General features: G+C 52.7%; 209 protein-coding genes, 4 tRNA genes, 3 rRNA genes and 9 pseudogenes (2 of these 225 only partly in view). 125 read left to right on the plus strand and 100 right to left on the minus strand.

The window, feature by feature from the left end; translation table 11 throughout:
* On the plus strand, positions 1-133 hold the 3' end of the coding sequence (gene cpdB, locus HV237_RS21315; RefSeq protein ID WP_135107966.1) for a 2',3'-cyclic-nucleotide 2'-phosphodiesterase. It extends 1,811 nt beyond the left edge of the window; only the last 133 of its 1,944 coding nucleotides appear in the window; its start codon lies off the left edge, out of view; it ends in the stop codon at positions 131-133.
* Between the two features lie 48 nt (positions 134-181).
* On the opposite strand, the gene HV237_RS21320 is transcribed toward cpdB, so the two are convergent.
* Entirely contained in the window at positions 182-586 is a 405-nt protein-coding gene (locus HV237_RS21320; RefSeq protein ID WP_047358571.1) for a helix-turn-helix domain-containing protein, read from the minus strand.
* Between the two features lie 85 nt (positions 587-671).
* Here HV237_RS21320 and HV237_RS21325 point away from each other — a divergent pair, with 85 nt between their 5' ends.
* From HV237_RS21325 to HV237_RS21335, 3 genes are all read left to right on the plus strand, one after another.
* A complete protein-coding gene (locus HV237_RS21325; RefSeq protein WP_046275833.1) occupies positions 672-1,520 on the plus strand; it encodes an SDR family oxidoreductase in 849 nt (282 codons plus the stop codon).
* An 81-nt stretch (positions 1,521-1,601) separates the two neighbouring features.
* Positions 1,602-2,426 (plus strand): AraC family transcriptional regulator, encoded by an 825-nt coding sequence (locus HV237_RS21330; RefSeq protein ID WP_016155523.1) that lies wholly within the window; start codon positions 1,602-1,604, stop codon positions 2,424-2,426.
* 76 nt (positions 2,427-2,502) lie between these two features.
* Positions 2,503-3,468, plus strand: a complete 966-nt coding sequence (locus HV237_RS21335; protein WP_047358572.1) for a DMT family transporter — start codon at positions 2,503-2,505, stop codon at positions 3,466-3,468.
* Between the two features lie 63 nt (positions 3,469-3,531).
* On the opposite strand, the gene HV237_RS21340 is transcribed toward HV237_RS21335, so the two are convergent.
* Positions 3,532-5,085 carry a methyl-accepting chemotaxis protein gene (locus HV237_RS21340; RefSeq protein ID WP_046275835.1) on the minus strand — a complete coding sequence of 518 codons (1,554 nt, stop codon included), beginning with the start codon at positions 5,083-5,085 and terminating at the stop codon, positions 3,532-3,534.
* A gap of 973 nt (positions 5,086-6,058) precedes the next feature.
* On the opposite strand from HV237_RS21340, the gene ytfE reads away from it, so the two are divergent.
* On the plus strand, positions 6,059-6,721 hold the full coding sequence (gene ytfE, locus HV237_RS21345; protein WP_047358889.1) for an iron-sulfur cluster repair protein YtfE: 663 nt from the start codon (positions 6,059-6,061) through the stop codon (positions 6,719-6,721).
* Positions 6,722-6,801: 80 nt separating this feature from the next.
* On the opposite strand, the gene cycA is transcribed toward ytfE, so the two are convergent.
* Complete coding sequence (cycA, locus tag HV237_RS21350; RefSeq protein ID WP_016151437.1) at positions 6,802-8,211, minus strand: D-serine/D-alanine/glycine transporter; 1,410 nt, start codon at positions 8,209-8,211, stop codon at positions 6,802-6,804.
* A gap of 309 nt (positions 8,212-8,520) precedes the next feature.
* On the minus strand, positions 8,521-9,141 hold the full coding sequence (fklB, locus tag HV237_RS21355) for an FKBP-type peptidyl-prolyl cis-trans isomerase (protein WP_003025685.1): 621 nt from the start codon (positions 9,139-9,141) through the stop codon (positions 8,521-8,523).
* Positions 9,142-9,360: 219 nt separating this feature from the next.
* Between fklB and HV237_RS21360 the strand changes: the two genes are divergently transcribed.
* Complete coding sequence (locus HV237_RS21360) at positions 9,361-10,011, plus strand: OapA family protein (RefSeq protein WP_016151435.1); 651 nt, start codon at positions 9,361-9,363, stop codon at positions 10,009-10,011.
* 54 nt (positions 10,012-10,065) lie between these two features.
* On the opposite strand, the gene HV237_RS21365 is transcribed toward HV237_RS21360, so the two are convergent.
* The 6 genes from HV237_RS21365 to HV237_RS21390 all read right to left on the minus strand — a co-directional run bounded on the left by HV237_RS21365 (position 10,066) and on the right by HV237_RS21390 (position 13,496).
* Positions 10,066-10,989, minus strand: a complete 924-nt coding sequence (locus tag HV237_RS21365) for a DMT family transporter (RefSeq protein ID WP_181541629.1) — start codon at positions 10,987-10,989, stop codon at positions 10,066-10,068.
* 143 nt (positions 10,990-11,132) lie between these two features.
* Positions 11,133-11,582 carry a 50S ribosomal protein L9 gene (gene rplI / locus HV237_RS21370; RefSeq protein ID WP_003025676.1) on the minus strand — a complete coding sequence of 150 codons (450 nt, stop codon included), beginning with the start codon at positions 11,580-11,582 and terminating at the stop codon, positions 11,133-11,135.
* 41 nt (positions 11,583-11,623) lie between these two features.
* The gene (gene rpsR, locus HV237_RS21375) at positions 11,624-11,851 is read right to left on the minus strand and encodes a 30S ribosomal protein S18 (RefSeq protein ID WP_000135199.1); all 228 of its coding nucleotides are present in this window, start codon (positions 11,849-11,851) and stop codon (positions 11,624-11,626) included.
* Positions 11,852-11,855: 4 nt separating this feature from the next.
* A complete protein-coding gene (priB, locus tag HV237_RS21380; RefSeq protein ID WP_003025674.1) occupies positions 11,856-12,170 on the minus strand; it encodes a primosomal replication protein N in 315 nt (104 codons plus the stop codon).
* A gap of 6 nt (positions 12,171-12,176) precedes the next feature.
* Positions 12,177-12,572: a 30S ribosomal protein S6 gene (gene rpsF, locus HV237_RS21385; RefSeq protein ID WP_016151433.1), complete on the minus strand. Its 396-nt coding sequence runs from the start codon at positions 12,570-12,572 to the stop codon at positions 12,177-12,179.
* Positions 12,573-12,731: 159 nt separating this feature from the next.
* On the minus strand, positions 12,732-13,496 hold the full coding sequence (locus tag HV237_RS21390; protein ID WP_047358890.1) for a TSUP family transporter: 765 nt from the start codon (positions 13,494-13,496) through the stop codon (positions 12,732-12,734).
* Positions 13,497-13,793: 297 nt separating this feature from the next.
* On the opposite strand from HV237_RS21390, the gene yjfY reads away from it, so the two are divergent.
* A complete protein-coding gene (gene yjfY / locus HV237_RS21395; RefSeq protein WP_047358891.1) occupies positions 13,794-14,069 on the plus strand; it encodes a DUF1471 family protein YjfY in 276 nt (91 codons plus the stop codon).
* A 130-nt stretch (positions 14,070-14,199) separates the two neighbouring features.
* Here yjfY and HV237_RS21400 read toward each other — a convergent pair whose 3' ends face one another.
* From HV237_RS21400 to ulaA, 6 genes are read right to left on the minus strand one after another with little or no spacing between them, the layout of a single operon-like run.
* The gene (locus HV237_RS21400; RefSeq protein ID WP_047358892.1) at positions 14,200-14,886 is read right to left on the minus strand and encodes an L-ribulose-5-phosphate 4-epimerase; all 687 of its coding nucleotides are present in this window, start codon (positions 14,884-14,886) and stop codon (positions 14,200-14,202) included.
* Entirely contained in the window at positions 14,886-15,740 is an 855-nt protein-coding gene (locus HV237_RS21405; RefSeq protein ID WP_016151429.1) for an L-ribulose-5-phosphate 3-epimerase, read from the minus strand. Before HV237_RS21405 ends, HV237_RS21400 begins: the two co-directional genes overlap by 1 nt.
* Positions 15,741-15,749: 9 nt before the next feature.
* On the minus strand, positions 15,750-16,400 hold the full coding sequence (gene ulaD, locus HV237_RS21410) for a 3-keto-L-gulonate-6-phosphate decarboxylase UlaD (protein ID WP_047358893.1): 651 nt from the start codon (positions 16,398-16,400) through the stop codon (positions 15,750-15,752).
* Positions 16,401-16,412: 12 nt separating this feature from the next.
* A complete protein-coding gene (ulaC, locus tag HV237_RS21415) occupies positions 16,413-16,880 on the minus strand; it encodes a PTS ascorbate transporter subunit IIA (RefSeq protein ID WP_016151427.1) in 468 nt (155 codons plus the stop codon).
* Between the two features lie 11 nt (positions 16,881-16,891).
* Positions 16,892-17,197: a PTS ascorbate transporter subunit IIB gene (ulaB, locus tag HV237_RS21420; protein WP_047358894.1), complete on the minus strand. Its 306-nt coding sequence runs from the start codon at positions 17,195-17,197 to the stop codon at positions 16,892-16,894.
* 15 nt (positions 17,198-17,212) lie between these two features.
* The gene (gene ulaA / locus HV237_RS21425) at positions 17,213-18,610 is read right to left on the minus strand and encodes a PTS ascorbate transporter subunit IIC (RefSeq protein WP_047358895.1); all 1,398 of its coding nucleotides are present in this window, start codon (positions 18,608-18,610) and stop codon (positions 17,213-17,215) included.
* 367 nt (positions 18,611-18,977) lie between these two features.
* Here ulaA and ulaG point away from each other — a divergent pair, with 367 nt between their 5' ends.
* Together ulaG and ulaR are read left to right on the plus strand one after the other, a co-directional pair.
* Entirely contained in the window at positions 18,978-20,042 is a 1,065-nt protein-coding gene (gene ulaG, locus HV237_RS21430; RefSeq protein WP_016151424.1) for an L-ascorbate 6-phosphate lactonase, read from the plus strand.
* Positions 20,043-20,148: 106 nt separating this feature from the next.
* Positions 20,149-20,904 (plus strand): HTH-type transcriptional regulator UlaR, encoded by a 756-nt coding sequence (gene ulaR / locus HV237_RS21435; protein ID WP_016151423.1) that lies wholly within the window; start codon positions 20,149-20,151, stop codon positions 20,902-20,904.
* Here the strand turns inward: ulaR and yjfP are convergent.
* Positions 20,901-21,650 (minus strand): esterase, encoded by a 750-nt coding sequence (gene yjfP / locus HV237_RS21440; protein WP_016151422.1) that lies wholly within the window; start codon positions 21,648-21,650, stop codon positions 20,901-20,903. The two genes, ulaR and yjfP, sit on opposite strands and share 4 nt — an antisense overlap.
* A gap of 181 nt (positions 21,651-21,831) precedes the next feature.
* Here yjfP and bsmA point away from each other — a divergent pair, with 181 nt between their 5' ends.
* Positions 21,832-22,161, plus strand: a complete 330-nt coding sequence (gene bsmA, locus HV237_RS21445) for a biofilm peroxide resistance protein BsmA (protein ID WP_029139740.1) — start codon at positions 21,832-21,834, stop codon at positions 22,159-22,161.
* Positions 22,162-22,308: 147 nt separating this feature from the next.
* A complete protein-coding gene (gene yjfN / locus HV237_RS21450) occupies positions 22,309-22,584 on the plus strand; it encodes a DUF1471 family protease activator YjfN (protein ID WP_016155512.1) in 276 nt (91 codons plus the stop codon).
* 85 nt (positions 22,585-22,669) lie between these two features.
* Here the strand turns inward: yjfN and HV237_RS21455 are convergent, their stop codons facing one another.
* The 15 genes from HV237_RS21455 to nnr form a co-directional block, all read right to left on the minus strand.
* Positions 22,670-24,292, minus strand: coding sequence for an isovaleryl-CoA dehydrogenase (locus tag HV237_RS21455; protein ID WP_047358896.1), 1,623 nt, complete (start codon positions 24,290-24,292; stop codon positions 22,670-22,672).
* A 129-nt stretch (positions 24,293-24,421) separates the two neighbouring features.
* The gene (rlmB, locus tag HV237_RS21460; protein ID WP_003830482.1) at positions 24,422-25,153 is read right to left on the minus strand and encodes a 23S rRNA (guanosine(2251)-2'-O)-methyltransferase RlmB; all 732 of its coding nucleotides are present in this window, start codon (positions 25,151-25,153) and stop codon (positions 24,422-24,424) included.
* A 70-nt stretch (positions 25,154-25,223) separates the two neighbouring features.
* Positions 25,224-27,686 (minus strand): ribonuclease R, encoded by a 2,463-nt coding sequence (rnr, locus tag HV237_RS21465; RefSeq protein ID WP_016151418.1) that lies wholly within the window; start codon positions 27,684-27,686, stop codon positions 25,224-25,226.
* A gap of 38 nt (positions 27,687-27,724) precedes the next feature.
* On the minus strand, positions 27,725-28,150 hold the full coding sequence (gene nsrR / locus HV237_RS21470) for a nitric oxide-sensing transcriptional repressor NsrR (RefSeq protein ID WP_003025609.1): 426 nt from the start codon (positions 28,148-28,150) through the stop codon (positions 27,725-27,727).
* 216 nt (positions 28,151-28,366) lie between these two features.
* Complete coding sequence (gene purA, locus HV237_RS21475) at positions 28,367-29,665, minus strand: adenylosuccinate synthase (RefSeq protein WP_003025606.1); 1,299 nt, start codon at positions 29,663-29,665, stop codon at positions 28,367-28,369.
* A gap of 102 nt (positions 29,666-29,767) precedes the next feature.
* Positions 29,768-29,965, minus strand: a complete 198-nt coding sequence (locus tag HV237_RS21480; RefSeq protein WP_047358897.1) for a DUF2065 family protein — start codon at positions 29,963-29,965, stop codon at positions 29,768-29,770.
* Positions 29,966-30,047: 82 nt separating this feature from the next.
* Positions 30,048-31,052 carry a protease modulator HflC gene (hflC, locus tag HV237_RS21485; RefSeq protein ID WP_016155510.1) on the minus strand — a complete coding sequence of 335 codons (1,005 nt, stop codon included), beginning with the start codon at positions 31,050-31,052 and terminating at the stop codon, positions 30,048-30,050.
* A gap of 2 nt (positions 31,053-31,054) precedes the next feature.
* A complete protein-coding gene (gene hflK, locus HV237_RS21490; protein ID WP_016151416.1) occupies positions 31,055-32,308 on the minus strand; it encodes an FtsH protease activity modulator HflK in 1,254 nt (417 codons plus the stop codon).
* 189 nt (positions 32,309-32,497) lie between these two features.
* The gene (hflX, locus tag HV237_RS21495; RefSeq protein WP_016151415.1) at positions 32,498-33,778 is read right to left on the minus strand and encodes a ribosome rescue GTPase HflX; all 1,281 of its coding nucleotides are present in this window, start codon (positions 33,776-33,778) and stop codon (positions 32,498-32,500) included.
* 74 nt (positions 33,779-33,852) lie between these two features.
* Positions 33,853-34,161: an RNA chaperone Hfq gene (gene hfq, locus HV237_RS21500; protein WP_003025584.1), complete on the minus strand. Its 309-nt coding sequence runs from the start codon at positions 34,159-34,161 to the stop codon at positions 33,853-33,855.
* 84 nt (positions 34,162-34,245) lie between these two features.
* Positions 34,246-35,196, minus strand: a complete 951-nt coding sequence (gene miaA / locus HV237_RS21505; RefSeq protein ID WP_047358898.1) for a tRNA (adenosine(37)-N6)-dimethylallyltransferase MiaA — start codon at positions 35,194-35,196, stop codon at positions 34,246-34,248.
* Entirely contained in the window at positions 35,189-37,051 is a 1,863-nt protein-coding gene (mutL, locus tag HV237_RS21510) for a DNA mismatch repair endonuclease MutL (RefSeq protein ID WP_181541630.1), read from the minus strand. The genes miaA and mutL overlap by 8 nt, the downstream gene beginning before the upstream one ends.
* A 9-nt stretch (positions 37,052-37,060) precedes the next feature.
* Entirely contained in the window at positions 37,061-38,392 is a 1,332-nt protein-coding gene (gene amiB, locus HV237_RS21515) for an N-acetylmuramoyl-L-alanine amidase AmiB (RefSeq protein ID WP_047358900.1), read from the minus strand.
* A 16-nt stretch (positions 38,393-38,408) separates the two neighbouring features.
* On the minus strand, positions 38,409-38,870 hold the full coding sequence (gene tsaE, locus HV237_RS21520; RefSeq protein WP_016151410.1) for a tRNA (adenosine(37)-N6)-threonylcarbamoyltransferase complex ATPase subunit type 1 TsaE: 462 nt from the start codon (positions 38,868-38,870) through the stop codon (positions 38,409-38,411).
* Entirely contained in the window at positions 38,842-40,389 is a 1,548-nt protein-coding gene (gene nnr, locus HV237_RS21525; protein ID WP_072058792.1) for a bifunctional ADP-dependent NAD(P)H-hydrate dehydratase/NAD(P)H-hydrate epimerase, read from the minus strand. The genes tsaE and nnr overlap by 29 nt, the downstream gene beginning before the upstream one ends.
* On the opposite strand from nnr, the gene queG reads away from it, so the two are divergent.
* Positions 40,388-41,527, plus strand: a complete 1,140-nt coding sequence (gene queG, locus HV237_RS21530; RefSeq protein ID WP_046275841.1) for a tRNA epoxyqueuosine(34) reductase QueG — start codon at positions 40,388-40,390, stop codon at positions 41,525-41,527. The genes nnr and queG overlap by 2 nt on opposite strands.
* 269 nt (positions 41,528-41,796) lie before the next feature.
* Here queG and HV237_RS21535 read toward each other — a convergent pair.
* From HV237_RS21535 to orn, 4 genes are all read right to left on the minus strand, one after another.
* Positions 41,797-41,872 (minus strand) — tRNA-Gly (locus tag HV237_RS21535).
* Positions 41,873-41,915: 43 nt separating this feature from the next.
* Positions 41,916-41,991, minus strand: a tRNA-Gly gene (locus HV237_RS21540).
* Between the two features lie 156 nt (positions 41,992-42,147).
* Positions 42,148-42,223, minus strand: a tRNA-Gly gene (locus HV237_RS21545).
* A 240-nt stretch (positions 42,224-42,463) separates the two neighbouring features.
* Entirely contained in the window at positions 42,464-43,009 is a 546-nt protein-coding gene (gene orn, locus HV237_RS21550) for an oligoribonuclease (protein ID WP_016151407.1), read from the minus strand.
* A 105-nt stretch (positions 43,010-43,114) separates the two neighbouring features.
* Between orn and rsgA the strand changes: the two genes are divergently transcribed.
* The 3 genes from rsgA (at position 43,115) to mscM (ending at position 48,560) form a co-directional block, all read left to right on the plus strand.
* The gene (rsgA, locus tag HV237_RS21555; RefSeq protein WP_019078196.1) at positions 43,115-44,167 is read left to right on the plus strand and encodes a small ribosomal subunit biogenesis GTPase RsgA; all 1,053 of its coding nucleotides are present in this window, start codon (positions 43,115-43,117) and stop codon (positions 44,165-44,167) included.
* A gap of 92 nt (positions 44,168-44,259) precedes the next feature.
* On the plus strand, positions 44,260-45,228 hold the full coding sequence (gene asd, locus HV237_RS21560; RefSeq protein ID WP_047358902.1) for an archaetidylserine decarboxylase: 969 nt from the start codon (positions 44,260-44,262) through the stop codon (positions 45,226-45,228).
* A 17-nt stretch (positions 45,229-45,245) separates the two neighbouring features.
* Positions 45,246-48,560 carry a miniconductance mechanosensitive channel MscM gene (gene mscM, locus HV237_RS21565; RefSeq protein WP_181541632.1) on the plus strand — a complete coding sequence of 1,105 codons (3,315 nt, stop codon included), beginning with the start codon at positions 45,246-45,248 and terminating at the stop codon, positions 48,558-48,560.
* Between the two features lie 80 nt (positions 48,561-48,640).
* On the opposite strand, the gene yjeM is transcribed toward mscM, so the two are convergent.
* Both yjeM and epmA read right to left on the minus strand, forming a co-directional pair.
* Positions 48,641-50,143: a glutamate/gamma-aminobutyrate family transporter YjeM gene (gene yjeM / locus HV237_RS21570; protein WP_047358904.1), complete on the minus strand. Its 1,503-nt coding sequence runs from the start codon at positions 50,141-50,143 to the stop codon at positions 48,641-48,643.
* A gap of 214 nt (positions 50,144-50,357) precedes the next feature.
* A complete protein-coding gene (gene epmA, locus HV237_RS21575; protein ID WP_003830517.1) occupies positions 50,358-51,335 on the minus strand; it encodes an elongation factor P--(R)-beta-lysine ligase in 978 nt (325 codons plus the stop codon).
* A 324-nt stretch (positions 51,336-51,659) separates the two neighbouring features.
* On the opposite strand from epmA, the gene frdA reads away from it, so the two are divergent.
* From frdA to frdD, 4 genes are read left to right on the plus strand one after another with little or no spacing between them, the layout of a single operon-like run.
* Positions 51,660-53,450, plus strand: a complete 1,791-nt coding sequence (frdA, locus tag HV237_RS21580) for a fumarate reductase (quinol) flavoprotein subunit (protein WP_016151402.1) — start codon at positions 51,660-51,662, stop codon at positions 53,448-53,450.
* Positions 53,443-54,177 carry a fumarate reductase iron-sulfur protein gene (gene frdB / locus HV237_RS21585; protein ID WP_006686291.1) on the plus strand — a complete coding sequence of 245 codons (735 nt, stop codon included), beginning with the start codon at positions 53,443-53,445 and terminating at the stop codon, positions 54,175-54,177. The genes frdA and frdB overlap by 8 nt, the downstream gene beginning before the upstream one ends.
* Before the next feature lie 10 nt (positions 54,178-54,187).
* The gene (frdC, locus tag HV237_RS21590; protein WP_016151401.1) at positions 54,188-54,583 is read left to right on the plus strand and encodes a fumarate reductase subunit FrdC; all 396 of its coding nucleotides are present in this window, start codon (positions 54,188-54,190) and stop codon (positions 54,581-54,583) included.
* Between the two features lie 10 nt (positions 54,584-54,593).
* Positions 54,594-54,950 (plus strand): fumarate reductase subunit FrdD, encoded by a 357-nt coding sequence (gene frdD / locus HV237_RS21595; RefSeq protein WP_003025535.1) that lies wholly within the window; start codon positions 54,594-54,596, stop codon positions 54,948-54,950.
* A 44-nt stretch (positions 54,951-54,994) separates the two neighbouring features.
* Here frdD and ampR read toward each other — a convergent pair whose 3' ends face one another.
* Positions 54,995-55,867 (minus strand): LysR family transcriptional regulator AmpR, encoded by an 873-nt coding sequence (ampR, locus tag HV237_RS21600; RefSeq protein ID WP_016151400.1) that lies wholly within the window; start codon positions 55,865-55,867, stop codon positions 54,995-54,997.
* Positions 55,868-55,998: 131 nt separating this feature from the next.
* On the opposite strand from ampR, the gene HV237_RS21605 reads away from it, so the two are divergent.
* Positions 55,999-57,144, plus strand: a complete 1,146-nt coding sequence (locus tag HV237_RS21605; RefSeq protein ID WP_046275846.1) for a class C beta-lactamase CMY-70 — start codon at positions 55,999-56,001, stop codon at positions 57,142-57,144.
* Between the two features lie 93 nt (positions 57,145-57,237).
* The gene (locus tag HV237_RS21610; RefSeq protein WP_047358983.1) at positions 57,238-57,771 is read left to right on the plus strand and encodes a lipocalin family protein; all 534 of its coding nucleotides are present in this window, start codon (positions 57,238-57,240) and stop codon (positions 57,769-57,771) included.
* Here HV237_RS21610 and sugE read toward each other — a convergent pair.
* Positions 57,768-58,085: a quaternary ammonium compound efflux SMR transporter SugE gene (gene sugE, locus HV237_RS21615; RefSeq protein ID WP_016151397.1), complete on the minus strand. Its 318-nt coding sequence runs from the start codon at positions 58,083-58,085 to the stop codon at positions 57,768-57,770. The genes HV237_RS21610 and sugE overlap by 4 nt on opposite strands.
* A gap of 256 nt (positions 58,086-58,341) precedes the next feature.
* Between sugE and HV237_RS21620 the strand changes: the two genes are divergently transcribed.
* Positions 58,342-58,941 carry a LuxR C-terminal-related transcriptional regulator gene (locus tag HV237_RS21620; protein ID WP_046275848.1) on the plus strand — a complete coding sequence of 200 codons (600 nt, stop codon included), beginning with the start codon at positions 58,342-58,344 and terminating at the stop codon, positions 58,939-58,941.
* A gap of 30 nt (positions 58,942-58,971) precedes the next feature.
* Here the strand turns inward: HV237_RS21620 and ecnB are convergent, their stop codons facing one another.
* The 3 genes from ecnB to efp all read right to left on the minus strand — a co-directional run bounded on the left by ecnB (position 58,972) and on the right by efp (position 59,984).
* The gene (gene ecnB, locus HV237_RS21625) at positions 58,972-59,118 is read right to left on the minus strand and encodes a lipoprotein toxin entericidin B (protein ID WP_016151395.1); all 147 of its coding nucleotides are present in this window, start codon (positions 59,116-59,118) and stop codon (positions 58,972-58,974) included.
* A 107-nt stretch (positions 59,119-59,225) separates the two neighbouring features.
* Positions 59,226-59,360, minus strand: coding sequence for a lipoprotein antitoxin entericidin A (ecnA, locus tag HV237_RS21630; RefSeq protein WP_016151394.1), 135 nt, complete (start codon positions 59,358-59,360; stop codon positions 59,226-59,228).
* Between the two features lie 57 nt (positions 59,361-59,417).
* On the minus strand, positions 59,418-59,984 hold the full coding sequence (gene efp / locus HV237_RS21635; RefSeq protein ID WP_003025478.1) for an elongation factor P: 567 nt from the start codon (positions 59,982-59,984) through the stop codon (positions 59,418-59,420).
* 41 nt (positions 59,985-60,025) lie between these two features.
* Here efp and epmB point away from each other — a divergent pair, with 41 nt between their 5' ends.
* Both epmB and yjeJ read left to right on the plus strand, forming a co-directional pair.
* A complete protein-coding gene (epmB, locus tag HV237_RS21640) occupies positions 60,026-61,054 on the plus strand; it encodes an EF-P beta-lysylation protein EpmB (protein ID WP_047358982.1) in 1,029 nt (342 codons plus the stop codon).
* 183 nt (positions 61,055-61,237) lie between these two features.
* On the plus strand, positions 61,238-62,101 hold the full coding sequence (yjeJ, locus tag HV237_RS21645) for a YjeJ family protein (RefSeq protein WP_047358981.1): 864 nt from the start codon (positions 61,238-61,240) through the stop codon (positions 62,099-62,101).
* A gap of 85 nt (positions 62,102-62,186) precedes the next feature.
* Here the strand turns inward: yjeJ and HV237_RS21650 are convergent, their stop codons facing one another.
* From HV237_RS21650 to HV237_RS21660, 3 genes are all read right to left on the minus strand, one after another.
* On the minus strand, positions 62,187-62,540 hold the full coding sequence (locus HV237_RS21650) for a DUF4156 domain-containing protein (protein ID WP_016151391.1): 354 nt from the start codon (positions 62,538-62,540) through the stop codon (positions 62,187-62,189).
* A 253-nt stretch (positions 62,541-62,793) separates the two neighbouring features.
* Positions 62,794-64,440, minus strand: a complete 1,647-nt coding sequence (gene groL, locus HV237_RS21655; protein WP_003025464.1) for a chaperonin GroEL — start codon at positions 64,438-64,440, stop codon at positions 62,794-62,796.
* A 43-nt stretch (positions 64,441-64,483) separates the two neighbouring features.
* Complete coding sequence (locus HV237_RS21660; protein WP_000027827.1) at positions 64,484-64,777, minus strand: co-chaperone GroES; 294 nt, start codon at positions 64,775-64,777, stop codon at positions 64,484-64,486.
* 275 nt (positions 64,778-65,052) lie between these two features.
* Between HV237_RS21660 and yjeH the strand changes: the two genes are divergently transcribed.
* A complete protein-coding gene (gene yjeH, locus HV237_RS21665; RefSeq protein WP_047358980.1) occupies positions 65,053-66,318 on the plus strand; it encodes an L-methionine/branched-chain amino acid transporter in 1,266 nt (421 codons plus the stop codon).
* 48 nt (positions 66,319-66,366) lie between these two features.
* Here the strand turns inward: yjeH and HV237_RS21670 are convergent, their stop codons facing one another.
* Entirely contained in the window at positions 66,367-66,843 is a 477-nt protein-coding gene (locus tag HV237_RS21670; protein ID WP_016151389.1) for an FxsA family protein, read from the minus strand.
* A gap of 338 nt (positions 66,844-67,181) precedes the next feature.
* Here HV237_RS21670 and aspA point away from each other — a divergent pair, with 338 nt between their 5' ends.
* The 22 genes from aspA (at position 67,182) to HV237_RS21780 (ending at position 97,402) form a co-directional block, all read left to right on the plus strand.
* Positions 67,182-68,618: an aspartate ammonia-lyase gene (aspA, locus tag HV237_RS21675; protein WP_016151388.1), complete on the plus strand. Its 1,437-nt coding sequence runs from the start codon at positions 67,182-67,184 to the stop codon at positions 68,616-68,618.
* A gap of 115 nt (positions 68,619-68,733) precedes the next feature.
* On the plus strand, positions 68,734-70,035 hold the full coding sequence (gene dcuA / locus HV237_RS21680) for an anaerobic C4-dicarboxylate transporter DcuA (RefSeq protein ID WP_016151387.1): 1,302 nt from the start codon (positions 68,734-68,736) through the stop codon (positions 70,033-70,035).
* A gap of 131 nt (positions 70,036-70,166) precedes the next feature.
* A complete protein-coding gene (gene cutA / locus HV237_RS21685) occupies positions 70,167-70,514 on the plus strand; it encodes a divalent cation tolerance protein CutA (RefSeq protein ID WP_003025447.1) in 348 nt (115 codons plus the stop codon).
* The gene (locus HV237_RS21690) at positions 70,490-72,199 is read left to right on the plus strand and encodes a protein-disulfide reductase DsbD (RefSeq protein ID WP_047358979.1); all 1,710 of its coding nucleotides are present in this window, start codon (positions 70,490-70,492) and stop codon (positions 72,197-72,199) included. Before cutA ends, HV237_RS21690 begins: the two co-directional genes overlap by 25 nt.
* 36 nt (positions 72,200-72,235) lie before the next feature.
* Positions 72,236-72,811: a transcriptional regulator gene (locus tag HV237_RS21695; RefSeq protein ID WP_008785982.1), complete on the plus strand. Its 576-nt coding sequence runs from the start codon at positions 72,236-72,238 to the stop codon at positions 72,809-72,811.
* A gap of 67 nt (positions 72,812-72,878) precedes the next feature.
* Positions 72,879-74,891 (plus strand): DUF1176 domain-containing protein, encoded by a 2,013-nt coding sequence (locus HV237_RS21700; RefSeq protein WP_047358978.1) that lies wholly within the window; start codon positions 72,879-72,881, stop codon positions 74,889-74,891.
* A 115-nt stretch (positions 74,892-75,006) separates the two neighbouring features.
* Positions 75,007-75,082: transfer RNA gene (locus HV237_RS21705), tRNA-Phe, on the plus strand.
* 195 nt (positions 75,083-75,277) lie between these two features.
* Positions 75,278-76,531 (plus strand): integrase arm-type DNA-binding domain-containing protein, encoded by a 1,254-nt coding sequence (locus HV237_RS21710; protein ID WP_040232077.1) that lies wholly within the window; start codon positions 75,278-75,280, stop codon positions 76,529-76,531.
* Positions 76,532-76,737: 206 nt separating this feature from the next.
* Complete coding sequence (locus HV237_RS21715) at positions 76,738-77,799, plus strand: nucleoid-associated protein (protein WP_040232076.1); 1,062 nt, start codon at positions 76,738-76,740, stop codon at positions 77,797-77,799.
* Complete coding sequence (locus HV237_RS21720; RefSeq protein WP_040232075.1) at positions 77,771-79,255, plus strand: hypothetical protein; 1,485 nt, start codon at positions 77,771-77,773, stop codon at positions 79,253-79,255. Before HV237_RS21715 ends, HV237_RS21720 begins: the two co-directional genes overlap by 29 nt.
* A 1,294-nt stretch (positions 79,256-80,549) precedes the next feature.
* Entirely contained in the window at positions 80,550-81,287 is a 738-nt protein-coding gene (locus HV237_RS21725) for a glycine zipper domain-containing protein (protein WP_040232073.1), read from the plus strand.
* Positions 81,288-81,366: 79 nt separating this feature from the next.
* Positions 81,367-81,849 carry a hypothetical protein gene (locus HV237_RS21730; RefSeq protein WP_023288353.1) on the plus strand — a complete coding sequence of 161 codons (483 nt, stop codon included), beginning with the start codon at positions 81,367-81,369 and terminating at the stop codon, positions 81,847-81,849.
* An 81-nt stretch (positions 81,850-81,930) separates the two neighbouring features.
* Complete coding sequence (locus tag HV237_RS21735) at positions 81,931-83,043, plus strand: tellurite resistance domain protein (protein ID WP_073970863.1); 1,113 nt, start codon at positions 81,931-81,933, stop codon at positions 83,041-83,043.
* 49 nt (positions 83,044-83,092) lie between these two features.
* A complete protein-coding gene (locus HV237_RS21740) occupies positions 83,093-84,538 on the plus strand; it encodes an SrfA family protein (RefSeq protein WP_047358976.1) in 1,446 nt (481 codons plus the stop codon).
* A gap of 17 nt (positions 84,539-84,555) precedes the next feature.
* Entirely contained in the window at positions 84,556-87,624 is a 3,069-nt protein-coding gene (locus HV237_RS21745) for a virulence factor SrfB (RefSeq protein WP_040232067.1), read from the plus strand.
* Entirely contained in the window at positions 87,624-90,338 is a 2,715-nt protein-coding gene (locus HV237_RS21750; protein WP_047358975.1) for a virulence factor SrfC family protein, read from the plus strand. Before HV237_RS21745 ends, HV237_RS21750 begins: the two co-directional genes overlap by 1 nt.
* Positions 90,332-91,351 (plus strand): hypothetical protein, encoded by a 1,020-nt coding sequence (locus tag HV237_RS21755; RefSeq protein WP_040232063.1) that lies wholly within the window; start codon positions 90,332-90,334, stop codon positions 91,349-91,351. The genes HV237_RS21750 and HV237_RS21755 overlap by 7 nt, the downstream gene beginning before the upstream one ends.
* The gene (locus HV237_RS21760) at positions 91,348-93,315 is read left to right on the plus strand and encodes a vWA domain-containing protein (protein WP_040232062.1); all 1,968 of its coding nucleotides are present in this window, start codon (positions 91,348-91,350) and stop codon (positions 93,313-93,315) included. The genes HV237_RS21755 and HV237_RS21760 overlap by 4 nt, the downstream gene beginning before the upstream one ends.
* Entirely contained in the window at positions 93,315-94,040 is a 726-nt protein-coding gene (locus tag HV237_RS21765; protein WP_047358974.1) for an ABC transporter ATP-binding protein, read from the plus strand. Before HV237_RS21760 ends, HV237_RS21765 begins: the two co-directional genes overlap by 1 nt.
* Complete coding sequence (locus HV237_RS21770; protein ID WP_082137240.1) at positions 94,030-95,244, plus strand: ABC transporter permease; 1,215 nt, start codon at positions 94,030-94,032, stop codon at positions 95,242-95,244. The genes HV237_RS21765 and HV237_RS21770 overlap by 11 nt, the downstream gene beginning before the upstream one ends.
* A 50-nt stretch (positions 95,245-95,294) precedes the next feature.
* Positions 95,295-96,863, plus strand: coding sequence for an SUMF1/EgtB/PvdO family nonheme iron enzyme (locus tag HV237_RS21775; protein WP_047358973.1), 1,569 nt, complete (start codon positions 95,295-95,297; stop codon positions 96,861-96,863).
* 35 nt (positions 96,864-96,898) lie between these two features.
* Positions 96,899-97,402 carry a hypothetical protein gene (locus HV237_RS21780; RefSeq protein ID WP_040232055.1) on the plus strand — a complete coding sequence of 168 codons (504 nt, stop codon included), beginning with the start codon at positions 96,899-96,901 and terminating at the stop codon, positions 97,400-97,402.
* 59 nt (positions 97,403-97,461) lie between these two features.
* Here HV237_RS21780 and HV237_RS21785 read toward each other — a convergent pair whose 3' ends face one another.
* Complete coding sequence (locus HV237_RS21785; protein ID WP_047363966.1) at positions 97,462-97,917, minus strand: IrmA family protein; 456 nt, start codon at positions 97,915-97,917, stop codon at positions 97,462-97,464.
* Between the two features lie 533 nt (positions 97,918-98,450).
* On the opposite strand from HV237_RS21785, the pseudogene HV237_RS21790 reads away from it, so the two are divergent.
* Positions 98,451-98,699 (plus strand): annotated as a pseudogene (locus HV237_RS21790) (transposase); the annotation flags it as partial.
* Between the two features lie 9 nt (positions 98,700-98,708).
* On the opposite strand, the gene HV237_RS21795 reads toward HV237_RS21790, so the two are convergent.
* Positions 98,709-99,860 (minus strand): IS30 family transposase, encoded by a 1,152-nt coding sequence (locus tag HV237_RS21795; RefSeq protein WP_040063370.1) that lies wholly within the window; start codon positions 99,858-99,860, stop codon positions 98,709-98,711.
* A gap of 64 nt (positions 99,861-99,924) precedes the next feature.
* Here HV237_RS21795 and HV237_RS21800 point away from each other — a divergent pair.
* The 3 genes and pseudogenes from HV237_RS21800 to HV237_RS26245 all read left to right on the plus strand — a co-directional run.
* Positions 99,925-100,350: pseudogene (locus tag HV237_RS21800) on the plus strand (IS3 family transposase); the annotation flags it as partial.
* Positions 100,351-101,022: 672 nt separating this feature from the next.
* Positions 101,023-102,531 carry a group II intron reverse transcriptase/maturase gene (gene ltrA, locus HV237_RS21805; protein ID WP_047358972.1) on the plus strand — a complete coding sequence of 503 codons (1,509 nt, stop codon included), beginning with the start codon at positions 101,023-101,025 and terminating at the stop codon, positions 102,529-102,531.
* An 80-nt stretch (positions 102,532-102,611) separates the two neighbouring features.
* A pseudogene (locus tag HV237_RS26245) lies at positions 102,612-102,790 on the plus strand (DDE-type integrase/transposase/recombinase); the annotation flags it as partial.
* Between the two features lie 174 nt (positions 102,791-102,964).
* Here HV237_RS26245 and HV237_RS21815 read toward each other — a convergent pair.
* From HV237_RS21815 to HV237_RS21840, 6 genes and pseudogenes are all read right to left on the minus strand, one after another.
* Positions 102,965-103,969 carry a LacI family DNA-binding transcriptional regulator gene (locus HV237_RS21815; protein ID WP_003029591.1) on the minus strand — a complete coding sequence of 335 codons (1,005 nt, stop codon included), beginning with the start codon at positions 103,967-103,969 and terminating at the stop codon, positions 102,965-102,967.
* Between the two features lie 29 nt (positions 103,970-103,998).
* On the minus strand, positions 103,999-105,399 hold the full coding sequence (locus HV237_RS21820; RefSeq protein WP_040232051.1) for a sucrose-6-phosphate hydrolase: 1,401 nt from the start codon (positions 105,397-105,399) through the stop codon (positions 103,999-104,001).
* Complete coding sequence (locus HV237_RS21825; protein ID WP_000345204.1) at positions 105,399-106,769, minus strand: sucrose-specific PTS transporter subunit IIBC; 1,371 nt, start codon at positions 106,767-106,769, stop codon at positions 105,399-105,401. Before HV237_RS21825 ends, HV237_RS21820 begins: the two co-directional genes overlap by 1 nt.
* Positions 106,770-106,906: 137 nt before the next feature.
* A complete protein-coding gene (locus HV237_RS21830; RefSeq protein ID WP_047359078.1) occupies positions 106,907-108,424 on the minus strand; it encodes a carbohydrate porin in 1,518 nt (505 codons plus the stop codon).
* A 165-nt stretch (positions 108,425-108,589) separates the two neighbouring features.
* On the minus strand, positions 108,590-109,513 hold the full coding sequence (locus HV237_RS21835; RefSeq protein WP_047359077.1) for an aminoimidazole riboside kinase: 924 nt from the start codon (positions 109,511-109,513) through the stop codon (positions 108,590-108,592).
* A 249-nt stretch (positions 109,514-109,762) separates the two neighbouring features.
* A pseudogene (locus HV237_RS21840) lies at positions 109,763-110,209 on the minus strand (IS3 family transposase); the annotation flags it as partial.
* Between the two features lie 80 nt (positions 110,210-110,289).
* On the opposite strand from HV237_RS21840, the gene HV237_RS21845 reads away from it, so the two are divergent.
* The 5 genes and pseudogenes from HV237_RS21845 to arsC all read left to right on the plus strand — a co-directional run bounded on the left by HV237_RS21845 (position 110,290) and on the right by arsC (position 114,083).
* Positions 110,290-111,401, plus strand: a protein-coding gene (locus HV237_RS21845; RefSeq protein ID WP_088569337.1) for an IS3 family transposase whose coding sequence is annotated in 2 segments (ribosomal slippage) — positions 110,290-110,551 and positions 110,551-111,401 — 1,113 coding nt in all. Because the reading frame shifts where the segments join, the coding sequence is not laid out codon by codon here.
* A gap of 210 nt (positions 111,402-111,611) precedes the next feature.
* Positions 111,612-111,962, plus strand: coding sequence for an As(III)-sensing metalloregulatory transcriptional repressor ArsR (gene arsR, locus HV237_RS21850; RefSeq protein ID WP_000060257.1), 351 nt, complete (start codon positions 111,612-111,614; stop codon positions 111,960-111,962).
* A gap of 47 nt (positions 111,963-112,009) precedes the next feature.
* Positions 112,010-112,234 (plus strand): annotated as a pseudogene (locus tag HV237_RS21855) (arsenic metallochaperone ArsD family protein); the annotation flags it as partial.
* Between the two features lie 121 nt (positions 112,235-112,355).
* On the plus strand, positions 112,356-113,645 hold the full coding sequence (arsB, locus tag HV237_RS21860) for an arsenite efflux transporter membrane subunit ArsB (RefSeq protein WP_040232041.1): 1,290 nt from the start codon (positions 112,356-112,358) through the stop codon (positions 113,643-113,645).
* A 12-nt stretch (positions 113,646-113,657) separates the two neighbouring features.
* Positions 113,658-114,083: a glutaredoxin-dependent arsenate reductase gene (gene arsC, locus HV237_RS21865; protein ID WP_040232040.1), complete on the plus strand. Its 426-nt coding sequence runs from the start codon at positions 113,658-113,660 to the stop codon at positions 114,081-114,083.
* A 151-nt stretch (positions 114,084-114,234) separates the two neighbouring features.
* Here the strand turns inward: arsC and HV237_RS21870 are convergent, their stop codons facing one another.
* Positions 114,235-115,134: a LysR family transcriptional regulator gene (locus tag HV237_RS21870; RefSeq protein ID WP_035897671.1), complete on the minus strand. Its 900-nt coding sequence runs from the start codon at positions 115,132-115,134 to the stop codon at positions 114,235-114,237.
* Between the two features lie 227 nt (positions 115,135-115,361).
* On the opposite strand from HV237_RS21870, the gene HV237_RS21875 reads away from it, so the two are divergent.
* The 5 genes from HV237_RS21875 to HV237_RS21895 all read left to right on the plus strand — a co-directional run bounded on the left by HV237_RS21875 (position 115,362) and on the right by HV237_RS21895 (position 120,177).
* The gene (locus tag HV237_RS21875; RefSeq protein ID WP_080172362.1) at positions 115,362-115,712 is read left to right on the plus strand and encodes a cyclophilin-like fold protein; all 351 of its coding nucleotides are present in this window, start codon (positions 115,362-115,364) and stop codon (positions 115,710-115,712) included.
* A 127-nt stretch (positions 115,713-115,839) separates the two neighbouring features.
* Entirely contained in the window at positions 115,840-117,057 is a 1,218-nt protein-coding gene (locus HV237_RS21880) for an MFS transporter (RefSeq protein WP_073970858.1), read from the plus strand.
* A 16-nt stretch (positions 117,058-117,073) separates the two neighbouring features.
* Entirely contained in the window at positions 117,074-118,120 is a 1,047-nt protein-coding gene (locus HV237_RS21885; protein ID WP_045325187.1) for an NAD(P)-dependent alcohol dehydrogenase, read from the plus strand.
* A 16-nt stretch (positions 118,121-118,136) separates the two neighbouring features.
* On the plus strand, positions 118,137-119,165 hold the full coding sequence (locus tag HV237_RS21890; RefSeq protein WP_047359075.1) for an alpha/beta hydrolase: 1,029 nt from the start codon (positions 118,137-118,139) through the stop codon (positions 119,163-119,165).
* 25 nt (positions 119,166-119,190) lie between these two features.
* A complete protein-coding gene (locus tag HV237_RS21895; protein ID WP_047359074.1) occupies positions 119,191-120,177 on the plus strand; it encodes an aldo/keto reductase in 987 nt (328 codons plus the stop codon).
* A gap of 207 nt (positions 120,178-120,384) precedes the next feature.
* On the opposite strand, the pseudogene HV237_RS21900 reads toward HV237_RS21895, so the two are convergent.
* From HV237_RS21900 to HV237_RS21915, 4 genes and pseudogenes are all read right to left on the minus strand, one after another.
* Positions 120,385-120,504 (minus strand): annotated as a pseudogene (locus HV237_RS21900) (alpha/beta hydrolase); the annotation flags it as partial.
* Positions 120,504-121,342: pseudogene (locus HV237_RS21905) on the minus strand (multidrug effflux MFS transporter); the annotation flags it as partial. The pseudogenes HV237_RS21900 and HV237_RS21905, both read right to left, overlap by 1 nt.
* A 231-nt stretch (positions 121,343-121,573) precedes the next feature.
* A complete protein-coding gene (locus HV237_RS21910; RefSeq protein WP_047359073.1) occupies positions 121,574-121,780 on the minus strand; it encodes an AlpA family transcriptional regulator in 207 nt (68 codons plus the stop codon).
* Between the two features lie 102 nt (positions 121,781-121,882).
* Positions 121,883-122,470, minus strand: coding sequence for an inovirus-type Gp2 protein (locus tag HV237_RS21915; protein ID WP_047359072.1), 588 nt, complete (start codon positions 122,468-122,470; stop codon positions 121,883-121,885).
* Positions 122,471-123,066: 596 nt separating this feature from the next.
* Between HV237_RS21915 and HV237_RS21920 the strand changes: the two genes are divergently transcribed.
* From HV237_RS21920 to HV237_RS26250, 16 genes and pseudogenes are all read left to right on the plus strand, one after another.
* Positions 123,067-124,254, plus strand: a complete 1,188-nt coding sequence (locus HV237_RS21920) for a hypothetical protein (protein WP_047359071.1) — start codon at positions 123,067-123,069, stop codon at positions 124,252-124,254.
* A 104-nt stretch (positions 124,255-124,358) separates the two neighbouring features.
* Entirely contained in the window at positions 124,359-125,222 is an 864-nt protein-coding gene (locus tag HV237_RS21925) for a GTPase family protein (RefSeq protein ID WP_047359070.1), read from the plus strand.
* Positions 125,223-125,313: 91 nt separating this feature from the next.
* Positions 125,314-126,135 carry a DUF932 domain-containing protein gene (locus HV237_RS21930; RefSeq protein WP_032751326.1) on the plus strand — a complete coding sequence of 274 codons (822 nt, stop codon included), beginning with the start codon at positions 125,314-125,316 and terminating at the stop codon, positions 126,133-126,135.
* A 215-nt stretch (positions 126,136-126,350) separates the two neighbouring features.
* Positions 126,351-127,052 carry a WYL domain-containing protein gene (locus HV237_RS21935; RefSeq protein WP_047359069.1) on the plus strand — a complete coding sequence of 234 codons (702 nt, stop codon included), beginning with the start codon at positions 126,351-126,353 and terminating at the stop codon, positions 127,050-127,052.
* A 182-nt stretch (positions 127,053-127,234) separates the two neighbouring features.
* Positions 127,235-127,930, plus strand: coding sequence for a hypothetical protein (locus tag HV237_RS21940; protein WP_047359068.1), 696 nt, complete (start codon positions 127,235-127,237; stop codon positions 127,928-127,930).
* A gap of 21 nt (positions 127,931-127,951) precedes the next feature.
* Positions 127,952-128,425: a hypothetical protein gene (locus tag HV237_RS21945; protein ID WP_052951289.1), complete on the plus strand. Its 474-nt coding sequence runs from the start codon at positions 127,952-127,954 to the stop codon at positions 128,423-128,425.
* Between the two features lie 77 nt (positions 128,426-128,502).
* Positions 128,503-128,742 (plus strand): DUF905 domain-containing protein, encoded by a 240-nt coding sequence (locus HV237_RS21950; protein ID WP_047359067.1) that lies wholly within the window; start codon positions 128,503-128,505, stop codon positions 128,740-128,742.
* A 96-nt stretch (positions 128,743-128,838) separates the two neighbouring features.
* Complete coding sequence (locus HV237_RS21955; protein WP_047359066.1) at positions 128,839-129,300, plus strand: antirestriction protein; 462 nt, start codon at positions 128,839-128,841, stop codon at positions 129,298-129,300.
* Between the two features lie 11 nt (positions 129,301-129,311).
* Positions 129,312-129,791 carry a DNA repair protein RadC gene (radC, locus tag HV237_RS21960; protein ID WP_047359065.1) on the plus strand — a complete coding sequence of 160 codons (480 nt, stop codon included), beginning with the start codon at positions 129,312-129,314 and terminating at the stop codon, positions 129,789-129,791.
* 20 nt (positions 129,792-129,811) lie between these two features.
* Entirely contained in the window at positions 129,812-130,033 is a 222-nt protein-coding gene (locus HV237_RS21965; protein WP_000691982.1) for a DUF987 domain-containing protein, read from the plus strand.
* Positions 130,034-130,056: 23 nt separating this feature from the next.
* Positions 130,057-130,416 (plus strand): type IV toxin-antitoxin system YeeU family antitoxin, encoded by a 360-nt coding sequence (locus tag HV237_RS21970; protein WP_047359064.1) that lies wholly within the window; start codon positions 130,057-130,059, stop codon positions 130,414-130,416.
* A 51-nt stretch (positions 130,417-130,467) separates the two neighbouring features.
* Complete coding sequence (locus tag HV237_RS21975; RefSeq protein ID WP_047359063.1) at positions 130,468-130,845, plus strand: TA system toxin CbtA family protein; 378 nt, start codon at positions 130,468-130,470, stop codon at positions 130,843-130,845.
* Entirely contained in the window at positions 130,842-131,333 is a 492-nt protein-coding gene (locus HV237_RS21980; RefSeq protein ID WP_047359062.1) for a DUF5983 family protein, read from the plus strand. Before HV237_RS21975 ends, HV237_RS21980 begins: the two co-directional genes overlap by 4 nt.
* 28 nt (positions 131,334-131,361) lie before the next feature.
* Complete coding sequence (locus tag HV237_RS21985; RefSeq protein WP_047359061.1) at positions 131,362-131,565, plus strand: DUF957 domain-containing protein; 204 nt, start codon at positions 131,362-131,364, stop codon at positions 131,563-131,565.
* A 78-nt stretch (positions 131,566-131,643) separates the two neighbouring features.
* Entirely contained in the window at positions 131,644-132,492 is an 849-nt protein-coding gene (locus HV237_RS21990) for a DUF4942 domain-containing protein (protein ID WP_047359060.1), read from the plus strand.
* 510 nt (positions 132,493-133,002) lie between these two features.
* Positions 133,003-133,098: pseudogene (locus tag HV237_RS26250) on the plus strand (GNAT family N-acetyltransferase); the annotation flags it as partial.
* A 165-nt stretch (positions 133,099-133,263) separates the two neighbouring features.
* On the opposite strand, the gene rrf reads toward HV237_RS26250, so the two are convergent.
* The 3 genes from rrf to HV237_RS22005 all read right to left on the minus strand — a co-directional run bounded on the left by rrf (position 133,264) and on the right by HV237_RS22005 (position 138,158).
* Positions 133,264-133,379: ribosomal RNA gene (gene rrf, locus HV237_RS21995) — 5S ribosomal RNA — on the minus strand.
* Positions 133,380-133,475: 96 nt separating this feature from the next.
* Positions 133,476-136,382: ribosomal RNA gene (locus HV237_RS22000) — 23S ribosomal RNA — on the minus strand.
* 234 nt (positions 136,383-136,616) lie between these two features.
* A 16S ribosomal RNA gene (locus HV237_RS22005) occupies positions 136,617-138,158 on the minus strand.
* Together the 16S, 23S and 5S rRNA genes form the textbook arrangement of a ribosomal RNA operon.
* Before the next feature lie 597 nt (positions 138,159-138,755).
* Between HV237_RS22005 and HV237_RS22010 the strand changes: the two genes are divergently transcribed.
* From HV237_RS22010 to HV237_RS22035, 6 genes are all read left to right on the plus strand, one after another.
* Positions 138,756-140,387, plus strand: coding sequence for a sensor histidine kinase (locus HV237_RS22010; RefSeq protein WP_047357709.1), 1,632 nt, complete (start codon positions 138,756-138,758; stop codon positions 140,385-140,387).
* Positions 140,384-141,103 (plus strand): two-component system response regulator DcuR, encoded by a 720-nt coding sequence (dcuR, locus tag HV237_RS22015; protein ID WP_016155419.1) that lies wholly within the window; start codon positions 140,384-140,386, stop codon positions 141,101-141,103. Before HV237_RS22010 ends, dcuR begins: the two co-directional genes overlap by 4 nt.
* Before the next feature lie 297 nt (positions 141,104-141,400).
* On the plus strand, positions 141,401-141,703 hold the full coding sequence (locus HV237_RS22020; protein ID WP_135107946.1) for a hypothetical protein: 303 nt from the start codon (positions 141,401-141,403) through the stop codon (positions 141,701-141,703).
* A 118-nt stretch (positions 141,704-141,821) separates the two neighbouring features.
* Positions 141,822-143,162, plus strand: a complete 1,341-nt coding sequence (gene dcuB / locus HV237_RS22025) for an anaerobic C4-dicarboxylate transporter DcuB (RefSeq protein ID WP_003031873.1) — start codon at positions 141,822-141,824, stop codon at positions 143,160-143,162.
* Positions 143,163-143,258: 96 nt separating this feature from the next.
* Positions 143,259-144,905: a class I fumarate hydratase FumA gene (gene fumA, locus HV237_RS22030; RefSeq protein WP_016155418.1), complete on the plus strand. Its 1,647-nt coding sequence runs from the start codon at positions 143,259-143,261 to the stop codon at positions 144,903-144,905.
* A 147-nt stretch (positions 144,906-145,052) separates the two neighbouring features.
* On the plus strand, positions 145,053-145,670 hold the full coding sequence (locus tag HV237_RS22035) for a DUF2238 domain-containing protein (RefSeq protein WP_047357710.1): 618 nt from the start codon (positions 145,053-145,055) through the stop codon (positions 145,668-145,670).
* 25 nt (positions 145,671-145,695) lie between these two features.
* On the opposite strand, the gene HV237_RS22040 is transcribed toward HV237_RS22035, so the two are convergent.
* From HV237_RS22040 to HV237_RS22050, 3 genes are all read right to left on the minus strand, one after another.
* Positions 145,696-145,950 carry a SemiSWEET transporter gene (locus HV237_RS22040; protein ID WP_016155416.1) on the minus strand — a complete coding sequence of 85 codons (255 nt, stop codon included), beginning with the start codon at positions 145,948-145,950 and terminating at the stop codon, positions 145,696-145,698.
* A 2-nt stretch (positions 145,951-145,952) separates the two neighbouring features.
* On the minus strand, positions 145,953-147,383 hold the full coding sequence (melB, locus tag HV237_RS22045) for a melibiose:sodium transporter MelB (protein ID WP_047357711.1): 1,431 nt from the start codon (positions 147,381-147,383) through the stop codon (positions 145,953-145,955).
* A 92-nt stretch (positions 147,384-147,475) separates the two neighbouring features.
* Positions 147,476-148,831, minus strand: a complete 1,356-nt coding sequence (locus HV237_RS22050; RefSeq protein ID WP_094169363.1) for an alpha-glucosidase/alpha-galactosidase — start codon at positions 148,829-148,831, stop codon at positions 147,476-147,478.
* A 269-nt stretch (positions 148,832-149,100) separates the two neighbouring features.
* Between HV237_RS22050 and melR the strand changes: the two genes are divergently transcribed.
* From melR to pmrB, 7 genes are all read left to right on the plus strand, one after another.
* On the plus strand, positions 149,101-150,033 hold the full coding sequence (gene melR, locus HV237_RS22055) for a transcriptional regulator MelR (protein WP_047357713.1): 933 nt from the start codon (positions 149,101-149,103) through the stop codon (positions 150,031-150,033).
* Between the two features lie 277 nt (positions 150,034-150,310).
* The gene (gene adiA / locus HV237_RS22060) at positions 150,311-152,578 is read left to right on the plus strand and encodes an arginine decarboxylase (protein ID WP_016155412.1); all 2,268 of its coding nucleotides are present in this window, start codon (positions 150,311-150,313) and stop codon (positions 152,576-152,578) included.
* 315 nt (positions 152,579-152,893) lie between these two features.
* On the plus strand, positions 152,894-153,655 hold the full coding sequence (locus HV237_RS22065; RefSeq protein WP_016155411.1) for an AraC family transcriptional regulator: 762 nt from the start codon (positions 152,894-152,896) through the stop codon (positions 153,653-153,655).
* 127 nt (positions 153,656-153,782) lie between these two features.
* A complete protein-coding gene (adiC, locus tag HV237_RS22070) occupies positions 153,783-155,120 on the plus strand; it encodes an arginine/agmatine antiporter (RefSeq protein ID WP_016155410.1) in 1,338 nt (445 codons plus the stop codon).
* A 144-nt stretch (positions 155,121-155,264) separates the two neighbouring features.
* Positions 155,265-156,902, plus strand: a complete 1,638-nt coding sequence (eptA, locus tag HV237_RS22075) for a phosphoethanolamine transferase EptA (protein WP_047357714.1) — start codon at positions 155,265-155,267, stop codon at positions 156,900-156,902.
* 4 nt (positions 156,903-156,906) lie between these two features.
* Positions 156,907-157,575: a two-component system response regulator PmrA gene (pmrA, locus tag HV237_RS22080; RefSeq protein WP_016155408.1), complete on the plus strand. Its 669-nt coding sequence runs from the start codon at positions 156,907-156,909 to the stop codon at positions 157,573-157,575.
* The gene (gene pmrB / locus HV237_RS22085; RefSeq protein ID WP_016155407.1) at positions 157,576-158,658 is read left to right on the plus strand and encodes a two-component system sensor histidine kinase PmrB; all 1,083 of its coding nucleotides are present in this window, start codon (positions 157,576-157,578) and stop codon (positions 158,656-158,658) included.
* On the opposite strand, the gene pmrR is transcribed toward pmrB, so the two are convergent.
* Both pmrR and proP read right to left on the minus strand, forming a co-directional pair.
* The gene (gene pmrR / locus HV237_RS22090; RefSeq protein WP_016155406.1) at positions 158,652-158,741 is read right to left on the minus strand and encodes an LpxT activity modulator PmrR; all 90 of its coding nucleotides are present in this window, start codon (positions 158,739-158,741) and stop codon (positions 158,652-158,654) included. The genes pmrB and pmrR overlap by 7 nt on opposite strands.
* An 82-nt stretch (positions 158,742-158,823) precedes the next feature.
* Positions 158,824-160,326, minus strand: a complete 1,503-nt coding sequence (proP, locus tag HV237_RS22095; protein WP_016155405.1) for a glycine betaine/L-proline transporter ProP — start codon at positions 160,324-160,326, stop codon at positions 158,824-158,826.
* A 699-nt stretch (positions 160,327-161,025) separates the two neighbouring features.
* Here proP and kdgT point away from each other — a divergent pair.
* The gene (gene kdgT / locus HV237_RS22100; RefSeq protein WP_047357715.1) at positions 161,026-162,024 is read left to right on the plus strand and encodes a 2-keto-3-deoxygluconate transporter; all 999 of its coding nucleotides are present in this window, start codon (positions 161,026-161,028) and stop codon (positions 162,022-162,024) included.
* Positions 162,025-162,054: 30 nt separating this feature from the next.
* Here the strand turns inward: kdgT and HV237_RS22105 are convergent, their stop codons facing one another.
* Together HV237_RS22105 and crfC are read right to left on the minus strand one after the other, a co-directional pair.
* Positions 162,055-162,948, minus strand: a complete 894-nt coding sequence (locus HV237_RS22105; RefSeq protein WP_016155403.1) for a diguanylate cyclase regulator RdcB family protein — start codon at positions 162,946-162,948, stop codon at positions 162,055-162,057.
* Positions 162,945-165,302: a clamp-binding protein CrfC gene (gene crfC / locus HV237_RS22110; RefSeq protein ID WP_046274563.1), complete on the minus strand. Its 2,358-nt coding sequence runs from the start codon at positions 165,300-165,302 to the stop codon at positions 162,945-162,947. The genes HV237_RS22105 and crfC overlap by 4 nt, the downstream gene beginning before the upstream one ends.
* 539 nt (positions 165,303-165,841) lie before the next feature.
* On the opposite strand from crfC, the gene HV237_RS22115 reads away from it, so the two are divergent.
* From HV237_RS22115 to phnP, 16 genes are all read left to right on the plus strand, one after another.
* The gene (locus tag HV237_RS22115) at positions 165,842-166,177 is read left to right on the plus strand and encodes a zinc ribbon domain-containing protein YjdM (RefSeq protein ID WP_003031835.1); all 336 of its coding nucleotides are present in this window, start codon (positions 165,842-165,844) and stop codon (positions 166,175-166,177) included.
* Positions 166,178-166,318: 141 nt separating this feature from the next.
* On the plus strand, positions 166,319-166,765 hold the full coding sequence (gene yjdN, locus HV237_RS22120; protein WP_047357716.1) for a VOC family metalloprotein YjdN: 447 nt from the start codon (positions 166,319-166,321) through the stop codon (positions 166,763-166,765).
* Positions 166,766-166,897: 132 nt separating this feature from the next.
* Positions 166,898-167,686: a phosphonate ABC transporter ATP-binding protein gene (gene phnC, locus HV237_RS22125; protein WP_181541634.1), complete on the plus strand. Its 789-nt coding sequence runs from the start codon at positions 166,898-166,900 to the stop codon at positions 167,684-167,686.
* An 80-nt stretch (positions 167,687-167,766) separates the two neighbouring features.
* Entirely contained in the window at positions 167,767-168,783 is a 1,017-nt protein-coding gene (gene phnD, locus HV237_RS22130) for a phosphonate ABC transporter substrate-binding protein (protein WP_016155399.1), read from the plus strand.
* A 105-nt stretch (positions 168,784-168,888) separates the two neighbouring features.
* Entirely contained in the window at positions 168,889-169,668 is a 780-nt protein-coding gene (gene phnE / locus HV237_RS22135; protein ID WP_016155398.1) for a phosphonate ABC transporter, permease protein PhnE, read from the plus strand.
* Between the two features lie 20 nt (positions 169,669-169,688).
* Positions 169,689-170,414: a phosphonate metabolism transcriptional regulator PhnF gene (gene phnF / locus HV237_RS22140; RefSeq protein WP_016155477.1), complete on the plus strand. Its 726-nt coding sequence runs from the start codon at positions 169,689-169,691 to the stop codon at positions 170,412-170,414.
* Positions 170,415-170,867, plus strand: coding sequence for a phosphonate C-P lyase system protein PhnG (gene phnG, locus HV237_RS22145; protein WP_019077841.1), 453 nt, complete (start codon positions 170,415-170,417; stop codon positions 170,865-170,867).
* The gene (phnH, locus tag HV237_RS22150; RefSeq protein WP_003031824.1) at positions 170,864-171,448 is read left to right on the plus strand and encodes a phosphonate C-P lyase system protein PhnH; all 585 of its coding nucleotides are present in this window, start codon (positions 170,864-170,866) and stop codon (positions 171,446-171,448) included. Before phnG ends, phnH begins: the two co-directional genes overlap by 4 nt.
* Positions 171,448-172,515: a carbon-phosphorus lyase complex subunit PhnI gene (locus HV237_RS22155; RefSeq protein WP_047357717.1), complete on the plus strand. Its 1,068-nt coding sequence runs from the start codon at positions 171,448-171,450 to the stop codon at positions 172,513-172,515. Before phnH ends, HV237_RS22155 begins: the two co-directional genes overlap by 1 nt.
* Before the next feature lie 46 nt (positions 172,516-172,561).
* Positions 172,562-173,353 carry an alpha-D-ribose 1-methylphosphonate 5-phosphate C-P-lyase PhnJ gene (gene phnJ / locus HV237_RS22160; RefSeq protein WP_049259807.1) on the plus strand — a complete coding sequence of 264 codons (792 nt, stop codon included), beginning with the start codon at positions 172,562-172,564 and terminating at the stop codon, positions 173,351-173,353.
* A complete protein-coding gene (phnK, locus tag HV237_RS22165) occupies positions 173,350-174,108 on the plus strand; it encodes a phosphonate C-P lyase system protein PhnK (protein ID WP_003844769.1) in 759 nt (252 codons plus the stop codon). The genes phnJ and phnK overlap by 4 nt, the downstream gene beginning before the upstream one ends.
* Positions 174,109-174,224: 116 nt before the next feature.
* A complete protein-coding gene (gene phnL, locus HV237_RS22170; protein WP_016155474.1) occupies positions 174,225-174,911 on the plus strand; it encodes a phosphonate C-P lyase system protein PhnL in 687 nt (228 codons plus the stop codon).
* A complete protein-coding gene (phnM, locus tag HV237_RS22175; RefSeq protein WP_016155393.1) occupies positions 174,908-176,044 on the plus strand; it encodes an alpha-D-ribose 1-methylphosphonate 5-triphosphate diphosphatase in 1,137 nt (378 codons plus the stop codon). Before phnL ends, phnM begins: the two co-directional genes overlap by 4 nt.
* 2 nt (positions 176,045-176,046) lie before the next feature.
* Complete coding sequence (gene phnN, locus HV237_RS22180; RefSeq protein WP_016155392.1) at positions 176,047-176,601, plus strand: ribose 1,5-bisphosphokinase; 555 nt, start codon at positions 176,047-176,049, stop codon at positions 176,599-176,601.
* Positions 176,588-177,022, plus strand: coding sequence for an aminoalkylphosphonate N-acetyltransferase (gene phnO / locus HV237_RS22185; protein ID WP_046274567.1), 435 nt, complete (start codon positions 176,588-176,590; stop codon positions 177,020-177,022). Before phnN ends, phnO begins: the two co-directional genes overlap by 14 nt.
* 8 nt (positions 177,023-177,030) lie before the next feature.
* Complete coding sequence (gene phnP / locus HV237_RS22190; RefSeq protein ID WP_047357718.1) at positions 177,031-177,789, plus strand: phosphonate metabolism protein PhnP; 759 nt, start codon at positions 177,031-177,033, stop codon at positions 177,787-177,789.
* Between the two features lie 69 nt (positions 177,790-177,858).
* Here the strand turns inward: phnP and yjdP are convergent, their stop codons facing one another.
* A complete protein-coding gene (gene yjdP / locus HV237_RS22195) occupies positions 177,859-178,188 on the minus strand; it encodes a DDRRRQL repeat protein YjdP (protein ID WP_016155470.1) in 330 nt (109 codons plus the stop codon).
* 69 nt (positions 178,189-178,257) lie between these two features.
* On the minus strand, positions 178,258-180,522 hold the full coding sequence (locus tag HV237_RS22200; protein WP_047357719.1) for a hybrid sensor histidine kinase/response regulator: 2,265 nt from the start codon (positions 180,520-180,522) through the stop codon (positions 178,258-178,260).
* 114 nt (positions 180,523-180,636) lie between these two features.
* Here HV237_RS22200 and HV237_RS22205 point away from each other — a divergent pair, with 114 nt between their 5' ends.
* The 6 genes from HV237_RS22205 (at position 180,637) to HV237_RS22230 (ending at position 186,799) form a co-directional block, all read left to right on the plus strand.
* The gene (locus HV237_RS22205; protein WP_016155468.1) at positions 180,637-182,160 is read left to right on the plus strand and encodes a sugar ABC transporter ATP-binding protein; all 1,524 of its coding nucleotides are present in this window, start codon (positions 180,637-180,639) and stop codon (positions 182,158-182,160) included.
* Positions 182,153-183,148, plus strand: coding sequence for a hypothetical protein (locus HV237_RS22210; RefSeq protein WP_016155386.1), 996 nt, complete (start codon positions 182,153-182,155; stop codon positions 183,146-183,148). Before HV237_RS22205 ends, HV237_RS22210 begins: the two co-directional genes overlap by 8 nt.
* 29 nt (positions 183,149-183,177) lie before the next feature.
* Complete coding sequence (locus HV237_RS22215) at positions 183,178-184,119, plus strand: ABC transporter substrate-binding protein (protein WP_019077849.1); 942 nt, start codon at positions 183,178-183,180, stop codon at positions 184,117-184,119.
* Between the two features lie 120 nt (positions 184,120-184,239).
* The gene (locus HV237_RS22220; protein WP_047357720.1) at positions 184,240-184,923 is read left to right on the plus strand and encodes a D-lyxose/D-mannose family sugar isomerase; all 684 of its coding nucleotides are present in this window, start codon (positions 184,240-184,242) and stop codon (positions 184,921-184,923) included.
* A gap of 14 nt (positions 184,924-184,937) precedes the next feature.
* Complete coding sequence (locus HV237_RS22225; RefSeq protein ID WP_016155383.1) at positions 184,938-185,798, plus strand: ketose 1,6-bisphosphate aldolase; 861 nt, start codon at positions 184,938-184,940, stop codon at positions 185,796-185,798.
* On the plus strand, positions 185,795-186,799 hold the full coding sequence (locus tag HV237_RS22230; protein WP_094169356.1) for a carbohydrate kinase family protein: 1,005 nt from the start codon (positions 185,795-185,797) through the stop codon (positions 186,797-186,799). The genes HV237_RS22225 and HV237_RS22230 overlap by 4 nt, the downstream gene beginning before the upstream one ends.
* Positions 186,800-186,813: 14 nt before the next feature.
* Here HV237_RS22230 and HV237_RS22235 read toward each other — a convergent pair whose 3' ends face one another.
* Positions 186,814-187,545, minus strand: coding sequence for a response regulator transcription factor (locus HV237_RS22235; RefSeq protein WP_019077857.1), 732 nt, complete (start codon positions 187,543-187,545; stop codon positions 186,814-186,816).
* 288 nt (positions 187,546-187,833) lie between these two features.
* Here HV237_RS22235 and fdhF point away from each other — a divergent pair, with 288 nt between their 5' ends.
* Positions 187,834-189,981, plus strand: a complete 2,148-nt coding sequence (gene fdhF / locus HV237_RS22240) for a formate dehydrogenase subunit alpha (protein ID WP_082137223.1) — start codon at positions 187,834-187,836, stop codon at positions 189,979-189,981.
* Positions 189,982-190,084: 103 nt separating this feature from the next.
* Positions 190,085-190,774 (plus strand): Sel1 family TPR-like repeat protein YjcO, encoded by a 690-nt coding sequence (yjcO, locus tag HV237_RS22245; protein ID WP_016155379.1) that lies wholly within the window; start codon positions 190,085-190,087, stop codon positions 190,772-190,774.
* A gap of 50 nt (positions 190,775-190,824) precedes the next feature.
* Here the strand turns inward: yjcO and gltP are convergent, their stop codons facing one another.
* The 7 genes and pseudogenes from gltP to nrfA all read right to left on the minus strand — a co-directional run bounded on the left by gltP (position 190,825) and on the right by nrfA (position 198,988).
* Positions 190,825-192,138, minus strand: a complete 1,314-nt coding sequence (gltP, locus tag HV237_RS22250; protein ID WP_016155378.1) for a glutamate/aspartate:proton symporter GltP — start codon at positions 192,136-192,138, stop codon at positions 190,825-190,827.
* A gap of 344 nt (positions 192,139-192,482) precedes the next feature.
* Positions 192,483-193,103, minus strand: coding sequence for a heme lyase NrfEFG subunit NrfG (nrfG, locus tag HV237_RS22255; RefSeq protein ID WP_047357723.1), 621 nt, complete (start codon positions 193,101-193,103; stop codon positions 192,483-192,485).
* A pseudogene (nrfF, locus tag HV237_RS22265) lies at positions 193,100-195,311 on the minus strand (heme lyase NrfEFG subunit NrfF). The gene nrfG and the pseudogene nrfF overlap by 4 nt, the downstream one beginning before the upstream one ends.
* 8 nt (positions 195,312-195,319) lie before the next feature.
* The gene (gene nrfD, locus HV237_RS22270; protein ID WP_047357726.1) at positions 195,320-196,276 is read right to left on the minus strand and encodes a cytochrome c nitrite reductase subunit NrfD; all 957 of its coding nucleotides are present in this window, start codon (positions 196,274-196,276) and stop codon (positions 195,320-195,322) included.
* Entirely contained in the window at positions 196,273-196,944 is a 672-nt protein-coding gene (nrfC, locus tag HV237_RS22275) for a cytochrome c nitrite reductase Fe-S protein (protein WP_016155373.1), read from the minus strand. Before nrfC ends, nrfD begins: the two co-directional genes overlap by 4 nt.
* Positions 196,941-197,507, minus strand: a complete 567-nt coding sequence (gene nrfB / locus HV237_RS22280; protein WP_005132587.1) for a cytochrome c nitrite reductase pentaheme subunit — start codon at positions 197,505-197,507, stop codon at positions 196,941-196,943. Before nrfB ends, nrfC begins: the two co-directional genes overlap by 4 nt.
* A gap of 44 nt (positions 197,508-197,551) precedes the next feature.
* Complete coding sequence (gene nrfA / locus HV237_RS22285) at positions 197,552-198,988, minus strand: ammonia-forming nitrite reductase cytochrome c552 subunit (RefSeq protein ID WP_016155372.1); 1,437 nt, start codon at positions 198,986-198,988, stop codon at positions 197,552-197,554.
* 180 nt (positions 198,989-199,168) lie between these two features.
* On the opposite strand from nrfA, the gene HV237_RS22290 reads away from it, so the two are divergent.
* Positions 199,169-200,572, plus strand: a complete 1,404-nt coding sequence (locus tag HV237_RS22290; protein WP_001567368.1) for an ISNCY-like element ISKpn21 family transposase — start codon at positions 199,169-199,171, stop codon at positions 200,570-200,572.
* Positions 200,573-200,600: 28 nt separating this feature from the next.
* Here HV237_RS22290 and HV237_RS22295 read toward each other — a convergent pair whose 3' ends face one another.
* The gene (locus tag HV237_RS22295; protein ID WP_001567369.1) at positions 200,601-201,233 is read right to left on the minus strand and encodes a hypothetical protein; all 633 of its coding nucleotides are present in this window, start codon (positions 201,231-201,233) and stop codon (positions 200,601-200,603) included.
* A gap of 472 nt (positions 201,234-201,705) precedes the next feature.
* Between HV237_RS22295 and acs the strand changes: the two genes are divergently transcribed.
* The 3 genes from acs (at position 201,706) to actP (ending at position 205,861) form a co-directional block, all read left to right on the plus strand.
* Positions 201,706-203,664 (plus strand): acetate--CoA ligase, encoded by a 1,959-nt coding sequence (acs, locus tag HV237_RS22300; protein WP_016155371.1) that lies wholly within the window; start codon positions 201,706-201,708, stop codon positions 203,662-203,664.
* 236 nt (positions 203,665-203,900) lie between these two features.
* Positions 203,901-204,215, plus strand: coding sequence for a DUF485 domain-containing protein (locus HV237_RS22305; protein ID WP_016155370.1), 315 nt, complete (start codon positions 203,901-203,903; stop codon positions 204,213-204,215).
* The gene (gene actP, locus HV237_RS22310) at positions 204,212-205,861 is read left to right on the plus strand and encodes a cation/acetate symporter ActP (RefSeq protein WP_016155369.1); all 1,650 of its coding nucleotides are present in this window, start codon (positions 204,212-204,214) and stop codon (positions 205,859-205,861) included. The genes HV237_RS22305 and actP overlap by 4 nt, the downstream gene beginning before the upstream one ends.
* A gap of 42 nt (positions 205,862-205,903) precedes the next feature.
* Here actP and HV237_RS22315 read toward each other — a convergent pair whose 3' ends face one another.
* Together HV237_RS22315 and HV237_RS22320 are read right to left on the minus strand one after the other, a co-directional pair.
* Positions 205,904-206,593 carry an LrgB family protein gene (locus HV237_RS22315; protein WP_016155368.1) on the minus strand — a complete coding sequence of 230 codons (690 nt, stop codon included), beginning with the start codon at positions 206,591-206,593 and terminating at the stop codon, positions 205,904-205,906.
* On the minus strand, positions 206,586-206,996 hold the full coding sequence (locus HV237_RS22320) for a CidA/LrgA family protein (RefSeq protein WP_016155367.1): 411 nt from the start codon (positions 206,994-206,996) through the stop codon (positions 206,586-206,588). Before HV237_RS22320 ends, HV237_RS22315 begins: the two co-directional genes overlap by 8 nt.
* Before the next feature lie 101 nt (positions 206,997-207,097).
* Here HV237_RS22320 and HV237_RS22325 point away from each other — a divergent pair, with 101 nt between their 5' ends.
* Complete coding sequence (locus tag HV237_RS22325; RefSeq protein ID WP_047357727.1) at positions 207,098-207,988, plus strand: LysR family transcriptional regulator; 891 nt, start codon at positions 207,098-207,100, stop codon at positions 207,986-207,988.
* 84 nt (positions 207,989-208,072) lie between these two features.
* Here HV237_RS22325 and HV237_RS22330 read toward each other — a convergent pair whose 3' ends face one another.
* From HV237_RS22330 to soxR, 3 genes are all read right to left on the minus strand, one after another.
* Positions 208,073-209,719 (minus strand): Na+/H+ antiporter, encoded by a 1,647-nt coding sequence (locus HV237_RS22330; RefSeq protein ID WP_016155450.1) that lies wholly within the window; start codon positions 209,717-209,719, stop codon positions 208,073-208,075.
* A gap of 157 nt (positions 209,720-209,876) precedes the next feature.
* Positions 209,877-211,226, minus strand: a complete 1,350-nt coding sequence (ghxP, locus tag HV237_RS22335) for a guanine/hypoxanthine transporter GhxP (protein ID WP_016155449.1) — start codon at positions 211,224-211,226, stop codon at positions 209,877-209,879.
* Between the two features lie 604 nt (positions 211,227-211,830).
* Positions 211,831-212,289 carry a redox-sensitive transcriptional activator SoxR gene (gene soxR / locus HV237_RS22340; RefSeq protein ID WP_016155363.1) on the minus strand — a complete coding sequence of 153 codons (459 nt, stop codon included), beginning with the start codon at positions 212,287-212,289 and terminating at the stop codon, positions 211,831-211,833.
* A gap of 86 nt (positions 212,290-212,375) precedes the next feature.
* On the opposite strand from soxR, the gene soxS reads away from it, so the two are divergent.
* Positions 212,376-212,699 (plus strand): superoxide response transcriptional regulator SoxS, encoded by a 324-nt coding sequence (gene soxS, locus HV237_RS22345; protein WP_016155362.1) that lies wholly within the window; start codon positions 212,376-212,378, stop codon positions 212,697-212,699.
* Positions 212,700-212,701: 2 nt separating this feature from the next.
* Here soxS and HV237_RS22350 read toward each other — a convergent pair whose 3' ends face one another.
* Positions 212,702-214,288, minus strand: a complete 1,587-nt coding sequence (locus tag HV237_RS22350) for an EAL domain-containing protein (RefSeq protein WP_047357728.1) — start codon at positions 214,286-214,288, stop codon at positions 212,702-212,704.
* Positions 214,289-214,839: 551 nt separating this feature from the next.
* On the opposite strand from HV237_RS22350, the gene HV237_RS22355 reads away from it, so the two are divergent.
* Entirely contained in the window at positions 214,840-215,121 is a 282-nt protein-coding gene (locus tag HV237_RS22355; RefSeq protein WP_016155360.1) for a YjcB family protein, read from the plus strand.
* Between the two features lie 66 nt (positions 215,122-215,187).
* Here HV237_RS22355 and ssb1 read toward each other — a convergent pair whose 3' ends face one another.
* Entirely contained in the window at positions 215,188-215,715 is a 528-nt protein-coding gene (gene ssb1, locus HV237_RS22360; protein WP_016155359.1) for a single-stranded DNA-binding protein SSB1, read from the minus strand.
* Positions 215,716-215,966: 251 nt separating this feature from the next.
* Between ssb1 and uvrA the strand changes: the two genes are divergently transcribed.
* Entirely contained in the window at positions 215,967-218,789 is a 2,823-nt protein-coding gene (gene uvrA / locus HV237_RS22365) for an excinuclease ABC subunit UvrA (protein ID WP_047357729.1), read from the plus strand.
* Between the two features lie 86 nt (positions 218,790-218,875).
* On the opposite strand, the gene HV237_RS22370 is transcribed toward uvrA, so the two are convergent.
* The 5 genes from HV237_RS22370 to dnaB all read right to left on the minus strand — a co-directional run bounded on the left by HV237_RS22370 (position 218,876) and on the right by dnaB (position 224,186).
* Complete coding sequence (locus HV237_RS22370) at positions 218,876-219,232, minus strand: MmcQ/YjbR family DNA-binding protein (protein WP_016155357.1); 357 nt, start codon at positions 219,230-219,232, stop codon at positions 218,876-218,878.
* A gap of 126 nt (positions 219,233-219,358) precedes the next feature.
* The gene (aphA, locus tag HV237_RS22375) at positions 219,359-220,072 is read right to left on the minus strand and encodes an acid phosphatase AphA (protein WP_003826615.1); all 714 of its coding nucleotides are present in this window, start codon (positions 220,070-220,072) and stop codon (positions 219,359-219,361) included.
* A 248-nt stretch (positions 220,073-220,320) separates the two neighbouring features.
* Positions 220,321-221,514 carry an aromatic amino acid transaminase gene (tyrB, locus tag HV237_RS22380; RefSeq protein ID WP_047357730.1) on the minus strand — a complete coding sequence of 398 codons (1,194 nt, stop codon included), beginning with the start codon at positions 221,512-221,514 and terminating at the stop codon, positions 220,321-220,323.
* 129 nt (positions 221,515-221,643) lie between these two features.
* Positions 221,644-222,723, minus strand: a complete 1,080-nt coding sequence (gene alr / locus HV237_RS22385; RefSeq protein WP_047357731.1) for an alanine racemase — start codon at positions 222,721-222,723, stop codon at positions 221,644-221,646.
* A 47-nt stretch (positions 222,724-222,770) separates the two neighbouring features.
* Positions 222,771-224,186, minus strand: a complete 1,416-nt coding sequence (dnaB, locus tag HV237_RS22390) for a replicative DNA helicase (RefSeq protein ID WP_003826610.1) — start codon at positions 224,184-224,186, stop codon at positions 222,771-222,773.
* A 64-nt stretch (positions 224,187-224,250) separates the two neighbouring features.
* Between dnaB and HV237_RS22395 the strand changes: the two genes are divergently transcribed.
* On the plus strand, positions 224,251-225,234 hold the full coding sequence (locus HV237_RS22395; protein ID WP_016155445.1) for a quinone oxidoreductase: 984 nt from the start codon (positions 224,251-224,253) through the stop codon (positions 225,232-225,234).
* A 232-nt stretch (positions 225,235-225,466) separates the two neighbouring features.
* Here HV237_RS22395 and pspG read toward each other — a convergent pair whose 3' ends face one another.
* The 3 genes from pspG to HV237_RS22410 form a co-directional block, all read right to left on the minus strand.
* Positions 225,467-225,709 (minus strand): envelope stress response protein PspG, encoded by a 243-nt coding sequence (gene pspG, locus HV237_RS22400; protein WP_016155352.1) that lies wholly within the window; start codon positions 225,707-225,709, stop codon positions 225,467-225,469.
* Between the two features lie 133 nt (positions 225,710-225,842).
* Positions 225,843-226,841: a tRNA dihydrouridine(20/20a) synthase DusA gene (gene dusA / locus HV237_RS22405; protein ID WP_016155444.1), complete on the minus strand. Its 999-nt coding sequence runs from the start codon at positions 226,839-226,841 to the stop codon at positions 225,843-225,845.
* A gap of 107 nt (positions 226,842-226,948) precedes the next feature.
* On the minus strand, positions 226,949-227,437 hold the full coding sequence (locus HV237_RS22410; protein WP_016155350.1) for a cupin domain-containing protein: 489 nt from the start codon (positions 227,435-227,437) through the stop codon (positions 226,949-226,951).
* A 115-nt stretch (positions 227,438-227,552) separates the two neighbouring features.
* On the opposite strand from HV237_RS22410, the gene zur reads away from it, so the two are divergent.
* Entirely contained in the window at positions 227,553-228,071 is a 519-nt protein-coding gene (zur, locus tag HV237_RS22415) for a zinc uptake transcriptional repressor Zur (protein ID WP_003031709.1), read from the plus strand.
* A 48-nt stretch (positions 228,072-228,119) separates the two neighbouring features.
* On the opposite strand, the gene HV237_RS22420 is transcribed toward zur, so the two are convergent.
* The 4 genes from HV237_RS22420 to HV237_RS22435 all read right to left on the minus strand — a co-directional run.
* On the minus strand, positions 228,120-228,329 hold the full coding sequence (locus HV237_RS22420) for a CsbD family protein (RefSeq protein WP_019077869.1): 210 nt from the start codon (positions 228,327-228,329) through the stop codon (positions 228,120-228,122).
* 135 nt (positions 228,330-228,464) lie between these two features.
* Positions 228,465-229,784, minus strand: a complete 1,320-nt coding sequence (gene dinF, locus HV237_RS22425) for an MATE family efflux transporter DinF (RefSeq protein WP_047357732.1) — start codon at positions 229,782-229,784, stop codon at positions 228,465-228,467.
* Between the two features lie 134 nt (positions 229,785-229,918).
* Positions 229,919-230,527 carry a transcriptional repressor LexA gene (lexA, locus tag HV237_RS22430; protein WP_003826596.1) on the minus strand — a complete coding sequence of 203 codons (609 nt, stop codon included), beginning with the start codon at positions 230,525-230,527 and terminating at the stop codon, positions 229,919-229,921.
* Positions 230,528-230,636: 109 nt separating this feature from the next.
* Positions 230,637-230,686, minus strand: the 3' portion of a protein-coding gene (locus HV237_RS22435) for a diacylglycerol kinase (protein WP_003826594.1). It continues 319 nt past the right edge of the window; the window shows 50 of its 369 coding nt (coding positions 320-369); the start codon falls outside the window, past its right edge; its stop codon occupies positions 230,637-230,639.

Here is a 230,686-nt window from a genome sequence, read left to right on the forward strand (position 1 = left end):
GGATATTCGCTTTGAAACATCACCGTCTGATAAAGCCGCTGCGTTTATCAAAGAGAAAGGCCAGTATCCACTGAAGAAAGTCGCTACCGATGACATCGGCTTCGCCATTTATCAGTTGGATTTGAGTAAGTAAGACCACGCCGGGTGGCGCTGCGCCATCCGGCAAGCCCGACCAGGTCGTTTACGTCGATGCCGGGACGTCTTCGTTCTTAACGGTATGATTTGCCAAAACCTGCGGCAAATTCACCTCTATCCAGTCCGCCAGCGCTGCGACTTTTTCGCTCACCTGCTCACCCAACGGTGTCAGGCTATACTCCACATGCGGCGGTACCACCGGATATGACACCCGATTGATAAACCCGTCCTGTTCTAACGCCTGCAGGGATTGCGCCAGCATTTTTTCACTGACGCCGCCCATCTTACGGCGCAAATCGCTGAAACGGTGCGTACCGTCGCGCAGCGCCACCAGAATCAATACACCCCAGCGGCTGGTGACGTGTTTTAACACCTCGCGGGAGGGACACTGCTCGGCAAACAAGTTGCCATCACGTAATTGCTGGGAGAGAGTCAAAGCTGTCATTTTCATACTAACCTTTTTGTACGTACTTACTAAAAGTAAGTTTAGGTGTTAATGTGATTAAACACAAGACCAATACCAAAGGAGTTATCCTATGATCGCGATTACTGGTGCCACTGGCCAACTGGGCCAACACGTTATTGAAACGCTACTGAAAACCGTTCCTGCCAGCCAGATTGTGGCTATTGTGCGTAATCCTGCTAAAGCGACGGCGCTTAGCCAGCAGGGCATTACCGTTCGTCAGGCGGATTACAGCGATGAAGCTGCCTTTACCACAGCCTTACAGGGGATAGACAAGTTACTGCTAATCTCCTCCAGCGAAGTGGGACAACGTGCCCCGCAGCATCGCAACGTGATTAACGCGGCGAAAGCGGCCCACGTGAAATTTATCGCCTACACCAGCCTGCTGCACGCCGATCGCTCCCCGCTGGGGCTGGCTGATGAGCATGTCGCAACCGAGAAGATGCTGGCTGAATCCGGTATCGCGTACGCGCTGCTGCGTAACGGTTGGTACACCGAAAACTATCTCGCCAGCGCACCAGCCGCGCTGGAACACGGCGTGTTTATTGGGGCGGCGGGAGAAGGCAAAATTGCCTCGGCGACCCGTGCCGACTATGCCGCTGCCGCCGCGCGCGTCATCAGTGAAGACGGTCATGCCGGTAAAATCTATGAACTGGCGGGCGACGCAGGCTGGACCCTGAGCCAGCTGGCGGCCGAACTGGCAAAACAGAGCGGTAAAAAAGTGGTGTATCAAAACCTGAGCGAAGCTGATTTTGCGGCCGCGCTGAAAGGTGTAGGTCTACCTGCCGGACTGGCGGACATGCTGGCTGACTCAGACGTTGGTGCCTCTAAAGGTGGCCTCTTCGACGACAGCCATACGCTGAGCAAACTGATTGGTCGCCCAACCACGTCGCTGGCAGACAGCGTCAAAGGCATCGTGTAAGTGTTAAAAATTAGTTAATTGTGGTGGCATCCCCGCGCATCCTCTCTGATAATGACATGATGATGCGTGGGGAGAGAAGACGTGCAAGGTGTACCTGAGCAGTTTATTGATGAGAAAGACAGCGCCCGCTTTCGCCATCTGGCACAGGTGCCGGGCGTTGAGCTGTATCATGCGCATATCTCGCGTTACGCCTTTGAACCCCACACCCATGAAGCGTTTGGTATTGGCGCGATAGAAGCCGGAGCCGAGCGTTTTCGCTATCGCGGCACGCAGTACGTGGCCCCCGCCCATTCTGTCGTCACCATGAATCCCGATGAGCTACATACCGGCGAAGCGGAAACCGCCGACGGCTGGCGCTATCGGATGATCTATCTTGAGCCCGATCTTCTGGAAGAAGTCACCGGGATCCGCCACTGGTGGTTTCATGACGTAACGCGTCACGATCCGCTACGCTCGCGCCAGATCTGCTCGCTGATCCATGGCCTGTGGAACACTGAGGATCCGCTGGCGCAAAAAGGGCTATTACTCGATCTGATCGACACGTTCCAGCCGCTGGCCCGCCATGCGCCGGTATTACCGGAGGGAGCGCATCGCTTTGAGCGGGTACGCGAGTATTTGCACGATAATTATATGCACCCGGTCACGCTCGACGAACTGGCGCGGGTTGCAGCGCTGAGTCCCTGGCATTTTCAGCGCCAGTTTAAATCTCATTTCCACGTCACGCCGCACCAGATGCTGATGGCGATTCGCCTGTGGCGAGCCAAAGGTTTTCTCACTCACGGAATGCCCGCCGCGGAGGTCGCTGCCGCAACCGGCCTCACCGACCAGTCGCATCTCACCCGCGCGTTTACCCATCGCTACGGTATTACACCGGTACGTTATCAGAAACAAGTCGTCCGGCGTTGAACAGCAATCTCATACAATACGGCTGCATTTTTCCTGCCTACACTCGACTTATTGTTAAGCGATGTGGATGTCAAAAATGATTAGCGGCGTGTTGTATGCCCTGCTGGCTGGGCTAATGTGGGGATTAATTTTTGTTGGGCCGCTGATCGTACCGGAATATCCGGCGGTATTGCAGTCGATGGGGCGCTATCTGGCGCTGGGGCTAATAGCGTTGCCGATTGCCTGGCTGGGGCGTGTGCGCTTGCGTCAGTTGACGCGTAAAGACTGGGTCACTGCGCTGGCGCTAACGATGATGGGTAATCTGATTTATTACGTTTGCCTGGCAAGCGCCATCCAGCGCACTGGCGCGCCGGTTTCAACGATGATTATTGGTACATTGCCGGTTGTGATCCCGGTCTTCGCTAACCTGCTCTACAGCCAGCGCGACGGCAAATTATCATGGTGGCGTCTGTCGCCTGCGCTGGTGCTGATTGGTATCGGTCTGCTGTGCGTGAATATCTCGGAGCTGAATCAAGGCTTACCCGACTTTAGCGGCTGGCGTTATGGTTCTGGAATCGCGCTGGCGCTGATCTCGGTAGTGTGTTGGGCGTGGTATGCGCTGCGTAATGCCCGCTGGCTGCGCGAGAATCCAGATAAGCACCCGATGATGTGGGCGACGGCCCAGGCACTGGTAACGTTGCCTGTTTCTCTGCTCGGTTATATTGCAGCCTGCCTGTGGCTGAACGGGCAAACGCCGGACTTTGCCCTGCCCTTCGGCCCGCGTCCGGGCGTGTTTATCGGCCTGATGATAGCGATTGCGGTATTGTGTTCGTGGGTTGGCGCACTGTGCTGGAACGTCGCCAGCCAAAAATTGCCGACGGTGATCCTCGGCCCGCTGATTGTCTTCGAAACGCTGGCTGGCCTGGTGTACACCTTTATCCTGCGCAAGGAATTTCCACCGCTGCTGACGGTAAGCGGCATTGCGCTGCTGATTGTTGGGGTGGTGATAGCCGTCAGAGCCAAACCACAGAAACCAAGCGTCGTCGTGGTTCCACAATCATAATGGCCCAGACGGCGCTGCGCTAATCCGACCTACAAGATATTATTTTGTAGGCCGGAGTAGACGTTAAACTTTAAACACCGCTACGGTCTGATTCAGTCGTGCTGCCTGCTCTTCGAGCGCGGCGGCGGCGGAAGCTGACTCCTCCACCAGCGAGGCGTTTTGCTGCGTCACGCGATCCATCTCGGCAACCGCCTGACCTACCTGATCGATACCCCGGCTCTGTTCATCAGAAGCCGAGGCTATCTCGCCCATGATGTCGGTCACACGGGTCACGGCGCTCACAATTTCCGCCATCGTTTCACCCGCTTCATGCACCAGCGCCGTACCGGCATTTACCCGATTCCCCGAGTCATCAATCAGCGCCTTAATCTCTTTCGCCGCCTGAGCGCTACGCTGTGCCAGTGTACGGACCTCGCCAGCGACCACGGCAAACCCACGCCCCTGCTCGCCCGCACGTGCCGCTTCTACTGCCGCGTTCAGCGCCAGAATATTAGTCTGGAAGGCAATGCCGTCGATAACATTGGTAATTTGCGCGATTTTGCTGGAACTGGTGGCAATTTCATCCATCGTACGCACTACGCCATCAACCACGGTTCCGCCTTTCTGCGCCGTCTGTGAGGCATTTTTTGCCAGACTGGTCGCCTGACGCGCGTTATCCGCGTTCTGCTTCACGGTAGCGGTGAGTTGTTCCATGCTGGCAGCAGTCTCTTCCAGAGAGGCGGCCTGCTGCTCGGTACGTGAAGAGAGATCGTTACTGCCGGCGGCAATTTCACCTGCGCCGGTATAGATGGTGTCAGCCCCGTCACGCACCACGCTGACTGTGTTCGCCAGCGCCTGCTGCATGTCGCGAACGTTGACTGCCAGCAGCGCCATCTCATTGCTGCCATCGGCGTTGATGCTGTGCGTCAAATCACCCGCAGCAATGTGGCGAATATGCCCCATCACTTCGTGGAGAGGCTTGAGCAGCACTCGCTGCATCGCCAGCCAGCTGGCGATAATCACGGTGACGACAATCAGCATCACGGCGGACAGCAGCCAGATTATCTTCTGGTAATCACTCTCATTGTCCTGCACCCCGGCAGTGGCCAGCGCCGTTTGCGCGCTACGCCATTCCCGATAAACTTCCTGCATGGCCGTTTGCTTTTGCTCGGCATTCTGCTTGAACATCTCTTCCAGCTTACCTTCAGCCAACAGCGCGTTCATTTTAGCCAGCGTCGCAGAATAGATGCCGTACTGCTCTTCCAGTCGATCGGCCAGATGTTCATCAAGCCCCGGCGTTTCCGGCAGGGCGTAGTATTTATCGTAATGCTCTTTCGATTCGGCCAACAGGCGATTTGCCGTGTTCACCAGTTCCTTCAACTGACCGCCGTTAATCTCGCTAGCCATCGTTCCCTGTAAACGCAACATGCCCCGGTTGAGCGTGACGCGAGCCTGGTTCAGGCTAATCCACGCATCGGTAAACTCGGCCACGTTCTGGCTGGAAAGCTGAGAGACGTTAAAGTTTTGCTTATCGTTATTGAGCGCGCCAATAAAGACGCCCGCGGAGATGAGCTGCATCGCGCCCAGGGCGAGTAACACGGTGATAAGTAAGGTTATCACTTTGATTCGTTTAAACATCTGTAGCCTTTTATTATGCAGGTATTGTCTGAGGTCTAACTATCGGCAGCGGCGTGCGCTTATTTAATCCTGTCGCGCGGCTTTTTTCGCCGCCCCTCTCCTTTCTAATAAGATTCAGCACCTTAACGAAACAAGAAATTTTCGTGACATTCCTCACAAAAAACCCCACCACGAAAGCAATACCGTTCAGTTAACTCCTCTGTATCAGAAATCATCAGCCTGTATTGGCGGAGGTGATGAACATGCTATCTCAGAGAAAGGGTTCCGTTCACCTCATGTTCATCGTTTCTCTGAAACACCAATTCCTGTGAACGTGTTAAGGGTACTATCGCCGTACCCTTAACAATCCCGGCTCCCGGCGGGAAAATTGCCGCTCCGCGGTCCCCTCCGTTTATTCCTCCAGGCTACCGGGCCGGGCGCGAGGCAGCGTCCCTGCAAAACGCGCCCTGAACCCGCATCCCTGCGGGTTCTCCCGGCCTTACGGAAACACGTCGGCAATTTTCAGCCGGACCAGCCCACACCTGACCACCTGCGTTTTTTATCTGAATAGCAAAACAGAGTTAACTGGAAGTCAGTGCGTTGCAGCGATGACCCCGTCCGGCTGAAAATCGATGAGGCGTTGACGGCTGACCGGGTCTGCCCGCAGGGATGCGGGCTGAGGGGACGGCCTGCAGGGACGCAGGCCCGGCCCCGACCCGACAGGCAGACGGCATAAGACGAATGAATCGCGCAGCGACGATTTTCCCGCCGGGAGCCTGGGTTGCAAGGGAGGCGGCGGTGAGCCTCCTTTGCACGTTCACGGGTATCTGAGCTTCAGAAAAGTGATACCACTGAGGTGAACGGAACTCTGAGCCAAAATCACATGTTCTCCATAATGCTTAACTGAACGGCATTGCACCCCGAAAGGGTTATATCCTTCGCTATAAGTTGCATTTAATATACATCTTATATTATTGAGAATGAGGTAACGGCAATGTCTTATCGCGATCAACCTTTAGGTGAACTGGCGCTCTCTATTCCTCGCGCTTCGGCCCTGTTTCGTAAATACGATATGGATTACTGCTGCGGCGGTAAGCAAACGCTGGCACGCGCTGCTGCGCGTAAAGAGCTGGATTTAGACGTTATTGAGGCACAGCTCGCGCAGTTGGCTGAACAGCCGCTGGAGAAAGACTGGCGTACCGTGGCACTGGCTGAAATCATCGATCATATCATCGTGCGTTATCACAACAGACACCGCGAACAGCTGCCGGAACTGATTCTGCAGGCCACGAAAGTTGAACGCGTTCACGCCGATAAACCGAACGTACCACGCGGTCTGGCGAAAAACCTGACCATGCTGCATGAAGAGCTGTCCAGCCATATGATGAAAGAAGAGCAGATCCTGTTCCCGATGATCAAACAGGGCATGGGTAGCCAGGCGATGGGACCAATCAGCGTGATGGAAAGCGAACATGACGATGCCGGTGAACTGGTCGAAGTGATCAAACACATCACCCATAACGTGACGCCGCCGCCAGAAGCCTGCACCACCTGGAAAGCCATGTATAACGGCATTAACGAGATGATCGACGACTTGATGGAACACATCAGTCTGGAAAATAATGTATTGTTCCCGCGAGCTCTCGCCGGGGAGTAAAGATATCGCCGGATAGCGCTAACGCGTATCCGGCCTACGGAATTCAGGCCCGGTAAGCATCGCGCTACCGGGCACTAAAATTAACGCATACCTGCCATACGTTTCTTACCGATAAACAACCAACCCAGACCCAGCGCGATGAACCACAGCGGCGTCACGATCAGCGCCTGGCGGGTATCATCTTCCAGCGTCAGCAGTACCAGTACGAAGACAAAGAACGCCATGCATACCCAGCACATCAGCTTGCCTAGCGGCATCTTGTAGATTGATTTTTCATGCAGGTGCGGACGCTGCTTGCGGTACACCAGGTACGAGCAAAGAATGATGGTCCAGACGAACATGAACAAAATCGCCGACACGGTGGTGATCATGGTGAACGCGCCAATCACGCTCGGGTTCACGTAAAGCATCACCACGCCGCCCAGCAGACAGATACAGGAGAAGGTTAAACCTTTCGCCGGAACTGCGCGTTTAGACAGTTTGGCAAACGCTTTAGGCGCTACGCCTTCCTGTGCCAGGCCGAACAGCATACGGCTGGTAGAGAACACGCCACTGTTTGCGGAAGAGGCAGCTGAAGTCAGCACCACAAAGTTGATCAGGCTCGCCGCGGCAGGCAGACCGACCAGCACAAACAGTTCAACGAATGGGCTCTTGGTTGGCACTACCGAGCTCCACGGTGTTACGGACATAATCACGATCAGCGCAAAAACGTAGAACATGATGATACGGATCGGAATCGAGTTAATGGCGCGCGGCAGAGATTTCTCCGGGTCCTTGGTTTCTGCAGCGGTCGTTCCCACCAGCTCAATACCCACAAACGCGAACACGGCTATCTGGAAGCCAGCAAAGAAGCCGCTCAGACCTTTCGGGAACCAGCCACCGTCATTCCACAGATGCGTGAACGATGCCTGAACGCCGGTTGGCGACTGGAAGTGCGTCAACACCATCACCAGACCAACGACAATCAGGCCGATGATGGCGACGATTTTGATCATCGCAAACCAGAACTCCATCTCACCGAACATTTTTACAGTGGCAAGGTTGAGGCTCAGCAGCAGCACGATTACCGCCAGCGAGGCGACCCAGTCTGAAAGTTCGGGGAACCAGAATTGCGCATACGCCGTAATGGCGACAACGTCTGCCATCCCGGTAACAACCCAGCAGAACCAGTAAGTCCAGCCGGTAAAATACCCGGCCCATGGCCCGAGCAGATCAGAGGCGAAATCACTAAAAGATTTGTACTCCAGATTCGAGAGCAGCAATTCACCCATTGCACGCATCACGAAAAACAGCATAAAACCGATAATCATATACACAAAGATGATCGACGGTCCGGCGAGGCTGATGGTTTTACCAGAGCCCATAAACAGGCCGGTACCAATAGCACCACCAATAGCAATAAGTTGAATATGACGGTTTGTGAGATTGCGCCGTAGCGACTGTTCAGACGAAGCCTCTTCAGCGGCGTCGACTTTTACCTGATCTACCATGTTTTTTCTTCCTGTACCTGTCTGTGTTGTTCAGGCTCTACGGCCTTTAGTGTGTCTATGATACGACGTTCCTGATTATCAGGACTCATCGATATTAGGTAAGAATTGGCGGGATGAATACTAAGATTTAGATATAATGTTAATTTAATGTTTAAAGTGAGTGTCATATCACTCTGATAGCGCGAATCAGCTCACAAAAATACACGCTAACGAGGCATTTGCAAAATAAAATATCGACAACCACGTAACTATAGCTTTTCACGCTATTTTTTTGTTCCCCCCGGCCTCGGAGGGAACAGAAGTCACTGCTTACAGGATCTCAAGCAGCTCAACGTCGAACACCAGCGTGCTGAACGGAGGAATGGACGCGCCAGCGCCACGCTCGCCGTAAGCCAGTTCCTGAGGAATAGTCAGTTCCCATTTGGAACCTACCGGCATCAGGGTCAGCGCTTCAATCCAGCCAGGGATCACGCCGTTAACCGGGAATTCAGCCGGTTCGCCGCGTGCGACAGAGCTGTCAAACACGGTACCGTCGATCAGTTTACCGGTGTAGTGCACGCGAACGCGGTCAGTACGCGCTGGAATAGCACCTTCGCCCTGAGTCAGAACACGGAACTGCAAACCGGATTCAGTGCTGTTCACACCCTCTTTCTCACGGTTTTCTTCCAGATATTTGACGCCATCAGCCGCCATAGCCTGGAAACGCTCGCGACGAACTGCATCAGCGCGTTCGTGGATTTCACGCAGTGCGCGATGCACAACATCAACCGGCACTGCCGGGTGCTTACCTTCCAGCGCGTCAGCGATACCCGCTACCAGCGCTTCAGGCAACAGTCCTTCCAGTCCGGATTCACTCAGCTGTTGTCCTACCTGCAAACCAATGCCGTAGCTTGCTTGCGCTTCGATAGTGTCAAAAGTCGGGTTAGCCATCATATTTCCTTTCATCGGATGTAAAGTAGCGGGCAGCATATCAGCCATGCCGCATCCGGTAAAACTTTGTCTCGGGAACAGATGACAAATCGCGAGGAAACATAAACAATAGGAATACCCCGCGTTGACGTCACGAAAGCGGGTAATATGACGAACATCATAGCATTAGCCATCTATACTCTATGATCGAGGAACGAGACGCGGAGCAGGAGGAAAGCCATGCCCGGGCGCTTTGAATTAAAACCAACCCTGGCGAAAATCTGGCATGCACCGGACAATTTTCGCATTATGGATCCGCTACCGCCTATGCACCGACGCGGCATTATAATTGCTGCTATCGTGCTGGTGATAGGCTTCCTGCTGCCCTCCAGTGACACCAGCGATGCCCCTGTGGTTACGCGTACTGCCCAGCTGGATTTACAGTCACAGTCGCAGCCACCGACCGAAGCTCAACTGCAGGCACAGTTGGTCGCCCCGCAAAACGATCCGGGCCAGGTCGCTCCGCTTGCCCCAGAGCCAATCCAGGAAGGAGAACCAGACGCGCAGCCGCAGGCTCAGCAATCTCAGCCGCAGACGCAACCTTTCCAACAGGATAGTGGAATTGAGCAGCAGTGGCGCTCCTATCGCGTAGACTCGGGCAAAACGCTGGCGCAGGTATTCCGTGACCATAACCTCCCGCCAACCGATGTATACGCAATGGCGCAGGTTGAAGGTGCCGGAAAACCTCTGAGCAACCTGAAAGACGGCCAGATGGTACAAATCAGGCAGAATGCCAACGGCGTGGTAACGGGATTAACCATTGATACCGGTAATGGTCAGCAGGTACTGTTTACTCGACAACCTAACGGCAGTTTTATTCGCGCCCGTTAACCGGCACACCTGTAGGCCTGATAAACACAGCGCATCAGACATCAAGGTGAAGCGTCAGCGCTTCACCTTGTTCACCCACCAGATCCCGGAACAGACCAGCACCAGCGCCAGCGCATATTTCCATTCGAGAATGTTTTCGCCGAGGAATATCGCCGACAGTACCGCCCCCGAAACCGGGATCAGGAAGTTAAACGGCGCAATCATCCCCACGCGGTTATGCTTGAGCAGAATACTCCACAACGCAAAAGCGACCGAAGAGAGTAACGTCAGGTAGCCCAGAATCGCCACTGAAGACGCGCCGTGTACGGTCAGCGTGCCACCAAAAGCGTAGCCGCCGATAACCAGCGCCAGACCGCCGACACCCAACTGATATCCTGTCATTACCGTCGGGTCTACCGTCTGAGAAATGCGTTTACCGTATAACGTGGCGGCAGAAAGAATAAAGGCCGCCATCACCACTGAACCGTCCCCTAACAGGCTGAAGTTAAAATCCAGTCCGCTGCTAAAGTTCACCACCATTACGCCGGTAAAACCCAGGATACAGCCCAGCACTTTGTTGTAGCTCAGCTTGTCGTTCTGATAGATAAAATGGGCCAGAAGCACGCTGAAGAAGGTGCCGGTCGCGTTCATGATCGACCCTTTGACCCTCGTCGTGAACGCCAGGCCAATATAGAAGAAGATGTATTGCAGCGAGGTTTGCGTCAGTCCCAATAGCGTGAGCTGACCGTACTGACGCGGGCTTAACCGGCCAATCGGTTTACGCTGCGCCACCGCCAGCAATAGCAGCAATAATCCAGCAAACAGGAAGCGATAGCCGGCAAAGACAATTTTTGAAGGAATGTCATCCGTGGCAATCTGGAAGATCTCATATCCGCTTTTGATCGCCGGATAGGCGCTCCCCCACAGCAGACAGCAGAACGCTGCGCTCAGGTAGACAACATTTTTACGCGCAAACAGAGGTTGGTGCGTTGGTTCCATTCCATCACCACTTTGAAATAATGTTTTATTTTTATGATTATCCCGAAAAGGATAAAGAATAGCCAGAGCGAAAAGCGGAGGGAACAGAAAAGCAAAACGCCGACACGAGGCCGGCGCTTTTACGCGGTAATCAGAATAAAAACTTATTCTGCAACTACGTTTACAGTCAGCTTAGCAAACACTTCGCTGTGAACCTGGAAGCTCACTTCGTGCTCACCAGTGGTACGCAGAACGCCGTTCGGCAGACGAACTTCGCTCTTAGCTACTTCAACGCCAGCTGCAGTTACAGCGTCAGCGATGTCGCGAGTACCGATGGAACCGAACAGTTTACCTTCGTCGCCAGCTTTAGACGCGATGGTTACGGTTTCCAGTGCGTTGATTTTCTCAGCACGAGCTTCAGCAGCAGACAGAACGTCAGCCAGTTTAGCTTCCAGCTCAGCGCGACGCGCTTCGAAAAATTCAACGTTTTTCTTGGTAGCAGGAACAGCTTTACCCTGTGGTACCAGGAAGTTACGAGCATAGCCCGCTTTAACGTTAACCTGATCACCCAGGCTACCCAGGTTTGCTACTTTATCAAGCAGAATAACTTGCATTACCTTATCCTCTCAAAGTCGTATTAATGGACCGTGACCGATTACTGATGACGATCAGTGTACGGCAGCAGGGACAGGTAGCGAGCGCGTTTGATAGCGCGAGCCAGCTGACGCTGGTATTTTGCACGGGTACCGGTGATACGGCTTGGGACAATCTTACCGCTTTCGGTGATGTAGTTTTTCAGCGTAGCGATATCTTTATAGTCGATCTCTTGAACGCCTTCCGCGGTGAAACGGCAGAACTTGCGACGACGGAAATAACGTGCCATATGGCTAGTCTCCAGAATCTATCAATTCAATCTGCTCGGCATGCAGAACCATTTTGCTCAGGCCGTTCTTTGCCTTGTGGCAAGAGATGAACCCCTGAACGGTCACTGCGCTACCGACCGTTATACTGTGAGTAATGGCCTGGTTTTCGTGTCCGCTAATAATAACGGGCATTTGGCACCACGCCTGCCGGTGAAACCCGGCTTCCTCCTGCACAGAACGATGCTCAAGCACGAACTGGCAATGAGGAATTCCTGATGGACTGACCTTTCGAAGGGGAGCCCTGCACACGGTGCCGGACAACGCCAGACGGTTGGTCATCAGAAATTACTCTTCAGAATCCCCAGCTTCAGCATCATCTGCGGTTTCGTTAGCGAAATCATCGCGACGTTCACGACGCTCGTCTTTCGCTTTAACCATCGGAGATGCTTCGGTAACAGCGTGTTTAGTACGCATAACCATGCTGCGGATAACGGCATCGTTGAAGCGGAAGGTAGTTTCCAGCTCATCGATCACTTCCTGCGGCGCTTCAACGTTCAGCAGAACGTAGTGAGCTTTGTGCAGTTTGTTGATCGGGTAAGCCAGCTGACGGCGGCCCCAGTCTTCCAGACGGTGGATCGTGCCTTCTGCACCAGTGATGGCAGCAGTGTAGCGTTCGATCATACCCGGAACCTGTTCGCTCTGGTCAGGATGGACCATAAAAACGATTTCGTAATGACGCATCGAATTGCTCCTTACGGATTATTCAGCCTCCTGTCTGGGTCAGCCGAGGCCCGGGGAGGCAAGGAACGTGTTAAAGGTCGGCTGAAAAATTGACGCGTCATAATACTGGCGCCTGCCACTAAACTCAAGGTAATTGTACGATTATTTATCATGTCGCCATTAATACATATCCAGCAGCATTTTGACGCTGATGCAAATGGAGACAATGACAATCATGGGTCGGATAACTTTCTTGCCGCGCGTTAGTACGACCGTCGCGCCAAGACGTGCGCCGAGGGACTGTCCGGCAAACATCACCAGCCCCAGCGACCAGATCATTTTACCGCCAAAAATGAAGAACAATATCGAGGCGATGTTGGACGCCAGGTTAATAAAATTCGAGTGAATTTGCGCCTTATCGATGCTGTATCCCCGCAGCAGGATATAGCTGAGGGTATAAAAGGAGCCAGCCCCGGCACCGAGAAAGCCGTCATAAAAGCCAATGCATCCCCCGCCGATCAACGAGAAGAGAAACAGGGATACCTGCTGCTTTCTTTTCGGTTCGCTGAGATTTGGCGCAAAAATAAAGTAGATAGCGACCGCGATAATCAGGATCGGGAGCAGTTTCTTCAGCAGTTCCGGTTCAATGAACTGGATAAGCGTCGTTCCCATCGCAGAACCGATAAAGGCAGATAAAAACACATACTTGTGCTCCTGCACGTTGATATGCCCCCGGCGTAAAAAATAAATCCCGGAGGTCAGCGAGCTGCCCAGCGCCTGAATTTTATTGGTTGCCAGCGCATTCGCCGGGGGTAAACCAGAAATTAACAGTGCGCCAATCGAGAGAAAACCACCGCCGCCCGACACCACGTTAATAAAGCCTGCCACCAGCGCGACCATAAACATAATCACAAAGTAGCTGAAATCCATGAATGAAGTATCCATAAGTTTTTGCCTTATTATCATAAAGTTATATTAATTATCCGGCTCACTATAAACGGCGTACTCACCCGATTAAATTGACTATTTGGTAAGTGCTTATGCGCGAAAGACAGGTATTTTTCACCGCGCGGTACACACCAGCGGCCTGTTAATAAAAGAAAAGATGGCTATGCGGTAATTTTTTGAACAACTGCATCAGAAATGGTCGCTATCGACTGCGCCGGTAACGGTTAAAATTACATCAGAAGCTAATCACTCACAGGAGAGAGGCAACCAGAGACCGCAGTCGAGGAGGTACATATGCGAGCCCGTGTTTTGACCCTTCTGGCTATGCTTTTGCTTAGTGCAAATGCAACGGCAGCCATCAAAATTGACAATCATCAGGCCAGGAATATGGACGATGTGCAGAGCTTAGGCGTCATTTACATAAATCATAACTTCGCCACTGAAAGTGAAGCCACTCAGGCCCTGAATGAAGAGACCGATGCGCAAGGCGCAACCTACTACCACGTGATCCTCGCCAGGGAACCCGGTAGTAACGGAAATATGCACGCCAGTGCAGATATTTACCGCTAGCACCAGAAATAACCAACGAGAACATTGCTGCAGTTTAATTTGCCCCCTTCACAGGGGGCTTTTTTTGCAAAAAAGTCCCGAAGCCAGATCGATAACATCACCTGAATGATTGGGCTCCAGGACTTAGTCGTTACTTCTGTCCGTAATAGGCGTTTGGACCGTGCTTACGCATGAAATGCTTATTCATCAGATAACTGTCGATGGGGCTAAGCGCCGGATTAATGCCACGCGCAATCCATGCCATTTTTGCCACTTCCTCCATCACCACGGCGTTATGTACCGCATCGTGAGCATCCTTGCCCCAGGCAAACGGGCCATGCTGGTACACCACTACGCCAGGCGTATGCAAAGGTTCCACCTCCCCCAGCGTTTCGACAATCACCTTACCGGTATTTAGCTCATACTCGCCCTGAACTTCAGCTTCAGTTAACGCCCTGGTGCAGGGAATATCGCCAAAGAAGTAATCCGCATGCGTCGTGCCGAACGAGGGAATTGCCAGACCCGCCTGCGCCCATGCCGTCGCGTGGGTTGAGTGGGTGTGCACCACGCCGCCGAGAGAAGAATAGCGGCGATACAGCACCAGATGGGTGGCGGTATCAGAAGAAGGACGATAGCGCCCTTCCACTACGTTGCCGGCCAGATCCACAACCACCATGTCATCTACCTGCATCGTTTGGTAGTCGACGCCGCTAGGCTTAATCACCACCAGACCGCGCTCGCGGTCAATGGCGCTGACGTTCCCCCAGGTGAACGTCACCAGCCCGTAGCGCGGCAAATCCATATTGGCCTCAAAAACCTGCTGTTTAAGTTTTTGCATTACACCGCCTCCACCAGACCTGCGCTGGCCATTCGCGCCTTCACCCAGTCGCGCGCCTTCGCGACTTCACGTGCCGGGTCGTCCGACGTTTCACTCCACATCTCAATCAGGTATGGTCCGCAGTACCCACTCTGTTTGAGCGTCGCAAAACAACGTTCGAACTCAACAACCCCTTCACCAAACGGCACATTTTTGAATACACCGGGTTTGGTATCCTTCACGTGTACGGCAACAATATGACCCATCCCAGCCTGCAGCTCCATCTGCACGTCGTTATCCCACGCCGACAAATTGCCAATATCGGGATACAGCTGGAACCACGGATTGTTGAGATAGTGGGCATAACCCAGTGCCTTGCTGATCGAATTCATCAGCGGATAATCCATGATTTCCATCGCCAGCGTCACCTGCGCGCGGCTCGCCATCTCCACGCTCTCTTTCAGCCCATCGCGAAACCGACGACGCGTTTCGTTATTGGCCTGCTGGTAATAGACGTCGTAACCCGCCAGTTGAATAACGCGAATACCGATATCCTGCGCAAACTGAATGGCTTTACGCATGATCTCCAGCCCCTGTTCGCGCACCGCATCATCTTCACTGCCAAGCGGGAAACGACGATGAGCGCTCAGGCACATGGACGGTACGCGTATCCCTGTCTCGGCGATAGCGGCCACCAGCGCCAGTCGCTGCTCGCGGCGCCAGTCAAGACGCGCCAGGCGATCGTCGGTCTCATCAACCGATATTTCGACAAAATCAAAGCCCAGTTCCTTCGCCAGCTGCAAGCGTTCCAGCCAGCACTCCCCGCCGGGGAGCGCTTTTTCATAGATACCGAGCGGGACCTGTTTCGACAACATAGTCGCTCCTTATCCCCACAGTTGGGCGATGGAACGTTTGAACTGACGCGCAGCGTCTACCGGAGAGGCAGCATCGCGAATGCTGCGTCCGGCAATAAAGACGTGGATAGGGATCCCCTGGAACAGCGGCAGATCCTCCAGCGCCAGGCCGCCGGTGACGGTGACCTTAAAGCCCATATCAGAAAGGCGTTTGATGGCGCTAATATCTGCCTCTCCCCATGCCACACCCGCCGCCTGCGCGTCACGGCTGCGGTGATATACCACTTGCCCAATGCCCGCGTCACGCCACTCCTGCGCCTGCTCCCAGGTCCAGTAACCAGTCAGTTCAATCTGCACGTCGCCATTAAATTCTTTCGCCACCTCCAGCGCCCCCTTGGTGGTGTTGATATCCGCGCAGCAGATGACGGTAACCCAGTCAGCGTTGGCTTCGAAACACATGCGCGAGAGGATTTTACCCGCGTCGGCGATTTTGGCATCCGCCAGCACAATTTTATGCGGATAAAGCGCCTTCAGATCGCGTACGGCGCGCACCCCCTCAGCCACGCAAAGAATCGTGCCCACCTCAATGATATCGACCTCTTCGGCAATCAGACGCGTCGTTTCATAGGCGGAAGACATTGATTGGTTATCCAGCGCAACCTGCAACATAGGTAATGACATTTTGGTATCCTTTTAAACAGCCGCCGCAGTGGCGTTATCAATTAAATCCAGCACTTCCTGCGCGGTACGGCAGGCACGTAAACGGTCGAAATTGGCTTCGTCGTCAAAGAGATTCACGATCTGCATGATGCCGACTTCCTGATGTGTGTTGGCGTCTACTGCCGCCATGGTGATCAGGATGTCGACCGGGTCGTTATCTTCGTGGTTAAACACCAGCGGTGTTTTCAGCGTCACCAGCGCAAAACCGGTTTTCTTAACCCCTTCCTCCGGACGGCCGTGCGGCATCGCCAGGCCGGGCGCAATCACGAAATACGGGCCGAATTGTTCGACTCCGTCGAGGATGGCCTGGTAGTAGCGTGGTTCAACCACATCAGCCTTAACCAGCAGATCCACGCTCAGCTTTACCGCTTCCTGCCAGGAGCTGGCCTCGGCCTGTAAAAGGATGGCGTTATTGTCTGCCAGCGAATCACGTAATTTCATAGGCCGCCTCCTTACTTCACGTCCTGTGGGAAATGCGCGTTGATCACTTCCAGCAGTTTTGGTCCAAAATCGGCGGGAGACAGCATGTTGCGTACGCCAACAACATATTTATTGCCCGATACGGTAATCTCACCGGCGATATGGGTAGAAGCGAGGATGATATCCGCGCCGCTCAGTTCACTTTTGTATTCACCTACTGCGCAACTGTTTACCGTATGGTCAATATTTGACTGGGTTAAAAACTGATCCACCTTCATCTTCATGATCATGGAACTCCCCTGCCCATTGCCACATACAGCCAAAATACGTACGGTCATAATCGGAACTCCTTATTAAGCAGAGTGTTCTGCCAGTTGTTTTTCTGCGTCTTCCTCAGCGCGCAAGGTGCGTCCTGCGAAAAACATATAAGCCAGTGCAATCAGAATAATGACGGCCATAAACACGATGCCGATGGAGGCAAAGCCCTGCATCATCGGCGGCGCCAGAATTGACCAGTCCGCCATGCCCATCCAGGCGCTCATCCCGGTGAGCTTCACCGCCCAGACGCAGCCGAAGATTTCGATCATCCCCATCACCAGGCAAATCTTGAGCGCCGCGCGCCAGCCGCCAAAGTGGTTAGCAAACACGCCGATAGTCGCGTTCGAGAAGAACATCGGAATAAAGCCAGGGATAATCAGAATAGAAGAGCCGCAACCCACCAGGATGCCCACCGCAATCAGTTGGCCGATGGTGCCCCACATAAAGCCCCAGACCACCGCGTTGGGCGCAAAGCTATAAATCGCCGCGCAGTCGATAGCCAGCACTGCACCCGGGATCAGACGTTGAGAGATACCGTTGAACGCTTCTGAAAGCTCAGCAACGAACATACGTACGCCCTGAGTGATGATGAAAATAGCGACGGCAAACGAAAAACCGGTCTGCAGGATATAGACCGTCCAGTGGGTTTTACCCGCCATCGCCTGAACCACATCAATACCGAAAGAGAGCAGGATCGCGCCGAAGAAGAGGGTCATAACAATCGCGGTAGAAACGATGTTGTCATGGAAGATATTCAGCCAGCCCGGCAGCTTCAGATCTTCAACACTCTCCTCTTTCTTACCCAGATAAGGCGCGACTTTGTAGGCAATCCATGAAGCGAACTGCTGCTGGTGACCGATGGAAAAACCGCAGCCGTCGGTCACTTCCTGCGTCGGCTTGTACATCATATTGGAAGTAATGCCCCAGTAGAGGGACACCAGCACAGCGGTGCAGATGATGGTGGTCCACATCGGGTAACCGAAGATGAAGAGAGAGACGGCAATCAAGCCCGCCTGCTGGAACATAATGTGGCCGGTCAGCATGATGGTGCGAATGCCGGTAATACGCCGTAGCAGTACGTAACAAATATTCAGCGCCAGCGCCAACAGCACAGCATAACCCACCCAACTATAGGCATCGCCCATACGTTCGATGGTTGCCATCATGGAGGCATAGGTATCGGAAATCGCACCATTGATACCGTAAACTTCGGACATCTTCGCCACCACCGGTTTAAACGTGCTGGTCAGAATGCCCGATCCCGCTTGCAGCAACATAAAACCGATAATCGTTTTGATCGTGCCTTTGATAATAACGCTGACGCTTTTACGCAGCAGGATGTAACCAAGACAGGTCACAATACCCAACAGCAAGGGCGCGTTGGTCATAACCTGATTAAAAAAGACGGTAAAGATGTTGTAGAGGATCTCCATAACGATCTCCAGTAGACGAAGTTGCTGAACATTCATTACAGATGCCCAGGATGTTGTGCCCTCACTCTAATTTTCAAAAGTAATCACAACAAGATTGAATTTGATTAAATGTGATGCAGTACGCAAATAATTCACACACTTGTGGAGTGGCTTTACTTCTAATTCATCATTTCCAAAATAAACTCTATTAAAACAATAAAATACAAAACAAACACTCAAGTAAACCATCCTGTCACGCTGTGATTTGCTCACATTTCCCCGCTGAACACCAAAAATCAACGCATTGCCTTCTTGAAAAAATGATGTCAATATCAATCAAAACAAATCACAAATTGACTTAATCTGAATAAATATGAAGGTAAATGCGATGAGTAAAGTAAAAAGCATCACGCGTGAATCATGGATCCTGAGCACATTCCCGGAGTGGGGAAGTTGGCTGAATGAAGAGATCGAACAGGAGCAGGTCGCCCCGGGCACATTCGCTATGTGGTGGCTTGGCTGTACCGGCATCTGGCTGAAGTCGGAAGGCGGGACGAACATCTGCGTCGATTTCTGGTGCGGGACGGGTAAACAGAGTCACGGTAACCCGCTAATGAAAACCGGCCACCAGATGCAACGCATGGCTGGGGTGAAGAAACTGCAGCCAAACCTGCGCACCACGCCGTTTGTTCTTGATCCGTTTGCAATTCGACAGATCGATGCGGTGCTGGCGACACACGATCATAACGATCACATCGACGTGAATGTCGCGGCCGCCGTCATGCAAAACTGCGCCGATGACGTACCATTTATCGGGCCGCAAACCTGTGTGGATCTGTGGATCGGTTGGGGTGTGCCAAAAGAGCGCTGCATCGTGGTAAAACCAGGCGATGTGGTGAAAGTGAAAGATATTGAAATTCATGCGCTTGACGCGTTTGATCGTACGGCATTAATCACGCTACCTGCCGATCAAAAAGCGGCAGGTGTGCTGCCGGATGGTATGGATGCACGTGCGGTAAACTACCTGTTCAAAACACCGGGCGGAACGCTGTACCACAGCGGAGACTCGCACTACTCTAACTACTACGCAAAGCATGGCAACGAGCACCAGATCGATGTTGCGCTCGGCTCCTATGGTGAGAATCCGCGCGGGATTACGGACAAAATGACCAGCTCCGACATGCTGCGCATGGCGGAAGCGTTGAATACGAAAGTGGTGATCCCTTTCCATCATGACATCTGGTCAAACTTCCAGGCCGACCCTCAGGAGATCCGCGTACTGTGGGAGATGAAAAAAGATCGACTGAAGTATGGCTTTAAGCCGTTTATCTGGCAGGTGGGCGGTAAGTTCACCTGGCCGTTGGACAAAGATAACTTTGAATATCATTATCCGCGCGGCTTTGATGACTGCTTCACGATTGAACCGGATCTGCCGTTTAAATCCTTCTTGTGACCCCTACAAAATGCCGGGCTATTCCGGCATTTTTTCCCATTTACTTTAGTATTTCCAGGCTATTTCAAATATCATCTTTTCAAATCAATTTGTATCGGAATAGCTCATGACTGAAGCACAAAGACATCAAATATTGCTGGATATGCTGGCGCAGTTGGGCTTTGTTACCGTTGAGAACGTGATTGAGCGTCTGGGGATTTCACCAGCCACAGCACGCCGGGACATCAATAAACTCGACGAAAGCGGCAAACTCAAGAAAGTCCGCAATGGCGCAGAAGCCATTACCCAGCAACGTCCGCGCTGGACACCTATGAATCTGCATCAGGCGCAGAACCACGATGAAAAAGTTCGCATTGCCAAGGCCGCATCCCAACTTGTAAATGCGGGTGAAAGCGTGGTGATCAACTGCGGATCAACCGCCTTCCTGCTTGGTCGTGAAATGTGCGGCAAGCCGGTGCAGATCATCACCAATTATCTGCCGCTGGCGAACTATCTGATCGACCAGGAGCATGACAGCGTGATCATCATGGGAGGGCAATACAACAAAAGCCAGTCCATCACGCTTAGTCCGCAAGGCAGCGAAAATAGCCTGTATGCCGGACACTGGATGTTTACCAGCGGTAAAGGGTTGACCGCGGACGGATTGTATAAAACCGATATGCTAACCGCGATGGCTGAGCAGAAGATGCTTAACGTAGTGGGTAAACTGGTGGTGCTGGTCGATAGCAGTAAGGTCGGTGAACGCGCGGGGATGCTGTTCAGTCGCGCCGATCAAATCGATATGCTGATTACCGGCAAAAACGCTAACCCTGAGATTCTGCAACAACTTGAAGCTCAGGGCGTAAGCATCGTGCGCGTTTAAAGGTGCTGGCGAAAAAACGTTACTGTCGCTGCCAGCGCCTCTGGCGTGATGCGGTGGCGTACGCCCGCTTCCCACAGGCAGGTTAAATTGTTATCCAGCCCTGCCTGAATCAGCGCCTGCTGTAAGCGGAAGGTTTCAACCGCGGGCACCACATCGTCCTCCTGTCCATGCCACAACAGCAACGGTCGGTCGGCCAGCCGTTGTAGTTGATGCGTAACATCCCATTCGGCGAGCGGTGCGATAATGGCATCGAACTCTGCCTGCTGCTCTGGCGTCTGGACCCGTAAAGGGGGAAAAAGCGTCTGTGCAAGACGGGTAAAATAGCCCGAACCCATCAGGCTGGCTACACATTTAACCTCGGGATGGCGGGCCATAATGCCCAACGCCGTCATGCCTCCCATCGACGCCCCCGCAACAGCAAGTCTTTCATCTGATAGCCAATTTTCCGCCACCAGCGCCGCACGTAACGTCGTAAACTCCTGCATGTTTTGCTGCAATATATGCCAGAAGCGAAACATTCGCTCCTGAGCATCACCGTTGAAGCGGGCACCATGGTCGGGCGCATCGGGCATGACAACCCGGAATCCGGCCTGAGCCAGAGCAACGGCAAAATAGCTATAGACCAGACTTGAAGATGTAAACCCGTGATAGAAAATAATGCAAGGGAGTGAACACTCGCGTTTGCCAGCCGGAACGGCGTGCAGGACAGGGATACCAGCCAACTGTCGTGTTTCAATTTCGATCATTTTTCGCCTCTTTTTTTCTGGTATGCCATGCAGCAATACTTAACGCAAGCGAATGTGTTCGGCAATGATTCATAATGTTGAGAACTGGGTTACGCTTTCGCAACATTTTCATTCGAAAATCGCGTGAGAGATAACACTTCGGGAACATTCCCCTAAAGGGAAATTGATAAGGCACTACACTATGGCTATCAGGAAACGAGATAGAGTTATGCGTCGGTTTGCCTCTTTATTGCTGGTGATGCTTTTAAGCGCCTGTAGCGTGCTACAGGGAACGCCCCAACCCGCACCGCCCGTTGCCGACCACCCGCAGGAGATCCGCCGTGACCAGAGTAATGGGTTACAGCGAATAGGAACGGTCAGCGCGCTGGTAAGAGGCTCTCCGGATGATGCGCTGGCAGAGATCCGTGACAAAGCCGTCGCGGCAAAAGCTGATTACTACGTGGTTTTATTAGTGGATGAAACCATCGTGACAGGCCAATGGTATTCACAGGCTATTTTGTATCGTAAATAACATTGGGTTGGAATTTAGTCAGCTTTACATTGCTTTGCGCCGCTATGCGTTTACCTGTGCACAATAAACCAACAGCAGGAAGCTTGAGGTTTATTATCGCGATGGAATGCCCTGCCGTGTGTAGGGGTACGAATAATGGAGCTGACGATGAAACAATCACTTGCCTTATCCTCACTGCTGCTTTCTGCCGGACTGGTAGGTACTACGGCGCAGTCTGCCGAGTTCGCCAGTGCTGACTGCGTTACAGGCCTGAACGAAATTGGCCTGATATCTGTCAGTAACATTGCAGGGAATCCGCAGGATGTAGAACGAGTAATCGCGTTAAAAGCGGATGAACAGGGTGCCTCATGGTATCGGATCATTCAGATGTACGAAGACCAGCAGCCCGACAACTGGCGCGTACAGGCCATACTCTATGCTTAACAGATTGCCGGATGGCGTAAACTTATCCGGCCTACATTGAATGTAGGCATGATAAGGCGCGCCAGCGTCGCCATCAGGCATATTATTACCGTAATCCCCCCGTTGCCCGCAGGAGCAAGTCGTTCAGCACCTGCTCGGACAATCGTAGTCCACCACGCGTATCGAGCATCATTTGACACCAGGCCTGCGCCACTGGCGGAGAGGCATAGCGCAACATCTGCGCCCCGCAACCGAGCAGGAAAAGCTGCTGTGTAATCTCCCGTCCCAACTCCTCACTGGGTTTACGTAAACGCTGCTGTAGTTGACGTACCCTTCGATCGTAATGTCGGTCTTGCCCTTTTACCTCAGCAAAGGCTTCGCTGAGCATATCGTATATGCCGGGTTGTTTTGTCAGCACCCGCAATACATCGAGGCACATAATGTTGCCAGAGCCCTCCCAGATACTGTTTACCGGCATCTCACGATACAGGCGCGGCAATTCACTCTCCTCGCAGTAGCCAATCCCGCCGAGCACTTCCATCGCCTCTGCAACAAACGGCATACCGGCCTTGCAAACAGAGAATTTCGCTGCTGGCGTGAACAACCTGGCCCACAGAGATTCTTGGGCATCAGCGCGACGGTCCCAGGCCCGCGCCAGTCGGAACAGTAACGCCGTCTGACCTTCCAGTTGGAGCGCCATCCGACCTAATACCTGGCGCATCATCGGTTGTTCGATCAATGGTTTGCCAAAAACCTGTCGCTGGTGCGCATGGTAAATCGCGACAGAAAAAGCACGTCGCATCATGCCATGACTGCCGAGCGCACAGTCAAAACGCGTCATCCCACCCATTTTCAGGATATGACGTATACCTTCCCCTTCTTCACCCAATAGCCAGCCAATCGCATCGTGGAATTCAACCTCGCAGCTGGCGTTGGAGCGATTGCCTAACTTATCTTTCAGCCGCTCCAGACGGATAGCATTACGCTGCCCGTCGGGTAAAAATCGCGGTACAAAAAAGCAGGATAAGCCTCCCTTTGCCTGGGCCAGTACCAAATGGGCATCGCTTTGCGGCACGGAGAAAAACCACTTATGTCCCACCAGCCGATACGAGCCGTCTGTAAGACGTTCTGCCTGAGTGGTATTGCTCAGCACATCTGACCCCCCCTGCTTCTCGGTCATTCCCATGCCGATCAATAACCCACGCTTTTGCCCTCCGGGCAGTAAATGCGAGTCATAACGGTCGCTTAGCAGCGGTGTAAACCAGTCGTGAAAGGGGGCAGGTAACATCTGAAGTAACAACGGCGTGGCGGCAAAAGTCATGGTAACCGGACACAACGTGCCCGCTTCCACCTGCGCATGCAGCATGAAACGGGCCGCCCGGGCAACAAATGTTCCCTGCCTCGCGTCTTCTTCCCAGGCCAGATTATGTACGCGATTGGCGCACAATCCCTGCATCAGTAAATGCCAGGCAGGATGAAAACGCACATCATCCAGCCGCTGACCCTGCGAGTCGTAGCGCAACAACTCGGGTGGAAAAGCATTGGCCAGACGGCCAAGCTCGAGCGACTCGGCAGTCCCTAGCTGCTGACCAATACTGGCGAGAAGATCGCTATCCCAGCCAGCGCCTTCACGGATAACCGCTTCACACAGCGCGCCATCGGACAGATATAAGTTGCTGTTATTGAGCGGTACAGGTTGGTTAAAAACGGTATGCGTTTGCCAGTGCATTGTGTCTCCCTCCGTCAATTGCCGTCACCTTAAGTATGGTCAGGCAGAAGGCAGGACGCATGGGACAACGGTCACAAAAAAGCCATCCCGAAGGATGGCTTGAGAGAAGAGAGAAATGAGGGAGATAGTTTAGCCGCGCTGGCGTACAGCCTCAAACAGGCAGATGCCCGTCGCAACTGAAACGTTCAGCGACGAAACGCTCCCAGCCATCGGGATGCTGATCAGTTCGTCACAGTGTTCGCGGGTCAAACGACGCATACCTTCACCCTCTGCGCCCATCACCAGCGCCAGACGTCCGGTCATTTTGCTCTGGTAGAGAGTATGGTCAGCTTCACCTGCGGTTCCGACGATCCAGATATTCTCTTCCTGCAGCATACGCATAGTGCGCGCCAGATTGGTCACACGGATCAGCGGTACGCTTTCTGCCGCGCCGCAGGCCACTTTTTTCGCCGTTGCATTCAACTGCGCAGAACGATCCTTCGGTACGATAACAGCATGGACGCCAGCAGCATCGGCGCTACGCAGGCATGCCCCCAGGTTATGCGGATCGGTAACACCATCGAGGATCAAAAAGAACGGCTGATCGAGCGTAGCAATCAGATCCGGCAGATCGTTTTCCTGATACTGACGACCCGGCTTTACGCGAGCAATAATTCCCTGATGTACCGCACCCTCGCTTTTCTCATCCAGGAACTGGCGGTTAGCCAACTGAATGACAACACCCTGTGCTTCCAGTGCGTGGATCAGCGGCAGCAGGCGTTTATCTTCACGACCTTTGAGAATAAAGACGTCCTGGAAGCGCTCAGGCGCACGTTCCAGCAGAGCCTGCACCGCATGGATGCCGTAAATCATTTCACTCATGAATGTACTCGTTAATAGTTTATGCGTAACGCGGGCAACGCGAGGTTGCCCGACTTACTGTTTATGGCTGTTATTGCGCGACTTTCTTTTTCGTCGCGCGTTTAGCTTTAGTGGCGGCAGCGATTTTAAGCGTTTTTGCCGATGGCTTTTTCGCTTTTTTATCGCCTTTCTTCTCAGCCGTTTTTTTATCCGCCTGAGGTTTGGCTCTGCCTTTCTTCTCGCCGCGGAAAGCGCTATCCGGCTCGAAATTTACTTTTTTGCCCATCTGACGACGCTTACCGGTATTTTTACCCGCATCGCCTTTTTTCGCTTTTTCACGCGCGGTTTTACCTTCATTGCGCGGTGCACGTTCGCTGGAGATCAAACTGAAGTCGATTTTACGCTCGTCCATGTTGACCGCTTCCACGCGAACTTCCACGCGATCGCCCAGGCGATACATTTGACCGCTGGATTCTCCCGTCAGACGCTGCCCAACCTGGTCAAAACGATAGTAGTCGTTATCCAGGGAGGAGACATGCACCAGACCGTCGATAAACAGCTCATCAAGACGGACGAAGAAACCAAACCCGGTCACGCTGGCGATCACGCCTTTGAAGACATTACCTACCTGATCCAGCATGAAGTCGCACTTCAGCCAGTCAGAGACGTCGCGTGTGGCTTCGTCAGCACGGCGCTCGGCCATCGAACAGTGTTGACCCAGCTGCAGCATCTCTTCCATCGAATAATGGTAGCCACCCGTTTCCGTGGTGTTGCCTTTATGGCCCTGCTCCTGCGCCAGCAGATACTTAATCGCCCGGTGCAAGGAGAGATCCGGGTAACGACGGATCGGCGAGGTGAAGTGTGCATAAGATTGCAACGCAAGGCCAAAGTGACCGCGGTTTTCCGGATCGTAAATCGCCTGCTTCATTGAACGCAGCAGCATAGTTTGCAGCATTTCTGCGTCAGGACGGTCAGCAATCGACTCCAGCAGTTCAGCGTAATCACGCGGCTCGGGTTTATTACCGCCGGGCAGCTCCAGCCCCAGCTCCGCCAACACCGAACGGAACGAATTAATCGCTTCGGTCGTCGGCTTATCGTGAATACGGAACAGTGCCGGCTCTTTGGCTTTCTCAACGAATCGCGCCGCTGAGATGTTCGCCATGATCATGCACTCTTCAATCAGTTTGTGCGCGTCATTACGCTGCGTCTGCTCAATACGCTCAATACGGCGTTCAGCATTGAAGATAAACTTCGCTTCTTCACTTTCAAACGAGATACCGCCACGCTCTTCACGCGCTTTATCCAGCACTTTGTAGAGGTTATGCAGCTCTTCAATGTGTTTAACCAACGGCGCGTACTGCTCACGCAGTTCCTGATCGCCCTGCAGCATGTGCCAGACCTTGGTGTAGGTCAGACGCGCATGGGAGCTCATAACCGCTTCGTAGAATTTAAAGCCTGTTAAGCGGCCTTTCGACGAAATGGTCATTTCACAGACCATACACAGCCTGTCCACCTGCGGGTTGAGCGAACACAATCCGTTAGACAGCACTTCCGGTAGCATCGGAACAACCTGCGATGGGAAGTAGACGGATGTGCCACGGCTGCGCGCTTCCTGGTCCAGCGGAGTCGGCGGGCGAACGTAATAGCTTACGTCAGCAATCGCCACCCATAAACGCCAGCCGCCGCCGCGTTTCTTCTCGCAGTAAACCGCATCGTCGAAGTCACGCGCATCTTCGCCATCGATAGTGACCAGCGGCAGGGAGCGCAGATCGACACGTCCGGCTTTCGCTTCTTCCGGCACTTCTTCTTTCAGTCCGGCGACCTGTTTTTCGACCGCCTGAGGCCAGATATACGGGATTTCATGAGTACGCAGCGCCATATCAACGGCCATGCTGGTTCCCATGTTGTCGCCCAGGACTTCAACAATTTTACCCACCGCTTTAGTGCGACGCGTCGGACGCTGGGTCAGCTCAACCACGACCACGAAACCCATACGAGCACCCATCACCTCTTCCGGCGGGATCAGGATATCAAAGCTCAGGCGGCTGTCGTCAGGGACGACAAACCCAACGCCAGCGTCGGTGAAGTAGCGACCGACAATCTGGCTGGTTTTCGGTACCAGTACGCGCACAATACGCGCTTCGCGACGACCTTTACGGTCCGCTCCCAGCGGCTGTGCCAACACCTGATCGCCATGAATACAGGTTTTCATCTGCTCGCTGGACAGGTACAGGTCATCTTTGCGGCCTTCAACGCGCAGAAAGCCGTAGCCATCACGGTGGCCAATAACGGTACCTTTCAGCAGGTCAAGACGCTCCGGCAGCGCATAGCACTGACGACGAGTGAAGACCAGTTGCCCGTCACGCTCCATGGCGCGCAGGCGGCGACGCAGCGCTTCTTGCTGCTCTTCACCTTCAATGTTGAGTTCAGCGGCCAGCTCATCGCGGTTGGCCGGTTTTTCACGTTTAGTTAAATGTTCGAGGATAAATTCCCGGCTCGGGATAGGATTCGCGTATTTTTCTGCTTCGCGTTCCTGGAAAGGATCTTGTGACATCGAGGTTCCTCCATTGTCAGCTCTGATGAAGATTTTCGTCACTCCACCAGCAATAATTTATAAAGCGGTTGATTCTCTTCAACCAAATCAGCAAGTGTGTAGTTGTCCAGTTCCGTGAGAAAACTTTGCACTGCCTTAGAAAGCGCCTGTTTAAGTCGACAGGCTGGGGTAATGTGGCAAAACTCGCTGCTACAATTGACCAACGATAGTGGTTCCAGCTCGCGAACCACATCACCAATACCAATATCCTTAGCTGGTTTACCCAGGCGGATACCGCCATTTTTTCCTCGAATAGCAGTAACGAAGCCCGCACGGCTAAGTTGATTGATTATTTTGACCATATGATTACGGGACACGCCGTAGACTTCTGTCACCTCAGAAATACTGGTCATACGTCCTTCGGGAAGTGACGCCATATAGATTAGCGCACGTAATCCGTAATCGGTGAAACTTGTTAACTGCACATCAACCTCAGGAAAAGGGATAAAACGGATAAACCTGGTGGTATTAATTACATTGATGATAAACCAGCCACCAGCCAGGTCGCTAATTTATTTCAGTTCAGGAAGGAAAAAAGCGAGGAACTTACGTGATTTTAAGCCGGATTATGATGCAAAGCGCCTCATCCGGCCAAAGATAGTGCAAGCGCAGCGCCATTCGACGCCACGCTATAACCAGAATTATGCGTCGAACGGGTCGCGCAGGATCATGGTTTCAGTACGGTCTGGGCCAGTTGAGATAATATCAATCGGCACACCGGTCAGTTCTTCAATACGCTTGATGTAGTTCAGTGCTGCCTGCGGCAGACCGCTACGTTCCTTCACACCGAAGGTGGATTCAGACCAGCCCGGCATGGTTTCGTAGATCGGCTCGATACCTTTCCAGTCGTCTGCAGCCAGCGGGGTAGTCGTTACTTCACGGCCATCCGGCATACGGTAAGCGACACAGATTTTCACCTCTTTCAAACCGTCCAGTACGTCCAGTTTGGTCAGGCAGAAGCCAGACAGGGAGTTAATCTGTACTGCACGGCGTACAGCAACGGAGTCCAGCCAACCGGTGCGACGACGACGACCGGTGGTCGCGCCATACTCGTTACCTTGTTTGCACAGGAACTCGCCAACGTCATCAAACAGCTCAGTCGGGAACGGACCCGCGCCTACACGTGTAGAGTAAGCTTTGATGATACCCAGAACGTAATCCACATAACGTGGACCCAGGCCGGAGCCGGTCGCCACGCCACCTGCGGTGGTGTTGGAAGACGTTACGTACGGATAGGTACCGTGGTCGATATCCAGCAGGGTACCCTGTGCGCCTTCGAACATGACGAAATCGCCACGCTTACGCGCCTGGTCCAGCAGATCGGAAACATCAACAACCATAGAGGTCAGGATGTCGGCAATCGCCATCACATCATCCAGCACTTTCTGGTAGTCAACTGCTTCAACTTTATAGAAATTCACCAGCTGGAAGTTGTGATATTCCATCACTTCTTTCAGTTTTTCAGCGAAGGTTGCTTTATCAAACAGATCGCCAACGCGCAGACCGCGACGAGCTACTTTGTCTTCATAAGCCGGACCGATGCCACGACCGGTAGTACCGATCGCTTTCTCGCCACGCGCTTTCTCACGAGCATTATCCAACGCAACGTGATAATCAAGGATCAGCGGACAAGCTTCAGACAACAGCAGGCGCTCGCGAACCGGGATGCCACGATCTTCCAGTCCTTTCATTTCTTTCATCAGCGCGGACGGAGACAGTACAACACCGTTACCGATGATGCTGATGACATTCTCGCGAAGAATACCTGATGGAATAAGATGGAGGACGGTTTTTTCACCGTTGATTACGAGAGTATGGCCTGCGTTGTGACCACCCTGGTAGCGCACAACATATTTAGCCCGTTCAGTCAGAAGATCGACGATCTTCCCTTTACCTTCGTCACCCCATTGGGTGCCCAGTACGACGACGTTGTTACCCATTTTTCAAAATCACCGTTTGCTTAAAAATGGATTCTACCACCGCTTTTTCAGATATACAGCACTTTTTGCATGCGAAAATCCGCAAAATAGGCTACTTATTGATCAGCCAATCGTTTTCCTCAACATGTAGTAGACCACAACGCCCGCAACCACAAGACCTCCACCAAAACGACGCAAAGTATTTTCGGGAAGTTGCACCATTGCGGAAATCATTTTCTTCCACGCGCGGGGATAAAGCATAGGGCCCAGGCCTTCCAGCACCAAAACCAGCGCGAGCGCCAGCAAAATTGTTGAATTCATCCATCGTCCTTTTATAAAAAGAAAACCACCGCATCCCTGGGGATGCCGGTGGTTTTGCTGGTTTAAAACCGCTGGAACTTTATTAGCGTGTCGTAGTGCTCGGTGTCTTCATGTAGCGGAAGAAATCGCTGTCCGGGCTCATGACCATCACGTCCTGGTTGCCTTCGAAGCTCTTCTCGTAAGCACGCAGGCTACGGATGAAGGCGTAGAAGTCAGGATCCTGGCTGAACGCATCGGCAAACAGTTTAGCGGCTTCTGCATCGCCTTCACCGCGCATGATGCGGCCTTGACGCTCAGATTCTGCCAGCGTTTTAGTCACTTCATAATCCGCCGTGGCACGCAGTTTTTCCGCTTCTTCCTGACCTTGTGAACGATGGCGACGCGCTACCGCTTCACGCTCAGCGCGCATACGGTTGTAGATAGCCTCAGACACTTCAGCAGGCAGGTTGATTTGCTTGATACGCACGTCAACCACTTCGATGCCCAATGCCGCCATACTGTTCGGGTTGATGACCGGTACTTTACCGTTTGTTTCAGCCTGAACACGCTCAGCAGCTTCGGCAATCGCGCTATCTGCCGCCGGAGTCGCGACTTCATCTTCCGTGCCAGCAGAACCGGAGTTCAGCGCATCACGAACTTCCAGCGTCAGACGACCGCGGGAATCGGTAACGATGTCTTTCACGTCCAGACGACCAATTTCAGAACGCAGACGGTCAGAGAACTTACGTTTCAGCAGGACTTCTGCCTGAGAAACATCGCCACCGCCCGTTGCCAGGTAGTAACGGCTAAAGTCACTGATGCGCCACTTAATGTAGGAGTCAACGATCAGGTCTTTCTTCTCTTTGGTAACAAAGCGATCGGCCTGGTTGTCCATGGTCTGAATACGCGCATCCAGCATCTTCACAGATTCAATAAACGGAATCTTGAAGTGCAGGCCTGGTGCAACAACCAGCGGCTTGTTTTCATCGTCACGCAGAACTTTACCAAAGCGCAGAGTAATCCCGCGCTCGCCTTCTTTGACCACAAAGACAGACATGAACAGAACTACCAGAACGATGATGATAATCGCAATAACTGACTTACGCATCGTTATTCCCCCTGACGCTGGTAGTCGTTACGCTGCGCGTTCGCGCGGCGTTGGTCCATAATATCGCCCTGACTGGTGGACGAGGTATTGCTTGCTCCAGTGCCGGACGTCGTTGCTGGCGGCAGACGCAGCAGGTTTGAACTGCTGTCACTCTTTGCTGCTGGCGCACTACCGCCTTTCAGCATTTGATCCAGCGGCAGAACCATCAGATTGCTGCCCTTATCGTTAACCAGGACTTTGCGGGTATTGCTCAGCACTTTTTCCATGGTTTCGATATACAGACGCTCGCGAGTAATTTGCGGTGCGGCTTTATATTCCGGCAGAATTTTTGCGAAACGAGCCACTTCACCCTGTGCTTCCAGGATGGTTCGCGTTTTGTAAGCACGCGCTTCTTCCAGAATACGCTGCGCCTGACCGTTAGCACGTGGCTGAACTTCGTTGGTGTACGCTTCTGCTTCACGGATGTACTGCTGCTCGTTTTCACGTGCTGCAATGGCATCGTCAAACGCGGCTTTTACTTCTTCCGGCGGACGTGCTGCCTGGAAGTTGACGTCCAGCAGGGTGATACCCATGTTGTACGGACGGATCGTTTCTTCCAGTTCACGCTGGGTATCGCTACGAATAACGGTACGCCCTTCGGTCAGGATACGGTCCATGGTGTATTTACCGATAACCCCACGCAGGGCGCTGTCGGTTGCCTGACGCAGACTGTCATCCGCGCTGGTTACGCTAAACAGGTAACGCTGCGGATCGGTCACGCGGTACTGCACGTTCATTTCAACGCGTACGACGTTTTCGTCAGAGGTCAGCATCACGCCGGATGCGGCAAGTTCACGCACGGCTTCCACGTTGACCGGGGTCACTTCGTCGACAAAGGTCGGTTTCCAGTTCAGACCCGGTTCAACCAAATGGCTGAATTTACCGAAGCGTGTCACCACGCCGCGTTCCGCTTCTTTAATGGTGTAGAAACCGCTGGCCGCCCAGATAATGACGATAGCTGCCGCTGCGATAGTAAAGACTCGACCACCCAATTGCGGACGCGGGCCTTGCGATGAGCTACCGCCGCCAGAACCAGCACCTTTACCGCCACCCAGACCACCGAGCTTTTTACTCAGTTTGCGGAAGATATCATCCAGATCGGGAGGTCCCTGATCGCGACCACCTTTGTTTCCATTTCCCTCAGGGTTGCCGCCAGGTTTGCTGCTTCCCCACGGGTCGCGGTCTTGTCCGTTATTACCGGGCTGATTCCACGCCATTTTTGTGCTCCATATTTGTTATGCGATGCTATACCTGCGTATTTTACGCTGCCGATGCGTTGGCTACGCCCCTTAATCTCAGTCACATAGTTGACTATGCTCCTGAAGATTTCAGGACTTGCCACCTTCATGCTGCACAAAACCCACAAGGTATAGAGGCGAAAAAATCTTCAGGCCATATCCGTCAGGTCAGACAATATAGTCTTCCAGTGCCGGTTCTTGTTTACAGAGGCGACGCCAGTCTACGATCGGCATACGAACCTGCAGACCCACGCTGCCGTCCTCCTCCATCCACTCTCTTTCTATTGCCTGAAGTTGGTAAAACCGGCTTCTCAGACGCCCTTCCTGCGGCGGCAAACGCAACGTATGCTGCGCCACCTCACCGGAAAGTCGCTCAGTCAAAGCCTGAAAAAGCTGTGGTATACCTATTCCCGTTTGCGCTGAAACCCAAACGCGAATGGGTTTATTCTCTTCATCTCTGTCGATACGTGGTTCAAAATCATCCAGCATATCGATTTTATTCATCACCAGCAGAGTCGGGATCTCATGCGCATCGATCTCTTCGAGCACCGTGTCGACGGCCTCGATGTTTTCCTGCACACGAAAATCTGCAGCATCAATAACATGCAGCAGCAATGTCGCCTGACGCGTTTCCTGCAGGGTGGCTTTAAACGCCGCCACCAGGTCGTGCGGCAAATGACGGATAAACCCTACGGTATCCGCCAGCACGGTTTCACCGACGTCCGCTACGTCTATACGGCGCAGCGTTGGGTCCAGGGTCGCAAACAGCTGATCCGCTGCGTAAACCCGGGCTTCGGTGATCTGGTTGAACAGGGTGGATTTTCCGGCGTTGGTATATCCCACCAGTGATACGGTTGGGACATCCGCTTTCTTGCGCGACTGTCGCCCCTGCTCACGTTGCTTTTCAACTTTTTCCAGGCGCGACTGTATTTGCAAAATGCGATTACGCAGCAAACGACGGTCGGTTTCGAGCTGGGTTTCACCCGGACCGCGCAAACCAATCCCGCCCTTTTGCCTTTCAAGGTGGGTCCAGCCACGGACCAGACGAGTAGCCATATGGCGCAACTGCGCCAGCTCAACCTGCAACTTACCCTCATGGGTGCGCGCACGCTGGGCAAAAATATCTAAAATAAGACCTGTCCTGTCGATAACAAGACACTGGCACAACTGTTCCAGGTTACGTTCCTGGGCGGGGCTTAGAGCATGATCAAAAATCACCACCGCAGCGCCAGTCGCTTTTACGGCTTCCGCAATTTCGATTGCCTTACCTTCACCAACAAAATACTTCGGGTGCGGTGCTTTACGGCTCCCGGTAATCACCTGCATTGCTTCGACACCGGCGGAAGAAACCAGAGATTCAAACTCCTGGAGGTCTTCCATATCTTTGTCTTGCGAAAAATAGATGTGTACCAGTACCGCCTGCTCACCGGCATCATAACGGTCAAACAAGCGTCAACCCCTTAATATATATCAACGGGGAACGCAGGATCGCTGGCTCCCCGTGTGTAAAACAGCTAACAACCTTATTCGGTTTCTTCGCTGTCCTGTTGCGCAGATGAACCTTGCGCGTTGCTACCGTGATGGTAGTTGCTGCCAGTGCCGCCGGTGGCATTATTGCTGTGATGAGAAACCGGGCGAGACGGGACAACAGTAGAAATCGCGTGCTTATAAACCATCTGGCTGACCGTGTTTTTCAACAGGATCACGAACTGATCAAAAGACTCGATTTGACCTTGCAGCTTAATACCATTCACCAAATAAATAGAAACTGGAACACGTTCCCGACGCAGTGCGTTCAGGAACGGATCTTGTAAAGATTGCCCCTTAGCCATTCTCTCTTTTCCTTATATGCTTATTTGTACTTTGAACCTTTCGATTCTGAAAAATTGCGCACGATACGTTTCAATTGTACACATTCAGTTCGCGATAGCACCAACAACCTGTAATACTTCGTTTCGCGCCTGGTCAGGCTTTTCACTGTCAAGCCAGTGCACCCCTTCCCAACCACGCAACCAGGTTACCTGTCGCTTCGCCAACTGCCTCGTGGCGCAAACACCTCTATAAACCATTTCATCGTATGAAATTTCGCCTTCAATGTATGACCACATCTGGCGATACCCTACACAACGAATGGAAGGCAAATCCGTATGCAAATCTCCACGGGCAAATAGCGCCCGGACTTCTGCTTCAAAACCTGAAGCCAACATCTGATGAAAACGCTGCTCAATTCGCTGATGGAGCAGTTCACGGCTCGCCGGGGCGATAGCAAACTGATGCACCTGATACGGCAAAGCATCTCCTGACGTTTGCGTCAGCTCCGTTAAAGTTTTACCCGAAATGAAAAAAACTTCCAGTGCCCGGGAAAGTCTTTGCGGATCATTTGGATGAATACGCGCCGCAGCCACCGGATCTATTTCCTGAAGCTGTCGGTGTAACACGTCCCACCCATGCTCTGCCGCCTGCTGCTCAATTCTGGCCCTGACTTCCGGATCTGCCGACGGTAACGGCGACAGCCCTTCAAGCAAGGCTTTGAAATATAACATTGTGCCGCCCACCAGCAGCGGAATACGCCCCGCGGCGGTGATATCGGCCATCTCGGCTAACGCATCGCGGCGAAAATCCGCAGCAGAGTACGCCTGGGACGGATCGCGGATATCCAGCAACCGGTGCGGCGCGGCCTGTAATTCATCTGCATCAGGCTTGGCTGTACCGATATCCATCCCCTTGTAAATAAGGGCGGAATCAACGCTTATCAACTCTACAGGCAAAACTTTACGCAATTCAATTGCCAGTGCCGTTTTACCGGAGGCCGTCGGCCCCATCAAAAAAATCGCCTTTGGCAGGCTCGCCTTACGGGTATCACTCATGTTTCAGGGCATTCATTACCGAATGTAAATCAACAGGTTGTAACAAACCACCCGGCGGCGCCTTCACGAGTTGTGGACAAAGCCGCTCAACATCCGCTAACAGCGTAATCGCCTGAGCCATGCTCCTCTGCGGATGCTCGCTAATCAGATTACGTGCAATCCACTGTGCAATATTGCCCGGTTCGAATTCGGACTGCTGCGCCAGGTAGCCTATCAGTTCAGGAATCAAGATTTGTAAATTTTGTTGGCGTAAGGGTAAAGGCACCGCCCGGATGGTCACATGCTGTGCATCCAGTTGAAATTCAATACCCAACTCAGCCAGTTGGCTCTGCCCTTTTTGCAGCGCCGCTTTTTCATCAGCGTTTACTTTTAGACGTAAAGGGATCAGTAACGGCTGAGCGCAAACGACGCCCTGGTCCGGCGTTAACTGCGCCTGACGTAGCCAACGTTCCGCCACCGGCAATGCCAGCAACCGAATATGACCATCGCATTCGAGTAATGCGCAGTCCGTACCGACAATGGTTAGCACCCGCCCAAAGCCCTGACTGCTGCCGGTCAGAGGTGCTGATGGCGTTTCAGAAACCGGCGTTTTACGCGGCGGAACCGGCGTCTGTAGCAGTTGCTGATAAATCTCACCCTGCTGCTTTTGATATCCAGGTTGGGCATGAGGCCAGCTGGCCCCCGTCTGACGGCCACCACTACTGCCAGCGCCAGCAGATGCTGAGTAACGCGGCGTCGCAGGTTCACGCGCCGGGGCCGGTTCGGCAAAATGGTTACGCCCGGCCGCGACGCGGTTTTCCGGGATGTGCCTTGGGGCGGGCTCGTCGTCATCAGCCAACGGCAGCGGCGTTTCAAGCTGCTGTTGCAGGACGCTCAACACGCCCTGGTAAATAAAATCATGCACCAGGCGGGACTGATGAAAACGGACCTCATGTTTGGCGGGATGTACGTTAACATCCACCTGATGCGGGTCGATTTCCAGATACAACACAAAAGCGGGCTGCTGATCGGCTCCCAGCTTATCTTCACAGGCCTGACGAATAGCATGGTTGATCAACCGGTCGCGCATCATCCGGCCATTCACATAGCAGTACTGGATTTCCGCCAGCGCCGCCGTTGTGTGGTTAGGATCGGCCACCCAACCGCGCAGCGTTAAATCGCCATGCTGCCATTCAATCGCCAGCGCATGTTCCAGAAACGGCGTGCCGCAAATCGCGCCCAGTCGGCGCTCCTGCTGCCCATCCGCAGCCACTGCCCGGTACTGGCGCACCACTTTGCCGTTGTGCGACAAATTAATCGTCACATCAAAACGTGCCAGCGCAATACGGCGGATTATTTCGTCGATATGATTAAATTCCGTTTTCTCGGTGCGCATAAACTTGCGCCGCGCCGGGGTGTTGTAGAACAGATCTAACACCTCCAGCGTGGTTCCCACCGGATGCGCAGCGGGTTTAACCGTCACATCCATGTCGCGCCCTTCGGCATAGGCTTGCCAGGCTTCAGGTTGTTCTTGCGTACGCGACGTCAGGGTTAAACGAGAAACGGAGCTGATACTGGCCAGCGCTTCGCCGCGAAACCCGAGGCTCACGATGGCTTCGAGATCGTCAAGCGAGGAAATTTTACTGGTGGCATGACGCGCCAGCGCCAGCGCCAGCTCGTCTTTTTTAATCCCGCAGCCGTTGTCACGAATACGGATAAGCTTCGCGCCGCCGCGCTCAATATCAATATCAATGCGTGTCGCACCGGCATCGATACTGTTTTCCACCAGCTCCTTCACCACTGACGCAGGCCGTTCTACCACCTCGCCTGCGGCAATCTGGTTCGCCAGCTGTGGCGGTAGAACCTGAATCGGCATGGCTAATCCTTAATTTGTTAACGTGTTACCAGGCGATACCGCACTGGCGGTTTGCGCCGGTGTGCCCTGAGGCCCGGTTTGCATCGGGTGCGCCTGGAAATAGTTACGCAATCCTTTGTAAATTGCCTCGGCCAGCTGCTGCTGGTAGTCATCACTCGCCAACAGACGCTCTTCGCTGTTGTTACTGATAAAGCCGGTTTCAACCAGCACTGACGGGATATCAGGCGAACGTAATACCCCAAGGCTGGCGTGTTCCGGACGACGCTTATGCATCGAGCCAATACGTTCTAACTGGCCGATCATGCTGGTCGCTACATCATACCCAACGCGTTGCGAATGACCGAACTGCAGATCCAACACGGCCTGGCTGAGATAAGGATCGGACTGGCTGTTTGCCAGAACATCGCCCGCCCCACCCAACAGTTCCGATTGCTTTTCGTGCTGTTCCAGCCAGCCGGCCATCTCACTGTTTGCCCGACGGTTTGACAGTACCCAGACGGAAGCACCAGTGGCATCCCGGTTTGGCGCAGCATCCGCATGAATAGAGACCAGGAAGTTGGCGTTTTGTTTACGCGCAACGTCTGAACGCCCCATCACCGAAATAAAGTAATCGCCATCACGGGTGAGTACGCCTTTAAACATCGGGTCATCATTGAGCAAACTGCGCAGTTTGCGCGCCACGGCAATCGTGACGTTTTTCTCACGTGTGCCACCGGGACCAATAGCGCCAGGATCCTGCCCGCCGTGTCCGGCATCAATGGCGATAACTACTTTTTCGCCGTTACTGGTACTGGCGCGCACCGCAGGTCGTGTGGAGGTATTACTGTTGGTTACCATCGTGGTGCGATCGTTTTCCGCTTTAAACGGATTACGCGCAGGCTCGGCAGGGCGCGGGGCGATAACCGGCGCTTCAACACGCTTCGCAACCACTGGAGGTGGTGGAGGTGGCGGTGGCGCATCAGCTTTGATGGTAAACACGACGGTATAATTGCCGCCGTTCTGGCGTTTTACGGCTTCGGCTTTGCCGTTCTCGGTTAAATCCACCACCAGGCGCAGAGACTGCGCATCTTTTGGCGTGCCGGAACGGATAGATTTCACCAGATTATTGCCGCTAAACAGCAGCGGTAACCCCTGAATCACACCGGTTTGTTTAATATCCAACGCGACGGTTCGTTTCCCGTCCTGCGAAACTGCGTATTCAGGATCGCCAATAAAGCTCAGCGTAATCCGCGCTTGCTGATCGCCATTGGACACCTGAAGATCGGAGAGGCTGGCGGCCCCTGCCTGCGCGCACAGCAGGACCAGTGTTGCCATCAGCCAGTTTCTGATGCGATAAATCATCCCGCCACCCTTAAGGTTAATCGGCTAAACGCGCCAGCAATAAATCACCCGATGAGGAGACTGCGCTTATGCGCGCCTCTCGACCTTGCGCCTGATATTCAATGTGTATTTCGACGTCCGGGTCTGGCAGTACACCTTTACCTTGTTGCGGCCATTCCACCAGGCAGATGGCGTCATTGGCAAAATAATCGCGGATCCCCATAAATTCCAGCTCCTCTGGGTCCGCAAGTCGGTACAGATCGAAGTGATATACCATCAAATTATCGAGCGAATAGGGTTCAACCAGCGTATAGGTGGGGCTTTTTACATTTCCTTTGTGACCTAACGCCTGCAGGAATCCCCGGCTGAAAGTGGTTTTACCCGCCCCCAGGTCGCCGTACAAATAAATTACCGTCGCGCCATCACAGGCTTTGGCTACCCGCAGTCCCAGGTCTAAAGTCGCCTGCTCATCAGGTAGTGGAATTACTCGATTCATCATGATAAACGTCAATCACATCAGGGTTAACAATACGCTGTAGCGTGGTAAAGAGATCTGTCGCCAGCATGCCGCGCGTACCAAAACGCGCCGCCAGCACATCCGCCGCCGCACCGTGTGCGACACATCCCGCACATGCCGCATCATACGGGGTAAGCTTCTGTCCGAGCAATGCGCCAATAATACCGGAAAGCACATCACCCATTCCGCCGCTGGCCATTCCAGCATTGCCGGTATCAATAATACCCAATTCGGCCTGTTCGGCAGCAACAACCGTACCCGCGCCTTTCAGCACGACGACGCCTCCGTACCGTTTTACCAGACGTTGTGCGCAAAGTAATCGATCGTCTTCAATTTCTGCAATGGAACAGCCCAGAAGTCGCGCGGCTTCACCAGGATGCGGCGTGATCACGCGATTGTGACGTTTATCAGGGTTGATTGCCAGCAGGTTCAGCGCATCCGCATCCCAGAGCATCGGTTTGCGAAAATTCTCTACCTTTTGCAGCGCTTTTTTACCCCACTCCTGCTGACCAAGCCCTGGTCCTATCACCACAACATCCGCCCACGCCAGGCTCTCTTCCAGAGTCTGCGGCGTCAGCGCATCGACCATCAGTTCCGGTCTGGCAGTCAGAATAGGCGCAATATTTTCACTTCGGGTCAGCACTTTGACCAGCCCGGCTCCTGCACGCAGCGCCGCTTCACCGGCCATGCGTATTGCGCCGGCCGTGCCGTGGTCACCACCGATGATCACCAGCCGACCGTGGGAGCCTTTGTGCGAGGTGGGTCGACGCGGCGTTAACCAGTGTACAAGCTGTTGAGCATCAAACCGTTGCAGCGGCGCGTTCTGCCCCGCCAGCCAGTCGTCCAGTCCGAGTGCGTTAACATGCAGGCGTCCGGTGACATCGCGCGCTTTACCGGTTAGCAGACCAGGCTTTAACGCAATAAAGGTCACGGTGTGCGCAGCATTGATAACCGCACCCGGCGCCGCGCCCGTCTGCGCCAGCAGGCCGGATGGAATGTCTATCGCCACGACAGGGGCAGGATGGTGATTGGCACGTTCGATCAATGCCGAGAGAGGCTCACGCGGCGCGTGTTTTAAGCCCGTGCCTGACAGCGCATCAATAATGATGTCCACGCGATCTGGCCAATTGATATCCGCAGCATGAATGACGCCACCGGCGTTAAGCCAGGCGTCGCGCGCCTGCTGTGCTTCCTCAGGGAGCGCTTTATCACTCTCCTGTGCCAGCAACGTAATATCAAGCCCCTGAGCTTTGGCAAGCCTTGCCACCACGTAACCATCACCACCGTTGTTGCCATGACCACATAGCACCAGCCAGTGCTGAGCGTTTGGATATGTCTTGCGGGTGACCTGAAACGCCGCCTCTCCCGCCCGTTGCATCAGCTCGTACAACGTCAGTCCTAAACTGTCTGCCGCCTCTCGCTCCATCCGCCTGATGTCATCGGCGTGCCAAATGGAGTGTGGTATACTTGCGGGGTTTTTCTTCATTGTATGGTCCGTCATGTCAGAGCCCCTCGATCTCAATCAGTTAGCGCAAAATATTAAGCAGTGGGGGCTGGAGCTTGGCTTTCAGCAGGTCGGTATTGCCGATACCGACCTCAGCGAAGCGGAGCCCAAACTGCAGGCCTGGCTGGATAAACACTATCACGGCGAGATGGACTGGATGGCCCGTCACGGCATGATGCGCGCCCGACCTCACGAATTATTACCCGGTACGTTACGTGTCATCAGCGTACGTATGAACTATCTTCCTGCCAATGCGGCCTTTGCCAGTACGTTGAAAAACCCCACTCTGGGTTACGTCAGCCGTTACGCGCTTGGGCGCGACTACCATAAACTGCTGCGTAACCGCTTAAAAAAGCTGGGAGAGAGGATTCAACAGCACTGCGTTTCGCTGAATTTTAGACCTTTTGTCGATTCTGCGCCCATTCTTGAGCGTCCATTAGCGGAAAAAGCCGGGCTTGGCTGGACAGGTAAGCACTCACTTATCCTCAATCGCGCAGCCGGTTCATTTTTCTTTCTCGGGGAATTACTGATCGATTTGCCCCTGCCGGTCGACAACCCAGTAGAAGAAGGATGCGGGAAATGCGTCGCCTGTATGACCATCTGTCCCACCGGAGCCATCGTTGAACCCTACACGGTAGATGCGCGCCGCTGTATCTCTTATCTCACTATCGAACTGGAAGGTGCGATCCCGGAAGAGTTTCGTCCCCTGTTGGGGAATCGAATTTACGGCTGCGATGATTGCCAACTCATTTGCCCGTGGAACCGTTACTCTCAGTTGACGACAGAGGATGACTTCAACCCACGCAAACAACTTCATGCTCCAGAGTTAATAGAGCTGTTTAGCTGGAGCGAAGCGTGGTTTTTAAAAGTCACGGAGGGGTCTGCTATTCGTCGTATTGGTCACCTGCGCTGGCTGCGAAATATCGCTGTTGCGCTGGGTAATGCCCCATGGGATGAAGCCGTTATTCACGCGCTGGAAAGTCGCAGAGGTGAGCACCCACTTCTCGACGAACACATAGAGTGGGCGGTTGCTCAGCAAATCGAGAAGCGAAATGCCTGCGTAGTTGAAGTGCAGTTACCGAAGAAACAACGTTTGGTCAGGGTCATTGAAAAGGGTCTGCCGCGTGACGCTTAAGTCATCCACAGCTTGTGTATAAAAATAAAAACACATTGATATTCAAGAGGGAAAAAATCGTCAAGTGATCGCATTAACAATTTGAAATGATAATTAATTCAATATTTTCAAAGAGTTAAAATGATACTATTCACCCGACTAAGTTTTTTGCATTCCAGGAATAATACCCGAACCTGTGGATAAGTCTGTTTACAAGAGTATGTCAATGACGAAACAAAACGTCCCCAACGTATTTATTCGCTGTGGATATTTTTATTGGGGTAAGAATTTGGAGCGGGAAACGAGACTCGAACTCGCGACCCCGACCTTGGCAAGGTCGTGCTCTACCAACTGAGCTATTCCCGCTTGGGTGTGTCTGTGCTTTGTAGACATAAGCACTTTCAAATTTTGGAGCGGGAAACGAGACTCGAACTCGCGACCCCGACCTTGGCAAGGTCGTGCTCTACCAACTGAGCTATTCCCGCTTAATCTTCGTCTTTCGAACCACTACTGCGTTGGCTGCCTTCATTCGCCTAAGTTACTTACTTTAGTAAGCTCCTAAGGACTCATTCAGTTGCCGCCTTGTCGCAATTCGAAATTCTGCGATTGGTGGTCTGTGCTTTACAAGCACTTTCAAATTTTGGAGCGGGAAACGAGACTCGAACTCGCGACCCCGACCTTGGCAAGGTCGTGCTCTACCAACTGAGCTATTCCCGCAAATTTGTACTGCTTTTGCTGCTGCCGTAACGTGTAATTCTCTGTCGTTACGGGAGGCGCATTATACGAGAAATCCGTTTAGCTGCAACCCCCCTAAAAGCGATTTTTTCGTTTTTCTGTTTAAATGCTGAATTTATCGGCAAGTCGTCTAATTTAGCGACAATCCTACCTCAGTGCAAGCGCGCAGGAACGATATTCGTAGGCCGGGTAAGCCGCAGCGCCGTCCGGCCATCCACAAAATCAAAGCTTAATAAAATGTTCGCGATAGTAAGCAAGCTCAGCAACAGATTCACGAATATCGTCCATCGCCTGATGCGTTCCCTGCTTGGTGAAGCCAGCAAGAATTTCCGGCTTCCAACGACGCGCCAGCTCTTTCAACGTACTGACGTCAAGATAGCGATAATGGAAATATGCCTCAAGCTCCGGCATGTATTTAAACAGGAAACGACGATCCTGACCGATGCTGTTGCCGCAGATAGGTGATTTCCCTTCTGGAACCCACTCTTTCAAAAAAGCCAGCGTAGCCAGTTCAGCTTCACGATCCCCCATGGTGCTCGCCTTCACGCGATCCACTAGCCCACTACCGGTATGCGTACGTACGTTCCAGTCATCCATTAATGCCAGCTGTTCGTCGGACTGGTGCACCGCAATTGTCGGTCCTTCAGCCAGAATATTCAGGTTGGCATCCGTCACCAGCGTGGCTATCTCAATTATGCGATCGCGCTCGGGATCCAGACCTGTCATCTCCAGATCGATCCAAATCAGGTTGTTTTCATTGGCACTCATGCTATTTTCCACCCTTCAGCGTCACATTCAGTGTGACTATATTCATCTAAAATTGCGTGTATCATAAATGTTTTGCCCATTATGGGCGACCAGGAGTCAGTCCGATTGAGTAAGAATAAACTCTCCAAAGGCCAACAGCGCCGTGTGAACGCCAATCACCAGCGTCGTCTGAAAACGTCCACGGAGAAGCCAGACTACGACGACAACCTGTTTGGCGAAACCGCTGAAGGCATCGTTATCAGCCGTTTTGGTATGCATGCCGACGTGGAATCTGCTGACGGTGAGATTCACCGCTGCAACATCCGCCGTACAATTCGCTCGTTGGTTACCGGCGATCGCGTTGTCTGGCGCCCGGGAAAAGCAGCAGCAGAAGGCGTGAATGTCAAAGGCATCGTTGAAGCGGTACACGAGCGTACCTCGGTACTGACACGTCCCGACTTTTACGACGGGGTAAAACCCATTGCCGCCAACATCAACCAGATCGTTATTGTCTCAGCCATCTTACCCGAGCTGTCACTCAATATTATCGACCGGTATCTGGTAGCCTGTGAAACGCTACACGTTGAACCAATTATCGTCTTGAATAAGATCGATCTGCTGGATGACGAAGGCATGGCCTTTGTTAACGAACAGATGGATATTTATCGCCACATTGGCTATCGCGTGTTGATGGTATCAAGCCGCACGAAAGACGGCCTGAAACCGCTTGAAGAAGCATTAACCGATCGCATCAGCATTTTTGCCGGTCAGTCGGGCGTTGGTAAATCTAGCCTGCTCAATAATCTTCTCGGCCTGCAGGAAGAGATTCTGACCAACGATGTCTCCGACAACTCTGGCCTTGGACAGCACACCACCACTGCCTCTCGCCTGTATCATTTCCCGCACGGTGGCGACGTTATCGACTCCCCTGGCGTACGTGAGTTCGGGTTGTGGCATCTGGAGCCGGAACAAATCACACATGGTTTTGTCGAATTCCATGACTACCTGGGCCACTGCAAATACCGCGACTGCAAGCATGATACCGATCCAGGCTGCGCTATCCGTGAGGCCGTAGAAAAAGGGGCAATAGCCGAAACTCGGTTTGAAAATTATCACCGCATCTTGGAAAGCATGGCGCAGGTAAAAACACGTAAAAACTTTTCTGATACAGACAACTGACAACTAAGCTAAGCATCGCTAGAATCGTCCCCCTTTTTTCAGGATCCGGCCCGTATGCCGGATCGGGAACAAATTATGGCCTGGAGGCTACCTTGTTAAACTCATTTAAGCTTTCGCTACAATACATTCTGCCGAAACTATGGCTCACTCGCCTGGCGGGTTGGGGTGCGAGCAAACGAGCAGGATGGCTGACTAAACTGGTTATCGATCTGTTCGTGAAATATTACAAGGTCGATATGAAAGAGGCGCAAAAGCCGGATACCGCCAGCTATCGCACCTTTAACGACTTCTTTGTTCGCCCACTGCGCGACGACGTTCGCCCGATTAACACCGATCCAAACGTACTGGTCATGCCTGCTGACGGCGTGATTAACCAGTTAGGAAGCATCGAAGAAGACAAACTGCTGCAGGCCAAAGGGCACAGCTATACCCTTGAAGCACTGCTGGCCGGCAACTACCAGATGGCGGACAAATTCCGCAACGGTACGTTTGTGACCACTTACTTATCTCCACGCGATTACCACCGTGTACATATGCCGTGTAACGGTATCCTGCGTGAAATGATGTACGTGCCAGGCGATCTCTTCTCTGTAAATATCCTGACTGCGCAAAACGTTCCAAACCTGTTTGCACGCAACGAACGCGTAATCTGTCTGTTTGATACCGAATTTGGCCCGATGGTGCAGATTCTGGTCGGCGCGACCATCGTTGGCAGTATTGAAACCGCATGGGCTGGCACCATTACCCCACCGCGTGAAGGCGTCATCAAACGCTGGACCTGGCCGGAAGGCGAAAGCGAAGGGTCGGTGGCGCTGTTGAAAGGTCAGGAAATGGGCCGCTTTAAGCTCGGTTCCACCGTTATCAACCTGTTCGCGCCTGGCAAAGTTAACCTGGTTGAGCAGTTGCAGGACCTTTCAGTGACCAAAATCGGCCAGCCAATGGCCATCTCGACCGAGACATTCGTGACGCCAGAGGCAGAACCTGCCCCGCTTGCGAAAGAAGAGATCGAAGCAGAACACGACGCCAGCCCGCTGGTTGACGACAAAAAAGACGAAAGTTAAACATAGGAATCGCTGCTGTGCGCCTGATTATCACTTTTCTGATGGCCTGGTGCCTCAGCCTGGGGGCGTACGCTGCGACGGCCCCCGATGCCAAACAACTCACCCAGGAACTGGAGCAGGCAAAAGCGGCGAAACCTGCTCAGCCAGAAACCGTCGAGGCTCTCCAGTCCGCGCTGAATGCCCTCGAGGAGCGTAAAGGTTCTCTCGAGCGTGCCCAGCAATATCAGCAGGTTATTGATAACTTCCCCAAGCTGTCCGCAACATTACGCGCGCAGCTTAGCAACCTGCGCGACGAACCGCGCAATGTGCCAACCGGACTCACCACCGATGCGTTAAACCAGGAGATCCTCCAAGTCAGCAGCCAACTGTTGGAAAAGAGTCGTCAGGCCCAGCAGGAGCAGGATCGCGCCCGGGAAATCGCCGACTCGTTAAGCCAGCTTCCTCAACAGCAAACCGATGCCCGCCGCCAGCTAAATGAGCTTGAGCGACGTATTGGTACCGCCAACTCTAATCCCGCGCAGAATCAGGCGATGCAGGCTGAATCCGCCAAACTCAAAGCCCTGGTCGATGAACTGGAGCTGGCGCAGCTTTCCGCTAATAACCGCCAGGAGCTGGCGCGTATGCGCTCAGAGCTGGCGGAAAAACAGAGCCAGCAGCTCGATACTTACCTGCAGGCTTTGCGCAACCAGCTCAACAGTCAACGTCAGCGTGAGGCAGAGCGAGCGCTGGAAAGCACCGAACTGTTGGCGGAAAACAGCGCGGGACTGCCGGAAGGTATTGTCGACCAGTTCAAGGTTAACCGCGAACTGTCTCAGGCATTAAACCAGCAGGCGCAACGTATGGACCTGGTAGCCTCGCAACAGCGTCAAGCCGCCAGCCAAACGCTGCAGGTGCGCCAGGCATTGAATACGCTGCGAGAGCAGTCTCAGTGGCTTGGGGTCTCAAATATGCTGGGAGAAGCGCTGCGCGCGCAGGTATCCCGTTTACCGGAAATGCCCAAGCCTCAGCAGTTGGATACCGAAATGGCGCAGCTTCGCGTGCACCGTATGCGCTATGAGGATCTCCTCAACAAACAGCCGCAGTTGCGTCAGATTCATCAGGCCGATGGACAACCGCTGACCGCTGAACAGAGCAGCATTCTCAACGCCCAGTTACGCACCCAACGTGAGCTGCTGAACTCTTTGTTACAGGGTGGCGATACGCTGATCCTTGAGCTGACCAAGCTCAAAGTCTCTAATAGCCAACTGGAAGATGCGCTAAAAGAGGTCAACGAAGCAACGCACCGTTATCTGTTCTGGACGTCGGACGTTAGCCCCATCTCCCTCTCCTGGCCTGTCGACATCGTCCAGGATCTGCGGCGTCTGATCTCATTAGATACGTTTAATCAGTTGGGCAAAGCCAGCATCATGATGCTGACCAGCAAAGAAACGCTGCTCCCGCTTTTCGCGGCATTGGTGCTGGTTGGCTTTAGCCTCTCTTCGCGCAAACACTTCACCCGTTTTCTGGAGCGTTCATCTGCGCGGGTCGGGAAAGTCACCCAGGACCACTTCTGGCTGACGATACGCACGGTGTTCTGGTCGATACTCGTCGCTTCTCCGTTGCCGGTGCTGTGGGCAACGCTCGGTTACGGATTGCAGGAAGCCTGGCCTTATCCATTAGCTGTCGCTATCGGGGATGGCGTTACCGCCACGGTGCCCATGCTGTGGGCAGTAATGATTTGCGCCACCTTTGCGCGCCCCAACGGTCTGTTCATTGCCCACTTTGGCTGGCCGCGTAACCGCGTCGCGAAAGCCATGCACTATTACCTGATGAGTATCGGGCTGATTGTGCCGCTGATCATGGCGGTGATTATGTTTGATAATCTCAATGACCGGGAATTCTCCGCCTCACTGGGGCGTCTGTGCTTTATTCTGATTTGCGGTGCGCTGGCGGTCGTGACCCTGAGCCTGAAACGCGCCGGAATACCGCTGTACCTCGATAAAGAAGGCAACAGCGATAACATGGTCAACAGCATGCTGTGGAATATGCTGATGGGCGCACCGCTGATTGCCATTCTCGCTGCGGCAGTGGGCTATCTCGCCACGTCGCAAGCTTTACTGGCGCGTCTGGAAACGTCCGTAGCTATCTGGTTCTTGTTACTGGTGGTGTATCACGTTATCCGCCGCTGGATGCTGATCCAGCGCCGCCGGCTGGCGTTTGACCGCGCCAAGCATCGACGTGCCGAAATGCTGGCGCAGCGCGCACGGGGTGAAGAAGAACCAGCGCATTCCACCAGCCTTGAAGGCACGATTGATGTTGATGAAAGCGAAGTGGATCTGGATGCTATCAGCGCGCAATCACTGCGCCTGGTGCGCTCTATCCTGATGCTTATCGCCCTGCTCTCGGTCATTGTGCTGTGGTCAGAAATTGATTCCGCTTTCGGCTTCCTGGAAAATATCTCGTTATGGGATGTCACCTCCACGGTGCAGGGTGTGGAAAGTTTAGAGCCGATAACGCTGGGTGCAGTGCTTATCGCAATCCTGGTGTTTATCATCACTACCCAGTTAGTGCGCAACCTGCCCGCGCTGCTGGAGCTGGCGCTGCTGCAACATCTCGATTTAACCCCCGGCACCGGTTACGCTATCACCACCATCACCAAGTACCTGCTGATGCTGATTGGCGGTCTGGTTGGCTTCTCAATGATCGGTATTGAGTGGTCCAAACTGCAATGGCTGGTAGCTGCTCTCGGTGTCGGTCTGGGCTTTGGTTTGCAGGAGATCTTCGCCAACTTTATTTCCGGCCTGATTATCCTGTTTGAAAAACCAATCCGCATTGGCGACACGGTGACGATTCGCGATCTTACCGGTAGCGTGACGAAAATTAATACCCGCGCCACGACCATCAGCGACTGGGACCGCAAAGAGATCATCGTGCCCAACAAAGCCTTTATCACCGAGCAGTTTATCAACTGGTCGTTATCTGATTCGGTCACCCGTGTGGTATTAACCATCCCGGCACCGTCGGAGGCTAACAGCGAGGAGGTTTCGCAGATCCTGCTTACTGCCGCACAACGCTGCTCACTGGTTATCGATAACCCGGCGCCAGAAGTCTTCCTGGTTGACCTGCAGCAAGGGATTCAAATCTTCGAACTGCGTATTTATGCCGCTGAGATGGGGCATCGCATGCCGCTGCGCCACGAAATCCACCAGCTGATTCTGGCTGGCTTCCGCGAGCACGGTATCGATATGCCGTTCCCACCGTTCCAGATGCGTCTGGAGAGCCTCGGCGGTAAGCAAACGGGAAGAACCTTAAGTTCTGCGGGCAGAAGCAGTCGCCCGGCGGGGAGTTTGTAAACAAAAATGATGCCGGATGGCAGCTTCGCCGAATCCGGCCTACGAAGAATCATTTTTGTAGGCCGGATTCAGCAGGAAGTTTACTCCACCGCCCACTCAGGCTCGTTGGCCGTGCGGCGGCTGTAGTTCTGATAAATCGCCATTGCCAACAGCGAGAAGAAGATCGGGCCTCCGGTCATCCACAATGCGCTGTTCCAGTCCCCAGCTTCAATCACCGGCTGGATGATGGTGAACACATTGGCAAACGTCACCACCAGCACAACCACCGATGTGGCCAGTAACGTCGCCGCTCGGGTTTTAAAGACAACAAACGGTCTTTCCAGGCCCGTACGGGCTTTAAAGAACGGAAACGCCAGCGCGAGGAACAGATACGGCAGCGTCATCGAGACGTTCGCCATCAGCGTCAGTTTGTTATAGAACGCTGAAGCCGTATCGCCGCCAAACGAAACCAGCAGGATAAACAGGCTCACCAGCAGGCACTGCAACCACATTGCCGTCGTCGGCATCCCCACGGCATTTAGTTTGGTCATTGGCGCTGGCCACAGCGCCTTCGGCGTTCCCTGAATAATCGCTTTCAGTGGCGAATAGCTGAGCGTGAAAAAAGCGCCGGTATAAGCGAGAAACATAGAAAGCCCGGTGATACGCGCGAACCACACCCCCGTCGCCATCGCGGTTTCAGGAGAAAGATGCAGCGCGTTACCTAACGTCATCCCGAGGCTTTTCATTAGGATATACGTTATATTGCCGAGGTTGACCGAGCTATTGCTTAATACTTGCTGCCAGTTGGTGCTAACGCCCCATAAAAATATGGCCAGTGAATAACCGACAGAAATGACAATCGCGGCAAAGACAATGCCTTTCGCAAAGTTCTTTTCTGGCTTTTCTGTTTTATCAACTAATCCCCCCACGGCTTCTATTCCGCCGTAAGCAAAAATAGCAAACACAACAAATGACAACATGGCCAGACCGGATTGATATCCCGGATTAGGCGAGGAGATGAAATTAATATCCTGCGCAAAGTGACCACCAGTTAATAACAAAATAGCGACACTCACTAACAACAGAACTAAATTAAGACACATTACGGCAATTCCGCCTACAGCCGTAATACGAGCAATCTTATTAATCCCCCGGGAGGCCACGCAGGTTACCAGAATCATCCAACCGACGGCGAGCAACCCGACGACCTGCGTAGGCTCAAGCCCCGCAAAACGCCAGTGCTGCGTCATGTCTGCGCCAAATAAGAAGGTTGAAAAAGGTACCCAAACTTTCGCTGCGGTGCTTACCATCCATATCACATAGGAAGAAAACCACATAAACGTGCCGATAAACGCATAGCGTGGCCCAACGCTATTATTCATCCACGAATAGATTCCGCCCTCTTCTTTCCGATAGGCAGCCCCCATTTCCGCCATCATTAAAGCAAATGGGATAAAGAATAATAATGCAGAAAATATATACCACGGAATCGCGCTATACCCCATTAAATAGAATGCGGAGGGGCTATTCGCAAAACCGAAAACAGACGTAAATATCATGAGGATGAGACCTATTAGGCTCATCTTTTTTATTGTTTGGGTCATTAAACCATCCCTTACTCTGGCAAGCGTTTAACAAACGCCACTCACCGGTTGGCACTGCCCTCTTTTCAGAGTTCAGCGATAGAAAAATCAACACAGAATTGATACCTGAACGATATCAAATATCCAGGAGTAAATTGTGGCTATTAGAGGGTAAATGAAAAAATATGCTACAAAGTGGCTATTTCACCGCCACTTTGCATTGAAGGAGAGTACGTTACGCGCGATCGACGGTAAATGCGATAACCTCGGCCAGGCTCTCTGCGCCCAATGCCAGCATCACAAGACGGTCAACGCCCAGCGCCACACCAGAGCAATCCGGCATACCCACTTTTAACGCTTCAAGCAGGTTGGTGTCGATAGGCTGCTGCGGCAAGCCACGTGCGGCACGTTTGCGGTTATCCTGCTCAAACCGCTGCTGCTGTTCGCGCGCGTCGGTCAATTCATGGAAACCATTCGCCAGCTCAATACCTTTGTAGTAAACCTCGAAACGTTCAGCCACGCGGTGATCTTCGGTACTGATTTGCGCCAGTGATGCCTGGCTGGCCGGGAAATGATACACAAACGTCGGTTTGTCTTTGCCAATATGCGGCTCAACGCCCATCGTAAACAGCAACTGCAGTAAGGTGTCCCGGTCTTCTTCGGTATCGGCGATATTACTGAGATCCAATTTCGCCGCCACTTCCCGCAGTTGGGTTTTATCCGCAGACAGCGGGTCTATCTCCAGATGGCGCTGGAAGGCTTGCTGGTAAGAGAGACTTTCCGCAGGTGAGCAGTCCAGCACCTGCTGGAGCAAATCATCCACTTCATTCATCAGGCGATACATATCGTAGTGCGGACGATACCACTCGAGCATAGTGAATTCAGGGTTATGATGACGCCCCATCTCTTCATTACGGAAGCTGCGGCACAGTTGATACACCGGGCCGCATCCTGCCACCAGCAGGCGCTTCATATGGTATTCCGGGCTGGTCATTAAATAGAGATTCATTCCCTGGGAGTGTCCAGGGCCGACGAAACGCGTTTCGAACGGGAACAGATGGATGTCCGTTACCGTTGCCTGACTCATACAAGGGGTCTCAACCTCAAGCACGCCACGATCGGCAAAAAAGCGGCGAATCTCCGCTATAATTGCTGCACGTTTTAACAGATTGGGGATGGACGCGCTCGGCTGCCAGGTTGCCGTTTCGCTCATGGTTGTTTCTCCGATTTAAGACAAGGGCACGAAGTCTACTCGTATCGCGTTAACGAGACAAATTTCGCGCGCCAATAATCCACACTGGCAATTGGATAAAAAAAGCGACATGGGGTGGTTTAGTAATTAAATTAATCAAATTCAATGATAATTCCCCCCTTTGACACGCTAAAAAAATCGAACACGTCAAATTTCCCGCACATCCCTGAGACTATACTATTGTACCTATAAAGGAGCAGTGGAAACGCGTTCATAACCTGTTTGAAGCCGATGAAGCATCTGATTTCAGGCAGGAATGAAATAACAACAATCTGGAGGAATGTCGTGCAAACCTTTCAAGCCGATCTTGCCATTATAGGCGCCGGTGGCGCGGGATTACGTGCTGCAATTGCTGCCGCACAAGCAAATCCCAACGCTAAAATCGCACTGATCTCAAAAGTGTACCCAATGCGCAGCCATACCGTTGCTGCCGAAGGCGGCTCTGCTGCTGTCGCGCAGGATCATGACAGCTTTGACTACCATTTTCACGATACGGTAGCAGGCGGAGACTGGCTGTGTGAGCAGGATGTCGTGGATTACTTTGTCCACCACTGCCCAACTGAAATGACGCAACTGGAACAATGGGGCTGCCCATGGAGCCGCCGTGAAGACGGTAGCGTCAACGTACGTCGCTTCGGCGGTATGAAAATCGAGCGTACCTGGTTTGCCGCGGATAAAACCGGCTTCCACATGTTGCATACGCTGTTCCAAACATCTTTGCAGTTCCCACAGATTCAGCGCTTTGACGAACACTTCGTTCTGGATATCCTGGTTGATGATGGCCATGCTCGCGGCCTGGTTGCCATGAACATGATGGAAGGCACGCTGATGCAGATCCGTGCTAATGCTGTTGTGATGGCAACGGGCGGCGCAGGTCGTGTTTACCGTTACAACACCAACGGCGGCATCGTAACTGGCGACGGTATGGGCATGGCGCTGAGCCATGGCGTTCCGCTGCGTGATATGGAATTCGTTCAGTATCACCCGACGGGTCTACCAGGCTCTGGTATCCTGATGACCGAAGGCTGCCGTGGTGAAGGCGGTATCCTGGTCAACAAAAACGGCTACCGTTATCTGCAAGACTACGGCATGGGTCCGGAAACCCCGCTGGGCGAACCGAAAAACAAATACATGGAACTCGGTCCGCGCGACAAAGTTTCTCAGGCTTTCTGGCACGAATGGCGTAAGGGTAACACCATTTCCACCCCGCGTGGCGATGTGGTTCACCTCGACCTGCGTCACCTCGGCGAGAAAAAACTGCTCGAACGTTTACCGTTCATCTGCGAACTGGCGAAAGCCTACGTGGGTGTCGATCCGGTTAAAGAGCCGATCCCGGTACGTCCTACCGCGCACTACACCATGGGCGGTATCGAAACCGATCAGCACTGTGAAACCCGCATTAAAGGTCTGTTCGCTGTGGGCGAATGTTCCTCTGTTGGTCTGCATGGCGCTAACCGTCTGGGTTCTAACTCCCTGGCGGAACTCGTGGTCTTCGGTCGTATGGCCGGTGAACAGGCTGCAGAACGTGCTGCAACGGCTGGCGCTGCAAACAGTGCCGCGCTCGATGCGCAGGTTGCTGGCGTTGAAAAACGTCTGAAAGATCTGGTTAACCAGGAAGGTAACGAAAACTGGTCTAAGATCCGTGACGAAATGGGCCTGTCCATGGAAGAAGGTTGCGGTATCTACCGTACACCGGAACTCATGCAGAAAACCGTTGATAAACTGGCGGAGCTGCAGGAACGCTTCAAGCGCGTACGTATCACTGATACCTCCAGCGTCTTCAACACCGACCTGCTGTACACCATCGAACTGGGTCACGGTCTGAACGTTGCTGAATGTATGGCGCACTCTGCTCTGGCGCGTAAAGAATCCCGCGGCGCGCATCAGCGTCTGGATGAAGGCTGCACCGAGCGTGACGATGTGAACTTCCTCAAACACACCCTCGCCTTCCGCGATGCTGACGGCACGACTCGTCTGGAATACAGCGACGTGAAAATCACCACTCTGCCACCGGCTAAACGTGTTTACGGTGGCGAAGCGGAAGCAGCCGATAAGAAGGAGAAGGCGAATGGCTGAGATGAAAAACCTGAAAGTTGAGGTGGTGCGCTATAACCCGGAAACCGATACCGCGCCGCACAGTGCTTTCTACGAAGTTCCTTATGATGAAACCACGTCACTGCTGGATGCGTTGGGCTACATCAAGGATAACCTGGCACCGGACCTGAGCTACCGCTGGTCCTGCCGTATGGCGATCTGCGGCTCCTGCGGCATGATGGTCAACAATGTACCTAAACTGGCGTGCAAAACCTTCCTGCGTGATTACACCAACGGCATGAAGGTTGAAGCGCTGGGCAACTTCCCGATTGAGCGCGATCTGGTCGTCGACATGACGCACTTTATCGAAAGCCTGGAAGCGATCAAACCGTACATCATCGGTAACCCGCGTACACCGGATCAGGGTCCAAACACCCAGACTCCGGCGCAGATGGCGAAGTATCATCAGTTCTCCGGTTGCATCAACTGTGGTCTGTGCTACGCCGCGTGCCCGCAGTTCGGCCTGAACCCAGAGTTCATTGGACCGGCTGCGATTACTCTGGCGCATCGTTACAACGAAGATAGCCGCGACCACGGTAAGAAGGAGCGTATGGCTCAGTTGAACAGCCCGAACGGCGTCTGGTCCTGTACTTTTGTGGGCTACTGCTCCGAAGTCTGCCCAAAACACGTCGATCCGGCTGCGGCCATTCAGCAGGGTAAAGTTGAAAGTTCAAAAGACTTTCTTATCGCTACCCTGAAACCACGCTAAGGAGTGCACGATGACGACTAAACGCAAACCCTATGTGCGACCAATGACGTCCACCTGGTGGAAAAAGCTGCCATTTTATCGTTTTTACATGCTGCGCGAAGGCACGGCGGTTCCGGCAGTCTGGTTCAGCATTGAACTGATTATCGGCCTGTTTGCACTCAAGCATGGTGCAGAGTCCTGGATGGGCTTTGTCGCCTTTTTGCAAAACCCGGTGGTGGTGATCCTGAATATTATCGCCCTGGCAGCAGCGCTGCTGCATACCAAAACCTGGTTTGAGCTGGCGCCAAAAGCTGCCAACATCATCGTAAAAGACGAAAAAATGGGACCAGAGCCGATCATCAAAGGTCTCTGGGCAGTTACTGTGGTTGCGACAGTAGTAATACTGTTTGTTGCCCTGTTCTGGTAAGGAGTCCGGAATGATTAATCCAAATCCAAAACGCTCTGACGAACCCGTATTCTGGGGCCTGTTTGGTGCAGGCGGTATGTGGAGCGCAATCATTGCGCCGGTGATGATCCTGCTGGTCGGCATTATGCTGCCGCTGGGCTTTGTTCCTGATGCTTTCAGCTATGAACGCGTACTGGCATTCGCTCAGAGCTTCATCGGACGTGCGTTTCTGTTCCTGATGATCGTTCTGCCGCTGTGGTGTGGTTTACACCGTATGCACCACGCGATGCATGACCTGAAAATCCACGTGCCTGCGGGCAAATGGGTATTCTACGGACTGGCAGCTATCCTGACCGTTGTAACGGCTATTGGGATCCTGACCATCTAATCGCATGCGTTAATTATCAGGCCCGCCAATGGCGGGCCTTTTTATTAGTGCAGCATCCCGGTCAACCAGCGGGAAAACTCACGCATCGCGGACGTCTCCGGACGAGATTGTAAACGCGTTATCCAGTAACTCCCCAGATCAATCTGCGTTAGAAAAGGCTGCACGATACGTTCACTACTGAGCAAATGCGTGAACATTCTTACCGGTGCAATTGCCACGCCAATCCCCGCCTGCGCGGCTTCCAGCATTGAGACGGACGAGTCAAACACCACCACGTTGTGCGTCGGTGACGGAGGCGCTTCTCCGGCGGCCTGCATCCAAAGCGTCCATTCATCACGCCGATACGATCGTAATAACGGAAATTTCAGGATGTCCACAGGTGCTTTAATCTGCGAGGCCAATGTCGGTGAACACAGCGGAGACATCAGCGCGCTACACAAATATTGCGCATCGGTATCGTGCCAGGCTCCTCCTCCGTAGCGAATAGTATAATCCAGCCCTTCGGCGGCGGGATCCACACGGTTATTGTGGGTGGAAATATGCAAATCAATATGCGGACAGTGGCGCTTAAAGTCGCTCAACAGAGGGAAAAGACAACCGACCGCAAAGGTCCCCACCACGCCAATTTTAAGTTTTTCCTGAGTCTGTTTAGTGGCAAAACGATCCAGCATCCCCGCCATACGATCGAAAGAGTCATTAAGTACAGGTAACAGACTTTCCCCTTCAGTCGTCAACATTAACCCTCGAGAACCACGCACAAAAAGCTGACAATTCAGCTGTTGCTCCAGCGCTTTCACATGCTGGCTTATTGCAGAATGCGTCACGTTGAGCTCAATCGCAGCGCGGGTAAAGCTGAGATGTCTGGCCGCTGCTTCAAAAGCCCGCAGCGAGTTAAGGGGGATATAGCTACGCGTCATTATCTGGCCTGTTAGAAAAACTTATATCTGCTGCTAAATTTAACCGTTTGTCAACACGGTGCAAATCAAACACACTGATTACGTCTGACGGGCCCGGACACCCTTTCGCTTTTAATTACGGAACTGATTTCATGATGAAAAAATCGATATGCTGCGCGCTGCTGCTGACAGCTTCTTTCTCCACGTTTGCCGCCGCAAAAACAGAACAACAAATTGCCGATATCGTTAACCGCACCATCACACCGCTGATGCAGGAGCAGGCAATTCCGGGTATGGCCGTTGCGATTATCTATCAGGGGAAACCTTATTACTTTACCTGGGGTAAAGCCGATATCGCCAATAACCGTCCAGTCACGCAACAAACGCTGTTTGAACTCGGATCGGTCAGTAAAACGTTCAACGGTGTGCTGGGCGGCGATGCTATAGCCCGCGGCGAAATTAAGCTCAGCGATCCGGTCACGCAGTACTGGCCTGAACTGACTGGTAAGCAGTGGCAGGGTATCAGCCTGCTGCACTTAGCCACCTACACGGCAGGCGGCCTGCCGCTTCAGGTTCCGGACGACGTTACGGATAAAGCCGCGTTACTACGCTTTTATCAAAACTGGCAGCCGCAATGGGCCCCAGGCGCTAAACGTCTTTATGCTAACTCCAGCATTGGTCTGTTTGGCGCCCTGGCAGTGAAACCCTCAGGCATGAGCTACGAAGAGGCGATGTCCAAACGCGTCCTGCACCCCTTAAAACTGGCGCATACCTGGATTACGGTTCCGCAGAGCGAACAAAAAGATTATGCCTGGGGTTATCGCGAAGGAAAGCCAGTGCATGTATCCCCTGGCCAACTTGATGCCGAAGCATACGGGGTGAAATCGAGCGTTATCGATATGACCCGTTGGGTTCAGGCCAACATGGACGCCAGCCAGGTTCAGGAGAAAACGCTCCAGCAGGGCATCGAGCTTGCGCAGTCACGTTACTGGCGTATTGGCGATATGTACCAGGGCCTGGGCTGGGAGATGCTGAACTGGCCGGTGAAGGCCGACTCGATAATTAGCGGTAGCGACAGCAAAGTGGCACTGGCAGCGCTTCCTGCCGTTGAGGTAAACCCGCCCGCGCCTGCCGTGAAAGCCTCATGGGTGCATAAAACGGGCTCCACTGGCGGATTCGGCAGCTACGTTGCTTTCGTTCCAGAAAAAAACCTTGGCATCGTGATGCTGGCAAACAAGAGCTACCCAAACCCTGTTCGCGTCGAGGCCGCCTGGCGCATTCTTGAAAAACTGCAGTAACGGACAAGGAGGCCCTGGATATTGGGCTTCCTTTCTTTCTCTTTTTTTCCTGCTGTCATCTACACTTAACAAAAATCCAGCAAGGAAAATCCCATGCGCATTCTGCCCGTCGTTGCTGCAGTTACGGCTGCATTTCTGGTTGTCGCTTGCAGCACCCCAACACCCCCGAAAGGTGTTACCGTAGTAAATAACTTTGATGCCACACGCTATCTGGGCACCTGGTATGAAATTGCGCGTTTCGACCATCGATTCGAACGCGGACTGGAAAAAGTGACTGCTACCTACAGCCTGCGCGACGACGGCGGTATCAATGTTATTAACAAGGGCTATAACTCGGACAGAGGAATGTGGCAGAAAACGGAGGGGAAAGCCTACTTCACTGGCGACCCAAACCGCGCTGCGCTCAAGGTCTCGTTTTTTGGCCCCTTCTATGGCGGGTATAACGTGATTGCCCTCGACAGGGAATATCGTCACGCGCTGGTTTGCGGGCCGGATCGCGACTACCTGTGGATCCTTTCACGGACCCCTACTATTTCAGATGAAATGAAACAGCAAATGCTGGCCATCGCGACCCGGGAAGGGTTTGAGGTGAATAAGCTGATTTGGGTAAAACAGCCTGGCGCTTAGTGGGTGCTCAGCTTGAGGCCAATAATACCGGCCACAATCAGCCCGAGGCTCAGTAACCGCGCCGGGCTGGCAGATTCACCCAGCAGCAGAATCCCTGTAATGGCCGCCCCGACTGCGCCGATACCGGTCCATACAGCATAGGCGGTTCCTACAGGCAACGTACGCATTGCCCAGGAGAGCATGGCGATACTGACGATCATTGCCACAATAGTGATAATGCTTGGCGTCAAACGCGTAAAACCGTGGGTATACTTCAGGCCAATCGCCCAGACAACTTCGAGCAGACCTGCAATTAATAAAACGATCCAGGACATATCAGGCTCCAGAACAATGGGGCCGTCCCCGGTGAAAGAAGCGTTTGCAGGTCGTCCTGCAAAGCTGATGTGTGAAATGGCATTTTTGCCCGAGAGAAAATGAATTTCAACCTTTTTATTCGCTGCCCGTTAAAAGCAAGAATTAAGCATAATTAGCGGCGTAGTTCCCGCATTTGGCACTCATCGGAGTTCTCTATGATGAAGGGCTTTCTGAATCCGGAAAGTCGATTGCCTCTCTTCTGAATGCGAAAAGGTTATGCTTAAAATTTTAGTGATTGACCGGTGCCACTTTACCCGCACAGGGATTGAGGCCTTGCTTAATCATTCTGGCAGGTTCAGCTCCTCATTTCTTGTGTCAGGGATCAATAATCTCCTGTTAGCAAAAGAGCATATTTTGCAGTGGAAGCCGCATCTGGTGATCGCGGATTTATACAGTTTTATTAGCGAGACGCATACCAGTCCGCCAATTAAACCCTTTTTCATGAGCTGCGGCGTCATCCCGCTGATTTTACTGCAATCAGTTGAAAGACAGCACACCTCAATGGCTTCCTCTCAATCCGTCGCCTATTCGGTCTTAACCAAGCACACCACGCTGAACGCGCTCTCACACACGATTCAGGAGGCGCTACAGCTTCGCCCCACGTTAGAAATAGCCGAAAACGCGACTCCGCTGCTTACGCCGCAGGAGGAGAAAGTATTGTCGATGTGGATGGATGGAGTGAGTAACAATGCGATAGCCGCCGCACTCAGCATTCATGGCAAGACGGTCTACACCTATAAACGGAATATCCGCATGAAACTGCACATGGGGAACCGCTTCTCGCCGTTTCTCTCACTCCCCGGGAAGGGGAATTAACGGTACGACGTGACGTCGTACCGTTCATGATTATTGTTGAGCTTTTGTCGCTGCACCAGAGATTGCGCTACCGCCCTCAGAGATATCCTGCCCAACACCTTTCGTGGTATTGCACGCAGTCAACACTGAAGAAAGAACCAACACAGAAAAGATCGCAGCAATTGTCTTTTTAACCATAACGTCTTCCTTTTCTAGCCAATATTGTTTGTGTATAGCTCATTAATAATAGACAAGATCCGGAAGTGTGATGGATAAACAACCGTTTTTAAGACTATGAGAGAGTGTTAGCTGGCGGCGTGAGAGATTGAATTGCCAAGATGTTTGATGTCTTCACCGAAGCCGCGCGCGGTATTACAACCCGCCAGGAGAGTGCTGGTGAAAAGGATGAGCATTACAAGACTGAGAAGACGTTTCATCATTCCTGCCCTGGAAAAAGTATGGCGCAGCAACCTGCGCCATAAGATCAAATAGATATCTTATTTTACGCGAGAAACGTATTCGCCGGAGCGAGTATCCACTTTGATCACTTCACCGATCTGTACGAACAGCGGAACTTTAACGACTGCGCCAGTAGACAGAGTAGCCGGTTTGCCGCCAGTACCAGCGGTATCGCCTTTCAGACCTGGGTCAGTTTCAACGACTTCCAGCTCAACGAAGTTTGGCGGAGTCACGGAGATCGGCTGACCGTTCCACAGGGTCACGATGCATTCAGCCTGGTCCAGCAGCCATTTAGCGTTATCGCCTACCGCTTTCTCGTCTGCAGCCAGCTGTTCGAAAGTGGTGTTATTCATAAAGTGCCAGAACTCACCGTCGCTATACAGGAAGGTCAGGTTCATGTCGGCTACGTCTGCGCCTTCAGCGGAGTCGGTAGACTTGAAGGTTTTCTCTACGCGAGTACCGGTCAGCAGGCGACGCAGCTTAACGCGCGCAAATGCCTGGCCTTTACCTGGTTTAACGAATTCGCTGGCTTCAACCGCATAAGGTTCGCCGTCCAACATGATTTTAAGACCAGCACGAAAATCGTTGCTATAGTACGTTGCCATAAGGCCCTCTGAAAATTGTTAACTGGTAGCTAAGCCACAAAATGGCGCATATTGTAACCCTAAATACCCCATCCAGAGAAGATTGGTTATCGCAACTTGCCGATGTTGTGACCGATCCTGATGAACTTCTGCATCTTTTGAATATAGACGCAGATGAAAAACTGTTGGCCGGACGCGACGCGAGACGACTTTTCGCCCTGCGCGTACCGCGCGCCTTTATTGCTCGTATGGAAAAAGGCAATCCGGACGATCCGCTTTTGCGTCAGGTACTTACTTCCCAGGAAGAGTTTGTTGCTGCACCTGGCTACTCGACCGATCCGCTGGAAGAACAGCACAGCGTGGTCCCCGGTTTGCTGCATAAATATCGCAATCGGGCGCTGTTGTTGGTTAAAGGCGGTTGCGCGGTAAATTGTCGCTATTGCTTCCGCCGACACTTCCCGTATGCCGAAAACCAGGGCAATAAACGCAACTGGCAGGTCGCCTTGGACTACATTAGCGCGCATCCTGAGCTGGATGAGATTATCTTCTCCGGTGGTGATCCGCTAATGGCCAAGGACCATGAACTGGACTGGTTACTCACGCAACTGGAAGCCATCCCGCACATTAAGCGTCTGCGCATTCACAGCCGTTTGCCGATTGTGATCCCCGCGCGCATTACTGAAGGACTGGTCCAGCGCTTTGCGCGCTCCTCCCTGCAGGTTCTGCTGGTCAACCACATTAACCACGCCAATGAGGTCGATGAGGCGTTTCACCAGGCGATGGTCCGACTGCGTACCGCTGGCGTCACGCTACTCAACCAAAGCGTTTTGCTGCGTGGCGTGAACGATAACGCACAAACGCTGGCGAACCTGAGCAACGCCCTGTTTGATGCGGGGGTGATGCCCTATTACCTGCACGTACTGGACAAAGTGCAAGGTGCCGCCCACTTTATGGTCAGCGACGATGAGGCACGTCACATTATGCGTGAACTGCTGACGTTGGTTTCCGGCTATATGGTCCCCAAACTGGCGCGTGAAATTGGCGGAGAGCCAAGTAAAACGCCGTTGGATCTGCAACTACGCCAACAATAACCATTATTGAGTGTCCGATTTCGGACACTCACCACGATTACTTATTATTTAAATCCTCACAAGTGGAGCCACGCTTTTAATCTGTGCTATTTTAATTAGTGCTATAAAATCATTAATTCATAATTTGTATTAGTAGAACCAAATTCAGAATATTAATAAATATATGGTTAGGGAGAACCTTTTATGGCTATAAGTATTAAGGGCATTAATACCGGTGTTATTCGTCAAAAGAATGAATTTATTGCTTTAGCATTAAAGATAAAAGAACCAAGGAATAAATCGTCGTTATTTTTTCTTTCTCCGCTTGGGCTAAGAGATCTGCTTATCGCCCTGGAAAGCAGGCTATCCGCTAAACATCAGCTTAGCGAAGAAGAGCATGCGCAATATGAGAAGGAATGCGATAAAGCCAGCCAAAAGATGCACGAAAATATTCCTTTGATTCAGGAAGATGAGCTAAAAAATGCCGACATTAATCGTCGCATAAATTCGCTGATGTTAGTGGATGACAAAGGCGAAAACTTAACATTTTCTCTGACACTGCATGATGGACAAACGTGTGAATTACTGATTAATGAACTACAGATTCGGGTGCTGGTCCATGCTGTTATTCATGCAATAAATAATGCTGGCATGCGGGAATTAGCGCTACGAATTACATCGCTGCTGGATTTCCTGCCGCTGTACGATGTTGATTGCCAGGCAAACGACAATCTGGAATACGACTCTTATACGCACCCCGAATGGAAACAAAGCCTGTTTAATCATTATCTGGCGATTATTTACCGCTATACAGATGATCAAGGAAAAGCCCAGTTCTGTGGTTCGGTAGTAAAAACTCGCGCCCCTTCCGGCAGCAAAGAGGCCGAAGCCATTACTCGCCGTCTTCTCGATTTCAGCCCACGGCTGAAAAAGCTTGCTGGTGTATCGTGCCAGGTGTTTGTCAGAACGTTGACGGGTGATAAGGCGCAAAAGCTCAATCAGGATCAGTGCCTGCGCGCGCTGCATCATTTACGCGCTCAGTCTGCGCATAACGCTCAAAATGCCTGATGTTTCTGCGCTTATCAGGCCGACGAATTTGTATCGTAGGCCTGATAAGACATTTAGCGTCGCCATCAGGCATCAACAGCATTTATCAATTTGGGCACTTATAAACCTGTCCGGTCATTTCACTGGCAGTAGGAACAAAGCTGGACAGCATTCCCTGTGATGGGCTGCTGACGCCATAAATCACGTTACCACCCATTGCCGCAGCCTGGTTACGCAGATCGTTTGCTGCGCCACGCATAGAGCCACCCTCTTCGCCGTGCTGGCCAGAAAGCCAGTTGCTTTGCGTACCGGTTGCAGTGCCAATCAGTTGACACTCTGCGCCAGGCTTCTCTTCGACGAAGCGTACGCTTTGCCCGGCTGAACTCAGTTCGTTGCTGGAGCTACAACCCGCCATCAGTAGCGCGGCACCAACGATCCCTGCTAAATATTTCACGTGCATGTCATTCCCCATAATCAATGAGCTGGACGTTATGTCCGTAGCTGAATCATATACTAAAAAGATGACCAAAAGAAAAACCCCCGGACATTTCTGCCCGAGGGTTTCTCATTTTTCGCGAGATACGTATTTAATCAAATAATTCAAGTTGCAGGCAGGCGACAGGTTCATGAATCCCCCCAGTGCTTACATGAGTAAGTGACTGGGGTAAACGAACGCAGCCAATGAACCTGCGGCTTGAAGTATGAAGATTAAATTACATCATGCCGCCCATTCCACCCATGCCGCCCATACCACCAGCAGCACCTAAGTCAGGCGCATCGCCTTTCGGCAGATCAGTAACCATGCACTCGGTGGTGATCATCAGACCCGCAACAGAAGCCGCGTACTGCAGAGCTGAACGCGTTACTTTGGTTGGATCCAGGATACCCATGTCGATCATGTTACCGTATTCTTCAGTTGCAGCGTTGTAACCGTAGTTACCGTCACCCGCTTTCACGGTGTTAGCCACTACAGACGGCTCTTCGCCGCAGTTCAGTACGATTTGACGCAGCGGAGATTCCATTGCGCGCAGCGCAACTTTGATACCTACGTTCTGGTCTTCGTTCTGACCTTTCAGACCGGCAATTTTAGACGCTACGCGAATCAGCGCAACACCACCACCAGCAACCACGCCTTCTTCTACCGCAGCACGAGTCGCGTGCAGGGCATCTTCAACGCGGGCTTTCTTCTCTTTCATTTCAACTTCAGTCGCAGCACCAACTTTGATAACCGCAACGCCGCCTGCCAGTTTCGCTACGCGCTCCTGCAGTTTTTCACGGTCGTAGTCGGAAGTTGCTTCTTCGATCTGCTGACGAATCTGAGTCACGCGACCCTGGATTGCAGCTTCGTCACCCACGCCATCAATGATGGTGGTGGTGTCTTTGTTGATAACAACGCGTTTCGCCTGACCCAGATCTTCCAGAGTTGCTTTTTCCAGCTCCATACCGATCTCTTCAGAGATAACGGTACCACCGGTCAGGGTAGCGATATCCTGCAGCATCGCTTTACGACGGTCGCCGAAGCCAGGCGCTTTAACCGCCGCGACTTTCACGATACCGCGCATGGTGTTAACAACCAGAGTTGCCAGCGCTTCGCCTTCAACATCTTCAGCGATGATCAGCAGTGGTTTACCGGCTTTTGCTACTGCTTCCAGCACCGGCAGCATTTCGCGGATGTTGGAGATTTTCTTGTCAGCCAGCAGGATGAACGGGCTTTCCAGTTCTACTGCGCCAGTTTCCGGCTTGTTGATGAAGTAAGGAGACAGGTAACCACGGTCGAACTGCATACCTTCAACCACGTCCAGTTCGTCCTGCAGACCGGTACCGTCTTCAACGGTGATCACGCCTTCTTTACCGACTTTGTCCATCGCTTCAGCGATCAGTTTACCTACGGTTTCGTCGGAGTTAGCGGAGATAGTACCAACCTGAGCAATCGCTTTAGAGTCAGAGCACGGTACGGACAGTGCTTTCAGTTCTTCAACGGCAGCAGCGACAGCTTTGTCGATACCACGTTTCAGATCCATCGGGTTCATGCCCGCAGCAACGGCTTTCAGACCTTCAGTGATGATGGACTGCGCCAGTACGGTTGCGGTGGTGGTACCGTCGCCTGCAGCGTCGTTCGCTTTAGAGGCAACTTCTTTCACCATCTGCGCCCCCATGTTTTCGAACTTGTCTTCCAGTTCGATTTCACGGGCTACGGAAACACCATCTTTAGTGATGGTCGGTGCACCGAAAGATTTATCCAGAACTACGTTACGGCCTTTTGGACCGAGGGTAACTTTCACTGCATCTGCCAGTACGTTTACGCCGCGCAGCATTTTCACACGAGCGTCGTTACCGAATTTTACGTCTTTAGCTGCCATTTTCTCTTTCCCTTAAATTCGTATGTTCAGTGTCGTTCGCGGATTAGGCTTCAACAATTGCCAGGATGTCACTTTCAGACATGATCAACACTTCTTCATTGTCGATCTTCTCAGATTTAACACCGTAGCCATCGTTGAAAATAACGATATCGCCGACTTTAACGTCCAGCGGCTGTACGGTACCGTTGTCCAGGATGCGGCCCTTACCGACAGCGATGATTTCGCCACGAGTTGATTTACCTGCTGCAGAACCGGTCAGTACGATGCCGCCAGCAGATTTAGATTCAACTTCTTTACGTTTGACGATCACACGATCATGTAACGGACGAATACTCATTGATAGCTCTCCTTTGAGAAAGTCTTTATCAGTTATGGGTGACGCCGGCCCGTGAACGGTTTCCCGGCTAGTGACCAGAGAAATGGGGATGGGGCTTTGTACCTTCAAGGGGGCAAGCGAAAAAAAATTTATATCAGCAGAAAATTCCGTCAAAACGCCGACGCGCATCACATTTTATAACGATTTCAGTCACGTCGTCATAAGCAAATACGATTGTGATACCATCAAAAATCTGCGCTGTAGCCCGGTCAATGGGCATAACCGGATAACAACTTATGAGCGGACTGAAACAAGAGCTGGGACTGGCTCAGGGCATTGGCCTGTTGTCGACATCATTGCTAGGTACAGGCGTTTTCGCCGTCCCTGCGCTAGCCGCGCTGGTGGCTGGCAACAACAGCCTGTGGGCCTGGCCGGTGCTGATTGTTTTAGTCTTTCCCGTGGCGATTGTCTTTGCCGTACTGGGTCGTCATTTTCCCAGCGCGGGTGGCGTGGCGCATTTTGTTGGTATGGCCTTTGGCTCACGCCTGGAGCGCGTCACCGGATGGCTATTTTTGTCGGTGATTCCCGTCGGCTTGCCTGCGGCATTACATATTGCCGCCGGATTTGGTCAGGCGATGTTTGGCTGGCATGACGAACAGCTTCTGTTGGCAGAGCTCGGTACGCTGGCATTGGTTTGGTATATCGGCTCCCACGGTGCCAGCTCTAGCGCTAATCTGCAAACGGTCATTGCCGGATTGATTGTTGCCCTCATTGTCGCCATCTGGTGGGCAGGCGATGTGAAACCTGGCGAAATCCCCTTCCCTGCGATAACCGAGATTGAGCTCCCCGGACTGTTCGCCGCGCTGTCGGTGATGTTCTGGTGTTTTGTTGGCCTTGAAGCGTTTGCCCATCTGGCATCTGAATTCAAAAACCCGGAGCGGGATTTCCCGCGCGCGCTGATGATCGGCTTGCTGTTGGCGGGCTCTGTTTATTGGGCATGCACCGTCGTCGTGCTTCATTTTGGCGCCTACGGTGAGCAAATGGCGGCGGCGGCCTCACTGCCAGAGATCGTCGTGCAGTTATTTGGCGTACAGGCACTGTGGGTCGCCTGCATCATTGGTTATCTGGCCTGTTTTGCCAGTCTCAACATTTATATTCAAAGTTTCGCCCGGCTGGTCTGGTCGCAAGCGCAATATAAGCCGGAGAGCCATCTGGCGCGTCTGTCTCCCCGTCACCTTCCACGCAATGCGCTAAACGCCGTATTGGGCTGCTGCGTGATCAGTACGTTGTGCATCTATATGCTGAAAATCAATCTCGATGCGTTAATCATCTATGCTAACGGCATCTTTATTATGATTTATTTGCTGTGCATGCTGGCGGGATGTCGATTACTGAAAGGGCATTATCGCATGCTGGCGGTCATTGGCGGTCTACTGTGTCTGCTGCTGTTGGCAATGGTTGGCTGGAAGAGCCTGTATGCGCTGATTATGCTGGCAGGGCTGTGGCTGTTTTTACCCCGCAGGCCGGATAAGATGACGTTGACGCCGTCATCCGGCAGATAAGCATTTTGCCGGATGGTGCTCACGCTTATCCGGCCCGCATACTGATGCTTAATCCCGAGGATCGTCTTTATGATCAATACGGTTGCGATCGTCGTCTTTGCGCTGAAATTCGCCATCAAAGGTCTCACCGCCACCGGTTCCGGCGCTGAAACCACCGCCCGGCATACGCGAAAAACGCAAATGCGGCAGCAGTTTCATCGTCAGATGTTTTTGCACCGGGGGTAATAAAAGAAGAAGACCGAGGAAATCGGTGAAAAAACCGGGCAGTACCAACAGCAGACCAGCAATGATCAGCGACACGCTCTTGATCATTTCTGCAGCCGGACTTTCACCAGCCGCCATTTTTTGTTGCATCAGTAAAAAGTTTTTAAATCCCTGGTTACGAACCAGAGACATACCGATAACCGACGTAAAAATAACCAAAATCAGCGTCATCAGGACACCCAGGACATGGGCAACCTGAATAAAAATAGATATCTCTATGTAAACATAGAGAAAAATGGCAAGTAATGGTATCCAGCGCAAAGGGTTCTCCTGTCAATAACAGTCGTTTTTTTCAACGCCTGTCCGATGAATTATGTGACTCGCATCAATTAGATGTTGAGGTGGTTAGCAAAATTTCAAGTCGCTTGTACACTTATTTTTAGTATTAATCCTAAAGGGGTGATCCATTTCACAGAATAATAAATAAGGGGTAAATTCCACGCTTTAAGTGATCCAGATTACGGTAGAAATCCTGAACCAGCATATGATCTCGAGTATCAGACCGATGCAGGGGATAATCGTCGGTCGAGAAACAATCGAAATCACATATATCCTGTGTGTTTAGTCAAATCATTGGCAGCTTGAAAAAGAAGGTTCACATGTTAAACAACATTCGTATCGAAGAAGACTTGTTGGGTACCAGGGAAGTTCCAGCGGACGCCTACTACGGTGTTCACACTCTGAGAGCGATTGAAAACTTCTACATTAGCAACAACAAAATCAGCGACATTCCTGAATTTGTTCGCGGTATGGTAATGGTTAAAAAGGCAGCGGCAATGGCCAACAAAGAGCTGCAAACCATTCCTAAGAGTGTGGCAAATGCCATCATCGCGGCGTGTGATGAAGTCCTGAATAACGGAAAATGCATGGATCAATTCCCGGTAGATGTTTACCAGGGTGGTGCGGGTACCTCCGTCAACATGAACACCAACGAAGTGCTGGCCAATATCGGTCTGGAACTGATGGGTCACCAGAAAGGTGAATATCAGTACCTGAACCCGAACGACCACGTTAACAAATGTCAGTCTACCAACGACGCTTACCCAACTGGCTTCCGTATCGCGGTATACGCATCCATCATCAAACTGATCGATGCCCTGAACCAGCTGCGTGAAGGCTTCGAACAAAAAGCTGTTGAATTCCAGGACATCCTGAAAATGGGCCGTACCCAGCTGCAGGATGCTGTACCGATGACCCTCGGTCAGGAATTCCATGCTTTCAGCGTACTGTTGAAAGAAGAAGTGAAAAACATTAGTCGTACCGCTGAGCTGCTGCTGGAAGTTAACCTCGGTGCAACTGCAATCGGTACGGGTCTGAACACGCCGAAAGAATACTCCCCGCTGGCAGTACAGAAACTGGCTGAAGTCACTGGCTTCGCCTGTGTTCCGGCAGAAGACCTGATTGAAGCAACTTCTGACTGCGGCGCATACGTTATGGTTCACGGCGCACTGAAACGTCTGGCTGTTAAGATGTCCAAAATCTGTAACGACCTGCGTTTGCTTTCCTCTGGCCCACGTGCTGGTCTGAACGAGATCAACCTGCCGGAACTGCAGGCTGGTTCTTCTATCATGCCAGCAAAAGTGAACCCAGTTGTTCCAGAAGTCGTAAACCAGGTTTGCTTTAAAGTCATCGGTAACGACATCACCGTTACTATGGCATCTGAAGCTGGTCAGCTGCAGCTGAACGTAATGGAGCCGGTCATTGGCCAGGCAATGTTTGAATCCATTCACATTCTGAGCAATGCTTGCTACAACCTGCTGGAAAAATGCGTTAGTGGTATCACTGCTAACAAAGAAGTCTGTGAAGCGTTTGTATTCAACTCCATCGGCATCGTTACTTACCTCAACCCGTTCATCGGTCACCACAACGGCGACATCGTCGGTAAAATTTGTGCCGAAACCGGTAAGAGCGTACGTGAAGTTGTCCTGGAACGCGGTCTGTTGACCGAGTCTGAACTGGACGATATCTTCTCTGCACAGAACCTGATGCACCCTGCTTATAAAGCAAAACGTTATACTGATGAAAGCGAACAGTAATCGTGTAGGGTAGTACCGGAGAAGGCACGTCATGATGACGTGCCTTTTTTCTTACTCGAAGTTACTTAAAAACAACAATTTAATATCAACTTGTTAAACAACAAGGAAGGCTAATATGATAGTTTTAGAACTTATCATCGTTTTGCTGGCAATCTTTTTAGGTGCCAGACTTGGGGGTATCGGTATTGGATTTGCAGGTGGGCTGGGTGTTCTGGTTCTTGCCGCTATTGGCGTAAAACCAGGTAATATTCCGTTCGATGTTATTTCCATTATCATGGCGGTTATCGCTGCCATCTCTGCCATGCAGATTGCCGGTGGTCTGGACTATCTGGTTCATCAAACTGAAAAACTGCTGCGTAAAAACCCGAAATACATCACGATTCTTGCACCAATCGTGACCTATTTCCTGACTATCTTTGCCGGTACCGGCAACATCTCTCTGGCAACTCTGCCGGTTATCGCTGAAGTCGCGAAGGAACAAGGTATCAAACCTTGCCGTCCGCTCTCTACCGCAGTGGTTTCTGCACAGATTGCGATTACGGCGTCGCCAATCTCCGCAGCTGTGGTTTACATGTCTTCCGTAATGGAAGGTCATGGCATCAGCTACATTCACCTGCTGTCCGTGGTCATTCCGTCCACTCTGCTGGCCGTTCTGGTGATGTCCTTCCTGGTAACGATGCTGTTCAACTCCAAACTGTCTGACGACCCGATTTATCGTAAGCGTCTGGAAGAAGGTTTGGTTGAACTGCGTGGTGAAAGACAAGTTGAAATCAAAGCTGGCGCGAAAACCTCCGTTTGGTTGTTCCTGCTGGGCGTGATTTGCGTAGTTGTATACGCCATCATCAACAGCCCAAGCCTCGGCCTGGTCGCTAAACCGCTGATGAACACCACCAACGCAATCCTGATCATCATGCTGAGCGTCGCGACGCTGACTACGATCGTCTGCCGCGTTGAAACTGACTCCATCCTGAACTCCAGCACCTTTAAAGCGGGTATGAGCGCCTGTATTTGTATCCTGGGTGTTGCATGGCTGGGTGATACCTTCGTATCTCACAACATTGACTGGATCAAAGATACTGCAGGTAGCGTAATTCAGGGTCATCCGTGGTTGCTGGCTGTCATTTTCTTCTTTGCTTCTGCGCTGCTGTACTCTCAGGCTGCAACCGCTAAAGCACTGATGCCGATGGCTCTGGCTCTGAACGTTTCCCCACTGACTGCTGTTGCGTCTTTCGCAGCTGTTTCTGGCCTGTTCATTCTGCCAACCTACCCAACTCTGGTTGCGGCGGTGCAGATGGATGACACCGGTACAACCCGCATCGGTAAATTCGTCTTTAACCATCCGTTCTTCATCCCGGGTACTCTGGGCGTGCTTTTGGCTGTCTGCTTCGGCTTCTTGCTGGGCAGCTTCATGCTGTAAAACTTTACTGCAGGGTGCCTTCGCGCCCTGCAGTTCCTCCTCCTCATCATCCCGCTTTAACTAACATCCTTCCCTCGTCCGTTGTATAGTGACCACTCTTTAGCTGGTTACTCTGTTCTTTCGAGGTGTTTATGCTTGATGTAAAGAGTCAGGATATTTCCATCCCCGATACCGTTGTGGTGCTCTGTACCGCCCCGGATGAAGCAACCGCCCAGGATCTGGCCGCCAAAGTGCTGGCGGAAAAGCTGGCTGCCTGCGTGACGCTGCTGCCTGGCGCGACCTCCCTCTATTATTGGGAAGGTAAGCTGGAGCAGGAATATGAAGTCCAGATGATTTTAAAAACCACCGTCACACACCAGCAAGCCCTTCTCGATTGCCTGAAGTCACATCATCCATACCAAACGCCTGAACTTCTGGTTTTACCCGTCACTCACGGAGACTTTGATTACCGCTCATGGCTCAACGCATCCTTACGCTGATCCTGCTGCTGTGCAGCACATCTACCTTTGCCGGATTATTTGACGCGCCTGGCCGCTCGCAGTTTGTTCCTGCCGATCGGGCGTTTGTTTTTGATTTTCAGCAAAACCAACACGATCTGAACCTCTCATGGCAGGTTAAAGATGGCTACTATCTGTATCGCAAACAGATAAGCATTACGCCATCTCAGGCCGATATCGCCGAGGTAAAACTACCGCCAGGCGTCTGGCATGAAGATGAGTTTTATGGCAAAAGTGAGATTTACCGTAAACAATTGACTATCCCGGTCACGGTCAATCAGGCTAAATCTGGCGCAACATTAACGGTCACATACCAGGGCTGTGCCGACGCCGGTTTTTGCTATCCGCCTGAAACTAAAACGGTGCCATTAAGTGAAGTGTCTGCCGATACCAGGGCGACACCTGCGCCAGTTCCTGCCACCGATACTTTGCAAGAGAGACCACAACCCGCAACCCAGCTTCCCTTCTCTGCGCTGTGGGCATTGCTAATCGGAATTGGCATCGCGTTTACACCTTGCGTATTGCCGATGTATCCGCTGATTTCCGGTATCGTGCTGGGCGGAAAACAACGCTTATCAACCGGACGCGCGCTGCTGCTGACGTTTATCTACGTCCAGGGAATGGCGCTCACTTATACCGCGCTGGGTCTGGTTGTTGCGGCCGCCGGATTGCAGTTCCAGGCTGCGCTACAGCATCCTTACGTCCTGATTGGCCTTGCCGTGGTCTTTACGCTGCTGGCCCTTTCGATGTTTGGCTTGTTCACGCTGCAACTCCCTTCATCGCTGCAAACACGCCTTACATTGATGAGTAACCGTCAGCAAGGCGGTTCCCCCGGTAGCGTCTTTGCGATGGGGGCGATTGCCGGCCTCATCTGTTCTCCTTGTACAACGGCCCCGCTAAGCGCGATTTTGCTGTATATCGCTCAGAGCGGGAACATGTGGCTGGGAGGCGGCACGCTGTATCTGTACGCGCTGGGGATGGGATTACCTCTGATGCTAATTACCGTATTCGGTAATCGTCTGTTACCTAAAAGCGGCCCATGGATGGAACATGTCAAAACCGCTTTTGGCTTTGTCATTCTGGCGCTCCCCGTCTTCTTACTCGAACGCATCATTGGCGACGACTGGGGCGTTCGCCTGTGGTCGCTGTTGGGCGTCGCATTCTTTAGCTGGGCATTTATCACCAGCCTGCAGGCAAAGCACGCCTGGATGCGCATCGTGCAAATTATCCTGTTAGCTGCAGCGCTGGTAAGCGTACGGCCATTGCAGGACTGGGCGTTCGGCGTGCCGCATGCTCAAACCCAGACACACCTTAACTTCACGCCTGTGGCTTCGGTGGATGCGCTAAATCAGGCGCTGGCACAAGCTAAAGGCAAGCCCGTGATGTTGGATCTGTATGCTGACTGGTGCGTGGCCTGTAAGGAGTTTGAGAAGTATACGTTTAGCAATCAGCAGGTTCAGCAAGCGCTAGGCGACACGGTGCTTTTGCAGGCGGATGTGACTGCAAATAATGCCCAGGATGTCGCTCTGCTGAAACATCTACAGGTTTTAGGTTTGCCGACTATTTTGTTCTTTGACGCCGAGGGGAAAGAGCATCCGGAGGCTCGGGTAACCGGCTTTATGGATGCCGCGACCTTCAGCGCACATTTGCGCGATCGCCAACCGTGAGCGACACTTGCAACAAGAAATACGGAGGAGAATACCGTGCAACGTGAAGATGTCCTGGGAGAAGCCCTGAAATTACTTGAGGTTCAAGGGATAGCCAATACCACACTGGAAATGGTGGCCGAACGTATCGATTATCCTCTTGATGAACTACAACGCTTTTGGCCCGACAAAGAGGCCATTCTGTACGATGCGTTACGTTACCTCAGCCAGCGGGTGGATATCTGGCGGCGTCAACTTTTGCTGGATGACACCCTGAGCGCTGAACAGAAATTACTGGCACGCTACACCGCGCTGTCCGAATGCGTGAGCAATAATCGCTATCCAGGCTGCCTGTTTATCGCCGCCTGTACGTTTTACCCCGATCCCGGGCATCCGATCCATCAGTTAGCCGATCAGCAAAAAAAGGCGGCACATGACTTCACCCATGAGCTGCTGACGACGCTGGAAGTTGACGACCCTGCAATGGTTGCCAAACAGATGGAACTGGTGCTGGAGGGCTGTCTGAGCCGCATGCTGGTGAATCGTAGCCATGCTGATGTCGAAACGGCACACCGCCTGGCTGAAGATATCCTGCGCTTTGCTCAGTGCCGTATGGGCGGTGCGCTGACTTAATTCGGATTTCGTAACTTTTGTGAACCGCATATAATTTCGGCAATACCGACATATTAAAAGGAATTATATGCGTCTCGCGCACTGCATTCTCCTCGCAGGTTTTATCTCTGCCCCCCTGTATGCCAATCCATTAAACGGTTTTTCGTTTGCACATAAAGACTGGGAAGTTGCGTGTGATAATACGGGTACCTGTCGGGCAGCAGGTTATAGTGACCATGCGGTAAGCGTACTGCTCACACGTGCGGCTGGCCCCGACACCAGCGTGTATGTCGAGGTTGCTTTTGCACAGCGTACGGCGAATCAACCCTCCCTGAAAGACGCCACGCTTTTTATTGATGGTCAAAAGGAAGGCGCGCTAACGTTTTCCGCAGAGGGATATTTTAAACTCAACTACCAACAGCGAAAGGTGTTTCTGGACGCCTTACGTCAGGACAATACCATTGAGTTTGCAGCAGATGGCGAACGATTACTGCTTTCTAATGCAGGTTCGAGCGCTGTGCTGCTGAAAATGGATGAATTCCAGAAACGCATCAATACCCAAAGCGCTGTGCTGCATCCAGGAGATAAAACCAGTAATGATGTGCTTAACGCTGAGCCTGCCCCACTTATCATCACCCAACCCGTCATCCGCACGCCGGACGTGGAACCATTAACGACCGCGCAGCGACAAAAAATAGAACCCCAAATTAGGGTCACTCCCGAGATGAATTGCCGCGAACTGGAAGAGGGTCAGGAACGCATTTATTACCGCATTCCGGTGGATAAACAACATGTACTCATTCAAACCGAATGCTTTGATAGCTCACGTACCATCCTCTGGCTAACCAATACTGAACTAACTACTTCGCCTAAACTAATCACGAGTGATGCCAGTGAATATGAGAACGGTGAGATAGCCCGTTTCAGCGATCCCATTCAGCTCTGGGTCTGGGAGGGTAACAACTTCACCTTGCGCGACGAATACCGCAGCGGCGGACAAGGAAACCTTTCTGTTGGCGGTGTCTGGACGCTCCCTACGTTCGTTAGCATCGTACGTTCTCAGTCTGATGTAGACACGGATAACACGGCCCTAAAAACGCTACGTAGCGCCGTAGAGAGCATGCAAAAAAGCGATCCGGGCTTAGAACTGAGCAAAATCGCCAGTCAGTTTCCATTAATCGGTCAAATCACTGATTTCAGGATCTCTTACGCTGAAGACTCAACAGAACCAACCGCGAAACCCTCCCCTGAGATTAGCGATGATGAGTGGCAGGCATTTTCCCGCACAACGTTTAGTGTCGATTCGGAAAATGGAGGCGTGAACTTTACGCTCATTGATCTGGATGACGACGGTAAACGCGATCTCATCATCAACAGCTACGTTGGTGGCACAGGATTATTCAGCTACACCGGCGTACTCAAACGCGGTGATAATGCCTTCGTCGTCGTTAATGGCAAACAGGATGACGATAACTTTGGCGTACCCGGGGCGCTATTTTCGGAGAATGGGCGCGGCGCCAACCAGTGGAGCCAATGGGTGCGCATCAACGGTAAGGTTTACGCTCTCTGGTACAACGGCTTATATAATGAAGAGAAGCTTTATCTGTTGCGTCCATTTAGCCCAGACGAGAAGGCTCCCGTCGTAGCCGTCCACTATCGCTATGAATACGATATGAATTCAATCGAACCACGGGAAGAAGGACAACCCCTACTCCCGAAATTGAATACCAAAGACAAAACAAAGCTCATTACCGAACTGAACAAAATGCAAAGCATTCTTTTACAAAACCAACAGGCAAGCGACGGCGTTTCCCCTATCTGCCCAATCCCTGCCGGTACGTTGCAGGAAGACGCGGACAATTACAGTTCAGGGATTGCAGGGAACTATACGTCTGAACCTGTCGCAGCCATTCCTGTCTGGGTAAATGGGGAGTGCCTTATCGGTTCTGTCGAGAGTTATTTTGGTAGAGGAGAGTTCATCACTCTCGTTTCGCCAAAAGATCAGGATATTGTCGGAGAGTATTCAGTTACCGGCACACGCCATGTAACATCCATTAAAAGTGAATGGGTTCCCCGCGAAGGCGATAACGGTGGGCTGTAATTTTGAGCAAAACCCTCGAGAAAACAGCGAAATCGCTGCATAGTTAAGCAACCGACAGAAAAAGCGAGAAATTTGGTTGACGGGGTGTCCGGATTACGGTTTAATGCGCCCCGTTGCCCGGATAGCTCAGTCGGTAGAGCAGGGGATTGAAAATCCCCGTGTCCTTGGTTCGATTCCGAGTCCGGGCACCAAATTCATATCAACGGACCTCCACGGAGGTCCGTTTTTGCATTCTGAACCCGCGAAAATCAACACATCCACAATACGTTAACTCCACCCAACTCAATCAAATTCAACCCGCTTCAAGTCCCTTGCGAGGGTACAACTGAGGGTATAGTCTGATTCGATAAAATTTATACCCCTTTTACTATCAGGAGACCCCACCAATGGCGCTCACTGACGCTAAAATCCGGGCAGCTAAACCGGATGAAAAACCTTATAAACTTGCTGACAGCGGCAACATGTTTTTGCTCGTTCACCCTAACGGCTCGCGTTACTGGCGACTCCGCTATCGGTTTCTGGGCAAAGAGAAAACGCTCGCTCTGGGCGTCTATCCTGAAGTCTCATTATCAGAAGCAAGGGAAAAGCGCGATGCGGCAAGGAAACAGATAACGGAGGGAATTGATCCGTGCGAACAGAAACGAGTAAAGAAAGCAGTACAGGAGGCCAGCAATACGTTCGAGCTTGTTGCACGTCAGTGGCACAAGAGCAACAAAAAATGGTCCGAAGCTCACAGCGAGAAGGTGCTCAAAAGTCTTGAGAGTCACGTATTTCCTCTTATCGGCTCACGTGATATTACCACCCTCAGAACTCCCGATTTACTTGTCCCCGTTAAAACAGCCGAATCCAAAGAGATATATGAGATTGCAGCCCGCCTTCAGCAGCGTATCACTGCCATCATGCGCTATGCTGCCCAGTCCGGCATTATCAGCTATAACCCTGCCGTGGATATGGCTGGTGCTTTAACGACGGTGAAGCGCCAGCATCGCCCTGCCCTCGCCTTAAATCGCATTTCAGAGCTGCTTGAACGACTGGACAACTACAGAGGACAACCTCTCACCCGGCTGGCAACCAAACTTACCCTGCTTATCTTCATACGTTCCAGTGAACTACGCTTTGCTAGGTGGTCTGAGATCGACTTCAAGAAAGCCATGTGGACCATTCCTCCCGAGCGGAAACCTATTGAAGGGGTCAAGTACTCGCATCGAGGCTCTAAAATGCGTACAGAGCATCTGGTCCCGCTATCAACTCAGGCACTGGATATTCTCAAACAAATCCAAGCCATCAGCGGGGAATATGAACTGATTTTCACTGGCGATCACAATCCATGGAAACCCATGAGTGAAAATACAGTGAATAACGCACTACGTCTTATGGGCTACGATACAAAGGTCGATGTCTGTGGTCACGGCTTCCGGGCAATGGCCTGTAGTTCGTTGATTGAGTCAGGATTATGGTCGAGAGATGCTGTGGAGCGCCAGATGAGCCATCAGGAACGTAATGGCGTACGTGCGGCCTACATTCATAAAGCTGAGTTCTTAGATGAACGCAAATTGATGCTGCAATGGTGGGCAGATTTTCTCGATGCGAATAGTGAAAATCCGGTCTCACCTTTCGATTACGCCAGACAACAATTATAATCTATTCTCCCGGCAGAAATGCCGGGAGAATGTTTACTTATTCTTTCCCTGTATACATTTATTCACAGAGGGGTTGATGGCAAGCTGCCGCCTGTCCTTGTGATGAACTATTTTACGTAGGTACAGGTGATTACCTATACTACCCGCTTTAAAGCATGTCACAGCAATTAACGATAAAATAAGACACGAAATAACGGGGTGTCACTATGAGTTTTTTAACGGATGAAGAAATTAATGCACTGACAATAAAACGAATGATTTTTCATGTCGTTGGTGGGGAACTGGAGATCCCAGTGCTGCTCAGCGAAATATCACCACCTGAACACGTCGATTTTTTTCTGGAACGGATTAAGTCTGCATTAAGCGGTAACATGTTCCGGTTTACGGAATTGTCCAATACCGAGCGTATTCTGCGGCTCATAAGGAACAATGCCGATACCGACGCTAGTTGCTTCACCGAACAGTCCACCTTTCTGGCAAACGATTTTCAGTCTCATCACCACACAAAAAATGCCAGCATGGGGGTATTTTTTCTTTTTGAGCTTCACACCCTCAATGATGAAAAACTGTTTGCCCTCATTAAATATGATAACGAGGACGTGGTACGTTACGTGCTGGATGCGGAGGGAGACGAGTTTCAGGTTCCCAGACTCGAACGTTTCCGCGAAAGCTTCGTCAAGAAAGCTGAAGCCATGCAGAAAATTGCTCTGGTCCGCCTGACGGCAGATGCTCAGGGTGGGCGGGTTGTCGTTCGGGATCGCAGCAAACGAACCAATATCTCCGTTTATTTTGAGCGTTTTTTACAGGTACAGCGCGTCAACAGTACAACCGATCTCAGCGACAAACTGGTTGCCGCACTCAAGGATGTCTTCAAAAAGCATCGAGACCTGTTACCGGACGACATCAGACGCAGCGGTGTTAACAAGATTTATGAAACGTTACATCACGGGGCGCAGGATTTTAACACCGATGAACCCCTTTCCCTGCTTAACCAGATTTTTGGACCAATGGAAGAAGATCATCCGCTGGTCAAATCCTTTACCCGTAAAATAAAAGACCTGGGAATTTCAGGTGAATCTTTCCGGATCACCCCTGAGAACATTCCTAAGCCACGGAAAAGAAAACTGGTAACTCTGGAAGATGTTATTGTTATCTACGATGAGGATAATGCACCGGATATCCAAACGATGGAAGACGGGCGAAAACGTATAGTGATAGTGACTGCAGGGCTGGTGACAGATGACATCGATACTGGAAAAAATCGGTAAGGCAATTGACTGCTCACGCCGCACATCTGATCTGGTGATCACTGAAGATCAGCAAACCACCACCCGGAAATTGTTCATTTCTGGAACCATGGATAATGACACCCTTCAGTTATGGGGGGAAGTAATGGATACCGATGCCGAAAATCTCAGGATCACCTTTGTTGATGATAGTCGAGATGATATCCACCCCGCACAAGGTATCCCCGGTCAGAAGCACTTTATCACCATCATCAGCGATGAACTCCCCGGAATTTTGCGCCTCTTCACCTTGGAAGGTTGGCGTTCGTTTTTACTCCAGGATCCCAGGCTCTGTCAGTATCACCGCATCTACGCCCTGTTTATCAACGAAGCATTTGAAACACAACAATGGAAGGTCGCGCCGTGGAAAAAAATGCTCCCGGATGAGAGTGAAAGCGACGTCCCAACTCAGACGGCCTCCGTCACAAAAAGCATTATCCGTTGTTTTTCAACTGACTTTCTTCCCCCAGATACCATTGCACCTTGGATCCTGATATCCGGCGATACAGTGATCGACGAATCAATGAGACTCTGGGAGTCACTCGCTTGTCGGGAGTTGTTGAAATGTTTCGTCAATGAGCTTTTTGCTGCCGAAATAAAAAAGGTCGGACTGTCAGGAAAACCGCCGCGGAAAATCCCTTTCGGGGAAGAACATGCGGCTCTGCCCGCCTTTGACGTCATTCAGGAAACAGCAAAATGGATTTTTCTGGAAGGAAACGAAACCGAGCTTAAACATACCTTTTTGTCCAGTGAACTGGCCAGAGAATGGCCTGAGGGCGTTACGTTTTGTGAAGGCATTGTGTATCGACTCTCCCCGGCACTGGAGTCAGCCCGACTTCTCTACAAGGCCCATATCCGGACAGGGGGAAAAGACACCCTGAAATCGCTGGGCGATTTGCGAAAAAGTCTGACAGAGGACACACAAAAAATTCTGCAGCAGTCGCGTGACCTGTCTTCCACGTTGTGGAAAGATATGGCCCTGGTTATCAGCACTCTGATCCTTCGCTACAGTCTGGAGGCCCTAAAGGCAAGTGGTCCGCAAAAAGTGTATGCTCTGGCATTTTGTGCACTGGCCCTGTATATCGCCATCTCATACGGGATGTCGGTCTATATCAACCGGAATGCCCTTTCACTGCTGGAACAAAACAGAATAACCTGGAGAAGTAAGTTATATGGTTTTCTGGATGAACAAGATTATCAGGAGCTTGCGGGTCTTCCCATTAATACCGCAATGTGGTCATATCGCCGGGTTGAGCGAATAACGTCGGCCATTATGCTCGTACTGGTTACGCTATTACTCACGGCAGCAGCAAGTGAATTCTGGTCGCTAAGTATGATCATGCATTCTGGATACACTTGGGTTATGAGTGCGCTGCAGTTTCTGACATCCACGGCCCTGCGAGGCCCGAACGATTTCCAGTGTGTCCTTCAAGGCTGAAATGAAACAATCAGAGATCATAGCAGGCTCTGGTAATGAGCAACTCTCATGGTTATCTGCTTTCAGGTAACTAAACAGAAATTCATTTTGCCCTGTCGGTCATCTCGCAACTGCTTTCCCCATCGCGTCATGGTAGAAAGAACCACCCCCATAGCACTGTCCGCAGTTGCAATGGTGTAGTTCTACTCAAGGACCATTTGTGCGGATTCGTATTTAAATTCAGCACTGAAATTTCTTTTTTTTCATTGGGATGCCTGTATTGTTCTGAGATGAGCGTATCACCTTTGTTCAGGTGGTAAAATTCTGTAAACCACTACAGTTATCGCTGAAGCTAATCCTGAGTAAAACGGTGGATCAATATTAGAATGTAGGTGGAGATGTAAGTGGATCACTTTTCACCCGTCGTTGACATCCTAGCCCTGTACTAAAAAGTCTTCCAATTTAATCGTGCGCGGAATCGATTCATAAAATGATTTTAACAAACATTGATGGATGAACAAAACCACATTGTATATTCCGTTAGAAAAAATTCACTACACCCTTTTTTAGATTCATAGATACTTGCATCAGATCACGGACATATAATCAAGAAGGTGATAGTAAATGAAAATTTCATGCATATTAAATTAACCCCCCCCCTATCTCCCAAAAGTATATTTCAAGGTTTCCATTAACATTCCCGCCTGCCACTTTACGTACACTCATCCTTCCACGCATACACAAAACACTGCAACTAATAAACAACTACATTAAGGTATCAAATACAGATTACATCGGCGAAAACAAGAACTGTAACCCTACCTACATCACAAGCAAAGACGGCAGCATACTTGTGATTTATCGGCATTTCTGGCATGATCTTTAGTGTGTTTAATACAGATTAATCAGTTGAATCAACATCCTAATTGTACACACTGGAAAAATGTCAGACGTTGAGATACATTCACGGAATGTATGTTTTATGTGGAAATATCCTCCCATGTTTCATGGTAAGGCCTACGAATTCGAAAATGTCGATTATTTTTAAAAAAGATGTGTTTCAGCAGCAAGGCCAACATAAAGTGATACGAAAACACAAAATTGCATAAGCTGTCAGTGCGGGATACCTACGAACACATAATAACGCATTGCAATTAATTTATTGCTTATTATTTAAATACTCTTTGAATAGCTCTTTTGACATCTTATAACTAATACAATAATCAGTAATGTCGGACAAAATCATTACTAATTCTAAATTTTTAGTTGATACAGCTTGCTTGTCGTTACTTAATTATTTTTAAGGAAAAAGATTGTGAATACATTTAACCGAACTACCACATGCATCGTGATTTCCGCAGCATTGTTACTTGGAGGCTGTGCCAATACAGGAAGCTCTCTCCTGTCTGGGACAAAGCCGGATCCTCGCCTTACCACCACAGAACAATCACAGTTCTTTAGCGCTTCTGGTGCACAAGGTTGTGGCGTAGGCGCCGTATCCGGCGCAGCTCTCGGCGCGTTAGTAGGGGCGTTAGCAGGTGACTCGAAGAAAGCGCTTGCCGGCGCTGCAATTGGTGGCGCAGCTGGCTGTGCTGCAGGTATGACCGCTAACTACTATCTTGATGGCCTGAAAAAAGATTATGCCTCTACAGCCGATCGTCTGCAGGCTATGGATAATGACATCAGCAAAGATACCGCAGCGGTTGAAAAATCGACGCTGGCGATGAAACAAGTTATTAGCGAAAACCAGGCCACCTTAACCAAAATCAGCATCCAAAAAGATAAAGCTGGATTTGATAAAGTCGGTGCGAAAACCCAGCTGGCGCAAATTGATGCCAACATCAGCAAGATGAAAGAGACCATGAAAGGCATGAAGGATAAAGAATCTGCCTATAAGGTCGCTTTACAAGGTCAAACGACCACCACAAGTGCAGAGAAAAGCAAGCTGGCAAATTTGAACAAAGAATATGCCAATCTCAATAGCAAGATTGCTGCTCTGGAACAAGAAACCAACGAGCTGTATGAACAGCGCCAGGCGATCTCCCTTGGTTAACCCTTTCGGCCGATAGCATTATCGGCCGGTTTAAGACTGCTTAAAGCAGCGTTATTCGACGCTAATGATGGATTATTTGATGAGAAAATACGCACTTCTTGCCGCCCTTGTCCTTACGGGTTGTACTACGTCCCCCCAGGACTGTGATTTACACGCACAAGATCCAAGCTTTATTACCAAACTGAGCTGCGCCACGTCGGGTGGTTATCGTCAGCAGGTTGATCAAAAAGAACAGCAGGTTCGTCTGAGCCAATATCAAAATGAATCGGCCAGGCAACAGCAGGATTATACCCAAAACAGACAGCAGACCTTAAATCAAAAGCTGGCAGATGAACAAGCAAGGCTAAATGCCGTGCGTTCGGATCTGTCGCAGACTCTCGCAAAACTGAAATCAAGCAAGATTCAAAGCCGCGAACGCCAGCAGGAAATTGCCAAATTGCAGGAGCTGCAGCGCCAGTCACAAACGGCAACGAGCGCCAGCGAAATTTCAGCGATTGAGAAAAAGGTCGCCGAAGCCAAGCACAAAATTAAAGTTCTCGAAGAAGCAAATACGCTCCGCTAAAAGCGCAGAAAACGTTCCGGCTGTCTGAGATGCGATGATACACATCTCATGCATATCACCCACAACAATAATGATTTGCTTATGCAACGATTAACAACTGCCGCGCCGATTGATGAAGCAACGCTGACAACCTATGAAGAGACGGTCGGTATCATACATCGTCATCTTCCTCCTTCACTGGCGCTGCTGTATGCCACCGCGCGTCGCAATGCTGAAGGACGCCTGGAGTGGTGGACAGCACGTCAGGGGCTGGCTAAACCTTTTTCCGCACTGAATGACGCCGAACGGCTGACTGTTGAGAATAAACGTCAGCAATATCAGGACATTCTGGCGGGGTTAATCAGCCAGCTGGCCGCGCGCGGCGAAGATAAGTCAGCACATGCGTTGCAAACGCTGCTCACCCAATCACACCACCTCGACGGCTATAGCGTCGGCGGCGAACCGGTGTTGGTCAATTGGGCCACAGCCAGCACAGCGGCCCCCCTCCATACAGTAGTGGTTATCCCCTGGTGGCGCGGTTTTCTTCCTTGGCTGGCATTATTGCTACTGCTGCTCCTGCTCGTCGGTGTCTGGTGGTGGTTTACACATCGCCCGGCCGTGAAGCTCCCCGTTGTTACACCAACCCATACCGAATTAACTGACACCAATCCCAGCGTGAAGCTTGAGAAACGTCAGGATTTTGGCCGGATAAAAATCAATCTGCAGTGGAAGCAGGGGGACCACAAAGAGCCTGTCGATCTCGATATTGCCGCCTTTGTGCGCTTAAAAAACGGTGAAATCAGCGGCGCTGAGGCGCTGAGTCATTTGCCCGGCAACTATGACCAGCCACCGTATCTGCTGCTGCAGGAAGATCTGCGTGAAGGCAATGACGTGGATGGCGAATGGCTTTTCGTCAACGGCAGCCACTGGCAGGACATTGATGAGGTGTTGATTTATAGCTTCATTTACGCTGGCACCGATAACTGGCAAGGGACAAACGCCTCCGTCACCCTCTATGTCCCCGAACAGCAGCCGATTACATCCATGCTCACGGATAGCGACCAGCGTAATAATGTCGCCGCCATCGCCAGGCTCAAAAATGTCGATGGCAATATTCAGGTTGAACGCCTTGACCGTTTCTTCCCCGACCGCGAGTCGATGGATAAGCACTATGGCTGGGGTTTCAAATGGACGCCCGGCGCGACCAAAAATTAGCCTGTACCACTGTGGCTTTAGTCAAATTACAGCCTTTAAGGGTTAGATAATGCGAAATTCGATTCAGGGACCACTACTTCGTACCGGAAATAACTCTTCATTCAAGGCGCTGGGTGAAACGGGCTATCCTGTTTTCAAGATGGCCTTCCAGCTACGCGAAGCCATCTATCGTCTTGATGCAGGGCGCGATCTGGCCCGTCATCTAGCTATCCCGCAAAACGATCAGGGCGGTGACAGAACCGACTGGTACAGCAGTTTTCCCGGCGATGTTATCCCGTGGAGCGGCGCAAGCGAAGCGGAGCGAGAATCGGCGCGCCAGCAATTTAATGCGTTTCAAATGGCAGTGCAGTCACTAAGCGAACAGCTGCTCAACGCGGAGCAAAGCGGAACCGGCGGCGATCGTCGGGTCTTTGCCCAGTTGCTTAAATCTGTGACCCATTTCCCCGATTATGAGTTTGTCTATCTCGTTAATGGAACGCTGGTGATCACCTTTTGGGGGTTTGTCCACCCGGAAGGGGAACAACGTCACCCGATGCATTGGCTGAGTTCATCGTCCGTTCCCGCCGCCGCCCTCGCGGCCGTTCCGCCGCAGGCCAGCGCCACGGAAAAAACCGTCGAACCCGCTCCCGCGCCCTTTGTTGATATTCGAACGCGCCGCTGGCGCTGGCGTTGGTTGCTATGGCTACTTTTGGCGTTACTGCTGCTAGCGCTGCTGTTAGGGCTGCTCCGCGGCTGCGCTCCTTCTCTTTCCCTGCCGGGCCTCCCTGGTCTTTCTGCGGATAAAACCACGGTCACCGCTGAACCTGTGGCTACGCACCCGGCCGCCAGCACCCATGACGTGGCGATCAGGGGGTCAGAAACCGCCGTTGGCGCTCGCGCCGTACCCGGCATTGTGGAAGGGTCAACCGCGGACGCGCATCCTGCGCTGGATTCAACGGTGCCCGCGATGCCTGCCGACACATCTGACAGAGCGGTAGACGGCGATGCGCCGCCGCCGGCTAACGCAAATGAAGCCAGCGTAGAACCGCCACTGCCGCCCGGCGTACAGGATACCCACGACGAGCAGACGCCTCCGGGCGTGACTCCGGTAACCGCCCCGCCGCTCGTTGCGCCGCAGGGCGAACCGTTAACCCTCCCGGCCACGCTGCCGGACGGCCCGGCGAAGTTTCTTAACGGCGAATGGCGCGTGAATGGCGGTATTCAGGACAAGCACACCGGACGCCCGCTCCAGCTGCAATATAATTTTGACCAGGGCAACGGCACCGTCAGCGTCCGCCAGTCCAGCGGCGTAACGTGCCGTGGCCCAGCCAACGGTAACGTGCAGCAGGGGGCGCTCAACATTACCAACCCTGAGCAAATGACCTGCAGCGATGGCTCAAACTTTATTGTGCCGACCATCGAGTGCAAATCACCTTCCGCGGGTCATGCCGATTGTATTGGCAGCAACGATGGGGAAAAAACCTTCCCGATTCGTATGCTTCAACCTAATTCCTGAACAGGGACGAGATAACTATGTTGCCCGAGATTGTATCTTTTGATCGTCAAGTAACCCTGGTAGGCGACTCCGGGATCCAGTTTATGGATTTTGGTTTGTCTCCAGGACGTTTGCCCGCCGGTGAATTTGTTAAATTAGCCAATGGCGTATTGACCCGTTTAATCTACAACGAACAGCGTGATTACTATTTTTATCAGCCCAGCCCGGCAAATATCGAGAAGGCTAAAAGCCAGTACGATATTCCCGTTGAGCAGAGTCTTAAGCTGTTTGACGGGACATGGTTGCCGCTTCCCCTACTCCGTTTTAGCCCGCCTGACGTCTATCAGGAAGGGCCGCTAAACTGGGCGCGTTTTCGTATCGTCAAGCTGGACAAGCCTGATATGGATGGGCATAGCCATCGAATGACGTTGGCTATCGATACTCGCGTAATGGCCAAACAGCAGGCCGCCGCCGACCTCAGCCCGAACCAGGAAGATGTCAATGCCGGGGCAACCTTTGCGGTGGCGACAGCCACCTATGCCCTTAACTGGTATCTCACGCAAGAGTGGATTGTCGACTGGCTGAAAGAGGTATTTAAAGAGGCGAGCAAAGGCCGGGATATCGACGAACGCGAGCAGGAGCTTAACCAGCAGTATCCGCTGGCGCACTACCTTAACCTTCTTTCACTGATGGCGATTCCCGTCGAAGGTTTGCAAAGTCAGACCGCCCCCATCATTGAATTGCCGCATTTCAGGGTCATCGCCAATCGGGAAACTAACGCTATCAAGCCTATTCCCGTTGATTTGATCCTCGATGTCGGTAACTCACGCACCTGCGGTATTCTCATTGAAGATCATGGGCAATCAGGTTCAGGTATGCAGCACAACTATGTGCTCAAATTGCGCGATCTTAGCGCGCCGGAACATGTTTATACCGAACCCTTTGAAAGCCGGGTCGAATTTTCACAGGCCTTCTTCGGCAAAGATCACTGCTCGGTGCGTAGCGGCCGCCACGATGCCTTCCAGTGGCCGACGATCGCTCGTATCGGCGGAGAAGCGGGTCGTTTAGCGGCGCGCCGAAAAGGCAGCGAAGGTTCAACCGGCCTCTCCAGCCCTAAACGTTATCTTTGGGATGAAAAATATTACGGTCAGGGCTGGCGATTTAACGGTAGCTACGTGCAGGACAGTAATCCACTCGCCACCGCTGCGCCGTTCGCGAATCTGATCGATGAACGGGGCGAGGCGTTACACACCATCGAAGATGAGATGGATCGCATCCCGGTCTTTACGCCACGCTATTCTCGCAGTTCTCTGATGACCTTTATGCTCGCGGAAGTATTAACCCAGGCGATTAGTCAGATTAATAGCCCGGAACAGCGCATACGTCAGGGACACGCAGGTATTCCGCGTCAGCTACGCCATATTATTCTGACCGTGCCGCCCGGTATGCCGATGGCTGAACGTTGCGTACTGGATGACCGTATGCGTCAGGCGGTCGGTTTAGTCTGGAAAGCGCTACGCTGGCACAACGGCGAAAACGATCCTTATGAGGATGAGCAAGAAGATCATAGTCAGACAAACATTAAAATTCCGCTGCCAAAAATCAGGGTCGAGTGGGATGAAGCGTCCTGCGCGCAGTTGGTTTATCTCTACACCGAGATAAACCAAAACTTTGCCGGTCACCCGGAGTCGTTTTTCGACGCCCTTAGCCGACCCGACAGCACGCAACGTGAAAGAATATCCATCGCATCTATCGATATCGGCGGCGGCACCACCGATCTGGTCATCACCGATTATCATCTCGATCGCAATGGTCATAGTGGGGGCGGCGCTAACGTCCATATCATCCCGCAGCAGCGTTTTCGCGACAGTTTTAAAATTGCCGGCGACGATATTCTGCTAGATGTCATCCAGTCCTATGTGCTTCCAGCCTTTGAGCAGGCGCTGCGTGAAACGGGGGTCATATCCGTTGAGACGCTGATGTCTCAACTGTGCGGCTCGCAAAATATTAGCGCGGCGGAATCCGTGCTGCGCCAGCAGCTCACCCTGCAACTCTTCGTTCCCCTCGCGTTGCACATTCTGGGTAAATACGAGCAATTCGATCCGCTGGACGAGCAAACGCATATCGTGATTAACCAACGTGTCGGCGATCTACTGCCGGTAGGTTCTCTGCGTGATGAAGTCGAGGGCTTTGTTCGCCGCGAAGTACAAAAAGCTGGTGGCCCGACCGATTTCAAACTGGCTGAGGTAATGCTCACTCTGCCGCTCGCCAGAGTGCATAACGATTTGTGCTCGGGTAAGTTCAACATTGATAAAGTGCTAACCGCGCTGTGCGAAGTGCTGAGCTATTATCATTGCGACCTGCTACTGCTGACGGGCCGCCCTTCGCAGCTGCCGGGCATTCAGGCAATTATCCGTCGCAACCTGCCATTGCCGCCGGGGCGTATTTTACCGCTGCACGGTTATCAGACCGGCACCTGGTATCCGTTCCATAAAAATGGCCATATCGACGATCCGAAGAGCACCGCCTCCGTTGGCGCGATGCTCACACAGCTGTGCGCAAATCACAGCATTCCTAACTTCCATTTCCGTACCTCGGCGCTGAAGCCTTACTCAACGATTCGCCATATTGGCACCATTGATATGGATAACCTGATTCGCAGTGCCGATATCGTTTATCGCCATATCGAATCGGAGAACGGGCAGATAAAACTGCCGACATTCACCGACGAAAATGGCGAGAACACCACGCAAAGTATCATCATGCGTGGCGATTTGCGGCTGGGTTATCGTCAACTGGATGCCGAACGTTGGGCCGCCGCACCGCTTTATACCTTACGTTTTAGCGAAGAAGGCCGTAAGAAGTTTTCCGCCGCCTTCTCCGTGGATAACGGTTCACCGTACCTGAAAGTGAGACTGGCTATCGACAAAGGCAAACGGGCGCGCCAACTGGGCTTAATCAGCGATCGGCTGATGATTGCGGATATCACCAGCAACACCGATAAGTCATTCAGCAAGCGTGATGTAGATCTGGAACTCAATACTATGCCCGATACGGGGCTCATTGATAGCCGACACTGGCTCGATAGCGGGAGTGTTAAAAAATAATGAATAGCGATCAAAAATCTCTCACTCAGGGTTGGGCAGCTATCGCTCAGGGCTGTCAGGACGCACTTGGCTGGGTTGATGCAGTGCGTTCCGGTTCACGTCGCCTCGACAACGAGGCGGATAAACTCAACCTTAGCTTGCTCCGCACGCGTAACCAGGCCAATAGCCTGACGTTGGTCGCCAGAACGCCAATGACCGTCGGTTTTTTTGGCATTTCTCAGGCCGGGAAATCCTATCTCATCTCCGCGCTGGCAGCGGGCAGCAATGGTTCACTGGAAGCCCTTTATGGCGAACGGCGCGTCGACTTTATCAAAGAAGTGAATCCCGTCGGCGGCGGTAAAGAGGCCACCGGCCTGGTCACCCGCTTCACCCGCCAGGCCCCCGCTGCGCCTGCGGGCTATCCTGTGCCTCTGCGCCTGTTCAGTGAAATCGATCTGGCCAAAATTCTTGCAAACGCCTGGTTTAATGATTTCAACCACGAGCAGCTGAGCTTTCAACTTGATGAAGCCAGGGTTGAAGAGCGACTGCGCCCCTTCCTACAACTCGCCACACAAGCAAAAAGCTATAACGGCGTGAGCCAGGAAGATGTGGTTGCCTTATGGGATTACCTGAACGCCTCGTTCAGAAAATCGGTTGAAAAACTTGAACACGCCTATTGGCCGCAGGTGTTGAAAATTGCCCCTGCGCTGAGTCCTGGTGAACGCGCAGAGCTATTTTCTTTATTGTGGGGAGAACTGCCGGCCCTCACCGAGACCTATCGTTCATTAGCCAATGTGCTGACCAAACTCAATCATGCCCGGACGGTGTTCGCCCCGCTGGAGACGCTGATCGATCACAGTAATGGCAGCATTATGAACGTCGACAGCCTTAACCGGCTAGGCTCCAGCCAGGATCGCCACGTGGAGATCCGCTACTGGAAAGAGGAACAGCAAATCGGCAGCGCCAGCTTAACCCAGGCGGAACTGGCAGCGTTAACCACCGAGCTTATCTTCCCGTTAGCGGAAGTCGAGGCCGACAGCGTCGTGGAGCAGGTCGATCTGCTTGACTTCCCTGGGTATCGCGGGCGTCTTAAAATTACCGCACTGGAAGAGGCCGGTAGAGAGGGGCTTAATCCCATTTGCCAGCTTCTGCTGCGCGGTAAAGTCGCCTATCTGTTTGAACGTTACACCGATAATCAAGAGATGAACGCGCTGGTCGTGTGCGCCAGCTCCGCCAAACAGAGCGATGTTGCTGACGTCGGTCCGGTATTAAACCGCTGGGTAGAAAAAACGCAGGGTAAAAGCGCCGAAGAACGTCAGGGCCGTAACCCTGGGCTGTTCTGGGCCATCACCATGTGCGATATGCGCATCAACAGCAGTCTGCAACTCACCACCGAACAGTTAAAAGAAGGCTGGGAAGGTATGCTGCACATGACCTTGCTGGAGCGTTTCGCCCAATATGATTGGCTGCAGCAATGGGCGCCCGGCCAGGCGTTTAATAACTGTTTCCTGGTGCGAAAACCGGGGCTGGATAATCCGTTCATCGACCTAAAAGACGGTACAGAACAGGAGCGAAACAAGGAAGCGTGCATCACCGAGCGCTATCGCCAGAAGCTCGACGAAATGGGCAGCACCTTCATTAGCGCTAAAAACGTGCTGCAACACGTCACCGAGCCGAGCAAAGCCTGGCACGCGATGCTCGAGCTCAACGATGGCGGCATGGGACGCTTAACCAAAGCGCTGCGCGGCGTCGCGCATCTGGAATTCAAGCTGGCACGTTTGCAGCAACAACTTGAGCAGTGTCGCGAGGAGACCGGCAATCGCCGCCTGGGCCGCTGGTACGAAAAAGACGGCGACGGGCAGCTCGTGAAAAAACAGGCCATCGCGAAAGAGCTATGGCAGGGGCTGTCCGCCTGCTCCCACAGTATGGGAGAGCTAATTAATCGTCTGGATCTGCCGACGCAGGAGCTTAATAACATCTATTTAAGCATTCGCGACCGCAACCCGGAACCGTCAAGCGATGGCGACAGCCTGGCGGCAAACGCGTTTACCGCCAGCCCATTTGGCAACAACCCCTTCGGTGATAACCCGTTTGGCAGCGATCCATTCGCCGCCGCACCGGCTGAAATCGCCGTGGTTGACGCGCCAGCGTCAACTGCCCAGGAAAGAGTCGGCCAGGACGATGATTTCGCCCATCAGGCGTTTAAAGCCTGGGTCGCGCATCTGCGTGAACTGCCGCAGCAAGCGCCGCAGTGGCATCAGTTGGGGATGAACAGCGAACTGATTAATCATCTCAGCGAAGAATTGATCACCGCAGCCACGCGCCTCGATCTGGAAGGCACGCTGAAACGCGCGCTGGCGGGTCAGGAGCAAGCGGGTACGCGGCGTGAACATCTTATGGCACGCCAGGTTCTGCGAGCCCAACTGACTATGCGTGATTTTATCGCCTGGTTTGGTTATCTCACTCTACCGCCTGAAAAGGTGCCCAACAGCTACGTTGGCGATAAAAATAAAGTCTTCCTGCGCCAGAAACCGCTGATGAACGACGAGCTGCCGCAGCTCGCCGCCGTTGCGCCGCAGCCGGGTGTCTCTTATCTGGGAGACTGGCTATCCGCCCTGATGAGCGTCGTACTTGATAACGCTGGTCATAGCGCCACGCGCGATATTTCCGTCGAACATAATCGCCAACTTGGTCAGATTATCAGCCAATTAAAACAAGAGAACATGCCATGCTAGCTAAAATCATCGCCTGCCAACCGGCAGAGCCGGGTACCGCACAATTGATGGTTCGCCTGCGCGGCGAAACTGCGGTGCTGCCCGATCTGACCTTTACGCTTTGTAATAACGAGCAGAACTATCTGCAGCCCGATGGCAGCTGGAGCCCTGCACAGCACTGGTTTACTGTCAACGGCGGTTACTCCCTGGCCAACGGCAGCGGCTTTCGTATCGGCCCTACTCTACTTGACCCTTTGCTGGCAAACGCAAGCCAGGTCCAGATTCAGATCAAGCTGGCTTCAGGAGAAGTGCGCAATACCACCCTCCAATTGGTGCGTGATGAGTTGCTCTCTTCTGAAGCCAGGGGCGCGACGGGTAATTACAGCAGCAGCAGTATGCTGGCAACCCCAGAAACCGACTCCGCACCAGTGGCCATCGTAGAAGCGCCCGTCGCAGAATCTGAAACCATTGCGCCGACCATTCATGCCGAGCCGCAGCCGCAACAAAAACCTGCGGCTTCCCGCCTCCCGCTCATCATCGCCGCCATTCTGCTTTTAGTGGTGATTGCTGGCGCGCTTTGGTGGTTCATGGGCCGGGACAAAGGTCAGGAGGTGGTCCCGGCGGTACAAGCTCAGCAAGCCCCCGCCGCCGCCGCCCCTGAAGCGACGAACACCGAGCCTAAAGCCCCGGCTGGCTGTTCCGCACAGAGTTTAGACACGCTGAGCGAGCTTGAATTCGTGCAGACGTGCGTTCAGGAAAAACTCGATAGCGATAAACTGCTGGCCATTATCCAGTCAGCGAAAGAGGCGAAGAAATGCGGCGTCGCCCAGCGCCTGTACGCAAATCGCGCGCAGGGCGGCGATACCAAAATCGCCCTGATTTACGCCGGTGAGTACGATCCGAAATACCATCAGGCAAGCGAATGTTTCAAAGAGGCGGATAAAGATACCGCGGCCTATTGGTACGAAACGGTACTACAATCAGAACCCGAGAACCAAACGGCTAAGCAGCACCTTGAGGAGCTAGCAAAATGACCCGGACTTTTTTTTGCCGTCTGGCGCTGCCATTATGCGGCCTGTTGTTCAGCGGGCACCTCTTTGCCGCCGAGGGCGATAAACCGCTGCTTCAGGAAGGGAAGAAAACGCTATACCAGCGCATCCTGACGACGCCAGGCTGTAAGCTTAGCGACAACGCCGGGGATGAAAATGGGCAGCTTCAGCCTGCCTTTAGCAGCCTTTATGTTTATCAAAAGGAAGAGGCTAAGGGGCAAAGCTGGCTTAAAGTCGGGCCGGATAGCTATGGCAAAACCCTTGGCTGGTTGCCGAAATCCTGTACCGTAGACTGGAAAATGCAGCTGACGCTGGCGTTTACCAACCCGGCCAACCGCGATCGGTTACTCTTTTTCAAAGAGAAAGAAAGTCTGGATAACATTCTTTCTGCCCCCGATCCTGTCTCTCTGGTGGCGCCGCTGCGCGCCAAATTGAAGCGTGACGGCCACGCTGAAGGTATTCAGGCCCAGGAGCCGGAATATTTTGTCGATCTGCAAAAGCAATTTTATCTGCTGCCAATCCTGAGCGGCGAAGAGGTCATGACCGAAGATGGCTTCTATACGCGCCTGCTCAACGTGGCCTCCGTCAGCAAGGCGGATGATAACGCAGCGGCAAAACAAGATAACGACGTAAACCAGTTGAAAGGCTTTAACGCTTCGGTGGTGTTCGTTATCGATTCAACCATTTCAATGGGGCCGTATATTGAGCGCACTAAAGAGGCGGTCAATAAGATCTACGACAAAATTAAACAAGAGCATCTGGATGGGCAGGTCAAGTTTGGTTTGGTCTCTTATCGTTCAAATACCAAAGCCGTACCGGGACTTGAATATAACACCCGCATTTTCGCCGACCCTAACCAGGTCAAGGACGGCGCGGATTTTCTGCAGAAAGTCGCCGATCTTAAAGAAGCGAAGGTCTCAAGCTCTTTATACGACGAGGATGCCTATTCCGGCGTGTTATCAGCTATTGATGACATTGACTGGAGTCCATTCGGCGCCCGCTATATGGTGCTGATTACCGATGCTGGCGCGATTGAGGGCAGCAATAAACTTTCAGGAACCGGCCTTGATGCCAGCCAGCTCCGTCTGGAAGCCGGTAACCGCGGCATTGCTATTTATACGTTGCACCTGAAAACCGCCAGCGGCAAAGCAAACCATACCAAAGCCGAGGGCCAGTACCGCGATCTCTCCAATTTTGATAGCACGCAATCTAACCTTTATCAGGCGGTGAATGCAGGCGATATCAAAATGTTCGGTCAGCAGGTTGATGCCCTGGCGTCAGCCATTACGGAACAGGTGAAAGCCGCCTATATGGGGGATGCCGCCATTGGCAGCGCGCTGTATGCCAAAGATGAGGGGCAAAAGCTCACGGCGGAGCAGAAATTGCTCCAGGATACGGCGTTAATCGGGCATGCGATGCAGTTAGCCTATTTGGGCAAACGCAACAGCACCCAAGCCCCGTTGGTGTTCCAGGCCTGGATTAGCGATCGCGATCTGATTAAGCAGAACATCCCCACAACAGATGTTCGCGTGCTCTTAACCAAGGGACAGCTGAGCGATTTAAGCGATGCCGTCAGCCAGATTCTGAAAGCCGCTAATGAAGGGATGATCTCGCCCACTAAGATGTTTGAACAACTGCGCACCGTTGCGGCAACAATGGGGACCGATCCTAACCAGTTGAAACAGCAAGACAGCGCGAGCATCGGCGATCTTGGCGTGCTGGGCGAGTATCTGGCCGATCTTCCCTACAAAAGCGATGTGCTGAATCTCGATGAAGAAACGTGGAAAAGCTGGGATGGGCTGTCACAGGAGAAATTTATCCGCACACTGTCATCCAAGCTGCGTCACTATCAAAAATATAATGCAGATGTCGACCGTTGGGTCGAGCTGGCGCAAGGTAGCGATCCGCGCGATCGCGTGTATCCCATCCCACTGGAAATGATGCCCTGATGCTGCACATTGAAGACTTGTGCGTGGTTCGTGGTCAGGATCATCAGGCTCACCGTGTTTACCTGCCGCAGCTTTCGCTGCGGCCAGGCGAGGTGGTGGCGGTAACGGGTGAAAGCGGCTGCGGTAAAAGCACGCTTCTGGAAGCCATTGGTTTAGTGTTGCATCCCAGCAAAATTGGGCGTTTCACGCTCAGCAAAGGGGCACAGCAGCAGGATATTGCCGCGTTGCTTCTGGGCGAGCGACATAATACACTCGCTGCGATTCGGGCACGCGAACTTGGCTTTGTATTACAAAACGGTGGCCTCCTTCCCTACCTGAACGTCAAAGATAATATTCTCTTGCCGTGCCAGCTGCTGGGAGCCCGCCCTGACAGCACCATGCTGGATAGGGTCATCGACACGCTAAAACTGTCGCCACTACTGGCAAAATATCCTACCCAGCTCTCCTTTGGCGAACGGCAGCGCACCGCTTTTGCGCGCGCGATATTACATCGCCCGGCGCTGGTACTGGCAGATGAACCGACGGCGGCGCTCGATCCCTACAATGCCCAGAAATTATTTAGCCTGTTTATCGAACTAGTCCGTCAGGAAGACATGATGGCGCTGGTCGTTTGCCATGACTGGCCTCTGGTCAAACACTTCAATTTACCCTGTTTAGCTGCGCAGCCAGAATCGCTGACGGCGTCATCACAGAGCGAACGGGGAGGTACTTACTTTGTCCTTTAATCGTGCAAGACTGCTCGGTCGCCTTGCAATGCAAGACCTGTGGCACGATCGCATCATCTCTTTTTGCATCGTCTCCTCTCTTGTTGCGGTCATCGCCCCTTTACTGCTCCTTTTTGGCCTGCGCTTTGGCATTGTGAACCAGTTACAAAACGATCTGGCCAACGATCCCCGCAATCTGGAGATCCGCATGTTGAGCAGCGGAAGCTACGATCAGCACTGGATCACGCAGCTACGGCAGCGGCCTGATGTCGGCTTCGCCATCGGGCAAACGCGCTCGCTCAATACGCTGACTGACTTGCAGACGGACAGCACACATTTTATTGAAAATGCGGAAGTCATTCCGACAGAGGCTGGCGATCCTTTGCTCGGCACGCAGGTGCTCCATCATGACCATGAAGTTGTTATTACTCAGGAAGCGGCACGCAAGCTGGCGGTGAAAACCGGTGATACGCTCACGCTACGCGTGAGTCGTATGCTCGATGAACGCCGCGAATGGGGACGTAAGCGCGTGACCGTGGTGGGGATTTTGCCAGCCACCTATTTTAATCGCCCCGCTATCTTTACCCGCCCCGCGTTATTAATGGCTCTTGAACATTTTCGCGATGGCTATGCGGTAACAGCGTTAGGGGTCGCCAGCGGCGCTCAGCTTTACGGTAACGCGCCGCGCTACGCCCGCGCAAGGTTGTACGCACGCGATATTGACCATGTCGCCAGCCTTGAACGCGATTTGCGCGCCCAACGCATCGAAACTACCAGTCGGCTGGCGGATATTGAGAATGTAAAAAGCATTAACCGTGTGTTGGGCATCATCTTTAACACGATCGCCATCACCGCGCTCATTGGCTGTATCGCCTCGTTAATCGGCTCGTTTATCGCCAATGTCGATCGTAAACGTAAGCATATTGCTGTACTTCGTCTGCTGGGCTTCACGCGACCAGCCGTAGGCGTTTACGTCATTAGTCAGGGCACTTTGCTCAGCCTGATGGCCTATATAGGCGGTTTTGGCATCTATTTTTTAGCCAGCCAGATATTTAACCGGGCGCTGTCCACAAGCCAGGCCACCGGTCAGATGATTTGCAAGATAACGCCCTTACACGGCCTTATCGCCCTCTTACTGACGCTGGTTGTGGCGACGCTGGTTGCCGGTATCGGTGCCTGGCGCGCGATCCATATTGAACCTGCGCAGAGCCTGCGCGAGGCATAACCCTTATTTTTTTAATTTGCCCTAAGCATCTATTTTAGCGGAGATCGTTCATGGCCTTTACTCCTTCCACATTATCGCGCTGCCTGGCGCTAGCCCTGCTGGTGAAGATCTCCCCCGCGCTGGCAGAACCGTGGGCAGAGAAAACCTATAATCCGAAGCCGGATAGCGATGACGTGATTTTGCCTATGCCCTGCGAAGGTTCGATGGTATTTCGTCGGGTAGAAATTCCAGTAGCCGGTCCTCTGGATGATATTCCCATCACCTTAGGGGAAGATGGCAGTGAATGGGGCTTTGTGGAACACAGTTATCCCACGTTTATCGCCGGTAGCTTTACTGAAACGCCCCAAAATAAAGGCCGTTATTATTTAATGGCGAAATATGAGCTGACGGCATTGCAATATCAGGCATTAACTTCCGATACTTGCCCGACACCATCGCGTAAACTTAGCCTCCCTCAAACCAGCATCAGTTGGTTTGAGGCCGTTAATTTCTCCGATAAATATAACCAGTGGTTACGCGCAAACGCGCTCGACAAGCTGCCGAAAGAAGATAACAAGCCAGGTTTTTTACGACTGCCCACCGAAGTAGAGTGGGAGTTTGCCGCGCGCGGCGGTCTGAAAGTGGATACCGCACAGTTTCGTGATTCCCGTTATCCGATGGACGACATCAAAAATTATGAGTGGTATTCCGGTTCGCAGTCCTCAAACGGGAAACTTCAGCTCATCGGTCTGTTAAATCCTAACCCGCTCGGCCTGTACGATATGTTAGGCAACGTCTCTGAGATGATGTTTACCCCCTTCTACCTCAATAAAATTAATCGATTGCATGGCCAGGCTGGCGGTTTTGTGGTGCGTGGCGGCAGCGTGATGTCCAGTGAGTCGGATATCCGCAGCGCTAGCCGTAAAGAAATTAACTATTACGATAATGCCCAGCCTTTTACCAGTAAAACAATGGGCCTGCGGTTGGTGCTGGTTTCCCAGGCAATTACCTCAACGGACCGGGTCAAACTTCTTGAGAAAAACTGGTCGACTCTCGGTGATGATAAAACGGGCGCAGAGAGCAGCAAATCCGGGTCCAATGATACGGCGAAAGCGTTAGGTAGCCTGGCTTCTGGCGTTGAAGACGGCGAGCTGAAGAAAAAGCTGAAAGATCTGGAAAACCAACTTCGTGCCAGCAACCAGCAGCAGCAAGAAGAAAGAGCACAGTCTATCCGCGCCAGCCTGAATCTGGGCTCTTTTCTCTGTACCAAATTACAGGACGATGGTCGTTTCCTTGACTTCCTCAATCACAATTATGAGCTGCTGTGCAAAGATAAAGACAGCAGCGATGCCAACTGTGCCATCCGCAAAAATAAGCTGGCGGAACAAACCGATCGTCTACAGCAGCTAACGAGCTACTACGCCAGCAGTCTGGTGGATTCCGGCACCCTGTATGGGCAAGCAGGGCTAAAAGGCGAAGTGAACGTGTTCAATCAGATGCTGACGCTGAATAAACGTCTTTCCGGTCTTAAGCCGTTCCTCGCTGCTCATTGGCAGAATCAGCAAAAATACCTAGCGAACGGCAAAATTGATACAGCTGGCTGGCTGGATACCTGCAAACAAGTAAAGAACGGCCACTAATCTTAAACATGTCAGTTTATAAAGGAGTAAGGAACGTGAAATTAACTCTACGAATTGCAGCGTTGACCATTGTCTGTATGTCACTCAGCCAGACAGCTTTAGCTGCGTCTTACAGTGCGGAGGATCAGGAACAATTAACGCTGGAATGCCTGCTCACCAATAATAAATACGCCAGCGCCTTTATTGCGCAGGATAGCGCGGGATATGCCCTGGGAACCCAGTCTGCTCCGACTGCTGAGCTGAATCTTGTCACTAATCAACCGGGGGTTAACGCCTACTATAATTCTCAGATGATCGCCGGTGGCTCGCTTTACTGGATACGTGTCGTCAAAGGCCCCTATGAATATATTGTTTACGATAAAGAGCAGCACGGCGATATGTCAGGTGTGGTTGTCACAAAAAAAGGGAAAAGAATCTTCCACAAAGATTGCAAGGAACCTATCAAGGTGGGTACACAAAACGATGGCAGCATCTTTAGCCGAGTTGCGCAAGAAGATACAGAAGGCGATCGTATTATCGATTTAATCAACAAAGCATAAACGCTTATTTCGTCGTAATGGGGATGTATATCTATCATCCCCATAGAAGGCAGCTAAAGCTATCCGCTTTTTTGTACGCTCATTTTTAATGGTTGATAATATTGCGGATCAAACATCGACAGTGGCAGAGCATGGACTGAACCATCCGAAGACGTTTCCTCAACGTGGGTAATCACGATGTTGGCTGTATTTTCAACCGCATCACAGCTGAATTCAGTTGCCGAAAGGGTTGAGCGAGTTGCACTGCTATCGCCAAACGGCTGAACATCAAGAGTTCCTTTTTCCAGAACGGCTCCCGATTTATCAGTTAATTGTAAGCTGACTGTCAGGTTATTGAATGTCCCATCACCGCCGTTACCCAGCCGGAATACCAAAGAACACACGCCCTGCACCCAACTGCTATCCGTATTACGAATACTAATATACCGATGGTCATTCTCCGCACTCACTGCGGGGCCAACCATGCCGCCACAAAGTACGGCCAGCAATAAGCTGCATAATGTTTTCTTAATCATAATCTTCTACGCCCTCATTCCTCACGCCGCCTCACAAAATTCTGTTCTCTTCCCCGATACGTATGTCGGTTTTAGCCTATTTCAGTGCCAACTCAATCTGTTCTATTGCTTTCTAAGCATATTGTAATGAGCTATATGGTTAAAAAATAGTAATACACTAAACAAACTAGCACTTCAATTTAAAAGCGTTACTCACGAAAAAAAATTAGAGCGATAATTAGTTCGTTAAAAATAATAACATTACAAAATTAGTAATATCTATTCTTTCTTGTTGCTTGTAGAAAAAACAGCCTAATCAATAGACCCTATGCAAAATTCATTGAGATGGACCATTTTAGTATATGAACGGTTTTGCTAACGTCATTAATCGTTATTATATAAAACGTTGTTTTGTTTTCCTACGTATACCTAATGCGGAATATAAGGAAATAGCATTCTATAAAGATATTGGTGAAGAATAATTAATGAGTTGAATCGCCACGGGTTTAACAGACACCTCAGAGTCATTTAAGATGGCTTAAAGAGAGGTGCCCATGAGCGGTAAGCGTTATCCCGAAGAGTTTAAAACTGAAGCAGTCAAACAGGTTGTCGATCGCGGTTATTCTGTTGCCAGCGTTGCAACACGTCTCGATATCACCACTCACAGCCTTTACGCCTGGATAAAGAAGTACGGTCCGGATTCTTCCGCTAATAAAGAACAGTCAGTTGCTCAGACCGAGATCCGCCGTCTCCAGAAAGAGCTGAAGCGGGTTACCGACGAACGGGACATATTAAAAAAAGCCGTTGTAGATTCAATCTGTCAACGCAACACTCCTTTCAATTATCTCTTTCGGTGTTTTGAACTTCAGTGTCTTTCTTGGCCTGTTGTTTAGCTGAGTTGCGACTTTATCCAGCTCATGTTGAGTATATTGGGCAAGGCAGGTTTTTTTGGGAAAGTACTGTCGGATTAATCCATTAGTGTTTTCGTTTGTTCCTCGCTGCCAGGGACTCTGAGGATCGCAGAAGTAAACTTTAACGCCCGTGCTACCAGTAAATTCCAGATGCCTAGCCAGCTCCATTCCTCTGTCCCATGTCAGTGATTGCCGGAGTTCAGGTGGCAAGCTCAGGAATTTTTCTGTAAGAGCCTGATTCACTGAGAAAGCGTCTTTTCCTCTGAGTTTCAGGATGATCGTATAACGTGATTTTCGGTCTACAAGTGTGGCGATATGCGAGTTTTTTGTACCTGACACCAAATCGCCTTCCCAGTGCCCCAGAGAGCGTCTGTTATCGATATGCCGCGAACGTTCGTGGATTGGCGTTCCGTTTACTATGTTGATGGTGCCTCTTTCACCTTTACGAGTATGGCGTCTGCCATGACGTAGGCTGTGCGATCGGCGCAGATGCTGTACATTCAGGTGGTGTAGCGCTTCACGACTACGAAAATACAGCGTTTTATAAATTGTCTCTGGCGATATTCTCAGTGTTTTTTGACGCGGCTTCGTTCGTCTTAACCATCCTGATATTTGCTCTGGCGACCACTTCATCTCCAGCTTTTCCAGAACAAGCTCTCGCAACGGTAAATTCTGATCCAGTAAGCACGGTTTTGGTCTTCTCGCCATCCTGTTGGCCCGGTTATTAGCATCTACAGCTTTGTAATAGCGCCTGCCTCGATTGCGCTGAACTTCACGTGAGATCGTCGAAGGACTACGATTTAGTGCAGTAGCTATCGCACGAATGCTCATTTTGGCTGACAAACCGGCTCGTATTTCCTCGCGCTCAGATAGCGTCAGGTGAGCCACAGCCCGCTTGCGCTCATTGGGTTTTATACCGCCAGTATCCCTTAACATAGTGAAGATGGTTCCTGGTTTCGAACCCAGGATATTAGCTATCTCGCTGAAGCCTGTTCCGTTCTTCCACAGTTCAAAAACAGATGCTTTTTCCTTTGCTGTAAATGTCCGTCTCATCCAAAGATCCTCCGCAACCTCATGTTTTCACATAACTGTTGCGCTGACCAATTGAATCTACAACCGCGCTCTTGATGTCAGACTCCCTGAACAGTTCTCATTAATCAGGAAACTCAGAGCGCAGTATCCTGTGGTCACACTTTGCCACGTGTTCGGGGTTCATCGCAGCAGCTACAAATACTGGGGAAAAAGCCCCGAAAAGCCAGACGGCATGCGAGCTGTGTTACGCAGTCAGGTTCTGGAACTGCATAACATCAGCCATGGCTCTGCTGGCGCAAGAAGTATCGCGATTATGGCAACCCTGAAAGGCTTCAGAATGGGACGCTGGCTTGCCGGAAGGCTCATGAAAGAACCGGGTCTGGTGAGTTGTCAGCAGCCTACCCACCGGTATAAACGTGGTGGTCATGAACACACCGCTATCCCGAATCGCCTTGAGCGACAGTTTGCAGTGACAGAACCGAATCAGGTGTGGTGCGGCGATGTGACGTATAGTGTGCCCGGAGTTCAGGGCGGGCATGGATGCTCAAATGAACCACGAGTCTGTCTGGAATATTGAAACGGCAACTCATGACGAGAAGCCCAACAATCCCACCGGGTGTGACGGTGGAGAGCCTGAGCGGCAGTGACCTGCGGCATGCCCGCAGGGTGATGTAACCCGCTGACAACGGGGATTGAGGCGAGATCACTAAGCCGAGATGATCCTCAAGGTTGAGTGCTGAAAGGCTGAAGAACATGAACCCGTTAATCCGCCTCTGTGGGTTGAAAATGTCACCACGGCCTACGTGATCTGACAGGCCGTGCAGGAGGAACTGCCAGTGATACGTAAGCACTGTCGGTCGAAGGTGTTTTGACATGTATGCAAAACACCGGGGCAGCAGCGCCTATCACGCTCGCGTTGCTGACTTCTGCCAACTTGCGGCAAGCAAGGATAAAGAGTGCGACGGGCAGCCTCCTCAGTATGTCTGAGTCCAGGCAGGTGAACCGGGGAAGGTCAGTGACGGATATTAAGGGGGCATGGCCCTGATAACGCACTGGCTGGCGGAGCTTCCGTAGTAGTCCGCGGTGGGGAAAGCCCATTACATGGCGAAGGGAAGCAGTTTAAATATGTTTGCGAAGTGAATTAACTGACCCAATGAGGTGAAGACCTTTGATAATCAGCGAAATGCAACGCAAGCTTGCCACATGGGCAACAGCCGATCCGTCCCGACGGATTGAACGGCTGCTGCGTCTGATAACACAACCAGAATGGCTGGCTGATGCGGCGCGGATCACGCTTTCATCAAAGGGGGCGCATACCCCCGGCGTTGATGGCGTGAACAAGACAATGCTACAGGCCAGACTGGCTGTTGAGCTACAAATCCTCAGGAATGAATTACTCTCAGGTCACTACCAGCCCTTGCCCGCCAGACGGGTTTACATTCCTAAAAGCAACGGCAAACTGCGACCACTGGGCATCCCCGCGTTACGGGATCGTATTGTTCAGCGAGCCATGCTGATGGCGATGGAACCAATATGGGAGAGTGATTTTCATACGCTCTCATATGGCTTCCGGCCTGAGCGCAGTGTCCACCATGCGATCCGAACGGTGAAATTACAGCTCACTGACTGCGGTGAAACACGGGGACGCTGGGTAATTGAAGGCGACCTGTCCAGTTACTTCGACACCGTACATCATCGACTGCTGATGAAGGCTGTACGCCGCAGGATCAGTGATGCACGTTTCATGACTCTGCTGTGGAAAACCATCAAGGCGGGGCATGTTGATGTCGGTCTCTTCCGGGCGGCCAGTGAAGGCGTACCGCAGGGCGGAGTGATCTCGCCGTTGCTGTCGAACATTATGCTGAATGAGTTCGATCAGTATCTGCATAAACGCTACCTGAGCGGGAAAGCCCGAAAGGACCGCTGGTACTGGAACAACAGTATCCAGCGAGGTCGAAGTACAGCGGTCAGGGAAAACTGGCAATGGAAGCCCGCTGTGGCGTACTGTCGGTATGCCGATGACTTCGTGCTTATTGTCAAAGGCACCAAAGCGCAGGCGGAAACCATCAGAGAAGAGTGCCGAAGCGTACTTGAAGGCTGTCTGAAACTCAGGCTGAACATGGACAAGACCCGGATCACCCATGTTAATGACGGTTTTATCTTTCTGGGTCACAGGATCATCCGTAAACGCAGTCGTTACGGCGATATGCGGATGGTCTCGACGATCCCGAAGGAGAAAGCCAGAAACTTCGCTGCGTCGCTAACGGCTTTGTTATCAGGCAATTACAGTGAAAGCAAAATCGATATGGTTGAGACACTCAACCGGAAACTGAAAGGCTGGGCTGCGTTCTATCAGTTCGTTGATTTTAAAGCCAAAGTATTCAGTTATATCGATCGAGTGGTGTTCTGGAAGCTGGCTCACTGGCTGGCCCGAAAATATCGTAAAGGTATTGCCTACCTGATGAGGTGGTGGTGTAAATCACCGAAACCGGGGCAGAGTAAAACGTGGGTTTTATTTGGTAAAACCAACCACGGGAAGCTCAACGGTGAAGTACTTTATCGGTTGGTCGGGCAAGGCAAGAAGCTGTTCCGCTGGCGCTTGCCAGAAGGTAACCCTTACCTGAGGACAGAAGCCAGAAATACGTATACATCGCGTTTCACAGAAGTGGCAATGGCGTTTGCCAGTGTTTAAATGGAGAGCCGGATGCGCTGAAAGGTGCACGTCCGGTTCGGAGAGGAGAGGCAGGGAAATAGTGCGACTACGCCCTGCCTCTTACTCTACTCTGGACAGGCAAGCGTTGGGCTTACCTTGCTGTTGTTCTCGATCTGTTCGCAAGGAAACCTGAGGGTTGGGCAATGTCATTCTCACCGGACAGCAAGCTGACATCAAAGCGCTGGAAATTGCGTGGGAAGCTCGCGGTAAACCCGCCGGAGTGATGTTCCACAGTGACAGTAATAATGCCGGTGTCAGTCTTTACCACCACTCAGTTTGCCGTTTAAACCGATTGGTGTGATTACTGATGCAGTGAAGACCTATCCGCATCACATCACTACAAATATTGATTTTTGATTGTTGGATTCGCACCAGATTTCACCTCTGTAGGGTATTCAAAAATGCTCAGTTATTACTGATGCCTAAACTGCAGCGTTGCGGGCAGGTAGCGTTGTAGCGTTTCGGGCGTATCGCCCTCGATCAATTGGCTTATCAGATCATAGCAGTGCCAGGCCAACTGGCGGTTATCCTGCTGTACGGTATCGATACGCAGCGACAGCGAATCATAAAGATAGTGATCGTCAAAGCTCGTCAGATGGATATCTGAGTCGAGTAAATGGTGCTGGCTCATATAGCGCAGTACCCCTTCGAGCAGTCCACAGGCGGCAGTGAACAGCGCCTTAGGCGGCCGCCCAAGTCGCGCGCAGAGTGCGGCGAACATCTCATAGCCTGAGCTCGGGTGGTAGTTACCGTTAATCACCCATTCCGGGCGCAGTGCAATACCCGCCTGAGCCAAACCCTGCGTGAAGCCGGTCAGACGATCGCGTGAAGGCGACAGACGCGACTGACCGCCTAAAAACCAGAACTCATCGCTATGCTTAGGTGCAATGCGGGAAATCAGTTCCGCCGTTGGGGTAATCGAATCAGTCATCACCAGCGGCAGCAGGCTTTCATTAGGACAACGGTCAAACAGCACTACTGGCAGTTGTTGGCTGAGCTTAAGATAGTCGGCATCGTTGTGCATACATGAAGCGACGATCAGACCGTCAACCTGGCGGGAAATCATGTTATTGACCACCACGCTCTCCTGACCGGGGTTTTCATCAGTACAAGAGATCAATAGCTGGACGCCTGCTTCGCGGCACAGCATTTCCAGCTCATGTGAAAAGACCGCAAAGCCGTGGTTGGTGATCTCCGGCACCACCAGTCCGATGGTGTGGCTGCGGTTGTCGCGCAGCGAGCGGGCGTGAATGCTTGGCTGATAGTGCTGCTCACGGGCAATCGCCAGTACTCGCTCACGCGTTTCCTGCGCCACACGCAGCTCCTTACCACGACCGTTCAGTACTAGGCTGGCGGTCGCTTTTGAGACGCCAGCCTGTTCGGCGATATCTTTAATGGTTACGCGTTTAGTTTTCATTACGACGCCATGAGCTTGAGGCAAAACGCTTATTCTACCATGCAAGTTCGCAGCGGCCAGTAGCAGAATGCGTCCGGTGTGATGCCGGAGAACATTAGCTGCCCTGAACAGGCCGGGAAGTAGCGGCAGCTCATCACTCCTTCGCCGCCGTTGATGAAAATCTCCACGCTAGACTGGTCGATGAAAATATGCAGCGAGCGGACGTCTCCGCGCCAGTAACGATAATGCTTCTCGTCGCTGGCCAGACTGGGTCGGGCCAGGCGGATCCCGCTGGCATCGCGTTCAAGGGTTAATGCGCCGTCAAAATCGAGGCTCAAAATATCGTCCCCAGTGGTTTGTAGAACGATTTCCATCGGTGCCAGCGGCAGGGAGTTCCCTGCCCAGCCGTGCGCTTCGCCGCGCAGGGCGCTCAGCTCTCGTAGAGGACGTTGGTATAGCTGACCATCGATAAACTCCAGCTCACGCAGGCAGGTCATCTGATGGATCCAGCCGTTGGTGAGGGTCGGTTGAAGCATCTCTTCGCCCTCCGGCACGCCCATCCAGCCGACCAGCAGACGGCGGCCATCACTGGTAAGCATGGTTTGCGGGGCGTAGAACTCAAACCCTGCGTCCAATTCGTGCAGTTCGCCATGCTCGAAGGCCGCGCGGTGGTAGTCGAAATCGCCGCTCATCCACACTGCCGGGTAGGTGTTGAGATAGCGCTCTTTCTCACGAGGCACGCCCTGCGGGCAGCAAATCAGGACATGCTGGTCGCCGAGGGCAAACAGGTCCGGGCATTCCCACATATAGCCCGCGTCGTCCAGGCCATTGATGCCATAACCGGCGATTTCGCCCTGACTCGTCCACTCATGAAGGTCCGCTGAGCTGAATAACAACACCTTGCCACGCTTTTGCAAATCCTGTGCGCCCAGCACCATGTACCAGCGACCTTCGTGCTGCCAGACTTTCGGGTCACGCACGTGGCCGGTATAGCCCTCCGGCAGCGGTAATACCGGGCCGAGTTTGGTAAACGTGCCGTCGGCATTTTCCGTCGCCAGGCACTGCCACGCGGTTCGGCTGCCGTCGTCAAATTTTACGTTGCCGGTATAGCACAGGGTGAGCGTGCCCTGACTATCCACGGCGCTGCCGGAGTAGCAGCCGTTGCGGTCATACTCTTCATCCGGCATGAGCGCGATCGGCTCATGTTGCCAGTGCAGCAGGTCGGCAGAGCTCCAGTGCCCCCAGCACTTGAACTTATGATCGCAGGCGAGCGGGTTCCACTGATAAAACAGGTGATAACGTCCGGCAAATTCAATAAAGCCGTTGGGATCGTTCATCAGCCCGGTCACCGGCGCATGGTGCCAGCGGGGATAGTGGCTGTCGGTCAGCGCGCGCGGCTGGCCCTGCATAACAGCCTGCAAAATCGCAGGCAGGCGTGATGGATGTGACATTATTCAGCGTCCGTTTTGTATTTCAGTACCAGGGAGACGACAAAGGCGACGCCAAAGGCGATAACCATCCCGATAATGTAGTTCAGCAGCGAGCTGGCCTGCACGATAGCCATGCCAGGGATAGCCGTCAGGCCCACCGCGGTCATGTAAACATGCATGGATACCACCCACGCGCCGCCCACCGCGCCGCCAATCAGGGCTGCGATAAACGGTTTTACAAAGCGTAAGTTAATACCAAAAATCGCCGCTTCGGTGATGCCGAGCATGGCAGAAAACGCCGAGGGCAGGGTAATGGCTTTGATTTTGGCATCTTTCGTTTTGAACCACACCGCCAGACAAGCACCGCCCTGAGCGACGTTGGCCATCGCCCAAATCGGCAGCAGGAAGTTGACGCCGATGGATGGGTTGCCCAGCAGTCCCGCTTCGATGGCGTGGAAGCTGTGGTGAATACCGGTAATGACGATAACCGAATAGAGACCGCCAAACAGCAGTCCGGCCAGCCAACCGGCGTGGGTAATCAGGGTGCTGAGGACAAACGAAATACCGTCGCCAAGCGCGCGACCAGCCGGGCCGATAATCAGCAGGGCGATAAAACCGGAAATGATCACCGTCAGGAACGGCGTCAGGATCAGATCCAGTGCATCGGGGATCACGCGACGTAGCTGTTTCTCAACGATGCTCATAAACCACACCGCCAGCAGCACCGGGAACACCGTGCCCTGATAGCCGATCATGGCAATCTCAAGGCCGAAGAAGTTCATGGTGTGGAAACCGGCGGCCACACCCCAGGCGTTGGTGAGCGCCGGGTGAGTCAGGATGCCGCCAAGCGTCGCGCCAAGATAAGGATTACCACCGAACTCGCGGGCGGCGGTGAAGCCAATCAGAATCGGCAGAATAATAAACGCCGCTGAGCTGCACATATCCAGCATGATGTAGATGGCGTTACCCGGGTCGACCCAGCCGTACGTTTTAACCATCCCCAGAAGGCCCATCAACAGGCCGGAGGCGACGATAGCCGGGATGATCGGCACAAAGATGTTCGACAACAGGCGGGCAATGCGCTGGAAAGGATTCAGTTTTTTCGCCGCAATGTCGGCAGCTTCCGATTTGCTGGATTCGCCAATCCCTGCCGCCTGGATAAAGGCGGCGTAGACTTTGTTCACCACCCCGGTGCCGAAGATAATCTGCATCTGTCCGGCGTTACGGAAACAGCCCTTCACCCCATCAATTTTGCCGATGGCCTGCTGATCGGCCAGTGAGTCATCGACCAGCACCAGGCGCAGGCGTGTGGCACAGTGCGCGGCGCTGGCGATATTTTCCTTGCCTCCCAGAAGCGGAAGTAGCGAGCGGGAAATCTGTTCAAAATCCATAGTACCCTCTGAATGCGTATTGATTTTCGAGTTGTCGTCCCGTGGTAGCCGGGGCGCATTCTCTTCGTTGTTATTGTGTCCGGGGCGACGAAACGTATTTTGTCGCCCCGGCGGTTACTGTCGCCAGGTGTTAACCATCAAAACCAGGTTTCCATCTGCATCCCGAACGACCATTCGCCGCCCGATTTAAAACCACTGCTGCCCAGCGCGTCATCGCTGGCGTAATTATTGAGTTTTTTGCTCCAGTCCATCCACGAGGTGTAAAGACGGATTTCAGGACGGCTGAAGAAATCGCCGATGTCGCCAACCTTAAAGGTCGGGGCGAAGGTGAGCTTGTAGAAGCTGCCGTTTACCGCATGGCGATCGTTATAACCTTCAGGTTTGAGATCCATATACTGGTAACTGCCTTCATAAGCGAGGGCGAAGTTTTGATTGATCTCCTGGATCAGACGCATGTTGAGGGTTGCCCACTGGTAGCTGTCGCCATCGACATAACGGTCTTTACTGGTTTGTGCCAGTATCGCCGGGGCGATAAACCAGTTCTTGCTCAGTGGCGTGGTGCCGTAGCTGGCGAAGCGCCAGGTGTTAGCCCCCGAGCGTAACGCGCCGTCAGAGCCGACACCTTTAACTTCGGCACCCAGTCCGTGACCGTAGAGCAGGGCGGTTTTGCTGGCACCTTCACGCAGGCCGTAAAAACTGTCGTTGTGCAACCCGAGCAGCGCATGTACACCGGTATTTGCCGCATCGCCTTTGACCGGATTACCGTTGGTATCCTGGCGTTCGTCGTTGTCTTTTGCCCGCATCCCGCTGACCATCATCTGCACCGGCCCGATGAAATTGTTCATGCTGACGATGTAGTTCTGCACACTGTTGCTGGTAACAGCAATATCGCCGAAGTTACGCCCGTAAAGAGAGAAGTTGCTGCGAACGCTGTCGTTCCACCTGACATCATAAATACCGCCGCCGGTACCGGCGAGGAACACGACATCCGAGTCGATCCAGTGAATGTCAAAGTTATCCCGGTCAAAGCGTTTCCCGGCCCACAGGGTGGAGCCTTTAAACGGCCCGTCGAAGGTGGGCAAGTTGCCCAGTTCAACAAAGGCCTGACGCACGTTCAAATCACTGGTGCTCGCCGTCCAGTCGTTATAAGTGGTTTGACCGTCGGCGACCATGACTTTGAAGCGGGTCGTTGCCCCGTTATCCAGGGTCTGCTTATGTTCAAGATTCATTTCAACATAGGTATCGGCCTGGTTTCCCAGGCGGCCAATAGCCCCACCGGTTTCCCCTGCTGGCGTCATGTAGGCTCCGGATTTGGTGCTGGCGCCGGAGTCATTCATTATCACGCCGGAGCGGGCGTAGCCGTGGAACTCAAACCCGCTTTTCTCATCGGCTTTTTTCTCCAGTTTGGCGGTACGCTGAGCCACTTCCTGAGTGCTGTCCTGGGTTTTTTGTTGCTGTGTCGTGAGCTGCTGTACTTTCTTCTCTGCCGACTCTGCGCGGGTTTCTGCCGTTTGCGCTCTGTTTTCGGCATCCTGTAAGCGTTTTTCCAGCGCAATTAAACGGGCTTCGATACTGCTGAGATCCGTTTGTGCATGGGCTGAGGCGGCGCCGGTTAGCAAAGCGATAAGAACCGCGAGTGTGCTTTTTCTGAACATATTGATTGCATCCCAAAAGGAAAATAAAACATTGTGTGTTTTTGCTAAACCGGTTTAGTTGCTATGTTAAGCACGACATTTAACATTTTGAAATTGATTTTGCTAAACCGGTTTAATAAGTGTGATGGATGCAACAAAGTGGACCGCGTACGACGGTATTTAGGATCAAATCTGGCGGTGTAGATCGCGCTGGTATGGCAGGGCAGTCATCGCGCCTTTCGCCAGGGTTGCCAGGGCACCGCAGGTTTGCGCCAGAGCGAGCGTTGGCTCCAGGGCATTGATATCCGCCGGCATCCCGTTGGCAGCAAGGCTGGCAAGCAGTCCGGCGACAAACGCATCGCCCGCACCGGTGGTATCCACGCTGACAACCGGTTTAGCGCTGAAATGGGTACACTTCTGCTGAAAAGCGGCAAGCACCCCCGCTTTGCCCCGCGTCACCAGTAGCAATTCCGGCTGATAGCGCTCTGTTACGCTGGCGATTCCGTATGCTAAATCTTTACTGCCGCTGATGAAGACCAGCTCCTCTTCCGATAGCTTTACCACGTTTGCCATGGACAAAGCGCGATCGAGGCAGGCTTGCAGCAAAGCCTGATCCTGCCAGAGATCAGGACGAATATTAGGGTCAAAGCTGATCCGACCGCCGACAGACTTGATGTTCTCCATAGCCGCGAAGGTAGCACTGCGGCTGGGCTCGGCGCTGAGCGCGATGGAGCAGACGTGCAACCACTGTCCGGCGGCAAACTGTGGCAGGTCTTCTTCAGCCAGGAACAGGTCAGCGCTGGGGCGTACCATAAAGGTAAAGGTGCGTTCACCTTGGTCATCAAGGTCGACCACCACAGTGGACGTGCGGTGATGATCGTCAAGATACATATGGCTGACGTCGACCTGCTCCTGTTGCAGGGTATGACGCATGTAGCGGCCAAACGGGTCACCGCCGACGCGGCCGATAAATCCGCTGTTGCCGCCAAGGCGGGCAACCCCTACCGCCACGTTAGCCGGCGCGCCTCCAGGGCACTGTAGCAAGCGCCCTTCACTCTCCGGTAGCAGGTCCACCACTGCGTCGCCCAGAACCCAAACTTTTGCTTTCATGCTAAAACCCTCCAAGGCTAAACTTAATTAAACCGGTTTAGCATATTAAATCACAATGAATGAGTGGGTGGAAAGTTCCAGCCGGAAAAGCGCTGCTCAGGGCATAAAAACGTGAGCCGCCTTACGAAATAGAATTGATTCGACAGCTGTGAAGACTTACGTCCTGGACACAAATGGATCCTGGATAAATTACCATGCAACTTGATGAAATTATTATGTTTTATCTTATTTTGAATAGACCTCAGTTTCCTAGACGGTTCCGTGCCTCATGAACCAGGCACTTTCATAAATTGCAGGGGGTTGATCCTCACAGGCACTGTGGCGGCGTTTAGCATTATAAAACATCTCTACATAATCGAAGATATCTGCCTTCGCTTCTTCCCTGTTTTTATAGATCCGTCTCTTTATGCGTTCCCGTTTTAGCAACTGGAAAAAGCTTTCTGCCACTGCGTTGTCATGGCAATTACCCCGACGACTCATGCTGCTTTTCAAATTGTGAGATGCCATAAAATGCTGGCACCTTTCGCTGGTATATTGAGAACCCTGATCTGAATGGATTAATACTTCTGCTGTCGGTTTACGTCGCCATTCCGCCATCAATAATGCATCCATCACTAATTCAGCGGTCATTCGTCCTCCCATGCTCCAGCCTATAACCCGACGTGAGAAGAGATCGAGAACAACAGCCAGATATAACTGTAAGTATCCCGCATAATCGTGCCATTCACATTTAGAGACCCTCCGGCATAATCACTCTGCCAACAAAGGAGATCGCTATGCGTAAAGCCCGTTTTACTGAGCATCAGATCATTGCTGTAATTAAATCGGTTGAAGCCGGACGAACCGTTAAAGATGTCTGCCGGGAGGCCGGTATCTCTGAAGCCACCTACTACAACTGGAAGTCCAGATACGGCGGCATGGAGGCTTCTGATATTAAAAAGATCAAGGATCTTGAGGACGAGAATCGACGTCTCAAACAGATGTTTGCCGACCTGAGCCTTGAGAACCGGGCGCTGAAAGACGTTATCGAAAAAAAGCTTTAAAACCAGCCTTTAAGCGTGAGCTGGTCACTCATCTGATAACGACATTTGGACTCAGTATCCGTCAGGCCTGCCGGAGTCTGAACCTGAGCAGAACGGTTTACCATTACCGTCCGGATACCACGCGTGACGAACCCGTTATTGTCGCGTTACAGGCAGTGGCAGAGCGATACCCACGGTACGGTTTTCCAAAACTTTTCCAGGTTCTGCGGCGGCAGGGATACCCGTGGAATCACAAAAGGATCCATCGTATTTATTGTCTGCTGAAGCTGAATTTTCGCCGTAAAGGCAAACAACGGTTGCCGGTGCGTAATCCCTCGCCACTGGCCACACCGGAAGCGCTGAACCAGAGCTGGTCTGTCGATTTTATGCATGATGCTCTGGTCTGTGGCCGTCGTTTTCGCACGTTCAATGTCGTTGATGACTTTAACCGTGAGGCATTGTCGATTGAAATCGATCTGAATCTGCCAGCTTTGCGCGTGGTCCGTGTACTCGACAGGATCGCGGCAAATCGCGGCTATACGGTCATGCTACGCATGGATAATGGTCCGGAATTTATCTCACTTGCACTGGCTGAATGGGCAGAGCAACATGCAGTAAAACTGGAATTTATTCAGCCGGGTAAGCCGACGCAGAACGCTTTTATTGAGCGCTTTAACCGAACATACCGTACAGAAATACTCGATTTTTATCTGTTCAGAACGCTGAATGAAGTGCGGGAAATCACGGAAAGATGGGTGTCAGAATATAACTGTGAACGCCCGCATGAATCACTGAACAATATGACGCCGGAGGAATATCGGCAACACAATCATTTAGCCGGGATCTCAAAAAATGCCTGGAACTAAAACGGGTCTATTTACACCAGCTAAACCAATAATGAAGTGTGTATTCTAGGAACTGTATAACACTTTAATTCACTAGATTTTAGTGTGTTAGTCGTAATTATTGATCGTTAGTAAAAAAATCCTTCTAAATAACACATATGTTTTTTCGAATGTAAATATTGATTTTGGTCCTTATGGGAGTATCCTAGCTTCAATAGGACAGGAGGCCAGATGTCACTAACATCCTTACAACTCTTCAAAAACCTTTCCGATGAAACCCGTCTGGGCATCGTGCTGCTGCTCAGGGAGATGGGAGAGCTGTGCGTGTGCGATCTCTGTACGGCGCTGGAACAGTCGCAGCCAAAGATCTCCCGTCATCTGGCAATGCTCCGGGAAAGTGGTCTATTGCTGGATCGCAAGCAGGGCAAGTGGGTTCACTATCGCTTATCTCCGCATATTCCTTCCTGGGCTGCTCAGGTGATTGAACAGGCTTGGTTAAGCCAACAGGACGACGTACAGGCCATCGCCCGTAAGCTGGCATCGGCAAACTGCTCTGGTAGCGGTAAGGCTGTTTGCATCTAAAAAATTTGCCTGAACATATATGATTTTTCGAATGTGATGTATTTGGAGTGAAAACGTTAACGGTGTTTGACCCGGCAATGTGCTGCAGTACCGGCGTATGTGGTTCAGATATCGATCAGGTTCTGGTTCATTTCTCTGCTGATGTGCAGTGGCTGAAAGGACGTGGCGTACAGGTTGAACGTTACAAACTGGCGCAGCAGCCCATGAGCTTTGTTCAGAATGAGAAAGCGAAAGTATTCGTCGAAGCATCTGGAACAGAAGGGCATCCGCTGACCGTATAGCGCTTGTTCCTGTGCTGGCGTCAGAGCCCGCCGGTATTGAAAAGCTCAGAGAGTTGATGAGTTAATTTTTTGGCATATACAGGGCGACAAAGTCGCCCTGTCAGGAGGTTTTATGTTACTGGCAAGCGCTATTTTTGTCCTGACCATCGTGTTGGTTATCTGGCAACCGAAGGGATTAGGGATCGGCTGGAGTGCGACATTGGGCGCAGTACTGGCGTTGATCTCTGGCGTAGTCCATTTTGGTGATATCTCTGTTGTATGGAATATCGTCTGGAATGCGACGGCGACCTTTATTGCCGTGATTATTATCAGCCTGCTGCTCGATGAATCCGGCTTTTTCGAATGGGCGGCGCTGCACGTTTCACGTTGGGGTAACGGTCGGGGGCGTTTGCTGTTTACCTATATCGTCTTGCTAGGCGCAGCGGTGGCGGCATTGTTTGCCAACGATGGTGCGGCATTGATTCTTACTCCAATTGTCATCGCCATGCTGCTTACATTAGGTTTCAGTAAAGGTACTACGCTGGCATTTGTCATGGCCGCCGGGTTTATTGCCGATACGGCCAGCCTGCCGCTTATCGTGTCCAACCTGGTTAATATCGTTTCTGCAGACTTCTTTGGGCTGGGTTTCACTGAGTATGCGTCGGTAATGGTGCCGGTGGATATCGCCGCCATTATCGCCACGCTGGTGATGCTGCATCTGTTCTTCCGCAAAGATATTCCATCAACTTACGACCTGGATCTCCTTAAAGCACCGGCAAAAGCGATTAAAGATCTGGCAACCTTCAGAACCGGATGGATAGTGTTGATCCTTCTTCTGGTTGGCTTTTTCGTCCTTGAGCCGTTGGGTATCCCGGTCAGCGCGATTGCTGCTGTTGGGGCTGTCATTCTGTTTGCGGTGGCGAAACGAGGCCATGCCATTAACACTGGCAAAGTGCTTCGCGGTGCGCCATGGCAGATCGTCATCTTCTCTCTGGGGATGTATCTGGTGGTCTATGGCCTGCGTAACGCCGGTCTAACAGAATATCTCTCTGGCGTACTGAACGTGCTGGCAGATAAAGGGCTTTGGGCTGCGTCGTTTGGTACCGGCTTCCTGACGGCTCTCCTGTCTTCCATTATGAACAACATGCCTACCGTGCTGGTTGGCGCTCTATCTATTGATGGCAGCACCGCAACAGGTGTTATCAAAGAGGCGATGCTTTATGCCAATGTGATTGGCTGCGATCTGGGACCGAAAATTACACCTATTGGTAGCCTGGCAACGCTGCTCTGGCTGCATGTCCTTTCACAGAAGAACATGACCATCACTTGGGGATACTATTTCCGCACCGGGATCGTCATGACTCTGCCTGTGCTGTTTGTAACGCTGGCCGCGCTGGCGTTACGTCTCTCTTTCACTTTGTAATGAGATACTGATATGAGCAACATCACCATTTATCACAACCCAGCCTGCGGCACGTCGCGTAATACGCTGGAGATGATCCGCAACAGCGGTACTGAACCGACCGTTATTCTTTACCTCGAAAACCCACCTTCACGCGATGAGCTGGTCAAACTCATTGTGGATATGGGCATTTCCGTCCGTGCTTTGCTACGTAAGAACGTCGAGTCGTATGAGGAACTGGGTCTTGCAGAAGATAAATTTACTGACGACCAGCTAATCGACTTTATGCTGCAACATCCGATTCTGATTAATCGCCCGATTGTGGTTACATCTTTGGGAACGCGTCTGTGCCGCCCTTCCGAAGAGGTACTGGATATTCTTCCGGAACGTCAGAAAGGAGCGTTTACCAAAGAGGATGGCGAGAAGGTCATTGGCGAAACGGGGAAGTGGGTTAAGTAATCTGCCAGTTCAAAATATCGGACGCCTGTTAACGCTATGAGGGTGCCCGCCTTTCGCTCATAGCAGGCCTCGCAACACTTCAGGCGGTCCGCTTTGTGCCAAAAGCGGAAGTTCACGTCCGTTCTTGAAATATTGGCCCGATAATTCAGGGTTAAATTTTCCGGTTAATACGCAACGCATCCACAACGAGTGAAAACGCTGGGGAAGGCTGTTTACGGCTGGGATAATAAAGATAGTAGCCGGGAAAAGGACGGCACCATTCTTCAAGCACGCGGATCAGTTTTCCTTCCTGCAGATGTGTGCCGAACTCCTCTTCAGGTAAAAAGGCAATGCCCAGTCCGGCAAGAGCTGCGTCAACGACGTGTTCCGATGTGTTAAACGTCAGTTGCCCTTCAACCCGAACGTGAAATTTACCGTTTTCCTGCTCAAACTCCCAGGCGTAAATTTTCCCCGATTGAACCATGCGCTCATTAATACAGCAGTGTTGCATCAGATCGCGTGGCGTCTGAGGGGCGGCGCACCGGGCGAAATACTCAGGGGAAGCTACAGCCGCCATGCGCAGTTTCGGGCCAATGGGTACGGCTATCATATCTTTGTCGATAGTGTCTCCGAGCCGCACGCCGGCATCAAAACGATCCGCAACGATATCCCGGAAGCCGTGGTTGGCATCAAACTCAATATGAATATCAGGATATTCGCGTAACAGTGGTGTCAGCTTTGGCAGCAGTGTGGTCTTCAGAACATTAGGTCCACATGTAATACGGACGGTCCCGGCAGGTTTATCACGCAGTGCCGTCAGCATGTCCAGCTCGGCTTCAATCTCATCAATACGATGTCCCACAGACTGCAGCAGGCGCTCCCCGGCAGCCGTCACTGACACACTGCGCGTGGTCCTTGTCAGCAGGCGGATTTGCATCCGTTCTTCCAGCCCGGAAATCGCCTGGCTCAGTGCGGGCTGGGTCACGCCGAGCTGGGCGGCAGCGCGCGTAAAGCTGCCCTCACGCGCCACGGTGACGAAAGAGAGTAAGTCGTTAAGATTGCGTCTGGCCATGCTCGTTTCCGGTCCATTTATAAATTTTACTTATAAGGGTATTAAGTATTCATTAGCTAGTTAACCCGCTGCATATTGGTAACAATAATGCGATGAAAAAGTCAACGCTAACCCTTATGCAAAACGCTTACCGCAGAACATCACTGCTGCTCCTTGCCGGCCTGCTTTTCGTCACGCAGTCCGCTATGGCGGGTGACAACGACCGGGGAGTGGCGCAGGAGACGCTTATGAAAATTGAGATCATTGTGGAGGGAGAAACCGCCACCGCCACCCTCTTTGATACGCCGACAGGCCGGGACTTTGCGTCTTTGCTTCCCCTCAGCCTGACGCTGGAAGACTATGACGATATTGAGCGTATTAGCGACCTGCCGCGCAGGCTTTCCACGGTGCAGGCACCGGACGGCATAACGCCGGAAGCCGGAGATATCACTTACTACGCGCCCTGGGGCAACCTGGCGATTTTTGCCCGGGGCAGGGCTTACGCCCGTTCACTGATCCCGTTAGGGAAAGTGGATTCCGGACTGCCGGTCCTGCAGCGCCACGGACCTCTTGCGGTGCAGATCAGGGTCGCCAACTGACCCGCAGCACCTTCCGTACCGCGATTATCCCTCTTATCCCGTCCCCGTATGCCGTTTCAGCTCTTCCTGCAGCGCTGAAGGCTCCGGGGCACAGACTTCATGTTATCTACTGAAAAGAAATCCCTGAATGAGTAATAAGACAGACAAAAACAGAAAAAAAAACACCGGAAGCGGGAAACAGCCTGCGCACTGGAGTGGTGTCTTTGCCATGACGCTGTGCGTCTTCGCCCTGATCGCCTCCGAATTCATGCCGGTCAGCCTGCTGACACCGATGGCGCAGACCCTTCGTGTCACCGAAGGCATGGCCGGACAGGGCATCGCCATTTCCGGGGCATTTGCAGTGGTAACCAGCCTGTTTATTTCCGTGCTGGCAGGCACGCTTAACCGGAAAACGCTGCTTCTCGGCCTGACCTGCATTATGGCAATTTCCGGTGCTTTTATTGCGATGGCACCCAATTACCTGACCTATATGGCGGGCAGGGCCCTGATTGGCATTGTGGTCGGCGGGTTCTGGTCGATGTCGGCCGCGACGGCAATGCGTCTGGTCCCGGTGCATCGCGTTCCGCTGGCGCTGGCTATTTTCAACAGCGGCAATGCCCTGGCTACCGTCGTGGCTGCCCCTCTGGGCAGCTGGCTCGGATCGGTTGTTGGCTGGCGGGGCGCCTTCTTCTGCCTGGTGCCGGTCGCCATCATCGCGTTTGTCTGGCAATTACTCAGTCTGCCTTCCATGTCGGTCACCCGTCAGGCGGCGGCTTCCCGCAACGTTTTCATGCTGTTTCGTCGCCGGGTGGTCACGCTGGGCATGCTGGGTGTGGGGATCTTCTTTATGGGGCAATTCACGCTCTTTACCTACATCAGGCCTTTCCTTGAGACGGTGACGCGGGTGGATGACGCAACAGTGACCCTGGTCCTGCTGGTTATTGGTGTCGCGGGTTTCATCGGCACTACGCTGATTGGCCGGGTGTTAAAACGCGGGTTCTACCCGACCCTGATGGCCATCCCGGTACTGATGGCCATCACCGCGCTGGCACTGATTGCCTTCGGCAGTCAGGTAGCCATCGTGACGGCGCTGCTTGGGCTGTGGGGGCTGATTTCCACAGCCGCACCGGTGGGATGGTGGGCATGGGTTCCGCGTACCTTCCCTCAGAATGCCGAAGCGGGCGGCGGACTGATGGTGGCGATGGTGCAGCTGTCCATTGCTCTCGGTTCGACGGTGGGCGGCCTGCTTTTCGACCATCACGGCTACCAGAGCACCTTCCTGGCCAGCGCCGCGATGCTGATTATCGCAACCGTACTGATCTTCCTGACCTCGCGGGCAGACACTTCTGCCGCAGACCATTCATAAACCCAGGAGTAATGCCATGACAGTTAAAGCTTACGGTGCCCATGCGGGCACACTGCCGCTGGAGCCGATGGATATCACCCGTCGCGCCCCCGGTGCCCATGATGTGCAGATTAATATCGCGTACTGCGGAGTCTGCCATTCGGATATCCACCAGGTACGCGCTGAATGGGCTGGAACGCTCTATCCCTGCGTACCGGGACATGAAATTGTCGGTCGTGTCGTGGCCGTTGGCGATCACGTCTCCGGTTTTTGTGCAGGGGACCTGGTGGGGGTCGGCTGCATTGTCGACAGCTGCCGGCACTGCAGTGACTGTGACGACGGACTGGAGAACTACTGCGACCATATGACAGGGACATACAATTTCCCGACGCCGGATGCGCCGGGCCACACGCTGGGCGGATATTCGCAGCAGATTGTGGTGCATGAGCGCTATGTCCTGCGCGTCACTCACCCAGAAGCGCAACTGGCCGCCGTGGCTCCGCTGCTGTGCGCAGGGATCACAACGTACTCACCGCTGCGTCACTGGCAGGCGGGCCCCGGCAAAAAGGTCGGCGTGGTCGGTATCGGTGGACTGGGGCATATGGGGATCAAGCTTGCGCACGCCATGGGCGCGCATGTCGTGGCCTTTACCACGTCTGAGTCCAAACGTGACGCCGCCAGAGCGCTTGGTGCAGATGAGGTGGTGGTCTCCCGTCATGCCAGCGAAATGGAAGCCCATGCAAAGAGCTTCGATTTTATCCTCAACACCGTTGCTGCGCCGCATAACCTCGACGTGTTCACTGCGCTGCTGAAACGCGATGGCACGATGACCCTGGTGGGTGCGCCAGCCACGCCGCATGGCTCGCCAGAAGTGTTCAGCCTCATCATGAAGCGCAGATCGATTGCCGGGTCGATGATTGGCGGCATTCCTGAAACGCAGGAGATGCTCGATTTCTGCGCCCAACACGGCATTGTCGCCGACATTGAGCTTATCCGCGCCGACCAGATTAACGATGCCTATGAGCGCATGCTCAGGGGCGATGTGCATTACCGGTTTGTCATTGATAACGCCACCCTGGCTTAATGATAAGGAGACCATCATGAAAAAATTTACGTTAGCGCTGGGGCTGTTGATCAGTGCATTTGCTTCCTCTGCGGCGGATATGTCCCGTGGGGCCGATAATTTTTATAAAAGCGATAAGGTGACGCAGCAAAAAGTCACCTTTAAAAACCAGTATCAGATGGCCGTGGTCGGCAACCTGTTTATCCCGAAAACGATGAGCCAGAACACCCGACACCCGGCGATCGTCGTTGGTCACCCGATGGGAGCCGTTAAGGAACAGAGTTCAAATCTCTATGCGCAGAAGCTGGCGGAGCAGGGTTTTGTCACGCTGGCTATCGATCTCTCTTTCTGGGGAGAAAGCGAGGGCAAACCGGGGCACCTGATTTCACCGGAAATCTACACAGATGATTTCAGCGCGGCGGTTGATTATCTGAGCACACAGCCGTTTGTCAATCCAGAAAACATTGGCGTGCTGGGTATCTGCGGCAGCGGAAGTTTTGTTATCAGTGCCGCCAAGATTGACCCGCGTATGAAAGCCATTGCCACGGTCAGCATGTATGACATGGGGAGCGCGTTCCGTAATGGCCTTAATCATTCCCAGACGGGAGAACAACGTAAGGCCTTTATCCAGTCAGCCATTGAGCAACGGTTAGCCGAGTTTAAGGGCGGCGAGACGGCTTATATCCCTGGCACCGTGAACAAACTGGATGACTCCACACCGGATATTCAGCGCGAGTTCTTTGATTTCTACCGCACCGAACGCGGCGGCTATACCCCACAGGGTCAGAAAGAGGAACTGACGACGAAACCGATGCTGAGCAGTATTGGCAAGTTTATGAACTTCTATCCGTTCAACGATATTGAAACCATCTCGCCGCGCCCGATGCTGTTTATTACCGGTGATCGGGCTCACTCAAAAGAGTTCAGCGAGGACGCTTTCAAACGCGCCGGTCAGCCTAAAGAACTGTACATCGTACCGGGCGCAGGGCATGTCGATCTGTATGACCGTACCGACGTCATCCCTTTTGACAAGCTGAAAGACTTTTTCCGTAAAAATCTGCAATAACACGTTCAGTTAAGGAGCATTTGACATGAACTACAAACATCTGGGGCGTACCGGTCTGCGGGTGAGCCGCATCGGTCTCGGTACCATGAATTTCGGTGAGCTGACGGATGAGTCTGCCAGCTTCAGGATCATGGATGAAGCCGTGGATGCAGGTATCAACTTTTTCGATACCGCTGACGTCTATGGCGGGCCGCAGTCACCGGATATGGCAAAGGGTTACGGAACATCCGAAGAAATCATCGGTAACTGGCTGGCGCGTAGTGGTCAGCGTGACCGGATAGTGCTGGCCACGAAAGTTTACCAGCCGATGGACACGGGGCCGAACGACAAATACCTGTCTGCCTACCATATCCGCCGGGCCTGTGAGGCCAGCCTGAAAAGGCTGAAAACGGACCATATCGATCTCTATCAGATGCACCATATCGACCGGAACACGCCCTGGGAGGAGATCTGGCAGGCCATGGAACAGCTGATCCGTGAGGGTAAAATCAGCTACGTTGGCAGCAGTAACTTTGCTGGCTGGGATATTGCCACTGCACAGTGCAAGGCTGACGCGCGCAACCTGCTGGGGCTGGTATCGGAACAGAGCCTGTACAATCTGACCCAACGCACGATTGAGCTAGAAATCATTCCGGCGCTGCGTCATTACGGCATTGGCCTGATCCCCTGGAGTCCGGTCGGGATGGGGATGCTGGGCGGTGTTCTGAAGAAAATTGCCGGTGGCCGCCGGGCATCACCGCAGTTGCAGGCACAAATCAACCGCCTGCGGCCACAACTGGAGGCCTGGGAAACACTGTGTGATGAGCTGGGGGAAACACCATCAGACGTCGCGCTGGCCTGGCTACTGCAGAACCCGGTGGTTAGCGCCGTGCTCAGTGGTCCGCGTACAGTTGAACAGCTCCGTCAGAATCTCAATGCCCTGACGCTGTCTCTTTCAGATGATACGCTCAAAAGGCTGGATACCATCTGGCCGGGGCCAGGCGGAGAGGCACCTGAAGCTTACGCGTGGTAAAAGGTTATCAGCGTTAACAATTACCGGCCTTCGGGTCGGTAATTACATTATTTCGGCGAAATTTATTTATTACCTGAAGATGTTGTACTTTTCATCAATTCTTGGATGTCCGCTTTTCGCTCTTAGCAGACCGTCACGTTCCCATTTTTTAATAAAACTGATGTTTGTATTGAGCCTTCTTTATTGAAGGCTCAATACTACCGCTTCCTATTGCAGATCTTTTTCCTTCAGGAATTTACTCACCAGGTCAGCAATCTGCACATTATTTAAATCAGAGAACGGGAAGTGGGTATTCCCTTTGATTCCCACTTCAGGCAGATGCGTTAGCGGTGAACCAGGCGTCTGTTGACCATGCTCACCGCCATCAGTCCAATAATGTTTACTGCAAACAGCCAACCGTAATGCTGCGGGTCGACGCCGAAGTACGTGATGTACACAAACGGAGAACCGGTGATAAAGGCGTAGGCTGCAACATAGTAGAAGATCAGGCACAGAGTAAACCGCATGTATCTGGCGTTGGTGAGCAAGGCATAGTAGTTGTGAAATGCTCTGGTTACGGAGGCTTGCAAGCGTTTATCAGCAGGTAATGTCTCCGGTAACCAGAATAAAGACATCAGCATTAATGTCCCGATAATCGCCAGCAGCCGGAAAATGGCATGCCATGAGGTAACTTTAATCATCTGCCCGCCGATCAGGGGCCCGGCAATCGGCGCGATGGCCATGATGATCATCAGAGTCGAAAGCATTTGTGCTGCACGAGTACGGCTAAACAGGTCACGGATCATTGCTCGTGCCAACATCGGCCCGGTACAGGCACCTAACGCCTGAAAAACACGCCAGAAGACTATTTGCACGATATCTGTTGATAACGCGCCGCCCACTGAGCCGATGATGAATAGACCTAAACCAATAAACAGCGACAGTCGACGTCCATAACGATCGCTAATGGGTCCCCAAATCAGTTGTGCAATGCAAAAGCAGATAAGGAACCCCGTGATTGTCAGCTCCGCATCACCCTGTAAATCCTTTGCCATGACGGGCATAGCTGGAAGATAGATGTCGGTTGATAAAGAGGTAACAGCCATCAGAGCGCTGAGAATGAGCAGAAACGAGTGGCCGTTTTTTTAGCTGTAGCCGACTGTGTACGTGCCTGTTGATTAAGCATGGTGATCCGTTGGACATGAAAAGATAAACGCATATTAACAGGTATTTAGAATACTGATAATCCTAGGCAAGAGGATAGAGACTATGAGTGGAATTCATTAATGCTGAGTGTAAGCAGATTCATGCATCTCTGATCCTCAGGGAATACTCTTAGGAGATATTAATTTGTGGATAATCAAAGTGAGCTTACTTTTTGGTAAAGATGATTTTATGTGCAGTTTAGCAGGTGGAATTATTTCCTGGATTCGCAAATACGATAATGCAACCACTCTTCCACATCGCTTTTTAACCATCGGGAAGCTCTGCCCAACTTAATTGGCTTCGGGAATAAGCCATCCTGTATTAGCTTATAGAACCATTTATCGCTAAGGCCAGTAAGTTGAGTGATGAATTTCATGTCAATAAACTGATCGTCCAGTAAAGCAGGTTTAGTTAGCATGTCGATGTTTCCCAGTAATATCTGTTAACCGGAGCGGGTGTTAGTAATTATTACTACTCGCTCCTCCACATCAACTGTTGGCTCTGTAAAAAATAAACCACGCTAAAGACTATCGCTATTTCTGGGTCTGCCTAACCCACTTGGCGGAGGAACCTCATTACTTCCCCAGATATACATCCCATTTTTTTGTTCCTCTTTAGCAAGATAGCTGATGATGTATCTTAATTCATTAATGCTCTTGATATCCGAATGGTTAATTTTTCGGTTAATATCAGCCTGATAATTTTTCTTGTAATTGCTCCAGTTATAATAACCCTCTGCATTTGTTATCTCTCTCCAGAACTCACTAACTCTCTGTACCAGCGGAAATGGTTTTTGTGTATGATGACCATCGAGATAGAATATAACATGTGCATGAAAACCATGATCTGGTGTACGTTCAATGACCCAGAAGTAACCAGTTACGAACGAACAGGATTCTGTTTTTTTCATTAATTTCCGCACGTCTGACTCAATTGTTCTGTAAGTGCTCTGACGAAATCTGGAAGTCGACTTTATATAGAATAAATCAATCCTTACACCCAGTACCCTTGAGTATCGGTGTAGCATATCATTCAGATGACTGTTAATGAGAGAGTATAAAAACCAGTTAATATCATAACGGGTGTTACTGGGATAGGGGAAATGCATGGCTCAATCCTCGCTGTTTATGCTCAGAGGATTTGCGTTGTATGTAAATTATCACCCTTTTACAAGTTTGAATATATGCAGTGGTGAGAGTGAGGCAGAAGATTATGGAACAGAGTAAAGATGTAGTATATTTCAGGTGACGTCATTATTAATTATACTAATTAACCCAAATTAATAGCCAACATTAATCAACACCTGTTTACCTCTCATTTTTATTCACCTGTCTGAGTGAAGTCGCTGTGCGACACGCAGCTGCCCCCGGCAAGTCTCTGCCCGTTTCATCACCTTCCGGATACATCATCACTTGCGATACGACAGTGTCACTTATCAGGGCAAATGAAAGGTTTTTCCTGTAAAAAATCGCCATTTCTGTAATCAGGATAGTTTACTGACATTGGGTAAATTTGTCATACTCTTCAGATAACCTAATTAACCCCATTAAAACGCACTTATGCTGTAAAAAACAGCCTGATTATCATTACTAAATAATTATGCTTTTAAAGCATTTTTATTACTGTTAAATTATGTTTTTCATGGTTGATTGACGGGTGATTTTGATACATCAGGATGCACGATAAACGTGACAGGGGAACGGTATGGCATTGATGGACTACAGGCGTTTGAGGAGATACAACCAGTACCTGGGGTACCTGGCTGTTAGGTATGGGATATGGATTGACACCAATACAACAAAAAGTTACCACTCTGCTGCTCAGTATGCTGATGAAATTAACACAGCTTTAAACTCTCTCTGTAAAAATCTTAAAGAGCGAAAAAAAATAATCAGAGAGATGAAAAAGCATGCTGCTATCAATATTGTTCCTGATAAGTATTTTGACTGGATGAAATCAAGCAGACGTGCTGCATGTTATTCATACTTTTGGCTTGTCAGTAACGATATATTACTTACCTCCAGGTTAAATAATTCAGACATCAATTTCGCAGAGGGTTTATTGATATCAACTCCGATCATCAAAGATGATGTACTTATAACTCAGTCAACGAGTCAATGGGAAATTGATGTTGATTCAAAAAATGATAAGGCAGGCGTGGAAGATGTTAAAGGCGTTAAAAAGTTGATTGCAGACTTAAACAGAGAAAAAGCAATAAATACAATTAACGCTCAGGATTTTACTCTTGATAATGGCCCTTCAGCCATAAAAAATGTAGTTTCTCACGTAGCTAACGGTGTTAATTTCCAATCGCTAAGTCCATTATACGACTCTGAAGAAAGCTATATTTCTTCAAGCATGACTTTCGTTGATAATCTGGCTATGAGCGTTAATGACAAAATAGAAGTCATCGATCGCCTTTATAAATCATGGCGTACTGAGTTTGGCAATTACCCTCAACCTTTTTCATGGATTGATCTTGATGATGAGGATAATCTCCTCTGGCTGTGGGATTATATGCAAAAGAGCTTTATTGGTTGCGATGTATCTCCTGCCACCAGAAAACAAATGAATGATTTTCTTCTGGCGACATTTGATAACTGGGCTGGCTGGAGCAAAGAACAGCACGCTTTCATCAAAAATGAATCATATAGTTTCGAACTGGATGCAGACAAAAATAAGCAACACTTTCTGGCTCGAGCCCGAAACGCCTGGATCCAAAAACGCCACAGGGATAAAAAAGCCAAAGACAGCTCAGGTATTAAACTGACAGCACAGTCTAAAAAGAAATTACTTGCGTTGCAGGATGCGACAGGCATTGAACCAAATGCCTTACTTAAAGCATATATTGATGATGCTTATAAGAAAATGAGATCTGTAAAAAACGATTAATCAAAAAAATATTCAGATATATATCATCCTCGTGAACAGCCCTGATGTGACGGCAGAACTTTCGGGTACTGCCGTTTTCATTTTAATTCTTCAGAGGAATGACGATGCACGAAAAAGAAGGTCTGCAGACCTTTATACAATCACTTTCTGGCCTGCCGCAGTGGACATCAGAGCGGATTCTGCAGCAGATAAACCAGCTTACTCACTATGAGCCAGTGATCGGAATTATGGGCAAAACCGGTGCAGGTAAATCCAGTCTGTGCAATGCCCTGTTTGCCGGTGAGGTATCGCCGGTCAGCGATGTTGCTGCCTGTACCCGTGAGCCACTGCGCTTTCGTCTGCAGGTGGGAGAACGTGTGATGACCCTCGTGGATTTACCCGGTGTCGGGGAAAGTAGTTCACGCGATGCGGAATATGCTGCGCTGTACCGCGAACAACTACACCAGCTCGACCTGGTGCTGTGGCTGATTAAGGCTGATGACCGCGCGCTGGCGGTGGATGAGCATTTTTACCGACAGGTTATTGGTGAAGCATATCGGCATAAAGTGCTGTTTGTTATCAGCCAGTCGGACAAGGTCGAGCCCACCAGCAGTAACAGTCAATTATCCACAGCACAGAAGCTGAATATCAGTCGCAAAATCTGCCTGCTGCATGAACTGTTCCAGCCGGTGCATCCGGTATGTGCCGTATCGGTCCGGGCCAGGTGGGGATTACGGATAATGGCCGAACGGATGATCCGCTGCCTGCCTCGTGAAGCTAGCAGCCCGGTAGTGGCGCAACTGCAGTCTCCCTTTCGCACAGCGACAGTCCAGGAAAAAGCGCGTAACGATTTTGGTGAAACCGTCGGCGCGACGCTGGATGCGGTGAGCGCTCTACCGCTGATACCGGCCCCGGTGCGGGCAGTTATCAGGGCGGTACGCGATACAGTGGTGTCGGTTGCCCGTAGCGTCTGGAATTTCTTCTTCTGAGTATTTAATCCTGCCAGTTGTTTTCCGAGCCCCGTCGCCTGTGCGACGGGGCTTTCTTTTATTAGTTTTCCCCATTATGAGGAATCTGCTTATGACCCGTCTGGCTTCGCGCTTTGGCGCTGCAAATCTTATTCGTCGTGACCGTCCGTTAACCCGTGAAGAACTGTTCCGCGTGGTACCCAGTGTATTCAGCGAAGACAAACACGAATCCCGTAGTGAACGTTACACATATATTCCCACCATCTCTCTGCTGGACAGTCTGCAGCGGGAGGGCTTTCAGCCGTTCTTTGCCTGTCAGACCCGTGTACGTGATCCTGGTCGTCGCGAACACACAAAGCACATGCTGCGTCTGCGCCGGGAGGGGCAGATTACCGGTAAGCAGGTACCGGAAATTATTCTTCTTAATTCACATGACGGCACCAGCTCGTACCAGATGCTGCCGGGGTTATTCAGAGCTGTGTGTCAGAACGGTCTTGTCTGTGGCGAATCCTTTGGCGAGGTACGGGTGCCACACAAGGGGGACGTGGTGAGTCAGGTTATTGACGGGGCCTATGAGGTGTTGGGGATTTTTGACCGTGTGGAAGAAAAGCGGGATGCCATGCAGTCGTTGCTGTTGCCGCCACCTGCGCAGCAGGCACTGGCAAAAGCCGCGCTGACGTATCGTTTTGGTGAGGACCATCAGCCGGTTACTGAATCGCAGATACTCTCCCCGCGCCGCTGGCAGGATGAGAGCAATGACCTGTGGACTACTTATCAACGTGTGCAGGAAAACCTGATTAAGGGCGGACTCAGTGGGCGTAATGCTAAAGGTGGACGGACACATACCCGTGCCGTGCGCGGCATTGACGGGGACGTGAAGCTTAACCGTGCGCTGTGGGTGATGGCAGAAACACTGCTCACACAACTGCAGTAGACGTTTCATGTTGCCACGTTGTTAATATCGGACACCACCTGTCCGCATTGCGACGTGCTGGCGGTCCTCACTCCCCGGAGATTGTCTGTAACCCCCGCCACAACTGACATTTGCAGAAATGAAAAATAGTTACTGTGGTGTCCATACCCTGACCGCGCCCCTCTTTAAAGTAATCACATCATTTTCAGTCAGTTAACTTTCCCGGAGAACCTCTCATGACACAGGCAGAACGCCGCCATGACCGGCTGGCTGTCAGGCTGTCACTGATAATCAGCCGCCTGGTGGCGGGTGAAACGTTGAGTGTGCGCAAACTGGCCGCTGAGTTTGGCGTATCGGTTCGCACGCTGCGGCGGGATTTTCGTGAACGTCTGATGTACCTGGACCTTGAGTATCAGTCCGGCTACTGCCGTCTGCGCACCGCTGGCAGTGAGATGCAGATGGTACCTGATGTGCTTATCTTTGCCCACCGCAGCGGGCTGGCCGGGCTTTTTCCGGGCCTTGACCGCCGACTGGTGAATACGTTGTTGATGTGTGATGAAGCCCCCTGCGTTATACCACCTGCCAGTCCGGCATCCTCACCGTCAGTGCCTCTGTCATTCTGGCGACTGGTTCAGGCAATTACTGACCGCAGAAAAGTCACACTGCTTGCTGACGGGCAGCGCTGCGAGCGACTGGCTCCGTGCCGGTTACTCATCCACCAGCAGACCTGGTATCTGATTGCCGAGCATAACGGACATATTGCCGTTTTCACGCTGGATGAAATTCATCTGGTTCAACCCCTGCAGGAGTCTTTCCGGCGTAACGACAGTTTATGTCGTCTGGCTGAAGACCCGGTGTTCATTCAGGCCTTACCCCATTTTCGATTTATTCAGCAGTCACTGCTTGCGTTTGTTCCGGCTGATAACAGGCCGGAATAGTGCAGTTTTTTATCCACCTGGCAGCAAAGAGGAGCCCGATGCTGTTATCACCAGTATCGTCAAAAATCGGGGTATTCAGCCGACTCCTTGCCCTGACACTACCCACTGATGTACCGGTGGGTATTATCCGGGGCATTTATGTATTCACAAAAACTATTCATCTGATTTCAGTAAGGAAAAAAATGAAACTGATTAAATTATTACCTCTGCTGGCAATGATTGCTGGCTCCAGCTTTGCTGCATCACCAGAGAGTACGGTCAAAGCATCAGGCTGTCTGGCAGTAAACGATATGCTTGAGAACCTCAATTCGCGGGAGTCCTGTGTTTCAGTCGATATCACCAGAACCTTATCTGAAGGCCGTTATCTGGCGGTTGCTAACCTGAGTAATGGCAATATCTACCCGGTCCGCATGACCCTCAGTGACGGTGTCATTACGGCACGTCCGGACACGGATGAGATTGATAAGCTCAATCAGCAGCAGGCGCAAAAGCGCCGGGAAGAGCAGTTACAGAAAAAGCGCGATTATTATAAAGCCCACCCGCAAAAAGAGAGCGAGTTCGATAAAGCGAAAAAGGCACATCTGAACCTTACTCAATATCACTCAGCCGCCTGCGGGGCCATTGGTCAAAAAGTATGGGATTCCATTCAGGAAAATGTTTCATGCCTGATGATTGAGAATGCGCAGCAGGTCGGTGATAACACTCAAACAGGAACGGCTATTCTGCGAGGACCGGGTGCCAGTACATTTAAAATTCCGGTCAGGTTCAGCGTGATTCAGGAGGATTTTATCCGTGTTGACGCCGATATCGCTTCGGCTGCGCTGGCACAGCTAAAGGCACAGATAGACGCGTATAAAGAAAAACTGAATCAGCGCTAATGAACTGAAAAGGATAACAGTATGAAAATTAAACCCTGTCTACCTGTCCTGCTGTCTCTTCTGGCCCCGGCCTTCACTCATGCAACAGTGACCGAACAACAGTGGGGTGAATGGTACGGCAATACGGGCGGTATGGAGTTTGCACTCAGCAGCGACAATCAGGCCGGAGAGAAGCTGACCATCAGTTGCAGCAATAAAAAGATGGTTGTGGCCTGGCAGCTCCCGAAGGAGGATTACCGCGCCACCTCTGATGAAGGAATGAGCGAGGTGTATCTTCTGATAAACAATGAAAAATACTCGCTTGAGAATGAAACACTGCTTCCGGGCGAGGCTGTTCCGGCTAAGGTGGCTTTTGAAGCACTGAAGCACACAGGAGCAAAAGACAAAGTGGCTTTCACCGCCTTTCAGTCAGGGGAATCGAAACCGTTCAGTGCCCGTGGCTTGCACGATGCGCTGAAAGATATCACCTGGCAGGATTGTCTCGATCAACCCTGACGGATTTTCACATAAGTGATTCGACCAGCCCTGTTGCCCATGTGCAACAGGGCTTTTTACTTTTTAAGGCCATCATCATGCCTGAATCCCTGTTACTACCACCTGGCTCTTTTACCCGGCAGCAGGCCGAAGCCATTATCAGTCGTTACCACAACGTCACCATCGAAGATGACCAGACCACGCATTTTCGTCTGGTTGTGCGCGACGATGATGGCAGCATGGTCTGGCGTGCCTGGAATTTTGAGCCCGATGCCGGTGCAGGACTTACCCCATATATCCGGCGCTATGGCATCCGCAGGTCGTTACTCACCGACTGACAACCCCCATTCCCGACAACCATCTCCCGGACCATCCTTTATTACCCCATACGCCAGCCATCGCCGCTGGCGTTTTTTATTGACGGAGACATACCCATGACAACCGCGACACAAAGCAACCTCGCATCTGCTGCTAACGAACCTGATTTTGAACTGACCGTAACGCAGGTACCTGACGAACAGCGTATCTGCTTCTGGCCGCAGCACTTCGGCAGCATACCACAGTGGATTACCCTGGAGCCGCAGATCTTCGCCTGGATGGACCGTCTGTGTGCTGATTACTGCGGGGGTATCTGGAATTTTTATTCACTCAGCAACGGCGGCGCATTTATGGCACCGGAACCGGACACCGATGAGCCGTGGACGCTGTACAACCCGATGAACGGTAACGGCGGTGAACTCAGTGCCGAAGCTGCAGGGATTGCGGTCTGTCTGATGACTTACAGCCACCACGCCATGCGTACCGAATGCGATGCCATGACAGAGCACTATTACCGCCTGCGGGATTACGCGCTCAACCACGCGGAATGTAACACCATCATGCACATCATCGACTGAGGTCAGCAGCTATGGAACAACAGTTACCACTGTTTGCCCGTGAATTAGCCCCTGCCGACCAGCAGACGGTCAGGGAAGCCTTAACCCTGCTGGCGTGCCAGCTACGCGAGCCCGGCGCGTCATTTACCTCCAGCCATGCCGTCCGCGACTGGCTGCGTCTGCAGCTTGCTTCACTGGAGCGTGAAGAATTTACCGCCCTCTTCCTCGATAACCAGCATCGCCTGATAGCCCATGAAACGCTCTTTACCGGCACCATCAACCATACGCAGGTCCATGCCCGCGAAGTGGTGAAATCCGGTCTGAAGCATAACTGCGCCGCTGTCATTGTCGCGCATTGCCACCCGTCAACACATGCCGAACCCAGTGATTCCGACAAACGAATCACAGAACGCCTGAAACAGGCCCTGGACCTGGTAGATATCCGCCTGCTGGACCACCTGGTGGTCGGCGGTATGGAAATCGCCTCGTTTGCAGAACGTGGCTGGCTGTAGCACAACAGGAAAATAACCCTATGAAGATTATTAGCAAACGCCAGGCAATGGCGATATACCGCCAGCATCCGCAGTCCCGCCTGTTTCGCTTCTGTACCGGGCGGTATCAGTGGTCCGGCAGCATCTGCCACTATGCCGGGCGGGAAGTCCAGGATATCAGCGGTGTGCTCGCGGTCTTCGCAGAACGTCGTCAGGACCGCAACGGCCCCTATGTTGTATTACGCAGCGTCACGTTGAATTAATTCACGTTTAAGGAAGGCTAAAATTGTCGAATAAAATACCGGCAGAAAACCACGATATCACTGAACCCTGGTGGGGGCTTAAACGCAGTATCACGCCCTGTTTTGGTGCCCGTCTGGTGCAGGAGGGCAACCGGCTGCACTATCTCGGCGACCGCGCGAGTATCGCCGGCACGTTCAGCGACGCGGATTTACGCCATCTTGACCAGGCGTTTCCGGTACAGCTCAAACAGCTTGAGCTGATGCTGGTTTCCGGTGAACTCAATCCCCGCCATCAGCACTGCGTCACATTATACTCAAAAGGGCTGACCTGCGAGGCCGACAGCCTCGGCTCGCATGGATACGTGTACATCGCGATTTACCCGACACCTGCAGCAACCGCGTAAACCTTCTCACAGCTTTTCCTCATTTTAACCCATCATCAAAGAGATCCAGTTGTGCAAACCCAACCACTATCCTCCACGCATGAGACCTCACCACGTCCGTCCCCCGTGGATATCTGGCAGCACCTCCTGAACCATCTGCTGGATCGTCACTACGGTCTGACGCTAAACGACACGCCATTTGGCAACGATGGCGTGATCCAGGAGCATATCGACGCCGGTATCTCACTGTGCGACGCGGTGAACTTTATCGTGGAAAAGTACGACCTGGTCCGTACTGACAGACGCGGCTTTAGCGCAGACACACAGTCACCGCTTATCGGCAGTATTGATATCCTCCGAGCCCGGAAGGCGACCGGGCTGATGACCCGTCATGGCTACAGACCTGTGACAGATCTCATTACCGGCAAATACAAAAAGGAACAACAATGAAGCTGTCCCTCACAGTGGAAGCCGATGCCATCAACGTTCTGGCCCTCAATATGGGCCGGATCGCCATAGATATTGATGGGATTGAGCTGGCCGACCTGATTAACGTGGTCTGTGACAACGGTTATTCCCTTCGCGTTGCTGACTCCCCCGGAAAGCTGGTCGTTGAAGATCCGCTTCCGCCCATCGCCCGCGTTAACAGCATTCAGTGCAGCACCGCACATATCACCGAGGAAGACAATTCGCTGCTGTATGCCCTGTCGCACCAGCATGAAGACTTTGGCGAGTCGGAATGGATTAGCTATACCGGCTCAGGTTATCTGCTCTACCTGAATGCGTGGTCATTTCCAGTGCTGCGGCTAAAACGCCTTGGTTTGTCGAAAGCCTGTCGCCGCCTGGTGGTGACTATTATGCGTCGTTACTCCGCTGGCATTGTTCATCTTGATGCCTGTGGCGAAGTGCTGCCCGGCTCTGCCACCTTTGACTGGTAGCCCACTTCAATCACCACAAGGTTTTCACATGCCAGAATTAACCACCGAAGCCGCTCTCACCATTCTGATTGACTGGCTTCAGGGCAACATCGATTGCGACACCGACATTATTTTCGACAACGACGAAGACAACACCGATTCAGCAACACTGTTACCCCATATCACCCAGGCATTGCAGGACGTTCGCGATTTCCATCATCTGCAGCTTCTGCAACAGGCCGGAACTGTTTAGCCGCCTGACAAGACCCATCACTCATGTATAAGCGCCAGCCTTACCGGCTGGCGCTTTGCTTTATATAAAGGAAAAATGATGTCAGAACTTACTCTCACCGAACCCGAAGTGTTAACCGACCACACCGGCATGATTTGCTCCACCAGCATTGAGCGTATTGTCAGCGGACGGAATGCCGCGCTGGCGCAGATTGAAGTGCTCATGCAACAACTTGACGATGTTTCGACGCTGACCCGCAGCATCGGCGGAAAAACCGCCGTGGACTGGGCTATGAAGCAGAATTTTCGCTGCGGCTGCTGGTTGATGGAAAAAAGAGAAACGGCAATAAAAGCCATTACCCGTAATCTCGATCGCGATATATGGCGGGATTTGATGCAACGCTCCGGAATGCTCAGCCTGATGGACGCAAAGGCCCGCGACGAGTGGTACCACAGCCTGGAGAAAGACGATATTCCCGCTGTCTGTGAAGAAAACATCCTTAGCACATTTAAACAATTGCACCAGAGCAAAGGCGAGGTGTTTGAGCGTGGTGTGATTAACGTGTTTAAGGGCCTGAGCTGGAATTACAAGAGTAATTGCCCGTATAAGTTTGGAAAGAAGATCATCGTGAACGGGCAGGTTAAATATGATCGGTGGGGGTATGGGCTTAACTGGGGCTGGCAGCGCGATCGGTTAGCTGACCTTGAGCGGATGCTGATGATACTTGACGGAAAACCTGTTCCTGACAACCGCGCTGATGTCACCCGTCGTCTCAGCGACCATATTCATGAAAACAGGCACAGCACCAGTTATGAGGATGAGATGTTTACTGTTAAGTACTTTCAGAAGGGAACAGCGCATATCACATTTAAGCGACCAGAATTGGTTGATAAGCTGAATGACATTATCGCCCGTCATTACCCTGGCACGCTGGCATCCAGACAGTAGTCAGGATGATTTACCTGTCTGGACGTAAGTGGAATTGCTTTATCAGCACAGGGTCTAAACAAACTCCTTGCCAGGCTTTTCTACTTAAGGCCAAAATAATACTGACGTACCTGGTGCTTTTCTTCTGGTGGTTTGTTACTGGATCCTTGTGACGCACTAGGTGCGTCGCCAGACAAAACACCACCATGAAGTGTCAACACACTATCCTCAGATGACCATTCCATTGTCGTCCCCGATTTGGGTTTTAAATTCGTATCTGGCGGGAGCGAGGGTATAAATGAGGGTACAAAAATAACCACATTAAAAATAAATCAAATATATCAGCAAGTTAAAAAGAAACATCGATTCCGAGTCCGGCACCACTATTCTAAAGAACCCGCCCTAGAGGCGGGTTTTTGCTTTTATAGTTTCTGATACTTTCCAACCGATCATCTCTCAATATCTTTACTGCTCTACCCCTCACAAAATCCATACATAAGATTAGTCGTGCCTTTTAACAAGCTGACATCTGGCTTCTATAAGAAGATGGGGTTTAACGTGACGGGACGTACAGAAGTGGACGATCTCGAGCGACAGTACCTGTTACTCAACCCCGTGCACGGATAGCAGGCAATGTGCTGCCGGGAGAGCCTGGTGTGCTGCGCTTCTCAGGCCAACACACCGGTTACAACAGTATGGGCTGGATAAAACGGTACGCTGCATCGGCAGTCTTCATTCCCTGCAGACGCAAAAAAGCCCATCCGGCAGGATGGGCTTCTTTACTTATTTGATGCCTGGCAGTTCCCTACTCTCGCATGGGGAGACCCCACACTACCATCGGCGCTACGGCGTTTCACTTCTGAGTTCGGCATGGGGTCAGGTGGGACCACCGCGCTACAGCCGCCAGGCAAATTCTGTCTATCAACACGCTTTTCGCATGTCGATGTAATCTGTAATCAAGCTGAATTTCGATGTCTCATCCGCCAAAACACCTTCGGCGTTGTAAGGTTAAGCCTCACGGTTCATTAGTATCGGTTAGCTCAACGTATCGCTACGCTTACACACCCGACCTATCAACGTCGTCGTCTTCAACGTTCCTTCAGGACCCTTAAAGGGTCAGGGAGAACTCATCTCGGGGCAAGTTTCGTGCTTAGATGCTTTCAGCACTTATCTCTTCCGCATTTAGCTACCGGGCAATGCCATTGGCATGACAACCCGAACACCAGTGATGCGTCCACTCCGGTCCTCTCGTACTAGGAGCAGCCCCCCTCAATTCTCCAGCGCCCACGGCAGATAGGGACCGAACTGTCTCACGACGTTCTAAACCCAGCTCGCGTACCACTTTAAATGGCGAACAGCCATACCCTTGGGACCTACTTCAGCCCCAGGATGTGATGAGCCGACATCGAGGTGCCAAACACCGCCGTCGATATGAACTCTTGGGCGGTATCAGCCTGTTATCCCCGGAGTACCTTTTATCCGTTGAGCGATGGCCCTTCCATTCAGAACCACCGGATCACTAAGACCTGCTTTCGCACCTGCTCGAGCCGTCACTCTCGCAGTCAAGCTAGCTTATGCCTTTGCACTAACCTCCTGATGTCCGACCAGGATTAGCTAACCTTCGTGCTCCTCCGTTACTCTTTAGGAGGAGACCGCCCCAGTCAAACTACCCACCAGACACTGTCCGCAACCCGGATTACGGGTCTACGTTAGAACACCAGCCATTAAAGGGTGGTATTTCAAGGTTGGCTCCATGCAGACTGGCGTCCACACTTCAAAGCCTCCCACCTATCCTACACATCAAGGACCAGTGTTCAGTGTCAAGCTATAGTAAAGGTTCACGGGGTCTTTCCGTCTTGCCGCGGGTACACTGCATCTTCACAGCGAGTTCAATTTCACTGAGTCTCGGGTGGAGACAGCCTGGCCATCATTACGCCATTCGTGCAGGTCGGAACTTACCCGACAAGGAATTTCGCTACCTTAGGACCGTTATAGTTACGGCCGCCGTTTACCGGGGCTTCGATCAAGAGCTTCTCCTTACGGATAACCCCATCAATTAACCTTCCGGCACCGGGCAGGCGTCACACCGTATACGTCCACTTTCGTGTTTGCACAGTGCTGTGTTTTTAATAAACAGTTGCAGCCAGCTGGTATCTTCGACTGATTTCAGCTCCATGAGTAAATCACTTCACCTACATATCAGCGTGCCTTCTCCCGAAGTTACGGCACCATTTTGCCTAGTTCCTTCACCCGAGTTCTCTCAAGCGCCTTGGTATTCTCTACCTGACCACCTGTGTCGGTTTGGGGTACGATTTTGTGTTACCTGATGCTTAGAGGCTTTTCCTGGAAGCAGGGCATTTGTTACTTCAGCACCGTAGTGCCTCGTCATCACACCTCAGCGTTAACAAGACTCCGGATTTACCTGGAATCTCCGCCTACATGCTTAAACCGGGACAACCGTCGCCCGGCTAACATAGCCTTCTCCGTCCCCCCTTCGCAGTAACACCAAGTACAGGAATATTAACCTGTTTCCCATCGACTACGCCTTTCGGCCTCGCCTTAGGGGTCGACTCACCCTGCCCCGATTAACGTTGGACAGGAACCCTTGGTCTTCCGGCGTGCGGGTTTTTCACCCGCATTATCGTTACTTATGTCAGCATTCGCACTTCTGATACCTCCAGCAACCCTCACAGGCCACCTTCAACGGCTTACAGAACGCTCCCCTACCCAACAACACATAGTGTCGCTGCCGCAGCTTCGGTGCATGGTTTAGCCCCGTTACATCTTCCGCGCAGGCCGACTCGACCAGTGAGCTATTACGCTTTCTTTAAATGATGGCTGCTTCTAAGCCAACATCCTGGCTGTCTGTGCCTTCCCACATCGTTTCCCACTTAACCATGACTTTGGGACCTTAGCTGGCGGTCTGGGTTGTTTCCCTCTTCACGACGGACGTTAGCACCCGCCGTGTGTCTCCCGTGATAACATTCTTCGGTATTCGCAGTTTGCATCGGGTTGGTAAGTCGGGATGACCCCCTAGCCGAAACAGTGCTCTACCCCCGAAGATGAATTCACGAGGCGCTACCTAAATAGCTTTCGGGGAGAACCAGCTATCTCCCGGTTTGATTGGCCTTTCACCCCCAGCCACAAGTCATCCGCTAATTTTTCAACATTAGTCGGTTCGGTCCTCCAGTTAGTGTTACCCAACCTTCAACCTGCCCATGGCTAGATCACCGGGTTTCGGGTCTATACCCTGCAACTTAACGCCCAGTTAAGACTCGGTTTCCCTTCGGCTCCCCTATTCGGTTAACCTTGCTACAGAATATAAGTCGCTGACCCATTATACAAAAGGTACGCAGTCACCCCATAAAGAGGCTCCCACTGCTTGTACGTACACGGTTTCAGGTTCTTTTTCACTCCCCTCGCCGGGGTTCTTTTCGCCTTTCCCTCACGGTACTGGTTCACTATCGGTCAGTCAGGAGTATTTAGCCTTGGAGGATGGTCCCCCCATATTCAGACAGGATACCACGTGTCCCGCCCTACTCTTCGAGTTCACAACACATGCACTTTTGTGTACGGGACTATCACCCTGTATCGCCGGACTTTCCAGACCGTTCCACTACCACACATGCTGATTCAGACTCTGGGCTGCTCCCCGTTCGCTCGCCGCTACTGGGGGAATCTCGGTTGATTTCTTTTCCTCGGGGTACTTAGATGTTTCAGTTCCCCCGGTTCGCTTCATTACGCTATGTATTCACGTAATGATAGTGTGACGAATCACACTGGGTTTCCCCATTCGGAAATCGCCGGCTATAACGGTTCATATCACCTTACCGACGCTTATCGCAGATTAGCACGTCCTTCATCGCCTCTGACTGCCAGGGCATCCACCGTGTACGCTTAGTCGCTTAACCTCACAACCCGAAGATGTTTCGTAAAACACTTCAGTGTTGCGAAAATTTGAGAGACTCGGACACACCGCTTTTCATTTCTTGTTTACGGAGAAATGAAACAGTGTGTCGTTTCAATTTTCAGCTTGATCCAGATTTTTAAAGAGCAAAACTTCTTAATGCACTCGAAAGTACATTCAGAAGTTCATCATTCATCAGACAATCTGTGTGAGCACTACAAAGAACGTTTCTTTAAGGTAAGGAGGTGATCCAACCGCAGGTTCCCCTACGGTTACCTTGTTACGACTTCACCCCAGTCATGAATCACAAAGTGGTAAGCGCCCTCCCGAAGGTTAAGCTACCTACTTCTTTTGCAACCCACTCCCATGGTGTGACGGGCGGTGTGTACAAGGCCCGGGAACGTATTCACCGTGGCATTCTGATCCACGATTACTAGCGATTCCGACTTCATGGAGTCGAGTTGCAGACTCCAATCCGGACTACGACATACTTTATGAGGTCCGCTTGCTCTCGCGAGGTCGCTTCTCTTTGTATATGCCATTGTAGCACGTGTGTAGCCCTACTCGTAAGGGCCATGATGACTTGACGTCATCCCCACCTTCCTCCAGTTTATCACTGGCAGTCTCCTTTGAGTTCCCGACCGAATCGCTGGCAACAAAGGATAAGGGTTGCGCTCGTTGCGGGACTTAACCCAACATTTCACAACACGAGCTGACGACAGCCATGCAGCACCTGTCTCACGGTTCCCGAAGGCACCAAGGCATCTCTGCCAAGTTCCGTGGATGTCAAGAGTAGGTAAGGTTCTTCGCGTTGCATCGAATTAAACCACATGCTCCACCGCTTGTGCGGGCCCCCGTCAATTCATTTGAGTTTTAACCTTGCGGCCGTACTCCCCAGGCGGTCGACTTAACGCGTTAGCTCCGGAAGCCACGCCTCAAGGGCACAACCTCCAAGTCGACATCGTTTACGGCGTGGACTACCAGGGTATCTAATCCTGTTTGCTCCCCACGCTTTCGCACCTGAGCGTCAGTCTTTGTCCAGGGGGCCGCCTTCGCCACCGGTATTCCTCCAGATCTCTACGCATTTCACCGCTACACCTGGAATTCTACCCCCCTCTACAAGACTCTAGCCTGCCAGTTTCGGATGCAGTTCCCAGGTTGAGCCCGGGGATTTCACATCCGACTTGACAGACCGCCTGCGTGCGCTTTACGCCCAGTAATTCCGATTAACGCTTGCACCCTCCGTATTACCGCGGCTGCTGGCACGGAGTTAGCCGGTGCTTCTTCTGCGAGTAACGTCAATTGCTGCGGTTATTAACCACAACACCTTCCTCCTCGCTGAAAGTACTTTACAACCCGAAGGCCTTCTTCATACACGCGGCATGGCTGCATCAGGCTTGCGCCCATTGTGCAATATTCCCCACTGCTGCCTCCCGTAGGAGTCTGGACCGTGTCTCAGTTCCAGTGTGGCTGGTCATCCTCTCAGACCAGCTAGGGATCGTCGCCTAGGTGAGCCGTTACCCCACCTACTAGCTAATCCCATCTGGGCACATCCGATGGCAAGAGGCCCGAAGGTCCCCCTCTTTGGTCTTGCGACATTATGCGGTATTAGCTACCGTTTCCAGTAGTTATCCCCCTCCATCGGGCAGTTTCCCAGACATTACTCACCCGTCCGCCACTCGTCACCCAAGGAGCAAGCTCCTCTGTGCTACCGTTCGACTTGCATGTGTTAGGCCTGCCGCCAGCGTTCAATCTGAGCCATGATCAAACTCTTCAATTTAAGTTTGATGCTCGTGAATTAAACTTCGTAATGAATTACGTGTTCACTCAGAGACTTGGTATTCATTTTTCGTCTTGCGACGTTAAGAATCCGTATCTTCGAGTGCCCACACAGATTGTCTGATAAATTGTTAAAGAGCAGGTGCGACGCGCTTTAGCGCTCTGTCGCGAGGTGGCGTATATTACGCTTTCCTCTTTCAGAGTCAACCCTCATTTTCAGGTTTTTCTCTTCAACCGAACCGGCTGTTTGTGTGAAGTGATTCACATCCGCCGTGTCGATGGAGGCGCATTATAGGGAGTTTCCCGCGGCCCGCAACCCTTAAATTGCAGAAAAATGACTGACCGCTGCATTCCACAGCAAAACCCCGCCTTATACCCATTTACACACAGAGTTATCCACAATCGTAAGCAAAATAGTGGTCAGCCTCCCTGAAAGAAGTGAAAGCAGATAAGGAAATCTCTATATAAAAAGAGACTCGCTCTACGTTATATATAGAAGAAAAGCCCAGGCAGCCCATGCCCCATCATCCCTACCACCTTTGAATTACGCATCCCATCAGGCGATAATACCCATACAAACCGTGATTCCAGGACCGTGATGAGACACTCTCTGCAACGTACTGCTATACGCAAACGCCCAATGAAGCTCGGCACTACCGTGATCCTCATGGTCAGTGCGGTACTCTTCTCCGTGCTGCTTGTCGTTCATCTGATTTATTTCTCGCAAATCAGCAACATGACGCGCGATGCATTAGCGGGTAAAGCGCTTGCGGTCGCACGAACGCTGGCAAACTCCCCGGAGATCCGCCAGGGGCTAATGAAAAAGCCCGAGGAAAGCGGTATTCAGGCGATTGCCCAGGCGGTGAATAAGAGCAACGATTTTTTGTTCATCGTCGTCACCGATATGCAAAGCATTCGTTACTCCCATCCCGAAGCGCAGCGAATCGGTCAGCCGTTTAAAGGCGATGACATTTTGCTGGCCCTGCAAGGGAAAGAGAATGTCGCCATTAATCGCGGATTTCTGGCGCAAGCCCTGCGCGTATTTACCCCTATTTATGACGAGCATCACCGGCAGATAGGCGTCGTGTCGATCGGCCTTGAGCTAAGCAGGGTGACTGAGCAGATCAATAACAGCCGTGGCAGCATCTTTTGGTCCATCTTATTTGGCGTGCTGGTTGGGCTGCTCGGCACATGGGTATTTGTCAAAGTCCTCAAGCGTATTCTGTTTGGTCTGGAGCCTTATGAAATCTCCAATCTGTTCGAACAACGCCAGGCGATGCTGCACTCTATAAAGGAAGGCGTCATTGCCGTTGACGAGTGCGGTGAAGTGACGCTGATAAACCAGGCGGCACAAGAGTTGCTGGATTACCACAAATCGCAAGACGATGCCCAGCTCTCCACGCTCAGCCACGCATGGTCAAAAGTGGTCGATTTTTCACAGGTACTGCATGACGGAACGCCGCGTCGCGATGAAGAGATCATGGTGAAGGATCGGCTACTCTTAATTAACACGGTTCCGGTACTCAGCAACGGTAAAATCATCGGGGCCATTTCAACATTCAGAGATAAGACTGAAGTCCGAAAATTAATGCAACGACTGGACGGCATGGTCAACTATGCCGACGCACTTCGTGAACGATCCCACGAATTCATGAATAAATTGCACGTGATTCTGGGATTATTGCATCTGAAAAGTTATAAGCAGCTTGAAAATTACATCCTGAAGACCGCCAACAGTTATCAGGAAGAGATTGGCTCACTGTTAGGAAAAATAAAATCCCCGGTGATCGCAGGATTTTTACTCAGTAAGATTAATCGCACATCTGATTTAGGCCATAGCCTGGTGATCAGCAATGAAAGCCAGTTGCCGGAAAACAGCAACGAAGATCAGGTGGCTGTGCTGATTACCGTTCTGGGGAATTTAATTGAAAACGCCCTGGAGGCGCTAGGTCAAGAACCTGGTGGCGAGATCAGCGTATCCTTGCATTATCGACACAGCTGGTTGCATTGCGAAGTGAATGACGATGGTCCGGGGATTGCCCCCGAACACATTGAGCACATCTTTGAGAAGGGCGTTTCGTCAAAAGGAACCGAACGGGGCGTTGGTTTAGCGCTTGTTAAACAACAGGTTGAAAACGTTGGCGGCAATATTTCCGTCGAGTCAGAACCTGGGATCTTCACCCAATTTTTTGTACAGTTACCGTGGAATGGTGAGAGGGCCAGCAGATGATCAATGTCTTAATTGTCGATGACGATGCAATGGTAGCGGAATTAAACCGCCGTTATGTCGCGCAACTCTCCGGTTTTCATTGCTGCGGCACAGCCTCCACGCTGGAGAAAGCAAAAGAGATAATCTTTCATAGCGGTAATCATATCGATTTGATTTTGCTTGATATTTATATGCAAAAAGAAAACGGTCTGGATCTGTTGCCTGTATTGCACAGCGAAGGTTGCAAGTGTGATGTCATTGTCATCTCTTCCGCCGCTGACGCGACCACCATCAAAGACTCTCTCCACTATGGTGTCGTTGACTACCTGATCAAACCGTTCCAGGCGTCCCGTTTTGAAGAGGCGCTGACCGGCTGGCTACAAAAGAAAACCGAGATGGAAAAGCATCAGTACTATGAACAGTCTGAGCTTGACCAGTTGATTCACGGCAGCTCCTCCAATGAACAGGAAGCGCGGCGCTTACCTAAAGGATTAACGCCACAAACGTTACGCACGCTGTGCCAGTGGATTGATGAGCATCAGGATCAGGAATTCTCCACCGATGAACTGGCCAACGAGGTCAATATCTCGCGCGTTTCTTGCCGTAAATATCTTATCTGGCTCGTCAATTGTCACATCCTATTTACCAGCATCCATTATGGCGTAACCGGTAGACCGGTTTATCGTTACCGCGTTCAGGCTGAACATTACTCATTACTAAAACAATATTGCCAATAAAAACAATTTGGGATTATTTGTTATTTGAAAGTAACAATTATTAAAATAATGAAAAATCCCTACTTTTCTGAATCATGCTGCAGAATTATAAATTTGCGTTAGATCAAATATATTTGTATCCGGCATGTTAAATGTATTATTTTAATATTGATTAACGTCACACTGTTTTTAATTTCAAAATCGCTAACAAAAGTTAATTAAGTATTATCTAGCTCGCAGAGTGTGTATTTTTACCCATAAAGGATTAGTCTGAAATTAACCAGACATACAAAATCTAGACTGGTAGCAATGGAGACCATGCTACGTACCATGGACACCGTACATTTTTGTGAGCAAATAAAAGTATCCGCACGCCAACCTCATCACATTATGAAATGGCGTGAGTGTGATCACACAAATAACCTACTCACCCATTCTGTCGGTGGTTCACGTAATAGCGGAAAACGCAAAACAGATAAATTACAGCGTCAACCGCAGCTCTCCATGTCCAGCTCTGCTTCCCATCGCCTGAGGATTCTCTCCTCTGATCAAAGCCACAGAAAAAAGCTAAATATCGCCATAACGTTAAAAAAACATTCTAGCAAGACATTTGAACATTAATCGCAAATACGGACATATCGAATACTGACCATTTTTTGATGCCTATTCCGGCAAAAAAGAATGTGGCACAGATCCATTTTTCAAAAAATTGACTGGTTTTTTCGCGAGGGTAAATAAAATGTTATTTAGTATACAACTTCTTATAATATTAATATGTTTGTTTTATGGTGCCAGAAAGGGCGGTATCGCGCTGGGTTTATTAGGCGGTATCGGCCTGGTCATTCTGGTTTTCGTTTTCCATCTCCAGCCGGGTAAACCACCTGTAGATGTAATGCTGGTTATTATTGCCGTGGTGGCCGCATCGGCAACCTTGCAAGCCTCCGGCGGCCTTGACGTTATGCTGCAAATCGCTGAAAAGCTGCTGCGCCGTAACCCAAAATACGTTTCCATCGTCGCCCCCTTCGTTACCTGCACCCTGACGATCCTCTGCGGTACAGGCCACGTGGTCTACACCATCCTGCCAATCATTTATGACGTTGCTATTAAGAACAATATTCGCCCGGAACGTCCGATGGCGGCGAGTTCTATCGGTGCGCAGATGGGGATTATCGCCAGCCCGGTGTCCGTGGCCGTTGTATCACTGGTCGCAATGCTGGGTAACGTAACGTTTGAAGGCAAGCATCTTGAATTCCTCGACCTGCTCAGCATCACTATCCCGTCTACCCTGTTGGGTATCCTGGCGATCGGTATCTTCAGTTGGTTCCGCGGTAAAGATCTGGATAAAGATGAAGAATTCCAGAAGTTTATTTCCGTTCCTGAAAACCACAACTACGTTTATGGCGATACCGCCACACTGTTAGACAAAAAGCTGCCGAAAAGCAACTGGCTGGCCATGTGGATCTTCCTTGCCGCTATCGCCGTTGTTGCCGTGCTCGGCGCGTTCTCTGAGCTGCGCCCTACCTTCAGTGGCAAACCGCTGTCAATGGTACTGGTTATCCAGATGTTCATGCTACTGACCGGTGCGCTGATTATTATCCTGACGAAGACCAATCCCGCTTCAATATCTAAAAACGAAGTCTTCCGTTCCGGTATGATCGCGATTGTGGCGGTGTACGGTATTGCCTGGATGGCCGAAACAATGTTCGGCGCGCACATGACGGAAATCGAAGGTGTGCTGGGCAATATGGTGAAAGAGTATCCGTGGGCCTATGCAATTGTTCTGCTGTTGGTTTCCAAATTTGTAAACTCCCAGGCTGCGGCGCTGGCGGCGATTGTTCCGGTCGCACTGGCAATTGGGGTTGATCCAGCGTACATCGTTGCTTCCGCTCCGGCATGTTACGGTTACTACATTCTGCCGACTTACCCGAGCGATCTGGCGGCTATTCAGTTTGACCGTTCCGGCACCACCCACATTGGCCGTTTCGTTATCAACCACAGCTTCATTCTACCTGGGTTGATCGGCGTGAGCGTATCCTGTGTCTTTGGTTGGATCTTCGCTGCAATGTACGGTTTCCTGTAATTACAGTGCGCGTGCCGTCCGCTTTGGAACGGCACGCCACCGTCAAGACACAGAGAATTTTAAAATTCCTGAGAAAAATGAAAAGGCTGGAAGCAAATGTCAAAAGTTGAATTCACTTATCAGGCGGCTTTCCCACTGGGGGAAGACAAAACTGAGTACTACCTGCTGACCTCCGATCACGTCAGCGTCGGCGAGTTTGAAGGCGAAACAATCCTGAAAGTAGCCCCTGAAGCACTTACGCTACTGGCCCAACAAGCCTTCCACGATGCCTCCTTCATGCTCCGCCCTGAACACCAACAGCAAGTCGCCTCAATTCTCCATGATCCCGAAGCCAGCGAAAACGATAAATACGTAGCGCTGCAGTTCCTGAGAAACTCCGAAATCGCTGCTAAAGGCGTATTGCCAACCTGCCAGGACACCGGTACGGCAATTATCATGGGTAAAAAAGGTCAGCGCGTCTGGACCGGTGGCGGCGACGAAGCGGCACTCTCCAAGGGCGTATTTAATACCTATATTGAAGATAACCTGCGCTACTCGCAAAACGCGGCGCTGGATATGTACAAAGAAGTGAATACCGGCACCAACCTGCCCGCACAAATCGACCTGTACAGCGTGGATGGTGACGAATACAAATTCCTGTGCGTGGCCAAAGGCGGCGGTTCAGCGAACAAAACCTATCTGTATCAGGAAACCAAAGCGCTGCTCACCCCCGGCAAACTGAAAAACTTCCTGGTTGAGAAAATGCGCACGCTGGGTACCGCAGCATGCCCGCCGTACCACATTGCATTCGTCATTGGCGGCACGTCAGCGGAAAGCACCCTGAAAACGGTGAAGCTGGCCAGCACACACTACTATGACGCACTGCCGACTGAAGGTAATGCGCACGGCCAGGCGTTCCGCGATCTGCAACTGGAACAGGAACTGCTGGAAGAAGCGCAGAAACTCGGCCTCGGCGCCCAGTTTGGCGGGAAATACTTCGCGCACGATATCCGCGTGATCCGCCTGCCTCGCCACGGCGCATCCTGCCCGGTTGGTATGGGTGTGTCTTGCTCCGCAGACCGTAACATCAAGGCCAAGATTAACCGCGAAGGGATCTGGATCGAAAAACTGGAACATAACCCAGCCCAGTACATTCCGGAGTCGCTGCGCCAGGCAGGCGAAGGTGAAGTGGTTAAAGTTGACCTTAACCGCCCAATGAAAGAGATCCTCGCCCAGCTCTCTCAATATCCGGTTTCTACCCGTCTGTCGCTGAGCGGCACCATCATTGTCGGTCGCGATATTGCCCACGCGAAGCTAAAAGAACGTATTGAGTCCGGCGAAGGTCTGCCGCAGTACGTGAAAGATCACCCTATCTACTACGCGGGCCCGGCCAAAACACCTGCAGGTTATCCGTCCGGCTCTTTAGGGCCAACCACTGCGGGTCGTATGGACTCCTATGTTGACCTGCTACAGTCTCACGGCGGCAGCATGATCATGCTGGCAAAAGGTAACCGTAGCCAGCAGGTGACAGACGCCTGCCATAAACACGGCGGCTTCTATTTAGGTAGCATTGGTGGCCCGGCAGCGGTACTTGCGCAGCAGAGTATTAAACATCTGGAATGCGTGGAATACCCTGAGCTGGGTATGGAAGCTATCTGGAAAATCGAAGTCGAAGATTTCCCGGCTTTCATTCTGGTCGATGACAAAGGCAACGATTTCTTCCAGCAAATCGTCAGCAAACAATGCGCTAACTGCGCGAAGTAACCCATTCGGCCCGGCACTGGACTGACAACAGATTTTTGGCGTCAGTCCAGTGATCCCCCCGGGCCAACTTTATCCCCCCATTTACTGGCGTTGAATTTTTGCCGCTCACAGGGAATAGTAACCTTTTCCATTACTTGTGAATTCGCCATGCTCCGCACACTGAACTCCACAATCTTGCACTCTGGCGCGCTGCTCCTGGCGCTAATACTTATCTACACCGGTGTCTCTGCCACGGAGAAAATCACCTGGCTGATGGAAGTTACGCCGGTCATTATTGTCGTTCCACTGTTGCTGGCGACCATGAAGCGCTACCCGCTGACGCCCTTGCTCTACACGCTCATTTTCTTGCACGCCATCATTCTGATGGTCGGCGGTATGTATACCTACGCTAAAGTCCCTGTCGGTTTTCAGGTTCAGGAGTGGCTGGATCTCAGTCGTAACCCCTATGACAAGCTGGGTCACTTCTTCCAGGGTCTGGTGCCCGCCCTGACGGCAAGAGAGATTTTAGTGCGCGGTAATATAGTTCGTGGCCGCAAAATGCTGGCATTTTTGGTCTGCTGCGTGGCGCTGGCGATTAGCGCGATGTATGAGCTGATCGAATGGTGGGCAGCGCTGGCGATGGGTCAGGGAGCAGATGATTTTCTCGGGACGCAGGGCGACCCGTGGGATACCCAGTCGGATATGTTCTGCGCCCTGCTCGGTGCGCTAACCACGGTGCTCGTGTTGGCGGGCTGGCACAACAGACAGTTAAAAACTGCCGGATAGCGCTGACGCTTATCCGGCAATCTGCCTACCCATTGCGAGACTTGATAACCAGAATCGGCAAGGCGAACAGGAGTGTCAGAAAGTTCGCCATGCTGACGGCAGTATCTTCAATCAATAATCCATAAATCAGCCACAACACCAGCCCACACACAAACATTACATACATTAAACCGGAGATACCCTGCGTGTTGCGGGTGGTAATGACCTTAATCGCTTGCGGTAAGAATGAGAGCGTCGTCAGGCTAGCCGCCAAATACCCAATCCACGAATGCCATTCCATAGCTACGCCTTCACATCACCTGGGGTGACTATCGCAATAGCCGGGATATCCGGTTCCTCATGGTGCCGCGGCACCTTACGGTACTTATCCAACAAATGAATCTGGACCCTGCGCAGCGTGTCGCCGTTCAGTCGGTAAAAGCGGAAGTAAAGGACTAAGGTCACCACAAAAAAGAGTGCAGGTAGCGCGATCATAATGAATTGCATACCAACAATGGTTTCTGCAGACTGCGCGACATTCGGCGCGTAATTAATCACCCCAAGTATCACTGCGATAAAGAAAGCGGCAAACGCAGAGCCTCCTTTTACCACCATCGTCTGCACTGAATAAGCGATACTTTCACAACGTACATTCAGTTTGTATTCGCCGTAATCAACGGTATCCGCCACCATAATGACCTGCAACACCCAGAAAAGCGCCGAACCAATATTCAGTAAAATACCAGCACTAACAATGAGTAAGATGTTATGAAAACCGGCTAACGCCATCACCAGCAACACGATACAGCTGAGCACCGGCAGCACTGATGCCCCAGCCCACAGGATCCGTCGTGACAACGCTTTTACCAATCGAGGAAAGAAAATCAGCGTCAGCAGGTTTGCCGCTCCTGCGTAAGACATGTAGTACGGGAAGAGGCTTGCATCGCCAATCACATAAGTAAAATAGTAAATGGCAAAGCCAGCAATGATATTGGCGGCAATATTGTAAGCCAGCGCCATGCCTAGCAGGCAGGATAACTGGTCGTTTTTATAGATGAGCCCAACGATCGCTTTCAGCCCAAGACGACTGCTGTCCGCCGTTGCCTCGCTATCTGACGAATAAACCTCATGCACATTACGCAGCGTAACAACGGTAGAAACGATAAAGAATGCAATCAGCACCAGCGTAAACATCTGGAAACCAAAGCCGCGATCGGCCCCGCCAACATAGCTCACAAAGGGCAGCGTCACCCCCGCGGTGACAAACCCAGCCAGGCTTGCGAAGAAACGAGGGAACGGCACCAGTTGTTCACGCTCGCGTTTATCCAGCGTAATAGTTGGCACCAGCGACCAGAATGGAATATCCATAATGGTGTAGGTCATTCCCCATAATATATACGTCACGCACACAAATACGACTTGCGCAGTGCCCTCAAACAAATGTGCGCTAAAAAGCAAAAACAGCACCAATGAGTTCGCCAGCGTACCGAGTAAGATCCAGGGTTTAAATTTTCCCCACCGCGACCGGGTGGCGTTCACAATCCAGCCCATGATGGGATCGTTTACCGCATCCCAGACCCTTGCCGCCAGGAACAACGTTCCGACCAGCCCCACCGATAATCCCACCACGTCGGTGTAGTAATACATCAGGTACATGTACACAATACCGATGGCGAAATCCTTACCAAACGCTCCAAATCCGTAACTGAGTTTTGTTTTCAGAGAGATGCTCATAGGGTATCGGGTCGCCGTTACCAGCGCCCGCCTTCTGTTAGAGGAAACGTCAGAGGTTAAACGCCGGATGCTCTGCCCGGCGTAATGGTGTGTTAACGGTGTAACCAGGCCGGCAGCCAGTCGCCATGAGACGCGATCAGGTCGTCCACCAGCGCATAAATCTCCTCAATCCCCAATACCGCGGCGGTATGCGGATCCATCATCACCGCGTGATAAACGCGATCGCGATTTTCCGTCAGAATGGCTTCCGTTAGCAGGGTCTGAACATTGATATTGGTTTGCATCATGGCCGCCAAATGTGACGGGAGAGTACCCACCTTCGTTGGCTGGATACCATTCGCATCGACCAGGCAAGCCACCTCCACGCAACAGCCTTGCGGCAGGTTATCGATCAGATGGTCATTGCGAACGTTGCCATACACCACGCTCGATTCACCGGTCCAGATAGCGTTCATGATAGTGCTGGCATATTCACGTGACGGTTTAATCTCGATCCGCGCCGCCGTTTTGTACTCTTGCAGCTCTTTGTTCCAGTTCGCCAGCTGTTCCACACAGCGTTTTGGATACTCATCCAGTGGAACCTTATAGCGCTCAATCAGATCCTCACGCCCTGGTTTGATAAACCACGGCGTATATTCCGCGAAATGCTCCGACGACTCAGTGACGAAATAGCCCAGCTTTTTGAACATTTCATAGCGCACAATGTTCTGACAACGGGTATTACCGTGAAGATTCGGTTTCGGCGCCTGACCAGACTCATAGGCCGCCAGCAGCTCCGGATAGAGATTCACATAAGCACCGTCAGCCGTTTTACGCTCAAGTTCCAGATAAAACGCCATATGGTTGATCCCGGCGCAGCGATAGCGCAAAGAGGCCGGGTCGATGTTCAAATCGCGGGCCAGCTCCTCCGCTGTCCCTTGCACCGAGTGACACAATCCAACCTGCTTAATATGCGGATAGCGCGCATACATTGCCCAGGTGTTCATCGCCATCGGGTTAACGTAGTTAAGCATGGTGGCCTGCGGGCAGACTTCGGTCATATCCTCACAAATCTGCCATAAATGCGGGATAGTGCGCAGCGCGCGCATAATGCCGCCTGGCCCCAGCGTATCGGCAATCGTCTGCTCCAGACCATGACGTTTACACACCGAAAAATCGGTAACGGTACAAGGTTCATAGCCACCAATCTGGAAAGCGACCACCACAAAATCAGCATCCTGCAATGCCGCTTTTTGATCGGTATAGCAGGTGATACGCCCGGACGCGCCCGCTGAGTCCATCAACTTACGCACCACAATGTGTGACTCTTCCAGCCGAGTAGGATTGACGTCCATCAAGGCGATATGCGCAGATTTCAGCGCATCACGATGAAAGACGTCCCCGAGGATATTTTTGACGAAAATCGTGGAACCGGCGCCGATAAAGGTAATTTTGGGTGCAGACATCATGACTCTCCAGAACATTAGTGAACACAGTCATGGTGGCACAGCGCATAGATGAAAACTTCCGACTTCCCTGGCGAGCATTCCCATAAACTCAGATCGCCTCTTTGCCCCATACTGGATCTGAGTTTATGGGACAAAATTGCACAAAAAGCAGAGTATGCGGCCCCAAAATCTCACTATGCTCAATGATATCGGTCCGATTTGTGTCCTGATTCTCAGCCTTAATGCGCAGCAAATGACATGATTCTGATAATTCAGGAAATGGAGCAACCATGAGTACATTACCGACATCGCCTCTTCCCCCCGATCCGCACATGTGCAGCAGCGATGAAGAGCAAACCCGCAGCCCATTGTCGCTGTACTCAGAATATCAACGGATGGATATTGAGCTGCGCTCACCGCATGCTATGCCTGCCAGCCACTGGCATGGGCAGGTGGAGATTAATGTGCCGTTTGATGGCGACGTTGAGTACCTTATCAACAACGAAGTGGTGCAGATAAAACAGGGGCACATTACGCTTTTCTGGGCCTGTACGCCGCATCAGCTCACGCGTCCGGGCAGCTGCCAAAGCATGGCTATCTTCAATTTACCGATGCACCTTTTCCTTTCCTGGCCGCTGGATCGCGAAATGATCAACCACGTTACCCATGGCATGGTCATCAAATCGCTGGCGTCGCAGCAGCTAAGCACCTTTGAAGTTCAGCGCTGGCAACAGGAGCTGAGCAACCCGAACGAGCAAATTCGCCAGCTCGCCATTGATGAAATTGGTCTGATGCTCAAGCGGTTTAGCCTTTCCGGCTGGCAGCCAATCCTGGTCAATAAAACTTCGCGGACGCACAAAAACAGCGTTTCGCGGCACGCCCAGTTTTACGTAAGCCAGATGCTGAGTTTTATTGCCGATAACTACGATCAGGTGCTCACTATCAACGACGTCGCGGAACACGTGAAGCTCAACGCCAACTACGCGATGGGGATTTTCCAGCGCGTGATGCAACTCACCATGAAGCAGTACATCACCGCAATGCGGATCAATCACGTCCGCGCATTGCTTAGCGATACCGATAAAACCATTCTTGACGTCGCGTTGACCGCCGGATTCCGATCCAGCAGCCGTTTTTATGACACCTTCAGCAAGTTTGTCGGCATGTCGCCGCAGCAGTACCGCAAACTGAGCCAGCAGCGCCGGCAAACAATGGCTGGCTGAGCAGCCAGAAACCACCGGCGTTACTCCAGCCTACGATCCCTATCGTTCGCCGATATCAGTATCAGCCAAAAAAATATTCCCCCTGTCGATAAACAGCGGTGAAAAATCGCCAATAAGCAAACATAAGCATTTGTTTAAAAACAAATTAAACACAAATCAGACTATTTATCACCCGCTTTACAGCCCATTTTGTCAGGATAATACTTGCCTGCGTCACATTCATACGGTGTGTCTGCAATCCATAAATTGCAACCTTTCCACAACCGGGTAAAAGATGATGAAAGTATTAATTGTTGAAAGTGAGTTTCTGCATCAGGACACCTGGGTCGGTAGCGCTGTCGAACGTCTGGCTGACGCATTAAGCCGCCAAAATGTTACCGTCATTAAGTCCACCTCATTCGACGATGGTTACGCAATCCTCGCCGCTAATGAAGCCATTGATTGCCTGATGTTCAGCTATCAAATGGAACAACAAGACGAGCACCTGAACGTCAGGCAATTGATCGGCAAGCTCCACGAGCGCCAGCAAAACGTTCCCGTTTTCCTGCTGGGCGATCGCGAAAAAGCCACCGCATCGCTGGATCGCGACCTGCTGGAGCTTGTCGATGAATTCGCCTGGATTATGGAAGATACCGCAGACTTTATCGCCGGACGTGCCGTTGCGGCGATGACCCGTTACCGCCAGCAGCTTCTGCCGCCACTGTTCAGCGCGCTGATGAAGTACGGCGACATCCATGAATACTCCTGGGCGGCGCCTGGTCACCAGGGCGGTGTCGGATTTACCAAAACGCCGGCGGGTCGTTTTTACCATGATTACTACGGTGAAAACTTATTCCGTAGCGACATGGGTATTGAACGCGCATCGCTCGGCTCACTGCTGGATCATACCGGCGCATTTGGCGAGAGCGAAAAATATGCCGCCCGCGTGTTTGGCGCTGACCGCTCCTGGTCCGTAGTGGTCGGGACTTCCGGCTCTAACCGCACCATCATGCAGGCTTGTATGACCGACAACGACGTCGTGGTGCTGGATCGTAACTGCCACAAATCTATCGAGCAGGGGTTGATCCTCACCGGCGCAAAACCGGTGTACATGGTGCCAAGCCGCAACCGGTACGGCATTATCGGCCCTATCTACCCGCAAGAAATGCAACCTGAAACATTGCAGAAAAAAATCAGCGAAAGCCCGCTGACCAAGGGCAAGGCCGGGCAAAAACCGTCTTACAGCGTTGTGACCAACTGTACTTATGACGGTGTTTGCTACAACGCCAAAGAGGCCCAGGACCTGCTCGCGCAAACCAGCGATCGCATCCACTTCGATGAGGCCTGGTACGGCTATGCCCGCTTTAACCCAATTTATGCCGATCACTACGCTATGCGTGGCGCGCCGGGCGATCATAACGGTCCTACCGTTTTTGCGACCCACTCGACCCACAAACTGCTGAACGCGCTCTCTCAGGCGTCTTACATTCACGTCCGTGAAGGTCGTGGGGCCGTGAACTTCTCCCGCTTTAACCAGGCGTACATGATGCACGCCACCACCTCTCCGCTGTATGCCATCTGCGCATCAAACGACGTGGCGGTCTCCATGATGGACGGCAACAGCGGTCTGTCGCTCACTCAGGAAGTGATCGACGAAGCGGTCGATTTCCGTCAGGCTATGGCGCGTTTGTACAAAGAATTTTCCGCCGAAGGCGACTGGTTCTTCAAACCGTGGAACAAAGAAGTGGTAACTGACCCGCAAACCGGCAAAACCTATGACTTTGCCGATGCGCCAACTCAACTCCTGACCACTGACCAGAACTGCTGGGTGATGCGTCCGGGTGAATCCTGGCACGGGTTTAAAGACCTGCCGGATAACTGGAGCATGCTGGACCCAATCAAAGTCAGTATTCTGGCGCCGGGGATGGGCGATGATGGCGAACTGGAAGAGAGCGGCGTACCGGCAGCGCTGGTCACCGCCTGGCTTGGCCGCCACGGTATCGTGCCGACCCGTACCACCGATTTCCAGATTATGTTCCTGTTCTCAATGGGGATTACCCGTGGGAAATGGGGCACGCTGATCAATACCCTGTGCTCATTCAAACACCATTACGATGCCAATACACCGCTGGCGCAGGTGATGCCAGAACTGGTTGAGGAACATCCTGACACTTACGCCAACATGGGCATTCACGATCTGGGCGACACCATGTTTGCCTGGCTGAAAGAGAATAACCCTGGCAGCCGACTCAACGCGGCCTACTCCGGCCTGCCCGTTGCTGAAATCACCCCGCGTGAAGCCTATAACGCGATAGTCAGCGATAACGTTGAAATGGTGGCCATTGAAAATCTGCCGGGTCGTATAGCTGCGAATTCCGTGATTCCTTACCCACCGGGAATTCCAATGCTGCTGTCCGGGGAAAACTTTGGCGACGCCAATAGCCCGCAGATTAGTTATCTACGTTCGTTGCAGTCCTGGGACCACCACTTCCCTGGATTTGAACATGAAACCGAAGGAACGGAAATTATTGACGGTGTATATCACGTCATGTGCGTGAAAGCATAATGTCATTTTATAGATAGTCCGATTTTTAAGGTAGACATGTCATGCTTGAGTAATTCCTGAGTATTGCTGCAAAACAATAACATTGTCATACCTTTTTGCGCGGGACCACCCCGCGCTTTTTTTATACGCAAATATCACGTTTCCACTTGCGTAAAAAAAAGTGTACATAAGAAAATTCCCACCAAACATTGTAATTAATTTCAGACACGTTATTTTAATGCGGTCCTGGATTCATCATACAATTTCAATTTAGCCGATATGGTTCATCTGATGGTGAGCTACGGTGTTTTATGTTCATATTCCTGGAGTTTGGGTATGAGGGTTTGCAGCAGAGCAGCTTGTGTTGTTGTATTAACGGAGAAGGATGTTTGGTTAAGGATTAACGGTAAAGAAGCCATCAGCTTAAAAGCTAATCATATGGCGCTGGTAGCATGCGATAATAATATTATCGATTTCTCATCACTTAATAACGCACTGGTCGTACATATCAGCCGTGATATCATTAAAGACTATCTACGTTTTTTAAATAAAGACCTTTCACAGATCCCACTCTGGCAACGCAGTGCCAACCCAGTGATGACCGCCGTCTGTCTGACGCCGGATGTCTTCCGGGTGGCTGCCCAATATAGCGTAATGGACACAATGGACGAAGGTGAAAGTGTGCGCACGCGCTCGCTACTATTCACGGTGTTATCACGCTTTCTCGGCAGCAAAAAGTTTATTTCTCTGCTCATGCATATACTACGCAGTCGTATCAGCGACAGCGTTTATCACATTATTGAGAGCGATATACATAAAGACTGGAATTTAAGCATGGTTGCCAGTTGCTTATGCCTGAGCCCCAGTTTGTTAAAGAAAAAGCTCAAAAGTGAAAATACAAGTTACAGCCAAATAATTACCACGTGTCGCATGCGTTATGCCGTCAATCAATTATTGATGGATGGCAAAAACATTTCCCAGGTCTCTCAACTGTGCGGATATAACAGTACCTCGTACTTTATTTCCGTATTCAAAGAGTTCTATGGGATGACGCCTCTGCATTATGTCAGTCAACATAGGGAGCCATCCGCTGCCTGATTTTTAATCAGCTAGCGATAAGCCATAATAATATCAGCATTAGCGATACCCCCAGTCCGCCATCATAAAATAGTCTTCTGAAGAGGTATGATAAGACGTCATTTATCCTTATCAGGAGTTACTAAATATGTCGACGGATGCTGATGCTCACAAAGTGGGCTTAATCCCCGTCACCCTTATGGTGTCGGGGAATATTATGGGTTCCGGTGTATTCCTGCTACCCGCAAACCTTGCGTCAACTGGCGGGATTGCAATCTACGGATGGTTGGTCACTATTATCGGTGCTTTGGCGCTGTCGATGGTGTACGCGAAAATGTCGTCCTTAGACTCCAGTCCCGGTGGTTCTTACGCTTATGCCCGCCGCTGTTTCGGTCCTTTTTTGGGCTACCAGACCAACGTCCTGTACTGGCTGGCTTGCTGGATTGGTAACATCGCCATGGTGGTTATTGGCGTCGGTTACCTGAGCTACTTCTTCCCCATCTTAAAAGATCCGCTGGTCCTGACGCTGACCTGCGTCGTGGTACTGTGGATCTTCGTATTGCTGAACATTGTCGGACCAAAAATGATCACCCGTGTACAGGCCGTCGCAACGGTACTGGCGCTGGTGCCAATTGTCGGTATTGCCGTCTTCGGCTGGTTCTGGTTCCGGGGTGAAACCTATATGGCGGCATGGAACGTCAGCGGCATGAACACCTTCGGTGCGATTCAAAGCACTCTGAACGTAACCTTGTGGTCATTTATCGGCGTGGAAAGCGCCTCCGTCGCGGCAGGTGTGGTTAAAAATCCCAAACGTAACGTGCCTATCGCCACCATGGGCGGCGTGCTGATTGCCGCCGTTTGCTATGTGCTCTCCACCACGGCGATTATGGGTATGATCCCTAACGCGGCGCTGCGTGTTTCAGCCTCCCCGTTCGGTGATGCCGCACGCATGGCGCTGGGTGACACCGCTGGGGCGATTGTCTCCTTCTGTGCTGCGGCCGGGTGCCTTGGTTCCTTGGGCGGCTGGACGCTGCTTGCCGGGCAAACCGCCAAAGCGGCAGCCGATGACGGCCTGTTCCCACCGATTTTTGCCCGCGTTAACAAAGCCGGTACGCCGGTAGCCGGGTTAATTATCGTCGGCGTTCTGATGACCATCTTCCAGTTCAGCAGCATGTCGCCAAACGCTGCGAAAGAGTTTGGTCTGGTCTCTTCAGTCTCCGTTATCTTCACGCTGGTGCCGTATCTGTACACCTGCGCCGCGCTGCTGCTGCTCGGCCATGGTCACTTTGGTAAAGCGCGTCCGATGTACTTACTGGTGACCTTTATCGCTTTTGTTTACTGCATTTGGGCGGTTGTCGGTTCCGGTGCAAAAGAGGTGATGTGGTCATTCGTCACGCTGATGATCATCACCGCGCTGTATGCACTAAACTACAATCGGATCCATAAAAACCCATATCCACTGGATGCTCCGGTAAACAATAACTAACACAAACAGTCGTCGTTGCCCGATGGTGTAAGGCCATCGGGCCAACGCCGCCCCCGCGATTCCTGAAATCAACATTAAGAACTTAAGGTTGGCTTAATTTTACTTTGAGAGGATTTGTAGCACTTAGTCGATGGAACCCCCTTAATGTTAAAGCACCTGTTTAAAAGACCCACTCTCGGGCTAATCAGCTGGCTTCTCCTGATCTCATTTTATCTTGCGACTTTCCTGAACATTGCGTTCTATAAACAAGTGCTGCAAGAACTGCCCCTGGATTCCGTGCGTAACGTGCTGGTGTTTTTGTCGATGCCGGTCGTCGCTTTCAGCGTCATGAACATTGTGCTGACGCTGGCCTCATTCCTGTGGCTTAATCGCCTGGTGGCCTGCGTTTTCATTCTGGTTGGCGCATCGGCCCAATATTTCATCATGACCTACGGCATCATCATTGACCGCTCGATGATCGCCAATATGATGGACACCACACCCGCCGAAACCTTTGCTTTACTGACGCCGCAAATGCTCATCACGCTCGGAGTAAGCGGCATTCTCGCCGCGCTCATTGCCTGCTGGGTAAGAATCAAACCGATCTCCCCGGCCATGCGCAGCGTACTGTTCCGTGGCGCGAATATTCTGATCTCCGCGCTGCTGATCGTGCTGGTCGCCGCGTTCTTCTACAAAGATTACGCCTCACTGTTTCGCAACAATAAAGAACTGGTGAAATCCCTCAGCCCATCCAACAGCATTGTGGCGACCTCTTCCTGGTATTCACACCAGAGGCTGGCCCACCTGCCGCTGGTACGCATTGGCGAAGACGCCCATCGCAATCCGTTGATGGTGAAAGAAAAGCGTAAGAACCTGACGATTGTGGTGCTCGGCGAGACCTCACGCGGCGATAACTTCTCGCTGTCAGGCTATTCGCGCCAGACCAACCCGTTGCTGGAAAAAGATGATGTGGTCTATTTCCCCCGTACCACATCCTGCGGAACGGCAACGGCAGTATCTGTCCCCTGCATGTTCTCGGGTATGCCACGCGCGCACTACGATGAAGAACTGGCGCAGCATCAGGAAGGCGTGCTCGACATTATTCAGCGGGCGGGAATTAACGTTCTGTGGAACGATAACGACGGAGGCTGCAAAGGGGCATGCGACCGGGTACCGCACCAGAATATGACTAAGCTGAACCTGCCAGGGCAGTGTATTGACGGGGAATGCTACGATGACGTGCTGTTCCACGGGCTGGAAGAGTACATTAATAACCTGCAAGGCGACGGCGTGATTGTGCTGCACACCATCGGCAGCCACGGTCCGACCTATTACAACCGCTATCCTGCGCAGTTCAAGAAATTTACGCCAACCTGTGACACCAACGAAATCCAGACTTGTTCACAGCAACAGTTGGTCAATACCTATGACAACACCATTCTTTACGTCGACTATATTGTTGATAAAGCAATCAATATACTGAAAGAGCATCAGGACAATTTCACCACCAGCCTGGTCTACCTTTCCGATCACGGTGAATCCTTAGGGGAAAATGGCATCTATTTACACGGCCTGCCATATTCGATTGCGCCAGATACGCAAAAACATGTGCCGATGCTGCTGTGGCTCTCAGAAGATTATCAGCAACGCTATCAAGTCTCTCAGACATGTTTGCAAAAACGGGCAGGCTCAGAGGACTTCTCACAGGATAATTTCTTCTCAACCCTGCTGGGATTAACAGGCGTGCAAACACAGAAATATCAGGCGGCAGATGATATTCTGCAACCCTGCCGGGGAGGCTAAACGAATGAAAATTCTGATTGTTGAAGACGATACGTTGTTATTACAGGGACTGATACTCGCCGCGCAAACAGAAGGCTATGCCTGCGACGGCGTATCAACGGCCCGTGCCGCGGAGCAGTGTCTGGAGACCGGGCATTACAGTCTGGTGGTTCTGGACCTGGGCTTACCGGATGAAGACGGCCTGCACTTCCTGAACCGCATCAGACAGAAAAAATACACCGTGCCGGTGCTTATCCTCACCGCCCGCGATACGGTGAAAGACCGGGTCAGCGGGCTGGACGTTGGCGCCGATGACTATCTGGTCAAACCGTTCGCACTGGAAGAACTGCATGCCCGCATCCGGGCGCTGCTGCGTCGTCATAACAATCAGGGTGAAAGTGAACTCATTGTCAGTAACCTGACGCTGAATATCGGTCGTCGCCAGGTGTGGATGGATGGACAAGAAGTTATCTTAACGCCGAAAGAATACGCACTCCTGTCGCGCCTGATGCTTAAGGCGGGCAGCCCGGTACACCGGGAGATCCTGTATAACGACATCTACAGCTGGGATAACGAACCGTCGACCAATACGCTGGAAGTGCACATTCACAACCTGCGGGACAAAGTGGGTAAATCACGTATCCGCACAGTCAGGGGATTTGGCTATATGCTGGTTGCCACTGAGGAAAGCTAAGTGAAGCTACTGCAATATCTAAAAAAACCGCTCCCGCTGCGTCATCGCCTGATGCTGACCATCGGTCTTATTCTGCTAGTCTTCCAGTTGATTAGCACCTTCTGGTTGTGGCACGAAAGCACCGAACAAATACAGCTATTTGAGCAGGCGTTACGCGAAAATCGTAACAACGATCGCCACATCCTGCATGAAATCCGCGAGGCCATCGCCAGCCTGATCGTCCCCGGTATCTTTATGGTCAGCCTGACGCTGCTGATTTGCTACCAGGCAGTACGACGTATTACTCGCCCGCTGGCGGATCTGCAAAAAGAGTTAGAAACGCGGGCAGCCGATAACCTTGCTCCGATTGAAGTTCACAGTTCAACCGTTGAGATCCAGGCAGTCGTCTCAGCGCTCAACGAGCTGGTGACGCGGCTGACGAGCACCATTGAAAACGAACGCTTATTTACCGCCGATGTCGCCCACGAACTGCGCACCCCACTGTCAGGCGTTCGCCTGCATCTGGAATTACTGTCCAAAACCCATAAGGTCGACGTTTCACCGTTAATTGCCCGCCTTGACCAAATGATGGACAGCGTGTCGCAACTGCTGCAACTCGCCCGCGTTGGACAGTCGTTCTCGGCCGGGAGCTACCAGCACGTCAAACTGCTGGAGGACGTGATTTTGCCCTCCTACGATGAACTCAGCACCATGCTGGACCAGCGTCAGCAGACGCTGCTCCTACCGCAAAGCACGGCGGACGTTGTCGTACGTGGCGATGCGACGCTATTACGAATGCTGCTGCGAAATCTTGTGGAGAACGCGCATCGTTACAGCCCGGAAGGCACCCATATTACGATTAGCCTGAATACAGAGCATGATGCCGTTATCGCCGTCGAAGATGAAGGCCCTGGCATTGATGAGAGTAAATGCGGGGAGCTGAGTAAAGCGTTTGTGCGTATGGACAGCCGTTTTGGCGGGATTGGGCTGGGGCTGAGCATTGTCAGTCGAATCACCCAGTTACATCACGGGCATTTCTATTTGCAAAATCGTCAGGGAACCACCGGCACTCGCGCTTGGGTGGAATTAGCGAAAGGTCAGTAAGAACTCACCCAAACGTACAAAAAGCTGCTGACGATCAGCACGCTGCACACGGTGGTCAAACTTTCATAAATGCGGTTTTTCATGACACTCTCCTCCGATACTCTGGAGGAGAGTTTGCCTGACACAGATTAAGCCAACCTTAAGTGGATATGATAAATCACATGATTACTCATCAATCCGCGGATGCTGCTGCACCAGGCGCGTACGCTTAAGCTGCAGCTCAGCAATTTCCTGATCGATATCTTCGATTTTATGCTCAATATTATCGTAGTGCTCGCCGAGGAGCTCTTTCGCTTCATGAATATCCGAAGCGGCAGGCGTAGCCCCCTTCAGCGGCTGATTAGCCGTCTCTTTCATGGTCACGCCGGTAATTAAACCTATCACCGCAATCACCATCAGATAATAAGCAGGCATCATCAGATTCTGCGAGCTTTCCACCAGCCATGCGGCCAACGTCGGTGTCAGACCGGCGACCAATACCGAGATATTAAACGCTGCGGCCAAGGCACTGTAGCGAATATGCGTCGGGAACATCGCTGGTAACGTTGACGCCATCACCCCGGTAAAGCAGTTGAGGATCACCGCCAGCATCAGCAACCCGGCGAAAATCAGGCCGATGACGTTACTGTTAATCAGAATAAATGCCGGAATAGCCAGCACAAACAGCGCAATACTGCCCATAATCACAAACGGACGGCGTCCGAAGCGGTCGCTGAGCAGACCCATCACCGGCTGTACAAACAGCATACCAATCATGATGGCGATAATAATCAGCACGCCGTGGTCTTCAGAGTAATGCAGGTTATGCGACAGGTAGCTCGGCATATAGGTGAGCAGCATGTAGTAGGTGACGTTGGTGGCAATCACCAGACCAATACATGCCAGCAGGCTGCGCCAGTGCCTGGTCGCAATCTCTTTAAACGACACCTTCGGACCGTCCTGCAGTCCCTGACGATCGCCCTGCTCCAGTTTATCCACGTGCTGCTGGAACGCCGGAGTCTCTTCCAGTGCATGACGCAGGTACAGGCCAATAAGCCCTAACGGTAGCGCCAGGAAGAACGGAATACGCCAGCCCCACTCAAGGAAGTTTTCTTCGCCGACGATAGTTGAGATCAGGACTACCACGCCCGCACCCAGCACAAACCCGGCAATCGAGCCGAAGTCCAGCCAGCTGCCCATAAATCCGCGCTTACGGTCTGGCGAGTACTCTGCGACAAAAATCGATGCCCCGGTATACTCTCCGCCGACCGAGAACCCCTGCGCCATTTTACACAGCAACAGCAGAATCGGCGCCCAGATACCAATCGAGGCATACGAGGGAATAAGACCGATACAGAAGGTACTTATCGACATAATCACAATGGTGATAGCGAGGATCTTCTGACGACCGTATTTATCGCCAAGCATACCGAAGAACAATCCGCCAAGCGGTCGAATCAGAAAGGGAACAGAGAAGGTGGCAAGTGCAGCAACCATCTGTACGCTGGGGTCAGCCCCCGGGAAGAACACTTTACCTAATGCGTAAGCAACAAACCCATAAACACCAAAATCAAACCACTCCATCGCATTACCTAACGACGCCGCGGTAATGGCTTTTCGCAGTTTACCGTCATCAATGATGGTAACGTCGCGCAGCGTAATTGGTTTTATTTTTTTCCTTTTTAGCATACTCGTCCTCATAGACTTAGCCCTGTCACGCTACAGATCGAGTCCCTCAACGCCCCTGCGTCAAGGTCATCACCGAGCGGGGAATGCACAGACGCATTCCCTGTAACAAGCGTAGCAGGTTTACTTACACTGACGAGAAACGAGCAGTACAACCGAACCTGTTGACGCCTGATTGGGCGGTTAATGACCTCTTTACCCTAACAGTGTTTAAATTTGTGATCAACTTCACATATAGATTTCCATTTCGTCAACATGCGTAAATCAGGTCATTCTTAGTCAACTTTTTTACATGTAATGCTTGCGATTTTCTGGCAATTAAATACAAGAATAAATCGCTTTGTTGCACCAACAATCACAACAGTCACTATTATTCTGCTAGCCAAAAACCCACCTAATCTCTTCACAAAAAGATCACAGCTTTTTTAATAATCAGAGCACTCAGGAACTTTTGCTCGGAATATGTGATGAAGATAACTAAAACATCGTTTTATTTTGATTGAATCAATGTTCCCATGAATGCAAACTAATTCCAGACGCAATATCCCTGGGAGCAGCAACACGCTCAACGTATGCCGCGTTAGATTTTATAAAACAAAGAGATAGCTGTTTTCTTTGTCAAGAAACACCAGTAAATACCTGAATTTATTAATTTTTATTTCCTTGCGCGTGTATTGCCTGCGACAAGAGATGAGGACGCTTATGAAAATTAAAGCCACGATTGAACGCATCCCTGGCGGAATGATGTTGATTCCTCTGTTATTAGGCGCAGTGTTAAATACGTTAGCTCCGGATACCGGCGCGTATTTCGGTTCGTTTACCAAAGGAATGATCAGCGGAACGGTGCCGATTCTGGCAGTGTGGTTTTTTTGTATCGGTGCATCTATTGATTTACGAGCAACCGGCACGGTATTACGCAAATCCGGCACACTGGTATTAACTAAAATAGCCGTGGCATGGGTAGTGGCAATGATTGCTGCTTCATTTATTCCTGATACCGGTATTCAAACCGGGTTCTTTGCCGGTCTTTCGGTACTGGCGATTGTTTCTGCGATGGACATGACCAACGGCGGTTTGTACGCCAGCCTGATGAACCAGTACGGAACCAAAGAAGAGTCTGGCGCATTTGTGTTGATGTCTCTGGAATCCGGTCCGTTAATGACCATGGTGATCCTCGGCTCCGCGGGTCTGGCTTCCTTCGAACCACACCATTTTGTCGGCGCGGTATTACCGTTCCTGATTGGTTTTGCGTTGGGTAACCTGGATCACGATCTGCGTTCCTTCTTCAGCAAAGCCACGCCGGTGCTGATCCCGTTCTTCGGCTTCGCGCTGGGCAACACGATTAACCTGAGCGTCATCGTTGATACGGGTCTGCTGGGCATTCTGCTGGGCGTCGCGGTTATCGTCATCACCGGTATTCCGCTGATTATTGCTGACCGCGTTATTGGTGGCGGGAACGGTACGGCAGGCGTAGCAGCCTCTTCTGCAGCCGGCGCTGCAGTGGCAAACCCGGTGATTATCGCCCAGATTAACCCGGCATTTGAACCGGTTGCCGCATCCGCTACGGCGCTGGTTGCCGCCAGCGTGATAGTCACCGCGATTCTGGTGCCGATTATCACCGCGCTGTATGCCAAACGTTTTAATAAAAACCCGGTCGTCAATGAGACGGTGGCTACCCCGGCAGACTCACTGCACCACTAAACCTGCCTTTATCCCACTCACCGTTCCTGCTCAATTGATGAGCGGGGACGGTGCAAAAATCTCCTCAACCATCGCATCAACCAGCCGCTTCGCCGAACACAATCTCGGCATGCCCAACGCCACATTTTGCCAACGCTGCGTCACCGACCAACTCACCGGATGACGCTGCGCATCGCACCAGTCCCCGAGCCAGCTCAACATATCGTTGTGCTCACCCGAGCCGCCAACAACCGGCGTGCTGAGCCAATGATGATAGTAATGACGCGTGGCGGGGGCCGCATTCACGCTGTCTGCCAGCGCCTGAGCAGCCATCGTTCGCAGGTTGTCTTTTAGCATTGACACCACATCGGCATTTGCTAACCGGCAGGCGTCACCAAAGGCTCCCCAGCGCAGCTCCTCTAACGCCACAAAACAGCGTCCAGGTAACGACCAGCCGTCATACGCGCCAGCCCGCCAGCGGGTAAAAATTTGCTCGCTATGTTCGCCCGCTTGCACCGTCAGGCCGCGTTGCGTCACCGCCTTCTCTTTATAAGCGCCGCGCTGGGTAAACCAGTCAGCGAGTGAATTTATCTGCTGCAGAAGACCGGGCGTGGAGAGTCCACGCGGATGTTCGGTTTGTTGTAAAAACATCAACCCTTCGGCGATCCGTACCAGCGCCAGATGGCCCGGATCGATCATGCCCGCCAGTTTTTCCACCAGTTTTAGACGCATCACCAGATGCTCGCTGGACACGCCTGCCAACACCCATGCTCGCAGTTGCGTCTGGGATAGCACCTCCTGCGTCAGGCGCGCACGCAGCCGCTGCTGCTGCTGCAGAAAACCGCCGGAACGTTTGGTTTCATCTCCCTGAACCAGATCGACCATAAACTTCGGGTAGACACACTCCAGCGTCCGCCCGGGGCCTTCCAGTAACACGTTAGTCATGTGTGCTCGGTTGCAAAAAGGGTATTGATATCGTCGCGCAGCAAGCGCGAATCTTCATAAAGCCATGCCGCAGTCGTAATGCGATGCTGCAGTTGTTCGTTCAAGGCATTCACCGCAGATTCATTTTGCTGGCGCAGGGTCAAACTCTCACGCAGGCTCGCCTGTAATTGCGTCAAACACAGTGAAAAATCAGCAAAAAACGTGGCCATACCTGCCGTAACGGAAATATCGACCTGCGCAGCTAAAGCTTTACGAATTTGTTGGCAAAACTGGGTGACATAGTGCACAAGGTTCTTATGCAGTTCGCCCATATCAATGAGATAACGCGTTTTTGTTTCGACGTACTCATTCCATCCCCAGTTGGGCTGATTCAACCAGCGAGAGAAGGTATCACGCACCACACCGCCAGTTGACGGCGCATTTTCCGCCGGAATATCCTGCTCAATGGCCTCGTTGAACAACTGGCGGGTGTTGAAATTAAACATCGCCGCATGAAACGCCGGAAAACGGATCCGCGCACGAAAACCAGCGTGGTTCAGCTCCTCTTTCACCCGCTGCTCAATGGGGCGCATGGCGTCATTTAGCGCCCGGGACAGCGTCGACTCAAGCTGTTCAAAGCGCAGAGCTAAATCCCGACTGATGCTTTCCTGCGCTGCCAGCAAGACAACTTCACAGGACGAGCGCATTTTATCCAGCACGATTTTCGCCTGCCCCTCATCGTGCAACACCAGCATTTCTCCGGCCATTTCTGCCGAGGAAACGCCAGCCCCCTGGCCATGTTGTGACATCATCAGGACGTTTTCTTTGATAAAGAACGTGTTGATGCCGCACAGAATCTCAGTCTGTTGCTCATTGAGATAGGCCGCGGCAGCCTCCAGCGCCAGCTCGACCTCATGACTGACTTCATCACTCACCCGCCCCTGACTCACTTCTAACTGCTGCATATCCTCTTCAATATGCGTGATGTTCAGCCGCAGTTTTTCATAGGCAACCGTTAACCCATGGGCGCGAAACTCCAGATATTCGTGCGCGCTTTGCGCATAGTTCAATAACTTATGCGACGCTGAGCGTAGCGCATACAGCGAAGCATTGGCGTAAGCGGCATGAATCACTTTCTGGATCGGCTGCTCAAACAGCGAATCCTCCCACAACAGATCGGCTGCATGGCGGATGTGCTCCGTATCCTCAAGATCGTTGGTGCACCAGCGTCGGCCAAGCGCCGCTTCGGCAAAATCCTGTACCCAACGTTGCACCTGGTGATCCGGCAGCCGCCCGCGAGTCATCAGCTCATGACGCGCCCTGTTCGCCAGATACCCCCACATCGAAGAAACCGGATAGATTCGCTCCGGGGCAATCCCGCCTTGCATCAGCGTGCCGGAAATTAACGCCCGCACCTGCTCTTCATCGTCACTGTTGCGGTCTTTCTGATCGAATTTGTTCACCAGCGCATACAGCGGCACTGACTTGCCGACCGCCATGATCGCGTGGCGCACTTCTTCATCGGAAATCGATTTCAGTTGGGTGTAATCCATCACCACCAGTACCGCAGAAGCCCGCGCCAGCTGTTCATTCAGCATCTTTTGCAAGTGCGGTTGCCCGGCCTCATTCGGCCCCGGCGTATCCAGCAGGGTTAATTGCCCAGGATAGCTCGCCTGACCGGCCAAATGGACAAATTCGACCTCGATAACCGGAATATGCTCAATCGCGGCATAGGCGGCAAAAGGAAAATCCACTTCCAGCGCTTTTGACAAACGCACCAGGTCATTCAGACTTTTAAGGCAATGGAAAATAGGCTGTGCGCCAAGGTAATACCGCTCAAATGCCACGCCGTTTTCAATATGCTGCAGCAGGACATTCATATCCTTATCAATTTCCAGGGTCTGCGTAAGACGCTGGCGATCGCACTCGCGCACGCGCTGCTGTAAAACCTTCATTAAGGCATCGATAGGCGTGACATGTGAAAAATGCAACACCGGCTCTTTCTGCCCCGGTGTATGGCGAATTAGCGTTGGTAGCGCCGTCATGGGACGATTACGATTAGGTAAAACTTCGGTCCCTACAATCGCGTTAATCGTCGTCGATTTTCCCGCTTTCATGGTACCGACAATCGCCAGCACCATTTCCAGACGCGTAATCTTACGCAGTTCATTATTGAGCGTTGCCTGCTGGACATCCATGCCACGCGCGCTGAAATGCAGAGGCTGAACCACCTGTCTGCTATGTTCTCCTTGTTTTAGCGCGACATCATCCAACGACGTCATAGGCAATTTTTGCAATTGCCTGAGATGTTCAAGCGAGAGCATCAGCAAGCGTTCCGCTTCCTGACTTAATTCATATATTGTCTGTGTGTGCATGGAAAATTCTTCCTTAACGCAAATGGCATTACTTTTATTTAGCCCAATCGTTTTATTTATAGATTTTTTGGCTTTTATAATTACGTGTAGAAATAATTAAAATCAAAACAACCAACTGATATTATTAAAATAAATTTGGCGTATAACCGCTGGCCGGATGCCTCTCACTTATGTAATAAGTAAGAAAGATAAACAGCGTAGTTCAGTTTTAAAAAATACCCGCGTAATCCCCCTACTAAAATTAAGGGGGTCAATGATATTCAATCACAATGGCTTAGGCATCCGTAAGCAACGTTACCTATGAATATCAGATATTTCGCCTCACCTTATCTTAAATACCTAAGCGTAGCAATTTCCCTTAAAAAATATTCCGCCATACTTTCATTGAGGTAAAAGCAAAGGGTCTTTACAGCAGATCATTTTGCATAATCACGCAGTAGTCCCGACAAAAGCAGGGATTTTATGTATAATTGCGGCCTTTTTCGGCAATCTGCCATTTTTGGGCGCATTTGCCCCTGCTGACTTTTGAGGAAATCCACATGTCATTACCACACTGCCCACAATGCAACTCCGAATACACTTACGAAGATAACGGCATGTTCATCTGCCCGGAATGCGCTCACGAATGGAACGATGCTGAACCGGCTCAGGACAGCGACGAACTGATCGTTAAAGATGCCAACGGCAACCTGCTGGCTGACGGCGACAGCGTTACCGTAGTGAAAGACCTGAAGGTAAAAGGTAGCTCTTCCATGTTGAAGATCGGGACCAAAGTGAAGAACATCCGTCTGGTTGAAGGCGACCACAACATCGATTGCAAAATCGATGGCTTTGGCCCAATGAAGCTGAAATCTGAGTTTGTGAAAAAGAACTGATGCAAATTGCCTGATGGCGCTATACGTCAATCAGGCCGACGCCAGCTCATCTGCCAGGCGGGAAGCTCATACTTCCCGCCTGGCTTATTTTTGCAGACGATAACTACACTTAACTGGTTTCTTTTACCTGAGGTAAAGATTATGCCGTTAAGTCCCTATATCTCCTTCGCAGGTAACTGCGCTGATGCTATCGCCTACTACCAAAAAACATTAGGCGCTGAGCTACTCTACAAAATCAATTTCGGTGAAATGCCCAAACCGGCGCAGAACAGCGAAGAGGGTTGCCCTTCAGGCATGAAATTCCCCGATACCGCCATTGCCCACGCCAACCTGCGCATTGCGGGCAGCGACATCATGATGAGCGATAGCGCCCCCGACGGAAATGCCCACTACTCTGGCTTTACGCTAGTACTCGACACGCAAAACGTCGACGAAGGCAAACGCTGGTTTGATAACCTGGCAGCAAACGGAAAAATCGAAATGGACTGGCAGGAAACCTTCTGGGCTCATGGTTTCGGTAAAGTGAGCGATCGGTATGGCGTGCCGTGGATGATCAACGTCGTCAAACAGCAGCAACCTACAGAGTAATCCAACGGGAGGCCAGCCCTCCCGTACTGTCATCAAAAATCGCTCAACTCTTCATCACCAAGTAACCATCCCTTAACGAAAACGTCACATTGATCCGCCACGATGGGGCCACTTTTTAAGGGAGGCCGCATCATGCAAACGATTATTCGCGTCGAAAAACTCTCCAAGCCCTTCAATCAACATCAGGCGCTCAATGCGGTTGATCTGAACATCTGTTCCGGTGAGATGGTGGCTCTGCTTGGGCCGTCTGGCTCCGGCAAATCCACCCTTTTACGTCATTTAAGCGGTTTGATCGTCGGTGATAAATCCCCGGGTAGCCACGTCGAACTGCTGGGTCGCACCGTTCAACATGAAGGCCGCCTGGCGCGCGATATCCGCAAAAGCCGCGCCCACACCGGCTACATCTTCCAGCAGTTCAATCTGGTTAACCGCCTGACGGTACTGGAAAACGTCCTGATTGGCGCACTCGGCAGCACGCCGTTTTGGCGCACCTGTTTTAGCTGGTTTAGCCAGGAACAGAAACAGCGTGCATTACAGGCGCTGACCCGCGTTGGCATGGCGCACTTTGCATACCAGCGCGTTTCCACGCTTTCGGGCGGGCAACAGCAGCGCGTGGCGATTGCCCGCGCGCTGATGCAGCAAGCCAAAGTGATCCTTGCCGACGAGCCGATAGCCTCGCTGGACCCGGAATCCGCACGCATCGTGATGGACACCCTACGCGACATTAACCAGACCGACGGCATCACCGTGGTCGTCACGCTGCATCAGGTGGATTACGCCCTGCGCTACTGCGAACGCATTGTCGCGCTTCGTCAGGGCAACGTCTTCTTTGATGGCAGCAGCCAGCATTTTGATAACGATCGTTTTGACCATCTCTACCGCAGCATGAACCGCGTCGAACAGAACGCGCAGGCTGCATAGTTCTAAAAAACCAGGCGTTATTGGCGCAGCCAGGCTGGCAAGTGAAATAGCCTGGAACAAAGACTAATTAAGGAAACAACATGAGCTATAAGACCGTTGCCGCGCTGGCCTTTACCAGCATGTTCAGCATCAGCACCTTGTTCAGCCCGGCGCAGGCCGAAGAGCAAGAAAAAGCGCTGAACTTTGGCATTATTTCGACCGAATCACAGCAAAACCTGAAGCCACAGTGGGAACCGTTCCTGAAGGACATGGAAAAATCGTTGGGCGTGAAAGTGAACGCCTTCTTCGCCCCGGACTACGCCGGGATCATTCAGGGAATGCGTTTTAACAAAGTTGATATCGCCTGGTACGGCAACCTCTCGGCAATGGAAGCGGTGGATCGCGCTAACGGACAAGTGTTTGCCCAAACCGTCGCTGCCGACGGCTCCCCGGGATACTGGAGCGTGTTGATCGTTAACAAAGACAGTCCGATCAACAACCTGAACGATCTGATCGCCAAACGTAAGGATCTGACATTCGGCAACGGCGATCCCAACTCAACGTCAGGCTTCCTCGTCCCCGGTTACTACGTCTTCGCCAAAAACAACATCTCCGCCAGCGACTTCAAACGCACCGTTAACGCCGGACACGAAACCAACGCGCTGGCCGTCGCCAACAAACAGGTCGATGTCGCCACCAACAACACCGAAAACCTCGACAAGCTGAAAACCTCCGCGCCGGAAAAATTGAAAGAGCTGAAGGTTATCTGGAAGTCACCGCTGATCCCGGGCGATCCGATCGTCTGGCGCAAAAACCTCTCCGAAACCACCAAGGACAAGGTGTACGACTTCTTTATGAATTACGGCAAAACGCCGGAACAGAAAACCGTCCTGGAACGCCTGGGATGGGCACCGTTCCGTGCCTCCAGCGACCTGCAACTGGTACCGATTCGGCAACTGGCGCTGTTTAAAGAGATGCAGGGCGTGAAGGGCAACAAAGGGTTGAACGAGGAAGAGAAAACCAGCAAAACCTCGGCGCTGAAAGCGCAGCTCGACGACCTTGACCGTTTGACCGCCGCCCTGGGCGCCATGACCAGCGTGACTAAAGCGGTGCAGTAAACCTGATGCCCGGTGGCGTTTCGCTTACCGGGCAGACGATGTTCTGTAGGCCGGATAAGGCGCAAGCGCTGCCATCCGGCGATAAACCTACGCACGGAGCTAAACATGCAAACCATCACCGTCGCCCCGCCCAAACGTAGCTGGTTCTCACTGCTGAGCTGGGCCATTCTTCTCGCCGTGCTGGTGGTCTCGTGGAAAGGTGCCGAAATGGCTCCGCTCACGCTGATCCAGGATTCCGGCAATATGGCGACCTTCGCCGCCGACTTCTTTCCGCCAGACTTCAGTCAGTGGCAGGACTATCTCGGTGAAATGGCCGTCACCCTGCAAATTGCCGTCTGGGGTACCGCCCTCGCCGTTGTGCTGTCGATTCCCTTTGGCCTGATGTGCGCCGATAACCTCGTACCGTGGTGGATTTACCAGCCGATGCGTCGCCTGATGGACGCCTGCCGCGCCATCAATGAAATGGTCTTCGCCATGCTGTTCGTGGTCGCCGTGGGTTTAGGTCCGTTCGCCGGGGTAATGGCGCTGTTTATCCACACCACCGGGGTGCTCTCCAAGCTGCTTTCCGAAGCGGTAGAAGCCATTGAGCCGGGTCCGGTAGAAGGCATTCGCGCCACCGGGGCCAACAAAATTGAAGAGATTCTGTACGGCGTTCTGCCACAGGTCATGCCGCTGCTTATCTCCTACTCGCTGTATCGCTTTGAATCCAACGTTCGCTCGGCCACGGTGGTCGGAATGGTGGGGGCGGGCGGTATTGGCGTGACTTTATGGGAGGCGATTCGCGGCTTTCAGTTCCAGCAAACCTGCGCCCTGATGGTGTTAATCATCGTCACCGTCAGCCTGCTGGATTTCCTTTCCCAGCGTTTGCGTAAGCACTTTATCTGATTAGCGAGGCATTGATTGCTATGCACTTGTCTACACATCCGACCAGTTATCCAACGCGTTATCAGGAAATTGCCGCGAGACTTGAGCAGGAGCTTCGTCATCATTATCGCTGCGGTGACTATCTGCCCGCCGAGCATCAGCTTGCCGCGCGCTACGAGGTAAACCGCCACACCCTGCGCCGCGCTATTGACCAGTTGGTTGAGCGTGGTTGGGTCCAGCGTCGCCAGGGCGTCGGCGTACTGGTGCTGATGCGCCCATTCGATTACCCGCTTAATGCCCAGGCGCGCTTTAGCCAGAACCTGCTGGACCAGGGCAGCCACCCCACCAGCGAAAAACTGCTGGCGGTGCTGCGCCCGGCCTCCAGCCACATTGCCGATGCGCTCAGCATTAACGAGGGCGATAACGTGATTCATCTGCGCACCCTGCGTCGGGTAAACGGTATCGCACTGTGCCAGATCGACCACTATTTTTCCGACCTCACGCTATGGCCGCTGCTGCAGGGCTTTAACAACGGCTCACTGCACGACTACCTGCGCGAACAGTCCGGTCTGACGCTCCTGCGCACACAAACGCGCATCAGCGCCCGCCGCGCACAGGCTAAAGAGAGCAAAGTGCTGGAAATCCCCAATATGGCGCCGCTGCTGTGCGTGCGCACCCTGAACCACCGTGAAGGCGAAGAACACGCGGCGGAATACTCCGTCAGCCTGACCCGCGCCGACATGATCGAATTCACTATGGAGCACTGAATGCATTTTGATACCGCTACCCGCCAGCGCTGGATGCGCGCGCTGGCTTACAGCAATGCCGATGCCCTGAACGCCCGCATCCACGCGCTCAAACTGACGCCAGACTATGAACTTATCCGCGCACCGGAAAGTGGGCTGATGCAGCTCCAGGCTCGCATGGGCGGCACCGGCAACCGCTTCTTTGCCGGTGATACCACGCTTACCCGCGCAGTGGTTCGCCTGAAGAGCGGCACGCTGGGCTACAGCTACCTGCTGGGCCGCAACAAACAACACGCCGAGCAGTGCGCGGTCATTGACGCGCTGCTGCAGGAACAAACGCATTTCCAGAGCCTAATGGAAACCTTAATTGCCCCGCTGGAAGCGGAACGCGATGCGCTGATTAGCGCGCGCCGTGCCGAAGTCAACGCCAGCCGGGTCGACTTCTTCACGCTGGTACGCGGAGATAACGCATGACCTTACAAACCGCTTTTAATTTACCCGTTCAGGATGCTCAGCAGAGCTTTCGTCGCTTGCTGAAGGCCATGAGTGAGCCGGGCGTGATCGTCGCCCTGCATCAACTGAAACACGGCTGGCAGCCACTGGGCCTGGCAACCACCAGCGTGCTACTGACCCTGGTCGACGGCGACACGCCGGTCTGGCTGGCGCCGTCGATGGATAACGATATCGCCCGGCAGAATCTGCGTTTTCACACCAACGCGCCGCTGGTGGATCAGCCGCAGTTGGCGGCCTTTGCCGTCGCCGACGAACGCATCAGCAGCGAACAGCTTAACGCCCTCTCCGCCGGTTCCGCCGTCGCGCCAGAAACCAGCGCCACGCTGATTGTGCAGGTCTCTGGCTTAAGCGGTGGACGCATGCTGCGTCTGACCGGCGCCGGTATCGCTGAAGAGCGCATGATCGCGCCACAGCTACCGGAATGCCTGATTCACGAACTCACCGAACGCCCGCATCCGTTCCCGCTGGGGGTCGACCTGATCCTCACCTGCGGCGAACGCCTGCTGGCTATTCCGCGAACTACCCATGTGGAGGTGTGCTGATGTACGTCGCCGTCAAAGGGGGCGAAAAGGCGATAGCCAACGCCCACGCCCTGCAGGAAAACCGACGCCGGGGCGATGAGACCATTGCTGAACTGAGCGTGGCGCAAATCGAACAACAGATGAACCTGGCCGTCGACCGGGTGATGACCGAAGGCGGCATCGCCGACCGCGAACTGGCCGCGCTGGCGCTGAAGCAGGCCAGCGGCGATAACGTCGAAGCCATCTTTTTGCTCCGCGCCTACCGCACTACGCTGGCAAAGGTGGCGGTCAGCGAACCGGTTAACAGTGCAGAAATGCGCCTTGAGCGCCGAATCTCTGCGGTCTACAAGGATATTCCCGGCGGGCAGTTGTTAGGTCCCACTTATGACTACACCCATCGCCTGCTGGATTTTACCCTGCTGGCCAATGGCGAAACGCCCCCCCTGCGCAGCGCAGACGACGCGCAGGACGCCTCTCCGCACGTCTTTTCCCTGCTGGCCAACCAGGGACTGGCAAAGCGTGAAGAGGATAATGGCGCCACGCCCGACGACATCACCCGCACGCCACCGGTCTACCCCTGCTCACGCGCTTCACGCCTGCAACAACTGATGCGCGGCGATGAGGGATATCTGCTGGCGCTGGCCTACTCCACCCAACGCGGCTACGGGCGTAATCACCCGTTTGCCGCCGAAATCCGCAGCGGCTATGTGGCACTGGAAACCGTACCAGAAGAGCTGGGATTTGCGGTGAACGTCGGTGAACTGCTGATGACCGAATGTGAAATGGTCAACGGTTTTGTCGCGCCAGAAAACGAATCCCCCCATTTTACCCGCGGCTACGGGCTGGTGTTCGGCATGATCGAACGTAAAGCGATGGCGATGGCGCTGGTGGACCGCGCCCTACAGGCAGCCGAATACGATGAAGCGGTCACGGGACCGGCGCAGGACGAAGAGTTCGTGCTGGCGCATGCGGATAACGTCGAGGCGGCGGGTTTTGTTTCGCACCTCAAACTTCCCCATTACGTCGATTTCCAGGCCGAGCTGGAACTGCTCAAACGCCTGCAACAGGAGGCCACCCGTGACCACTAACCTCTCCGGCTACAACTTTGCGTATCTTGATGAGCAGACCAAACGCATGATTCGCCGCGCGATTCTGAAAGCGGTGGCGATCCCCGGTTACCAGGTGCCGTTTGGCGGACGTGAAATGCCGATGCCCTACGGCTGGGGAACCGGCGGTATTCAGCTCACCGCCAGCGTGATTGGCGAGCCGGACGTGCTGAAGGTAATTGACCAGGGCGCGGATGACACCACTAACGCCGTGTCGATTCGCAACTTCTTTAAACGCGTGACCGGGGTGAACACCACCGAGCGCACGGAAGACGCGACGCTGATCCAAACCCGCCACCGCATCCCGGAAACGCCGCTGGTGGAAGACCAGATCATTATCTTCCAGGTCCCGATCCCCGAGCCGCTGCGCTTTATCGAGCCGCGCGAAACGGAAACCCGCACCATGCACGCGCTGGAAGAGTACGGCATCATGCAGGTGAAACTGTATGAAGATATCGCCCGCTTCGGCCATATCGCCACCACTTACGCCTATCCGGTGAAGGTCAACGACCGCTACGTCATGGACCCGTCGCCAATTCCAAAATTCGACAATCCGAAGATGGACATGATGCCGGCCCTGCAACTGTTTGGCGCAGGCCGCGAAAAACGCATCTATGCCGTTCCACCTTACACCCGCGTGGAAAGCCTCGATTTCGACGATCACCCGTTTACCGTGCAGAGCTGGGATGAGCCTTGCGCCATCTGTGGCTCAACCCACAGCTATCTCGATGAAGTGGTGCTCGATGACACCGGCAAACGCATGTTTGTCTGCTCCGACACCGACTACTGCCGCCAACAGAGTGAGGCCCTCAGCAAATGACGCAACCGCTGCTTTCAGTCAACAACCTGACCCATCTCTACGCGCCGGGCAAGGGCTTCAGCGATGTCTCTTTTGACCTGTGGCCTGGCGAAGTGCTGGGTATCGTCGGCGAGTCCGGTTCCGGCAAAACCACGCTGCTGAAATCGATCTCTTCACGGCTAACGCCGCAGAGCGGTGAGATTTTGTATCAGAACCGTTCGCTGTACGGCATGAACGAGGCCGACCGTCGCCGTCTGCTGCGCACCGAATGGGGCGTGGTGCATCAGCATCCGCTGGATGGCCTGCGCCGTCAGGTCTCCGCTGGCGGCAATATCGGCGAACGCCTGATGGCCACCGGGGCGCGCCACTACGGCGACATCCGTGCCACCGCGCAGCGTTGGCTGGAGGAAGTGGAGATCCCGGCCTCGCGTATCGACGACCTGCCAACCACCTTTTCCGGCGGCATGCAGCAGCGACTGCAGATCGCCCGCAACCTCGTCACCCATCCCAAACTGGTGTTTATGGACGAGCCCACCGGCGGTCTGGACGTTTCCGTACAGGCCAAACTGCTGGACCTGCTGCGCGGCCTGGTGGTGGAACTGGATCTGGCAGTGGTTATTGTCACCCACGATCTGGGCGTAGCGCGCCTGCTGGCCGACCGTTTGCTGGTGATGAAGCAGGGTCAGGTGGTGGAAAGTGGGTTAACCGACCGCGTACTCGACGATCCGCATCATCCGTATACCCAGTTGCTGGTGTCATCTGTTTTGCAAAACTGATTTTGTCTTGCCGGGTGGCGCTTCGCGACCCGGCCTACGGATCGGCATCGGTTGTAGGCCTGATAAGCGAAGCGCCATCAGGCAATCGAACGCAAAAATGCTTAAAGAGGCTAAAAATGAACGCGATCCGCGTTGAAAACGTCAGTAAAACCTTTGTACTGCATCAGCAAAACGGCGTGCGTCTGCCAGTGCTGCAAGACGCCACGCTGGAAGTTAAAAACGGCGAATGCGTGGTGCTGCACGGTCACTCTGGCAGCGGCAAATCCACGTTGCTGCGTTCGCTGTACGCCAACTACCTGCCGGATGAAGGACACATCCACATCCGCCACAGCGACGAATGGGTCGATCTGGTGCAGGCTCCGGCGCGTAAAGTGCTGGAAGTTCGCCGTTCAACCATCGGCTGGGTAAGCCAGTTCCTGCGCGTGATCCCAAGGATTTCTGCGCTGGATGTGGTGATGCAGCCGCTGCTGGATCTCGGCGTGTCGCGCGAGGAGTGCGCAGCCAAAGCGGCTAACCTGCTTACCCGCCTGAACGTGCCGGAGCGGCTGTGGCATCTGGCGCCGTCGACGTTTTCCGGGGGCGAACAGCAGCGCGTCAATATCGCCCGAGGGTTTATCGTCGATTACCCGATTCTACTCCTCGATGAGCCCACCGCCTCGCTGGACGCCAAAAACAGCGCCGCCGTCGTCGCATTGATTGAAGAAGCGAAAGCCCGCGGCGCGGCAATTGTCGGCATTTTTCACGATCAAACCGTGCGCGACCGCGTCGCGGATCGCCTGCACCTGATGGGAACAACAGCATGATTATCAATAATGTAAAGTTGGTGCTGGAAGATGAAGTGGTGCAAGGATCGCTGGAAATTGAGGGCGGAACGATCCGCGCCTTTGCCGAAAGCCAGAGCCAACTGGCCCAAGCGATGGACGGAGAAGGCGGCTGGCTGCTGCCAGGGCTTATCGAGCTGCATACCGACAATCTCGACAAGTTTTTCACCCCGCGCCCGAAGGTAGACTGGCCCGCCCACTCGGCGATGAGCAGCCACGACGCGCTGATGGTCGCCAGCGGCATTACCACCGTGCTGGACGCGGTGGCGATTGGCGATGTGCGCGACGGTGGCGACCGTCTGGAAAATCTGGAGAAGATGATCAACGCGGTGGAAGAGACGCAAAAGCGCGGGGTCAATCGCGCCGAGCACCGCCTGCATTTGCGCTGCGAGCTGCCGCATCACACCACCCTACCGCTGTTTGAAAAACTGGTCAGTCGTGAGCCGGTGACGCTGGTATCGCTGATGGACCACTCCCCCGGCCAGCGTCAGTTTGCCAATCGCGAGAAGTACCGCGAGTACTATCAGGGCAAGTATTCACTTACCGACGAGCAAATGGCCCGCTACGAAGAAGAACAGTTAGCTCTGGCTGCACGTTGGTCGCAACCCAACCGCACGGCGATTGCTCAGATGTGTCGTGAGCGCCAGATAGCGCTGGCGAGCCATGACGATGCCACCTGCGATCATGTGCTGGAATCGCATCAACTTGGCAGCGTGATTGCCGAATTTCCTACTACCTTTGCCGCCGCAGAGGCCTCGCGCCAGCATGGTATGAACGTGCTGATGGGCGCGCCCAACATCGTGCGCGGCGGTTCTCACTCCGGCAACGTGGCGGCGCATAAGCTGGCTGAGCTGGGGCTGCTGGATATTCTCTCCTCCGACTACTACCCCGCCAGCCTGCTCGATGCGGCATTTCGCGTGGCAGACGATGACGCCAACCGCTTTACGCTGCCGCAGGCCATTCGTCTGGTGACCCGCAATCCGGCGCGGGCATTAAATCTCGACGATCGTGGCGTTGTAGCCGAAGGTAAACGCGCGGATCTGGTGCTGGCGCATCGCAAAGGCGATCACATCCATATCGACCACGTCTGGCGTCAGGGCAAAAGGGTATTCTGACTATGGGGAAACTGATCTGGCTGATGGGGCCGTCCGGCTCCGGTAAGGACAGTCTACTGGCAGAACTTCGCCAGCAGGAACCTGCGCAACTGCTGGTGGCGCACCGTTACATCACCCGCGCCGCCAACGCCGGGAATGAAAACCATATTGCCCTCAGCGAACCAGAGTTTTTTACCCGCGCCGGGCAGAACCTGCTGGCGCTGAGCTGGCACGCCAACGGCTTCTATTATGGCGTCGGCGTAGAGATTGATCTCTGGCTGCACGCCGGTTTTGATGTGGTGGTCAACGGCTCGCGCGCGCATCTGCCCCAGGCGCAGGCACGTTACGGCGCTTCTTTACTTCCGATTTGCTTACAGGTTTCCCCGGCCATTCTACGCCAGCGCCTGCAGGCGCGTGGACGGGAGAGCGAAACGGAAATCGCTGCCCGCCTTGAACGCGCGGCGCGCTACACGCCGTATGACTGCCACGTCCTGAACAATGATGGAAGTTTGCTACAGTCTGTCGATACACTGCTCACCCTGATGGGACGCAAGGAGAAGAAACATGTCTGTCTGTGAATTACGCCGCGCCACGCTATACGATACCGATGCGGTTTACGCGCTTATCTGTGAGTTGAAACAGGGCCAATTCGACCTGCAGGCCTTTAGCGCCGGCTACGCCGCAAATCTGCAAGATCCCAATATGCACTACCAGTTGGCGCTGCTCGACGGACAGGTCGTCGGCTTGATCGGTCTGCACCTGCAGTTTCATCTGCACCACGCCAACTGGATTGGCGAGATCCAGGAACTGGTGGTGATGCCACAGGCGCGAGGACTAAAAGTGGGTAGTCAGTTACTGGCCTGGGCCGAAGCCACCGCGCGCGAAGCGGGCGCAGAAATAACCGAGCTTTCTACCAGCACCCAACGCCTTGACGCGCACCGCTTTTACCAGCGCGAAGGCTATACCATGAGCCATTTTCGCTTCACCAAACCGTTGTAGGGGGAGCCATGAGTCTGACCATTACGCTGACGGGAACCGGCGGCGCGCAACTGGTGCCAGCATTTGGCTGTGACTGTGCGGCCTGCCAACGAGCACATTTACAGGCGCAATACCGTCGACGCCCTTGTAGCGGGGTGATCAAATTTAACAATGCGGTGACGCTGCTGGACGCGGGGATCCCGCATCTGATGGACGACTGGCCAGCAGGCAGCTTCCAGCAGTTTCTGCTCACCCACTACCATATGGATCACGTGCAGGGGCTGTTTCCGCTGCGCTGGGGCGTGGGGGCGACTATCCCGGTGTACGGTCCGCCGGATGAACAGGGATGCGACGATCTGTTTAAGCACCCTGGCATCCTCGATTTTAGCCATACCGTCGCGCCATTCGTAGTGTTTAACCTGCAAGGGTTGCAGGTGACGCCACTCCCGCTCAACCATTCAAAGCTGACGTTTGGCTATCTGCTGGAGACCGCGCACAGCCGCGTGGCGTGGCTCTCCGATACCGCCGGACTTCCCGACAAGACGCTGAAGTTTCTCCACAATAACCAGCCTCAGGTGATTATCATCGACTGCAGCCACGCCCCGCGCGCCAAGCCGCCACGCAATCACAGCGATGTAAATACCGTTATCGCCTTGAACGAGGTTATCCGCTGCCCACGGGTGATCCTGACGCATATCAGTCATCAGTTTGATTTGTGGATGATGGAGAATCCGCTACCGACAGGGCTTGAAGCCGGGTATGACGGAATGGAGATTGTGCTGAGGTAGGTTTACATCGCACTAAAACACTTGTTAACAGGTCTCTGCTCCCTATAACCTTGCCGGCGAAAGATTGCGCTAACGATCGTAATCTTCTTCCATTCTGCGCTCTTCGTCTTCTAACTGACGCCGTTCCTGATCGAGCTGGCGCTGGCGGTCATCCAGTTGGCGGCGGCGGTCTTCAAACTGGCGGCGGCGATTATCATACTGCCTGCGACGATCGTCACTCATCTGTCGCTGCCAGCTTTCATCACGAGAGTCGTCATAATCCCGCCCGCTGTCCGGTTTGTATGCGTCGTTAATTGCCTGCTGAATATTACCGATGGCGTCATCGATAATATCCGCCTGCGCCGATACGGTGGTCATCATCAGCAGAGTGAAAAGTAAGAATGTCGCGGAGCGTTGCATAAAACTAGCCTCATCAAGAAACTCGCCCCACGGTAATCAAAGCGTATTTGCGCGGGTAGCGGAGGAATCTCAATTACGCGAATGCCGCAGCGCATGCGCCAGTTCTCCCCGGGTGAAGGGCTTACGCAATAACGCCACATCTGGCAGCGCCGGGTTATGCGCCGGACGTAAATCCTGGCCGCTAATCAGCAGGATGTTCAGTTGTGGATAATGTGCCAGCGCATGATTAACCACATCCACACCGCTTAAACCGCCGGGCAGCATTAAGTCGCTGATAAAAATATCAATCTCGGATGAAGCCGCCAGCATATGCATAGCCTGTTCGCCGTTGGCGGCCTCTAACGTCAGGTAGCCCAGCAGGTGTAATTGCTCACATAACGTCTGGCGCACATCGGCTTCATCTTCGAGAACCAGCACCAGTTTTTCACCGCGAGTCGGGGTGTGCTGTGCGATTGGCTCCACCGGTGTCTGCACCGGCACAACCGCGCGAGGAAGCTGCAATCTGACCGTCGTTCCCTGCCCAGGGGCGCTTTCAATCTCCACGCGTCCACCGGACTGGCGTACAAAACCGTAGACCATCGACAGCCCCAGCCCGCTGCCGCTGCCGGTCTGTTTGGTGGTGAAAAACGGCTCGAAGACCTGAGCTTTCACCTCCAGCGACATCCCACTTCCCTGGTCGGCAACTTCCAGCATCACCATATCCTGCTTACGCCCATCGCTGCGCGTGACCCGCTGATTCCAGGTACGGATTTTAATCGTGCCCGCCAGCCCATCCATGGCGTCACGGGCATTCATCACCAGATTGATAATGGCGTTCTCCAGTTGGCTGACATCAATCCACGCGGGCCAGGCGGGAGACTGGGCTTCAATCTCCAGCGTCAACGTAGCCGGAAGAGAGTGGCGCATCAGTTCGCCCAAATTTTCCAGCAGCGTTTTCAGCTCCACCGCATGGGGATGCAACGACTGTTTGCGCGAAAAGGCCAGCAGCCGCTGGGTAAGGAGCGCCCCGCGCTCGGCGGCTTTTAGCGCCCGATTGACCCGTGGCGCGTCAGGAGAGTCTGGGTTCACCAGATCCAGGCTGCCAATAATGACCGCCAGCAGGTTATTGAAATCATGCGCTAATCCGCCCGTCAGTTGCCCTACCGCCTTCAGTTTCTGACTGTGCAACAGCGCTTCCTCCAGCCCCTGGCGCTCGGTGCGGTCGATTTCCATCTGGCTGGTTTTTTCTTTTAGCAGTCGGGTGGTGTGCTCCAGCGATGCCGTATTACGGGCGAAGACGCTAAAGGCGCGGGCCAGCTCGCCCAGCTCATCGCGCCGCTGCAGGGCCGGGACGCTAACGTCCGATTCACCGTGCGCCAGCCGGGTCATCGCCCGCGAAATGGCCGTCAGGTTAGAACCGAGATTACGGTAGATATACCAGCCGGCAAAACCGGTGATCACCACCGCCAACAGCGCAAACACCAAAATAAACAACGCGCCAGATTGCAGTTCCTGATGGCTTTGCGCCACCCGCTGTTCGGAGATCAGCGCCACCTGCGAAGCATACCGGTTGATATCGCTGTTGAGGATCGCCACCAGCGCTTTGATATGAAACATATACCAGTTGATCGCCAAATCACTCTGCTCAAGCGCAGAAGAGAGCGGCTCCAGCTTATGCAACTCCAGGTTGAAGTCGGTGAGGATGTTGGTAATCAGCGGATTGCTATTTTGCACAGGCAGCGCGGGCATCACGCCGTCCAGTTGTTTCACCACCGAACGCGGCGTGGGTGTTTCAATGGCGGCAACAATTAAGCGGTCTATCTGCCCCAGCAGCACGTCATCCTGCGCGCCGGTCAGCGTTTGCAGATGACGTAAATAACTTTGATTCTGATACAGCGAACTGAGCAGGGCGTTACGTTCCAGATGTCGCCGTTGCCCGCGCTGCAGCATACCTTCCACGCTGCTTTGTAGCTCCTGGCTGCGCTGGATAATACGCTCGACCAGCGCCGGCTCCTGCTGCGCCAACGGCGCGGTGGCCAACTGTTCCAGCGAATGCTTCAGCGCCCGTTGCGTCTCCTGCAGCCGCTCCGCTTCACCTTTGTATTCCAGCGCGCCGACCACCTGCGACAGCCGCACCGCCGCCGTCGCCACGTTCGCCGTATCCCGCGCCAGGTTCATGCTGCCGGTCATGTCGTCAACAGTTTGCTGCTGCACCTGTTCCTGGATTTGACTGGCATGCTGAAACCCCAGCACCGCCACACCGCTTACCATCAGCGTGACCGTCACCACCAGCAGATTGAAGAACAGCAATCGTCCGCGCGCACTGGCGAAAAAGTGACGTCCTGGTTGCGGCATATCACGCTCCGTGAAGAAAAATCGCAATATGACAAATATGAACGGCTTCTGACATTTTGCATTTACATTCCTGTGATGGACTGCTGATATCGGCCACCCCACAGGAGATCCGCTATGAGCAGGACACCGGTTCTGGAGATGCGCAACATTGCCAAAGCATTTGGTAAATTTTACGCGCTGAAAGGGGTCGATTTAACGGTCTGGCCGGGTGAGATTCATGCCCTGATGGGTGAGAACGGCGCGGGAAAAAGCACTCTGATGAAGATCCTCGCGGGCGCGTATACCGCCACCAGCGGTGAGATCCTGATCGACGGTCAGCCGTTTCACATTCGCGGACCAAAAGACGCGCTCAGCGCAGGCATCACGCTGATTTACCAGGAGATGCAGCTCGCGCCGAACCTGACGGTGGCGGAAAATATCTTTCTAGGCAGCGAGCTGTCGCGCGGCGGTCTGGTCCAGCGTAAAGAGATGGTGATGCAGTCGCAGAAAGTCATCGACCGGCTCGGCGCCCAGTTTAAGGCCAGCGATCGCGTGATGACGTTGACCATCGCCGAACAGCAGCAGGTGGAAATCGCCCGCGCCCTGCACCGTAACAGCCGCATTCTGGTGATGGATGAACCCACTGCCGCCCTCTCCTCACGTGAAACCCACCGCTTGTTTGAACTGATCATGCGCCTGCGCGATGAGGGGATGGCGATTATCTACATTAGCCACCGCATGGCGGAGGTGTATGAACTCTCGGACCGCGTCAGCGTCCTGCGCGACGGGCAATATGTAGGCAGCCTGACCCGCGACAAACTCAACGCCTCTGAGCTGGTGCGCATGATGGTGGGCCGACCGTTAAGCGATTTGTTCAACAAAGAGCGCGATATTCCCTTAGGTAAAGCGCGCCTCAACGTCCACCACCTGACCGACGGCCATAAAGTCCAGCCGTGCAGTTTGCTGGTGCGCTCCGGGGAGATCGTCGGCCTTGCCGGGTTAGTCGGCGCCGGGCGTTCTGAACTGGCTCAACTGATTTTTGGCGTGCGTAAAGCCATCGGCGGCATGATTGAAGTAGACGGTGAACCGGTGGTGATCCACTCCCCTCGCGAGGCGATTGACCACGGCATTGGCTTTCTGACGGAAAACCGCAAAGAGCAGGGATTGTTTTTAGAGCTGGCGGCAGCAGAGAACATCACCATGGCGACGCTGGAACGTGACGCCAACTGGGGCATGCTCGATCGCAAAAAGGCGCAGGCTATTTCCGATGACGCCATCCAATTGCTCAACATCCGCGTTCCGCACGCCCAGGTACGCGCGGGCGGGCTGTCCGGTGGTAATCAGCAAAAGCTGCTGATTTCTCGCTGGGTCGCGATCGGCCCACGCATTTTGATCCTCGATGAACCCACGCGCGGCGTAGACGTTGGCGCCAAAAGCGAGATCTACCGGATCATGAACGACATGGCGCGCAAAGGCGTGGCGATCCTGATGATCTCCAGCGAATTGCCGGAAGTTGTCGGTATGAGCGATCGCGTGTACGTCATGCGGGAAGGCAGCATTGCCGGTGAGCTGAACGGGCAAAGTATTACCCAGGAAAATATTATGACGCTGGCAACCGGCGTGAACGACTCCCATCATCAGGCGGTGTCCCATGAATAATCCAACCACTCCCCAGCAGGTGGCGAAATCCGCCTCCGCGAAAAAATTGCTGATGAGCGATCTGATGCAAACGGTCGGCATCTTGCCGATTCTCATCCTGATAGTGGCGGTGTTTGGCTTTATCGCGCCAAACTTTTTTACCGAAAGCAACCTGTTGAATATAACCCGCCAGGCGTCGATCAACATCGTGCTGGCGGCTGGCATGACTTTCATTATTTTGACCGGCGGGATCGACCTCTCGGTTGGCTCGATTCTCGGCACCACCGCCGTCGCGGCTATGGTCGTTTCGCTGATCCCTGAATTTGCCATGCTGTCGATTCCGGCGGCGCTGATGCTCGGTCTGGTGCTGGGGTTGTTTAACGGCGCGCTGGTTGCTTTTGCCGGACTGCCACCGTTTATCGTCACGCTTGGAACGTATACGGCGCTGCGCGGCGCGGCCTACCTGCTGGCCGACGGCACGACGGTGATCAATTCCAATATCAGCTTTGAGTGGATCGGTAACAACTATCTTGGCCCGGTTCCGTGGCTAGTGGTCATTGCACTGGCGGTGGTGGTGATGTGCTGGTTCATTCTTAGGCGCACCACACTCGGCGTTCATATTTATGCGGTCGGCGGCAATATGCAGGCCGCTCGTTTAACCGGTATCAAAGTGTGGCTGGTGCTGCTGTTCGTCTACGGCATGAGCGGTGTGCTCTCAGGTCTTGGCGGGGTGATGAGCGCCTCGCGGCTATACAGCGCCAACGGCAACTTAGGCATGGGTTACGAGCTGGACGCCATCGCGGCGGTGATCCTCGGCGGTACCAGCTTTGTTGGGGGGATCGGTACCATCACCGGCACGCTGGTAGGGGCGTTGATTATCGCCACGCTCAATAACGGCATGACGCTGATGGGCGTCTCCTATTTCTGGCAACTGGTGATCAAAGGGGCGGTGATCATCATAGCGGTACTGATCGACAAATACCGTACCCGACACCATCAAAGTGCATAACAACAACATCTTACTTCGAGGAATACAGCATGAGATTGAAGCCCTTAGTCACCGCGCTCTGTGCTGGCGCACTGCTTGCTGCAGCTCCGTTTGTGCAGGCAAAAGAACTGAAATCGATCGGCGTTACGGTGGGCGATCTGGCCAACCCGTTCTTCGTGCAGATCACCAAAGGCGCGGAACTGGAAGCACGCAAACTGGCGGGTGATAGCGTTAAAGTGACGCTGGTTTCCAGCGGCTACGATCTGGGACAACAGGTGTCGCAAATCGACAACTTTATTGCCGCCAAGGTCGACATGATTATTCTTAACGCCGCCGACTCCAAAGGCATCGGCCCGGCGGTAAAACGCGCGAAAGACGCAGGGATTGTGGTGGTTGCCGTTGACGTAGCGGCGGAAGGCGCTGATGCGACCATTACCTCCGATAACACCCAGGCGGGTGAAATGGCCTGTAAATACATTACCGACCGTCTGAAAGGGAAAGGCAACGTCGTCATTATCAACGGGCCGCCGGTTTCCGCCGTCCAGAACCGCGTGGAAGGCTGCCAGACCGAGTTTAAACGCCACCCGGATATCAAGGTGCTGTCGTATAACCAAAACGCTAAAGGCAGTCGCGAAGGCGGACTGGAGATCATGACCGCGCTGCTGGCGGCGAATCCGAAGATCGACGGCGTATTCGCCATTAACGATCCTACGGCGATCGGTGCCGATCTGGCAGCAAAACAGGCACAACGTAGCGAATTCTTTATTGTCGGCGTAGACGGATCGCCAGACGCTGAAGAAGCGTTGAAGCGGGAAAACTCACTATTTGTGGCGACGCCTGCACAAGATCCGCAGGTGATGGCTGCCAAAGCGGTCGAAATCGGCTATGACATATTGCAGGGGAAACCCGCCCCGAAAGAGCCCGTACTGATCCCGGTGACGATGATCGATAAAAACAACGTCGGCAGCTATAAGGGTTGGACGGTGAAATAACCCGCCACAACAACGCCGGATGGCGGCAAAAATGCCTTATCCGACCTACAAGATCGGTATGATTTTGTAGGCCGGATAAGCGCAGCGCCATCCGGCATGATATCAAGGAGGATTCTGCCGATGAAACGTTCCGCTATCAACGAGATACTGGGCCACACGCGCCAGTTTTTCTCTCAGCACGACGTGCATCTCCCCCCTTTCGCCAGTTTCCCGCCGACCCAATGGCGCAAGCTTGATCCCGCCGCCTGGAGCGAAGTTTTCGACCTTAAGCTCGGTTGGGATGTCACCGCGTTTGGCGGCAACAATTTCGCCGCGCAAGGGTTAACGCTGTTTACCCTGCGTAATGGCTCGCCGAAAGGAATGCCTTACGAGAAATGCTACGCCGAGAAAATCATGCATGTTCGCGATGCGCAGGTGACGCCGATGCATTTTCACTGGCGCAAACGCGAAGACATTATCAATCGCGGCGGCGGTAATTTAATTGTGGAACTGTGGAATGCGGGGATCCGAGAACAAACGGAGGACAGCGACGTGAGCGTGGTGATTGACGGCTGTCGGCAAACCCATGCGGCAGGCAGTCAATTGCGCCTGACGCCGGGTGAAAGCATCTGCCTGCCGCCGGGCCTGTATCACAGCTTCTGGGCGGAAGAAGGTTTTGGCGACGTGCTGGTCGGCGAGGTTTCTTCTGTTAATGACGACGACCACGATAACCACTTTCTGCAACCGATCGCCCGCTATAACGACATTGAAGAAGACGAACCGGCGCAACTGGTGCTGTGTAATGAGTATCGCCTGTTCCGCTAACCAAGGAGCGCATTATGCCGTTGATATCTCTCGCCGATGGCCTTGCCCATGCCCGCGAGCACCGCTATGCCTTAGGGGCGTTTAACGTTCTGGACTCACACTTCCTGCGCGCGCTGTTTGCCGCAGCAAAGCAGGAACGTTCGCCGTTTATCATCAACATCGCCGAGGTGCATTTTAAATATATCTCGTTGGATTCTCTGGTCGAAGCGGTCAAGTTCGAAGCCGCGCGGCATGACATTCCGGTAGTGCTGAACCTTGACCACGGCCTGCACTTTGAGTCGGTGGTTCGGGCACTGCGCTTAGGTTTCAGTTCAGTGATGTTTGATGGCTCCACGCTGGAGTATGAAGAAAATATTCGTCAAACCCGCGAAGTGGTGAAGATGTGTCACGCCGTCGGCGTATCGGTGGAAGCCGAACTGGGCGCGGTGGGAGGCGATGAGGGCGGCGCGTTGTATGGTCATGCCGACGAGTCGCTATTTACCGACCCGATGATGGCGCGTGATTTCGTCGACAGAACCGGGATTGACGCGCTGGCGGTCGCCATTGGTAATGCACACGGCAAATATAAAGGCGAACCGGTGCTCGACTTCCCGCGTCTGGACGCCCTTCGCCAGCAGGCGGCGATCCCACTGGTACTGCACGGCGGTTCCGGCATCAGCAACGACGATTTCAAGCGCGCAATTGAACTCGGCATTCACAAAATCAACTTCTATACCGGCATGTCGCAGGCGGCGCTGTCAGCGGTAGAGACAAGAATAGCGAATCGTCAGCCCCTGTACGACGAATTTGCCGAACTGCTGCTCGCCATTGAAGAGGCCATTACCGATACCGTTTCAGAACAGATGCGTATTTTTGGCAGCGCGGGACGGGTCTGATGGAACGCAGAGGCGTTATCGCCGCAGGCAACATGCTGGTCGATCATGTGCATCAAATTGTGCAGTGGCCGGAACGCGGCTGGCTGGCGGAAATCATCCGTAGCGAACGCGCGACGGGCGGTGCGCCGCTGAACGTACTGCTGACGCTGGCGAAAATGCACACCGGACTGCCGCTGCAGGCGGTGGGGTTAATCGGTCAGGATAGCGACGGCGACTACATCATGGCGATGCTGGAGCAGTATCATGTTAATCGCCAACATGTGCAGCGCACGACTTTCGCCCCCACGTCGATGTCACAGGTGATGACCGATCCCAGCGGTCAGCGCACCTTTTTCCACTCCCCCGGCGCCAACCGGCTGCTAGATCTACCCGCTTTTGAGCAACTGGATACCTCGATGAAAATCTTCCATCTTGGCTATCTGCTGCTGCTCGACAGTCTGGACATGCCGGATGAGGAGTACGGCACGCGTAGCGCACGGCTGCTGGCGCAAATGCGCGACAACGGCTTTGAAACATCACTGGATCTGGTTTCACGCAAGGGCGACCCGCGCTATCAGCCGCTGGTGATGCCAGCCCTGCGCCATCTCGACTATCTGGTAATTAACGAGCTGGAAGCCGGGGAATTCAGCGGGCTGGAGATCCGCCAGCCCAACGGGGAGCTGCATATTGCGCACATCGCCACCGCTGCGCGCGAACTGCTGAATGCGGGCGTTCGCCAGCGGGTGGTTATCCACTGTCCGGAAGGTGCCTGGGGTGAAGCGCCGGATCTGCCGGGCGTCTGGATCCCGTCACAATATCTGGCGCAGGAGGAGATCGTTGGCAGCGTCGGGGCGGGAGATGCGTTTTGCGCCGGATTTTTGTATGGCTGTCATGAACGCTGGTCGCTGACGGACAGCGTCAGGCTGGCACACGCCTGCGCACGGGCCAGTTTGCTGTGCGCCAACGCGATAGACGGCGCGAAAACGTTGGCAGAGTTAAAAGCCGATATAGCGTCCTTGTAAGCCGGATAAGACGTTTACGCCGCCTTATCATGATGCTGAACGTCGGCGGCAAACACATAGCCCAGCCCGCGCAGGGTTTTGATCAGCATCGGCTGATGCGGGTTGTTCTCTATTTTTCGCCGTAACCGCATGATTAGCACGTCAATGGTGCGGTCAAATACCTCAACGCTGTCGCTGCGCGTCAGTTCCAGCAGCTGTTCTCTGCTAAGTACCCGGCGGGCGTTTTGGGCCAGCGCCAGCAGCAGGCTGTATTCCCCCTGCGTCAACTCCACCTTCAGTTGCTGAGGATTATGTAACTGGCAACCGGCGGTATCGAGATGCCAACCGTTAAAAGAAAGTCCCGTGGTTTGCGGGCTGCCGCTTTCTGCCGTTAACACGCCGACGCGTCTAAGTACCGCCTTTACCCGCGCCACCAGCACCCGCGCATTGAACGGTTTACCGATGTAGTCGTCAGCGCCCATTTCCAACCCGACAACCACATCCGACTCGCTGCCAAGCCCGGTCAGCATCACCACCGGTAATCCGGGTCTCATCTTTTGCACCTGCTGCAGCACCATCAGACCGTTAATATCAGGCAACATCATGTCCAGCAATACCAGAGCGATTTCCGGCTGAGTCTCAATGCAGCGCAGCGCCTCCTGCCCGGTGTGACATGCGGTCACTGCAAAGACGTGTTCGCTCAGCACATCCTGTAAAAGCGTGCAGACAGCGATGTCATCATCCACAACCAGTATGGCTGGCTTCATTGTTTTTCCCCATTTCTGGCCAACTTAAATGAGTGTGATTGATTCTGCACAGAGTGACAGCGATAAGGCACAAGGATGTGTGGGAAACATAACCTCGGTCACACTGCCGGGCCGTCACGTATTGGAGATTCGTCACGTCAAATATGACGACAGCCTGTTTTTCGTCAGGGTTTTGCGCAAAATTCGCCCGTAATATCGACTAATGCCCCTGATAAAAACATGGCATAAAAGATGCATAACTCAAGCGACAAGCGCGTATGCGTGATTTGATTAACTGGAGCGAGACCGATGAAAAAAGTCGTCACGGTTTGCCCATATTGCGCATCAGGTTGCAAAATCAACCTGGTGGTCGATAACGGCAAAATCGTCCGGGCTGAAGCGGCGCAGGGGAAAACCAACCAGGGTACCTTGTGTCTGAAGGGCTACTATGGCTGGGATTTTATCAATGATACCCAGATCCTGACCCCTCGTCTGAAAACCCCAATGATCCGTCGCCAGCGTGGCGGCAAACTGGAATCCGTTTCCTGGGATGAAGCGCTTGATTACGTCGCCACTCGTCTGAGCGCCATCAAAGCGAAGTATGGCCCGGACGCTATTCAGACGACCGGTTCATCTCGCGGTACGGGTAACGAAACCAACTATGTAATGCAAAAATTCGCGCGCGCCGTTATTGGTACCAATAACGTTGACTGCTGCGCTCGCGTCTGACACGGCCCTTCGGTTGCAGGTCTGCACCAATCGGTCGGTAACGGCGCAATGAGTAATGCTATCAATGAAATTGATAACACAGATTTAGTGTTCATCTTCGGGTACAACCCGGCGGATTCCCACCCGATCGTGGCGAATCACGTGATTAACGCTAAACGTAACGGGGCGAAAATTATCGTCTGCGATCCGCGCAAAATTGAAACCGCGCGTATTGCCGATATGCACATCGCGTTGAAAAACGGCTCGAATATCGCGCTGCTCAACGCCATGGGTCATGTCATCATCGAAGAAAAACTGTACGACCAGGCGTTCGTCGCCTCCCGTACCGAAGGATTCGAAGAGTACAGCAAGATTGTCGAAGGCTACACGCCGGAGTCCGTCGAAGATGTCACTGGCGTTAGCGCACAGGATATTCGTCAGGCTGCTCGTATGTACGCCACGGCAAAAAGCGCGGCCATCCTGTGGGGCATGGGTGTTACCCAGTTCTATCAGGGTGTGGAAACCGTGCGTTCACTGACCAGCCTCGCAATGCTGACCGGCAACCTCGGTAAGCCAAGCGTGGGCGTTAACCCGGTTCGTGGCCAGAACAACGTTCAGGGCGCATGCGACATGGGCGCGCTACCGGATACCTATCCGGGCTATCAGTATGTGAAAGATCCGGCTAACCGCGAGAAGTTCGCTAAAGCCTGGGGCGTGGAAAGTCTGCCTGCACATACCGGCTATCGCATCAGTGAACTGCCGCACCGTGCGGCGCATGGCGAAGTCCGCGCGGCGTACATTATGGGTGAAGATCCATTACAGACTGATGCTGAACTCTCCGCAGTGCGCAAAGGCTTTGAGGATCTGGAACTGGTCATCGTGCAGGATATCTTCATGACCAAAACTGCCGCTGCCGCAGACGTTATTTTACCGTCTACGTCATGGGGCGAGCATGAAGGCGTCTTCTCCGCGGCTGACCGTGGCTTCCAGCGCTTCTTTAAAGCCGTTGAGCCGAAGTGGGATCTGAAAACGGACTGGCAGATTATCAGTGAAATCGCCACCCGTATGGGCTACCCGATGCACTACAACAACACCCAGGAAATCTGGGATGAGTTGCGTCATCTGTGCCCGGATTTCTACGGTGCCACTTACGAGAAAATGGGCGAACTGGGTTATATCCAGTGGCCTTGCCGCGACACCTCAGAAACCGACCAGGGTACGTCTTATCTCTTCAAAGAGAAGTTCGATACCCCGAACGGCATGGCGCAGTTCTTTACCTGCGACTGGGTAGCGCCAATCGACAAACTCACTGAGGAGTATCCGATGGTGCTGTCTACGGTGCGTGAAGTCGGCCACTACTCTTGCCGTTCAATGACCGGTAACTGTGCGGCGCTGGCCGCGCTGGCGGATGAACCGGGCTATGCCCAGATCAACACCGCCGACGCAGAACGCCTGGGCATCCAGGATGAAGAGCTGGTGTGGGTTAACTCGCGTAAAGGCCGGGTCATTACCCGTGCAGCAGTCAGCGATCGTCCAAACAAAGGCGCGATTTACATGACCTACCAGTGGTGGATTGGCGCATGTAATGAGCTGGTAACCGAGAACTTAAGCCCGATTACCAAAACGCCGGAGTACAAGTACTGTGCCGTTAACGTTGAACGCATTGCCGATCAGCGCGCTGCCGAGCAGTATGTCATTGATGAGTACACCAAGCTGAAAGCCAGCCTGCGCGAAAGCGCGATGGGTTAGTCCGTTTACGTAACTGTTCTGCAACAGCCTCCGCCCGGAGGCTGTTTTTTTATCCATACGATCTCTTTATACTGTTCATTCCGTACCCTAAATAAAACTCAAAATGAAACAACTCATTGCATTGATGTTCTTTATGACATTCTTTGCCCATGCCAGTGATACTGAGCCAGGAAGCCAGTACTTACAGGCCGCTGAGGCAGGGGACCGTCGCGCACAGTACTTTCTTGCCGATACCTGGTTCAGTTCGGGCGATTTGAGCAAAGCCGAGTATTGGGCGCAAAAAGCCGCCGACAACGGCGATGCCGACGCCTGCGCGCTACTGGCGCAAATCAAAATTACGAATCCGGTCAGTCTGGATTACCCCCAGGCTAAAACGCTGGCGGAAAAAGCAGCCAAAGCAGGCAGTAAAGCGGGAGAACTTACCCTGGCGCGGATTCTGGTCAACACCCAGGCTGGACGTACCGATTACCCTAAAGCCATTACCTTGCTGCAAAACGCCTCCGAAGACCTGGAAAATGACTCCGCCGTCGACGCGCAAATGCTGCTCGGCCTGATTTACGCCAACGGTGTGGGCATACCCGCTGATGATGAGAAAGCGACATGGTATTTCAAACGAAGCTCAGCCATTTCCCGCACCGGTTATTCCGAATACTGGGCAGGGATGATGTTCTTAAACGGTGAACAGGGTTTTATCGTGAAGAATAAACAGAAGGCGCTGCACTGGCTGAATCTGAGCTGTATGGAAGGATTCGATACCGGCTGCGAAGAGTTTGATAAGTTAACAAACGGGTAAAGATTTGCATTGCCGGATGGCGCTACGCTTATCCGGCAAGCTGTCATGAATTACTGATTAGCGGTCTTATCAAATCTACCCAGCACGTCGCGCTCATAGGCCAGCGCTTTCTTGCGGTCAAATTTGTGTTCCCACTTGGCGATAACCAGTACCGCCAGCGCATTACCCACCACGTTCAGCGCGGTACGCGCCATGTCGAGGATACGGTCAACACCGGCGATAAACGCCAGGCCTTCCAGTGGGATCCCCACGCTGCCCAGCGTAGCCAGCAGCACCACGAATGATACGCCCGGCACACCCGCAATCCCTTTCGAGGTCACCATCAGCGTCAACACCAGCACGATTTCCTGCCACAGCGACAGGTCGATACCATACAGCTGCGCGATAAAGATAGCGGCGATACTCTGGTACAGAGTTGAACCATCAAGGTTGAATGAGTAGCCGGTCGGCACCACAAAGCTGGTGATTGAAGCGGGCGCGCCATAGGCTTCCATCTTCTCAATAATGCGCGGCAGCACGCTCTCGGAGCTGGCGGTAGAGTAGGCCAGAATCAGCTCGTCTTTCAGAATGCGGATCAGGATCCAGATGCTCAAACCGCAGATGCGCGCCACGATCCCCAGCACCACCAGCGCGAAGAACAGAATGGCGAAATGCACCAACAGCACCAGCTTCGCCAGCGGCCACAAGGAAGCAAAACCGAAGTTCGCGACGGTAACGGCAATCAGCGCGAAAACGCCGACTGGCGCGTAGCGCATAACCATGTGAGTGACTTTAAACATGGTTTCGGAAATAGAGCGAAATACGGTAACCAACGGCTCGCGGTGAGTTGCCGGCAGGGAAGACAGACCTAAACCGAACAGCACCGAGAAGAAGATAATCGGCAGCATATCGCCTTTTGCCATCGATGCGACGATGTTGGTTGGCACCAGTGACAAAATTGTCCCCATCAGGCCATGCGCGTGGCTCTGTACTTCTGCGGTCGTGCTTTGATATTTCGAAATATCCACGGTCGCCAGTTGCGACATATCCACCCCGGTGCCTGGCTGGAACACATTCGCCAGCGTGATACCCAGGATAATCGCCACGGTGGTGATTACTTCGAAATAGATAATAGTTTTGGCGCCAATACGGCCCAGCTGTTTTGCATCACCGACCCCGGCGATACCGACAACCAGCGTAGAGATAACAATGGGCACCACGATCATTTTGATCAGATGGATAAAGATATCGCCCGCCGGTGACAGCAGGTTTACAACCAGCCATTCACGGCTGTCACTATGGTAATGCAGGTAACTCCCCAGCAGAATGCCCAGCACCATAGCGATCAGAATCTGCCATGCCAGGCTGACTTTCAAATTTTTCATAACAACGGACTTCCTCGATGGAGCGCTATTCCACATGCGGTGTGTGGTAATAGTACATACTGAAAGGGTATGAATTGTGTTGCGTTCGTTTATGGAGTTTTTTAACGCTTATTATCATTATCATTTGCGTACTGTCTCGCGCAACCCTCCAGGAACAGAGCCTTCAGCTGAATTTATGCATAAAAATGCAATTTTATCGGGGTATCAATGAATAACTTTTTGTTATAAAAGAATTTTAATATGTTCAAAAATGAAGAAGTCATGGCGTGAGTTTTTTTTGCTCATTTGTTCGTTCGCCTGTTTTTTAAACAGGCCAAATGATACAAATCACAAAAGAAACAAATTTATTTTTGCCGATTCTGCAACAACTTCGCCATATTAATAGAGTCAATGAGCTGTGCCCGGTTCACCCTCGGCGAGTTTAAATCCATAACTTTTTGCCACACTGAAATGGCCTGGGCGTAGTCTGCCTGCATAAACGCATCTGAGGCTAACAGCATCAGCGCAGTGACCTCTGTCGGATCCAGCGCCAGAGCCTTATCAATCATCTCGCGAGTGGGCGGTGTCATATGCTGCCCGGCCTGGTAATACAATACCGTTGCCAGCGCTGAATAGATCTCAGCATTTTCACCCCCTACACGCAGCGCCTGCTCGTAGGCCAGCAGCGCATTATGATACGCGTTTTGCCAAAGATAGTACTCACCAAGTTGCGCCCATTTCACACCGTCCTGCGGATTAGCACGAATTTGCGATTGCAGCAAAAGCAGCTGTTTTTCCTGAACATTTTCATCGGTGAACGCATGTAATGGGTCCGCCAGCCGCGTCTGTTCCTGACGCACCGCCTGCCATTTGGGTGTCAACAGGTAACCTCCGATGCAGGCCACAACCATCAGCACCGTCGCAGCGGTCAGCCACTTCACGGGGAGTGGGCGTAACGGCGCAGGGGAATGGGTGGACTGGCTCATTGCACATCCTCCTCTACGCGCTGGCGCCTTCTCACCCGCCAGACCACCACGCCCACCAGCAATAACAACAGGCACGGCAACGCCCACAGCAGCAGCGTTTGCTCATTCAACGGCGGGTTGTAGCGCACAAAATCACCGTAGCGATCGGTCATCCACGTCGTTATCTCGGCTTCACTTTTCCCTTCCGCCACCATGCTATAAACCTGGTGGCGCATACTGACCGCTACCGGCGCATTGGATTCCAGCAAGTTTTGGTTTTGACACTGTGGACAGCGCAGTTGGCTGGCAATAGACAACGCTTTTTCCTGTTGTTGCGGGTTGGCAAAAGTCCATGTGTCCACAACCTGGGCATGTGTCGCGAAGGCGATGAAAAACAAAATGATAGCTAAGAGTAAACATGTTCTGCCGGATGGCGCTGCGCTTATCCGACCTACCGTTTTCACATCCCGTTCGCCGCCATCTGGCAACGCGTTGATTAGTTTATACATCGCGCTTTCTCCCTCGCCATCCGCTCAGCAGCGCACCACAGACCATTAACAGTCCCCCGCCCCAAATCCAGCGCACGCCGGTCTGTACGTACAAGCGCATGGCATAACGGTCCGGTCCGGTTTTTTCGCCGATTACCGCATACCAGTCATGCATCAGATTCCAGCGGATCCCCGGCTCCATCATCTGTTGACGGCGCGCGGCATAGAAGCGTCTTTCAGGCTGCAGGCTGCCAATGCGTTTCTCATTTTGCCACAGCGTGATCTGCGCTTTTTCACTGGTGTAGTTACCTTTTGCTTCCAGGTCGAGACGCTCAAAACGAAAAATATAGCCCGCCAGTTCCACCTGCTGCCCGGGGCTGAGATTCAGGCTTATCTCCTGACGACTACCGCTGGAAAAGACGATCCCAGCCGCAAACACCAGCACCCCGGCATGCGCCAGCAGTGCCGGAAGCTGGCAACGCACAGACACTTTGCGGCTTCTGATCGTCGCCAGCACGATAACCAGCAGCATCAGCAGGCCAAAGGGCAGCGTAGCACGGTTAAAGTACGGTGCGCCCACGGAGAGCCGCCCCCAGCCGAACAACCCGTAAATCATCGGGTAAAGGGTGCCAATCAGCACAATCAGCAGCACCGCGCAAAAAAGTAATAGCGCGACCAGAATCAGCATCTCGCGCGACCAGCCGCCAAAACGCGCATTCTGGCGGACTTGCTGTCCCCGCCAGGCGTACAGCCCGAGCGATGCCAGGCTCAATACGGTAAACAGCGCGAACAGCGGCGTGGCGCGGACGTTATCCAGCGCAAAAGCGTGCACGGAAACGAGAATGCCGGAACGCACAATCAGCGTCCCCAGCAGCGATAAAATCAGCGTGACGATCGCCAGCAGCAGCGACCAGTGGCGGAAGATCCCACGTTGGCGCGTGATGAACAGACTATGCAGCAGCGCACTGGCGGAAAGCCAGGGTAATAAGGAGGCATTTTCTACCGGGTCCCAGAACCACCAGCCGCCCCAGCCCAACTCGCAGTAAGCCCACCAGGAGCCGAGGATAATCCCCAGCGTCAGCGCACACCAGCCAGGCAGCGCCCAGCGCCAGCACACCCCGGCGCTCTGCGCATTAAAGTCACCGCGCAGCAGCGAGGCCAGCGCCACGCCTGCCGCCACCATCAAGCCACCGTAACCCAGGTACAGCAGCGGCGGATGGAGGATTAACCCGAGATGTTGCAGCATCGGGTTAAGGTCGCGCCCTTCAATGGCTGGCGGGAAGATACGCACGAACGGATCGGACCATATCACCACAAACAGCAGCAGCAGGGCCGTTATCAGTGCGAGGACGCTGAGCGTTAACGGAAACAGCAGGTCGGAATCACGCCGATAGCGCAAGGCGAACAGCGCGCTCCAGCCGGAAAGAAACAGCACCCACAGCAGCAGCGATCCTTCATGCCCGCCCCACACCGCCGCCAGTTTTAATCCCCACGGCAGCAGGCTGTAGCTATGCTGAGCAACGTAGACCACCGAAAAGTCGCTGGTCAGAAAGCAGAATATCAGAATGGCAAAGGCCAGCAGCAGCAGCGAAAACTGCGTCCACATGCCCACGCTTGCCAGGCGCATTACGCCTTGCCAGCGCTGGCGGACACCCACCAACACGGCAAGCGGGGTCAACACGTTGACCCCGAGGCTTAACAACAGTGCCAGAAAACCGGCTTCAGGAAGGAGAACGTCCAGATATCACCTTACGCAACGGTTAGCTGACCCGCATAGAGAATAAAAAAGCGCAGCAGCAGTACGCCGGTCAGGCTGGCGCCGCACACTGCCAGCACGCCATGAAACGTCGAACTGCGGTTGGCCCAAGGTTTTAGCAGCATCGGCAGTATCAGCCCAAGCCCGGCCACGCCCAGCCAGAACCACCAGGTCCAGAATCCGCCGCCCAGTGCCGCCGCCAGCGCGCGCATTTTGCCGTCATCGCCCAGCGCCAGACCGACGAAAAACGCCGCCAGCAGGAAGATCTCCAGCCATACCACCGGGATTTCCATGCGATGCACAAAGTGCGCTTCGGTACTGTGCGGATTGCTACGATGACGTAACGCCATGGCGATCAGCGCCACCGCCGCGCCGGAGGAGATCCCGGAGAACAGGAACAGCACCGGCAGGATCGGGTTATTCAGGAACGGGTAGGATTTCAGCGCCGACAGCAGAAAACCGGTGTACGCCCCGAGCAGAACCGCCAGCACCAGCATTAACGTCTCCAGCGCGCGATGAAACGGCGCAATCAACGTCAGCATTTTCTGTACGATCCCTAATCGCGGCAGCCAGCGCTGCTGCAGAGCAATCACCTCTTTTTCAAAGATTTTTGCCAGCCACAGCACCAGCACCACCATGTACAACTGGAACAACATGACCCCCATCGACATCACCGAAGTGAAGCTGTAGTGGAACATCAGTTTCCAGAAGGTCCATGGACGCGTCAGGTGGAACACCAGAATCAGCAGACCGAAGATAATCGCCCCCGGCCCTAACACCAGCGTAGTGCGTAGCAGCGTGCTGTCAGAACCGCCCGCCTCCGGATGGAAACGACGCAGCAGAATCGCCAGCGTGACCAGTCCGGCGGAGATGCCAATCAGGAACAGATAAATGGCAATGGGCCAGTCCCACACCAGTGATTCAAAATGAAATGCAGAAGCGGATGTCATTGGCTCACCTCCCCAAATTTAAAGGGAACGCGGTAGACCTTCGGTTTTGTGCCCAACGCCAGCTTGTAACGGTAGGTGGTTTTCTGCAGCAACAAGCGGGAGATATCGCTGTTGGGATCGTCCAGATTACCAAACGTCAGCGCCTTCGTCGGACATGACTCAACGCAGGCGGGCTGCTTGCCCGCTTTCAGATTGGTTTTCCGACAGAAATCGCATTTATCTGCCGTTTTGCTAACCGGATGGATAAAGCGCACGCGATAAGGACACGCGGCGATACAGTACTGGCAGCCAACGCACAGGTCCGGATTCACATCCACAATACCGCTGGCGGCATCGCGATACGATGCCCCCGTCGGGCAGACGTCAACGCAGGGGGCATGGTCGCAATGCTGGCACGAATGACGGAAGAAGCGATACTTCACATCAGGAAACGTCCCCTGCGGCTCGCTGCGAATAATCGTCAGACGCGATACCCCTTCCGGCACGTTGTTTACTTCCCGACAAGCATCCATGCAGGCCGTACAGCCGATGCATAGTGACTCATCATGTACCATACCGTAACGTACGCCGTTGATGTTCAGCGTCTTCGCCACAACGCGTCCCGCCGTCCCGCTCACTGCCACCAGCGCGCCGACGCGGGTGATAAACTGGCGACGAGAGCAACTCATGGATGCTCCTTAAGCAACGGAACCGACGCCGGGTTAAAGTTCGGATTGTTACGCTGATCGCTGTGGCAATCGACGCAAATCTTGATCCGTCCTTTATCACTTAGCGTCTGCATCGTGTCTTGCTTCGGATGCAGTGAGTGACAGCTGGCACACGCCACTTTGGTTACGTGGACATCGTGTGGCCAGAACGCTTTTTGTAGCTGCTCAGGCAGGTGGCAGGACATACAGACGCTGTTCTGCTGTTCAACGTTGTACATCGGCTCATTAAAGCGCATCACATCCTTCACCCCTTCACGGTGGTTCGGTGACGGCTGGCCGTGACAGTTGGTGCAGGTGACCGGCAGTTTGTTATTCGGGTTGATGACTTCTGCATGCTTACCATGCATGCCTTCGGTATCTGGCTTGTGACAATCCAGACAGGCGGCATCCGGATTACGCTGTTGGGTAACCGTCCAGCGTTGATCCGACTCCTGCGGCGTTGGCGTGGCAGTGATTCCACTCAGGCTCCAGAACAAGCCTGACGCCAGCACCCCAGCAGTTAATAACGAACGTAATACGCTCATATTCACTCCGTTGAGTTATCCGCCCCTGACGGGGCGAAATGGGGTTATTGGCTTAACAGACCGTTTTTACGCGCCTGATCTTCCCACTGCGGAATCACCGTTTTGATGAAGTCCTGCTTCTCAGCATTGATTTGCTGCATGTTCAGACCAATCGCCGCCTGGGCTTTCTCTTTGGTAGAGATATCCGGTAACGGGATTTCATGGGTGATGCCTTTAGTCGCCAGCAGACGGACCAGTTTGGTACGCGCATCGGCGGCTTTATCCATGGCGCTACCCAGCATCCGCAGACCCTCTTCCGGAGCGTGCATGTGAATACCGTGTGAGGCGATAGACAGGTCCCAGCGCCATTGTGCGTGACGGATATCTTCCAGAATCGGCTTCATTTCCGCTTCAGTCGCACCCGCATCCCATGCAGCTTTCGCTTCGAAGTGCGCATGAACCAGCTGATCTTCGACCTTGATTTTCAGGTCATGAATAGCCTGTTTACGCTCGGCGACCACTTTTTGCAGGGACGCTTTATCCTGGGTGTGGCAGTTCGCACAGGTCTGAGCAAAGTTATCGAACGGGTTACCAATTTTATGGTCGGTGTAGATCTTGCCTTCCGCGTTTTGCACTTTCGGCATGTGACAGTCGATACAGGTCACGTTGTTCTTGCCGTGAATGCCCGCGCTCCAGGTTTCATATTCCGGGTGCTGCGCTTTCAGCATCGGCGTTTTCGACAGGGAGTTGGTCCAGTCAGAGAAGGCGATGGTGTCGTAGTATTTCTCCATGTTCTCGACTTTCATGCCCTCGTCCCACGGGAACTTAACGGCTTTGTTTTTACCGTCGAAGTAGTATTCCACGTGGCACTGACCGCAGACCATGGATTGCTGATCAAAGCGACCGGCTTTCTCAAACGGTTTGCCGATTGCTTCCATCGCACGTTCTGCATAAGGACGCGACAGCGTCAGCTCTGGCTTGCCTTTGGCGAAGTCTGGTGACGCCGTGTTATGGCAATCTGCACAGCCGAGATTGTTAACAATTTCTGGACCGCCGCGCGCCCATTTACCGTGGAAGTAGCCATCTTCACCGTCTTTCTGGATCAGACGTGCTACGTCCGGGCTTTTACAGCTCCAGCAGGCCATCGGCAGCGGGCCGTCTTCAGCCGTTTTTGGTGCGCCGGTACGTAAGGTTTCACGTACATCGGTCACGGCATAGGCGTGTCCACGCGGTTTGTTGTAATCGCGCGAGAATGGATATCCCGCCCACAGGATCACCAGACGCGGATCTTCTGCCAGCGCATCTTCACGGGCTGATTGCTCAGACGTGGCTTTCCAGGAGAGATATTGATCGGGATGCTGAGGAGCGAAGGTTTCATTCTTCGCTTCAACGGTGACGGTTTTTGCGGGTACAGGAGTTTGTTCAGCGTGAACAGCAGAAATAAATAATAAAGGTAATAACAGGCTGAAGAAACGGCGTACGCGTGATTTTATCCTTGCCATAGGGGTCTCATCCAGATGACGCCATTATCTGCAATGGCGGTTCTTTTATTGTTTTCCATAACAGCAACCACACGAATACTGTCTGTAATGGCTCAATAGTAATGTCCGCCTGTGGCTCAATTCAGATGTCCGCGCTATGGTAAGCTTCACTGGTCCGTTTAAACTACCGGGAGGCATATCATGAGCGCAGAAAGCTCAGGAGTGTTTACTTTGAAAGAGATCAACCGGATCAAGATTATACAGGACGTCATTGAACGTCGCATCACAACGCGCCGTGCGGCCGAGCACCTCGGTATCAGCGACAGGCAATGCCGCAGACTTCTTGCCCGTTACCGTGAAGGCGGACCGCTTGGTATGGCCAGCAGACGATGTGGCATGCGTGGTAACCGCCAGTTGCCACCCGGGCTCGCAGATCAGGCTCTGGAACTGATCAAGACGCGTTATGCTGATTTCGGTCCGACTCTGGCGCGTGAAAAGCTCGAAGAACTCCACGGACTGTTTCTTGGCAAAGAAACTGTCCGGCGCATCATGGTGCGGGCTGGCTTATGGGTTCCCCGTAAACAACGTGCCGCAAGGATCCCTCAACCACGGTACCGGCGTCCGTGTACTGGTGAGCTGATACAAATAGATGGCTGTGATCACGACTGGTTTGAAGGCCGTGGCCCGGCCTGCACCGCGCTGGTCTATGTTGATGATGCAACCAGCAAACTGATGGAACTGTTGTTTGTTAAATCGGAGTCCACGTTTTCTTACTTCGAAGCCACGCGGCGCTATATCGATAAGCATGGTAAACCGCTGGCACTGTACAGCGATAAAGCCGGTGTTTTTCGTGTTAACAATAAACACGCCACAGGCGGAGACGGGCATACTCAGTTTGGGCGAGCCATGCATGAACTGAACATCCAGACTATCTGTGCAGAAACCAGTCCCGCCAAAGGGCGTGTAGAACGAGCTCACCTCACTTTACAGGATCGTCTGGTCAAAGAGCTGCGGTTACAGGGCATTTGTTCAATGGAGGCTGCAAATGACTTCGCTGAGGCCTATATGGCTGACTATAACCGCCGTTTTGGCAAAGTACCGCGACATGATTTTGACGTACACCGTGCTGTAGAACATGATGAGGACCTGGGGCTTATTTTCACTGTTCGTGAAAAACGTAAAGTCTCAAAATCGTTGACGATACAATATGATAAAATGTTGTACCTGATTGAAGACAGCGAACTGAGTCGCCGTGCAATAGGTAAATATATCGATGTGTATCACTATCCTGATGGCAGAAAAGAGCTGCGCCTGAACGGTACGCTACTTCCCTACTCTACCTACGACCGACTGTCAGAAATCGACCAGGGCGCGATTGTCGATAACAAGCGTCTTGGCCGAACCCTGGAGTTTATCAGTCTGGTGCAGAGCAAGCGGGATAACACGCGCTCTCAGTCAATTCCCGCTGGAGATGGCCCTTCCCGACGACGGCCAAAGCAGGAAGGGAAGAAATCCCAGCGCTCACTGGATAATGATGACATGCTCGAAGCACTCAAACAGCTTCAGTCACGTTCAGAGGACATTTTTGGTAAAAGAGCCCGCTGATGGTACTCACTGGCCGGACAGTGGTTGCTCACCAGTTGATATTGTCCGGCCAGACCCATGATGTATTATTCATTTCGTTCAGCATCTTTATGTCCTGCTTTTCACGGGCATACTTACCCCATAATGAATGAAAAGAACGAACAATACTGATTAACTGCTTTTTTCTTTGCTCCGGAGATAGGCTGATAAAATAGCAGCACCTGCTGTCAATATTATCCTCAATGAAATTAAAATCAGAGTCTGATGCATATTTTACTGTTAGCATAATATCATTCGACGTTGTTCTCTCAGACTCTGTTAATGCTGATTCTATCAGGTATTCAAAGGCATACATGACAGACAGCTGGTTTTTGTCTGTCTGAATATAACCCATTGAGTTTCTGAGTATTGAGGACTGTACCAGGACCAGAGGCCATAAAAGCTCAACACCATAAAGCTTATATGTATCATGTTGATCATACTGATGTTGCTCAACACGACGATTACCTTCCCGTGCTTTACGAATATCATAGGCAAGGGATAACATAAATCCGTCTTTAACTTTAATCAGTGGGCTTTCATCCACGATGTAATGAATGAGTTCATGTAATTCATTCAGGGCTTCTGAATCTCCCCACAGTATAAAACCTGCATTGTTCGGCGTTAACTCGTATCGAAGCATGGGCTCAATCATCCTGTTGTTTCAGTCGGAGGAAAGTCTATCAGTAAAGAGAATGAGAGATCAAAGTGGTCATTTTAATTGAGCTGGATAACGGACATTTCAATTGAGCCTTGACACTGTCATGACATTGCTCCACCCTATTTGTAACAAGAAACCACACTGAAAATGTTGTCTTTAATCAATTGTAAGTGTATGTAAAATACCACTTTAGAGTTATAAACCCCCTCTAACTCCTCACTCTTTTGTCTAATTCAGAGACAGATCACCTTTTCAATAATCCTTTAGATAACTACATGTTATCGCGAGATTTAATCAATTTTTGCTAGTTCCCTTCAAAATTAAGTTTGCCGCTAATTTGCACAATTCGTTTATTGCGTGATCTGCCGCGCAAATACTAAACAAAACTCTCAAAGCCCCTACATTTAACGTTTATGAGACATATTATTAACATCCTACAAGGAGAACAAAAGCCATGAGCCAAATACATAAACACGCTATTCCCGCAAACATTGCGGATCGTTGCCTGATAAACCCGGAGCAGTACGAAGAGAAATACCAGCAATCCGTTAACGAACCCGACACATTTTGGGGCGAGCAGGGAAAGATACTTGATTGGATCAAGCCGTACAGCCAGGTGAAGAACACCTCCTTCGCACCAGGCAACGTGTCGATTAAATGGTACGAAGACGGCACCCTGAACCTGGCCGCAAACTGCCTTGACCGTCATTTACAGGCAAATGGCGATCGCACCGCCATCATCTGGGAAGGCGATGACGCCACCCAAAGCAAAAACATTACTTATCGCGAACTGCATCGCGATGTTTGCCGTTTCGCCAATACGCTACTGGATTTAGGCATTAAAAAAGGCGACGTAGTGGCCATTTATATGCCGATGGTGCCGGAAGCGGCGGTTGCTATGCTGGCTTGCGCCCGCATTGGCGCGGTGCATTCAGTCATCTTCGGTGGTTTCTCACCAGAGGCCGTCGCCGGACGTATCATCGACTCCAATTCACGTCTGGTGATCACCGCCGACGAAGGCGTGCGCGCCGGCCGCGCTATCCCGCTGAAAAAGAACGTCGATGATGCGCTGAAAAATCCGAACGTCAAAACCGTGGAACATGTGGTCGTCCTCAAACGTACCGGTGGAAAAACGGAATGGCAGGAAGGCCGTGACCTGTGGTGGTCCGATCTTATCGAGAAAGCCAGCCCGGAACATCAGCCGGAAGAAATGAACGCGGAAGATCCGCTGTTTATCCTCTATACCTCCGGTTCAACCGGCAAGCCAAAAGGCGTACTGCATACCACCGGCGGATATCTGGTCTATGCCGCAACCACCTTTAAGTACGTGTTTGACTACCATCAGGGCGATATTTATTGGTGTACCGCTGACGTGGGTTGGGTAACCGGGCACAGCTACCTGCTGTATGGTCCGCTGGCCTGCGGCGCAACCACGCTGATGTTCGAAGGCGTGCCAAACTGGCCAACCCCGGCGCGTATGTCGCAGGTTGTGGACAAGCACCAGGTCAATATTCTGTATACCGCGCCGACCGCCATCCGCGCCCTGATGGCAGAAGGTGATAAAGCGATTGAAGGCACTGACCGCTCCTCGCTGCGTATCCTGGGTTCCGTTGGCGAGCCGATTAACCCGGAAGCATGGGAGTGGTACTGGAAGAAGATCGGCAACGAAAAATGCCCGGTCGTCGATACCTGGTGGCAGACCGAAACCGGTGGATTCATGATCACCCCGCTGCCGGGCGCCACCGAGCTGAAAGCGGGTTCCGCAACCCGTCCGTTCTTTGGCGTACAGCCTGCGATTGTCGATAACGAGGGTAATCCGCTGGAAGGCGCGACCGAAGGCAACCTGGTGATTACCGACTCGTGGCCGGGCCAGGCGAGAACGCTGTTTGGCGATCACGAACGCTTTGAGCAGACCTACTTTTCTACCTTCAAGAATATGTACTTCAGCGGCGACGGCGCGCGTCGTGACGAAGATGGCTATTACTGGATCACCGGTCGTGTGGACGATGTGCTGAACGTCTCTGGCCACCGTCTGGGAACGGCAGAAATCGAATCGGCACTGGTGTCGCATCCGAAGATCGCCGAGGCCGCGGTGGTGGGTATTCCGCATAATATTAAAGGCCAGGCGATCTACGCCTACGTCACGCTGAATCACGGCGAAGAGCCGTCACCTGAGCTGTACGCCGAGGTGCGCAACTGGGTACGTAAAGAAATTGGTCCGCTGGCAACGCCAGACGTGCTGCACTGGACCGACTCACTGCCGAAAACCCGCTCCGGCAAAATCATGCGCCGTATTCTGCGTAAAATCGCGGCGGGCGATACCAGCAATCTGGGCGATACCTCGACCCTCGCCGATCCTGGCGTGGTAGAGAAACTGCTCGAAGAGAAGCAGGCCATCGCGATGCCATCATAACCACAACCGTGAAATGCCCGATGGTGCGCGGCTTATCGGGCCTACAAATCCTACCCCTACCCCTCCCCTGACCGGGAGGGAAAATATAATAACCCACCCCAAAGGATTTCGCGTTGCAGGAAGGCGGCAAGCGAGCGCATCCCCAGGAGCATAGTTCACTATGTGACTGAGGTGGGCGAGTGCGGCCAACACACTTGCAACGTGAAAGACGAAGGGGGCCTCTGGAGAACTCTGTGATGAATGACTCTATTTATCAGCGGATAGAAGACAGTGCGCGTTTCAGGGAGTTAGTTGAAAAAAGGCAACGGTTTGCCACCATTCTGTCCATCATCATGCTGGCAGTTTACATCAGCTTTATTTTACTGATTGCCTTTGCGCCTGGCTGGCTGGGTACACCGCTACACGCGGGAACCAGCGTCACCCGGGGTATTCCGATTGGGGTCGGTGTGATCCTCATCTCCTTCATCCTGACCGGGATCTATATCTGGCGGGCAAACGGTGAATTCGACCGCCTGAACAATGCGGTTCTGCACGAGGTTAAAGCATCATGAAGAGAGTCCTGACGGCGCTTGCCGCCACGCTGCCCTTCGCCGCAAACGCGGCGGATGCTATTAGCGGTGCAGTCCAACGCCAGCCAACCAACTGGCAGGCGATTGTCATGTTCCTGATTTTCGTCATCTTTACGCTCGGTATTACTTACTGGGCGTCTAAGCGCGTACGTTCGCGTAATGACTACTACACCGCCGGCGGCAACATCACTGGTTTCCAGAACGGGCTGGCGATTGCGGGCGACTATATGTCGGCGGCATCGTTCCTCGGGATTTCCGCGCTGGTGTTTACCTCCGGTTATGACGGGCTGATCTATTCACTCGGCTTCCTGGTCGGCTGGCCAATTATCCTGTTCCTGATTGCTGAGCGTCTGCGTAACCTGGGTCGTTACACCTTTGCAGATGTTGCTTCTTATCGTCTGAAGCAAGGACCAATCCGTATTCTGTCGGCCTGTGGTTCTCTGGTGGTGGTCGCGCTGTATCTGATCGCCCAGATGGTGGGCGCAGGTAAGCTGATTGAGCTGCTGTTTGGTCTGAACTATCACATCGCCGTCGTACTGGTTGGCGTGCTGATGATGATGTACGTCCTGTTTGGCGGCATGCTGGCGACCACCTGGGTACAGATCATCAAAGCCGTTCTGCTGCTGTTCGGCGCCAGCTTTATGGCCTTTATGGTGATGAAGCACGTCGGCTTTAGCTTCAACAACCTGTTCACCGAAGCAATGGCGGTACACCCGAAAGGTTCAGCCATTATGAGCCCGGGCGGACTGGTAAAAGATCCGATCTCCGCCCTGTCGTTAGGTCTCGGCCTGATGTTTGGTACGGCAGGCTTGCCGCACATCCTGATGCGCTTCTTCACGGTCAGCGATGCCCGCGAAGCACGTAAGAGCGTGTTCTATGCCACCGGTTTTATGGGTTATTTCTACATCCTGACCTTTATCATCGGCTTTGGCGCGATCATGCTGGTGGGCGCTAACCCGGCGTATAAAGACGCTGCTGGCGCGCTGATCGGCGGTAACAACATGGCGGCGGTTCACCTGGCGAATGCAGTGGGCGGCAACCTGTTCCTGGGCTTCATCTCAGCCGTGGCGTTTGCCACCATCCTGGCGGTGGTTGCAGGCCTGACGCTGGCGGGCGCATCGGCCGTTTCTCACGACCTGTATGCCAACGTGTTCCGTAAAGGCGCAACCGAACGTGAAGAACTGAAGGTGTCGAAAATCACCGTACTGGTGCTGGGGGTGATTGCCATCCTGCTCGGCGTGCTGTTTGAGAACCAGAATATCGCCTTCATGGTAGGTCTGGCGTTTGCTATCGCAGCCAGCTGCAACTTCCCGATCATTCTGCTCTCCATGTACTGGTCAAGACTGACCACGCGTGGCGCGATGTTGGGCGGCTGGTTAGGTCTGCTGACGGCGGTGGTGCTGATGGTGCTTGGCCCGACGATTTGGGTCCAGATCCTTGGTCACGAAAAAGCCATTTTCCCGTATGAATATCCGGCGCTGTTCTCCATCAGCGTAGCGTTCCTTGGGATCTGGTTCTTCTCTGCTACCGATAACTCAGAAGAAGGTAATCGCGAACGCGAGCAGTTCCGTGCCCAGTTCATCCGTTCCCAGACCGGGTACGGCGTAGAACAAGGTCGCGCGCACTAACCACACCTACTCATCCCCGGTCTGAACGACCGGGGCATTTTTTCAGAACATCACCATCGCGACCAGCGGCGCTACCAGCACCATCACCACGCCGGAAAGCATCATCACCAGGCTGGCGACCACGCCCTCCTGCTGGCCGAGCTCATAAGAGCGCGCCGTGCCCGCACCATGCGAGGCTGCGCCAAATCCTGCGCCTTTCGCCATCCCCTCCCGAATAGAAAGCCGTAAAAACAGTACATCGCCAACCGCCATACCGAATACACCGGTCACTACCACGAACAATGCCACCAGGTCTGGTTGCCCGCCCAACGGCTCTGCTGCTGCCAGCGCAAACGGCGTGGTGACGGAGCGCACCGCCAGGCTACGCTGGATTTCATCAGGCAACATAAACAGACGCGCCAGCCACACGGAACTGGTAACGGCCACCAGCGTTGCCGTCACCACGCCCGCCGTCAGTGACATCCAGTGCCGCTTAATCACGGCAAGGTTGTCATAAACCGGAACGGCAAAGGCGATGGTCGCAGGGCCTAACAGCCACAGTAGCCAGTGCGATTCACCAATATAGTTTTGCCAGGAGATATGCCCAAAGACCAGCATCAGGACCAGCAGAGCCGGAGTGAACACTAACGGCATCAGCGGTAATTTACGAAAACGGCGATACAGGCGCTTGTTGGCAAAATAGATGCCCAGCGTAATCACCAGACACAGCACGCTTAGCTGGAAATTACTCACGGTTTAGCCTGCTCATTTCATAGCGATACACTTTATCCACGACCCACGCCGTTGCGCCAAGCACCATCAACGTACTTAGCGCAATGACGGCAAATATGCGCCAACCATCGACCAACAACAGCTGCGTATAGTTGACGACAGCCACCACCGCCGGAACAAAAAACAGCAACATTTCAGCCAGTAACCAGCGAGCGCCTGCGCGAATCCAGTTCAGCGGGATAACCCGGCAGACAATCAGCGCCAACATCAGCACCATCCCAACCAGGTTGGCAGGAAGCGGCAGATGCAGCCAGGAGACAAGATATTGAGCAAATACAAATAGACCTGCGTACAACAGAACCTGAACGGGGATCTGGAGTCGATGAATAACGGCAGGCGTCACGCGGCTTATCGCCACAGCCATGAGGGTATGTCCTTAAAAAATAGAGAGCGCCAGTATAGAGAGCCCCCGTCCAGGACTGAAATGAATTAAACTCATTGCAGGCATAGTCTTAAGGAATAATCATGGATATCAGAACGCTGCGCTATTTTGTTGAGGTGGTTCGTCAGCAGAGCTTTACCCGCGCAGCGGAGAAGCTTTTTGTCACCCAGCCCACCATCAGCAAGATGTTGAAGAACCTTGAAGACGAGCTTAACTGCACGCTGTTAATCCGCGACGGTCGGCGACTGCTGTTAACCGACACCGGACAGGTTGTTTTCGAACGCGGCCTGGCGATCCTCGCCGAGTTTCGCCAGCTCGAAGCAGAACTCAGCGACATTAATCACCTCAACAAGGGAGTGCTGCGCCTCGGCATCCCGCCCATGGTCGGTATGTTGATGGCCGGGCCTATCAGCCTGTTTCGCCAGCGCTATCCCGGCGTGGAGCTGAAGGTATCTGAATTTGGAGGCTTAACCGTCCAGCAGGCGGTGATGAATGGCGAGCTGGATGTCGCGATGACCGCGCTGCCGGTTGAAGAAGAGAGCGGCCTGGCGACCTTACCGCTTTTTAGCCATCCGCTCTGCGTGCTGGTCCCCCGCTCCGGTCAGTGGACAACGTGTGAATCCATTTCCCCCGAGGCGTTAGCGGAGCATCCCCTGCTTATCTATAACGAAGATTTCGCGTTGAGCCGTCAGTTGCTTGAGCTGTTTAACCAGCACAACGTCAAACCCCGCATCGCGGTACGCAGTGGGCAGTGGGATTTTCTGGCGGCGATGGTGCAAGCCGGAGTCGGGATCGCCATTTTACCGGAGCCGATTTGCCAGCGCTTGGATAAGCAGACGCTGCGCTGGATCCCTTTGGAGAGTGATTTACGCTGGCAGTTGGGCATGATTTGGCGCGAAGGTGTGTATCTGTCGCACAGCGCCCAGGCGTGGCTCAAATGCTGTGAAGGGTTCTGGCTAACGCAAGAGTCGTAACATGCCGGATGCGGCTTAACGCTTATCAGACCTACAATTGGATTCCGTAGGCCTGATAAGCATAGCGCCATCAGGCACAACCGTTTATTCGTTCTCGATCAACAGCGCTTCCAGCAAATCCAGATCGTGCAGCAGTTTTTGCAGCGTTTCATTGCTGATTTCCCGCGTGGCGCGCAGGTGATAAAGTTCCGCGCGCTCGGAACGCAGGGCCGCCAGACGGAAACGCCGCTCGAGGTTTTCTTCCTGCATTGAGCTTTCCACGTCGTTGCGTCCGTCGGCGCGTCGACGCAGGTTACCGATGACGCGTGAACTCACCTCGGTGAGCAACTGATTGTCGATGTTCTCTTCGGTGTCTGCGGCCAGACGCTCCTCCATTTTCTGGATGGCGACAATCGCCACTTCGGCCGTGGCAGCGCGGGCAATTCGTTCCTCTTTCTGCTGCTGCGAGTGGTCTGCCACTTCCAGGTGTTGCAGCAGAAGCGGCAGCATCACCACGCCAACAAACAGCGAGAACAGAATCACGCCCGCGGCAAGGAAGATCAGCTCATATCGCGCCGGGAAGCCGCTACCATCCGGTAACAGCAACGGAATAGAGAGCACACCGGCGAGAGTAATGGCCCCACGCACGCCCGCAAAGGAGGCGATCATGATTTCACGCGTCGTCCAGGAACCAAACTCCATCGGCTTTTTCTTCAGGAAGCGCAGGCTAAACTTCTTCATCGTCCACAGCCAGCCAAAACGTACCAGCATCAGCGCCACGTAAATCAGCACGATATCGGTAAACAGCATCCAGATTTCAACATTCGGATCGGCTTCTGCCGCCGCCAAAGAAGACTCCAGAATCCCCGGCAACTGCAGTCCTAACAGCAAGAAAACCATGCCGTTAAACACAAACTCCAGCATCGCCCAGGTGCTGTTAGCACGTAAACGCATCGCCAGCGGCGCCCGGCGCATTACCCCGGAACGGGTGATGGTCATCCCGGCTGCGACCGCCGCGAGGATGCCGGAAACACCGATGTGTTCCGCAATCAGGTAAGACGCAAACGGCAGCAGGAACAGCAGAACGATTTGCGTTGCCGGTTCATCACCACCCCAGCGGCTGAGAAAACGCAGGGAGCGCCCGTACAGCCAACTGACGACAAAACCGGCCAGGATACCGCCAATCGCTACCTTGAAGAATTCAAGCGTTGCGCCACCAACCGTAAACACCATCGTGCCCATCGCCACGGCGACGGCAAATTTCAGTGATACCAGACCGGAGGCGTCGTTCATCAACGCTTCGCCCTGCAGGATACCCATGATTTTCTTCGGTATGCGTCCCTCCCCCACTATGCCGGAAAGGGCCACGGCATCGGTTGGCGACAGGACAGCGGCCAGCGCAAAGGCCGGGATGAGAGGGATCCCCGGCACCAGCCAGTAAATCATAAAGCCAATCCCGACCACCGTGACCAGAACCAGCGCCAGCGCAAGGCCGAAGATCTCTCGCCCGTGCTCCAGAAACTCACGGGTTGGCGTCTTCCAGCCATCGGCGAAAAGCAGCGGCGGGATGAACAGAACCAGAAAAAGCTCAGGATCGAATTCCACATGCAAACCAAACGTCGGCCACGCCAGCAAGGCGCCGATGGCGATCTGCATAAGGGGTAAAGGGAGTTGGAATGGCAATACGCGAGTAAAAACCCCCGACAGCGAGACCACAAGGGTCATGATGAGTATGGTGAAAAAGATTTCCATGCGTTCCCTGTTTGCGATGTTTCTTATGATCAGTGATGAGAGGCGTCGTGCCTCAATTCTATCTACTTGAGAGTAACGCAAAAGACAACGAGAGTGTTGTGAAAATAAAAACGGGCGGCCAAAGCCACCCGTTTTCAGAATCTTCATCAAATGAGGATTAGATAGCCCAACCACCAGCGTAGAAGGCCACCAGCGCGATGGCGATGACCACTGTGCCGATGTTCAGTTTGCGCCATTCGCCAGAGACGATACGGCCAATCACCAGGGTAGCAAAGCCAATCATAATGCCGGTCACGATGTTACAGGTCAGCACGATAAATACGGCCGTTACCAGCCCCGCCATAGCGTCGACAAAGTCAGCAAAGTCGATTTTCGCTACGTTGCTCAACATCAGCAGGCCCACATACATCAGCGCAGGTGCCGTTGCATATACTGGTACAAGATAAGAGAGCGGAGACAGGAACAGGATCAGCAGGAATAGTACGCCAACGGTGATCGCCGTCAGGCCGGTTTTGCCGCCTGCCGCCGTACCCGCTGCGGATTCAATATAAACCGCCGCCGGTGCAGCGCCCACCAGGCCAGAGAACACGCTGCTCAGGGAGTCGGTGGTCAGCGCTTTGCCGCCGTCAATAATCTGTCCGTCTTTATCCAGCAGATTCGCCTGTCCGGCTACCGCACGGATGGTTCCGGTCGCATCGAAGACAGCGGTCATGACCAGCGCCAGCACGCTCGGCAGTACGATCGGGTTTAGTGCGCCCATAATATCCAGGCTACCGATCAGCGAGTTACCGTTTTCGTCGCTCAGAGACGGCATGGCAAAAATACCGGAGAAATGTACGGCCGGGTCGAAAATCAGACCCACTACGGAAATACCGATAATAGTCAGCAGGATGCCGCCCGGTACTTTCAGTTTTTCGAGGCCAATAATCACCGCCAGACCTACCAGCGACATAATCACCGGGAAGGTATCGAAATCGCCCAGCGCAACCGGCAGGCCGTCCAGCGGGTTTTTAATAACCAGACCCACGCCGTTTGCCGCAATCAGCAGCAGGAACAGGCCGATACCAATCCCCGTACCGTGCGCAACACCCTGCGGTAGATTGCGCAGGATCCAGCTACGAATACCGGTCGCGGAAATGATGGTAAACAGGACACCCATCAGGAACACCGCACCCAGCGCAACAGGCACGCTGATATGTTGTCCCAGTACCAGGCTGAACGCGGTAAACGCCGTCAAAGAAATGGCGCAACCAATCGCCAGCGGCAGGTTTGCCCACAGGCCCATCACAATAGAACCGACGCCCGCGACCAGACAGGTTGCCACAAATACAGCGGCAGGCGGGAATCCGGCTTTACCCAGCATCCCCGGAACCACGATAACGGAGTAGACCATGGCCAGGAACGTCGTTAATCCGGCAACGACTTCCTGACGAACGGTACTGCCGCGGAGCGAAATTTTAAACCAGGCGTCGAGTGAACCGCCGGTACGCGCTGAAGGCGTAGACATAGAAAACATCCCCTGAGAGTTTATTTTTTCGTCATTATGCGTGCTGGACAATCCACTGCCTGCTAAACGTTTTCTCCATGTGCCAGGTTTGCGTCAATAGGGGTGTCGCAAAAAAGCAAACGTTTAGCTCCGCGCATAAAAAACGGGTGGTAAAAAAAAGCAAACGATTATCCAGCGATCATACGCTGGTTTTCAACTGAACTTTGCCGCTTTTTACTCATTTCTTCTTATAACGCGCAATAAATAATCAGTCGATGCGCAAACGTTATCGTCAATGCGCAGTCTGGCAACAAAATTTGCGGAGTTATTACAACATCGGTGTGCCTTTTTCACGCAAACTTGCGCAAGAAAACCGGTGAAGATGCGGAAAATTTTTTGGCTAAAAAATCACCATTTCACTGGTAAATGGAGAGAGGTGGCTTACAATTACATTATCAACACAGACCGGAACCTCACCTAATGTGCTCGACTGAGGGGTGTTGATGTCGGGGGAAACCCTCCCGTGAACCAGCGGGATAGAGTGAAAGACAAAGACCGGAACCAAACTAAAGCGCCCTCTGTGGCGCTTTAGTTTTGTATCCGTCAATCCATCAGATATTTCACATCAATCATCTTCCAGCAGACGCGCCCCGGTCCCCTTCTCGCCAAGCTGATCGCCTGGGTTACGCAACGGGCAATCGCTGCGCGACAAACAACCGCAACCAATACACCCATCCAGTTCATCGCGTAGCGCCACTAAAGTATGAATGCGTCGATCCAGCTCTTCACGCCATTGCGAAGAGAGCTGCTTCCACTCTTTAGCACTGAGCGAATGTCCTTCAGGTAATACGCCGAGCGCGTCACCGATCGTTGCCAACGGGATCCCGATGCGTTGAGCAATCTTGATAATCGCCACATAACGCAACACATCACGTCTGTATCGGCGCTGATTGCCGCTGTTGCGCATACTGCTGATTAACCCTTTGCTTTCATAGAAATGCAGGGTTGATACCGCTACGCCGCTACGCTTTGCGACTTCACCTGGCGTAAGCAGCGCTTTTATTCGGGGTAATTTCTTTTCCATAAATCGCTTTACCTCAAGTTAACTTGAGGAATTATACTCACCCACAGACAAAACGACGAATCGAATACTGAAAAAGAGGCAGCCCTATGTCCCATCAGCAGATTATTCAGACCCTTATTGAATGGATTGACGACCATATCGATCAGCCGCTGAACATTGAGGCGGTGGCGAAAAAATCAGGTTACTCGAAGTGGTATTTACAGAGAATGTTCCGCACGGTGATGCGCCAGACGTTGGGTGACTATATCCGCCAGCGTCGACTCCTGCTGGCTGCTGTTGAACTGCGGACGACCGAGCGACCTATTTTCGATATCGCGATGGATCTTGGTTATGTATCACAACAAACCTTCTCACGCGTGTTTCGCCGCGAGTTTGATCGTACCCCCAGCGATTACCGCCACCGCCTGTAAGATTATTGCCCGCTCTGCGTCAGTATGGCGGGCGACCGTTGTATCCAGTGTATGAACTCCTGTGGCGGCAGCGCCTTCGCAAAATACCAGCCCTGACAATACTGTACGCCACGTTCGCGCAGCCACTCGATTTGCTCAACCGTCTCTACCCCTTCCGCAATCATCTTCAGGTGTAAGCTTTGCGCCATTTCGATGATATGTTCGGCAATCAGGTGACTGGTGCTGTTGGTGGACAACGTACTAATAAATGATTTGTCGATCTTCAGGATATCGATATTCAACGCGGATAAATTGTGTAGATTGGAATATCCCGTCCCAAAATCATCAAACGCCACTTCATAACCCGCCTGACGAAACGCCTGGATTACCGCGGTCATTTTATCTACATCAATAAACCCGCGCTCGGTCACCTCGACTTTAATTTGCTGGGCCGCCACAGAGTACTCACGGTTTTTGTCGGTAATCAGGGCAATAAGTCGGGATGAATGAAAGTCAGAAGCAGAGAGGTTTATCGAGATATAAAGCTGAGGATGCGCCGAAAGAAAATATCCCAAATCGTTGAATACCTCTTCAATCACGTAATCCGTGATCCGCTCAATCATTCCCTCTTTTTCAGCCAGCGGAATAAACTCGGTTGGGCTCATTACTTCACCATCACAGCCCGGCCAGCGCAGCAGAGCCTCAGCCCCTACGCACTGGCCGTTTTCGATATCAATGATCGGCTGGTAGTGCAGACACAGTTGACGTTTTTTGATTGCGCGTTTTAACAAGCGGCGGGGAGATAAGTATTCCTGACGCGTGCGCCACCACATTAACAGCATCAGGATGCTGCAGATAATCCCGAAAGGAATCGTTAACGCAGCCTCATGATAGAAAATCGAATGTATGCGTTTATCCGAGGTCGACACAATAATCGCAATCGGGCGTTTTTCTGAATGCACTTTGGTGTAGAAGCGATCGTCCAACTGGAAGGTTGAGGCTTCACCGTGCACCAACGGCAATAACTGCGCAATAGGCGCCCCTTCGCTGGCAGAGAAAAAAGTACCCGTTACCGTGTCATACACGCCCCAGGACAGGTCCGGGTCATCTGACATAACTTCGCTGTAAGATAATGGGTTGATGACAACAACGTAGTTTCCACGTTGCATATACGTCATTCTGTAGCCAGCGAAAAAGGGGGTATCGCGATAGTAATAGATGGAGATGTCCGGCGTACGTTTATAGTCGGCGGTCGGCATAATATAGGCGACTGGCGGCGCCATCGACGTAGAGCACAAAAAATGATCGCCCTGCGCATAAATTAGCTCGCTGATATATAAACGACCACGAATAATATCTAGCATATTTTTCTGATGTGCCGGGGTACACATCTTACCTTGATACAACAGGGCCATATCTCGCGCTAAATCGGCTTGTTGGATCACCAATTCAGTTTTATTTAACACCAGTTGCGCAAAAGAGCGAAGTTGATTACGGGTTTCGGACATTGCCCGGATTTGAGCAAACCATAACGCCAGCACCACGGGGAGCAATACCACCATGAATGTTCCGAGGAACTTCAGTATCTTGCGTCGCGCACTGTGATTCATGTCAGCCCTGTTTCCCTGTTTCGTATATGCCAGAACCCATTAAGGCAAGATGCTATAAACACCGACTGATTAAGTTGCATGAATCTATCAGTATTAGCAACAGACTTCTCTATGTAAAAGTCTGATAATAGTTGATGATGATATTATTTTTCCGTAAGGCAAACTTAAAGTTATGCTTATTTCATAACGTTATTATCCCCAAGGAGTAATTTTTTATAAGCACTATCCTGGCTTTATTTAAGAAATTCATTAGATTTTTTTAACGATGAATTTAGGATAAATAAAACAGGCAACAAAAATGCATCTTTAAGATTGATTATTTAGTATCGTTGCTTGCTTGAATATACCCACATATTTAACATGGTTATCGTCCTGCAAAAAATACGCCCAACACTGGTGAACAAACGAGCATATGTGATATAGTTCACAAAAATCATGTAACAGAAACGATGTTTCATTCATGTTATTGCCCGTCGATAGCCAGAGTACTACACCCTCGGTGAACACCCCCGCGCTGTCCTGGGCATCCAGACTTTCTGAGGACGTTTTTCATGGCAACGATAACAACTGGCGTGGTTCTTCTGCGGTGGCAATTACTCAGTGCAGTGCTGATGTTTTTAGCCAGTACGCTTAATATCCGTTTTCGTAAATCAGATTATATTGGCCTGGCCGTCATTAGCAGCGGTTTAGGGCTGGTTTTTGCCTGCTGGTTTGCGACCGGATTACTCGGCATAACCCTGGTGGATATGTCCGCAATCTGGAAGAACATTGAAACCGTAATGGTTGAAGTGATGAGTCATACACCGCCAGACTGGCCGATGGTGTTGAACTGATAACAGAATTGCATATGGCTACCCCAGTTCTGAGGTAGCCATAATTTTCAGCGAAAAGCAGAAGGATTAGAACGGAATATCGTCGTCGAAATCCATCGGCGGCTCATTAGACGGCGCTGCCGGAGCCGACTGCTGCTGCGGGCGAGACTGCGCGCCGCCGCTGAACTGATTGCCACCTTGCGGCTGCTGAGGCTGACCCCAACCACCCTGCTGCTGGCCGCCACCTGCCGGAGCACCACCACCCTGACGACCGCCCAGCATTTGCATGGTGCCGCCAACGTTAACCACAACTTCAGTGGTGTACTTTTCTACGCCGGATTGATCGGTCCATTTGCGGGTACGCAGCTGACCTTCGATATAGACCTGGGAACCTTTACGCAGATATTCGCTGGCAACTTCCGCCAGTTTGCCGAACAGCACCACACGGTGCCATTCAGTCTGCTCTTTCATTTCGCCGGTCGCTTTATCACGCCAGGATTCGGAAGTAGCCAGCGTAATGTTGGCAACTGCGCCACCATTCGGCATATAGCGTACTTCCGGGTCCTGGCCCAGATTACCGACGAGAATCACCTTGTTTACGCCTCTGCTGGCCATGATCGTGTCTCCTGAAAAACGTTACTGAATAAGTGTAAGCGCGGGATTGTAGCATTTCCAATAGCGCTTTTACTACGTTGCGAGATCGATTCCAGTAAACAACCCCAGACAGACATTGTTGCACAGGCATCTGCGTTTTGCATTCCAATACTGTATATCCATTCAGGTCAGGTTGTGTCATAATTAACCGTTTGTGATCGCCGGTAGCACCATGCAGCCAGGCAAAAAAGCGTTTAATCCGGGAAAGATGAATGGATAAGATCGAAGTTCGGGGCGCCCGCACCCATAATCTCAAAAACATCAACCTCGTCATCCCGCGCGACAAGCTGATTGTCGTCACCGGGCTTTCGGGCTCAGGCAAATCTTCGCTCGCTTTCGACACCTTGTATGCCGAAGGGCAGCGTCGTTACGTTGAATCCCTTTCCGCGTACGCGCGTCAGTTTCTGTCGCTGATGGAAAAGCCGGATGTCGACCACATTGAGGGGCTGTCTCCCGCCATCTCAATTGAACAAAAATCGACATCCCACAACCCGCGATCCACGGTAGGTACGATTACCGAAATTCACGACTATCTGCGTCTGCTGTTTGCCCGCGTTGGCGAACCGCGCTGCCCGGATCACGACGTTCCCCTGGCGGCCCAGACCGTTAGCCAGATGGTGGACAACGTTCTGTCGCAGCCGGAAGGCAAACGTCTGATGCTGCTGGCGCCGGTGATTAAAGAGCGTAAAGGCGAGCATACTAAAACGCTGGAAAACCTGGCAGGCCAGGGCTATATCCGCGCCCGTATCGACGGTGAAGTGTGCGACCTTTCCGATCCGCCCAAGCTTGAACTGCAAAAGAAACACACTATTGAAGTGGTGATTGACCGCTTTAAAGTCCGCGACGATCTCACCCAGCGACTGGCAGAATCCTTTGAAACCGCGCTGGAACTGTCCGGTGGTACGGCGGTGGTCGCCGATATGGACGATCCGAAAGCGGAAGAGTTGCTGTTCTCCGCCAACTTCGCCTGCCCGATCTGCGGCTACAGCATGCGGGAGCTGGAACCACGTCTGTTCTCGTTCAATAACCCAGCGGGTGCATGCCCGACCTGTGACGGTCTCGGCGTACAGCAGTATTTCGATCCTGACCGGGTGATCCAAAATCCGGAACTGTCGCTGGCCGGTGGTGCTATCCGCGGCTGGGATCGCCGTAACTTCTATTACTTCCAGATGCTTAAGTCACTGGCGGAACACTATAAATTCGACGTTGAAGCCCCATGGGCCAGCCTGAACCCTGCCGTGCATAAAGTGGTGCTGTACGGTTCCGGTAAAGAGAATATCGAATTTAAATACATGAACGATCGCGGCGATACGTCCGTACGCCGCCATCCGTTCGAAGGCGTATTGCACAATATGGAGCGCCGTTATAAAGAGACGGAATCCAGCGCGGTACGTGAAGAATTAGCCAAGTTCATTAGCAACCGACCGTGCGCCAGCTGTGAGGGGACGCGTTTACGCCGGGAAGCCCGCCACGTATTTGTCGAAAATACGCCGCTGCCCGCGATTTCCGACATGAGCATCGGTCACGCCATGGATTTCTTCAACAACCTGAAGCTTGCGGGTCAGCGAGCGAAGATTGCAGAGAAAATTCTCAAAGAGATTGGCGATCGTCTGAAGTTCCTGGTCAACGTCGGCCTCAACTATCTGACGCTGTCGCGTTCAGCAGAAACGCTCTCCGGCGGCGAAGCCCAGCGTATTCGTCTGGCAAGCCAGATCGGCGCAGGTTTGGTCGGCGTAATGTACGTGTTGGATGAACCGTCTATCGGTCTGCATCAGCGCGATAACGAGCGTCTGTTGGGTACGCTTATCCACCTGCGTAATCTGGGCAATACCGTCATTGTGGTTGAGCACGATGAAGACGCGATTCGCGCCGCTGACCACGTTATCGACATCGGCCCCGGCGCGGGTGTTCACGGCGGCCAGGTGGTTGCCGAAGGTACGCTAAAAGATATCATGGCCGTGCCTGAGTCGCTGACCGGCCAGTACATGAGCGGTAAGCGCAAGATTGAAGTGCCGAAACAGCGCGTGGCGGCAGACCCGGAAAAAGTATTGAAGCTGACCGGCGCGCGCGGTAACAACCTGAAAGATGTCACGCTGACGCTGCCGGTTGGTTTATTTACCTGCATTACCGGTGTTTCCGGTTCGGGTAAATCGACGCTAATTAACGACACGCTGTTCCCGATTGCGCAGACGGCGCTGAACGGCGCCACGCTGGCTGAACCCGCGCCATATCGTGATGTTCAGGGTCTGGAACATTTCGACAAAGTGATCGACATTGACCAAAGCCCGATTGGCCGTACGCCGCGCTCTAACCCGGCAACCTACACCGGCGTGTTTACGCCAGTGCGCGAACTGTTTGCCGGTGTGCCGGAGTCGCGTGCGCGCGGTTATACTCCGGGTCGTTTCAGCTTTAACGTCCGCGGCGGACGCTGTGAAGCTTGTCAGGGCGACGGCGTGATCAAAGTCGAAATGCACTTCCTGCCGGATATCTACGTGCCGTGCGATCAGTGTAAAGGCAAGCGCTATAACCGCGAAACTCTGGAGATTAAATACAAGGGCAAGACTATCCACGAAGTGCTGGATATGACGATTGAAGAAGCGCGTGAGTTCTTCGATGCCGTTCCGGCGCTGGCGCGTAAGCTGCAAACGCTGATGGACGTGGGTCTGACGTACATTCGACTGGGTCAGTCCGCCACCACGCTCTCGGGCGGTGAAGCGCAGCGCGTGAAGCTGGCGCGTGAACTGTCCAAACGCGGTACCGGTCAAACGCTGTATATTCTCGATGAACCGACCACCGGTCTGCATTTTGCGGATATTCAGCAACTGCTGGACGTGCTGCATCAGCTCCGGGATCAGGGCAACACCATCGTAGTGATTGAGCACAATCTGGACGTGATAAAAACCGCTGACTGGATTGTCGATCTCGGTCCGGAAGGCGGCAGCGGCGGCGGGGAAATTCTGGTTTCAGGCTCACCAGAAACGGTCGCTGAGTGTGAAGCCTCACACACGGCCCGTTTCCTCAAACCACTGTTGTAATCATGCCGATGGCGCTACGCTTATCAGGCCTACAAAATATGCTTGTAGGCCGGATAAGGCGCTGGCGCCTCATTGCGGAAAACAGATCAGGACTGCGCCAGTATCCGGCGTTTATCTTCCGGCAGCGTGTTTACGGCCTGCTGATAAGAGGCGTCTACCAGGTAGTAGATTTGCGAATCCGGCAGCGAGCCGTCCAGATACACCGTACTCCAGTGCGCCTTATTGAGATGCCGGCTTGGCCGTACATCGCTATGCTGCTGACGTAACAACTCTGCCAGTTCCGGGCTGGTTTTCAGTGACACCGCCGGGCGTTCTTCCACCTCTTTTACCATGGCAAAAAGCACATCTTCGACTTTGATTTGTGTGGCCTTCCAGTCACTGTGTACGCTCTGCTCGGCGCCCATTTTTGCCATGCAGTATTGCAGCAACTCCGAATTCGTCATCTTAATTCCCCTTACCAGCATATTGCCTAATGAGAACATCTTTTATTCAGTGTGCAGCAAGTCCGCAAAAGGTAAAAGCAGGTAACGCAAATTTGTTTAAAAAAACAACAACCGCAAGCAACGTCCTCAATACTCCGAGTTGACGATCACCTCTTCACCAAACGCGCCGGCCTGTGGCAACGGTTTATAAGTGGAGTTAGAAGCGCGTAAAATACGAATGCCGCGAATACCCACGTCTCGGGCGGCGGTAATGTCATTATCAGAGTCGCCGTAGAACATACGGATATTTTTATCCTGCAGCCACTGCGTTTTCGTATTCTGGCCCGGCTTATCACCGGCAAAAATGACCGGGTTCATATTGCCGGCCGGGATGTGAAAGTTATCGGACAGCGTTTTCGACACCGTTTCGGTCTTCGTCTGGCTACGCCCGGTTACGAAAAAGATGCTGTCGCCGCGACGCACGTGCATATCAATCAACTGACGCGCCACTTCTTTCGGAATGCTGAATTCGTCCCAGCCATTGTTCATTTTTTCCCAGAAGGCCGGATTTTTCAGGTAATCCTCACTGTCCGGAGAATACGTTTTTTTACCGCGCCAGAAGCCTGGGCTGGAAAAGAGGACGGTGTCATCGATATCAAACCCGACGGCCATCGGCGGGCGTCCGGTCAGGCTGTTTTCAATTTGTGCCACGGAGACCCAGTGAATGGGTGCCTGCTCAGCGAGTTTTGCAACGTTGGTGCCTGGATTAAGCTGAGAGGGAGAAGAAACTAACGCCTGGGCCGGCTGATTTAGCGTGAACAATAAACAAACGGCACTCAGTGCCAACGTAAACTTGCGCATATTTTTCCCTAAGTAGTCAGTTAGTTATCATTTTTTATTAACAACTGGTCAAAAAACTATCTGACCTTACCCCTTAGGGGGAGGGAAAGGAAGGATTTTCTCTGGTTTTGTCCTGGAAAAAGAGCATGATCACATTGGAAAACAGACCAATAGCACGGTGAAAGAAAGTAGGCCGGATAAGGTGATTACACCGCCATCCGGCAATACAATGCCTGATGGCGCGACGCTTATCAGGCCTAAAAACCCGGTTACATGACGGCAGCAAATGCCTTCGCCACGCGTTGCACGTTACCGTGATTCAACCCGGCCACGCACATACGACCACTGGCTATCAGGTACACACCGAACTCATCGCGCAGGCGATCGACCTGAGCAGCGCTGAGTCCGGTATAGCTGAACATCCCGCGCTGTTGCAGCAGGTAATCAAAGTTACGACCAGGGATCTCCGCATTCAATACGTTAACCAGCGCCTGGCGCATCGCCAGAATACGGGTACGCATCTCTTCGACTTCCGCCAGCCAGCTGGCTTTCAGCGCGTCATCACCCAACACTGCGGCCACAACCTGCGCACCAAAGTTTGGCGGGCTGGAATAGTTACGACGCACCGTCGCTTTTAGCTGCCCCAGAACGCGGCTGGCGGCATCAGCGTCTTCACAGACCACTGAAAGTCCGCCGACACGCTCGCCGTACAAAGAGAAAATCTTCGAGAATGAATTGCTGACCAGTGCAGGCAATCCGGCGCTGGCAATGGCGCGGATCGCATAGGCATCGTCTTCCATTCCACCGCCGAAACCCTGGTAAGCAATATCCAGGAACGGGATCAGATCGCGAGCTTTCAGGATCTCAATGACACCATCCCACTGCGCGGGGGTTAAATCCGCACCCGTCGGGTTATGGCAGCATGGATGCAACAGTACGATGCTGCGCGCCGGTAAGGTGTTCAGCGTGGCCAGCAGGTCGTTGACACGCACGCCATTGGTGGTGTCGTCATACCAGGGGTAAGTACTTACTTCGAATCCAGCACCTTCAAAAATCGCGATGTGGTTTTCCCAGGTCGGATCGCTGACCCACACGCCAGAATCAGGGAAATAGCGTTTCAGGAAGTCTGCGCCAACCTTTAGCGCACCGGAGCCGCCCAGCGTCTGAATCGTTGCGACGCGCTGCTGCTGGAGAACCGGATGATCTGCGCCAAACAACAGCGGCGCAATAGTATGACGATAAGTGTTCAGGCCTTCCATCGGCAGATACAGCGAAGCGCCATGCGGTTTGGCATTCAGTCGGGCTTCCGCTTCTGCCACCGCTTTAAGCTGAGGAATAATGCCGTCTTCGTTGTAGTACAGACCGATGCTGAGGTTCACTTTGTCGCTACGTGAATCTTCTTTGAAACGCTCCATGAGCGATAAAATCGGGTCGCCGGCGTAGGCGTCAACTTTTTGAAACACGTGTGGTTCTCCAGGTTTACAGGCAGGGGTTAAGAACACAATAAACCGGAAGCGGGAGAAGATCGAGAGGATGTTGAGAGGAATATTGCCGGATGGCGGCGTAACCGCCTTATCCGGCACATCATGAACTTAATCGATATACTTCATTGCCACCCTTGAGGTCAGGCGCGTGATAAGTTCGTAAGCACTTACTTTCGTCATTTCAGCAATGCGTTCAACGGGCAGACCTTCACCCCACAGGATAACCGAATCGCCGGCTTTATCCTGCGCCTCGGGACCTAAATCGACACAAATCATATCCATCGCGACGCGACCGACGATCGGCACTTCACGGCCATTGACCAGTACCGGTGTCCCAGACGGCGCTGCGCGCGGATAACCATCACCATAGCCCATCGCCACCACGCCAAGACGCGTGTCGCGCTCGCTCAGCCAGGTTCCACCATAGCCAACCGGCTCGCCCGCTTTGTGTTCACGCACCGCAATCAGGCTGGAAGTGAGCGACATCACCGGCTGGCAGCCAAAATCGGCACCGATAGAGTGGTTTTCCAACGGCGATACGCCATACAGAATCAGCCCCGGACGCGCCCAGTCGAAGTGAGACTGCGGCCACAGCAGAATACCACCCGACGCGGCGATCGAACGCTGACCCGGTTTACCTGCGCAAAAGCTATTGAAGATATCGAGCTGCTTTTCGGTCGCACCGCACTCAGGCTCGTCCGCGCGCGCAAAGTGGCTGACGATATTGACCGGCTGGCGCACGTTTTCACATTGCGTCAAGCGCTGATAAAACGCCTGGGCCTGCTCAGGACGCACGCCCAGGCGGTGCATTCCCGTGTCGAGCTTCATCCAGACGGTGACCGGTTCAGCCAGTACCGCGGCTTCCAGAGCTTCAAGCTGCTCCTGGTTGTGGACGGCAGTATGCAGACGCTGCGCGGAGATAGTCGGCAGATCGGAAGCATCAAAAAATCCTTCCAGCAGCAGGATGGGCTGCGTGATCCCTCCCGCTCGCAACCGCAGGGCTTCTTCAAGACGAGCGACACCAAAAGCGTCCGCATCGGGGAGCGTTCGCGCGGTCTCTAACAGACCATGGCCGTAAGCGTTCGCTTTCACGACCGCAACCAGTTTACTGGCTGGAGCCAGTTCACGCAGACGTTGCAGGTTGTGTCGCAGAGCGCGGCGGTTAATGACTACAGTTGCCGCTTGCATTTGTATTCCTTGATAAGTATTTGCTTGAGTAACCTGATTCAGTGTTGTTATTCGTCGTCGTACTGCGGGCCAGCATAGTTATCGAAGCGCGACCACTGACCGTTAAACGTCAGGCGCACCGTACCGATCGGGCCGTTACGCTGTTTACCGATAATGATCTCGGCGATGCCTTTCAAGTCGCTGTTTTCGTGATAAACCTCATCACGATAGATAAACATGATTAAGTCGGCATCCTGCTCGATGGAGCCGGACTCACGCAGATCCGAGTTGACCGGACGCTTATCGGCGCGTTGTTCCAGAGAGCGGTTAAGCTGCGACAGCGCCACCACCGGCACATGCAGTTCTTTCGCTAACGCTTTCAGCGAGCGGGAAATTTCAGCAATTTCCAGCGTACGATTGTCGGAGAGCGACGGCACGCGCATCAGCTGCAGGTAGTCGATCATGATAAGTCCGATACCACCGTGTTCGCGGGCGATACGACGGGCACGTGAGCGCACTTCCGTTGGCGTCAGGCCGGAGGAGTCATCAATATAGATGTTTCGTTTCTCCAGCAAAATACCCATTGTTCCGGAAATTCGCGCCCAGTCTTCATCATCCAGTTGACCGGTACGGATTTTGGTTTGGTCTACACGTGAGAGTGAGGCCAGGGAACGCATCATGATCTGTTCTGAGGGCATTTCAAGACTAAAGATAAGAACCGGCTTATCTTGCAACATCGCCGCATTTTCGACGAGGTTCATTGCAAATGTCGTTTTACCCATCGACGGACGCGCGGCGACGATAATTAAGTCTGACGGCTGCAAACCAGCAGTCTTTTTATTGAGGTCGTCATAACCGGTGTTGACCCCGGTGACACCATCGTGGGGCTGCTGGAACAGCTGTTCGATACGCGCGACGGTAGCGTCGAGCACATCGGTAATATTTTTCGGACCTTCGTCTTTATTGGCGCGACTTTCAGCAATTTTAAAGACGCGGGATTCCGCGAGGTCCAGCAGATCTTCACTGGAACGGCCTTGCGGATCAAACCCGGCTTCCGCGATCTCGTTCGCCACCGAAATCATGTCACGAACAACGGCACGTTCGCGGACAATATCCGCATAGGCACTAATGTTCGCCGCACTTGGCGTATTTTTAGACAACTCAGCCAGGTAAGCAAAACCGCCGACGCTGTCCAGTTGCCCCTGAACTTCCAGCGATTCTGCAAGCGTGATCAGATCGATGGGTTTTCCCATCTCCTGCAGGCGATGCATTTCGGTGAAGATGTGCCGGTGCGGTCGGGTATAAAAATCTTCCGCCACCACACGCTCAGCCACATCGTCCCAGCGCTCGTTATCCAGCATTAAACCGCCCAACACCGACTGTTCCGCTTCAATCGAGTGCGGCGGTACTTTCAGCCCGGCGACCTGGGGATCGCGCTCACGAGCATCAGTCTGTTGTTTGTTGAAGGGTTTATTTCCTGCCATAGTGAATGGAGTTACCGAGATAATGATTGGGTCGAAAGATTACCACATTTCTTTTGGAGGAAGCATGGCAACACGTATTGAATTTCACAAGCATGGTGGCCCTGATGTACTCAAGGCTGTGGAGTTTACGCCTGTAGACCCGGCGGAAAATGAAATCCAGGTCGAGAACAAAGCGATTGGGATCAACTATATCGACACCTATATCCGCAGTGGTCTTTATCCACCGCCTTCTCTGCCCAGCGGTCTGGGTACCGAAGCCGCAGGCGTGGTCAGTAAAGTCGGTAGCAAAGTGACGCACATTAAAGCCGGCGATCGCGTGGTTTACGCTCAGTCTCCCCTGGGCGCCTACAGCTCAGTGCATAACGTCCCGGCTGATAAAACCGCTATTTTGCCCAACGCTATCTCGTTTGAACAAGCTGCAGCCTCATTTCTTAAAGGGCTCACCGTTTTTTATCTGTTGCGTAAGACCTATGAAATTCAGCCCGATGAACCATTTTTATTCCATGCGGCAGCAGGCGGCGTCGGTATGATTGCCTGCCAGTGGGCAAAAGCATTGGGTGCGAAGCTGATTGGCACCGTCGGTAATGCGCAAAAAGCGCAAATTGCGCTGCAGGCCGGCGCATGGCAGGTCATTAACTATCGTGAAGAGAGCATTGTAGAACGTGTAAAAGAGATCACTGGCGGTAAAAAAGTGCGGGTGGTGTATGACTCGGTGGGGAAAGATACCTGGGAAGCCTCACTGGATTGCCTGCAGCGCCGGGGGCTCATGGTCAGCTTTGGTAATGCTTCCGGACCGGTGACTGGCGTTAACTTAGGCATTCTGAATCAGAAAGGTTCGCTGTACGTGACTCGCCCTTCACTCCAGGGTTACATCACCAACCACCATGAATTAACCGAAGCCAGCAATGAGCTTTTCTCGCTGATTGCCAGCGGAGTGATCAAAGTGGATGTCGCACCGGGCCAGACGTTCGCACTGCACGACGCGCAGCGTGCTCATGAAGTGCTGGAAAGCCGGGCCACACAGGGGTCGAGTTTGCTGATCCCGTAACGCCCTCATTTCCGTTAAATAATTCAAGCCGCCAACAAACCTGCGGTTTGAATTATGAAGGGGGAAGAAAGAATTAGGGCTTCCCGTAGGAAGCCCTTTCTTTTTTTAGTTCGGCTGTATGTAGGGTACAGCTCGATGAATTCGTTAACCTGGCAATAGTGACAGATTTGATAATCAATTCCTATTTGCTTCTAAAGGCAATGTTGCAGGTTGTGACACACCGCTCAATACCTTAGTAAAATCGGCGGTTATTGCGCTGATACTGTGGGACTTTTGGCGCTTTTATCGCCTTGATAACCCACACCACGGCAACGGCCAATAACAGCCAGGGCAACAGTTTAATCATCAACGCAAATAGTCCGCCCAAAAACATCACCACAGTGGCTACCACCAATGCGGCCAGCACTCCCAGCAAAGATACGCCGGTGACCATCAGCATGATAAAAAATCCAATCACAAAAAGTAGTTCCAGCATGGCTCTCTCCCGAAATGAAATACTCTCCACAGCTTTACAAGAAACATGCCAAAATTAATATATTGATTTATAAAGCAAACGCCCCGCGACGAAGCGCAGGGCGTGGTGAAATTCACTAACTTTTGGCGAAAACTTAACGTTTGTCTGCCACCAGCTTCAGCGCATGTTCCAGAACCTCAATATCTGCCCCGGCTTTATGCGCATTTTCGCTCAGATAGCGACGCCACTGCCGTGCCCCTGGAATCCCCTGAAACAGTCCCAGCATATGGCGCGTGACATGCCCCAAATAGGTTCCTTTACTCAGTTCACGCTCAATATACGGATACATCGCACGCACTACGGCGACCGGATCGGCATCTTCGCTGGTGACAGCAAAAATCTCGCGGTCAACGGACGCCAGAATGCCTGGGTTTTGATAAGCTTCGCGCCCCACCATCACGCCATCCATATGTTGCAGATGGATTTTCGCTTCTTCCAGCGATTTTATGCCACCGTTGATCGACATTGTCAGATGCGGAAAATCGCGCTTTAGCTGATAAACACGGTCATAATCCAGCGGTGGGATTTCGCGGTTTTCTTTCGGGCTTAGCCCAGACAGCCAGGCCTTACGGGCGTGGATGATAAACATCTCACATTCACCATTACCGGAGACCGTGTTGATGAAATCGCACAGGAATTCGTAGCTGTCCTGGTCATCAATACCGATACGGGTTTTCACCGTTACCGGAATCGATACCACATCGCGCATCGCTTTGACGCAATCAGCGACCAGTTGCGCATTCCCCATCAGACAGGCACCAAACATTCCATTCTGTACACGATCGGAAGGGCAACCCACGTTGAGGTTAATTTCGTCATAGCCCCGTTGTTCAGCAAGCTTTGCGCACTGCGCCAGCGCAGCCGGATCGCTCCCGCCCAGTTGCAAAGCGACCGGATGTTCTTCTTCGCTATACGCCAGATAATCGCCTTTACCATGAATGATCGCGCCGGTGGTTACCATCTCCGTGTAGAGCAGCGTCTGGCTGGACAGTAAGCGCAAAAAGTAGCGGCAATGTCTGTCCGTCCAGTCGAGCATCGGCGCGATAGAAAAACGATGGGCGGGAAAAGCGGTAGACTGAGATTCAGGCAGCATGGCGAATATTCAAGCATCCGGTTAAAAAAGGGGCGCTACTATAGCATAGACCGTTACGATAGTGAGCCACATCCTCGCAGTTCCCCCTCCCTGCTCCCCGACAAGCGCTATTTACGCCCCGGTTTTCCGTCGTGAGATCCAAAAAACTGCGGCGGATGGTCGACCCAACGATCCTCACGTGTGGCGGCATAAACCGGATTAAGCGGATAATAAATACGATTGTATTTTTTGTTCGCCTCACCCACGACCAGCAGACGTACCTCTTCACTGGTGTTATTGATAAAGGTGTGACACACGCCGGTGCCCGCCGGGAAACCGACGCTGTCGCCCGGTTCCAGCTTCCATAAATAACCGTTAATCCAGGCTTCAGGATATCCTTCCAGCACATAGATAAACTCTTCCTCATCACTTTCAGCGTGCGGATACGAGGTGCGTCGGCCCGGCGGCAGGCGCTCATGATGAATGCCGAGTCGCCCTAACCCCAGCTTGCGGGCAAGCGGCGCACCTATGGAAAACAGCTCATCGCTATCGGGATAGGTGGAGTCATCAGCCCCCTCAACTTCACGCCAGTGACGAATACAATCGGGTCTTTTCATGATTATTTTCCAGTATTGCGATGGGTCAGGTATAGCACACCGTGGTGGATCTCGGTGTTTTAAACAGAACATGTTAAAGTAAGGGATTAACCTTGCACGCAAATCGAGGCGCCAAATGGACAAAACCACCACGCAGGAGTTATTGGCTCAAGCTGAAAAACTCTGTGCGCAACGCAACGTACGGCTTACGCCACAACGCCTCGAAGTGCTGCGCCTGATGAGCCTGCAGGAAGGCGCAATCAGCGCTTACGACCTACTCGACCTGTTGCGGGAAACCGAGCCGCAGGCCAAGCCGCCGACCGTGTATCGTGCGCTCGATTTTCTGCTGGAACAAGGGTTTGTGCACAAGGTGGAATCCACCAACAGCTATGTGCTTTGCCATCTGTTCGATCAGCCAACTCACAGTTCCGCAATGTTCATTTGCGACCGCTGTGGTGTGGTAAAAGAAGAGTGCGCGGAAGGCGTGGAAGACATCATGCATACGCTGGCAGCAAAAATGGGCTTTGCCCTGCGACATAACGTTATTGAAGCCCATGGACTGTGCCCGGCCTGTGTGGAGGTTGAGTCATGTCGTCACCCTGGCGAATGCCAGCATGACCATACGATTCAGGTGAAGAAGAAAGTTGGGCGTTAAGCGGGTGGGAGAGCGTACATCCTTGTACTCTCAGGAGGGAAGGGTTAATTACCAGCGGTAATCATTACGTTTTTCCCAATCGGTCACTTCTTTCTCCGCCTGATCTTTCGCGTAACCGTAACGCTCCTGGACTTTACCGACCAGTTGGTCACGTTTACCTTCAATGACCGTCATATCATCATCGGTCAGTTTGCCCCATTGCTCTTTCACTTTACCTTTAAACTGCTTCCAGTTACCGCCGACTTCGTCTTTATTCATCATCAAGTCCTCATCGTTAGGTTGTGAATAGCGAGAGTGCCATGTCCAGACACATGCTGTTTTTGCTGGACGTGAGAATAAGTGTAGTCAGGGATTCTGGGTTTTATTTACTATTCGGAATTTTTAACCATCCGCTCAGGCAAACCAGGTTCCATTACGCCAGTGACGCCGCCAGATAAAGGCCAGGGAAAGCCCACGCAGCGCGAGAAAAACGGTTAACGCCAGCCACAAACCATGATTTCCCAGCAACGGTAAAGCCAGTAGCGTTAATGCGAATCCTGCTGCGGCAACGGCCATACTGTTGCGCATTTCTGCAGCCCGTGTCGCGCCAATAAACATACCGTCGAGCAGATAACACCACACTCCCACTAGCGGCAAAACCACCTGCCAGAAAAGATAGCGATCGGCCAAAAGTTGGATTTGCGGCAGCGAGGTCAGCAGCGCAACGATCTGCTCGCCAAACAGGGCATAAACCAGCGAAAACAGAATAGCCACAATACCGGACTGTCGACAGGCCGCCCGCCAGACATCAAGCAACTGGCTGCCATCCCTCGCCCCATAGGCCTGACCCGAATGCGCTTCCACAGCATAGGCAAATCCATCCAGCGCGTAGGCGGTAAACGTCAGCAGAGTCATCAGAACGGCGTTAACCGCGATGATATCGCCTCCCAAACGCGCGCCAAGAACCGTAATGGCCCCAAAGCAGAGCTGTAGCAGCAGAGAACGCAGCATGATGTCGCGGTTGAGCGCCAGCAAACGACGGAAGTTGCCACGCCACGCCAGCTTCAACATTGCCAGCGAAATTCCACGCATATGCAGGACTTTGCGTACCATCATCAGGCCAATCAGCAGCGTGGCATATTCGGCAATCACCGTCGCTAACGCCGCTCCCTGCACGTTCATATGCAGGCCCATTACCAGCCATAAATCGAGCACAATGTTGAGAATATTGCCGACAATCAACAGGATAACTGGCGCGCGCGCATACTGAACGCCAAGCAACCAGCCGAGCAGCACCAGATTCGCCAGCGACGCAGGTGCGCTTAACCAGCGGATTTCCAGGAAGCGTCGGGCCTGCTCCAGTACCGCCTCACTTCCGCCGACAATATGCAGAGCCAGCTCGATAATCGGCGTCCGAAACAGTGCGATAAGCAGCCCCGCCCCCAGCGCCAGCAATAGCGGCTGCACCAACGCGCGCGCCAGCGCCTGCGGATTTTTCGCGCCAAATGCCTGCGCGGTAAGGCCGGTGGTACTCATGCGCAAAAAAAGTAGCAGCATAAAGAGAAAGCTGGTCGCCGTGGCGCCAACAGCAACGCCGCCAAGATAGACCGGACTATCCAGATGACCAATCACCGCGGTATCCACCAGTCCCAACAGGGGAACGGTGATATTGGAGAAGATCATCGGTAAGGCGAGGTGCCAGAGTGCTTTATCAGAAGAGGTAAAGAAAGGCATACAGGAGAGCCTGAGAAGAAGTTAGATGTACTGAAAAAAGATGCTGTGTAGGCCCGGTAAGCATAGCGCCACCGGGCAAGTTGCCGGATAGCGACGTAAACGTCTTACCCGGGCTACAGGGAATCAACAGAAAATTACAGCCATTCACCGTTACGAATGACGCCTACCGCCAATCCTTCAATAGTGAAGTTTTGCTCGCGCAGGTCGACAACAATAGGTTTAAATTCGCTGTTTTCTGGCAGGAGTTCAACCTTGTTGCCCTGCTTTTTCAGGCGCTTAACGGTGACTTCGTCGTCGATACGGGCAACAACAACCTGACCGTTACGCACATCCTGAGTTTTATGCACAGCCAGTAAATCACCGTCCATAATACCGATGTCTTTCATCGACATACCGCTGACGCGCAGCAGAAAATCGGCGTTCGGTTTGAACAGTGAAGGATCGACCTGATAATGGCCTTCGATGTGCTGCTGCGCCAGCAGTGGCTCGCCTGCCGCTACGCGTCCGACAAGCGGTAACCCTTCTTCTTCTTCCTGCAGCAGTCGAATACCGCGCGATGCGCCGGATACAATTTCAAGTACGCCTTTACGCGCAAGCGCTTTCAGGTGTTCTTCAGCGGCGTTTGGGGAACGGAACCCCAAACGCTGCGCGATCTCCGCACGCGTCGGTGGCATACCTGTCTGGCTGATGTGATCCCTAATGAGATCAAACACCTCTTGCTGCCTGGCCGTTAACGCTTTCATTCCGCCCCCTGGGTGTATATACAGTTATGCTGTGAGTATATACAGCTAAAGGTGATTTTGGAACCGCAAACTGCACAAAAAACAGGAGATTTATGCAGTTGTGGAATCTTTATCGCAAATGCGACCACAACAGGATGCCCCAGGTGATCAGAGCGACAA

The sequence above is a fragment of the Citrobacter sp. RHBSTW-00570 genome (genome assembly GCF_013739755.1).
In the GTDB taxonomy this organism is placed as follows: domain Bacteria; phylum Pseudomonadota; class Gammaproteobacteria; order Enterobacterales; family Enterobacteriaceae; genus Citrobacter; species Citrobacter braakii.

What these genes read in the sequence shown, in the direction of transcription:
- HV237_RS21320 (WP_047358571.1), bottom strand. Translation starts at nt 586, where the DNA reads ATGAAAATGACAGCTTTGACTCTCTCCCAGCAATTACGTGATGGCAAC.
- HV237_RS21325 (WP_046275833.1), top strand. Translation starts at nt 672, where the DNA reads ATGATCGCGATTACTGGTGCCACTGGCCAACTGGGCCAACACGTTATT.
- HV237_RS21335 (WP_047358572.1), top strand. Translation starts at nt 2,503, where the DNA reads ATGATTAGCGGCGTGTTGTATGCCCTGCTGGCTGGGCTAATGTGGGGA.
- HV237_RS21340 (WP_046275835.1), bottom strand. Translation starts at nt 5,085, where the DNA reads ATGTTTAAACGAATCAAAGTGATAACCTTACTTATCACCGTGTTACTC.
- ytfE (WP_047358889.1), top strand. Translation starts at nt 6,059, where the DNA reads ATGTCTTATCGCGATCAACCTTTAGGTGAACTGGCGCTCTCTATTCCT.
- cycA (WP_016151437.1), bottom strand. Translation starts at nt 8,211, where the DNA reads ATGGTAGATCAGGTAAAAGTCGACGCCGCTGAAGAGGCTTCGTCTGAA.
- fklB (WP_003025685.1), bottom strand. Translation starts at nt 9,141, where the DNA reads ATGGCTAACCCGACTTTTGACACTATCGAAGCGCAAGCAAGCTACGGC.
- HV237_RS21360 (WP_016151435.1), top strand. Translation starts at nt 9,361, where the DNA reads ATGCCCGGGCGCTTTGAATTAAAACCAACCCTGGCGAAAATCTGGCAT.
- HV237_RS21365 (WP_181541629.1), bottom strand. Translation starts at nt 10,989, where the DNA reads ATGGAACCAACGCACCAACCTCTGTTTGCGCGTAAAAATGTTGTCTAC.
- rplI (WP_003025676.1), bottom strand. Translation starts at nt 11,582, where the DNA reads ATGCAAGTTATTCTGCTTGATAAAGTAGCAAACCTGGGTAGCCTGGGT.
- rpsR (WP_000135199.1), bottom strand. Translation starts at nt 11,851, where the DNA reads ATGGCACGTTATTTCCGTCGTCGCAAGTTCTGCCGTTTCACCGCGGAA.
- priB (WP_003025674.1), bottom strand. Translation starts at nt 12,170, where the DNA reads ATGACCAACCGTCTGGCGTTGTCCGGCACCGTGTGCAGGGCTCCCCTT.
- rpsF (WP_016151433.1), bottom strand. Translation starts at nt 12,572, where the DNA reads ATGCGTCATTACGAAATCGTTTTTATGGTCCATCCTGACCAGAGCGAA.
- HV237_RS21390 (WP_047358890.1), bottom strand. Translation starts at nt 13,496, where the DNA reads ATGGATACTTCATTCATGGATTTCAGCTACTTTGTGATTATGTTTATG.
- yjfY (WP_047358891.1), top strand. Translation starts at nt 13,794, where the DNA reads ATGCGAGCCCGTGTTTTGACCCTTCTGGCTATGCTTTTGCTTAGTGCA.
- HV237_RS21400 (WP_047358892.1), bottom strand. Translation starts at nt 14,886, where the DNA reads ATGCAAAAACTTAAACAGCAGGTTTTTGAGGCCAATATGGATTTGCCG.
- HV237_RS21405 (WP_016151429.1), bottom strand. Translation starts at nt 15,740, where the DNA reads ATGTTGTCGAAACAGGTCCCGCTCGGTATCTATGAAAAAGCGCTCCCC.
- ulaD (WP_047358893.1), bottom strand. Translation starts at nt 16,400, where the DNA reads ATGTCATTACCTATGTTGCAGGTTGCGCTGGATAACCAATCAATGTCT.
- ulaC (WP_016151427.1), bottom strand. Translation starts at nt 16,880, where the DNA reads ATGAAATTACGTGATTCGCTGGCAGACAATAACGCCATCCTTTTACAG.
- ulaB (WP_047358894.1), bottom strand. Translation starts at nt 17,197, where the DNA reads ATGACCGTACGTATTTTGGCTGTATGTGGCAATGGGCAGGGGAGTTCC.
- ulaA (WP_047358895.1), bottom strand. Translation starts at nt 18,610, where the DNA reads ATGGAGATCCTCTACAACATCTTTACCGTCTTTTTTAATCAGGTTATG.
- ulaG (WP_016151424.1), top strand. Translation starts at nt 18,978, where the DNA reads ATGAGTAAAGTAAAAAGCATCACGCGTGAATCATGGATCCTGAGCACA.
- ulaR (WP_016151423.1), top strand. Translation starts at nt 20,149, where the DNA reads ATGACTGAAGCACAAAGACATCAAATATTGCTGGATATGCTGGCGCAG.
- yjfP (WP_016151422.1), bottom strand. Translation starts at nt 21,650, where the DNA reads ATGATCGAAATTGAAACACGACAGTTGGCTGGTATCCCTGTCCTGCAC.
- bsmA (WP_029139740.1), top strand. Translation starts at nt 21,832, where the DNA reads ATGGCTATCAGGAAACGAGATAGAGTTATGCGTCGGTTTGCCTCTTTA.
- yjfN (WP_016155512.1), top strand. Translation starts at nt 22,309, where the DNA reads ATGAAACAATCACTTGCCTTATCCTCACTGCTGCTTTCTGCCGGACTG.
- HV237_RS21455 (WP_047358896.1), bottom strand. Translation starts at nt 24,292, where the DNA reads ATGCACTGGCAAACGCATACCGTTTTTAACCAACCTGTACCGCTCAAT.
- rlmB (WP_003830482.1), bottom strand. Translation starts at nt 25,153, where the DNA reads ATGAGTGAAATGATTTACGGCATCCATGCGGTGCAGGCTCTGCTGGAA.
- rnr (WP_016151418.1), bottom strand. Translation starts at nt 27,686, where the DNA reads ATGTCACAAGATCCTTTCCAGGAACGCGAAGCAGAAAAATACGCGAAT.
- purA (WP_003025606.1), bottom strand. Translation starts at nt 29,665, where the DNA reads ATGGGTAACAACGTCGTCGTACTGGGCACCCAATGGGGTGACGAAGGT.
- HV237_RS21480 (WP_047358897.1), bottom strand. Translation starts at nt 29,965, where the DNA reads ATGAATTCAACAATTTTGCTGGCGCTCGCGCTGGTTTTGGTGCTGGAA.
- hflC (WP_016155510.1), bottom strand. Translation starts at nt 31,052, where the DNA reads ATGCGTAAGTCAGTTATTGCGATTATCATCATCGTTCTGGTAGTTCTG.
- hflK (WP_016151416.1), bottom strand. Translation starts at nt 32,308, where the DNA reads ATGGCGTGGAATCAGCCCGGTAATAACGGACAAGACCGCGACCCGTGG.
- hfq (WP_003025584.1), bottom strand. Translation starts at nt 34,161, where the DNA reads ATGGCTAAGGGGCAATCTTTACAAGATCCGTTCCTGAACGCACTGCGT.
- miaA (WP_047358898.1), bottom strand. Translation starts at nt 35,196, where the DNA reads ATGAGTGATACCCGTAAGGCGAGCCTGCCAAAGGCGATTTTTTTGATG.
- mutL (WP_181541630.1), bottom strand. Translation starts at nt 37,051, where the DNA reads ATGCCGATTCAGGTTCTACCGCCACAGCTGGCGAACCAGATTGCCGCA.
- amiB (WP_047358900.1), bottom strand. Translation starts at nt 38,392, where the DNA reads ATGATTTATCGCATCAGAAACTGGCTGATGGCAACACTGGTCCTGCTG.
- tsaE (WP_016151410.1), bottom strand. Translation starts at nt 38,870, where the DNA reads ATGATGAATCGAGTAATTCCACTACCTGATGAGCAGGCGACTTTAGAC.
- queG (WP_046275841.1), top strand. Translation starts at nt 40,388, where the DNA reads ATGTCAGAGCCCCTCGATCTCAATCAGTTAGCGCAAAATATTAAGCAG.
- nnr (WP_072058792.1), bottom strand. Translation starts at nt 40,389, where the DNA reads ATGACGGACCATACAATGAAGAAAAACCCCGCAAGTATACCACACTCC.
- orn (WP_016151407.1), bottom strand. Translation starts at nt 43,009, where the DNA reads ATGAGTGCCAATGAAAACAACCTGATTTGGATCGATCTGGAGATGACA.
- yjeM (WP_047358904.1), bottom strand. Translation starts at nt 50,143, where the DNA reads ATGACCCAAACAATAAAAAAGATGAGCCTAATAGGTCTCATCCTCATG.
- epmA (WP_003830517.1), bottom strand. Translation starts at nt 51,335, where the DNA reads ATGAGCGAAACGGCAACCTGGCAGCCGAGCGCGTCCATCCCCAATCTG.
- frdB (WP_006686291.1), top strand. Translation starts at nt 53,443, where the DNA reads ATGGCTGAGATGAAAAACCTGAAAGTTGAGGTGGTGCGCTATAACCCG.
- frdC (WP_016151401.1), top strand. Translation starts at nt 54,188, where the DNA reads ATGACGACTAAACGCAAACCCTATGTGCGACCAATGACGTCCACCTGG.
- frdD (WP_003025535.1), top strand. Translation starts at nt 54,594, where the DNA reads ATGATTAATCCAAATCCAAAACGCTCTGACGAACCCGTATTCTGGGGC.
- ampR (WP_016151400.1), bottom strand. Translation starts at nt 55,867, where the DNA reads ATGACGCGTAGCTATATCCCCCTTAACTCGCTGCGGGCTTTTGAAGCA.
- HV237_RS21605 (WP_046275846.1), top strand. Translation starts at nt 55,999, where the DNA reads ATGATGAAAAAATCGATATGCTGCGCGCTGCTGCTGACAGCTTCTTTC.
- HV237_RS21610 (WP_047358983.1), top strand. Translation starts at nt 57,238, where the DNA reads ATGCGCATTCTGCCCGTCGTTGCTGCAGTTACGGCTGCATTTCTGGTT.
- sugE (WP_016151397.1), bottom strand. Translation starts at nt 58,085, where the DNA reads ATGTCCTGGATCGTTTTATTAATTGCAGGTCTGCTCGAAGTTGTCTGG.
- HV237_RS21620 (WP_046275848.1), top strand. Translation starts at nt 58,342, where the DNA reads ATGCTTAAAATTTTAGTGATTGACCGGTGCCACTTTACCCGCACAGGG.
- ecnB (WP_016151395.1), bottom strand. Translation starts at nt 59,118, where the DNA reads ATGGTTAAAAAGACAATTGCTGCGATCTTTTCTGTGTTGGTTCTTTCT.
- ecnA (WP_016151394.1), bottom strand. Translation starts at nt 59,360, where the DNA reads ATGATGAAACGTCTTCTCAGTCTTGTAATGCTCATCCTTTTCACCAGC.
- efp (WP_003025478.1), bottom strand. Translation starts at nt 59,984, where the DNA reads ATGGCAACGTACTATAGCAACGATTTTCGTGCTGGTCTTAAAATCATG.
- epmB (WP_047358982.1), top strand. Translation starts at nt 60,026, where the DNA reads ATGGCGCATATTGTAACCCTAAATACCCCATCCAGAGAAGATTGGTTA.
- yjeJ (WP_047358981.1), top strand. Translation starts at nt 61,238, where the DNA reads ATGGCTATAAGTATTAAGGGCATTAATACCGGTGTTATTCGTCAAAAG.
- HV237_RS21650 (WP_016151391.1), bottom strand. Translation starts at nt 62,540, where the DNA reads ATGCACGTGAAATATTTAGCAGGGATCGTTGGTGCCGCGCTACTGATG.
- groL (WP_003025464.1), bottom strand. Translation starts at nt 64,440, where the DNA reads ATGGCAGCTAAAGACGTAAAATTCGGTAACGACGCTCGTGTGAAAATG.
- HV237_RS21660 (WP_000027827.1), bottom strand. Translation starts at nt 64,777, where the DNA reads ATGAGTATTCGTCCGTTACATGATCGTGTGATCGTCAAACGTAAAGAA.
- yjeH (WP_047358980.1), top strand. Translation starts at nt 65,053, where the DNA reads ATGAGCGGACTGAAACAAGAGCTGGGACTGGCTCAGGGCATTGGCCTG.
- aspA (WP_016151388.1), top strand. Translation starts at nt 67,182, where the DNA reads ATGTTAAACAACATTCGTATCGAAGAAGACTTGTTGGGTACCAGGGAA.
- dcuA (WP_016151387.1), top strand. Translation starts at nt 68,734, where the DNA reads ATGATAGTTTTAGAACTTATCATCGTTTTGCTGGCAATCTTTTTAGGT.
- cutA (WP_003025447.1), top strand. Translation starts at nt 70,167, where the DNA reads ATGCTTGATGTAAAGAGTCAGGATATTTCCATCCCCGATACCGTTGTG.
- HV237_RS21690 (WP_047358979.1), top strand. Translation starts at nt 70,490, where the DNA reads ATGGCTCAACGCATCCTTACGCTGATCCTGCTGCTGTGCAGCACATCT.
- HV237_RS21700 (WP_047358978.1), top strand. Translation starts at nt 72,879, where the DNA reads ATGCGTCTCGCGCACTGCATTCTCCTCGCAGGTTTTATCTCTGCCCCC.
- HV237_RS21710 (WP_040232077.1), top strand. Translation starts at nt 75,278, where the DNA reads ATGGCGCTCACTGACGCTAAAATCCGGGCAGCTAAACCGGATGAAAAA.
- HV237_RS21715 (WP_040232076.1), top strand. Translation starts at nt 76,738, where the DNA reads ATGAGTTTTTTAACGGATGAAGAAATTAATGCACTGACAATAAAACGA.
- HV237_RS21720 (WP_040232075.1), top strand. Translation starts at nt 77,771, where the DNA reads ATGACATCGATACTGGAAAAAATCGGTAAGGCAATTGACTGCTCACGC.
- HV237_RS21730 (WP_023288353.1), top strand. Translation starts at nt 81,367, where the DNA reads ATGAGAAAATACGCACTTCTTGCCGCCCTTGTCCTTACGGGTTGTACT.
- HV237_RS21735 (WP_073970863.1), top strand. Translation starts at nt 81,931, where the DNA reads ATGCAACGATTAACAACTGCCGCGCCGATTGATGAAGCAACGCTGACA.
- HV237_RS21740 (WP_047358976.1), top strand. Translation starts at nt 83,093, where the DNA reads ATGCGAAATTCGATTCAGGGACCACTACTTCGTACCGGAAATAACTCT.
- HV237_RS21745 (WP_040232067.1), top strand. Translation starts at nt 84,556, where the DNA reads ATGTTGCCCGAGATTGTATCTTTTGATCGTCAAGTAACCCTGGTAGGC.
- HV237_RS21750 (WP_047358975.1), top strand. Translation starts at nt 87,624, where the DNA reads ATGAATAGCGATCAAAAATCTCTCACTCAGGGTTGGGCAGCTATCGCT.
- HV237_RS21755 (WP_040232063.1), top strand. Translation starts at nt 90,332, where the DNA reads ATGCTAGCTAAAATCATCGCCTGCCAACCGGCAGAGCCGGGTACCGCA.
- HV237_RS21760 (WP_040232062.1), top strand. Translation starts at nt 91,348, where the DNA reads ATGACCCGGACTTTTTTTTGCCGTCTGGCGCTGCCATTATGCGGCCTG.
- HV237_RS21765 (WP_047358974.1), top strand. Translation starts at nt 93,315, where the DNA reads ATGCTGCACATTGAAGACTTGTGCGTGGTTCGTGGTCAGGATCATCAG.
- HV237_RS21775 (WP_047358973.1), top strand. Translation starts at nt 95,295, where the DNA reads ATGGCCTTTACTCCTTCCACATTATCGCGCTGCCTGGCGCTAGCCCTG.
- HV237_RS21785 (WP_047363966.1), bottom strand. Translation starts at nt 97,917, where the DNA reads ATGATTAAGAAAACATTATGCAGCTTATTGCTGGCCGTACTTTGTGGC.
- HV237_RS21795 (WP_040063370.1), bottom strand. Translation starts at nt 99,860, where the DNA reads ATGAGACGGACATTTACAGCAAAGGAAAAAGCATCTGTTTTTGAACTG.
- ltrA (WP_047358972.1), top strand. Translation starts at nt 101,023, where the DNA reads ATGCAACGCAAGCTTGCCACATGGGCAACAGCCGATCCGTCCCGACGG.
- HV237_RS21815 (WP_003029591.1), bottom strand. Translation starts at nt 103,969, where the DNA reads ATGAAAACTAAACGCGTAACCATTAAAGATATCGCCGAACAGGCTGGC.
- HV237_RS21820 (WP_040232051.1), bottom strand. Translation starts at nt 105,399, where the DNA reads ATGTCACATCCATCACGCCTGCCTGCGATTTTGCAGGCTGTTATGCAG.
- HV237_RS21825 (WP_000345204.1), bottom strand. Translation starts at nt 106,769, where the DNA reads ATGGATTTTGAACAGATTTCCCGCTCGCTACTTCCGCTTCTGGGAGGC.
- HV237_RS21830 (WP_047359078.1), bottom strand. Translation starts at nt 108,424, where the DNA reads ATGTTCAGAAAAAGCACACTCGCGGTTCTTATCGCTTTGCTAACCGGC.
- HV237_RS21835 (WP_047359077.1), bottom strand. Translation starts at nt 109,513, where the DNA reads ATGAAAGCAAAAGTTTGGGTTCTGGGCGACGCAGTGGTGGACCTGCTA.
- arsR (WP_000060257.1), top strand. Translation starts at nt 111,612, where the DNA reads ATGTCACTAACATCCTTACAACTCTTCAAAAACCTTTCCGATGAAACC.
- arsB (WP_040232041.1), top strand. Translation starts at nt 112,356, where the DNA reads ATGTTACTGGCAAGCGCTATTTTTGTCCTGACCATCGTGTTGGTTATC.
- arsC (WP_040232040.1), top strand. Translation starts at nt 113,658, where the DNA reads ATGAGCAACATCACCATTTATCACAACCCAGCCTGCGGCACGTCGCGT.
- HV237_RS21870 (WP_035897671.1), bottom strand. Translation starts at nt 115,134, where the DNA reads ATGGCCAGACGCAATCTTAACGACTTACTCTCTTTCGTCACCGTGGCG.
- HV237_RS21875 (WP_080172362.1), top strand. Translation starts at nt 115,362, where the DNA reads ATGAAAATTGAGATCATTGTGGAGGGAGAAACCGCCACCGCCACCCTC.
- HV237_RS21880 (WP_073970858.1), top strand. Translation starts at nt 115,840, where the DNA reads ATGAGTAATAAGACAGACAAAAACAGAAAAAAAAACACCGGAAGCGGG.
- HV237_RS21885 (WP_045325187.1), top strand. Translation starts at nt 117,074, where the DNA reads ATGACAGTTAAAGCTTACGGTGCCCATGCGGGCACACTGCCGCTGGAG.
- HV237_RS21890 (WP_047359075.1), top strand. Translation starts at nt 118,137, where the DNA reads ATGAAAAAATTTACGTTAGCGCTGGGGCTGTTGATCAGTGCATTTGCT.
- HV237_RS21895 (WP_047359074.1), top strand. Translation starts at nt 119,191, where the DNA reads ATGAACTACAAACATCTGGGGCGTACCGGTCTGCGGGTGAGCCGCATC.
- HV237_RS21910 (WP_047359073.1), bottom strand. Translation starts at nt 121,780, where the DNA reads ATGCTAACTAAACCTGCTTTACTGGACGATCAGTTTATTGACATGAAA.
- HV237_RS21915 (WP_047359072.1), bottom strand. Translation starts at nt 122,470, where the DNA reads ATGCATTTCCCCTATCCCAGTAACACCCGTTATGATATTAACTGGTTT.
- HV237_RS21920 (WP_047359071.1), top strand. Translation starts at nt 123,067, where the DNA reads ATGGCATTGATGGACTACAGGCGTTTGAGGAGATACAACCAGTACCTG.
- HV237_RS21925 (WP_047359070.1), top strand. Translation starts at nt 124,359, where the DNA reads ATGCACGAAAAAGAAGGTCTGCAGACCTTTATACAATCACTTTCTGGC.
- HV237_RS21930 (WP_032751326.1), top strand. Translation starts at nt 125,314, where the DNA reads ATGACCCGTCTGGCTTCGCGCTTTGGCGCTGCAAATCTTATTCGTCGT.
- HV237_RS21935 (WP_047359069.1), top strand. Translation starts at nt 126,351, where the DNA reads ATGACACAGGCAGAACGCCGCCATGACCGGCTGGCTGTCAGGCTGTCA.
- HV237_RS21940 (WP_047359068.1), top strand. Translation starts at nt 127,235, where the DNA reads ATGAAACTGATTAAATTATTACCTCTGCTGGCAATGATTGCTGGCTCC.
- HV237_RS21945 (WP_052951289.1), top strand. Translation starts at nt 127,952, where the DNA reads ATGAAAATTAAACCCTGTCTACCTGTCCTGCTGTCTCTTCTGGCCCCG.
- HV237_RS21950 (WP_047359067.1), top strand. Translation starts at nt 128,503, where the DNA reads ATGCCTGAATCCCTGTTACTACCACCTGGCTCTTTTACCCGGCAGCAG.
- HV237_RS21955 (WP_047359066.1), top strand. Translation starts at nt 128,839, where the DNA reads ATGACAACCGCGACACAAAGCAACCTCGCATCTGCTGCTAACGAACCT.
- radC (WP_047359065.1), top strand. Translation starts at nt 129,312, where the DNA reads ATGGAACAACAGTTACCACTGTTTGCCCGTGAATTAGCCCCTGCCGAC.
- HV237_RS21965 (WP_000691982.1), top strand. Translation starts at nt 129,812, where the DNA reads ATGAAGATTATTAGCAAACGCCAGGCAATGGCGATATACCGCCAGCAT.
- HV237_RS21980 (WP_047359062.1), top strand. Translation starts at nt 130,842, where the DNA reads ATGAAGCTGTCCCTCACAGTGGAAGCCGATGCCATCAACGTTCTGGCC.
- HV237_RS21985 (WP_047359061.1), top strand. Translation starts at nt 131,362, where the DNA reads ATGCCAGAATTAACCACCGAAGCCGCTCTCACCATTCTGATTGACTGG.
- HV237_RS21990 (WP_047359060.1), top strand. Translation starts at nt 131,644, where the DNA reads ATGTCAGAACTTACTCTCACCGAACCCGAAGTGTTAACCGACCACACC.
- HV237_RS22010 (WP_047357709.1), top strand. Translation starts at nt 138,756, where the DNA reads ATGAGACACTCTCTGCAACGTACTGCTATACGCAAACGCCCAATGAAG.
- dcuR (WP_016155419.1), top strand. Translation starts at nt 140,384, where the DNA reads ATGATCAATGTCTTAATTGTCGATGACGATGCAATGGTAGCGGAATTA.
- HV237_RS22020 (WP_135107946.1), top strand. Translation starts at nt 141,401, where the DNA reads ATGCTACGTACCATGGACACCGTACATTTTTGTGAGCAAATAAAAGTA.
- dcuB (WP_003031873.1), top strand. Translation starts at nt 141,822, where the DNA reads ATGTTATTTAGTATACAACTTCTTATAATATTAATATGTTTGTTTTAT.
- fumA (WP_016155418.1), top strand. Translation starts at nt 143,259, where the DNA reads ATGTCAAAAGTTGAATTCACTTATCAGGCGGCTTTCCCACTGGGGGAA.
- HV237_RS22035 (WP_047357710.1), top strand. Translation starts at nt 145,053, where the DNA reads ATGCTCCGCACACTGAACTCCACAATCTTGCACTCTGGCGCGCTGCTC.
- HV237_RS22040 (WP_016155416.1), bottom strand. Translation starts at nt 145,950, where the DNA reads ATGGAATGGCATTCGTGGATTGGGTATTTGGCGGCTAGCCTGACGACG.
- melB (WP_047357711.1), bottom strand. Translation starts at nt 147,383, where the DNA reads ATGAGCATCTCTCTGAAAACAAAACTCAGTTACGGATTTGGAGCGTTT.
- HV237_RS22050 (WP_094169363.1), bottom strand. Translation starts at nt 148,831, where the DNA reads ATGATGTCTGCACCCAAAATTACCTTTATCGGCGCCGGTTCCACGATT.
- melR (WP_047357713.1), top strand. Translation starts at nt 149,101, where the DNA reads ATGAGTACATTACCGACATCGCCTCTTCCCCCCGATCCGCACATGTGC.
- adiA (WP_016155412.1), top strand. Translation starts at nt 150,311, where the DNA reads ATGAAAGTATTAATTGTTGAAAGTGAGTTTCTGCATCAGGACACCTGG.
- HV237_RS22065 (WP_016155411.1), top strand. Translation starts at nt 152,894, where the DNA reads ATGAGGGTTTGCAGCAGAGCAGCTTGTGTTGTTGTATTAACGGAGAAG.
- adiC (WP_016155410.1), top strand. Translation starts at nt 153,783, where the DNA reads ATGTCGACGGATGCTGATGCTCACAAAGTGGGCTTAATCCCCGTCACC.
- eptA (WP_047357714.1), top strand. Translation starts at nt 155,265, where the DNA reads ATGTTAAAGCACCTGTTTAAAAGACCCACTCTCGGGCTAATCAGCTGG.
- pmrA (WP_016155408.1), top strand. Translation starts at nt 156,907, where the DNA reads ATGAAAATTCTGATTGTTGAAGACGATACGTTGTTATTACAGGGACTG.
- pmrR (WP_016155406.1), bottom strand. Translation starts at nt 158,741, where the DNA reads ATGAAAAACCGCATTTATGAAAGTTTGACCACCGTGTGCAGCGTGCTG.
- proP (WP_016155405.1), bottom strand. Translation starts at nt 160,326, where the DNA reads ATGCTAAAAAGGAAAAAAATAAAACCAATTACGCTGCGCGACGTTACC.
- kdgT (WP_047357715.1), top strand. Translation starts at nt 161,026, where the DNA reads ATGAAAATTAAAGCCACGATTGAACGCATCCCTGGCGGAATGATGTTG.
- HV237_RS22105 (WP_016155403.1), bottom strand. Translation starts at nt 162,948, where the DNA reads ATGACTAACGTGTTACTGGAAGGCCCCGGGCGGACGCTGGAGTGTGTC.
- crfC (WP_046274563.1), bottom strand. Translation starts at nt 165,302, where the DNA reads ATGCACACACAGACAATATATGAATTAAGTCAGGAAGCGGAACGCTTG.
- HV237_RS22115 (WP_003031835.1), top strand. Translation starts at nt 165,842, where the DNA reads ATGTCATTACCACACTGCCCACAATGCAACTCCGAATACACTTACGAA.
- yjdN (WP_047357716.1), top strand. Translation starts at nt 166,319, where the DNA reads ATGCCGTTAAGTCCCTATATCTCCTTCGCAGGTAACTGCGCTGATGCT.
- phnC (WP_181541634.1), top strand. Translation starts at nt 166,898, where the DNA reads ATGCAAACGATTATTCGCGTCGAAAAACTCTCCAAGCCCTTCAATCAA.
- phnD (WP_016155399.1), top strand. Translation starts at nt 167,767, where the DNA reads ATGAGCTATAAGACCGTTGCCGCGCTGGCCTTTACCAGCATGTTCAGC.
- phnE (WP_016155398.1), top strand. Translation starts at nt 168,889, where the DNA reads ATGCAAACCATCACCGTCGCCCCGCCCAAACGTAGCTGGTTCTCACTG.
- phnF (WP_016155477.1), top strand. Translation starts at nt 169,689, where the DNA reads ATGCACTTGTCTACACATCCGACCAGTTATCCAACGCGTTATCAGGAA.
- phnG (WP_019077841.1), top strand. Translation starts at nt 170,415, where the DNA reads ATGCATTTTGATACCGCTACCCGCCAGCGCTGGATGCGCGCGCTGGCT.
- phnH (WP_003031824.1), top strand. Translation starts at nt 170,864, where the DNA reads ATGACCTTACAAACCGCTTTTAATTTACCCGTTCAGGATGCTCAGCAG.
- HV237_RS22155 (WP_047357717.1), top strand. Translation starts at nt 171,448, where the DNA reads ATGTACGTCGCCGTCAAAGGGGGCGAAAAGGCGATAGCCAACGCCCAC.
- phnJ (WP_049259807.1), top strand. Translation starts at nt 172,562, where the DNA reads ATGATTCGCCGCGCGATTCTGAAAGCGGTGGCGATCCCCGGTTACCAG.
- phnK (WP_003844769.1), top strand. Translation starts at nt 173,350, where the DNA reads ATGACGCAACCGCTGCTTTCAGTCAACAACCTGACCCATCTCTACGCG.
- phnL (WP_016155474.1), top strand. Translation starts at nt 174,225, where the DNA reads ATGAACGCGATCCGCGTTGAAAACGTCAGTAAAACCTTTGTACTGCAT.
- phnM (WP_016155393.1), top strand. Translation starts at nt 174,908, where the DNA reads ATGATTATCAATAATGTAAAGTTGGTGCTGGAAGATGAAGTGGTGCAA.
- phnN (WP_016155392.1), top strand. Translation starts at nt 176,047, where the DNA reads ATGGGGAAACTGATCTGGCTGATGGGGCCGTCCGGCTCCGGTAAGGAC.
- phnO (WP_046274567.1), top strand. Translation starts at nt 176,588, where the DNA reads ATGTCTGTCTGTGAATTACGCCGCGCCACGCTATACGATACCGATGCG.
- phnP (WP_047357718.1), top strand. Translation starts at nt 177,031, where the DNA reads ATGAGTCTGACCATTACGCTGACGGGAACCGGCGGCGCGCAACTGGTG.
- yjdP (WP_016155470.1), bottom strand. Translation starts at nt 178,188, where the DNA reads ATGCAACGCTCCGCGACATTCTTACTTTTCACTCTGCTGATGATGACC.
- HV237_RS22200 (WP_047357719.1), bottom strand. Translation starts at nt 180,522, where the DNA reads ATGCCGCAACCAGGACGTCACTTTTTCGCCAGTGCGCGCGGACGATTG.
- HV237_RS22205 (WP_016155468.1), top strand. Translation starts at nt 180,637, where the DNA reads ATGAGCAGGACACCGGTTCTGGAGATGCGCAACATTGCCAAAGCATTT.
- HV237_RS22210 (WP_016155386.1), top strand. Translation starts at nt 182,153, where the DNA reads ATGAATAATCCAACCACTCCCCAGCAGGTGGCGAAATCCGCCTCCGCG.
- HV237_RS22215 (WP_019077849.1), top strand. Translation starts at nt 183,178, where the DNA reads ATGAGATTGAAGCCCTTAGTCACCGCGCTCTGTGCTGGCGCACTGCTT.
- HV237_RS22220 (WP_047357720.1), top strand. Translation starts at nt 184,240, where the DNA reads ATGAAACGTTCCGCTATCAACGAGATACTGGGCCACACGCGCCAGTTT.
- HV237_RS22225 (WP_016155383.1), top strand. Translation starts at nt 184,938, where the DNA reads ATGCCGTTGATATCTCTCGCCGATGGCCTTGCCCATGCCCGCGAGCAC.
- HV237_RS22235 (WP_019077857.1), bottom strand. Translation starts at nt 187,545, where the DNA reads ATGAAGCCAGCCATACTGGTTGTGGATGATGACATCGCTGTCTGCACG.
- yjcO (WP_016155379.1), top strand. Translation starts at nt 190,085, where the DNA reads ATGAAACAACTCATTGCATTGATGTTCTTTATGACATTCTTTGCCCAT.
- gltP (WP_016155378.1), bottom strand. Translation starts at nt 192,138, where the DNA reads ATGAAAAATTTGAAAGTCAGCCTGGCATGGCAGATTCTGATCGCTATG.
- nrfG (WP_047357723.1), bottom strand. Translation starts at nt 193,103, where the DNA reads ATGAGCCAGTCCACCCATTCCCCTGCGCCGTTACGCCCACTCCCCGTG.
- nrfD (WP_047357726.1), bottom strand. Translation starts at nt 196,276, where the DNA reads ATGACATCCGCTTCTGCATTTCATTTTGAATCACTGGTGTGGGACTGG.
- nrfC (WP_016155373.1), bottom strand. Translation starts at nt 196,944, where the DNA reads ATGAGTTGCTCTCGTCGCCAGTTTATCACCCGCGTCGGCGCGCTGGTG.
- nrfB (WP_005132587.1), bottom strand. Translation starts at nt 197,507, where the DNA reads ATGAGCGTATTACGTTCGTTATTAACTGCTGGGGTGCTGGCGTCAGGC.
- nrfA (WP_016155372.1), bottom strand. Translation starts at nt 198,988, where the DNA reads ATGGCAAGGATAAAATCACGCGTACGCCGTTTCTTCAGCCTGTTATTA.
- HV237_RS22290 (WP_001567368.1), top strand. Translation starts at nt 199,169, where the DNA reads ATGAGCGCAGAAAGCTCAGGAGTGTTTACTTTGAAAGAGATCAACCGG.
- HV237_RS22295 (WP_001567369.1), bottom strand. Translation starts at nt 201,233, where the DNA reads ATGCTTCGATACGAGTTAACGCCGAACAATGCAGGTTTTATACTGTGG.
- acs (WP_016155371.1), top strand. Translation starts at nt 201,706, where the DNA reads ATGAGCCAAATACATAAACACGCTATTCCCGCAAACATTGCGGATCGT.
- HV237_RS22305 (WP_016155370.1), top strand. Translation starts at nt 203,901, where the DNA reads ATGAATGACTCTATTTATCAGCGGATAGAAGACAGTGCGCGTTTCAGG.
- actP (WP_016155369.1), top strand. Translation starts at nt 204,212, where the DNA reads ATGAAGAGAGTCCTGACGGCGCTTGCCGCCACGCTGCCCTTCGCCGCA.
- HV237_RS22320 (WP_016155367.1), bottom strand. Translation starts at nt 206,996, where the DNA reads ATGGCTGTGGCGATAAGCCGCGTGACGCCTGCCGTTATTCATCGACTC.
- HV237_RS22325 (WP_047357727.1), top strand. Translation starts at nt 207,098, where the DNA reads ATGGATATCAGAACGCTGCGCTATTTTGTTGAGGTGGTTCGTCAGCAG.
- HV237_RS22330 (WP_016155450.1), bottom strand. Translation starts at nt 209,719, where the DNA reads ATGGAAATCTTTTTCACCATACTCATCATGACCCTTGTGGTCTCGCTG.
- ghxP (WP_016155449.1), bottom strand. Translation starts at nt 211,226, where the DNA reads ATGTCTACGCCTTCAGCGCGTACCGGCGGTTCACTCGACGCCTGGTTT.
- soxR (WP_016155363.1), bottom strand. Translation starts at nt 212,289, where the DNA reads ATGGAAAAGAAATTACCCCGAATAAAAGCGCTGCTTACGCCAGGTGAA.
- soxS (WP_016155362.1), top strand. Translation starts at nt 212,376, where the DNA reads ATGTCCCATCAGCAGATTATTCAGACCCTTATTGAATGGATTGACGAC.
- HV237_RS22350 (WP_047357728.1), bottom strand. Translation starts at nt 214,288, where the DNA reads ATGAATCACAGTGCGCGACGCAAGATACTGAAGTTCCTCGGAACATTC.
- HV237_RS22355 (WP_016155360.1), top strand. Translation starts at nt 214,840, where the DNA reads ATGGCAACGATAACAACTGGCGTGGTTCTTCTGCGGTGGCAATTACTC.
- ssb1 (WP_016155359.1), bottom strand. Translation starts at nt 215,715, where the DNA reads ATGGCCAGCAGAGGCGTAAACAAGGTGATTCTCGTCGGTAATCTGGGC.
- uvrA (WP_047357729.1), top strand. Translation starts at nt 215,967, where the DNA reads ATGGATAAGATCGAAGTTCGGGGCGCCCGCACCCATAATCTCAAAAAC.
- HV237_RS22370 (WP_016155357.1), bottom strand. Translation starts at nt 219,232, where the DNA reads ATGACGAATTCGGAGTTGCTGCAATACTGCATGGCAAAAATGGGCGCC.
- aphA (WP_003826615.1), bottom strand. Translation starts at nt 220,072, where the DNA reads ATGCGCAAGTTTACGTTGGCACTGAGTGCCGTTTGTTTATTGTTCACG.
- alr (WP_047357731.1), bottom strand. Translation starts at nt 222,723, where the DNA reads ATGCAAGCGGCAACTGTAGTCATTAACCGCCGCGCTCTGCGACACAAC.
- dnaB (WP_003826610.1), bottom strand. Translation starts at nt 224,186, where the DNA reads ATGGCAGGAAATAAACCCTTCAACAAACAACAGACTGATGCTCGTGAG.
- HV237_RS22395 (WP_016155445.1), top strand. Translation starts at nt 224,251, where the DNA reads ATGGCAACACGTATTGAATTTCACAAGCATGGTGGCCCTGATGTACTC.
- pspG (WP_016155352.1), bottom strand. Translation starts at nt 225,709, where the DNA reads ATGCTGGAACTACTTTTTGTGATTGGATTTTTTATCATGCTGATGGTC.
- dusA (WP_016155444.1), bottom strand. Translation starts at nt 226,841, where the DNA reads ATGCTGCCTGAATCTCAGTCTACCGCTTTTCCCGCCCATCGTTTTTCT.
- HV237_RS22410 (WP_016155350.1), bottom strand. Translation starts at nt 227,437, where the DNA reads ATGAAAAGACCCGATTGTATTCGTCACTGGCGTGAAGTTGAGGGGGCT.
- zur (WP_003031709.1), top strand. Translation starts at nt 227,553, where the DNA reads ATGGACAAAACCACCACGCAGGAGTTATTGGCTCAAGCTGAAAAACTC.
- HV237_RS22420 (WP_019077869.1), bottom strand. Translation starts at nt 228,329, where the DNA reads ATGAATAAAGACGAAGTCGGCGGTAACTGGAAGCAGTTTAAAGGTAAA.
- dinF (WP_047357732.1), bottom strand. Translation starts at nt 229,784, where the DNA reads ATGCCTTTCTTTACCTCTTCTGATAAAGCACTCTGGCACCTCGCCTTA.
- lexA (WP_003826596.1), bottom strand. Translation starts at nt 230,527, where the DNA reads ATGAAAGCGTTAACGGCCAGGCAGCAAGAGGTGTTTGATCTCATTAGG.